170 protein-coding genes and 6 tRNA genes (1 of these 176 only partly in view) are annotated in these 200,753 nt (G+C 62.0%); 68 read left to right on the top strand and 108 right to left on the bottom strand.

The genetic code is table 11. The annotated features are described in order from the left end of the window. Nucleotides 1-89 precede the first annotated feature (89 nt). The 8 genes from AQS8620_RS09605 to AQS8620_RS09570 all read right to left on the bottom strand — a co-directional run bounded on the left by AQS8620_RS09605 (nt 90) and on the right by AQS8620_RS09570 (nt 9,063). The gene (locus AQS8620_RS09605) at nt 90-689 is read right to left on the bottom strand and encodes a lysozyme inhibitor LprI family protein (protein ID WP_085836627.1); all 600 of its coding nucleotides are present in this window, start codon (nt 687-689) and stop codon (nt 90-92) included. A gap of 205 nt (nt 690-894) precedes the next feature. After that, a tRNA-Ser gene (locus tag AQS8620_RS09600) sits at nt 895-984 on the bottom strand. Nucleotides 985-1,087: 103 nt separating this feature from the next. Then, the gene (locus AQS8620_RS09595) at nt 1,088-1,798 is read right to left on the bottom strand and encodes an alanyl-tRNA editing protein (protein ID WP_085836626.1); all 711 of its coding nucleotides are present in this window, start codon (nt 1,796-1,798) and stop codon (nt 1,088-1,090) included. A 59-nt stretch (nt 1,799-1,857) separates the two neighbouring features. Continuing rightward, nucleotides 1,858-4,413 carry a DUF3772 domain-containing protein gene (locus AQS8620_RS09590; RefSeq protein WP_085836625.1) on the bottom strand — a complete coding sequence of 852 codons (2,556 nt, stop codon included), beginning with the start codon at nt 4,411-4,413 and terminating at the stop codon, nt 1,858-1,860. Continuing rightward, nucleotides 4,414-5,445, bottom strand: a complete 1,032-nt coding sequence (locus AQS8620_RS09585; RefSeq protein WP_085836624.1) for a cysteine synthase A — start codon at nt 5,443-5,445, stop codon at nt 4,414-4,416. Nucleotides 5,446-5,563: 118 nt separating this feature from the next. Further along, the gene (locus tag AQS8620_RS09580; protein ID WP_085836623.1) at nt 5,564-6,937 is read right to left on the bottom strand and encodes a cytochrome P450; all 1,374 of its coding nucleotides are present in this window, start codon (nt 6,935-6,937) and stop codon (nt 5,564-5,566) included. Continuing rightward, entirely contained in the window at nt 6,934-8,253 is a 1,320-nt protein-coding gene (locus tag AQS8620_RS09575) for a hypothetical protein (RefSeq protein WP_234990442.1), read from the bottom strand. Before AQS8620_RS09575 ends, AQS8620_RS09580 begins: the two co-directional genes overlap by 4 nt. 63 nt (nt 8,254-8,316) lie before the next feature. Beyond that, nucleotides 8,317-9,063, bottom strand: coding sequence for a cytochrome c biogenesis CcdA family protein (locus tag AQS8620_RS09570; protein WP_085836655.1), 747 nt, complete (start codon nt 9,061-9,063; stop codon nt 8,317-8,319). A 109-nt stretch (nt 9,064-9,172) separates the two neighbouring features. Here AQS8620_RS09570 and AQS8620_RS09565 point away from each other — a divergent pair, with 109 nt between their 5' ends. Further along, nucleotides 9,173-9,421 carry a sulfurtransferase TusA family protein gene (locus tag AQS8620_RS09565; protein ID WP_085836622.1) on the top strand — a complete coding sequence of 83 codons (249 nt, stop codon included), beginning with the start codon at nt 9,173-9,175 and terminating at the stop codon, nt 9,419-9,421. On the opposite strand, the gene AQS8620_RS09560 is transcribed toward AQS8620_RS09565, so the two are convergent. The 7 genes from AQS8620_RS09560 to iolG form a co-directional block, all read right to left on the bottom strand. Further along, complete coding sequence (locus AQS8620_RS09560; RefSeq protein ID WP_085836621.1) at nt 9,418-10,197, bottom strand: TIM barrel protein; 780 nt, start codon at nt 10,195-10,197, stop codon at nt 9,418-9,420. The genes AQS8620_RS09565 and AQS8620_RS09560 overlap by 4 nt on opposite strands. After that, nucleotides 10,194-11,099 carry a myo-inosose-2 dehydratase gene (gene iolE, locus AQS8620_RS09555; protein WP_085836620.1) on the bottom strand — a complete coding sequence of 302 codons (906 nt, stop codon included), beginning with the start codon at nt 11,097-11,099 and terminating at the stop codon, nt 10,194-10,196. Before iolE ends, AQS8620_RS09560 begins: the two co-directional genes overlap by 4 nt. A gap of 21 nt (nt 11,100-11,120) precedes the next feature. Beyond that, complete coding sequence (locus tag AQS8620_RS09550) at nt 11,121-11,996, bottom strand: Gfo/Idh/MocA family protein (protein WP_306345904.1); 876 nt, start codon at nt 11,994-11,996, stop codon at nt 11,121-11,123. Nucleotides 11,997-12,309: 313 nt separating this feature from the next. Continuing rightward, entirely contained in the window at nt 12,310-13,089 is a 780-nt protein-coding gene (locus AQS8620_RS09545) for an ATP-binding cassette domain-containing protein (protein WP_085836619.1), read from the bottom strand. A 1-nt stretch (nt 13,090) separates the two neighbouring features. Then, nucleotides 13,091-14,197 carry an ABC transporter permease gene (locus AQS8620_RS09540; RefSeq protein WP_085836618.1) on the bottom strand — a complete coding sequence of 369 codons (1,107 nt, stop codon included), beginning with the start codon at nt 14,195-14,197 and terminating at the stop codon, nt 13,091-13,093. Between the two features lie 65 nt (nt 14,198-14,262). After that, nucleotides 14,263-15,183 (bottom strand): sugar ABC transporter substrate-binding protein, encoded by a 921-nt coding sequence (locus AQS8620_RS09535; RefSeq protein WP_085836617.1) that lies wholly within the window; start codon nt 15,181-15,183, stop codon nt 14,263-14,265. A gap of 121 nt (nt 15,184-15,304) precedes the next feature. Then, nucleotides 15,305-16,300 carry an inositol 2-dehydrogenase gene (iolG, locus tag AQS8620_RS09530; RefSeq protein ID WP_085836616.1) on the bottom strand — a complete coding sequence of 332 codons (996 nt, stop codon included), beginning with the start codon at nt 16,298-16,300 and terminating at the stop codon, nt 15,305-15,307. A 205-nt stretch (nt 16,301-16,505) separates the two neighbouring features. Between iolG and AQS8620_RS09525 the strand changes: the two genes are divergently transcribed. Beyond that, nucleotides 16,506-17,528 carry a LacI family DNA-binding transcriptional regulator gene (locus AQS8620_RS09525; RefSeq protein ID WP_085836615.1) on the top strand — a complete coding sequence of 341 codons (1,023 nt, stop codon included), beginning with the start codon at nt 16,506-16,508 and terminating at the stop codon, nt 17,526-17,528. 107 nt (nt 17,529-17,635) lie between these two features. Here the strand turns inward: AQS8620_RS09525 and AQS8620_RS09520 are convergent, their stop codons facing one another. The 4 genes from AQS8620_RS09520 to purQ form a co-directional block, all read right to left on the bottom strand. Further along, complete coding sequence (locus AQS8620_RS09520; protein WP_085836614.1) at nt 17,636-20,680, bottom strand: ribonuclease E/G; 3,045 nt, start codon at nt 20,678-20,680, stop codon at nt 17,636-17,638. A gap of 718 nt (nt 20,681-21,398) precedes the next feature. Next, nucleotides 21,399-22,730, bottom strand: coding sequence for a sigma-54-dependent transcriptional regulator (locus tag AQS8620_RS09515; RefSeq protein WP_085836613.1), 1,332 nt, complete (start codon nt 22,728-22,730; stop codon nt 21,399-21,401). A gap of 42 nt (nt 22,731-22,772) precedes the next feature. Beyond that, nucleotides 22,773-24,659, bottom strand: coding sequence for a sensor histidine kinase (locus AQS8620_RS09510; protein WP_234990441.1), 1,887 nt, complete (start codon nt 24,657-24,659; stop codon nt 22,773-22,775). Nucleotides 24,660-24,784: 125 nt separating this feature from the next. Continuing rightward, nucleotides 24,785-25,453: a phosphoribosylformylglycinamidine synthase subunit PurQ gene (gene purQ, locus AQS8620_RS09505; protein WP_085836612.1), complete on the bottom strand. Its 669-nt coding sequence runs from the start codon at nt 25,451-25,453 to the stop codon at nt 24,785-24,787. A gap of 764 nt (nt 25,454-26,217) precedes the next feature. Here purQ and AQS8620_RS09500 point away from each other — a divergent pair. After that, complete coding sequence (locus tag AQS8620_RS09500; protein WP_159453226.1) at nt 26,218-27,318, top strand: histidine kinase dimerization/phosphoacceptor domain -containing protein; 1,101 nt, start codon at nt 26,218-26,220, stop codon at nt 27,316-27,318. A 105-nt stretch (nt 27,319-27,423) separates the two neighbouring features. Here AQS8620_RS09500 and purS read toward each other — a convergent pair whose 3' ends face one another. Both purS and purC read right to left on the bottom strand, forming a co-directional pair. Next, nucleotides 27,424-27,651: a phosphoribosylformylglycinamidine synthase subunit PurS gene (gene purS, locus AQS8620_RS09495; RefSeq protein ID WP_085836610.1), complete on the bottom strand. Its 228-nt coding sequence runs from the start codon at nt 27,649-27,651 to the stop codon at nt 27,424-27,426. Nucleotides 27,652-27,703: 52 nt separating this feature from the next. Continuing rightward, nucleotides 27,704-28,465, bottom strand: coding sequence for a phosphoribosylaminoimidazolesuccinocarboxamide synthase (gene purC, locus AQS8620_RS09490; RefSeq protein ID WP_085836609.1), 762 nt, complete (start codon nt 28,463-28,465; stop codon nt 27,704-27,706). A 305-nt stretch (nt 28,466-28,770) separates the two neighbouring features. On the opposite strand from purC, the gene AQS8620_RS09485 reads away from it, so the two are divergent. The 3 genes from AQS8620_RS09485 to bmt all read left to right on the top strand — a co-directional run bounded on the left by AQS8620_RS09485 (nt 28,771) and on the right by bmt (nt 32,628). Beyond that, a complete protein-coding gene (locus AQS8620_RS09485) occupies nt 28,771-29,085 on the top strand; it encodes a DUF1476 domain-containing protein (protein WP_085836608.1) in 315 nt (104 codons plus the stop codon). A gap of 216 nt (nt 29,086-29,301) precedes the next feature. Then, on the top strand, nt 29,302-31,425 hold the full coding sequence (locus AQS8620_RS09480) for a phosphatidylglycerol lysyltransferase domain-containing protein (protein ID WP_085836607.1): 2,124 nt from the start codon (nt 29,302-29,304) through the stop codon (nt 31,423-31,425). A 192-nt stretch (nt 31,426-31,617) separates the two neighbouring features. Next, nucleotides 31,618-32,628, top strand: coding sequence for a betaine--homocysteine S-methyltransferase (gene bmt, locus AQS8620_RS09475; RefSeq protein WP_085836606.1), 1,011 nt, complete (start codon nt 31,618-31,620; stop codon nt 32,626-32,628). Nucleotides 32,629-32,685: 57 nt separating this feature from the next. On the opposite strand, the gene AQS8620_RS09470 is transcribed toward bmt, so the two are convergent. Then, nucleotides 32,686-33,774 (bottom strand): PA0069 family radical SAM protein, encoded by a 1,089-nt coding sequence (locus AQS8620_RS09470; protein WP_085836605.1) that lies wholly within the window; start codon nt 33,772-33,774, stop codon nt 32,686-32,688. A gap of 209 nt (nt 33,775-33,983) precedes the next feature. Between AQS8620_RS09470 and AQS8620_RS09465 the strand changes: the two genes are divergently transcribed. From AQS8620_RS09465 to AQS8620_RS09450, 4 genes are all read left to right on the top strand, one after another. Beyond that, nucleotides 33,984-34,679 carry a cobalamin B12-binding domain-containing protein gene (locus AQS8620_RS09465; RefSeq protein WP_085836604.1) on the top strand — a complete coding sequence of 232 codons (696 nt, stop codon included), beginning with the start codon at nt 33,984-33,986 and terminating at the stop codon, nt 34,677-34,679. A 185-nt stretch (nt 34,680-34,864) separates the two neighbouring features. Continuing rightward, entirely contained in the window at nt 34,865-35,080 is a 216-nt protein-coding gene (locus AQS8620_RS09460) for a hypothetical protein (RefSeq protein WP_085836603.1), read from the top strand. Continuing rightward, nucleotides 35,061-35,405: a YbjQ family protein gene (locus AQS8620_RS09455; protein WP_085836602.1), complete on the top strand. Its 345-nt coding sequence runs from the start codon at nt 35,061-35,063 to the stop codon at nt 35,403-35,405. Before AQS8620_RS09460 ends, AQS8620_RS09455 begins: the two co-directional genes overlap by 20 nt. Continuing rightward, complete coding sequence (locus AQS8620_RS09450) at nt 35,405-36,040, top strand: DUF1638 domain-containing protein (RefSeq protein WP_200809610.1); 636 nt, start codon at nt 35,405-35,407, stop codon at nt 36,038-36,040. The genes AQS8620_RS09455 and AQS8620_RS09450 overlap by 1 nt, the downstream gene beginning before the upstream one ends. On the opposite strand, the gene AQS8620_RS09445 is transcribed toward AQS8620_RS09450, so the two are convergent. Next, nucleotides 36,037-36,447 (bottom strand): SufE family protein, encoded by a 411-nt coding sequence (locus tag AQS8620_RS09445; protein ID WP_085836652.1) that lies wholly within the window; start codon nt 36,445-36,447, stop codon nt 36,037-36,039. The two genes, AQS8620_RS09450 and AQS8620_RS09445, sit on opposite strands and share 4 nt — an antisense overlap. A 146-nt stretch (nt 36,448-36,593) precedes the next feature. Here AQS8620_RS09445 and AQS8620_RS09440 point away from each other — a divergent pair, with 146 nt between their 5' ends. From AQS8620_RS09440 to eno, 4 genes are all read left to right on the top strand, one after another. Continuing rightward, nucleotides 36,594-37,085, top strand: a complete 492-nt coding sequence (locus AQS8620_RS09440) for a hypothetical protein (protein WP_085836601.1) — start codon at nt 36,594-36,596, stop codon at nt 37,083-37,085. 123 nt (nt 37,086-37,208) lie between these two features. Next, nucleotides 37,209-38,144: a nucleoside hydrolase gene (locus AQS8620_RS09435; protein ID WP_085836600.1), complete on the top strand. Its 936-nt coding sequence runs from the start codon at nt 37,209-37,211 to the stop codon at nt 38,142-38,144. Nucleotides 38,145-38,267: 123 nt separating this feature from the next. Continuing rightward, entirely contained in the window at nt 38,268-39,701 is a 1,434-nt protein-coding gene (locus tag AQS8620_RS09430) for a protein adenylyltransferase SelO (RefSeq protein WP_085836599.1), read from the top strand. A 143-nt stretch (nt 39,702-39,844) separates the two neighbouring features. After that, nucleotides 39,845-41,122, top strand: coding sequence for a phosphopyruvate hydratase (gene eno, locus AQS8620_RS09425; RefSeq protein WP_085836651.1), 1,278 nt, complete (start codon nt 39,845-39,847; stop codon nt 41,120-41,122). 61 nt (nt 41,123-41,183) lie between these two features. Here eno and AQS8620_RS09420 read toward each other — a convergent pair whose 3' ends face one another. Next, a complete protein-coding gene (locus tag AQS8620_RS09420) occupies nt 41,184-42,299 on the bottom strand; it encodes an anhydro-N-acetylmuramic acid kinase (RefSeq protein ID WP_085836598.1) in 1,116 nt (371 codons plus the stop codon). A 66-nt stretch (nt 42,300-42,365) separates the two neighbouring features. Between AQS8620_RS09420 and tyrS the strand changes: the two genes are divergently transcribed. Then, nucleotides 42,366-43,619 carry a tyrosine--tRNA ligase gene (gene tyrS / locus AQS8620_RS09415; RefSeq protein ID WP_085836597.1) on the top strand — a complete coding sequence of 418 codons (1,254 nt, stop codon included), beginning with the start codon at nt 42,366-42,368 and terminating at the stop codon, nt 43,617-43,619. A gap of 76 nt (nt 43,620-43,695) precedes the next feature. Here the strand turns inward: tyrS and AQS8620_RS09410 are convergent, their stop codons facing one another. Both AQS8620_RS09410 and AQS8620_RS09405 read right to left on the bottom strand, forming a co-directional pair. Beyond that, the gene (locus tag AQS8620_RS09410) at nt 43,696-44,247 is read right to left on the bottom strand and encodes a peptidylprolyl isomerase (RefSeq protein ID WP_085836596.1); all 552 of its coding nucleotides are present in this window, start codon (nt 44,245-44,247) and stop codon (nt 43,696-43,698) included. Continuing rightward, nucleotides 44,240-44,746, bottom strand: coding sequence for a peptidylprolyl isomerase (locus AQS8620_RS09405; RefSeq protein ID WP_085836595.1), 507 nt, complete (start codon nt 44,744-44,746; stop codon nt 44,240-44,242). The genes AQS8620_RS09410 and AQS8620_RS09405 overlap by 8 nt, the downstream gene beginning before the upstream one ends. 158 nt (nt 44,747-44,904) lie before the next feature. Here AQS8620_RS09405 and AQS8620_RS09400 point away from each other — a divergent pair, with 158 nt between their 5' ends. From AQS8620_RS09400 to AQS8620_RS09375, 6 genes are all read left to right on the top strand, one after another. Then, complete coding sequence (locus AQS8620_RS09400) at nt 44,905-46,077, top strand: phosphoglycerate kinase (RefSeq protein WP_085836594.1); 1,173 nt, start codon at nt 44,905-44,907, stop codon at nt 46,075-46,077. Between the two features lie 210 nt (nt 46,078-46,287). Further along, nucleotides 46,288-47,196 carry a fructose bisphosphate aldolase gene (locus tag AQS8620_RS09395; RefSeq protein ID WP_085836593.1) on the top strand — a complete coding sequence of 303 codons (909 nt, stop codon included), beginning with the start codon at nt 46,288-46,290 and terminating at the stop codon, nt 47,194-47,196. A 243-nt stretch (nt 47,197-47,439) separates the two neighbouring features. Next, nucleotides 47,440-47,748 (top strand): FtsB family cell division protein, encoded by a 309-nt coding sequence (locus AQS8620_RS09390; protein ID WP_085836592.1) that lies wholly within the window; start codon nt 47,440-47,442, stop codon nt 47,746-47,748. Between the two features lie 218 nt (nt 47,749-47,966). Next, nucleotides 47,967-48,992, top strand: coding sequence for a pyruvate dehydrogenase (acetyl-transferring) E1 component subunit alpha (pdhA, locus tag AQS8620_RS09385; protein WP_085836591.1), 1,026 nt, complete (start codon nt 47,967-47,969; stop codon nt 48,990-48,992). A 21-nt stretch (nt 48,993-49,013) separates the two neighbouring features. Then, nucleotides 49,014-50,378, top strand: coding sequence for a pyruvate dehydrogenase complex E1 component subunit beta (locus AQS8620_RS09380; RefSeq protein WP_085836590.1), 1,365 nt, complete (start codon nt 49,014-49,016; stop codon nt 50,376-50,378). An 11-nt stretch (nt 50,379-50,389) separates the two neighbouring features. Further along, nucleotides 50,390-51,694: a pyruvate dehydrogenase complex dihydrolipoamide acetyltransferase gene (locus tag AQS8620_RS09375; RefSeq protein ID WP_085836589.1), complete on the top strand. Its 1,305-nt coding sequence runs from the start codon at nt 50,390-50,392 to the stop codon at nt 51,692-51,694. A 184-nt stretch (nt 51,695-51,878) separates the two neighbouring features. On the opposite strand, the gene cysE is transcribed toward AQS8620_RS09375, so the two are convergent. The 18 genes from cysE to AQS8620_RS17225 all read right to left on the bottom strand — a co-directional run bounded on the left by cysE (nt 51,879) and on the right by AQS8620_RS17225 (nt 67,577). After that, complete coding sequence (gene cysE, locus AQS8620_RS09370) at nt 51,879-52,679, bottom strand: serine O-acetyltransferase (protein WP_085836588.1); 801 nt, start codon at nt 52,677-52,679, stop codon at nt 51,879-51,881. A gap of 162 nt (nt 52,680-52,841) precedes the next feature. Then, nucleotides 52,842-53,552 (bottom strand): DUF2793 domain-containing protein, encoded by a 711-nt coding sequence (locus AQS8620_RS09365; protein ID WP_085836587.1) that lies wholly within the window; start codon nt 53,550-53,552, stop codon nt 52,842-52,844. Then, complete coding sequence (locus AQS8620_RS09360; RefSeq protein WP_085836586.1) at nt 53,545-57,447, bottom strand: baseplate multidomain protein megatron; 3,903 nt, start codon at nt 57,445-57,447, stop codon at nt 53,545-53,547. Before AQS8620_RS09360 ends, AQS8620_RS09365 begins: the two co-directional genes overlap by 8 nt. After that, entirely contained in the window at nt 57,447-57,884 is a 438-nt protein-coding gene (locus AQS8620_RS09355) for an NlpC/P60 family protein (RefSeq protein ID WP_085836585.1), read from the bottom strand. The genes AQS8620_RS09360 and AQS8620_RS09355 overlap by 1 nt, the downstream gene beginning before the upstream one ends. Continuing rightward, nucleotides 57,881-58,765, bottom strand: coding sequence for a phage/gene transfer agent baseplate hub protein (locus AQS8620_RS09350; protein ID WP_085836584.1), 885 nt, complete (start codon nt 58,763-58,765; stop codon nt 57,881-57,883). Before AQS8620_RS09350 ends, AQS8620_RS09355 begins: the two co-directional genes overlap by 4 nt. Beyond that, nucleotides 58,765-59,397, bottom strand: coding sequence for a DUF2460 domain-containing protein (locus tag AQS8620_RS09345; RefSeq protein ID WP_085836650.1), 633 nt, complete (start codon nt 59,395-59,397; stop codon nt 58,765-58,767). Before AQS8620_RS09345 ends, AQS8620_RS09350 begins: the two co-directional genes overlap by 1 nt. A gap of 69 nt (nt 59,398-59,466) precedes the next feature. Further along, a complete protein-coding gene (locus tag AQS8620_RS09340) occupies nt 59,467-60,129 on the bottom strand; it encodes an RcGTA-type gene transfer agent tail tape measure protein (protein ID WP_085836583.1) in 663 nt (220 codons plus the stop codon). Further along, nucleotides 60,122-60,334 (bottom strand): rcc01693 family protein, encoded by a 213-nt coding sequence (locus tag AQS8620_RS09335; protein WP_085836582.1) that lies wholly within the window; start codon nt 60,332-60,334, stop codon nt 60,122-60,124. Before AQS8620_RS09335 ends, AQS8620_RS09340 begins: the two co-directional genes overlap by 8 nt. Continuing rightward, nucleotides 60,331-60,645: a gene transfer agent family protein gene (locus tag AQS8620_RS09330; RefSeq protein ID WP_085836649.1), complete on the bottom strand. Its 315-nt coding sequence runs from the start codon at nt 60,643-60,645 to the stop codon at nt 60,331-60,333. Before AQS8620_RS09330 ends, AQS8620_RS09335 begins: the two co-directional genes overlap by 4 nt. A gap of 2 nt (nt 60,646-60,647) precedes the next feature. Further along, on the bottom strand, nt 60,648-61,061 hold the full coding sequence (locus AQS8620_RS09325) for a phage major tail protein, TP901-1 family (protein WP_085836581.1): 414 nt from the start codon (nt 61,059-61,061) through the stop codon (nt 60,648-60,650). Between the two features lie 24 nt (nt 61,062-61,085). Beyond that, nucleotides 61,086-61,496 carry a DUF3168 domain-containing protein gene (locus AQS8620_RS09320; protein WP_085836580.1) on the bottom strand — a complete coding sequence of 137 codons (411 nt, stop codon included), beginning with the start codon at nt 61,494-61,496 and terminating at the stop codon, nt 61,086-61,088. Further along, on the bottom strand, nt 61,493-61,834 hold the full coding sequence (locus AQS8620_RS09315) for a head-tail adaptor protein (protein ID WP_085836579.1): 342 nt from the start codon (nt 61,832-61,834) through the stop codon (nt 61,493-61,495). Before AQS8620_RS09315 ends, AQS8620_RS09320 begins: the two co-directional genes overlap by 4 nt. Beyond that, a complete protein-coding gene (locus tag AQS8620_RS09310) occupies nt 61,834-62,430 on the bottom strand; it encodes a head-tail connector protein (RefSeq protein WP_085836578.1) in 597 nt (198 codons plus the stop codon). The genes AQS8620_RS09315 and AQS8620_RS09310 overlap by 1 nt, the downstream gene beginning before the upstream one ends. A gap of 160 nt (nt 62,431-62,590) precedes the next feature. Continuing rightward, nucleotides 62,591-63,808: a phage major capsid protein gene (locus tag AQS8620_RS09305; RefSeq protein ID WP_085836577.1), complete on the bottom strand. Its 1,218-nt coding sequence runs from the start codon at nt 63,806-63,808 to the stop codon at nt 62,591-62,593. 42 nt (nt 63,809-63,850) lie between these two features. Continuing rightward, a complete protein-coding gene (locus AQS8620_RS09300) occupies nt 63,851-64,423 on the bottom strand; it encodes an HK97 family phage prohead protease (protein ID WP_085836576.1) in 573 nt (190 codons plus the stop codon). A 1-nt stretch (nt 64,424) separates the two neighbouring features. After that, entirely contained in the window at nt 64,425-65,624 is a 1,200-nt protein-coding gene (locus AQS8620_RS09295; RefSeq protein WP_085836575.1) for a phage portal protein, read from the bottom strand. Nucleotides 65,625-65,917: 293 nt separating this feature from the next. Further along, nucleotides 65,918-67,264, bottom strand: coding sequence for a DNA-packaging protein (locus tag AQS8620_RS09290; RefSeq protein WP_370737890.1), 1,347 nt, complete (start codon nt 67,262-67,264; stop codon nt 65,918-65,920). Then, entirely contained in the window at nt 67,212-67,577 is a 366-nt protein-coding gene (locus tag AQS8620_RS17225; RefSeq protein WP_234990439.1) for a hypothetical protein, read from the bottom strand. The genes AQS8620_RS09290 and AQS8620_RS17225 overlap by 53 nt, the downstream gene beginning before the upstream one ends. A 283-nt stretch (nt 67,578-67,860) precedes the next feature. On the opposite strand from AQS8620_RS17225, the gene AQS8620_RS09285 reads away from it, so the two are divergent. Continuing rightward, complete coding sequence (locus AQS8620_RS09285) at nt 67,861-68,631, top strand: ion channel (protein WP_200809609.1); 771 nt, start codon at nt 67,861-67,863, stop codon at nt 68,629-68,631. Between the two features lie 8 nt (nt 68,632-68,639). Here AQS8620_RS09285 and AQS8620_RS09280 read toward each other — a convergent pair whose 3' ends face one another. From AQS8620_RS09280 to fabF, 3 genes are all read right to left on the bottom strand, one after another. Continuing rightward, nucleotides 68,640-69,827, bottom strand: a complete 1,188-nt coding sequence (locus tag AQS8620_RS09280; protein WP_085836647.1) for an Aq_097 family APC-type transporter — start codon at nt 69,825-69,827, stop codon at nt 68,640-68,642. 139 nt (nt 69,828-69,966) lie between these two features. Further along, nucleotides 69,967-71,148, bottom strand: a complete 1,182-nt coding sequence (gene mltG / locus AQS8620_RS09275) for an endolytic transglycosylase MltG (protein ID WP_085836573.1) — start codon at nt 71,146-71,148, stop codon at nt 69,967-69,969. Continuing rightward, nucleotides 71,148-72,410, bottom strand: coding sequence for a beta-ketoacyl-ACP synthase II (gene fabF, locus AQS8620_RS09270; RefSeq protein ID WP_085836572.1), 1,263 nt, complete (start codon nt 72,408-72,410; stop codon nt 71,148-71,150). Before fabF ends, mltG begins: the two co-directional genes overlap by 1 nt. A 203-nt stretch (nt 72,411-72,613) precedes the next feature. Here fabF and AQS8620_RS09265 point away from each other — a divergent pair, with 203 nt between their 5' ends. Beyond that, complete coding sequence (locus tag AQS8620_RS09265) at nt 72,614-73,780, top strand: PilZ domain-containing protein (protein ID WP_159453225.1); 1,167 nt, start codon at nt 72,614-72,616, stop codon at nt 73,778-73,780. 103 nt (nt 73,781-73,883) lie between these two features. Here the strand turns inward: AQS8620_RS09265 and AQS8620_RS09260 are convergent, their stop codons facing one another. The 4 genes from AQS8620_RS09260 to AQS8620_RS09245 all read right to left on the bottom strand — a co-directional run bounded on the left by AQS8620_RS09260 (nt 73,884) and on the right by AQS8620_RS09245 (nt 76,788). After that, nucleotides 73,884-74,117 (bottom strand): acyl carrier protein, encoded by a 234-nt coding sequence (locus AQS8620_RS09260; RefSeq protein ID WP_085836570.1) that lies wholly within the window; start codon nt 74,115-74,117, stop codon nt 73,884-73,886. A 239-nt stretch (nt 74,118-74,356) separates the two neighbouring features. Then, nucleotides 74,357-75,094, bottom strand: a complete 738-nt coding sequence (fabG, locus tag AQS8620_RS09255) for a 3-oxoacyl-ACP reductase FabG (protein ID WP_085836569.1) — start codon at nt 75,092-75,094, stop codon at nt 74,357-74,359. Between the two features lie 54 nt (nt 75,095-75,148). Further along, a complete protein-coding gene (fabD, locus tag AQS8620_RS09250; RefSeq protein ID WP_085836568.1) occupies nt 75,149-76,078 on the bottom strand; it encodes an ACP S-malonyltransferase in 930 nt (309 codons plus the stop codon). A gap of 200 nt (nt 76,079-76,278) precedes the next feature. After that, nucleotides 76,279-76,788, bottom strand: coding sequence for a hypothetical protein (locus tag AQS8620_RS09245; RefSeq protein ID WP_143267490.1), 510 nt, complete (start codon nt 76,786-76,788; stop codon nt 76,279-76,281). 576 nt (nt 76,789-77,364) lie between these two features. On the opposite strand from AQS8620_RS09245, the gene rpsF reads away from it, so the two are divergent. Genes rpsF through rplI form a run of 3 tightly spaced genes read left to right on the top strand, consistent with a single transcriptional unit; the run spans nt 77,365 to nt 78,567 of the window. Continuing rightward, on the top strand, nt 77,365-77,718 hold the full coding sequence (gene rpsF / locus AQS8620_RS09240; RefSeq protein ID WP_085836566.1) for a 30S ribosomal protein S6: 354 nt from the start codon (nt 77,365-77,367) through the stop codon (nt 77,716-77,718). A gap of 26 nt (nt 77,719-77,744) precedes the next feature. Next, a complete protein-coding gene (rpsR, locus tag AQS8620_RS09235) occupies nt 77,745-77,972 on the top strand; it encodes a 30S ribosomal protein S18 (RefSeq protein ID WP_085836565.1) in 228 nt (75 codons plus the stop codon). A gap of 10 nt (nt 77,973-77,982) precedes the next feature. Continuing rightward, entirely contained in the window at nt 77,983-78,567 is a 585-nt protein-coding gene (gene rplI, locus AQS8620_RS09230; RefSeq protein ID WP_085836564.1) for a 50S ribosomal protein L9, read from the top strand. 101 nt (nt 78,568-78,668) lie between these two features. On the opposite strand, the gene AQS8620_RS09225 is transcribed toward rplI, so the two are convergent. Beyond that, entirely contained in the window at nt 78,669-79,151 is a 483-nt protein-coding gene (locus AQS8620_RS09225) for a transglycosylase SLT domain-containing protein (protein WP_085836646.1), read from the bottom strand. A 244-nt stretch (nt 79,152-79,395) separates the two neighbouring features. Here AQS8620_RS09225 and AQS8620_RS09220 point away from each other — a divergent pair, with 244 nt between their 5' ends. Beyond that, nucleotides 79,396-81,492, top strand: coding sequence for a DEAD/DEAH box helicase (locus AQS8620_RS09220; RefSeq protein WP_085836563.1), 2,097 nt, complete (start codon nt 79,396-79,398; stop codon nt 81,490-81,492). 190 nt (nt 81,493-81,682) lie between these two features. On the opposite strand, the gene tig is transcribed toward AQS8620_RS09220, so the two are convergent. After that, nucleotides 81,683-83,011 (bottom strand): trigger factor, encoded by a 1,329-nt coding sequence (tig, locus tag AQS8620_RS09215; protein ID WP_085836562.1) that lies wholly within the window; start codon nt 83,009-83,011, stop codon nt 81,683-81,685. 346 nt (nt 83,012-83,357) lie between these two features. On the opposite strand from tig, the gene AQS8620_RS09210 reads away from it, so the two are divergent. Together AQS8620_RS09210 and AQS8620_RS09205 are read left to right on the top strand one after the other, a co-directional pair. After that, nucleotides 83,358-84,755, top strand: coding sequence for a phosphohexomutase domain-containing protein (locus AQS8620_RS09210; RefSeq protein ID WP_085836561.1), 1,398 nt, complete (start codon nt 83,358-83,360; stop codon nt 84,753-84,755). A gap of 219 nt (nt 84,756-84,974) precedes the next feature. Continuing rightward, nucleotides 84,975-86,141: a nucleotide sugar dehydrogenase gene (locus tag AQS8620_RS09205; protein ID WP_085836560.1), complete on the top strand. Its 1,167-nt coding sequence runs from the start codon at nt 84,975-84,977 to the stop codon at nt 86,139-86,141. Nucleotides 86,142-86,397: 256 nt separating this feature from the next. On the opposite strand, the gene AQS8620_RS09200 is transcribed toward AQS8620_RS09205, so the two are convergent. Next, nucleotides 86,398-86,481, bottom strand: a tRNA-Leu gene (locus AQS8620_RS09200). A gap of 140 nt (nt 86,482-86,621) precedes the next feature. On the opposite strand from AQS8620_RS09200, the gene AQS8620_RS09195 reads away from it, so the two are divergent. Further along, on the top strand, nt 86,622-87,101 hold the full coding sequence (locus AQS8620_RS09195; protein WP_085836559.1) for a Hint domain-containing protein: 480 nt from the start codon (nt 86,622-86,624) through the stop codon (nt 87,099-87,101). A 32-nt stretch (nt 87,102-87,133) separates the two neighbouring features. Here the strand turns inward: AQS8620_RS09195 and AQS8620_RS09190 are convergent, their stop codons facing one another. Then, nucleotides 87,134-88,024: an NAD(P)H-hydrate dehydratase gene (locus AQS8620_RS09190; protein ID WP_234990438.1), complete on the bottom strand. Its 891-nt coding sequence runs from the start codon at nt 88,022-88,024 to the stop codon at nt 87,134-87,136. A 289-nt stretch (nt 88,025-88,313) separates the two neighbouring features. On the opposite strand from AQS8620_RS09190, the gene AQS8620_RS09180 reads away from it, so the two are divergent. Together AQS8620_RS09180 and glnA are read left to right on the top strand one after the other, a co-directional pair. Beyond that, nucleotides 88,314-88,652, top strand: a complete 339-nt coding sequence (locus tag AQS8620_RS09180) for a P-II family nitrogen regulator (protein ID WP_085836556.1) — start codon at nt 88,314-88,316, stop codon at nt 88,650-88,652. 69 nt (nt 88,653-88,721) lie between these two features. Next, on the top strand, nt 88,722-90,128 hold the full coding sequence (gene glnA, locus AQS8620_RS09175) for a type I glutamate--ammonia ligase (RefSeq protein WP_085836555.1): 1,407 nt from the start codon (nt 88,722-88,724) through the stop codon (nt 90,126-90,128). Nucleotides 90,129-90,337: 209 nt separating this feature from the next. Here the strand turns inward: glnA and AQS8620_RS09170 are convergent, their stop codons facing one another. The 4 genes from AQS8620_RS09170 to AQS8620_RS09155 form a co-directional block, all read right to left on the bottom strand. Next, nucleotides 90,338-91,276 (bottom strand): dioxygenase family protein, encoded by a 939-nt coding sequence (locus tag AQS8620_RS09170; RefSeq protein ID WP_085836554.1) that lies wholly within the window; start codon nt 91,274-91,276, stop codon nt 90,338-90,340. Between the two features lie 175 nt (nt 91,277-91,451). Beyond that, a complete protein-coding gene (locus AQS8620_RS09165) occupies nt 91,452-92,063 on the bottom strand; it encodes a biotin transporter BioY (protein ID WP_370737889.1) in 612 nt (203 codons plus the stop codon). A 187-nt stretch (nt 92,064-92,250) separates the two neighbouring features. Beyond that, nucleotides 92,251-92,802, bottom strand: coding sequence for a DUF6314 family protein (locus AQS8620_RS09160; RefSeq protein ID WP_143267489.1), 552 nt, complete (start codon nt 92,800-92,802; stop codon nt 92,251-92,253). 50 nt (nt 92,803-92,852) lie between these two features. Next, nucleotides 92,853-93,302, bottom strand: a complete 450-nt coding sequence (locus tag AQS8620_RS09155; RefSeq protein WP_085836552.1) for a GAF domain-containing protein — start codon at nt 93,300-93,302, stop codon at nt 92,853-92,855. Nucleotides 93,303-93,531: 229 nt separating this feature from the next. On the opposite strand from AQS8620_RS09155, the gene purB reads away from it, so the two are divergent. The 4 genes from purB (at nt 93,532) to AQS8620_RS09135 (ending at nt 98,054) form a co-directional block, all read left to right on the top strand. Beyond that, nucleotides 93,532-94,836, top strand: a complete 1,305-nt coding sequence (purB, locus tag AQS8620_RS09150; RefSeq protein WP_085836551.1) for an adenylosuccinate lyase — start codon at nt 93,532-93,534, stop codon at nt 94,834-94,836. 152 nt (nt 94,837-94,988) lie between these two features. Continuing rightward, nucleotides 94,989-96,056: a flagellar motor switch protein FliG gene (locus AQS8620_RS09145; protein WP_234990437.1), complete on the top strand. Its 1,068-nt coding sequence runs from the start codon at nt 94,989-94,991 to the stop codon at nt 96,054-96,056. Nucleotides 96,057-96,202: 146 nt separating this feature from the next. Next, nucleotides 96,203-97,105, top strand: a complete 903-nt coding sequence (locus AQS8620_RS09140; protein WP_234990436.1) for a DMT family transporter — start codon at nt 96,203-96,205, stop codon at nt 97,103-97,105. Further along, a complete protein-coding gene (locus AQS8620_RS09135) occupies nt 97,095-98,054 on the top strand; it encodes a lysophospholipid acyltransferase family protein (protein WP_085836548.1) in 960 nt (319 codons plus the stop codon). The genes AQS8620_RS09140 and AQS8620_RS09135 overlap by 11 nt, the downstream gene beginning before the upstream one ends. A gap of 104 nt (nt 98,055-98,158) precedes the next feature. Here AQS8620_RS09135 and AQS8620_RS09130 read toward each other — a convergent pair whose 3' ends face one another. Then, nucleotides 98,159-100,240 carry a cation:proton antiporter gene (locus AQS8620_RS09130; RefSeq protein ID WP_085836547.1) on the bottom strand — a complete coding sequence of 694 codons (2,082 nt, stop codon included), beginning with the start codon at nt 100,238-100,240 and terminating at the stop codon, nt 98,159-98,161. Between the two features lie 128 nt (nt 100,241-100,368). Continuing rightward, the gene (locus tag AQS8620_RS09125; RefSeq protein ID WP_085836546.1) at nt 100,369-101,535 is read right to left on the bottom strand and encodes a deoxyguanosinetriphosphate triphosphohydrolase; all 1,167 of its coding nucleotides are present in this window, start codon (nt 101,533-101,535) and stop codon (nt 100,369-100,371) included. A 77-nt stretch (nt 101,536-101,612) separates the two neighbouring features. On the opposite strand from AQS8620_RS09125, the gene AQS8620_RS09120 reads away from it, so the two are divergent. From AQS8620_RS09120 to xth, 6 genes are all read left to right on the top strand, one after another. Then, nucleotides 101,613-101,945 (top strand): HesB/IscA family protein, encoded by a 333-nt coding sequence (locus AQS8620_RS09120; RefSeq protein WP_085836545.1) that lies wholly within the window; start codon nt 101,613-101,615, stop codon nt 101,943-101,945. Between the two features lie 759 nt (nt 101,946-102,704). Next, entirely contained in the window at nt 102,705-103,073 is a 369-nt protein-coding gene (locus tag AQS8620_RS09115; RefSeq protein ID WP_085836544.1) for a hypothetical protein, read from the top strand. A 325-nt stretch (nt 103,074-103,398) separates the two neighbouring features. Then, entirely contained in the window at nt 103,399-103,767 is a 369-nt protein-coding gene (locus tag AQS8620_RS09110; RefSeq protein ID WP_085836543.1) for a hypothetical protein, read from the top strand. Nucleotides 103,768-103,931: 164 nt separating this feature from the next. Continuing rightward, nucleotides 103,932-104,306, top strand: a complete 375-nt coding sequence (locus AQS8620_RS09105; RefSeq protein WP_085836542.1) for a hypothetical protein — start codon at nt 103,932-103,934, stop codon at nt 104,304-104,306. 69 nt (nt 104,307-104,375) lie between these two features. Beyond that, entirely contained in the window at nt 104,376-105,566 is a 1,191-nt protein-coding gene (locus AQS8620_RS09100; RefSeq protein ID WP_085836541.1) for a BaiN/RdsA family NAD(P)/FAD-dependent oxidoreductase, read from the top strand. Between the two features lie 51 nt (nt 105,567-105,617). After that, a complete protein-coding gene (xth, locus tag AQS8620_RS09095; protein ID WP_085836540.1) occupies nt 105,618-106,448 on the top strand; it encodes an exodeoxyribonuclease III in 831 nt (276 codons plus the stop codon). A 90-nt stretch (nt 106,449-106,538) separates the two neighbouring features. On the opposite strand, the gene der is transcribed toward xth, so the two are convergent. From der to AQS8620_RS09080, 3 genes are all read right to left on the bottom strand, one after another. Beyond that, nucleotides 106,539-107,999, bottom strand: coding sequence for a ribosome biogenesis GTPase Der (gene der / locus AQS8620_RS09090; RefSeq protein ID WP_085836539.1), 1,461 nt, complete (start codon nt 107,997-107,999; stop codon nt 106,539-106,541). A gap of 102 nt (nt 108,000-108,101) precedes the next feature. After that, a complete protein-coding gene (locus AQS8620_RS09085) occupies nt 108,102-109,424 on the bottom strand; it encodes an outer membrane protein assembly factor BamB family protein (RefSeq protein ID WP_234990435.1) in 1,323 nt (440 codons plus the stop codon). Nucleotides 109,425-109,515: 91 nt separating this feature from the next. Beyond that, nucleotides 109,516-110,172 (bottom strand): tetratricopeptide repeat protein, encoded by a 657-nt coding sequence (locus tag AQS8620_RS09080; protein ID WP_085836538.1) that lies wholly within the window; start codon nt 110,170-110,172, stop codon nt 109,516-109,518. Nucleotides 110,173-110,783: 611 nt separating this feature from the next. On the opposite strand from AQS8620_RS09080, the gene AQS8620_RS09070 reads away from it, so the two are divergent. From AQS8620_RS09070 to nadC, 5 genes are all read left to right on the top strand, one after another. Then, nucleotides 110,784-111,944, top strand: a complete 1,161-nt coding sequence (locus AQS8620_RS09070; protein ID WP_085836536.1) for an efflux RND transporter periplasmic adaptor subunit — start codon at nt 110,784-110,786, stop codon at nt 111,942-111,944. Next, entirely contained in the window at nt 111,941-115,516 is a 3,576-nt protein-coding gene (locus AQS8620_RS09065) for an efflux RND transporter permease subunit (protein WP_085836535.1), read from the top strand. The genes AQS8620_RS09070 and AQS8620_RS09065 overlap by 4 nt, the downstream gene beginning before the upstream one ends. A 162-nt stretch (nt 115,517-115,678) precedes the next feature. Next, nucleotides 115,679-116,731, top strand: a complete 1,053-nt coding sequence (nadA, locus tag AQS8620_RS09060; RefSeq protein WP_085836642.1) for a quinolinate synthase NadA — start codon at nt 115,679-115,681, stop codon at nt 116,729-116,731. A gap of 13 nt (nt 116,732-116,744) precedes the next feature. Then, nucleotides 116,745-118,319: an L-aspartate oxidase gene (locus AQS8620_RS09055; RefSeq protein WP_234990434.1), complete on the top strand. Its 1,575-nt coding sequence runs from the start codon at nt 116,745-116,747 to the stop codon at nt 118,317-118,319. A gap of 52 nt (nt 118,320-118,371) precedes the next feature. Beyond that, nucleotides 118,372-119,181 (top strand): carboxylating nicotinate-nucleotide diphosphorylase, encoded by an 810-nt coding sequence (nadC, locus tag AQS8620_RS09050; protein WP_085836643.1) that lies wholly within the window; start codon nt 118,372-118,374, stop codon nt 119,179-119,181. Nucleotides 119,182-119,266: 85 nt separating this feature from the next. Here the strand turns inward: nadC and AQS8620_RS09045 are convergent, their stop codons facing one another. The 5 genes from AQS8620_RS09045 to ligK all read right to left on the bottom strand — a co-directional run bounded on the left by AQS8620_RS09045 (nt 119,267) and on the right by ligK (nt 123,247). After that, entirely contained in the window at nt 119,267-120,139 is an 873-nt protein-coding gene (locus AQS8620_RS09045; protein ID WP_085836533.1) for a class III extradiol dioxygenase family protein, read from the bottom strand. 12 nt (nt 120,140-120,151) lie between these two features. Next, nucleotides 120,152-120,511 (bottom strand): protocatechuate 4,5-dioxygenase subunit alpha, encoded by a 360-nt coding sequence (locus AQS8620_RS09040; RefSeq protein WP_085836532.1) that lies wholly within the window; start codon nt 120,509-120,511, stop codon nt 120,152-120,154. A 14-nt stretch (nt 120,512-120,525) separates the two neighbouring features. Beyond that, nucleotides 120,526-121,419 carry an amidohydrolase family protein gene (locus AQS8620_RS09035; RefSeq protein WP_234990433.1) on the bottom strand — a complete coding sequence of 298 codons (894 nt, stop codon included), beginning with the start codon at nt 121,417-121,419 and terminating at the stop codon, nt 120,526-120,528. Next, nucleotides 121,412-122,470, bottom strand: coding sequence for a 4-oxalomesaconate tautomerase (locus AQS8620_RS09030; RefSeq protein WP_085836531.1), 1,059 nt, complete (start codon nt 122,468-122,470; stop codon nt 121,412-121,414). The genes AQS8620_RS09035 and AQS8620_RS09030 overlap by 8 nt, the downstream gene beginning before the upstream one ends. A gap of 84 nt (nt 122,471-122,554) precedes the next feature. Then, on the bottom strand, nt 122,555-123,247 hold the full coding sequence (gene ligK / locus AQS8620_RS09025) for a 4-carboxy-4-hydroxy-2-oxoadipate aldolase/oxaloacetate decarboxylase (RefSeq protein ID WP_085836530.1): 693 nt from the start codon (nt 123,245-123,247) through the stop codon (nt 122,555-122,557). A 225-nt stretch (nt 123,248-123,472) separates the two neighbouring features. On the opposite strand from ligK, the gene AQS8620_RS09020 reads away from it, so the two are divergent. From AQS8620_RS09020 to AQS8620_RS08985, 8 genes are all read left to right on the top strand, one after another. After that, nucleotides 123,473-124,717, top strand: a complete 1,245-nt coding sequence (locus AQS8620_RS09020) for a LysR family transcriptional regulator (RefSeq protein WP_143267488.1) — start codon at nt 123,473-123,475, stop codon at nt 124,715-124,717. Nucleotides 124,718-124,875: 158 nt separating this feature from the next. Beyond that, entirely contained in the window at nt 124,876-125,820 is a 945-nt protein-coding gene (locus AQS8620_RS09015) for a Gfo/Idh/MocA family oxidoreductase (protein ID WP_085836529.1), read from the top strand. Nucleotides 125,821-126,216: 396 nt separating this feature from the next. Then, nucleotides 126,217-128,616 carry a glycogen/starch/alpha-glucan phosphorylase gene (locus AQS8620_RS09010; RefSeq protein WP_085836528.1) on the top strand — a complete coding sequence of 800 codons (2,400 nt, stop codon included), beginning with the start codon at nt 126,217-126,219 and terminating at the stop codon, nt 128,614-128,616. A 34-nt stretch (nt 128,617-128,650) separates the two neighbouring features. Beyond that, a complete protein-coding gene (glgB, locus tag AQS8620_RS09005) occupies nt 128,651-130,942 on the top strand; it encodes a 1,4-alpha-glucan branching protein GlgB (RefSeq protein WP_085836527.1) in 2,292 nt (763 codons plus the stop codon). 55 nt (nt 130,943-130,997) lie between these two features. Beyond that, complete coding sequence (gene glgC, locus AQS8620_RS09000) at nt 130,998-132,272, top strand: glucose-1-phosphate adenylyltransferase (RefSeq protein ID WP_085836526.1); 1,275 nt, start codon at nt 130,998-131,000, stop codon at nt 132,270-132,272. A 69-nt stretch (nt 132,273-132,341) separates the two neighbouring features. Further along, nucleotides 132,342-133,814, top strand: a complete 1,473-nt coding sequence (gene glgA, locus AQS8620_RS08995; RefSeq protein WP_085836525.1) for a glycogen synthase GlgA — start codon at nt 132,342-132,344, stop codon at nt 133,812-133,814. Further along, nucleotides 133,811-135,949, top strand: coding sequence for a glycogen debranching protein GlgX (glgX, locus tag AQS8620_RS08990; RefSeq protein ID WP_085836524.1), 2,139 nt, complete (start codon nt 133,811-133,813; stop codon nt 135,947-135,949). Before glgA ends, glgX begins: the two co-directional genes overlap by 4 nt. Before the next feature lie 2 nt (nt 135,950-135,951). After that, nucleotides 135,952-137,583, top strand: coding sequence for an alpha-D-glucose phosphate-specific phosphoglucomutase (locus AQS8620_RS08985; protein WP_085836523.1), 1,632 nt, complete (start codon nt 135,952-135,954; stop codon nt 137,581-137,583). Between the two features lie 79 nt (nt 137,584-137,662). On the opposite strand, the gene cysG is transcribed toward AQS8620_RS08985, so the two are convergent. From cysG to xylB, 10 genes are all read right to left on the bottom strand, one after another. Continuing rightward, the gene (cysG, locus tag AQS8620_RS08980; protein WP_143267487.1) at nt 137,663-139,021 is read right to left on the bottom strand and encodes a siroheme synthase CysG; all 1,359 of its coding nucleotides are present in this window, start codon (nt 139,019-139,021) and stop codon (nt 137,663-137,665) included. Next, the gene (locus tag AQS8620_RS08975) at nt 139,018-139,974 is read right to left on the bottom strand and encodes a glycosyl transferase family protein (RefSeq protein WP_085836522.1); all 957 of its coding nucleotides are present in this window, start codon (nt 139,972-139,974) and stop codon (nt 139,018-139,020) included. Before AQS8620_RS08975 ends, cysG begins: the two co-directional genes overlap by 4 nt. Nucleotide 139,975: 1 nt before the next feature. Then, a complete protein-coding gene (locus AQS8620_RS08970) occupies nt 139,976-142,669 on the bottom strand; it encodes a nitrate reductase (RefSeq protein WP_085836639.1) in 2,694 nt (897 codons plus the stop codon). A gap of 17 nt (nt 142,670-142,686) precedes the next feature. Further along, complete coding sequence (locus AQS8620_RS08965) at nt 142,687-143,940, bottom strand: NAD(P)/FAD-dependent oxidoreductase (protein ID WP_085836521.1); 1,254 nt, start codon at nt 143,938-143,940, stop codon at nt 142,687-142,689. Nucleotides 143,941-143,943: 3 nt separating this feature from the next. After that, nucleotides 143,944-145,620 (bottom strand): ABC transporter ATP-binding protein, encoded by a 1,677-nt coding sequence (locus AQS8620_RS08960; protein WP_085836520.1) that lies wholly within the window; start codon nt 145,618-145,620, stop codon nt 143,944-143,946. A gap of 13 nt (nt 145,621-145,633) precedes the next feature. Then, on the bottom strand, nt 145,634-146,713 hold the full coding sequence (locus tag AQS8620_RS08955; RefSeq protein ID WP_085836519.1) for an ABC transporter permease: 1,080 nt from the start codon (nt 146,711-146,713) through the stop codon (nt 145,634-145,636). Between the two features lie 106 nt (nt 146,714-146,819). Further along, nucleotides 146,820-148,187, bottom strand: coding sequence for a CmpA/NrtA family ABC transporter substrate-binding protein (locus AQS8620_RS08950; protein ID WP_085836518.1), 1,368 nt, complete (start codon nt 148,185-148,187; stop codon nt 146,820-146,822). 288 nt (nt 148,188-148,475) lie between these two features. After that, on the bottom strand, nt 148,476-149,651 hold the full coding sequence (locus AQS8620_RS08945) for a CmpA/NrtA family ABC transporter substrate-binding protein (protein ID WP_085836517.1): 1,176 nt from the start codon (nt 149,649-149,651) through the stop codon (nt 148,476-148,478). Further along, the gene (locus AQS8620_RS08940; RefSeq protein ID WP_085836638.1) at nt 149,648-150,232 is read right to left on the bottom strand and encodes an ANTAR domain-containing response regulator; all 585 of its coding nucleotides are present in this window, start codon (nt 150,230-150,232) and stop codon (nt 149,648-149,650) included. Before AQS8620_RS08940 ends, AQS8620_RS08945 begins: the two co-directional genes overlap by 4 nt. Nucleotides 150,233-150,393: 161 nt before the next feature. Beyond that, nucleotides 150,394-151,830, bottom strand: coding sequence for a xylulokinase (gene xylB, locus AQS8620_RS08935; protein ID WP_085836516.1), 1,437 nt, complete (start codon nt 151,828-151,830; stop codon nt 150,394-150,396). Between the two features lie 231 nt (nt 151,831-152,061). On the opposite strand from xylB, the gene AQS8620_RS08930 reads away from it, so the two are divergent. Beyond that, nucleotides 152,062-153,579, top strand: coding sequence for a CRTAC1 family protein (locus AQS8620_RS08930; RefSeq protein WP_085836515.1), 1,518 nt, complete (start codon nt 152,062-152,064; stop codon nt 153,577-153,579). Nucleotides 153,580-153,596: 17 nt separating this feature from the next. Here the strand turns inward: AQS8620_RS08930 and AQS8620_RS08925 are convergent, their stop codons facing one another. Together AQS8620_RS08925 and mgrA are read right to left on the bottom strand one after the other, a co-directional pair. Further along, on the bottom strand, nt 153,597-154,532 hold the full coding sequence (locus AQS8620_RS08925) for a TolB family protein (protein WP_085836514.1): 936 nt from the start codon (nt 154,530-154,532) through the stop codon (nt 153,597-153,599). Nucleotides 154,533-154,535: 3 nt separating this feature from the next. Continuing rightward, complete coding sequence (gene mgrA, locus AQS8620_RS08920; protein ID WP_085836513.1) at nt 154,536-155,576, bottom strand: L-glyceraldehyde 3-phosphate reductase; 1,041 nt, start codon at nt 155,574-155,576, stop codon at nt 154,536-154,538. Between the two features lie 212 nt (nt 155,577-155,788). On the opposite strand from mgrA, the gene AQS8620_RS08915 reads away from it, so the two are divergent. Then, nucleotides 155,789-156,682 (top strand): SHOCT domain-containing protein, encoded by an 894-nt coding sequence (locus AQS8620_RS08915; protein WP_085836512.1) that lies wholly within the window; start codon nt 155,789-155,791, stop codon nt 156,680-156,682. A 73-nt stretch (nt 156,683-156,755) separates the two neighbouring features. On the opposite strand, the gene AQS8620_RS08910 is transcribed toward AQS8620_RS08915, so the two are convergent. The 6 genes from AQS8620_RS08910 to AQS8620_RS08885 form a co-directional block, all read right to left on the bottom strand. After that, nucleotides 156,756-157,145: a tautomerase family protein gene (locus tag AQS8620_RS08910; RefSeq protein WP_085836637.1), complete on the bottom strand. Its 390-nt coding sequence runs from the start codon at nt 157,143-157,145 to the stop codon at nt 156,756-156,758. Between the two features lie 211 nt (nt 157,146-157,356). Next, nucleotides 157,357-158,754 (bottom strand): dihydrolipoyl dehydrogenase, encoded by a 1,398-nt coding sequence (gene lpdA, locus AQS8620_RS08905; protein WP_085836511.1) that lies wholly within the window; start codon nt 158,752-158,754, stop codon nt 157,357-157,359. Nucleotides 158,755-158,954: 200 nt separating this feature from the next. After that, nucleotides 158,955-159,530, bottom strand: coding sequence for a DUF924 family protein (locus AQS8620_RS08900; protein WP_085836510.1), 576 nt, complete (start codon nt 159,528-159,530; stop codon nt 158,955-158,957). A gap of 198 nt (nt 159,531-159,728) precedes the next feature. Then, nucleotides 159,729-161,033 (bottom strand): MFS transporter, encoded by a 1,305-nt coding sequence (locus tag AQS8620_RS08895; protein ID WP_085836509.1) that lies wholly within the window; start codon nt 161,031-161,033, stop codon nt 159,729-159,731. Nucleotides 161,034-161,168: 135 nt separating this feature from the next. Continuing rightward, nucleotides 161,169-162,227: a tRNA preQ1(34) S-adenosylmethionine ribosyltransferase-isomerase QueA gene (gene queA / locus AQS8620_RS08890; protein ID WP_085836508.1), complete on the bottom strand. Its 1,059-nt coding sequence runs from the start codon at nt 162,225-162,227 to the stop codon at nt 161,169-161,171. A gap of 14 nt (nt 162,228-162,241) precedes the next feature. After that, nucleotides 162,242-165,508: a YhdP family protein gene (locus AQS8620_RS08885; RefSeq protein ID WP_159453224.1), complete on the bottom strand. Its 3,267-nt coding sequence runs from the start codon at nt 165,506-165,508 to the stop codon at nt 162,242-162,244. A 271-nt stretch (nt 165,509-165,779) separates the two neighbouring features. Between AQS8620_RS08885 and bcp the strand changes: the two genes are divergently transcribed. The 5 genes from bcp to AQS8620_RS08860 all read left to right on the top strand — a co-directional run bounded on the left by bcp (nt 165,780) and on the right by AQS8620_RS08860 (nt 170,335). After that, a complete protein-coding gene (gene bcp / locus AQS8620_RS08880) occupies nt 165,780-166,253 on the top strand; it encodes a thioredoxin-dependent thiol peroxidase (RefSeq protein WP_085836506.1) in 474 nt (157 codons plus the stop codon). Continuing rightward, nucleotides 166,250-167,137, top strand: a complete 888-nt coding sequence (locus tag AQS8620_RS08875; protein ID WP_234990432.1) for a ferritin-like domain-containing protein — start codon at nt 166,250-166,252, stop codon at nt 167,135-167,137. The genes bcp and AQS8620_RS08875 overlap by 4 nt, the downstream gene beginning before the upstream one ends. A 359-nt stretch (nt 167,138-167,496) precedes the next feature. Continuing rightward, the gene (locus AQS8620_RS08870) at nt 167,497-168,813 is read left to right on the top strand and encodes a M23 family metallopeptidase (RefSeq protein ID WP_234990431.1); all 1,317 of its coding nucleotides are present in this window, start codon (nt 167,497-167,499) and stop codon (nt 168,811-168,813) included. Further along, on the top strand, nt 168,803-169,294 hold the full coding sequence (locus tag AQS8620_RS08865; protein WP_085836505.1) for a bactofilin family protein: 492 nt from the start codon (nt 168,803-168,805) through the stop codon (nt 169,292-169,294). The genes AQS8620_RS08870 and AQS8620_RS08865 overlap by 11 nt, the downstream gene beginning before the upstream one ends. Before the next feature lie 189 nt (nt 169,295-169,483). Continuing rightward, a complete protein-coding gene (locus tag AQS8620_RS08860; RefSeq protein ID WP_085836634.1) occupies nt 169,484-170,335 on the top strand; it encodes an EamA family transporter in 852 nt (283 codons plus the stop codon). Nucleotides 170,336-170,383: 48 nt separating this feature from the next. Here the strand turns inward: AQS8620_RS08860 and prfB are convergent, their stop codons facing one another. Together prfB and AQS8620_RS08850 are read right to left on the bottom strand one after the other, a co-directional pair. After that, nucleotides 170,384-171,508 (bottom strand): peptide chain release factor 2, encoded by a 1,125-nt coding sequence (gene prfB, locus AQS8620_RS08855; protein ID WP_085836504.1) that lies wholly within the window; start codon nt 171,506-171,508, stop codon nt 170,384-170,386. Nucleotides 171,509-171,625: 117 nt separating this feature from the next. Continuing rightward, nucleotides 171,626-174,160: a penicillin-binding protein 1A gene (locus tag AQS8620_RS08850; RefSeq protein WP_085836503.1), complete on the bottom strand. Its 2,535-nt coding sequence runs from the start codon at nt 174,158-174,160 to the stop codon at nt 171,626-171,628. A 188-nt stretch (nt 174,161-174,348) separates the two neighbouring features. Between AQS8620_RS08850 and AQS8620_RS08845 the strand changes: the two genes are divergently transcribed. Further along, nucleotides 174,349-174,945, top strand: coding sequence for a class I SAM-dependent DNA methyltransferase (locus tag AQS8620_RS08845; RefSeq protein WP_085836633.1), 597 nt, complete (start codon nt 174,349-174,351; stop codon nt 174,943-174,945). 10 nt (nt 174,946-174,955) lie between these two features. Here the strand turns inward: AQS8620_RS08845 and AQS8620_RS08840 are convergent, their stop codons facing one another. Further along, nucleotides 174,956-176,197 carry an N-acetylmuramoyl-L-alanine amidase gene (locus AQS8620_RS08840; protein ID WP_085836502.1) on the bottom strand — a complete coding sequence of 414 codons (1,242 nt, stop codon included), beginning with the start codon at nt 176,195-176,197 and terminating at the stop codon, nt 174,956-174,958. Between the two features lie 82 nt (nt 176,198-176,279). Beyond that, nucleotides 176,280-177,437, bottom strand: a complete 1,158-nt coding sequence (locus tag AQS8620_RS08835) for a pyridoxal phosphate-dependent aminotransferase (protein WP_085836501.1) — start codon at nt 177,435-177,437, stop codon at nt 176,280-176,282. Between the two features lie 229 nt (nt 177,438-177,666). Here AQS8620_RS08835 and AQS8620_RS08830 point away from each other — a divergent pair, with 229 nt between their 5' ends. Next, nucleotides 177,667-178,455: a DsbA family protein gene (locus AQS8620_RS08830; RefSeq protein ID WP_085836500.1), complete on the top strand. Its 789-nt coding sequence runs from the start codon at nt 177,667-177,669 to the stop codon at nt 178,453-178,455. A gap of 80 nt (nt 178,456-178,535) precedes the next feature. Here AQS8620_RS08830 and AQS8620_RS08825 read toward each other — a convergent pair whose 3' ends face one another. The 4 genes from AQS8620_RS08825 to hemA form a co-directional block, all read right to left on the bottom strand. Then, entirely contained in the window at nt 178,536-179,198 is a 663-nt protein-coding gene (locus tag AQS8620_RS08825; RefSeq protein ID WP_085836499.1) for a DUF1236 domain-containing protein, read from the bottom strand. Nucleotides 179,199-179,359: 161 nt separating this feature from the next. Beyond that, nucleotides 179,360-180,505: a flavodoxin-dependent (E)-4-hydroxy-3-methylbut-2-enyl-diphosphate synthase gene (gene ispG / locus AQS8620_RS08820; RefSeq protein ID WP_085836498.1), complete on the bottom strand. Its 1,146-nt coding sequence runs from the start codon at nt 180,503-180,505 to the stop codon at nt 179,360-179,362. A gap of 275 nt (nt 180,506-180,780) precedes the next feature. Continuing rightward, nucleotides 180,781-182,064 carry a helix-turn-helix domain-containing protein gene (locus AQS8620_RS08815; RefSeq protein WP_085836497.1) on the bottom strand — a complete coding sequence of 428 codons (1,284 nt, stop codon included), beginning with the start codon at nt 182,062-182,064 and terminating at the stop codon, nt 180,781-180,783. Between the two features lie 122 nt (nt 182,065-182,186). After that, entirely contained in the window at nt 182,187-183,410 is a 1,224-nt protein-coding gene (gene hemA, locus AQS8620_RS08810; RefSeq protein WP_085836496.1) for a 5-aminolevulinate synthase, read from the bottom strand. Between the two features lie 260 nt (nt 183,411-183,670). Here hemA and AQS8620_RS08805 point away from each other — a divergent pair, with 260 nt between their 5' ends. After that, nucleotides 183,671-185,074, top strand: coding sequence for a dipeptidase (locus AQS8620_RS08805; protein WP_085836495.1), 1,404 nt, complete (start codon nt 183,671-183,673; stop codon nt 185,072-185,074). 186 nt (nt 185,075-185,260) lie between these two features. Here the strand turns inward: AQS8620_RS08805 and AQS8620_RS08800 are convergent. The 10 genes from AQS8620_RS08800 to AQS8620_RS08755 all read right to left on the bottom strand — a co-directional run bounded on the left by AQS8620_RS08800 (nt 185,261) and on the right by AQS8620_RS08755 (nt 192,873). Continuing rightward, nucleotides 185,261-185,337: transfer RNA gene (locus AQS8620_RS08800), tRNA-Asp, on the bottom strand. 37 nt (nt 185,338-185,374) lie between these two features. Continuing rightward, nucleotides 185,375-185,451 (bottom strand) — tRNA-Asp (locus AQS8620_RS08795). Nucleotides 185,452-185,605: 154 nt separating this feature from the next. Then, nucleotides 185,606-186,442, bottom strand: a complete 837-nt coding sequence (locus AQS8620_RS08790; RefSeq protein WP_085836494.1) for a DUF6635 family protein — start codon at nt 186,440-186,442, stop codon at nt 185,606-185,608. Between the two features lie 123 nt (nt 186,443-186,565). Further along, a tRNA-Val gene (locus AQS8620_RS08785) sits at nt 186,566-186,641 on the bottom strand. A 77-nt stretch (nt 186,642-186,718) separates the two neighbouring features. Continuing rightward, nucleotides 186,719-187,345, bottom strand: a complete 627-nt coding sequence (locus AQS8620_RS08780; RefSeq protein ID WP_085836493.1) for a histidine phosphatase family protein — start codon at nt 187,343-187,345, stop codon at nt 186,719-186,721. Between the two features lie 87 nt (nt 187,346-187,432). Beyond that, entirely contained in the window at nt 187,433-188,056 is a 624-nt protein-coding gene (locus AQS8620_RS08775; RefSeq protein ID WP_143267486.1) for a histidine phosphatase family protein, read from the bottom strand. 116 nt (nt 188,057-188,172) lie between these two features. Continuing rightward, a tRNA-Val gene (locus AQS8620_RS08770) sits at nt 188,173-188,247 on the bottom strand. 15 nt (nt 188,248-188,262) lie between these two features. Continuing rightward, complete coding sequence (locus tag AQS8620_RS17075) at nt 188,263-188,574, bottom strand: HU family DNA-binding protein (RefSeq protein WP_159453223.1); 312 nt, start codon at nt 188,572-188,574, stop codon at nt 188,263-188,265. A gap of 460 nt (nt 188,575-189,034) precedes the next feature. Further along, complete coding sequence (lon, locus tag AQS8620_RS08760) at nt 189,035-191,443, bottom strand: endopeptidase La (RefSeq protein WP_085836631.1); 2,409 nt, start codon at nt 191,441-191,443, stop codon at nt 189,035-189,037. Between the two features lie 362 nt (nt 191,444-191,805). Continuing rightward, on the bottom strand, nt 191,806-192,873 hold the full coding sequence (locus AQS8620_RS08755; protein WP_085836491.1) for an alkene reductase: 1,068 nt from the start codon (nt 192,871-192,873) through the stop codon (nt 191,806-191,808). A 447-nt stretch (nt 192,874-193,320) separates the two neighbouring features. Between AQS8620_RS08755 and AQS8620_RS17070 the strand changes: the two genes are divergently transcribed. After that, on the top strand, nt 193,321-193,479 hold the full coding sequence (locus AQS8620_RS17070; RefSeq protein ID WP_159453222.1) for a hypothetical protein: 159 nt from the start codon (nt 193,321-193,323) through the stop codon (nt 193,477-193,479). 67 nt (nt 193,480-193,546) lie between these two features. After that, nucleotides 193,547-195,868 (top strand): glycosyltransferase family 2 protein, encoded by a 2,322-nt coding sequence (locus tag AQS8620_RS08750; protein ID WP_085836490.1) that lies wholly within the window; start codon nt 193,547-193,549, stop codon nt 195,866-195,868. Here the strand turns inward: AQS8620_RS08750 and tgt are convergent. Continuing rightward, a complete protein-coding gene (gene tgt, locus AQS8620_RS08745; protein WP_085836489.1) occupies nt 195,865-197,007 on the bottom strand; it encodes a tRNA guanosine(34) transglycosylase Tgt in 1,143 nt (380 codons plus the stop codon). The genes AQS8620_RS08750 and tgt overlap by 4 nt on opposite strands. 287 nt (nt 197,008-197,294) lie before the next feature. Between tgt and rimK the strand changes: the two genes are divergently transcribed. Beyond that, on the top strand, nt 197,295-198,707 hold the full coding sequence (gene rimK / locus AQS8620_RS08740) for a 30S ribosomal protein S6--L-glutamate ligase (protein ID WP_085836488.1): 1,413 nt from the start codon (nt 197,295-197,297) through the stop codon (nt 198,705-198,707). 9 nt (nt 198,708-198,716) lie between these two features. Here rimK and AQS8620_RS08735 read toward each other — a convergent pair whose 3' ends face one another. Continuing rightward, a complete protein-coding gene (locus tag AQS8620_RS08735) occupies nt 198,717-199,640 on the bottom strand; it encodes an HNH endonuclease (protein ID WP_085836487.1) in 924 nt (307 codons plus the stop codon). A 97-nt stretch (nt 199,641-199,737) separates the two neighbouring features. Next, nucleotides 199,738-200,753, bottom strand: partial view of a nucleobase:cation symporter-2 family protein gene (locus AQS8620_RS08730; protein ID WP_085836486.1) — the 3' portion only. The gene runs 373 nt beyond the window's last position; only the last 1,016 of its 1,389 coding nucleotides appear in the window; the start codon falls outside the window, past its right edge; the stop codon is at nt 199,738-199,740.

The following is a 200,753-nucleotide window of genomic DNA, read 5'->3' as shown; positions in this document are numbered from 1 at the left end:
GCTTTTTGATCTTCCCAAGGCCACTAGAAAGCACCTAACCCCCGTTGCCGAAAGGTTTCGGGGGTCTTTTTTATCCGCAAGATTGAAATTTAGTCGCCGTAGCGTTCCTGCATTTCTTGGAACATACGATTAAGTTCGCCTGTTCTGCTAATTGTAACCGATTCCAGTTCGCTTGCATACACAAGCCGGGCCATTGACCCGCCTTCGAACTCTGATGCGGCAAATTCCGCTTGCGACTTCGCATAGGCTTCCCAGTTTTCTTGCGCTTTGTCTAAGTTCGAAATTTGGGGCGGTTCCAACCATCCCGACCGCTTCAAAGCTACTGTGGCGCGTTCCATCTGTTGTTGCGCCACATTAGCGCGACGACCCGCTTCCACGTTCATTTCGGCTTGTGTCATGTGAGTGCTATCAATGACTTCGATAGCATTTTCGACGAAAGCTTCTTGCTGGCTTGTAAGGACTGTCAAGAACTGTGCGGCGTCGTCGCGGGCATGTTTCGCTAGGTTGGGGTCTTTTCCAAGCGATTTCAGTTTGTCCATTACTTCTAAGGTCAGAATGTTTTCTTCAACATTGGCCTTTCTGCGAGCGGCGGGGATGAACTTGTTTATCCATTCCGTGCTGGAAGGCATGAAGACGGAACGAAACAGGTCTGCGAAGAACCCAAGGACGAAGCCGACTAACCATTCCATAAGTGTTCCTCACAATGATTTCGGGAAACTTACGGGAAGTCATTGCGACGCACAATCCGTGCCTAGCGCCAATCGGTCGGACACAATTTCGTGTTGGAAAGTTTGTGGGCACCCAAAACCATCGCGCAAAAACTGTCACTAGATCGGCAATAGAAAACCCAAGCCTTAAAATTTTGAATAAAAAACAATAACCTAAGGGGGATCTTGGCGGACAGACAGGGATTCGAACCCTGGAGACGGTCTCCCGCCTACACACTTTCCAGGCGTGCGCCTTCGACCACTCGGCCACCTGTCCGTTGCGCGCTCTTTAGCCCGTATTTGCGGCGGGGTGCAAGCCCTGATGCGCGAAAAAAGAGTGCTTTTTTACAAACATGTCACAGGCCGGTTTCGCAGGCGGCTTACAGGTCCAGATGAATCGTGAAACGGCGGTTCTGGCGGCCTTTTTTCTCGATCTTTCCAAGCGTTACACGTCCGATTTCGGCCGTGCGTGCCACATGGGTGCCGCCGCAGGGTTGCAGATCGACCTGCGTTTCCCCCGCGCCGATACGCACCAGTCGCACGCGGCCCTGCCCCAAAGGCGGCATAACCGACATGGTTTTCACAATCGACGGATCGGCGCGCAGTTCATCATCGCTGATCCAGCTGTCGGACACTTTCAGATCGCATTCGATCAGCGCGTTCAGCGCCGCCTCGATCCCGTCGCGATCGATCTGGGCGTCGGGCATGTCGAAATCCAGTCGCCCCTTTTCAGCCCCGATGGCACCGCCCGAGACCGGCAGGGGAATGACCACCGACAACAAATGTAGCGCGGTGTGCACGCGCATGTGGCGGTGGCGGCGTTGCCAGTCGAGATGCTGCGTCAGACGGGTGCCTTCGGGGGGCAAGGACACGGGTTCGGCGGGGACCAGCACGATTTCGCCCCCCTCGCCCTTCACGGCAGTCGCGATTGACACGCGCCCAGAGGTGCCATTTCCCGAGGTCGTGCTCGTCCATTCGATGCGACCGCTGTCGCCGGGCTGCCCGCCGCCCGAGGGGTAAAAAATCGTGCGGTCCAGCACCACGCCCCCCTCCTCGGTGATGCGCAGCACCTGCGCGGGCGCGTCCTGCATATACGGGTCTTCGCGAAACAGCGCAACGCTGGCGAGGGGCTCGGGTACACGGGGGGAACTCACTGGGTGTCTCCGTCGGATGCGCCACCGCTCACGTCGCCCGGCTCCAACCCGCCAACCGCGTCCCGACGCGACACGGGGTCGGCTTTGGGCGTGTGGGCAGCAGCGGCGGGCGCAGGGCGCGCGCCCTGCGTCAAAGCCTCGGGGTTGCGCAGCCAGATATCGCGCTGTGCAAAAGGAATCTCGATCCCTTCGGCGGCAAAACGTTCGGCGATGGCGTGGTTAATGTCATTTTTGACCTGCATGATGAAGGTCACGTCGCGCAGGATCACGCGAATTTCGAAATCCATACTATCCGCTCCGAACCCCGTGAAAAACACTTGCGGCGAAGGGTTGAGCAGGACCATCGGCTGCTCGGCGGCGATGTCATGCAGGATTTTATCGACGCGGCGGGTATCGCTGCCATAGGCCACGCCCACGGGGATCACCGCGCGCCCGATCAGATTGCCGCGGGTGTAGTTCACCACCTGACCGGCAATCAGGTCTTGGTTGGGGATGATGACATCGGTGCGATCAAAGGTCTCGACCCGCGTGGCGCGCACGGAAATATCGCGCACAAAGCCCATCTGCCCGCCCGCTTCGATCCAGTCGCCTTCGGAAATCGGACGCTCGATCAACAGGATGATGCCCGAGACGAAATTGGACACGATGGTTTGCAAGCCAAAGCCCACCCCCACCGACAAAGCCCCGGCGACAATCGCGAGCGAGGACAGGTTGATGCCCGCCGTGGTGATTGCCGCCATCGCTGCCAGAAAAATTCCGACATAACCGGTGCCCACGGTGATGGCGTGCTGCCCGCCCTTGTCGAGCTTGGTTTTGGGCAAAACGGTCGTCGCCAAAGCGACCTTGACCAGCTTTGTGAGGCCGTAGCCGATGGCGAAAATCACCGCGAAGGTGAAAAACGAGGTCGGCGTGATGCGCACATCGCCAATCGCGAACCCCTCGCGCAGGCGGGTCCAGATTTCCAGCAGATCGGCCGGACGCGCCCCCCAGACTAGTGCCAGAACCGGGATCGCCCCAATCACCAGCACAAAGGTCACCAACACCGGCCCAAGGCTTGCGCGGGCGGTTTCTTCGGATTTGGCGATGACGGCGAAAAGGTCGATGACCAGATGCGAGAGCACCACCAAAAGGCCCAAGATGCCCAGCGTTTCGATCACGGGCACAGTCAGCCCGATGGCGGCATTCTGATAGCCCGCAAGCGACAGCACCGGCGCGGCGATGCCCGCAAGAACCACGAGACGCCCGATGGTCCCAAGGATCACGTCGCGCAAATCCTGACTCTGGATCTCGGCCGCGTCAGTTTGCGACATGTGGCGCGCGGCAAGGCGCAAGATCGCCCCCATGCGGCTGAGGTTCACACCCGCGACCAGCACAACGGGAAACACCAGCAGCGCGCGGGTGGCCTCGGCATAGTCTTCGAACTGCGCCAGCGCCCCGATCAGCGACAAAAGCACCAGAACCACGCCGCAGATGACCATATGGGCGCGGGCCTCGCGGCGCCGCTCCTGACTGACATCAAAAGCGGACACGACCCCCGCATCGTCGGTCTGGCGCGGAAACAGCAACAAGCCAAGCCAGCGCGCCACAAAGACGAAAAAGCCGAGTTCGGGCAAGGCATGCAGGAAAATTTGGCCCCGCGCGCCCAAAAGTCCTGTCTGGTCAATGGCCTGGGTGAAGGCGACGATGCCCAGAACCGGCACGATCACCTGACTGAGGGATGCGACAAAGCGGGTCAGCCCCTGCCCCGGAGCGCCCTTGGCGTGGCGGGTGATCCGCGCGGTCAGACCTTCCATCCACTGACGCCCGCGCAGCACCAGAACCAGCCCGATAAAGATATAAAACGCGATGGCCGCAAAGCTTGAGGTGGCGCTCAGACGGGTCTTGAGCGCCACGCGGGCATCGCCCACTTCGCTGACGGTCAGCTGCAAGGTCGACAGGATATCGCCAAACCCCGTTGCCCAGCTCGACGGGTTGAGGGGCGAGGGTCCGGCGGTCAAAAGGGCGTCCGCCTGTCGGCTGCGCAGGGTGCTGTCGATTTCGCGCACCAGACCGTCGGCGCGGGTATAGGCCTCTTCGGCCGTCAGCACGGGGGCTTGGGCCTCCTCGAGCTGGGCGTTCAGATCCTTGCGCCGCGCGGCGATGTCATCGGCTTCGCTGGCCCCTTCGGCGGGCGCGGGCCCGAGAGCGGAAATCTGCGCCTCAAGCGTCGAAATCCGCGCCGCGTTCACATCCTGCGCGGCAAGAAACTGCGCGCGCCAATCCACCAGCGACCCCCGCAAGGCATCCAGCGCGCTGTCGCTCGTCTGGGCCGCGCCGATGGTCGCCTGGGCTTGGGTCGCAAGGCTGTCCCAAGTGGTGTAATCGGGCGTCGTCTGGCCCTGGGCGGTACTGCTTTGGGCCTGCGCAACGTCGGGCGCAAATCCCGCAAGAGCCCCAAGCCAGAGACATAGAAAAACCCAAGAAAGCGAGACCCTTAGGCCTCGCCTTTGATGTGCTGTGCCAACGCTCCCTTCGCAGGAAAAAAGCGCGCGAACTCGGAGCGCAGGCAGCATCTAGTCCTCGTAAACTTCCGGCAGATCGCGCGGTGCATTGTCGAGCCACGCAGGCACGGGCAGGCCCTTGGCCTTGAGGAATTCAGGGTTGAACAGTTTGGACTGATAGCGCGTGCCATAGTCGCACAGGATGGTGACGATGGTATGACCCGGCCCCATATCGCGCGCCATTTTCATCGCGCCCGCCACGTTCACCCCCGAAGAGCCGCCCAAGCACAGGCCCTCTTTTTCCAGCAGATCGAACACGACAGGCAGCGCCTCGTGGTCGGTGACCTGGCAGGAGAAATCAGGCGTGAAGCCTTCGAGGTTGGCGGTGATGCGCCCCTGCCCGATGCCTTCGGTGATGCTGTCGCCTTCGGATTTCAATTCGCCGCTGGTGTAGAAATTATACAAAGCCGCGCCCATCGGATCGGCAAGCCCGATCTTGACGCCCTTGGGTTGCAGCGCCATGCCGACCCCCGCAAGCGTGCCCCCCGAACCGACTGCGCAGATAAAACCGTCCACCTTGCCGCCCGTCTGCTCCCAGATTTCGGGACCGGTGGTTTCGATATGGGCATCGCGGTTGGCGGTGTTGTCGAACTGGTTGGCCCAGATCGCGCCATTTGGTTCGGTCTTTGCAAGCTCCTCGGCAAGCCGCCCGGAATAGCGCACGTAGTTGTTGGGATTTTTATAGGGTGCCGCAGGGACTTGTACCAATTCGGCCCCCGCAAGACGGATCATGTCCTTCTTTTCCTGACTTTGGGTTTCAGGAATCACAATCACGGTGCGAAAGCCCAAAGCAGAGCCGACCAGCGCCAGACCGATGCCGGTATTGCCCGCTGTCCCCTCGACGATCACGCCGCCGGGTTTGAGTTGGCCACGCGCAACGGCGTCACGGATGATGTACAGGGCCGCACGGTCCTTGACCGACTGACCGGGGTTCATGAATTCGGCTTTGCCCCAGATTTCACAGCCCGTCGCCTCGGAGGGGCCGTTCAAGCGGATCAGCGGGGTATTCCCGATCGTGTCGCACAGGTCGCGTTTAACGGTCATGAGTAACCCTCCAAATTCAAACGTCTTGCTGCAAAGGTGTAGAACGCAGCACCGGCGAACTCAAGCCATCGCGCTGCATCAAGGACGCTTTCCCGCCCGCAAAGCGAATGGCACAACGTCAGTCTACAGGCCCCGTCCTTTGGCGAAAACTCAGCCAAATCCCGTCTTTTGCGCGAACAGTCAGATGGGCCACGGGCACCGGATCGCGCGCCGTGTCGCGGCTGATGTCGAAGGCGCCCGCGATCATCGCCAGCAAAAGCGGCCCCTCGACCATGGCAAACCCCGCCCCCGGACAGACCCGCGCGCCGCTGGAAAACGGAATGAATGCTTCGCGCAGACATTGCTTGCCATTCTCGCTGGCAAAGCGGTCGGGATCGAAATCATCGGGCCGCTCCCAGAGGCGTTCGTGGCGGTGCAAATGCCACGGGCTCAGCACGATCTGGCTGCCCTTGGGCACCGCTCTGTCGCGAAACCGCGTGGGGGCGGTCGCTTCGCGCACCATCATCGGCACCGGCGGATAGAGGCGCAGCGCCTCGCGAAACACATCGCGGGTGTAGCGCAGTTTCGAGAGGTCGGAAAACTGCGGGTTTGCGCCCAATGCCTGCCCCTCGGCGGCGACCCGCGCCTGGACCTGCGGATAGGCCGCAAGCAGCCAAAGCGCCCACCCCAGCGCCGAGGCGGAGGTTTCATGCCCTGCGAGGAAAAAGATCGCCACCTGATCGACCATCTCCTGCGCCGAAAAAACCGCGCCGGTTTCGGGGTCGGCGGTGGTCATGATTTTCGTCGCCAGATCATCGGGGGCAGTGCCGGCGGCGATCTCGGCGGCGCGCGCGTGACACAGGTCTGCAATCAGCCGCCGGATCGCCGCCGCCGTGCGTTTCGTGCGCGCCTTGTGAAACCGTGGCATCCAGCGCGGCAGGGGCACAAATGCCGCAAGGTTCAGGATCGGCTGTTCGCGCTGGTAGTCGCGAAACTGCTCGAACACCGCGCGGGCCTGGGCGTGTTCGATCGGGATCGAAAACAACGTGCGAAAGATCACATCGGCGGCGGCGTGGCTGGTTTCGGGTTCGATGTCGATCACAGCCCCCTCGTGGCGCGCGATCCGCGTCAGCGCCGACTGCCCTGCCCCCACCATCGCCTCGAAAGTGTCGCGCAGGCGTCCGCCCTCGAAGGCGGGGTCGATGATGCGGCGCTGTTGCTGCCAGAGCGCGCCATTGGTCAAAAACACCGAGTTGCCCAGCAAGGGGCGCAACCCTTCCGCGATGCGGTCGGATTTGGGGAAAGCCATCGGCTGCTCTTTGAGGACACGGGTCACGAGGTCGGGTTGATTGACCAGAAAGCTGCGAAAGAAGGGCGTGCGGAATTCGGCCATCCACGCGCGGTACAACTTTGCGGGCTGCGCCGAGAGGATGTCGCGGCGAAACAGTTTGACGTAGCCCCAAAGCGAGGTTTCGGGCGCGCGCGACGCAGGTTTCGGGGGCAAGCGTGTCATGCCATGTCCCGATATGTGTTCACCGCGCGCCGGATGCGGCTTGGCGTGGGGGGGCGATCGGCAAAGCGCGTGGCAAGGCGCGTCGCCCCGCAGGTGATCTGGAAATAATCGTAGTCGCGCGGCCGATCAAAGGCGCATAGATACTGGAAATGCAGCCGGAAAAACCGCCAGCGCAGCTTGGCCCATGTTTTGGGCGCCAGCGTCTGGGTGAAAGCGGCCGAAATCACCAGCGGCCAGCGCTGATCGGGCGGGGCCACCCCCGTGACGGCCACCGGATCGCACAGCGCAAAAGCACAGCCATCGCCGGGCGCGGTGACATCGAGCCAGAACAGCGCGTCCGTGGTCGACAAAAAGGCCAGATCCGCGCGCAATCGCTGCGCCTTTGGCAGGAAGGAAACCATCGGCACGACCTGGCCAAGGGTCAAAAACCCCAGCGGCGCGCCCGCCGGAATGCGACCGGCGCGCGCCAGATCGGCCAGAACCGACACGCCCAGATGCGCGCCCGAGGAATGGCCCACCACCAGCACCTCGTCCCATTCGCCCTGCTCGGCCTGCGCCAGAGCCTGCGCGACAGCCTCAGCGAACTGCGCCATCCGCGCCTCAAGGGCGGGTGGATTTGCGCCCTGCCAGCGCGCCGAAAACGCGTAGTCATGCATGAGGTAATAGGCGAAAAAACGGCCATCGTGATGCTTGAACCAACGCAAGACGGCATAGACCGTCACCGCGCCAAGACACAGGGCCACGCCCCAAACCGGATAGAACAGCGGGCGCTCCAGCCACAGCGTTCCGGGATAGAGTGCCCGCTCGATCATCCCGCCAAACAGCTCGGCAAGGCTCACCACGATGTGCCCTGCAAAAAGCGCGACCAAAAGCTGCACAAGAAGCATCGCCACCGGATAGAGCGCCGCGATCACGGGACCTTTGCGCAGTTTCATGAGCCGCCAGAGCGCGCCGGTGCCGATATAGGTCACGGCGGTGCGCGCAAGCATCACATAGGTGCGCGCGATGCCGGCAGCCATCGAGCTTTGCACGATGTCCGACCAGACCAGCACGTCGATCTGGGCGCTGGTTTTGTGAGAACCGATGAGCGTTTGCGCGTGCCAGCCAAAGGGCGCGCCCCAGACGGTGCCTTTGGGTTTGGGTGATATTTCAAGGGAATAGCCCGAAATCTGCGCCTGTGCGCTGCCCTCTTTGCGATAGAGTTCGCGGTAACGGCGCGGCGGAATCGGATCATATCCCGGAATGTAGAACACGCGCCGCCGTGCGACCTCCTGTCCCTGTGCCTGCGCGTTTTGACTGATCTGATCGCGGCTCACGCGCCCATCCTCTTACCCGTTCCCCCCGACACTAACGCGTTGGTGCGGCAAGATTAAGTCGAATTAACCAATGCTCGCAAGCGCGGGAAAGGTATCAAGCAGCCAGAAAGAGAATTTCGAAAACGCCCCCGTGAGCAGCATCAGCCCCACGATCACCAAAAGCGCGCCCATCACCTTTTCGATCAGGCCCATGTGACGTTTGAGGCGATTCATCACCCCCATCGCGCGCTCGATAAACAGCGCCGACAACAGGAACGGCAGCCCCAGCCCGATCGCATAAACGGCCAAAAGCGCGGTGCCGCGCGACAGCGAGCCCTCGTTGGCGGCAATGGACAGGATCGCCCCAAGCTGCGGCCCGATGCAGGGCGTCCAGCCAAAGGCAAAGGCCAGCCCCAAAACATAGGCCCCAAAAGCACTGCCGCCCTGATCGCCCGCATCCAGACGCGCTTCGCGGTCCAGGATCGCGATGCGATAGACCCCAAGGAAATGCAGCCCCAAACCGATGATCACAAGTCCCGACAGCCGCGCGAAAACCACTTGGTTTTGCAGGAAAAACATCCCGAACGCCGAGGCCGTAAACCCGAGGAACAGGAACACCGTCGACAGACCCAGCACAAACATGATCGCGGGAATGATGGCGCGATGGCGCTGCGCGCCGCGCAGGTCAGTCATCGAAATGCCCGACATATAGGCCAGATAGGGCGGCACGATCGGCAACACGCAGGGGCTGATAAAGGACGCAAAGCCCGCCGCCAAAGCGATCAGGAGGGCGGGCAAAAGCGAGGCGTCAAAGAGATCAATTCCGAACATGGCCCCCTCTTGCCAGTTTGCGCTGGCAAAAGAAAGCATCACAAGCGTCGCAGGCGCTCACCCTTTTGTGGGAGTTGTTTCAGCCCCGCCCGCGCGCTAGGACAGCGCCATGGACACTGTGATCGACATCGATGCTTTGGGGCTGCTCTGCCCCCTGCCCGTTTTGCGCCTGCGCAAGGTGCTGGCGGGTCTGCCCGTGGGGGCGCAGGTGCGGCTTTTGGCGGATGATCCGGTGGCCGTGCTCGACGTGCCGCATTATTGCACGCAGGCCGGACATCGGTTCGACGGGATGCAGGATCGGGGCGGCAGCGTGGCGCGCCCCGAGCGGGCCTATCTGGTCACGAAAACCGCGCCCTAGCAAAAGGCCGCGCGAAAGGCGTCCAGCGCCGCATCCTCGTCGCCTTTGGCAAAGGCTTCCATGCCCACCGGACCGCTATAGCCCATGTCGCTGAGCGCGCGCGCCACGCCCGCGTAGTTGATTTCCCCTGTTCCCGGCTCGCAACGTCCGGGCACATCGGCCACCTGCACCTCGCCGATATATGGCAAGCAGGCCGCGCATAGGTCGATCAGATTCCCCTCGCCGATCTGCGCGTGATAGAGGTCAAGGTTGAGGCGCAGACGCGGGTGATCCACCGCTTTGACCAGCGCCAGCGTATCTTGGGCGCGCGCAAAAGGCACACCGGGGTGATCGACGGGCAGGTTGAGGTTTTCAAGCGTGAAGATCACGCCCTCCTCCTCGGCCATATCGGCAATGCGCGCCAGCGTGTCGCGCGCTTTCAGCCACATCGCGCCCGTCACGACATCGCAGGGCTGGACGGGCAAACCGCCCGCGCCCAATCCCGTGCCATGCAGGTTCAGGCGCGCAACCCCCAGACGTTTGCCGATCTGCGCGGTCTCGCGCGCCGAGCGCAGCAGTTCGCTAGCACCTGCGTCATCGGCCAGGCGCCCCGTCAGATAGCCGTTCATGATGGAAAATTGCGCGCCTGTCGCGGCAAGTTTTGCGAGATCGTGATCGGGCCAGTTCCACAGACCCACGGCAAAGCCGCGCTCTTTCAGGGCCCCACAGCGCCAGTCAATCGGACGGTCGCGCCAAAGCATTTCGGCGCAGGCCGCAAGGGGAAAGCGGGTGTTCATGAGGAGGCTCCAATCAGGTTCACGTCGCGGGCAATGCGTTTGAGAGTATGCAAGCCAAGGGTTTGGTAGAGAAGCGGGTTGCGCTGGTCGGGGTCTTGTTCGGCCTCGATCACGATCCAGCCATCGTAATTTTCTTGAGCCAAAATCTGCAACAGCGGTGTGAAATCCACACCGCCCTCCTGATCGCCCGGAACGGTGAACACCCCGGCGCGCACCCCGTCCATGAAAGACAGCCCCTCGGCCTCGACCCTCGCTTTAAGCGCGGGGCGGATGTTTTTGGCATGGAAATGGCGCACGCGGGCGATGTGTTTGGCCAGGACCGCTTCGGGGTCGCCGCCTGCAAAGCTGCAATGGCCCGCATCGAACAGCAACTTGGTCGCAGGTCCGGTGGCGGCCATAAAAGCGTCAATGTCTTCAGGACTTTGCACGACAGTGCCCATGTGATGGTGATAGACCAGATCGATGCCCTGACCGGCGCAAAACTGCGCGATGTCTTCGACCTTTGCGCCGAAAGCGGCCATGCCGGCAGCGTCGAGCACGGGGCGGGTGGTCAGGGGCGCGTTCAGCCCCTGCACGGAATTGGAGGTTTCGCAGGCGATGCAGACCGTGCAGCCGTTGTGTTTGAGGCGGTCCAGATGGGGCTGGAGCGCGCGTTTTTCCTCTTCGACGCTCTGGGTCAGCAGATTAAGCGAATGCCAGCCCGAAATGAACTTCAACCCGTAACCATTCAAAAGAACACGTAATTCTTCGGCATCAGCGGGCCAGCGGTGGCCGTTTTCAATACCGTCAAAACCGATGAGCTGCCCCGCTTCCTCAAGAATGCGGGACGTTGCAATATCTGCGCCAAGCGACTGGTCGTCGTCATTGGCCCAGGCAATGGGGTTGGTGCCGAACTGGATCATGTAGTTTTCCAAAACAGAGAGTTAAAGGCGGATCGCCGCGCCGTTGGAGCGCGCCATGGCATGGATGATGGTCTCGATTTCAAGGCCGGTTGCAAAATCGGGCCCCTTGTGCGCTCCGCCGTGGATGGCGGCGACCAGATCGCGGGCCTCGACCACTTTTTGCTCGTTGAACCCGAAATTATGCCCTGCTGCGGGGCAAAAGGCGGCGAAATCGGGCTGTTCGGGGCCGGTGAGATGACGGGTAAATCCGGCCTCATTGGCGCGGTGCACCCAAAGCTCGTTCATGTTTTCCTGGTCAAAACAGATCGTCCCAAGGCTGCCGTGGACCTCCCATTGCAGGCGGCATTTGCGCCCGCGCGCCACGCGCGAGGTGGCAAAGGACCCCTGCGCGCCGGAGGCAAAGCGCAGCAAGGCCATGGCGCTGTCTTCGTTTTCAACCGCTTTGGGCCCCTCGGGCGACGGACGCATCGGCACGGCAATTTGCGTCTGCGCCGTCACTTCGGCAACCGGCCCCATCAGGGCGATCATTTGGCTGACAAGGTGACAGCCCAGATCGCCAAGCGCGCCAAGCCCCCCCTGCGCAAGGGTCGCACGCCACGACCACGCCAGGTCGGGATCGGCGCAGTAATCTTCGTCGTAGACCCCGCGAAAGGCCAGAAGGTCCCCGATCTCGCCGCGCGTGACCAGCGCACGCGCCGCCTGAAACGCGGGGCTGCGCAGGTAGTTGTAGCCCAGCATCGTGACTTGCGCGGGATGCGCTGCGGCGACATCCGCCATCGACTGCGCATCCGCCAAAGTGAGCGCCATCGGCTTTTCGAGCCAGACATGTTTGCCCGCACGCAAGGCCGCTTGCGCCATGGGGCGGTGCATCCCGTTGGGGGTGGTGATCGAGACCACATCAACGCGCGATCGGCAATGGCCGCCTGCCAGTCGGTCGTGGCACGCGCAAAGCCGAAGGCCTGCGCATGGCGCGCGGCACTGTCTGCCGCCACATCGACCAGCAGTTCCAGACGCGGCGGCACACCGCCAAACACGGTGGCCAGATTGCGCCAAGCCATCGCGTGGCATTTGCCCATGAAACCGGTGCCGATCAGGCAGACACCCAAAGCTTGCGGCTGCGACATACACGCGCCTTTCACATTGAAATTGTAAGGAATTCAGGCGCGAGGGAGACTGCAAAGCCCCCCTCGCGGGGAGGAAGGCTGTCGGGCTAGATCGTGTCGCCCAAAGACGTGTCGAGCGTGGCCAATTCCTGACCGCCTGCCATCAGATCCTGCAACTCGGCGGAGGTGATTTCGCCTTTGCGCGCGGTGCCCAGCGTCTGGCCACGGTTCAACACGGTAAAGCGGTCGCCCACCGCCATCGCATGGCGCACGTTGTGGGAAATGAACACCACACCGACGCCCTGGGCGCGCACGCGGGCGATGGTCGACAGCACATTCGAGGTCTGGCGCACCCCGAGCGCCGAGGTCGGCTCGTCCAGGATCAGCACTTTCGCGCCGAAATAGACCGCGCGCGCGATGGCAACGGTTTGACGTTCGCCCCCCGACAGCGTGCCGACCGCCTGGTCGGGCGCGCGCAGGTTGATCCCCATCTTGCGCATCTCTTCCATGCAGATGTCATTCGCCGCATTCAGATCGAACCGCTTGGCAAGGCCCCGCCCCTTCGTCGGCTCGCGCCCCATGAAGAAATTGCGCGTCACGCTCATCAGCGGGATCATGGCAAGGTCCTGGAACACGGTCGCAATCCCCGCTTCCATCGCATCGCGCGGGCTGGAAAACGACAGCGGCTTGCCTTCGAACAGGATCTCGCCCGAAGTCGGTTTATGCACGCCCGACATGGTTTTGATAAAGGTCGATTTGCCCGCCCCGTTGTCGCCCAGAAGGCAGTGGCATTCACCGGCCGTCACATCAAAGGTCACCCCGTTCAGCGCGATCACATTGCCGAAATGCTTTTTGATGTCCTGCATGTGGATGATTGGATGTGTCATCTCAACGTTCCCCCGTCACGCGTTTGCGGATCGCATTGTTGAACAGCACCGCGAGCAACAGCATCCCGCCCAGGAACACCTGGAACCAGTCCTGGTCGATGCCGGTGTAGGTGAGGCCGATAACCACCATGCCAAAGATGATGGCGCCAAAGAACGCCCCGATGGCCGAACCATAGCCCCCCGTCAGCAAACAGCCGCCAATCACCGAGGCGATGATCGCTTCGAATTCCTTTTGAAACCCGCGCCGCGCATCGGTCGAGCCCGCATCCATCACCGTGATGATGGCCACAAGGGCGGCGCAACATGCGGTGAGCATGAACAGCGAAATCTTCACCGCTTTCACCGGCACGCCGGAATTGGAGGCCGCATTGGCATCCCCGCCCGACGCGAAAATCCAGTTGCCCGCAGGGGTGCGCAGCAAAACATAGGTGGCAACCAGCGCCAGAGCGGCAAACCACAAGATTTCAACCGGCAGACCGGGCACTTTGGGCGCGCCGCTCTTGAAGGTTTCGATCAGGCCGTTGCGGGCCAGCATCGCAAAGACCCCCGTAAAGGCATCGCCCGAAAAGACGGGCGCAAGCCAGTCGGTTTCCACCACATCGCGCACGCCGCGCAGCTGCGTCGAGCCGCCCGTGGCAAGCTTCAGCCCCACCAGCGACAGGCCGCGCAGAATGAACAAAAACGCCAGCGTCACGATGAAGGATGGCAGCCCCGAGCGGATCACAATCGCACCGTTCACCGCGCCCACGGCGGCCGAAAACACAAAGGTCAGCGGGATGGCAACGATCAGGGGCAGCCCCATCGTAACGGTCGCCGCCGCAAAGAACAGGCCCGAGAAGGCGACCATCGAGCCAATGGAGAGGTCAAACTCGCCGCCGATCATCAGCAGGGACGCACCGATGGCCAGAATACCAAGCTGGGCCGCGGGCGTCATAAAGTTGATCACACCGGCCAGCGTGAACATCGACCTGTCGGCGGTGATCAAGAAGAACACCAGCACCAGCACAAGGCCCGCCACCGCGCCAAGCTCGGGTCGTTTCATCAATTTGGCACCAAAGCTTTCGGCGCCGATACGTTCGTCTGTCTGGATTTGAACGCTATCGCTCATCTTTTCCCCTCCCCAAAAACCCAAGGCGGCACCAAGGCACCGCCCCGGGAGTGGTTTGCTATGATTTAGCGGATGCCTTGCGCCGAAAGATCAATCACTTGCGCGGCTTTGTCGCTGGTGATCAGGTTCGGGCCGCTGGGCACGTTCCCGCCCGGCATCAGGCCGTACTCGGCGTTGAGCGCGAGAAAATTCACGGCCAGATAGCCCTGCAAGAACTGCTGCTGGTCAATCGCGAAAGCCGCATCGCCATCGACAACCGACTGCAGGAAGGGCGCGGACAGATCGAAAGAGGCAACCATCACATCGCGCCCCGAGGCTTTGACGGCGGCAACCGAAGGCTCGCCCGCCGTCGAGGCGCCAAGGGCAAGAACGGTGTCGATGGACTCGTCGCTGTCGAGCGCGGCGCGCACTTTGGATTCGATTTCCGCCGGATCGTTGGTGGTGGGCAGAACCGTGACCGTGCCGCCAAAGCCGTCCTCAAAGCCAGCGCAGCGCTGGTCGAGCGACACGTTGCCGACTTCCTGGTTGACGCAAAGCCCGTTCACACCGCCCATTTGCGCAAGTTTCGCGCCCGCAATCTGCCCTGCGGTGAATTCGTCCTGCCCGACATGCAACAGCGCGCCGAGGGATTTGGACACATCCGCACCCGCGTTGATCGAAATTACGGGAATACCCGCAGCAACGGCGCGCTCGATGGCGGGCGACAGCGCATCGGCGTCGGGGATGGATACGACCAGCCCGTCAGGCTCCTGGTTTACGGCGGCATCGATCAGCTGCGACATGGCAACCATGTCAAAGGTCTCGGGCGAGCGGTACTCGACATTGGCACCGGTGTCGGCGGCGGCTTTTTCAACGCCGTTCTTGACGACCGACCAGAAGGGATCGTTGGCCTGACCGTGCGCCACGACAAGGATATCGCTTGCAAAGGCGGGGGCCGCAACGGCGAGCGTGGCAGCTGTGGCAACAGTGGCGAGAAGTTTATTCATATGGTGTCCTCCCAAGGATCAAGTTTGGCGGGCTCTCCCTGCCCGCAAGCGGTCGGCGGCTCTGCACGACCAGACTGCGGGGCCACGGTGGCCCGCGCAGATCACTGCTCCGAGCGCTTGCTCAGAGATCGGCCAATGTGACGGGCGCGCCCGTCTTGGCGGAAAGGGTTGCGGCTTCGGCCATGGCAAGTGCGCTGATGCCATCCTCAAGCGTGACCGCAAGCGGCGTGCCGTCGAGGACGCCGGTGACGAAGGCGTTCCATTCCACGACATAGGCGGGCATGTAGCGTTCGAGGAAAAAATAGGTGGGCTTGGCGCTGGACACGCCTGCCACGGTCGATTTGGACAGGGTGTTTTCCAGCATATTGCCCGCCGATAGCAGCCCCTCGGAACCGAGCAGTTCAACGCGCTGATCGTAGCCATAAACCGCGCGGCGCGAGTTTTTAATCACCGCGATGCGCCCGTCTGCATAGGTCAGCGTGACCACGGCTGTGTCCACATCGCCCGCTTCCCCGATCTCGGGGTTGACGATGGCGGACCCGACGGCCGTGACGGTGACCGGCGGCGCGCCCATCATGAAATTGGCCATGTCAAAGTCGTGGATCATCATGTCGCGAAACAAGCCGCCCGACACTTTGATGTAGGACACGGGCGGCGGCGCCGGGTCGAAAGAGGTGATCGACAGCAATTCTGCCTTGCCGATCTCCCCCGCTGCAAGCGCGGCCTGCATCGCGCCGAAGTTGGGATCAAAGCGGCGGTTGAACCCGATCATGACCGGCTGCCCGCTGTCTTTGGTGGCGGCCAGACAGGCTTTGGCACGGGCCAGCGACAGATCGACGGGCTTTTCACACAGCACGGCTTTGCCCGCGGCCACGGCCTTTTCGATCAGGTCCGAATGGGTGTCGGTCGACGTGGCAACCAGAACCGCGTCAATGGCGGGATCGTTCAGGATGTCGTCCGAGCTGCGCGCTTGGGCGCCGTATTTTGCAGCAAGCGACTGGGCGGCGCCCTCCACCACATCCGACACCGCGACAAGCGTCGAGCGCGCATGACCCGCGATATTGACCGCATGAACCTGACCAATCCGGCCAGCGCCGAGCAATCCAACTTTTAGCATGTTTTCCTCCCTCCACGGCTGTAGCGCCGCGTGTTGAGGGAAGTATTGCCGATTCTTGCACGCGCGTGCAATAGCATTTTGCACGCGCGTGCACTTTCGCCGCGCAGTGCCGCAGGGCAGCATTCGCGCGTCCTTGGCGCGGCCCTGCCCCAAGCCCCTAGAATTTAAAGCGCTTTCAATGCTAAGTGCAGGCAAGGAGTGCGTAATGGATGATGAAAAAAAATCGCGGCACAGCGCGAATGTGACGGCGGATGACGTGGCTTTGGCCGCCGGCGTGTCGCGTTGGACGGTGAATCGCGCCTTCAAAAAGGCAGCGTCGATTTCGCCCAAAAGCCGTGAAAAAGTCATGACCGCCGCAGAGGCGCTGGGCTATGTGCCCGATCTGCGCGCGGCCTCTCTGGCCTCGGATCGCTCCAATCTTGTGGCGCTGCTGATTGACGATTTTGCCAACCCCCACAAGCTGGTGATGCTGGAACGGCTGACGCGCGCCCTGCGCCGCAAAGGCTGGGACACGTTGCTGGTCAACACGCTTGACCGCGAAGATGCCGCCCCCGCCATTCTCAACGCCAGCCAGCGCCGCGTTGATGCCGCGATTCTGATCGGCATCCAGTTCGACGATGACGTTCTGGAGGCCGCCCTGCGGGCGCGCCGCTTTAAAAAGCTGATCATTTTCGCGCGCACCTCGGAAAACCCCGACACGATTTCGATCTCGGTCGATGACATAAAGGCCACGCAGGAGATTGCCGCCTATGTGCTGGCGCGCGGCTATAAACGCCCGCTGTTTCTGGCCGGCCCGCGCACCTATTCGGCCCATCTGCTGCGACTGGAAACCTTTGTCGATAGCTGGCAGCGCGCAACGGGCGACACGCCAGAAAACATCAGCGTGGCGGAATATGATCCGATTCTGGCCGCAGACGCGGCGTATAAAACCCTCAGCGCCCTGCCGCCACAGGCACGCCCCGACATCATTGTCTGCGAAAACGACGCGCTGGCGATCGGTACCATCGACACCATCCGGCACCGTCTGGGACTGCGCGTCCCCCAGGATATTGCCGTCATCGGTTTTGACGATGTGCCCCAGGCCGAAAGCCCCAACTACCGCCTCACCACCTACCGCCAGCCCTTGACGGACATGGCGAACTACCTGGTGGATGTGCTTGAAAGTGCAGAGGATATTGATTTCGACCGCACCTTTACCGGCAGGCTGGTCACGCGCGAAAGCGCCTGAGACCGCGCATCGGTTCACGCGTGTTGACAGACAACAAAACTGGCTGACAGCAAAACGCCCCCCGCAATCGCTTGCGAGGGGCGTTTTTATAGTCAGAGTGGCGCGCCTTAGCGCATCGACCACCAACCGCGTTTCTTGGGCGCGGGGTCTTCAGTTTCCTCGGATCCCCCGGCCGTTGCGGATTCGACCTCTTTGTCAGGCTGCACCGCCGTCTCGGGCGCTGCTTGGACCTCGGGCTGCACGTCGACCGGAGCGTCGGCCGAAGCGTCCTCGACACTGTTCTGAGCGACCTCTTGCGGCTCGGCTTGCGGTGCTGGCGCCGCCTCGACGACCACAACGGGCTCAGCCGTTGCGATGTCGTTTTGCGCGGCGGTGTCAGCCACTGTCGTTTGCGCCACAACGGCCTCGACAGGCGTTTCAAGCGCAGGCGCGGCCACTGTTTCGCTTACAGGCGCGGCGGGCGTTTCACCACTTACATCCGTGGCCACCTCAGCGGATGTTTCAGCTGCGACAGGTTCTGCCGCCTCTGCGGTTTTGGCCTTGGAACTGCGGCTGCGCGACGCGCGCGTGCGGGTTGATTTACTCGCAGGGGGCGTGTCGGTTGTCGCCGCCTCTGCTGCCTCTTCAACGGGGACCTCAGCACCGGGGGTGTCTGCCGCAGGAGTATCTGCAACCGGGGCGTCTGCGACGACCTCATTGCTGTCTGCGCCGGACGCTTCGGGGGCGGTGTCCTGTGCGGGCTCTGCCGGTTTGCTCGACGAGCGGCTGCGCGAGGAGCGCGACACGGTGCGCTTGGGCTTGTCGCCCCCCTCATCGCTATCGCTGCCTTGCGCGCCCTCGGCCTCATCGCCTTGCGACGCGCCCGTGCCCTCTGCATCCAAAGACTCAGCCGACGTGTCGCCCTCATGCCCCTCGCTCGACGAGGATTTGCGACGGCGACGACGACGACGGCGTTTCTTGGGCTTGGGCTCGCCCTCGCCCTCTTCGCCCTGCACAGCCGTTTCACTGCTGGCCGGCGCACTGTCGCTTGTCGTTTGCGGCGCGGTTTCGGTGACCTCTTCGGCCTCCTCCACATAGTCGTCGTCGTCATCCATGTAGGACAGATCGGCGGTGACCACAGGCGCGACAACTTCGGTGATGTCACGGGTTGCGGATTTGAACTTTTCGATGGTGAAATCGGGCGAAATCATCGCCGGATCGCATTCCACCCGCACAGCCATGCCGTAGCGCGCCTCGATCTGGGCGATGCGCTCGCGCTTCTGGTTCATCAGGAAGTTGACGATGGCGATCGGCGCGCGCAACAGCACTTCTTTGCTGCGCTTGCGAGTGCCTTCCTCTTCGAGCTGGCGCAAAATGGTCAGCGCCATATTGTCATCCGAACGGATCAGGCCGGTGCCGTGGCAATGGTGGCACGGCATGGTCGTGGCCTCCAACATCCCCGGACGCAGACGCTGGCGCGACATTTCCATCAGGCCAAAGCCGGAAATGCGGCCCACCTGAATGCGCGCACGATCTGTTTTCAACTTGTCTTTCAGACGTTTCTCGACGGCGGCGTTGTTTTTACGCTCTTCCATGTCGATAAAGTCGATCACGATCAGACCGGCGAGATCGCGCAAACGCGCCTGACGGGCCACCTCTTCGGCAGCTTCAAGGTTGGTCTTGGTCGCAGTGTCCTCGATCGAGCCCTCTTTCGTGGCGCGCCCCGAGTTCACATCCACAGCCACCAGCGCCTCCGTCACATCGATCACGATGTAGCCGCCGGATTTCAGCTGGACCGTGGGGTTGAACATCGACGACAGATAGCCCTCGACCTGATAGCGCGCGAAAAGCGGCAGGCCGTCGTTGTAGAGCTTCACGTTTTTCGCATGCGAGGGCATGATCATTTTCATGAAGTCTTTGGCAGTGCGATAGCCCTCGACCCCCTCCACGAACACCTCGTCGATGTCCTTGTTGTAGAGGTCGCGGATCGAACGTTTGATGAGGTCGCCCTCTTCGTAGATCTTCGCGGGCGCGACGGATTTAAGCGTCAACTCGCGGATCTGTTCCCACATGCGCTTGAGGTAGTCGTAATCGCGCTTGATTTCGGTCTTGGTGCGCTGGGAGCCTGCGGTGCGAATGATCAACCCCGCGCCCTGCGGCACTTCCAACTCATTGGCGATATCTTTGAGCTTCTTGCGGTCGGCGGCATTGGTGATCTTGCGCGAAATGCCACCACCGCGCGCGGTGTTGGGCATGAGCACGCAGTAGCGACCCGCCAGCGACAGATAGGTGGTCAGCGCCGCACCCTTGTTGCCGCGTTCCTCTTTGACGACCTGCACAAGCAGGATCTGGCGCACCTTGATCACTTCTTGAATCTTGTAGCGGCGCGCGCGCGGTTTGCGCACGGGGCGGATGTCCTCTTGGGTGTCATCGTCGGCCACGGATTCGATATCGCTATCGCCGTCATCCTCTTGCGCGTCGTCATCGGACTCGTCGTCGCCGGACTCGTCGTCTGCGGTGTCTGCGTCGGCGCCATCCTCTTGCGCGCTGTCGCCGTTATCCGCTGCCGCTTGGGGCGCGTCGGAGGGGGCGGCCTCGCCAGCGGAGGCATCCTCCTGCGCTGTCACTTCCTGGGCGGTGGCATCGCTTGCATCGGCGTCGGGATCGGGGCCGAGATCGACCACATCCATTCCCGGGATCGATCCTTCGCGCACCGCCTCATCAGAGGCCTCACGCACCGTCTCATCAGAGGCATCGCCGCTGAGCTCGGCGGTGTGAACCGCATCCTCGGTCTTGGTCTCTTCGGCTTTGGTCTTGCTGCGTGAGCGCGAGCGCGAGCGCGAGGATTTCTTGGGCTTGTCTTCCTCTTCGGCGAGTTGCTTGGCATAGGCCAGCTCCTCGTCCATCAGCGCCTGACGGTCGGCTTGGGGGATCTGGTAGTAATCTGGGTGGATTTCCGAAAACGCGAGGAACCCGTGACGGTTTCCGCCGTAATCGACAAACGCAGCCTGCAACGAGGGTTCGACCCGCGTTACTTTTGCCAGATAGATATTGCCAGCAAGCTGGCGCTTGTTTTCGGACTCAAAGTCGAACTCCTCGACCTTGTTTCCGTCCACCACCACGACGCGGGTTTCTTCCGCGTGGGTGGCATCGATAAGCATTTTCTTTGCCATTGTACTTTCCGTCACCGCAGACGCGCGCGCCCGTCCCGACCGGTGTCCTCGCGGAGGCGGTGCTCGCGGGACAGGGTGGCGATTTGCGGTGAATTGATAGGGCGATGCCTGCAAGGACACCACAGCAAAGCGGCGCCGGCACAAACTGCGCCCGCGTCCGGTTCCTGTGGTCGTCTGCGCGTGTCATCGCGGTTTTCTCCGATGCCTCTCGCCCGTCGCGCGCTGCCACATCGGGGGTCCGGCAAAGGGCCCGCATGTCGCAACGCCGCGAAAAGGCGCGACACCCATTCAGGGCTCACACAGACCACGTGACCCATCGGGGCACAGCAACCTTGCAAGCGTGTCATCAGCCGCATTCCCGAACCCGACAGGGTCCAACAGAGGCGGCACTCTCGGCCTGTGCAGATCACGGGGCGGCTCTGGGGCCTGCCAATCCGCAATCTGGACAGCGAAACTTTCATAAGGAACCGACAGCGCCGGATTCTGGCTGCAAAACCGGTCCCATAAGCAGAAACTCTAAGCGCTCGTTCACATGATTACAACAGACATGTGAAACCGCGCCATTTTGCAGTTTTGCACAAATCAGATGAACAAATACCTAACCGCCCCCGCATTTTCGCAAAAAAGGGCGCTATCTTAGCGATAGCGCCCTTTTCGCAGAGGTCACGGCCCCGATCCTAATACTGATCCTGATCCTGATCCTGATCTGGCGCGGCGCTCAGGTATAATCGGCGCGGGCCAGACCGTATTTGGCCATTTTCTCGTTCAGCGTGCGGCGCGGCAGACAGAGTTCTTCCATCACGTTGACGATGGAGCCCTTGTGACGGCGCATGGTGTTGTCGATCAACATGCGCTCGAAGGCCTCCACATATTCCTTGAGCGGCTTGCCTTCGGTGGTCATCGTCGTGTCGTTTTCTTCGCTATCGGCCATCAGCAACGACGCAATCGACCCCGAGCCGCGGCGATTTTGCAAAACGGCCCGTTCTGCGACGTTGATCAATTGGCGAATATTCCCCGGCCAGGGTGCTTGCAGCAACTGCGCGGCCTCCTGGGCGGAAATTTCCGGAGCCTCGCACCCGTATTCTTCGGAGAACTGCTGGCTCAGGCGGGTGAACAGCGTCAGGATATCCTCGCCGCGCGTGCGCAGGGGCGGCAGGACGATTTTCATCGCCGCCAGCCGGTAATAGAGATCGGGGCGCAGCGCGTTTTCGCAGGTCTTGCCCTGCTCTTGCAGGTTGCAGATCGCGATGACGCGGGTTTCGGGCGGGGTGCCCTGATCGTTCATCCAGCTCAACAGCCGCGCCTGCAAGGCCGAACTCAGCGCCTCGATATCCTCCAGCACAATCGTGCCGCCGCGCGCCTCCTCGATCAGCGGAATCACCGCCCCGTCGGGATCGGGACCAAACAGCCGCTTTGCGACCTCGTGCTCCTCGCGCCCCGCGCAGGAATAGGTGAAAAACTTGCGCCCTGCCCGCGCGCCCACGGCGTGCAGCGCATGCGCGACCAGCGTCTTGCCGGTGCCGGTTTCGCCCTCGATCAACACGTGACCGTCGGCCTGTCCGAGATCCAGAATATCCTCGCGCAGCCGTTCCATCACCGGCGACGAGCCGATGAGCTTTTTCATGATGCCGGTGCCATCGGACAGCTCGCGGCGCAGCGCGCGGTTGTCCAGCGTCAGGCGGCGCGCAGTGGTCGCCTTTTTCGCCAGTTCCGTCATGCGGTCGGGGTTAAAGGGCTTTTCGAGGAAATCGAACGCCCCGACCCGCATCGCCTCGACCGCCATCGGCACATCGCCGTGGCCGGTGATCATGATGACCGGCAGGCCACTATCAAGTGACATCAACTTTTTGAGAAACTGCATCCCGTCCATCCCCGGCATGCGGATATCGGAAATAATCGCCCCCGTGAAATCGGGGCCAAGGGATTTGAGCGCCTCCTCGGCACTGCCATAGGTCTCGGTATCGAATCCCGACAGCGCCAGCCACTGGCTGATGGATTGGCGCATGTCCTGCTCGTCATCCACGATGGCGATTTTCATAGCCGAAGCCATAGGTTACTCCTCTTTTTCTTGCGCGACAGACCCGCCCGAGCGCTATTCAGCCGCCTCGGCGTCGCGTTTCAGTAGCGGCAGTGAGACGTCGAAAACCGCCCCCGTGCCGGTGCGCGCATCGCGCGCCGTCAGCCGTCCCCCCAACTCGTTCACGATGCCCGAGGAAATGGCAAGCCCAAGACCCACCCCATCCCCCGGTGCCTTGGTGGTGTAGAAGGGTTCGAACAATTCATCGAGATTGGCGATCCCCTCGCCATTGTCGCGCACGGAAATCGTCGCCGTCTCGCCCACGGTCACCATGATTTCGACCCGCGGGTTTTCCACCGCGCGCGAGGCATCCAGCGCATTGCGCAGCAGGTTGACCAGCACCTGCTCCAGCCGCAACCGATCCCCCATCACGCGCACAGGCTCCGTGGGCAGGGTGCGCACCAGTTCAACGGTGCGCGATTTAAGCTGGGGTTCCATCATCGACAGGGCGCCATTCACGCATTCGCGCAAATCAACCGGCTGCAAACTGTCGCCCCCTTTGCGCGCATAGCTCTTTAACTGACGGGTGATCGCGCCCATGCGGTCGATCAGATCGTCAATCCGCTGAAAGGCCGCGACCGCTTCGTCGGGGCGTTTGCGTTGCAGCAGCAACCGCGCGCCCGCCAGATAGGTCTTCATCGCGGCCAGCGGTTGGTTCAACTCGTGACTGACCGCCGCCGACATTTCCCCCAAGGCCGCAAGTTTGGACGACTGCGCCAGCGTTTGCTCGGCCACTTGCAGGGATTTCTCGGCCTTTTTGCGTTCGGCCACCTCCCGCTGCAGCGCGATATTCAACTGGCGCAATTCGGCGGACTCGCGCTGAAACAGCCCCGCTTGTGACAGGGCGCGCCGCGAGCTGAGGTAAAATACCCCCGCCAGAAGGATCGCAAACCCCATGATTTCAAGCGCCAGCACCGTGTTCACCTTTTCGCGCACCGAAGCATAGGTGGTAAAAGAGGCCATGCGCCAGCCGCGAAACGGAATGCGGTTTTCAAGCCGCATCACCGCCTCGCCGCCCAGATAGGCCTCGGCAGGCAGCGCCGTCCAATCGGCTGTCACCTGCAAGGCGCGCTCGATGGCGGTGGGGGTGGCGGCATCCTTGAGCGCCTCGGCCTCGCTTTTGCCGCGCCACTGCGGCTCGGTGGAGAGGATGATCATGCCTTCGGAATTGGTGACGATCACCGCATCGGAAATACCCAGCCAGCTGCGTTCGAATTTCGCCAGATCGACCTCGACCACGATGACACCGGCAAAGGTGTTGTTGATGTCGATCTTGCGCGAATAGGTGAAATCATAGCCCCCCGACTCGCGCGGGCTGACTTTGAAAATCGTGTCGTTGGTGCGCAGCGCGTCGATGAAGTACCCATCCGCCGCATGCGTTTCGCCCAAACGCTCGCGCCCCGTGGAGGCGACGACCTTGCCGCTGGTGTCGAGCAGCAAGATCCCCGCCGCGCCGATTTCATCGACATAGGAAATCAGCCATTGCGAGGTCTGGGAATAATCGTTGGAATTAAGCGCGCCGATCAACGCCGGGTCGCGCGACAAAAGGATCGGCACGATGGCGTTTCGCTGCAATTCACTCAGCAAGTTGCCCGAATAGAGCGCCTGTCGCACCTCCGAGCGGTTGCGCGTGAGGATCGTGTAGCGCTCTGTCAAAAACAGGTTCGTCACCCAGACCACGGCAACCGCCACCAGCACAAACACCCCGATCGAGGCGCGCCCGACCCATGTCAGCGCGGTGGGTTGGGCCTGATTTTGGGCCGGATTGTGGGCGCTTGACGATTTGGGCTTCGCGCTCGCACCCTCGATCGGAGCCTTCGCCTGCGCGCCCCCGTCAGACCCTCGGGGTCGCTGCGTAGATGATGCACCCATGCCGGTGCGCGCCTGTTCGCTTTCGCTCATGCGCGCAATCTACTGCGCGGGCATAGGCGGCTCAAGGGCTGCGCGCAGGGCGCAACCGGCACTCGGCAAAAGCGCGCTCATTTCCCGCGCAGCGCTGTCATCGCACCACTGGTCAAAGCGGCCTGTCAGGCGGGGATAATCGCCGACACGAGACCGGCGAAAAAGCCCTTGCCGTCGGTGTTTCCCTGACTGGCTTCTGCCGCGCGCTCGGGGTGGGGCATCATGCCCAACACACGGCGGTTGGCGCTGAGGATTCCCGCGATGTCGCCTGTCGAGCCGTTGGGGTTGGCGCCATAGCGAAACGCGACGCGATCCTCGCCTTCCAGCATCGCCACCGTTTCGGCATCGGCGGTAAAATTGCCATCGTGATGCGCGATGGGAATGTTGATCGTCGCGCCCTTTTCGTAGGCAGAGGTATAGGCGCTATCGGTGGTGGCCACCGTCAAGGGCACGGTGCGGCAGATATATTTGAGATGGGCGTTGCGCAGCAAGGCGCCGGGCAACAAGCGGGCCTCGGTGAGCACCTGAAAGCCGTTGCACACGCCAAACACATAGCCGCCGCGCGCCGCATGGGCCTTGAGGGCGTTGGTCACGGGAGAATTGGCGGCAATCGCCCCGCAGCGCAGGTAGTCGCCATAGGAAAACCCGCCCGGAACCCCGACGACATCGACACCCGCAGGCAGCTCGGCATCCTTGTGCCAGACCATCGTCACCTCGGCCCCCGCGTTTTCCAGCGCAACGGCCATATCGCGGTCGCAGTTCGATCCGGGGAACACGATGACAGCTGCTTTCACGGGGAGTCTCCAAGATGCAGGGCGCATGGTCCGCCAGACGGCCACGCCAAGGGAAAGGGAACGGGCCGATACGACACAGCCCTCTTGGCTGTGCGGCATAAAGCACCGCGCAGATCGTTTCAAGATGGAACACGGGCACGCCGCCCTCGACCAAGGCAACGACAAGGGCGGCGCACGACCCCGCCACATTCGCGCGACATTCCCGCCGCGCCCCAGTGCAACCCACTGCAACCCAGTGCAACCCACTGCAACTCGGCGCGCCCCGATGCACTGCGGCGCCCTCCCGCCGACGCAACGTGACAATTTTCATCAAAATGGTAATTTTTTTAATATGTCTTTTTACATACTATTTTCAAAGTCACGCTCCGGCCCTGCCCCAGAGCGGCAGCGGCGCAGCCAAAGCCCTAGCTCAAAGCCCCAATCTACCTTGGCCGCGATGCTTTTTGACACTCCTTCAACCCATAGGAGGCTGGTTTCGCGGCATGTCACAGGACATAGCGCTGCGCTTTTGCACAAGCGCTCTGCGCAATCGGGCGCTGCAAATCCACGGTTTGGGATGGACAGTTCGTCGCAGTGCCCCTAAATTTTGCACGTCCAGCTTTGCTCTGAGGCGTAGGACAACCCGCCCTGATTGCACCTGCTACAGTCGTTCCTGGCGTGGAAAACCTTGCTCTTGGACAGTTACTGGTTCGAATGTTGCGCCCCGACCAATAAGGCCGCAACAAAACTATTCCCTCCCTCTTTGTTCAGGGACGCTATTGAGAATGAATACGATCATCGTGACGCCAGACCCTTCGCCGCTACCGCCGGTAGCAGAACGTTCCGAATTCGACGGGCTGGGCCTGATCGACGGTAAGCCGCTGGACGAATTTGACATGATCGCATCGCTCCTGAGCGAAATTTGCGAACGCCCGACCTCATTTGTCAGCTTTATCGCCGATGACACCCAATGGTTCAAAGCGACCTGCGGCATGGATCAAACCAGCAATCCGCTCAGCGAATCCGTCTGCGCCCATGTGTTCAACGGTCCCGATCTGGTCGAAATCGAGGATCTCGCGCTCGACATGCGCACCGCCCATCTGTCGCCCGTTACCGAATGGAAAATGCGCTTTTACGCAGGCGTGCCGATGTATTCGCCCGACGGAAAGTTGATGGGGGCGGTCTGCGTTCTGGACGACAAGCCCGGAAAACTGACGCAATTGCAGCGCCACACGCTCTATGTGATGGCCAAACAGGTCCAGAACGCCATCGAGCTGCGCAAAAGCCTGCATCTGGCAGAAACCCTGCGCCAGGAAGTCGATCACCGCGTGAAAAATTCGCTTCAATCCATTTCCGCCCTGACCCGCATCCAGGCGCGCTCGGCCAAACAGCCCGAGACCCGCGCCGCGTTGCAAAAGGTTCAAAGCCGCATCGAAATGGTCGCCGCCCTGCACCAGCAGCTGTATCAGTCAAGCGCGGTAAACACCGTGGACCTCGCGGATTTCGGGGCGAAAGTGGCGCGCATCCTGCAACACACCTGCCCCGAACACGTGAAAGTCGTCGCAAAATTCACCCCCGTGGATGTGACGTCGCAAGAAGCCTCGGCGCTTGGGGTGGTCTTGAACGAATTCGTCGCCAACAGCAGCAAGCACGCCTTTCCCGACCCCCAAAAACCCGGCAAGATTTCCCTCACGGGCGACCTTGAGGACGATGGCACGCTGGTCGTGACCCTGCGCGATGACGGCATCGGCATGCCCGAACATGTCGAACATCACGGGCTGGGGTTTCAGGTCATCGAAGCCTCGGTATCACAGCTTGCGGGCGAGATGCAGGTGCTTGACCTCGATCAGGGCTATGGCGTGCGCCTGCGCATTCCACGGCGGTAAACCTGCCGCCCCCTGCGGCGCTATCCGCCTCAAGCCCTTACGTTGACATGAAAAAGGCCGCCCCAAGGGACGGCCTTCTTTCAGTTCAGATCACAAGTCGCGCCCTCAAAGCTCGATGCGATAGCTTTCGATCACCGTATTGGCGAGCAGCTTTTCGCACATCTCCTTGACGGTCTCTTCAGAGGTGCCTTCAGCCAGATCCAGCTCGATCACCTTGCCCTGACGCACGCCTTGCACACCATCAAAACCAAGCGCGCCAAGCGCATGGCGCACGGCTTCGCCTTGGGGGTCGAGAACGCCATTCTTGAGCATGACAAATACACGGGCTTTCATGGTCGCAGACTTCCTTTTTCGTCTTTTATAGCTTGGGCACCAACAGGGGCACTCAGTTGATCAGCGTCGGTTTCGTCGCATGGGTCACATTGGTGGGCAACACGCCAAGGCGGCGCGCCACCTCGGTGTAGGCATCGGCCAGATTGCCCAGATCGCGGCGGAACACATCCTTGTCCAGCTTCTGGCCGGTTTCGATGTCCCACAGGCGACAGCTGTCGGGGCTGATTTCATCGGCCACGATCAGACGCATGTAATCATTGTCCCACACACGGCCGATTTCGATTTTGAAATCGACCAGCTTGATGCCGACGCCATACATGACACCGGCGAGGAAATCATTGACCCGCAGCGCCAGCGCCACGATGTCGTCCATGTCCTGCTGGGTCGCCCAGCCAAAGGCGATGATATATTCCTCGGGCACCAGCGGATCGCCGAGCTTGTCGTCCTTGTAGGAGAACTCGATAATCGGGCGGGGCAATTGCGTGCCCTCTTCCATGCCCAGCCGTTTGGCCATGGAGCCTGCCGCGAAGTTGCGCACGATCACTTCGAGGGGGATGATTTCCACCTGACGGATCAGCTGCTCGCGCATGTTGAGCCGTTTGATAAAGTGGTTGGGCACGCCGACATTGGTCAGGCCGGTCATAAAGAACTCGGACAGGCGGTTGTTCAGCACGCCTTTTCCTTCAATCGTTGCCTTCTTTTCGGCATTGAAAGCGGTCGCGTCGTCCTTGAAATACTGCACATAGGTGCCCGGCTCGGGACCTTCGTACAGAATTTTGGCCTTGCCTTCGTAAATTTTATTGCGCCGTGCCATGTGGTCTCCGGTATCCAGCCCCGCGGGCTTCTTGCACGTATCCTTGGGGATACGGTGGGAATGGGAAAAGGGCCGCGCGCGCGACCCATTACCTGCGTCCTATATGCCAAGCGTGCGGCCCTCGCAAGTGGGCGTGGGCGGCTGTCGGGCTTTGCGCAACGCGAGAGGCATAAACACGGCGCTGTCATCGCCCTCCACTGCCCATCCACCGGCCATCCACCGGCAAGTCAGCGGCGCGGTGCGGACTTGTCCTTGGCCAATTGCGCTACCATATTGAAGACAACGCAAAAATGAGGAGCCTCACCATGTCCACCTTCGACGACCGCGCCAATGCTTTTGAAAACAAATTCGCCCATGACGCTGAAATGCAGTTCAAGGCCGAAGCCCGCGCCAACAAGATCGCGGGCCTTTGGGCGGCAGGGCTTTTGGGCAAAACCGGCGACGAGGCTCAGGCCTATGCGCGCGAGGTGATCAAATCCGACTTTGAAGAAGCGGGATCGGAAGATGTCTACCGCAAACTCGCCGCCGATCTGGGCGACAAGGCCGACGAGGCCACGATCCGTGCGAAAATGGCCCAAAGCGCAGTGCAAGCCAAAGCCGAGCTGATCGACGAGGCCTAAAGCCCGCGCCACCGCGACACGAAAGGCGCTTTGGACCCAAAGCGCCTTTTTTGCGCGCGCCTTGCAAAAGACCGCAAAATGCGCGTGCAAAAGTTTGATTTTACTTAAAACTCACGCAATTTTCGCGCCGCCCTGCCGCCCTGCGTTAAGGAATTTTTCGCGCCGCCGCGCCTAAAATCCCCTCTCAACCGAGGGGAACGGGCGAGGGATTTTTGCATGGACAGCACCGGACAACACCGCGCCAGCGCGCGCGCTGACACGGCCGCGGCGCCTGAGGCCGCGCACGCCCCGAACATTGCGTCCAAAGCTGCGCCGTCGCGCCTCTGGATCAAGGCGGCACGCGGCATTGCCTTGCGACAGGCCTTGCCGTTGATCCTTGCTCTGGGCGTGGCGCTGTTGCTGGCCGACCGCCTTGCCCATGTCGATCTCGCCAAGGTGCGCGCCGCGATGGCCACGGTCAGCGCCCGCCAATGGGCTCTGGCTGCGGTGACGGCGGCGATCAGCCTTGCCGCGGCCAGTCGCTATGATGCGGTGATGCACCGCCAGCTGGGCACGGGTATTTCGATGCGCGCGGCCCATAAATCGGGCTTTGTCGCCATTGCCCTGTCGCAAGCGCTGGGGTTCGGGGCGGTCACCGGCGCGGTGATGCGCTGGCGCATGTTGCGCGAATGGGGGTTCTGGCAATCCATCCGCTTTTCCGCCGCTGTCGCGTTGAGTTTCATCGCAGGCTGGGCCGTGGTGGCGGGCGCTTTGGCGCTGATCTCGCATGTTGAGCTGGTCTGGGCCAAAAGCCTGGCCTTTGCCGCGCTCACGCTGTTTGGCGCGATGGTGGCGATCTCGATCTGGCCACCGGCGGCGCTGGCCCGCCTGCCCCTGCCCTCGGTGCGCGCCCTGATGGCGGTGATCGGTCTGGCGGCGGTGGACACGATTTTTGCAGGTCTGACGCTCTACATCCTGATGCCGCCTGCGCTGTCGATCGGCATTGTGCACCTTGTGACCACCTATGTTTTTGCTCTGGGTGCTGGGCTTTTGGGCAATACGCCGGGGGGGATCGGCCCCTTCGAAGTCACGCTGATGACGCTGTTGCCGACTGTGGCGACCGAAACGCTTTTGGCGGGGGTCGTTGCGTTCCGCCTGCTGTATTACGCGCTGCCCGCCTGCATTGCGGCGATCCTTGCGCTGATCGGGCCGCGCGCCTCGGCGCGCTGTGACCGCCCGCATCTGGCCCCTGCCCCGCGCTCGCCCTTCCTGCCGCCCCGTATCGAGGCCCAGCTTTACGCCTCCAAACGGGCAGAGGTGAACCTGCTGCGCGCGCGCGAATTTTCCCTGCTGACGGGCAGCGACGCGCGCGCACTCGGACTTGCCGCCCCCGTCGGCCAGACCCTGGTGATGCTGTCGGACCCGATTGACGCGGCGGCCTGCCGCACCGAAATCCGCACGGCACTGGCCACAGCCGCCAAAACCCGGTTTCGCATGCCCGCCCTCTACAAGGTCGGCAATCGCATGGCCCTGTCGGCGCGCCAGGCCGGCTGGAAGGTTGTGCCGATTGCCCGTGAGGCCTGGCTTGCCCCTGCGACCTTCAGCCCCGAGGGGCCGCAGCGGCGGCAATTGCGCCGCCTTTTGGCCAAGGCCGAAAAATCCGGTCTCACCATCACACAGGCCCCGCGCGACCTGCCTCTGGCCGACATGAGCGGCGTTGCGGCGGAATGGAAAAAGACCCGCGGCGGCGAGCGCGGATTTTCGATGGGCACGTGGTGCCCCGATTACGCCGCCTGTCAGCGGGTGTTTCTGGGCTATGTCGAGGACCGGCTGGTGGCCTTTGTCAGTTTTCACGAGACCCGGAACGAATGGACCCTCGATCTGATGCGCAGCGCCGATACGGCCCCCGATGGCACGATGCAGGCGCTGATCACCCATGCGATTTGCGCCGCCCGCACCCATGGTTGCCCGCGGGTCTCGCTGGCCGCGACGCCGTGGGACGGGGTGGATGCCAATCCTGTCCTTGCGCGGATACGTCAGAAATTTCTCAACAAATCCAATGCCGCAGGGCTGAAGCGCTTCAAAGCCGCCTTTGCCCCCAATTGGGAAACGCTGTATATCTGCGCGCCAAATACGCTGGCCCTCGCGGTGGCCTCTGTCGATATTTTGCGCCGTGTCACGGCCCGGGCCCGTCATCCCGACGCGCCGATCTTCGCGCGGCGCAAAGCCGGGCCAGCGCCCACCCCGCAAAGCTTTCCGCCGCTTGATCCTGTCGGACGTGGTCCCCAAGACCAGATCGCGCAATGGGGTCTGCCGCCCGACAGTCCGCCACAAGAAGACAGCGACACGCAAGCCGCCTGACCCACGCCGCCTGACCCACGCCGCTGCGCGCGCCTGTCGCAGCGTTCTTCATAATCTTCATGACGATTATGAATTTGCACCCGCGCGCGATGCGTGGCAGGTGACAGAAAACCCGCCGCATCGCCGTGCTGCGGGCCCTTCCCTTTTGTCCGCACGTATCGCGCGTGTGGCCCAACCGAAAATGAGGCTGACATGTCCGACGCGCTTTCCAAACTTCTTGCCACCCGCGACTGGCTGATGGCCGATGGGGCCACAGGTACCACCTTGTTCAACATGGGGCTGCAGTCGGGCGATGCGCCGGAGTTCTGGAACGTCGACGAAATCGCCAAGATCACCGCCCTCTACAAAGGGGCCGTGGATGCGGGATCGGATATTTTCCTCACCAATACCTTTGGCGGCAATGCCTCGCGCCTCAAACTGCATGACGCGCAAAACCGTGTGCGCGAATTGAACCGCGCGGGCGCGGAGATCGGCCGCGAGGTGGCAGACAAAGCGGGCCGCCCCGTGATCGTTGCAGGCTCGGTCGGCCCGACGGGCGACATCATGGCTCCGATGGGCACCTTGACCCATGAACTGGCCGTGGAAATGTTCCACGAACAAGCCGAGGGCCTGAAAGAAGGCGGCGCGGATGTGCTTTGGGTCGAAACGATTTCGGCCCCCGAAGAATTCAAAGCTGCCGCCGAAGCCTTTCGCCTGGCCGATATGCCGTGGTGCGGCACCATGAGCTTTGACACCGCCGGCCGCTCCATGATGGGCGTTACCTCAGCGGAACTGGCGAATATGGTTGAGAAAATCCCCAACGGCCCGCTGGCCTATGGCGCGAATTGCGGCGTGGGCTCGTCGGACCTGCTGCGCACGGTCCTGGGCTTTTCCGGTCAGGGCCACGCGCGCCCGATCATCGCCAAGGGCAACGCCGGCATCCCCAAATACCACGAGGGCCACATCCACTACGACGGCACGCCCGAGCTGATGGCCGATTACGCCTGCATGGCGCGCGACAGCGGCGCGACGATCATCGGCGGCTGCTGCGGCACCACGCCCGAACACCTGTCGGCCATGCGCGAGGCGCTTGAAACCCGTCCGCGCGGCGAAAAGCCGACCCTGGACGAGATCGCCGCCAAACTCGGCGGGTTTTCTTCCGAAAGCGATGGCACCGACAACAAAGGCCCTTCGGCGCGCGGGCGCACGGGGCGGCGTCGCTAAGACAGGCAGGGATCAGACAAAGAGGGCCGCGCGCGACACCGTTGCGGCCCTGTTTCGTTAGAAAAGAGACAGTTGGTCGCCCTTGCGTTCGGGGCAGGCAAAAAGTGCCGATGTGAGCTTGGGCAAGCTGTCCTCGAACCCCAGACGGGTTGTCGCGATCTCGAACCGTTTGCCGATCAGCTCTGCGAATTCGCCTTCCCCGCGCATCCGCTTGCCCCAATTGGCCGCATAGTCCTTGCCGCCGTGCATTTCGCGAATGCGGCGCATGACCTTTTCCTTGCGCTCGGGCACATGGGTCGCGAGCCAGTCTTGAAACAATTGCGACACTTCCAGCGGCAAGCGCAGCATGATCCAACTGGCCGCCCGCGCGCCCGCACCGCGCGCCGCGCCCAGGATCGCCTCAAGTTCGTGATCGCTCAGACCGGGGATCACGGGGGCCACCATGACCCGCACCGGAATGCCCGCATCGGCCAACATGCGGATGGTTTTCAAACGGCGCGCGGGCGTGGGGGCGCGCGGTTCCAACTGGCGCGACAGGGTCGTGCCAAGCGTGGTCAGCGAAATCCCGACATTCAACAAGCCGCGCCGCGCCATTGGCGCAAGCAGGTCCAGATCGCGTTCGATCAACGTGCCCTTGGTGGTGATCATCAGCGGATGATTGTAATCCGACAGCACCTGCACAATCGCGCGCATCGTCTTTTCGCGGGCTTCAACCGGTTGATAGGGATCGGTATTCGTGCCGATGGCAATCGGTGCGACCGCGTAATTGGGGTGGCGCAACTCACGCTCGAGCTGGGCGGCAACATTGGTTTTGGCCACCAGCCGCGTTTCGAAATCAAGCCCCGCCGAAAGGCCCAACCACGCATGGGTTGGCCGCGCAAAGCAATAGGTGCAGCCATGCTCGCACCCGCGATAGGGGTTGATCGAGCGGTCAAAGGGGATATCGGGCGAGCTGTTGCGGGTGATCACGCGGCGCGGCTCCTCGCGCGCCAAAGTCGTGCGCACCACCCCGCCCTCATAGGGAATATCCCAGCCGTCGCTCGCAAAACTGCGCGTCAACTGTTCAAAACGCGGGGTCTCATTGGTGCTTGCGCCGCGCGCGCGCATCTCTAGACCAAGGGGGAGGCTCGATTCTGCGTGTTCCATGCCGCAAGGTTAGAACGAAATAGGAACACTCGCCAGAGGGGTTTGAAACTTTGGCGCAAAATTCCTGATCTCAAGCCGCTTTTTCCCTGTGTTTCGGGTGCAAACCATTGCCCTGAGACGGAATTTATCGCATATCTCGCACAAGCACCGCTTTGGCGGCGAAACACCGCTGCGCTGGCATTTTAGCTGGCGGCTCAGGAGACCTTCCCATGTCCGACGATGATGATCTGATCCTTTCCGACCTGAACGACGACGAGCTTGTCGACCAGATGAAAGACGACCTCTACGACGGGATGAAAGAGGAAATCGAGGAGGCGGTGCGCATTCTTTTGGAACGCAACTGGACGCCCTATGACATCCTGACCAAATCGCTGGTCGCGGGCATGCAGATCGTCGGCGATGATTTTCGCGACGGTATCCTGTTCGTCCCCGAAGTGCTGCTGGCCGCCAATGCGATGAAGGGCGGCATGGCCATCCTAAAACCGCTTCTGGTCGAAACTGGGGCGCCCAAGATGGGCAAAATGGTCATCGGCACGGTCAAGGGCGATATCCATGACATCGGCAAGAACCTGGTTGCGATGATGATGGAAGGCGCGGGTTTCGAGATCGTCGATCTTGGCATCAACAACCCCGCCGAGGATTACATCGGCGCGCTGCAATCCGAAGACGCACAGATCCTGGGCATGTCTGCCCTGCTCACAACGACCATGCCCTACATGAAGGTTGTGATCGATCAGCTTACCGAAATGGGCAAGCGCGACGACTACATCGTGCTGGTCGGCGGTGCCCCGCTGAACGCAGAATTCGGCAAGGCCATCGGCGCAGACGCCTATTGCGATGACGCCGCGATAGCGGTGCAAACCGCCAAGGAACTGATGGCGCGCAAGCATAACGTCGCGGGCTGAGAGGCCCCTGGGCGCAACGGGCCGGGCCTGTGTGCGTTGGAGCTCAAGCCCGTTCCAAAGCCCCGTCTTCAAGCCCTGCACACGGACCTTATAGACGGGCCTTATAAACGGGCCGCGCAGATGGGCCTTGCAGATGGGCCAGAACATCCCCATTTCATGAGGATGATGTCACATCGGAGCCCCACATGCCGCTTGACCGTTTCGTTCTGATCCTGATCGTCGTCATCGTTGCAGCGGGCGCAAGCATCTGGGTCGCGTCGCTGATCACCGTGACGCTCACCACACCCTTTGCGCTATTGGTGATGATCCCCACGGGACTCGTCGCCTATGTTGTGTTGCGGGTGATCGAGGAGCGTGTGACCAGCAAAGAGGACAGCCACTATGACCGCATCCAAAAGTAACCTTGTGATCGCGACCTCCGAAACGGTCGCCGGTTTCGAGATCGTGCAAACGCTTGGCCTTGTGCGCGGCTCCACCGTGCGCGCCAAACACATCGGCTCCGATATCGTGGCCTCGCTGCGCAATCTCGTCGGCGGCGAGGTAAAAGAATACGCCTCCCTGCTTGCGGGCGCACGCGAACAGGCGATGGACCGGATGCTGGCCGAAGCCCAAGCCATGGGCGCGGATGCGGTGGTCGCCGTGCGGATGCAAACCTCGGCCATCCAACAAACCGCCTCCGAAGTGCTGTGCTACGGCACGGCGGTGAAACTTGCGCCCAAAGCCTGATGCACCTGCCCGCTGACGATATCTTGCGCGACACAGGCTATGTTGCGGGCAGTGCGCAGCCGTCGGTTCTGGTGATCGCCTGCGGGGCTTTGGCGCGCGAAATTCTGGCGCTGATCGCGGTGAACGGCTGGTCGCATGTCCGCCTGACCTGCCTTCCCGCCATCCTCCACAACCACCCGAACAAAATAACGCAAGCCGTTGAGGACGCAGTACAAACCCATGCGCGCGACGGCTTGGAAATCTTCGTAGCCTACGCCGATTGCGGCACCGGCGGTGACTTGGCCAAAGCCTGCGCGCGGATGGGGGTCAAGATGATCGCAGGCCCCCATTGCTATGCGTTTTTCGACGGGCTGACCGCCTTTGCGGCGCGCGACGAGGTCACAAGTTTCTACCTCACCGACTTCCTCGCCCGCCAGTTTGACGCCTTTGTCTGGCAGCCGCTTGGCCTTGACCGCCACCCGCAGCTTTTGGACATGTATTTCGGCAATTACGAAAAACTGGTCTATCTGGCCCAGTCCGAAGACGCCGCTCTGACCGCGCAGGCACAGGCCGCAGCGGCGCGACTGGGCCTCGCCTTCGAGCGGCGCTTTACCGGCTACGGCGACCTGTCGCGCGCGCTGGAAGCCGCAATTTAGGCGTTACCCGCCGCAAAGGCGCGGATGCGCTCGATCATCGCGCGCACCCCGTTCGACCGCTGCGCGGAGAGGTGATCCGACAGGCCGATGCGCGTGAGTTCCGCTTGCGCATCCACCTTCAGAACCTCATCCGGCGTCAGCCCCGCATAGAGCGCATGCAGCACCGCAATCAGGCCGCGCACGATCATCGCGTCACTTTCGCCTGCAAAATCAAAGGCCCCCGCGTCGATGCGCGGCACGATCCAGACCTGAGAGGCACAGCCCTCGACCTTGGTGGCGGGGACTTTGAGCGCCTCGGGCAGCGGGGGAAACGCCTTGCCTATCTCGATCACATGGCGATAGCGATCTTCCCAATCGTCAAGAAAATCAAACGTGTCGGCAAGGTCGTCAAATGCTTCGGTGGCCATGGTGATCTCCGCCGCTTGCGCGGGTTGTCGTGAAAACTCCCCCGTCATGTAAGGCGCAGAGCCGCGCGCGTCCAGCCCGCGCCAGCTCAGGCTTTTCAAGCCGCGCGCAATGGGCTAGGCAAAGACAAAGCTTTCGGGGAGTGAAAATGCGCAACCTTATCATCCTGTTCACTGCGGCCTCTCTTCTTGCGGGCTGCGCCAGCGTGCGGGACTCGCGCTTCAACCCGCGCAACTGGGTCGATAGCACCCCCGATGTGGTGACAAGCGACAGCGGCGCGATCGTGCTGCCGACACTGGCCCCGCGCAAAGGCTATGTTGCCTTCGTGGACACCCGCCCCCTGATCGCACAGATGACGGGGCTGAGCCTGCAACGCACGCAGACCGGCGCGATCCTTGTGGCAAGCGGGCGCGTCCCCACGCAGGGCTATTACGACGCCGAACTGGTCGAAATCGACGAGGGCCTGCCAAACCGCCTGACCTACGCGTTTCGCATTCGCCCCCCAAGCACGGCGATGCCCGCAACATCTGCCGCGCAATCGGCGCTGAATGTGGCCGTCACCCTCTCCAACGCCCAACTGCTGCAAGCCACGGAAATCGTTGTGCAAGCGGGCAATGTGACCCGCAGCCTGCGCCCCTGAGACCTCGCGGGGCGCACCGTATCCGGCGCTGAGAAATTCTCGCGCCCAGGCGCGCGCCTTGCCGCTTTACATCCCCCGCGCCGCGCGCCACCCTCGCCCCGAACACAGCTTCGGAGACCAAAAATGGCGCGCAAGATCATCATCGACACCGACCCCGGACAAGACGACGCGGTCGCGATTCTGCTGGCAGTGGCCTCCCCCGAAATCGACCTGCTCGGGCTCACGATTGTCGCGGGGAACGTCCCCCTGGCGCGAACGGCCGACAATGGCCGCAAAGTGCTGGAACTGGCAGGACGCAGCGATGTGCCGGTCTTTGCGGGCTGCGAAAAACCGATGGCCAAGGATTTGGTGACGGCCGAACATGTGCATGGCAAAACCGGGTTGGACGGCATCGCATTGCCCGCCCCGGTGATGCCACTGCAAGCACAACACGGTGTGGATTTCATCATCCAAACCCTGCGCGCCGAACCCGCCGGCACCGTGACCCTTGTGCCTATCGGCCCCCTCACGAACATCGCCACGGCCTTTGAACGCGCGCCCGACATCAAGGAGCGCGTGCAGGAAATCGTGCTGATGGGGGGCGCTTATTTCGAGGTGGGAAACATCACCCCCGCGGCAGAGTTCAACATCTACGTCGACCCGGAAGCCGCTGACATCGTGTTTAAATCCGGCGCAAAAATCACAGTCATGCCACTGGATGTCACCCATAAGGCGCTCGTCACCGCCGATGTGGTCGACCGCTTTGCACAGATGGGCACACCTGTGGGCGCAGTCGTGGCAAGCTGGATCAATTTTTCCGAGCGCTTCGATCTTAAAAAATACGGATCAAAGGGCGCGCCGCTGCATGATCCGGCCACCATTGCCTATCTCATCGACCCGACGCTCTACGAAGGCCGTCACATCAACGTTGAGATCGAGGTCCACAGCCCGCTCACGCGTGGCATGACCGTGGCTGACTGGTGGGGTGTCACCGACCGCGCCGCCAACGCGCTGTTTATCGGCACAGTAGATGCAACACGGTTTTTCGACCTGCTGATAACGCGGATCGGCCGGCTGTAGCCCTGCCCTTTGGCTTCTTTCGGACCCAAATACCCACGGCGCGACCGCTGCCAAAGGCGCAACATCGGGTATTTTTATCCGAAAGAAGCTAGAAGACGCGCCCGGCATGATTAAGTGAAGATTATGACACAGCATATTCCCTTCCAGAATTCCTACGCGCGCCTGCCTGCGGCCTTTTTCACCCATGTGGCACCGGAGCCCGTTCCTGCCCCCGCACTGCTGGCGCTGAACGATGGTCTGGCAAGGGATCTAGGCATTGACCCGCAGTGGCTTGCCTCGCCTGAAGGGGTTGCGGTTCTGGCTGGAAATGCCGTGGCTACAGGGTCGGAACCTTTGGCGCAGGTCTATGCTGCGCATCAGTTCGGCGGCTGGGTTGCGCGTTTGGGGGACGGGCGTGCCGTGCTTTTGGGCGAAGTTGCCAGCAAGGCAGGGCTGCGCGATCTTGTGTTGAAAGGATCCGGGCGCACCGCCTATTCGCGCAATGGCGACGGGCGCGCGTGGTTGGGGCCAGTGTTGCGTGAATATCTGGTGAGTGAGTGGATGCACAGCGTGGGTGTGCCCACGACGCGCGCGTTGGCCGCCGTGTCCACCGGCGCGCGCGTTCAGCGCGAGCAGGCCTATCCGGGGGCAATTCTGGTGCGTGTTGCCAGTTCGCATCTGCGGATCGGTACGTTTCAATATTTTGCCGCACGCGGGGATTTTGACAGTCTTGAAGTCCTGACGGATTTCGCGCTTGCGCGGCATTTTCCTCAGGCCAAGGGACCGCTGGGCCTGGTGATTTCGGTGGTGCAGGCGCAGGCCGAGCTGATCGCCAAATGGATGGGACTGGGGTTTGTGCATGGCGTCATGAACACCGACAACATGACGATTTCGGGCGAAACAATCGACTATGGGCCCTGCGCTTTCATCGATACCTATCACCCCGATGCGGTCTATTCCTCGATCGACACGCAGGGGCGCTATGCCTATTCCAATCAGGCGAATGTGGCGGGGTGGAATTTGGCGCAACTGGCCTCCAGCCTTGTCGGGATCATGGCCAAAACCGAAGAAGAGGCGGAGACGGCGATTGCGGCCCTCACCGAGGTGATCAACAGTTTTGCAGCGCGCTATCATCTGGCGTGGGAACACGTCTTTGCAGCGAAGCTGGGGATTGCCCAACCGAAGGCGGGCGACAAAGCCTTGGCCAAGGAACTGCTGGATCTGATGGCTGCGGGGCAAGCCGATTTCACCAATACATTTTATGCGCTGGGCGCAGGGGGTGCGCGCGACCAGTTCAGCGATCCGGCGGCTTTTGATCTGTGGGAAGCCAAATGGCGCGCGCGGATCGCGCAGGAAGCGGATCCACTGGCGGTCATGCGCGCGGCAAACCCTGCCGTAATTCCGCGCACGCACCGCATCGAACAGGCCATTCAGGCGGCTGTCGGCGGCGACATGGCCCCTTTCGAGCGGCTGCGCGTGGCCTTCGAGACCCCTTTTGCGCTATCGTCGGACAACCGCGCGCTGGCCTTTCCCCCGACCGAGGACGAGGTGGTAGCGCGCACATTTTGTGGCACGTAAGGCGCGATGCCGCGAAAAATGTTACCGCTAACGTGCAATTTCACCCCTGTTAGCGCAATCGATGCAGCGCGCCGTTGACCCGACGTGCCAGCCTGCTATCAACACGCTCAATGGCCCGCGAACTTGAACAAAAGGCAATGACCATGAGCACTATCATCGACATCATCGGCCGCGAAATCCTCGACAGCCGTGGCAACCCCACCGTCGAAGTTGACGTGATCCTCGAAGACGGCACGCTGGGCCGCGCCGCAGTCCCTTCGGGCGCTTCCACCGGCGCGCATGAAGCGGTCGAGAAACGCGATGGCGACACGTCGCGTTACCTGGGCAAAGGCGTTTTGGAAGCGGTTGCCTCCGTGAACGGCGAGATTGCCGAAGCGCTTGTGGGCATGGATGTGACCGAGCAGGAAGCCATCGATGCGATCATGATCGAGCTGGACGGCACCCACAACAAGGGTCGCCTTGGCGCGAACGCTATTTTGGGCGTGTCGCTGGCCTGTGCCAAAGCGGCGGCGGATTTCTCCGCCCTGCCCCTGTATCGCTACATCGGCGGCTCTTCTGCACGTATGTTGCCCGTTCCGATGATGAACATCATCAACGGCGGCGAGCATGCCGACAACCCCATCGACATCCAGGAATTCATGATCATGCCGGTGTCGGCCGCGAACGTGAAAGAAGCGATCCGCATGGGCGCCGAAGTGTTCCACACGCTGAAGAAAGAGCTTTCGTCCGCAGGCTACAACACCGGTATCGGCGACGAGGGCGGCTTTGCGCCCGCGCTTGAATCCACCCGTATCGCGTTGGATTTCGTGATCAAATCCATCGAGAAAGCAGGCTACAAACCGGGCGAGGATATTTATCTCGCGCTCGATTGCGCCTCCACCGAATATTACAAAGACGGCAAATACGAGATGGTTGGTGAGGGCAAATCCCTGACCTCCGCCGAGAACGCCGACTATTTGGCCGCGCTTTGCGACGACTATCCGATCATTTCCATCGAAGACGGCATGGCCGAGGACGATTGGGACGGCTGGAAGCTGCTCACCGACAAGATCGGCGACAAGATCCAGCTGGTCGGCGACGATCTGTTCGTGACCAACCCCGTCCGTCTGGCCGATGGCATCAAACAGGGCGTTGCGAACTCGATGCTGGTCAAAGTGAACCAGATCGGGTCGCTGTCGGAAACGCTCAAGGCGGTCGATATGGCGCATCGTGCGGGCTACACAAACGTCATGTCGCACCGGTCGGGCGAGACCGAGGATGCCACCATTGCCGACCTCGCCGTGGCGACCAACTGCGGCCAGATCAAAACCGGATCGCTGTCGCGCTCGGACCGTCTGGCAAAATACAACCAGTTGATCCGCATTGAAGAAATGCTGGGCGCAACGGCTGAATTCGCGGGTCGCTCGATCCTCAAGGCCTAAGCGTCGCGCACATGAAACTCACAGGCCCCGCAGGTGATGCGGGGCCTTTTTTTGCGCCGCGTCAGGCGAGATGCACATCGGCGGAACGCGGGGTCGGGCGCGCGATGCGCCCGCCGCCGACGCAGGCACGCACCCCCGTGGTGGCCGGGCACGATGTCGGCAACCCGCGCGCAACCCGCACAGCAAGATAGGCAAAGGCCTGTGCCTCAAGCATATCTCCGTCGAGATCGACGTCCTCCACGGGGCGCACCGGACAGTCCAACCCAGCCGCAAGCATCGCCATCAGGGTCGCGTTGTGCCGCCCGCCGCCCGTGACAAAAACCGTCGCGGGCGCAACGGGGCAATGGTCCATCCCGCGCGCCACCGACGCCGCGCAGGCCGCGGTGAGCGTTGCGGCGGCATCGACGTCGCTCAGATCGGCCACCCCATCAAGAAGTGAGGTAAAATCGTTGCGATCCAGTGATTTAGGCGGCATGCGGTAAAAATACGGATGTTCGAGAAACGCCTCGAGCACGCCCTCGGCCACGCGGCCCGATGCCGCCAGGCGGCCACCGTCGTCTTGGGTCTGGGCGCGGCGCTGGCGCATCAGATCATTCACCGGCGCATTCGCAGGGCCTGTGTCAAAGGCCAAAAGCGCGCCAGGGGCGGCAGGGTTGCGCAGGCGCGGATCGACCCATGTGATATTGCCGACCCCGCCAAGATTGAGAAACGCCACAGGCTCCTGCGCGCCGATGTAGCGCGCACAGGCGTGGTGGAAAAAAGGCGCCAGCGGTGCCCCCTCCCCCCCGAGTTTTACATCCGAGGTGCGAAAATCCCATACGACGGGCCGGTTCAACACCTCTGCCAGCACCGCGCCATCGCCCGCCTGATAGGTGCCGCGCCCGTGCGGCTCATGCGCCAAAGTCTGGCCGTGAAACCCGATCAACTCATAGCCCGTCAGCCCGTGAATGGCCTGAACATGAGCGGTTTCCAACATCTCGCACAGCGCCTCCGACGCCTCCCAGGCCCCCAGCTCTGCGCGCAGCATCTCGCGCTCATCCGCGCTATAGGCGCGAAAAGCCACCTCGCCAAACCCGCTGATCTCCTCGCCATTCGTCAGCACCAGAGCGGCGTCCACCCCGTCAAGCGAGGTGCCCGACATCGTCCCACAGGCCCAGATCGCGTCATTTCCCAACATGGTCTTTCCCTTTTTACGCCCGGTCGGTATATCAGGCCCAAGTGACGCTTGGAACGGAATTGCACCATGACCTACCACCCGAAGTCGGACTTTCTTGCCGTGATGATGGAGCGGGGCTTTTTGGCCGACTGCACCGATTATCAAGGTCTGGACGATGCTCTGATCAAAGGGGTGGTGCCCGCCTATATCGGCTATGATGCCACCGCACAGTCGCTGCATGTCGGGCATCTGCTCAATATCATGATGCTGCGCTGGCTGCAAAAAACCGGCCACAAACCGATCACCCTGATGGGCGGCGGCACCACGAAAGTGGGCGATCCCTCCTTTCGCGCCGACGAGCGTCCGCTGCTGACCAACGACCAGATCGACGCCAATATCGACGGCATGAAACAGGTCTTTGCAAAATACCTGTCCTATGGCGAGGGCGCGGGCGATGCGGTCATGCTTAACAATGCCGAATGGCTCGATACCCTGAACTACCTCGAATTCCTGCGCGATATCGGGCGGCATTTCTCGGTCAACCGGATGCTGTCCTTTGAAAGCGTGAAATCGCGTCTGGACCGCGAACAATCGCTGTCCTTTCTCGAATTCAACTACATGATCCTGCAGGCCTATGATTTCCTTGAGCTCAACCGCCGCTACGGCTGCCTGTTGCAAATGGGCGGTTCGGATCAATGGGGCAACATCATCAACGGGATCGACCTTACCCGCCGCGTCCTCGATCACGAAATCTACGGGCTCACCTCGCCACTGCTGACCACCTCGGATGGCAAGAAAATGGGCAAATCCCAAGGCGGCGCGATCTGGCTGAATGCGGAAATGCTGTCACCTTATGAATTCTGGCAATTCTGGCGCAACACGACCGATGCCGACACGGGCAAATTCCTCAAACTCTACACCGAACTGCCCGTGAGCGAATGCGACCGCCTCGGTGCCCTCGAAGGCGCTGAAATCAATGCGGCGAAAATCATCCTCGCCAATGAAGTCACCGCCCTGCTTCACGGCACAGAGGCCGCCCAGGCCGCCGAGGCCACCGCGCGCGAGGTCTTTGAAAAAGGCGGCGCGGGCGAGGACCTGCCCACCCTCACCCTGTCACGCCAGGACCTTGGCGACGGCATCTCCATCGTGCAGCTTTTCGTCCGCTCCGGCCTTGCGAATTCGGGCAAAGACGCCAAACGCCTCTTCACCGACAATGGCGCCAAAGTGAATGACCGCGATCAAAAAGACGCAGGCCTGATGATCCGCGCAGAAGATCTCGCGCAGCCGATGAAACTCTCGGCGGGTAAAAAACGCCACGCTCTGGTGGTCTTGCAGGACTGATCCCTGCCTTCTTTCGGATAAAAATACCCAAAAGAAAACGGCGCCCGAAGGCGCCGTTTTTTATTCTTTTGCCGAGCTACTCGGTGACCGTGACGCTGACCATCCGGTCGGGTTCGCCAATGACCGCGCCATTCGCACCCTCGCCCTTTTTGATCGCATCCACGACCTCCATGCCCGACGTCACTTCGCCGACCACGGTGTATTGGCCGTTCAAAAACGCACCCGGTGCAAACATGATAAAGAACTGCGAATTGGCGGAATCGGGGTTCTGGCTGCGCGCCATGCCGACCACACCGCGATCAAAGTTCAGGTCGGAAAATTCGGCAGGAAGATCCGGTAGCTGCGAGCCGCCTGTGCCGGCGCGGCGCATATCGCTACCCGCCTTACCGAACTCGACATCGCCCGTTTGCGCCATGAAACCGTCGATCACGCGGTGGAACACCACCTCGTTATACGCGCCCTCATTGGCGAGCGCTTCGATCTGGGCCACATGGTTGGGCGCGACATCTTCGAACAAGTCGATATGCACCGTCCCATTCGCACCGGGACCGGCAATCTCGATATCGAGGCCATCGGCAACGACGGGCGTTGCGACCAGGGCCGCGACCACTGCAAGCGATTTAAGCATCTGCGGCCACCTTGACCGAAATCATCATGTCGGGGTCGGCTGCGGGTTCGCCGCGTTTGATCGCATCGACGAATTTCATGCCATCCAGCACCCGCCCGTAAACCGTGTACTGGCGGTTGAGGAAATGGTTGTCGGAAAAGTTGATGAAAAACTGCGAGTTGGCCGAGTTGGGGTTCTGGCTGCGCGCCGCACCGATGGTGCCACGATCGTGGGGCAGCGACGAAAACTCTGCCGGAAGATCGGGGTGCTCGGAGCCGCCTGTGCCCGCGCGGCGCAGGTTGAAGTCCTTGTTCGTATTGCCGTTTTCAACGTCGCCGGTTTGCGCCATGAAACCGTCGATCACGCGGTGAAACACCACGCCGTCATAGGCGCCGGCGCGCGCCAGAAGTTTCATGCGCTCGACGTGCTTGGGGGCAACATCGGGCAAAAGCTCGATGATGACGGTGCCGTCTTTGAGTTCGATCAGAATGGTGTTTTCGGGATCTTTGATATCGGCCATGGGGTGGCTCCTTGGTCTTGGTAAAACGTCGCTTTGGCGCACCCTATTGCGCAGCGGCGCGAAGGGAAAGCCCTCGCAGTTGACGCGGCGGGAAATATAAGGTGAACAGGTCTTGGCCCGAAATTGACCTGACACTACCCCTGAAAGGATGCCTTGCAATGGCTTGGAAAACCCTCGACGACATGGATCTGAACGGCAAGATCGTGCTGACGCGCGTCGATATCAACGTGCCGGTGGATGGCGATCGCGTGACAGATGCGACCCGCATCGAGCGGATCAAACCCACGCTTGACGATATTCTTGCCAAAGGCGGCACGCCGGTATTGCTGGCGCATTTTGGCCGCCCCAAAGGACAGGTCGTGCCCGACATGTCGCTCAAAGTCACCCTGCCCACCCTCAAAGAGGTGCTGGGGCGCGATGTGGTCTTCATGGAAAAACCCGACCGCGCCGCGATTGACGCGGTCAAAGGTCAGGTTGTGCTGATCGAAAACACCCGTTTTGCGGCGGGCGAGGAAAAGAACAGCCCCGAGATGGCGCAGTTTCTGGCCTCTTTGGGCGATGTCTACTGCAATGATGCGTTTTCCGCCGCGCACCGCGCCCATGCCTCGACCGAGGGCGTGGCCCATCTGCTGCCCGCCTGTGCCGGGCGCCTGATGCAGGCCGAATTGAGCGCGCTGGAAGCCGCGCTTGGCACGCCCGATCGCCCGGTTGTGGCCGTGGTTGGCGGCGCGAAAGTGTCCTCGAAACTTGACCTGCTCGGCAATCTGGTGCGCAAGGTCGATTTTCTGGTGATCGGTGGCGGCATGGCCAACACCTTTCTCGCAGCTCAGGGTCTCGATGTGGGCAAGAGCCTGTGCGAGCATGATCTGGCCGACACCGCACGCGAAATCGTGCAAAAAGCCGGTGAAGCGGGCTGCGAGATCATTCTGCCCGTCGATATTGTGGTGTCGCGCGAATTCAAGGCCCATGCGGCAACCGAAACCGTCGCCGCAGACGCCTGCCCTGCGGATGCGATGATTCTGGACGCCGGTCCCAAATCCGTAGAACGGGTCGCATCGATCCTGAAGGATGCCAAAACGCTGATCTGGAACGGCCCCCTCGGCGCCTTCGAAATCGAGCCCTTCGATGCGGCCACCAATGCGGCGGCCAAAGCGGCGGCCGATTTGACAACGGCGGGCACGCTGGTATCGGTCGCAGGCGGCGGTGACACGGTCGCGGCGCTGAACAAAGCGGGCGTGGCCGAGGCCTTTACCTATATCTCCTCTGCGGGCGGGGCGTTCCTTGAATGGATGGAGGGCAAGGAATTGCCGGGCGTTGCCGCGCTTGGCTAATTGTCATTCAAAATGAGTAATCAGGAAAAGGGCGGCCCAGGGGTCGCCTTTTTCGCATGTTACAAAAGTTTAGCGCAAACAGGCACTTGTGTTGGCGCTAACAGAATTGAAGCCCATTCAATTCGCGGATAACCAGTCAGGGATGGCCCAATCACACGAGGGCAGTTTGTCTGCACAGACAACTGCCTGCTACCAGACGGGGAAACACCCATGGCGAATGCCAAGCACACCGATCAGATCCGCGCCGGCAAAGGCTTTATTGCAGCTCTTGACCAATCGGGCGGCTCGTCGCCCAAAGCGCTCAAGCTCTACGGCGTCGACGAAACCGAATACAACGGCGATGCCGAAATGTTCGACATGATCCATGCGATGCGCGCCCGCATCATCAAATCGCCGGTCTTTACCGGTGAGAAAGTCGTCGGCGCGATCCTGTTCGAACAGACGATGGACCGCGACATCGACGGCATTGCGACCGCGCAATTCCTTTGGGAAAAGAAGGGCGTTGTTCCCTTTCTCAAGATCGACAAAGGTCTGGAAGAGGAAGCAAACGGCGTTCAACTGATGAAGCCGATGCCCGATCTGGACGCGCTTTTGGCGCGCGCCGAAAAACTTGGCGTTTTTGGCACCAAAGAACGCTCGGTGATCAACGCGGCGAATGAAGCGGGGATCAAAGCCGTTGTGGCCCAGCAGTTTGCCATTGGTGAACAGGTCATCGCGGGCGGTTTGATGCCGATGCTCGAGCCGGAAGTCACGATTTCGATCACAGACAAAGCCGAAGCCGAAACGATCCTGCGCGCAGAACTGCTCAAACATCTCGATGCTCTGGATGCCTCCAAACAGGTGATGATCAAGCTGTCGCTGCCCAGCGTTGCGAATTTCTACAAGCCGCTGATCGACCACCCGCGCGTGCTCAAGGTTGTCAGCCTGTCGGGCGGCTATTCGCGCGATGAAGCCTGTGCGCTGCTGGCGAAAAACGATGGCATGATTGCCTCCTTCAGCCGCGCGTTGATCACCGGCCTCTCGGCCAAACAGTCCGACGCAGAATTTGATGCGGTGCTGGGCGAAACCGTCGAGGCGATTTTCGAAGCCTCCATCGCGGGCGAGACGGTCGCGGCCTGACGCGCCACAGGGTGAAGATACCGGGGGTATTTTCAAAATCGACACGGTGCGGGGCGGCTTTCGGGGCCGCCCTTTTCCTTTGGACTGTTCCCGAAGCGGTACGCGCCCTAAGTGTCAAACAACATTCGCAAATTTTCGCTTGTCTTCATTTTATGGATTCACACGGCGAATCGCCTGTGGCATGATGATCCCCAGCGCCCCGTCAGAGGACGCATTGGCAGAACAAATCGCAGGCTGACCCAGATGTCGCGCAGCACCCATCGTAACCGCCTTCCTGTTGGCGGTGTCGTCTATTTTACCATCGCATTCCTTTTGGGAAGCTACTTTGCCTTTGCCTCTGTGCAGGGCAACTACGGGCTGTTTCGCCGCATTCAGGTCGAAGCAGAAGGGCGCGCGCTGAGTGCGCAGGCCGATGCGCTGGAAGAACAATTGATCGCCATGCGCAACAAGACCAAGCGGCTGTCGGATGACTATCTCGATCTTGACCTGCTCGACGAACAAGCCCGCGATGTTCTGGGCGCAGTCCGTTCGGATGAGGTCGTGATCCGCTAACCCCCTGCCCCTCCTTTGTTTCTTTGCTTTGCGGCGCCTGCGGGCGCCGTTTGCACACCCACCTGCGCCCGCATCTGCGCGGCCGTGATGGCGCACTTGCGCTCTGTGCATAGCTGCTAGGCGGGCGCTGTTGCAAATATTGCGTGCAATCGCTGCACGCCTCGTTTAGAATATTGTTTAACGTTAAACTATTGGCGCGACTTGGAGGAGGAGGCCGCATGGCTACCCGTAAAAGCGACAGCAAGCCTGCCGCGCAGGCGAATGTGTCGAAAGACGAACTACTCTCTTATTATCACGATATGCTGCTGATCCGGCGCTTTGAGGAAAAGGCAGGCCAGCTTTACGGCATGGGCCTGATTGGCGGTTTCTGCCACCTCTACATCGGTCAGGAAGCTGTTGTTGTCGGCCTTGAAGCCGCAACCAAGGAAGGCGACAAACGCGTCACCTCCTACCGTGACCACGGCCACATGTTGGCCTGCGGCATGGAAGCCAACGGCGTGATGGCCGAGCTGACCGGTCGCGAAGGCGGCTATTCCAAAGGCAAAGGCGGCTCCATGCACATGTTCTCGAAAGAGAAACATTTCTACGGCGGCCATGGCATCGTGGGGGCGCAGGTGCCGATCGGTGCCGGTCTTGCGTTTTCGGACAAATACAAAGGCAATGACAATGTGACCTTTGCCTATTTCGGCGATGGTGCTGCCAACCAGGGTCAGGTCTATGAGACCTACAACATGGCGCAGCTTTGGGATTTGCCGGTGATTTTCGTCATCGAAAACAACCAATACGCCATGGGCACCTCGGTGCAGCGCTCCACCAAATCCCCTTCGCTTTGGGAACGCGGTGCGGCTTACGGCATCAAGGGCGAAGAGGTCGACGGCATGTCGGTTCTCGCCGTCAAGGAAGCGGGCGAGCGCGCCGTGGCACATTGCCGCGCGGGCAACGGCCCCTACATCCTCGAGGTCAAAACCTACCGCTATCGTGGCCACTCCATGTCGGACCCCGCGAAATACCGGACCCGCGAGGAAGTGCAGAAAATGCGCGAGGAACGCGATCCCATCGAGGCAATCCGCTCGATGCTGATGACCGGCAACCACGCGACCGAAGAAGAACTCAAAGACGTTGATAAAAAGATCAAAGAGATCGTCAACGCCTCGGCAGAGTTCGCCAAGGAAAGCCCCGAGCCCGCGCTCGAAGAGCTTTGGACCGACATCTATGCGGATGAAATTCCGCAGCACAACGCCTGATTTCGGGGAGGAAACAGACCAATGGCAACTGAACTTCTGATGCCCGCGCTTTCTCCGACGATGGAAGAAGGCACACTGGCAAAATGGCTGGTCAAAGAGGGCGACACCGTGTCCTCCGGCGACATTCTGGCCGAAATTGAAACCGACAAGGCCACGATGGAATTCGAGGCTGTGGATGAGGGTGTGATCGGCAAGATCCTTGTGGCCGAAGGCACCGAGGGCGTGAAGGTCAACACCGCCATCGCGATCATCGTCGAAGAGGGCGAGGACGTGAATGCGGTCCCCAAAGCCGCAGCAGCCCCCGAGGCCGAAGCAGCCCCCGCCGCCGACAAAGCCCCCGCAGCGCCCAAAGCCGCTGTCGAGGTCGTGTCCAAAGCCTCCCCCGATTTCCCCGAGGGCACCGAGACCAAAACGCAGACCGTGCGCGAAGCGCTGCGCGATGCGATGGCCGAGGAAATGCGCCGCGACGAGAACGTGTTTCTCATGGGGGAAGAGGTGGCCGAATACCAAGGCGCCTACAAGATTTCCCAAGGGATGCTGGACGAATTCGGTGCCAAACGCGTCATCGACACGCCGATCACCGAGCACGGTTTTGCCGGTATCGCGACTGGCGCGGCCTTTGGCGGTCTCAAGCCCATCGTGGAATTCATGACCTTCAACTTCGCCATGCAGGCGATTGACCACATCATCAACTCGGCGGCCAAGACATTGTATATGTCGGGCGGCCAGATGGGCGCGCCCATGGTGTTTCGTGGTCCCAACGGCGCGGCAGCCCGCGTTGGCGCGCAACACAGCCACGATTACGCGGCTTGGTATGCGCAGGTTCCCGGTCTGAAAGTGGTCATGCCCTATTCGGCCTCCGACTACAAAGGTCTGATGAAGTCCGCGATCCGCGATCCCAACCCTGTCATCTTCCTTGAGAACGAAATCCTCTACGGCAAATCCTTTGAGGTGCCGGTCATGGATGATTTCACCATTCCCTTTGGCAAGGCGCGGATCTGGCGTGAAGGCAGCGATGTGACCATCGTGTCTTTTGGGATCGGCATGACCTATGCGCTCGAAGCGGCGGACAAGCTGGCCGAGGAAGGGATTTCGGCGGAAGTGATCGACCTGCGCACCCTGCGCCCCATCGATTACGACACCGTGCTGGCCTCCGTGATGAAGACCAACCGCTGCGTCACCGTCGAGGAAGGCTTCCCCGTTGGGTCCATCGGCAACCACATCGGTGCGACGATCATGCAGCGCGCGTTCGACTATCTCGACGCGCCGGTGATCAACTGCACCGGTAAAGACGTGCCGATGCCCTATGCGGCGAACCTTGAAAAGCATGCGCTTGTGACCACGGATGAAGTGATCGCGGCCGTTAAAGCTGTCACCTACCGCTAAGGAGAAAAGATATGGCTATTGAACTACTTATGCCCGCGCTTTCTCCGACGATGGAGGAAGGCACGCTGGCGAAATGGCTGGTCAAAGAGGGCGATGAGGTCAAATCCGGCGACATCATCGCCGAGATCGAGACCGACAAGGCGACGATGGAATTCGAAGCGGTAGACGAAGGCGTCATCGGCAAGATTCTGGTCGCCGAGGGCACGGAAGGCGTCAAAGTGAACGCCGCCATCGCCGTGCTTTTGGAGGACGGTGAAGACGCGTCTGCGGCGGACACCGTCGGGGGCTCTGCCCCCGCCGCTCCCGCAAAAGAGACCCAAGCGCCCAAAGAAGCGCAAGCCAAACCCGCAGCGGCTGATGCCCCTGCCCCGGCTGCGCCGAAAAAGGACGGGGAGCGCATTTTCGCCTCGCCGCTCGCACGGCGCATCGCGGGTCAAAAGGGCTTGGACCTGACGACGATCACGGGATCGGGCCCCAAGGGCCGTATCGTGAAAGCGGATGTCGAAAACGCAACCGCAGCGCCCAAAGCGGCCCCTGCGGCAGCGGCACCGACAGCTTCTGCGGCCCCGGCCGCTGCGCCTGCTGCGCCCTCGCTCGACGCGATCAAAAAGACCTACGAGGGGCGCGCCTACGAGGAAGTCAAACTGGACGGGATGCGCAAAACCATTGCCGCCCGCCTGTCGGAAGCCAAGCAGACCATCCCGCATTTCTACCTGCGTCGCGACATTCAACTGGACGCTTTGATGGCGTTCCGTGCGACTTTGAACAAGCAGCTGGAAGCGCGCGGCGTAAAGCTGTCGGTCAATGACTTCATCATCAAGGCTGTGGCAAACGCGCTGCAAGCCGTGCCCGAGGCCAATGCGGTCTGGGCGGGTGATCGCGTGTTGCAACTGAAACCTTCGGATGTTGCCGTTGCCGTGGCGATCGAGGGCGGTCTGTTTACCCCCGTGCTCAAAGACGCCGACATGAAGTCGCTTTCGGCCCTGTCGAGCGAGATGAAAGACCTCGCCAAACGCGCGCGTGAGCGCAAGTTGGCCCCGCACGAATACAACGGCGGCGCTTTCGCGATTTCCAACCTCGGGATGTTCGGCATCGACAATTTCGATGCGATCGTGAACCCGCCCCACGCCGGTATTCTGGCGGTCGGCGCAGGCAAGAAGAAACCTGTTGTCGGTGCGGATGGCGAGATCACCGTGGCCAATGTCATGTCCGTGACCATGTCCGTTGATCACCGTGTGATTGACGGTGCGGTCGGCGCGAACCTGTTGAACGCGATTGTCGACAACCTTGAAAACCCTGTCGCAATGCTGGCCTAAACCACGGTTGTACACATAAAAAAAGGCCCCGCGCGAAAGCGTCGGGGCCTTTTTCATATCTCGCATATGGCGGTAATCGAGCGCGCGAAGCCGCAGCGCGACACAGTTTGTTTGTGGCAAATTGTTTGTGGCAAAACCGACCGCGCGGCCTTTCACAGCCGTGCAAGCCCGTCGCAAGAGGCCGTTATTTGAGCCGTTGATCCATCGAAATGGACGGCTGTGCACAGCCTGCCTCGCCCACGACTTTGGCGGGCACGCCCGCGACAGTGGTGCAGGGCGGCACCTCCGAGAGGACAACAGACCCCGCAGCAATCCGCGAGCAATGGCCGATCTTGATATTGCCAAGCACCGCAGCCCCTGCCCCGATCAACACGCCATCGCCAATTTTTGGATGGCGATCTTCGTCCTCCTTGCCCGTACCGCCAAGCGTCACGGAATGCAGGATCGACACATTGTCCCCCACAACGGCCGTTTCGCCGATGACGATGGAATGGGCGTGATCCAGAAAGATCCCTTTGCCAACGCGGGCCGCGGGATGGATGTCTACACCGAATTGTTCGGACACACGCATCTGGAAGAAATAGGCCAGATCACGTCGCCCCTGCGCCCAGAGCCAATGCCCGATGCGGTACGCTTGAACGGCCTGGAACCCTTTGAAATACAACAAAGGTTGGATAAGGCGATGGCAGGCAGGATCGCGATCGAACACCGCCACAATATCTGCACGCAAAGCCTGCCCGATCGACGCGTCATCTTGATATGCGCTGTCGGCAATTTCGCGCAAAAGCTGCTCGCTCATTTCCGTGGAGGCGAGTTTCTGGCTGATGCGATAGGCCAGCGCACTTTCGAGCGAGGCGTGGTGCAAAATACAACCGTGCACCAGCCCCCCCAACAGGGGTTCCTGTTGTACAGCATCCAGTGCTTCGGCACGGATGCGGCTCCAAACGGGATCAAGTTCGGCGAGATTTGCGCGGGCTTCGGCCATGTCACATGCCTTTGGTCTGTTTCTTATGCTGCGAAGTCTAACATAGGGCGCGCGCATCGACTATCCCAGATACGGCGCTGTATTTTCTGCACCAAAACGCAAAAAACGGGCCGCGCCAAATGGCACGACCCAAAGAAGATGCAGTCAAACAAAATGGCGCGATCAGGCGCGCGGCAAAGCAAAGGTCGCGTAATGCACGGCAAGGCGAATTGTGCCGCCTGAAAACGTGCCACCTTCCGCGCTCAGAACGAGATCCTCGTCCCCGTAATAGGTCAAGGGCGTGCCCGTCAGCCCGCGCAACCAACTTCCCGCAGCAAGCGACAGGCCCGATCCATAGCGGTTTGTCGATCCCGCAACGCCCAGCGAAAACCCCGTCGCCGTGCCCGTGATATCCGTGACAACCCGCCCCGTCACCCCATAGACAACGGCGTTACCCGGGATTGCGTAGGTCACCGCGCTGCTGGCGCCCGCGCTCACGACATGGTCGATTTCTGCCGTGTGAAACCCCATGCCAGCCCCGTTGGGTGTCACAGTGACAAGATCGAATTGCCAAGCCTCACCGTCAAAGACCATCCATTGCCCGGTGTCGCTGCGATAGGCGCGAAACCCCGCAGTTGGCACGACAAAGGCCCAGCCGTTGTTTACAAACAACGCGATCTCCCCCGCGTGGCTTGCCCAGTCATTCACAGGGGCCGCGCCGACGACGAAACAGGCGCCCTCGCTCGCCGTTACCGGGGGCGTGTTGCCAAAGGCGCCCTGCACAGTGCATTGAATAACCGCGTCAATCCGCGCGAGCGCCTCATTCACAGTCACATGTTTTTGCGCTTGTGCGGCTTGCAGCAAGGGCAGGTCAAAACGGGGTGTGTCAGTCATTGATATCAATCCTTGTGGTCAGGCCCGCGCCAAAAGCGTCGGAAATTTGCGCGACTTGCAGTGTAAAGGCACCCAAGGCACCATCCGCTGCGCGCTGCGCGCTTGTGTAGGTCCAGCTCGGGCTGGTCACGATCACAGATCGCTGGATGTTGCCGTTCACGATCACGTCTACGGCGTAGCGCTCGCTCGCCTCGCCCAGCGGCACTTCAAAGGCTTCCCAACTGTCGCCATCGATGCGGGTTTGGCGAATCCAGTCAAAACGGATCGCACCGTTTTCCACGCGCACCGGAGTCAGATGGCATGGCGCGTAGGGCCGCAAACCGATCCCCGCAAAGGCCTCAACCAGATGCTCGTAGCTCGGATCATCAAAGGGCCGCAGCGACGGTCCAATCCGGTAGTGCCGCGCAAGACCGCGTTCTGAGCTTGCCAGCTCGATCTGCTTAGGAGCAGAATTGAGCAACACAACGTAGGATCCCGCAGGCCATTCAGCGCCCAGCGCAGAGGTGCCAAACTGACCACGCAGCCGCTCGGAAAGCTCATAGGTCCGGGCACCGACAAGGGTTGCTGTGGCGAACTGGAACACCTCCCAATGTCCCGATGTGCCATCCCCGATCGCCATCATGTTCGCACCGTTCAGAACAGACGCCTGATCGGCCGTGGTTAGCGCCCCCGAAATCAGCTTGACGCGCAGCGCCTCTCCCCGATCCCAAAGACCGCCCGCAGCCGCGCCAAGGCCCGTCTGCGTCACACCGATCACAGCGCGCTCGGTGATCAGCGTATTGAGGGTGTAGCCCGCATCGCTGATTGCCGAATACAGCGCAGCCGTTCCGGGCCAGATGTTTGCCGTCGCGGCGACATGCGGCGCAAACGGCACCTCCTGGCCCGTCAGCAACGGCAGATCGAGGAACAGCCCGAATACCGGCAAAGGCGGCACAAAGGCGCTGGTGCCAATCGTATCCTCTGCGGCTTGCGATGGCTCGTAGGTCTCGGCTTCGATCCGCACCGCATCGATCTGGCGCAGCCCCGCATCGGTCACATGATCAATCCGGTACAATGTCGATACACCGTCCTGCGCGACTGCGACGACATCCCCCGCGCCGACATCCGCGATGGACGGCGGAAAGGCCCATTTGGCCATGTCGCGCGCAATCCGGCTCTCGGCAAGCCAGCGCTCCACGACAGCGCGCCCCTCGGCGCGGGTCAGCGCAAGCGGAAACTCCGTACTGGTCACCAACCGGCTTTCTTCATCCGGATGGATCGCCTCCTCAGAGCGCGCACTATAATCGTTGTCGAAATCGGCAAAGGTAAACCGAACGCGCCCCGCCACTTCGGCCTCCGGTGCACGGATCATCTCGAAGGTGCTGGACTCACTTGATGAAACCGCCAGCGTTTGGGCATCGACCGCACCGTCTTGCGCGCCGGTTCGGTTGATAAAGCGTAGCGCGCCATCACGTTCGATCACGTCAAACCCGTAGGCAAGCTGCAAAGGCTGCAATGCCTGACGCGCGGTCCCGCCATCCGACACGCTATAGCCCCGCACAAGCCCGTGCAGCGCATCCACCTCTGGCGCGCGGGCTCCCGAGCGCGCGCAAATCTCGCGCACCACATCCGACAAAGGACGCGCCGTCGAGCGCCCGTTGATCCAATGCCCCTTGCGGTAGTTTTCCGCATCCGACCAGACCTCGGAATTGGCCGGAAACGCCGGATAGGGGCGCGCATCCCATGCCCAAACATGAGCGCGCTCCATGTCGATCATCGGCCCGGCGTAGACCTCGGACATCGGGTTATGCGCCGCATCCCCCCAATATCCATAAATGGCCCGCAAATACTGCATCTGGATATACTCGTCGCGCCGTCCGTCAGAATAATGCGGCAAAGCGTTTTCCGAGGATTTTGCGTCAAGGAACTTGTTGGGCTGGTTCGTTGCCTTGTCGATCGCCGCACAGCCGATTTCGGTAAACCAAATCGGCTTGGATTGCGGCACCCACGCGGTCGCTGTGCCAGAACGCACCCCGGCGATCCGCTCGAAATGGGCATTCTCCCACCATCCACGTATGTCTTTGTAGCGATATACCCACGGCTCGTTATAGGCGCCATCGGTGATGGGCGTGCGGATCTGTGCGTCGCGGTGCTCGTCATAGGCATAATACCAATCATAGCCCTCCCCGCCCTCGATATTGTCGCGCAGGTAGTCGAGGTTGTAGATCGTCCCATACGCCGCGTCGGCTTCGCCCTCGGTGTCGCGCCAATCGGACATCGGCATATAGTTGTCGATCCCGATGAAATCTATGTTCTCATCCGCCCAGAGCGGATCGAGGTGGAAGTAGAGGTTTCCATCGACCTGATAGCCGAAATATTCGCTCCAATCCGCGGCATAGCCGATCTTGCAGGCCTCCCCCAAAATCGAGCGCACATCTGCCGCCAGGGCTTTTAGAGCCGTGACGACCGGAAAGCCGCTTGCCCCCCGGATTTGCGTCAGACTGCGCAACTCGGAGCCGATGCAAAACGCATCCACGCCCCCCGCCAAAGCGCAGAGATGCGCATAGTGCAGAATGAACCGCCGAAAGGAAAATTCCGCCGGACCCGAATAGGTGACAGAACTCCCCGTGGCCGTGAAATCGCTCGCTTGGGCGGCGCCGAAAAATGCCGCGACCTCGCTATCGGCCAAAGCCGTCCCATCACTTGTCCCCGCCACTCCCGGCGCAAGAGAGGTCGTGATGCGGCCGCGCCACGGCAGCGCCGGTTGCCCCACCTCGCCAGTCCAGGGGTTGACCAACGTGTTATCGGCCAGTTGATCCATCAAAATGAACGGGTAGAACACGACTTTCTTGTCGCGCGCGCCCAGCGCCTGAATTGCCTGCACAACCGAGGCATCCGCGGGCGTGCCTCCGTAAATCACCCGACCTTGGGCGTCGGTCGGCACGGTTTGGGCCTCTCCACGGCTGATCCCGGACACCTCCCAAGGCATCGGGGTGCCATCGGTCACCGTCTGTTCGACCTTGGGCGTGATCGCACAATCCCCGCAGCGCAGATCATCGCCAAACCAGGACACGACCATAGACACCGACCCCGCATTGGGCAGCTCCTCATCCAGAGCTTCAAGCGAGACCTCGAAATCCGACCGCGCGCCCACCGTATGCAGGTTGGCCACCTCGGTCTCGCCCGGGCCCTTTTTCAGATAGACCGCTTGCGTGGCCAGCGAATATTCGCCCGTCCCCGGGATCAAGGCGACCGCTTTGACCGCGTGGGTCAAATCATCCGGCACCGCCTCTTGCGATGGGCGCATCACCTCGAAGGTGAATTGGGGAATGCGATTGCCATAGGGCGTAAGGTCCAAATCCTCGAACACCACATAAGCCATCCCACGATAGGCCGGAACCGTGCCGGTTCCCTCCACGGCTTCGATCTTGGGATCGGGCAATTGATCTTGCGACCCTGTGTAAACCCGCAGGTTCAGATCATCGCGGCTGATCTCAGTGCCATCGGCCCAAATACGCCCGATCCGCGAAATCTCGCCCTCGCAAAGGGCAATCGCAACCGAGACCGAGTAGGAATAGCTCGTGACCGACAGTTGGCGCGGCGTGCCTTTGCCACTCCCCCCCGATGTGCTCACATGCTCCAAAAACCGCGTCGCCCAAATGATCTGGCCATTCACGCGCATCCGACCGTACACTTGCGCCACAGGCGTGCCCTCGGAGGCCCCCGTCAAACGCAAACGGTCGACCTTGCCAGTCTCGACGGCCTGCGCGCCGCTCCCCAGCAACCTCTGATCAATCACACGGCCAACGGTCGCGCCAATCGCGCGTCCCAAGACGACCGATGACAGACCTAAAACACCGCCACCAACCGAAGCCCCCGCAGCGGCCCCGACAGCAGACAAAAGGATCGTCGCCATTAGTTTTCTCCCTCTGGAAACGCAAAGCACGCAACGATGCGGCGTTGCCACGGCGGGGTCAGCGCACTTTCAACGACCCCATGCCCGCTATAGGCGTGAATAAAGCTCGCGCTGGGGCGATCCGCGCCAACGATGCCCAAATGTTTGGCCACGGCCCCGTTGCGCATCCGGAACAGGATCACATCGCCGCTTGCCAGCGCGCGCACGGGCTTTTCAACCAAATGACATGCCGCAGCGCGCCAAAGACGCTCGTCCCGCGCGGCCTCGGACCAATCTTGGGTATAGGCAGGCACAACAACCGGCTCTGCGCCGATCCCCTCGCGCCACACACCGCGCAGCAGGCCCAGACAATCCGTGCCCACCCCCTTGAGTGACTGCTGATGCAGATAGGGGGTGCCGATCCACGCCCGCGCGCGCTCAGCCCAAATGGAACTCACCGCAGACTCCCCCCGTCGTTCATCTTGGCAGATTGCGGATAGCTCATCTGCCAATCCTCGCCAGGAATGTCGGGAAACCCTCGAAAGTTCAGCATGTTATCGAACTTGAGCCGGCAGGTCTCGACCCGTTTGTCGCAGCCTGCTTCCAAACGCACCAGATCGCCCTGAGCCACCACCGCCTTAAGCGCTTCCCACAGCTCGATACGCCGCAGCCCCCCGCTGGTGCGATCATTCTTGATCACCCCGAACAAACCGGCCGCCGCACCGCCAAGAACCACAAAGCGCCCGCGCTCGAACCAGCGCGCCTCGAACCCCTCGATGCCGCTAAACTCGAAAAACTTGCCGTCGCGCAGCGTTTCCACCGCAAGCTCGACCGAATAGCCCGGCTGCGACAAATCCACACCGCAGGCCCCGTCGCCCAGGATCGCCCCGCAAGGCGCCTGATAGACACGCCCCTGCTCCTGATTGAGCGCCTCGGTTAGCCCGCGCAACTCGGCGCGAAACCCTCTGTCGGCACGGGTGATTTCACCAATCGTGCCACGGTACAGGATCACCCGCTGCGCGACGTCAGCCCAATTCACCAACCAAGCGACAACTTCGGCCCCGTCCAACCGTCCGGCAAAAATATCCGCCTCGGAAATCGAGGTCGCATTCAACACGCCCATCGCTTCGGAGTTATCAACCGACAACCCCGTGGATTGCTCCAAAGCTGTCGCCGTCATTCCTGTGTCGGCGCGATAGGAAATGTCCCCAAAGCGCAGGGTCATGTCGTGGTCCGTAAACCCGTAGACCGCACCATCGCGCCGCGTGACCGACCAACAGCGACAGGTTGTCGTCGTGCCCGTTTGCAAATGGGCCTTGAGTGCTGCATCAAACCCCATCACAAACGCACCTCGACGACCGGAACATTGGGCACCTGCCCCGCTTGAAACGATGCAACCGAGGTGGAAATCCGGTCCGTATCAAAGCGCACAGGCACGTCGAACTCGAATCCGGCGGTGATCTGCGCCCCTTCCTCGGGCGCATCCACGAACGTCACGATGCCGCTCGCCAGATCGACGCTCCAATGCACCGCTTCAAACAGCTGTTCACCCTCAATGCCCATTTTCACCGTCCCCAGCACCGGCTTGGCGATCGGACGGGCATAGGTGACGCTGCCGGAGGTGTAGTTCTTGATCAGCTGGAACGCGGTCGTCACCCCATCGCCAAGCGCAATGTCCTGATCCTCGTGGGACACGATGCCCGACGCGATGGAGGTCTTGTAATCCGCCCAATCTTTCCAGCGGAACCCGTACAACTGGCCCTGACGCGCCTCGAAAAATGCAATCATCTGCTCGATATCATCAAGCGATCGCATCCCCAGCCCCGCGTCATAGCGCCGGCGCGAATGGGCCCAGGGCGTGTTGCGTTCTTCAAAACCGTTGGCAAGCGTGACGATCTCGGTGCGCCGCTCCGGCCCCCCCACCGACCCGAAACTCAGGTTCGCCGGAAATCTTACTTCATGAAAACCCATGGAATTCCCCTCCATCTCGTGGCATCGACCCGCGCCGCGCCAAAATGAAAAACTATGTGACTGACTGGCCTACTGATTGCGTGCGCCCCGCCCCAGAACACGGCTCATCTGCGCCGCGATCTGGCTTTGCGAGCGCTGGAACCCTGCAACATCGGGGCTGGAAATATTGAAAGTGACATTCACCGGCTGGCGCGCGCCGCCCGCGCGCACCCCAAGCTTGCCATCCGCCCCGCGCGAAAGCGGCATGATCGCTTCGGCGCCCGCCTCACCCATCAACCCCGTGCCACCGCGCATCGGGAAGTAAGTCGGGTTCGTCACCACACCGCCATTGGCAAAAGGCGTGACACGGCCCTGCGCGAAGGCAGCGCCTTTTTCAAACGGCATCAACCCCTGGATGACGCCTTCCAAACCACCCGCCAGAATCCCGCCGAAATGATCTGTGACGGGCTTTACCGCCGCCGAATACGCCGCGTTGACCATCGACTGGCCAACGCCCTTCAGCGCCTGTGACAGCGTGTCACCATCAAAGACCAACCCGTCAATCGCCCGACGCAACCCGCGCGAAATGCCCCGTTCGAGCACACTGACCTCGCGCCCCGTATCGGCAATCGTCGCCTGCATCTTGAGCAGCTCCTGATTGAACGCGGCCGCCATCGCCTCCGCCCCGCCCATCGCACTTTCCATCGCAGCGATCTTGTCGTCGAAACGATCCAAACCGTTGATATCAGCCATCACCTTGTCCTTTCAAAGTCGCCGCATCGGGATACATCTGCGCCAGCTCATCCAACCGCGCGCGGTTCAGCGGCGCAGATCCGCCGCCCTCGCCCAAAAGCATCAGCAGTTCCGCAGGGGTCAGCGCCCAGAATTCCGCAGGTTTCAATCCCAGCCCGCGAAACCCGACCCGCATCAGCGCAGGCCAGTCGAAACCGCCCGTCATCGTGGCACCGTAAACGCGCGCGCAAGCAGCGCCCCCGCGACGCGAGCGGCCTCCAACGGACCGCCCGCAATCTCACCCGTGACCAAATCGTCAAAGCTGCCGCGCCATCCGCCGCCGCGCAAACCCGCAACAACGATCCGCACCACGTCAGCGGTCGAAAACCGCCCCGCTTCAAAGCGCTCGACCAAAGCCACAAGCGTGTCCGTCTCCAGCCCCGCCTCCACTTCGGCCAACGCCCCAAGCGTCAGCTTCAACACCTGCCGCTCCCCATTCAGGGTCAGCGCCACTTCACCTGCATGAGGATTGGCCATCATCAGACCGCCGTGAAGGCCAGCGCCCCCGCCGAGGACATCGACACCTCATAGGTCGCCTCGCCATTATAGGCCCCCGCATAATCGAGCGAGGTCACCTGAAACGGCCCCTCGACGATGCCGAAATCGGGAATAATCACCTGAAACACCGGAATTTCACCGTCGAAAAAGATCTGGCGCGCACGCTCGTCGGTGCTTTCATCCTTGAAAACGCCCGAGCCGGAAATAGCGGCGGTTTTCACACCGGCACCGGCCAGAAGCTCGCGCCAGCCCCCGGCGCTTTCCAGCGAAGTCACATCAACGCTTTCGGCATTGAACGAAATGCGCGTGGCCCGCAGACCCGCAATGGTTTCAAAAAGCCCTGCACCGTTCATGTCGAGCTTGATCAGAAGGTCTTTACCGTTTTGAGCAGCCATGTTCTTGATTCCGTTTTGTTAAAGTCAAATGTCGTCGACGCGCGCCACGAACCGGATATCGATCCGGCGCACATCACTGTCTTGCACCCGCCGCGCCTTGGCCGAGGCAAACCAAAGCCCCACCAACGTGCCGCGGCTCAGCACCAAATCCACATCAACCAGCGCATCCGAAATGGCCGCAGCCACCTGTTTGGCGGTCAAAAAACCCGCACTGTCGGACACCACGCTCACCACGAACTCGTGGCGCGCCCCGCCGCCCGACACATCCGAGGCGTCAATGACATCCTCCGGACCCAAGGCCACATACAGGCTGGGCACCGTTCCGCTGGGCGCGGCGTCGTAAATCGCGCCGTCCACCAAAGCGTCAAGCGCTGCGTCATTCACCAGGGTCTGGTAAACTGCCGCCTGCAATGCTGCCGCTACGCCGTAACTCATGCTGCAACCTCCTCGCGGCTGTGACAGGTCAAATAGCGACCCAGCGTGTCGGTCTCGGACACGGCAATGATGGAAAATACCCGCCCGCCTTCGCGAAAGCGTTGCGCGGGCTTGGGGCGGCGCGGTGACCCTTGGGGCGCGCTGCGCACCACCACGCGATAAGGCACCGACGAGATGGTCAGGAAATCGACCGAGGCCTGAGCCCCTGCGCCCGCTGCGGTGATCTGCGCCCAGAGAACGCCCACCTCGACCCATGTTTCCACGTAGCCGCCCGCCCCGTCAGACACGCGCGCCGCCTCTTCCAGAACCAGCTTGCGGTTCAAATGCACATCGCCCATCACCCGCGCCCTCCGAACAACCGCACGTGGCGATAGCGTTCAATCAGGCTCGACACGCCGTAGGGCATCACACCTTCCGCCGCTGCGGTAGCAAAACGATGCTCGTAGTAATGCGCCGCCAACAGCATCACGGCCTGCGCCAAATCAACGGGAATGCCCGCCCAATCCGCGCCAAATCCGGCGCTAAAGGCAATCTTGGCCTGCCCCGCAACGGGAATCTGCGGCAACACAAACCCCGTGGCTTTCAAGCGCGGGCGATGCGCGTCCGGCTCCAGCACATAGCGTGCGGCGTCCACCACGGTCTCCGCGCCCAGACGATCCACAATCACCAGCGAAGTGATCGCGCGCGCAGGGGCGACAGGCAGAGACTGCGCGCCCAGATCGCGCCACGCCGTCAGGGTCCAGACAAAATTGCGCTCCAACAGGACCTTGCCGGTCCGCGCCTCGATTGCAGCCATCGCGGCCCGCAAATAGGTCGCAAGGACCTCATCTTGCACCGCATCGTCGGCAAACCCTGTGCCCAGCCGCAAATGGTCTTTGAAACGTGCGACCGGTAGCACCGCGTCTGGTACTGTGGTCTGCTCGACTAACATCATGAGACTTCTCCGAAATCCGCCCCTCCGTTGATGATGATGGATGCGTGCCCCCGTGTTGCTCGGACGGAGGGGGAGCAGCTAGACAACACGCACACGAGGCACGCACCCATCCCCCGCCCCTGACCCAACGTGGGTCAGAAGCGAGACTTCTCGCGCGCCCTTAGGCGGCGGAGAATTTCAGCAGCTTGATCGCAGCAAAGTCGCTCACGTCGCCGCCCACACGCTTGGTGGCGTAGAACAGCACGTGGGGCTTGGCAGAGAACGGATCGCGCAGGATGCGCAGATCGGGGCGCTCGGCCACGGTGTAACCGGCAGAGAAATCGCCAAAGGCAATCGCCGCCGCATCCGAGGCAATATCGGGCATGTCTTCGGCGATCAGAACCGGATAGCCCAGAAGACGCGCAGGCTCGCCCGCGGCCAGACCATCGGACCACAAGAAGCGCCCATCGGCATCCTTGAGCTTGCGCACCTGGCCAGCTGTCTTCGAGTTCATCACGAAGGTGCCGTTGGTGCGGTACTGCGCGCCGAGCGCGTAAACCAGCTCGACAATCGCATCCGCAGGGTTGGAGGCGTTGAACCCGCCATCCGCGCCGGTCGAAATCGTACCGAGCGATCCCCAGGTCCAGCTATCGTTGTCGACCTGCGCATGGGCCAGAATACCCGTGGGCTTGTCCACGCCGTCCCCGTTGATAAAGGCCGAGGCCTCCGCACCGGCAAAACGATCCGCGATGCGACCGGCCAGCCAGCTTTCGATGTCAAACGCACTGTCATCCAGCAGACGCTGTGACGCTTTGGGCAGTGCCGACAGCTCGTAGAGCGGGATGGTGATACGGTCGATGGTCGGCGTGGAGGTCTCGCTCAGGCTCGCAGTCTCGGACGCCCAGCCCGAACCGACATCGGTGGTGTCGATCAGCACGTCAAACGAGGTCGCCTCGACATTGACCACATTGGCAATGGAGCGGATCGACGCGGTGGATTTCAGCACCGTCTTGATCATATTGGCCGTCTGCGGATCAACCAGATAGCCGCCATCGCCGTTCACGGCTGTCGACATCGACTTGCCTTCCAGCGCAAGGCCACGCAGGGCATCGTCATCGCCGTTGCGCACATAGGTGTCAAAGGCGCTCTTGTGGGACAGATCCGCTTCGACAGCCGACGAGAGGGCGGGACGGCCAAAGCCGGTGGATTTACGATCAAGCATGGTCATGCGCTCTTCCTGTTCTTGAAGTTTAGACTTCATTTCACTTTGAAAGTCTTTGAGATCACTAATGAAACCGGCCAGCGCCGACTTCACCTCAGATGCGGGGCCGCTGGTCGCGCCGGCCGGTGCGCCAAACGCACCTTCTGCGACCCGAGCCTTCGTCTCGGTCTTGTTCATCCAAACAATCCTCATTTGAGAGTTAGCTGTTTCGGGTAAGGCCTAGGTGCCGTCCGTCAGCAAACGGCGGGCACCCGTCAGGGCCTCCGCCAAGTCACGCAGCAGATCGAGTGCCACAGGGTCATCCCCCTTCGTGCCCCCGTCTACCCGCGCGTCGGGAAGCATCGGAAAGGTCACAAGCGAGACCTCCCAAAGTTCCAGATCCGACAAAAGGCGTGCGCCCTTGCCATCCTTTTGGGCGCGCACCGTGCGATAGCCGATCGACAAGCCGTCAATCGCCCCCGCCGCCACCAGTGCTGCCGCCTCGCGTCCCTTCTCCACATCCAGAAGCAGACGCCCTTTCACATAAAGACCGCGTTCGTCCTCGCGAACCTCGTCCCAAATTCCGATGGGCTGGGCGGGGTCATGCTGCCACAGCATCTTGACCGAGCGCCCGCTGCCGCTCAGGGCCGCCAGCGACCGGGCATAGGCCCCTTTTTGCACTACATCGCCGCCCTGATCGCGCAGCCCGAAAACCGAGGCATAGCCTTCGATCTTGACCCCGTCCGTGACCGTCAGATCTTCGCCCAAGCGGGCGAATTTGTGCTCCAGCCCCGTGTCATACCGATCCGCCATCTCAGACATCCTCCCCGTCAGCGCTTTCATCCGCCCCAAGCGGCGCCAGACCCAACATCGACCGTTTTTCGGCTTGCGTGAGGAAACTCGCCCCCGCAACCCGCGCCCAATGGGCATCGCGCTCTGCACTCAGCGCAGGCACCTGATCGAGATCGGGCTTGAGCATCAGCTCCTCCCCCACCATCTCGCTCAACCAATGGCCGACACTGGCCGTGACCTTGGACACCAGCGGCAGCACCGTCAGGCGGAAAAACGCCCGGTTGGCCTCCTGGTAATTGGCATAGGTCGCATCGCCAGGAATGCCCAAAAGCATCGGCGGCACCCCGAAGGCCAGCGCAATCTCGCGCGCCGCCGCTTCCTTGGTCTGCTGGAATTCCATGTCCGAAGGGCTGAACCCCATCGGTTTCCAATCCAACCCGCCTTCCAGCAACATCGGCCGCCCCGCATTGCGCGCGCCCTGATGATGGCTCTCCATCTCGGTCAACAGACGGTCATATTGATCCGATGACAGCGTGCCCGCCCCGTCGGCCCCGCGATACACGATCGCACCAGAGGGCCGCGCCGCATTATCCAAAAGCGCTTTCGACCAGCGCGACGCCGAGTTATGCACATCGATCGCCGTTGCCGCCGCCTGTATGGGCGACAGCCCGTAGTGATCATCCGAGGGATGAAAGCTTTTGACGTGGCAGATCGGTGAATGCCCCTCCACCACAGCGAAACGGTGCTTGCGTGCGCCAACGGCGTATTCATAGGCCACCGGCCAGCCATCCGCCCCCGGCACAAGGCTCATGCGATCCGAGCGCAGCACATGCAACTCGGCAGGCGCCGCCCCCAACGCGCCCACGGCTTCCAGATAGCCGTTGCCCGACAGCAAAAGCTGCGAATAGAGCGCCTCGAACAATTCTGCGCGCCCCTGTGCGGGATTGGGCCGTGTCAACACGCGGATCAGCGGGTGCTCTTCAAAGCGGACATCGCGGTTTTGCAACACCAGCGGTAAGGCGCTGGCCGCCTCCGCGATCAACTTCACCGACCGAAAGCCCACCGGATTGCCACTGAACCCTACACGGGTCAACGTCACCGCATCGCGCGGGCTCCACGCCACCCGCCCCGATCCCGAGTAGGCGATGACCGGCCCCGTGGCAGAGGCTTTGGCCTCCGGCACGTCCACCACGCCGCCGCGCTTGAGAAAGTCGAACACCATTCGTGTCTCCTCGTTTGTTCCAAACTGCGGTTTCGCAGTGCCCATCGCCCGCTCGCGCAGGCCGCTCAAATTTGCGCTCCGGCGGGTCCCGCAAGGGGTCCACACCGAAGCGTCGGGAAAGGGGCGCTGCCGATCTTGCGACCGCTAAACCACTCAGCGCGCAACGCTTTCCCGAAACCCGACCCAAAGCCGCTCACCGCGCCTCCGGTAGAAAACGTTCTAAACTGTCTAAAATTACATTTTCCTACCGCGGCGCGCGGTGCCTGCGCTTTGACGCAACACCCGCCCGCACGCTAGCCCAAGCTGCGCACCCGCGGGTTGCGCGCCTGCATCGAGGGTTTGATCATCAATTCCGTCAGCGCCCAGACCAGCGCATCCACACGGTCGGGCGATCCGCTGCCCGTAAACCCCTGCCCCGTCATCAGGCACATCTGGTCCTCAAGCGTGTCGAGGCCGACCGCGTGCCCCACACGTCCCTGATCATACAAAGCCGCCACGGGTTCGGCACGCGCCACCTTGCCTTTGCTCGCGCGCACCGCCGCATAGGGCACCAGCGCGTCCACCTGCCGGATCACGCTTTCCACCAGATCGCCGCCCTGGTTTACCTCCGCCACGATCCGGTCGGCCTTCCACCGATGCAAGGCCGACACCGCCGCCTCCGCCCATTCCAGCGGCGAAGAGGCCGTGACGCTGGCATCCTCCAGAACCACCGCGCGCCAATCGGCAGGCGCGCCTTGCGTCACCGCGCCGACCACCACAATCCCGCAGGCATCCGAACCTTTGTGCCCCGTCACCGGCGGATCAACCGCCACGACGATGCGATCGAAAATCGGCATCTGGCGTACCCGCCCCGCGTCCAGCCGCGCCAAGGACCACAAAGCGCCCTCGTTTTCCTCCAAAAGCACCCCGTCCAGTTCCTGTCGTCCCAGCCGCGTGCCCGCATAGCGCGTGCGCACTTCCTCCAGAAACGAAGCGGCCAGATTGGCACGGTTGGCTTCGGTCGCGGCATGGGTCACCACCGTGCTCGATAGCCCCAAAAGCCGCTTCAACACCGCAACATTGCGCGGCGTCGTCGTCACCACTTGGCGCGGGTTGTCCCCAAGCCGCAGACAGAATTGCAACATGTCCCAAACCTCCTGCCCCTTTTTCCACTTGGCCAGCTCGTCCACCCAGGCGGCATCGAATTGCGGCCCGCGCAAGGCTTCAGGTTCCTGCGCCGAAAACGCCATCGCCTCCGCCCCGTTTGGCCAAACCAGACAGCGCCGCCCCGCGTGCCACTCGGGCCTGCGATCGGGCGGCGAGCAGGCCAGAATGCCGCTCTCGCCAAAAATCATCACTTCGCGCACCTGATCAAAGGTCTCGCCCACCAGCGCCACACGCCGCGCGCGCCCCGTGTCCGTGGGCAAATCCCCCTCGACCATCGCGCGCACCCATTCGGCGCCCGCGCGCGTCTTTCCCGCACCGCGACCGCCCATGATCACCCAGGATTTCCAGTCGCCATCGGGGGGCAGCTGATGGTCCAGGGCCCATGCCTCGAATAGAAAAGGGAGCGCACAAAGCGCCCCCTCCTCCAACTCGTCCAGAAACTCAGCCTGCACCTGCGGCGGCGCGCAAACGAGCCAATCGATCAACGATCGCAGCTCGTGCGGCCCCCATGTCGAGGACGCCGCGCGCGGCGCCTCCTGCAAATTTGGCCCGTAACTCGTCATAGCGCTTCCTTTCCTCAAAGGCCGTTGTATGGGCCTTGCGGTAGTCCTGTATCGCCTTGGTCACCTCACCCGCACCCAAGGTCGTATCCCCAGCCTCCAGACGGCTGATCATACTTTCGATTGCGCATACAGCGCGGTCCAAATGCCGCTCCAACGCCACCTTCAACAGATGATCAAGGCCGACATCGACCTCGTCTGCGTCCGGTTTTGCGCTCACCACCCCCGTGGAGTTTGTCGTAGTCATGCTGAACCTGCCTCTCATGCCTCCGCACGAGCGACATGAAAAAAGCAGCCCAAGAGTTCCCTCTCACGCCGCTTTACCCATGTCTCCTAGCATGCCACAAGTGCTACCTTGGACCGCGCGCAAAGTCAAGTTATTTAATCTTTTCAATATCTTAACTATCAGATCGCATCTTTTCTGCCCCACGCAACACCCCACGGTCGCGCCGCATAGAAAAACCGGTTTTCTCTTGACGTTCCAACGCCTTGCCCCAATCTGTGGACCTTCGAGCTTTGAAGGAACAGCGATGGCCCGCCTGATCACCACCCTGCGCGACCTCTATGAGGGCGAAAGCGAACGTGCCCATGCCTTTCGCTACACCTTGCTGGTCTTTGACCTTGCCACCATCGGATTCGTTGTGGTCACTTCCTTCTTTGCGCGCAGCCTTGCGGTGGAAATCATCGACCTCGCGATCGGCCTGCTGATCCTGGCGGATTTCGCCGCCCGCATCGCCATCGCGCGCCGCCGCCTGCGGCTGTTCACCCGCCTTGCCGCGCTGGCCGATATCGCTGCCGTCCTGAGCTTCCTCGCGCCTCTGGCCGGCGAGGGCTTGGGCTTTTTGCGCATCCTGCGCACGCTGCGCCTGCTGCATGCCTATCAAACCGTCACGCGCCTGCGCCAAGACTTCAAATTCTTCCGCCGCAACGAAGAGGTGATCACGGCAGGCATCAATCTGGGGGTGTTTCTCTTCGTGATGACGGGCATCATCTATGTGACCCAGCACACGACCAACCCCGACATCGGCAACTACGCCGATGCGCTCTATTTCACGGTCACCACCCTGACCACCACCGGCTACGGCGACATCACCCTGCAAGGCACCTGGGGGCGCATCCTCTCTGCGGGGATCATGATCTTCGGTGTGACCCTGTTCTTGCGCCTCGCGCAGGTGCTGTTTCGCCCCACCAAGGTCCGCCACCCCTGCCCGACCTGCGGGCTGATCCTCCACGACCCGGACGCGGTGCATTGCAAACATTGCGGCACCACCGTCAACATCGCGACCGAGGGTGTCCTCTAGGGCCCCAGCTATCCCCCCTCGACCGCGCGCCCCAAGACCGTGATCGCCACGCCCAAAAGCGCCAAAGCCCCAAAGGCCCAGACCTTCCAGCCGCCCTCCTTGCGGGCCAGAACAGCGGCAATCAGCGCCTGTAGCGCGTAATAAGCCGCAAAGGCGCGCGAGGCGTAGCTGATGATCTGATAGACATCAAACCCCCAGGTCAAAAGCAGGCCAACCGCGACCAAAAGCACATAGGCAAATTTTGCCGGAACCTTGCCCCCCGACACTTCCCGCACCAAACCACCCGCGCCGCTTGTATCGGCCACCGCCGCAGAAAACTGCGCCGCCAAAGCCGCCGCGACCAGCAAAGCGGGCAAAACCGGCGCCACCACCGACATCATGTCAATGATCGCGGTTTCTTCCAACGAAAGCTGATCGGGGCGAAAACTATAGGCAATCAGCACGATGTAGGCCATGTAGATCGCTGTCGAAATCCACTGCGCCAAACGCATCGAACGCACCCGTGTGGCCGCATCATAGGTCGCGCCCAGATAGCGCGAGGTCTCGAACCCCTGCACCGTGACGATCAACCCGAACAACAGCGTCACCGCCTGCCAGCCGCCCACGCTCGGCGCGTTGAACACCAACCTCCCGCCGCTTGCCTCACCGCCAAAATGCCACGCCAAGCCGACGATCAATCCCGCGATGATCGCCAGCTTAATGCCGACCGACACCTGCTCCATGCGCTCCAAAGCGCGAAATCCCTTGGTAAAGCCGACCACAAGGATGATCACGAACACCCCCGTCGTCACCATCCGCGCCACAAATTCCGTGTCAAAGGGCGTCAAACTGACCGCGAAGGCCCCGAACAGGTTCAGGTAATAGGCGACCGAAATGAAATAGGCGAAGGCCAGCACCAGGTTTGCCCCCTGCTCCAAGCGATCCTTTGGCCCTGCACTGCCCCGCGCTTCTGCCGCGATGTTGTGGCGCACCGCCCATCCAAACGCATAGGCCACCGCACAGAGCGCAGCCATCGCCAGCGGCGTCCAGATGCCGAAGGAGACGTCCAAAATCGGCCCCAACACCAAAAACCCGCTGCCGATGATCGACGCGAGCGGCGTAACTGTCGCCCGCCACAGGGGCGCATTGGCGACTCTGGGCCAGACCAGCAGCCCCGCGACAGCCACGAGGCTCACCACAATCGCGACATTGATCATCTGCACATCTTTCCTTCAAGCGCCCCGTGCCACCTGTCCAAAACCCGACAAAGCACAAACCAGTCACAGAACAAAAAGAGGGCGCGCAGTGTTCCCGCGCGCCCTTTGTTTTCTCATCGCCTACACCTGCGACCCTATGTCACTCGGCCGTCTCGGCAGCGGCTTTCTCGGCCTCGATCTTGCGCCAAAGCGCCACATTCGCGTTGTGTTCGGCCAGCGTGGTCGCAAAAGCATGCCCCCCCGTGCCATCGGCCACAAAGAAAATATAGTCCGTCTGCGCCGGATCCAGCGCGGCCTCGATCGCCGCCAGCCCCGGATTGGCGATCGGCGTCGGCGGCATCCCGTTGATCACATAGGTGTTGTAGGGCGTTTCGCGCTGCAACTCCGACTGACGCAGGCCACGGCCCAAAACGCCTTCGCCATTGGTCACGCCGTAGATCACCGTGGGATCGGTCTGCAACCGCATCCCCTGCTTCAACCGGTTCTCGAACACACTGGCCACCTGACGCCGCTCTTCGGCCACGCCGGTCTCCTTTTCGATGATCGACGCCATGATCAAGGCATCTTCCTTGGTCTCGAAGGGCAGATCATCCACACGGTTGCGCCAGGATTCCTCAAGCCGCGCGGCCTGTGCATCTTCCATCCGGCTGATCAGCGCACCGACGTCCGATCCGGCCACCACTTCGTAGCTGTCGGGCGCAAGCATCCCCTCTGCGGGCATCTCCACAAGGTCGCCCTCGATGAAATCGGCAAGCTTGAGGCTTTCGACCACCCGCCAGACCGTTGTGCCCTCGGCCACCAGCACGCGATAGCGCGTGTCGTTCTGGTTGCGCACGGTGGTATATTCCTCGGGAACCGCATCGCCTTCCTCGCCCTCGGGGCCGGGCACGAATTCGGCCACATCCCGAAAGCGATTGGTCGCCGGATCCAACTCGCGCACATCCACCTGCGTGGCATTCACACCGATGCGAAACACCACTTCGGTGCCGCAGGTCGATGCACCACCCCGGGTGATGATATCCACGATTTCAGCCATCGAAGACTGCTCGGGCACAAGGAAAGACCCCGCCTTGAGCAGGCTCGACTTGTCGGAATAATCCGCCCCGACACGAAAGATCGTATCCGAGGTAATCGCGCCCTGTTCGGCAAGATCGCTGCTGACACCGCGCATGTTTCCGCCCGCAGGCACCTGCAAACAGATCGCCGTCTCAAGCGGTCCGGCGCTGGAATACTGGCTGCGGCCCCATGCAATGACCCCTGCCAGCACCACCAGCCCGACAATGAACAAAGTCAAAGCGTTAGAGGCAATATTGCGCCACATCAGCCCTCAACCTTTTTCAACACGAGCGAGGCATTCGTCCCGCCGAACCCGAAAGAATTCGACAGCGCCACGTCGATTTTACGCACGCGTTTTTCATTCGCAGCAAGGTCCAGACGCGCCTCCACATCGGGATTGTCGAGGTTGATCGTGGGCGGGGCGACCTGATCACGGATCGCCAGCACACAGAAAATCGCCTCCACGGCGCCAGCCGCCCCCAGCAAGTGACCGATCGAGGATTTGGTCGAGGACATCGTCGCCGTGTCCGCCGCATCGCCCAGCAACCGCTCGACCGCGCCCAACTCGATCGTGTCGGCCATGGTCGAGGTGCCATGCGCGTTGATGTAATCGACATCAGACGGCTCAAGACCCGCCCGCGCCAAAGCGGCCTGCATCGCACGAAACCCGCCATCGCCATCGCTCGCCGGCGCGGTAATGTGATAGGCATCGCCCGACAGACCGTAGCCCACGACCTCGGCGTAAATCTTCGCGCCGCGCGCCTTGGCGTGCTCGTATTCTTCCAGAACGACAATGCCCGCGCCTTCACCCATGACGAAACCGTCACGGTCCTTGTCATAGGGGCGCGACGCCTTTTTGGGATCGTCCCCGCGGCCCGTGGACAGTGCCTTGCAGGCGTTGAACCCTGCGATGCCCAGCTCGCAAATCGCCGCCTCCGCGCCGCCTGCGACCATCACATCGGCATCGCCCAGCATGATCAAGCGCGACGCATCGCCAATGGCATGCGCGCCCGTCGAACAGGCGGTCACAACCGAATGGTTCGGCCCTTTGAACCCGTAGCGGATCGACACCTGACCGGAAATCAGGTTGATCAACGATCCGGGGATGAAAAACGGCGACACGCGGCGCGGCCCTTTTTCCTTCAACAAAATCGCCGTGTCGGCAATCGAGGACAGACCACCGATGCCCGAGCCGATCAACACGCCCGTGCGCAGACGGTCTTCCTCGTCTTCGGGCTTCCAATCGGCATCCACCAGCGCCTGCTCCGCAGCCGCCACCCCGAACAGAATGAAATCATCGACCTTTTTCTGGTCTTTCGGGGCCATCCAGTCATTGGGGTTGAACGTGCCATTCGACCCGTCGCCCTTTTTGACTTCGCAAGCATAGGTTGTGCCCAGATGGCTCGCATCGAACCGCTCGATGGTGCCTGCGGCGGATTCTCCGGCCAGAAGGCGGGTCCATGTTTCCTCGATACCGCATGCCAGCGGCGAAACCATCCCAAGACCTGTGACGACTACTCGGCGCATGTGACTGCCCCCTTTTATTGAACTCGGCCCTTTCAATACACGCCACAGCCCTGCGTTAAAAGCCAAACCATGCACAGGGCGCGCATTCTGCACCGCATTCCGCCGATCTGCCCCCCAACCTGAGCAAAGCCGCCCCTGTAAACGGGATGTTTAACAAGCTGCGGCTAGGATCAGGCGAATGTTTAGTTGTCTGGAATAGTGTTTTGCCCGTACTGCGCCTGTGCTTCCTGCTTTGCCATCTGGGTCGCAGCGCCTGCGCGCCGCGCCGCGCCGTCATGGCCCTTGCGCTGCGCTGCGCCGTCGTGGCCCTTGCGCCGCGCTGCGCCGTCGTGGCCCTTGCGCTGCTGCTCTGCCTCGCATGGCCTGCGCAATCGCGGGCCGCGCCCTCGTGCCAACTCACGCGCTGGCTGTCGGAAATGTCGATCCGCTCGAATGCCCTTGCCACCACGATCAACAGCCCAGAAGCCGTCGAAAGCGCCCGTAGCCTGCGGCGCATCACCGACCGTTACCCGACACAGAACATCAAGGCCCAGATCGCGGCCGCCCAGATTGGCACCACCGCCCCTCAGATCGAGGCCTATATCGCCGCACGTCTGCATGTCATGCGCCTGTTCAACAGCCAATGGAACGCCGAAGCGATCCGCTATGTCAGCGATCCGCGCTTTGCCCAGCAGGACATGAACCTGCGCGCCTACCTGTCGCAAACCGCCTGCGACCCCTATGCCCCCGACTTGCTCAGCGTAAAACCACCTGCGGCGCGCGGACCCGTTGCGGTCCTCAAAGGCGCGATCAACGATATCGAAAGCGCCTTTACCCCGCCGCCTGTCGATCCGCTCAGCTTTGATCTGCCGGCGGGGCCCGTCAAGCCGCGCATCGAACTGACCCCCACGGGCGATGCCGCCTTCGTGCTGGGGGTGCTGACCTTTATCAGCTCGACCATCATCTGGATCTGGATGCGGTTCTCGATCAAACGCCGTCGCCACATGCGTTATCCCTGCACCATGGGCGTACGCCTGTTCGACGGCGCGCAGGACACTGCGGCCAAACTGATCGACCTGTCGCAATCGGGCGCAAAACTCGGCACCAGCCTCGCCTTGGCCGTGCACCGCCCCGTTCAGCTCACCATCGGCACGACAAAATACAAAGGCCGCATCTGCTGGAATACAGAACATTTCAGCGGCATGGAATTTGACGAACCGCTGTCGCAGGCGACGATGGAACAGATTTTCGCACTCGCCGCCGCGCCGCAGCCCGCGTCCCGCGACCTGCCCCCGCCAAGCGGCGCGCCCCCGCGTGCAATCGGAATCGATGTCGACAGCCTTGAGGCCGACTGGTCAAGCGCCCCCGAAACACAAAGCAGCGCGGCCTGACCTGACCTCACCTGACAGCGCCAGCGAAAACCCTGCCCACACAAAAAACGGCGCTTGCGGACAAACCCCAAGCGCCGTTCGAATTCTTTAAACTTCGCTAAAATCAGGAAGCTTTGGTGATGAAGCCAACGGCATCGCCAAACGTTTGGATGGTCTCGGCCGCGTCATCGGGGATCTCGATGCCGAACTCTTCTTCGAACGCCATGACCAGCTCAACGGTGTCGAGGCTGTCTGCGCCGAGGTCGTCGATGAACGACGCGTTTTCGGTCACTTTGTCTTCTTCGACGTCAAGGTGCTCGACGACGATTTTTTTCACGCGATCTGCGATGTCGCTCATGGTAATTCCTCACGTTTGCGGAAAGTCCGCTTGCTTTGATGTTCACGGGCCTGCCCGCTTTGCGTTTGGCAGACAGAAAGCCCTGACCTGCCGCTCACCGCACCGGATCAAACCGGCACGCACCGCGCGCGCAACTGCGCCCCACGGCAATCTGCGCTGCTCATAGCACAGTTAAATCTCATGGCAACGATTTTGTCCCGCGAAAAACGTCCCGCAGGCGATCCTTCCCAAAAGATGCTTTAAATCATCGCCATGCCGCCGTTCACATGCAGGGTCGCGCCCGTCACATAGCCAGCTTCAGGAGCGGCAAGATACAAAACCGCCGCCGCGATTTCTTCGGGCGTCCCCATGCGCGCGGCGGGGATCTGGTCGTTGATCTTGCCTTTTTGCTCGTCATTGAGCTTGTCGGTCATCGCCGTTGCGATGAACCCCGGCGCCACGCAGTTCACCGTGATACCGCGCGAGGCAACCTCATAGGCGAGCGATTTGGACATGCCGACCATGCCCGCCTTGGAAGCGGCATAGTTCCCCTGACCGGGGTTGCCGGTGGCCCCCACGATGGAGGAAATGTTGATGATCCGCCCCCAGCGCGATTTCATCATGCCCCGCAGCGCGCCTTTGCACAGGCGGAAGGTCGAGGTCAGGTTCACATCGATCACCGACTGCCATTCGTCATCCGACATACGCATGAACAGGTTGTCGCGGGTGATCCCAGCGTTGTTCACCAGAATATCGAGCGACCCCATGGCCTCGATCGCCTGCTTTGGCAAGGCGGTCACGGCCTCTGCATCCGACAGGTTGCACGGCAGAACATGGGCACGCGCGCCAAGCTCGGCGGCCAGCGCCTTAAGCGGCTCTTCGCGGGTGCCCGACAGCGCCACCGTGGCGCCCGCGGCATAAAGCGCCTTTGCGATTTCACCGCCAATGCCACCGGAAGCACCTGTCACCAGCGCATTTTTACCTGTCAAATCAAACATTTCTTGTCCTTCTTTCAACACTTGCGTGCAGTCATGTCGCGCCAGGGGCGCCGGTTAGGCTTTCAGCTTGGCAATATCTTCGGGGGTGCCGATGGCGGTGCAGGAAATCTCCTTGGCGATGCGGCGCACCATGCCCGACAGGGCCTTGCCCGCGCCGATTTCCCAGATTTCGCTCACACCCTGCTCGGCCATATAGGCCACAGATTCGCGCCAGCGCACCGACCCTGTCACCTGCTCGACCAACAAGGCGCGGATCAGCGTCGGATCTTCGACAGGGCGCGCGCGCACATTGGCCACCAAGGGCACCGAGGGGGCGCTGATGTTCACATCATCCAAAGCCTCGGCCATCGCATCGGCCGCGGGCTTCATCAACGCGCAGTGAAAGGGCGCGGAGACCGGCAAAATCACCGCCCGTTTCGCGCCGCGCGTTTTGGCGATCTCCACCGCGCGCTCCACTGCGCCCTTGTGCCCGGACACCACAACCTGCCCCGGATCATTGTCATTGGCGGCTTGGCACACCTCGCCCTGCGCGGCCTCGGCGGCGACCTCTGCGGCGCTCGCAAAATCCAGCCCCATAAGCGCCGCCATTGCCCCCACGCCCACGGGCACGGCCTCTTGCATGGCGCGTCCGCGAATGCGCAAAAGCCGCGCAGTGTCGGCCACCGAAATCGCGCCCGCCGCGGCCAGCGCCGAATATTCGCCCAGAGAATGCCCTGCCACAAAGGCCGCATCGCCAAGCGCAAACCCTTCGGCCTCCAGCGCACGCAGCGCAGCCAGCGAGGTGGCCATCAAGGCGGGCTGGGCGTTTTGCGTCAGCTGCAACTCGGCAGCGTCGCCCTCCCAGATCAACTGCGACAGGTTCTCGCCAAGGGCGGCGTCCACCTCGTCAAAAATGGCTTTTGCCGCCGGATAGGCCATGGCCAGATCGCGGCCCATGCCGATGGTCTGCGCGCCCTGTCCGGGAAATACGAATGCTCGGGTCATGTCCCCTCCGTCCTTCTGATCTCTCGCCTGCATGCGCGGGCTTTTTTGCCGGACCTTCGCCCGAACCGCTGGCACAACCCCGCTGCGGGCATCCTGCCGTCGCGCTTGGGTCTAAAGCCAAGCGCGCCTTGCCACAAGAGAAAGCCCGCAAAACGCCGGTTTCGCGGGCCTTTCATCAGATTGCAGCGCCAATGGGCCGTTCAGGAACTCATGCCATTGGACCCGCTCCCCCAGGCATCGCCACCATTGGGGGTCTCGCCAGCGCCCCCGACAGCATGGTCATTGCCCGGATTGCCCGGCGCATCCGCGCCATCGAGGTCGCCATTTCCCAATTCTCCGGCCCCCAATTCTCCGGCCCCCAATCCGAACCCGAACGATCCGTTTGCCAACACATCCCCCAAGGTGATCCCGCTGGCGATATCATCGACGCTGCCCACAGTGCTCGCGATGGTGCTTGCGATGCTCATGCCCGACAGTCTGGCCGAAATCTTTTCGCCAAGGGCCATTGCGCCACCGGCCACATCGCCTGTGACGGTCATCGACAGGGTGATGGCCACGGTCAGAATGCCCAGAAAATCGGCCGTCACCGCGCCCTCCTCGTCCTGCACAAAGCCCGACATGGCCTGTCTCGCCTCGCAGGGACGCAGCGCGCCCCAAGATAGCTGCTGTGTCTGGCGGACGCGTGGCACGAACACATTTGGCTGGGTCATAGCACTCTCTCCGGTCTTGAAACGCCTGAAATGGGCAGGGCTGTATGCCTTTTGCGCCGCGCTCCCCCTCAAAGCTGCGGCCAAGCCCTTAACGAAAGATGAATTTTCCCCGCCGCCACCAGAAAGCCCCGCGCCCTTCATTCCATCGCCACAAACCGCTCAAAACCCAAAACAATGCGTTGCCCCCCCCCCCTTAAAACCCCGCGCATAGCCCAAAGGCGCGAAACAACGCAAAATCGCCTCGAATTTTAAGAAAATGCAGCACACCCGCAGGAACAGGCCCGCAAGAGAATCACAGCGCAGCGCGCAGCAGCCCCTTTGACATGGGCCCCACCCGCAGCCCGCCCCTGTCCCCCCCCGGTGCCCACACACGCCGCCTCCTGCCCGCGCGCGCCACCCGCGCCACCCGCGTCAAGACACCCGCCCCCAATCCACCCTTGCACGAAAGGCGAAACTCCGTATAAGGGCGCATCCTGTCTGCAACTCACGTAGAACCAGCGCAGTCTCTCGTGGTCGGGCCGCAGACAGGCAAAAGCCCCGACCTATGAAATGCGCTCGCATAGAACTGGAGCTCCCATGCCGCTTTACGAGCATGTCTTCATCTCGCGTCAGGACTTGTCCAACGCACAGGCCGAAGGTCTGATCGAGCACTTCTCGACCGTCCTCGCCGATAACGGCGGTAAAGTCGTTGATCACGAATACTGGGGCGTCAAAACGATGGCCTACAAGATCAACAAGAACCGCAAAGGCCACTACGCCTACCTGCGCACAGATTCCCCCTCCGAGGGCATTCTGGAAATGGAACGTCTGATGCGCCTGCACGACGACGTTATGCGCATCCTGACCATCAAGGTCGATGAGCACGCCGAGGGCCCCTCGGTGCAGATGCAAAAACGCGACGAGCGCGAACCGCGCCGTGAGCGTCGTTAATCCAGCGCAGAAAAGGACCGTAAACCATGGCTTCTAAACCATTTTTCCGTCGCCGCAAAGTGTGCCCCTTCTCGGGCGACAACGCACCTGCGATCGACTACAAAGACACACGTCTTCTGCAGCGCTACATCTCCGAGCGCGGCAAGATCGTGCCCGCCCGTATCACCGCCGTTTCGGCGAAAAAGCAACGTGAGCTGGCCCGCGCAATCAAACGCGCCCGCTTCCTCGCCCTGCTGCCCTACGCAGTGAAGTAAGGAGAGCGACATGCAAGTTATCCTTCTCGAACGCGTCGCCAAACTCGGCCAGATGGGCGATGTTGTGAACGTGAAACAAGGCTACGCCCGTAACTTCCTGCTGCCCCAGCAGAAAGCGATGCGCGCCTCCGAAGCAAACATCAAAGCTTTTGAGGGCCAAAAAGCCCAGCTCGAAACCCGCAACCTCGAGACCAAGAAAGAAGCAGAAGCTCTTTCCGAAAAACTCGACGGTCAGCAGTTCATCGTGATTCGCTCGGCCTCCGACGCCGGTGCGCTCTACGGCTCCGTCACCACCCGTGACATCGCCGAAGTGGCGACCGCCGACGGTTTCTCCGTTGACCGCAAGCAGGTTGTCCTGATCGCTCCGATCAAGGACCTCGGCCTGCATGACGTGGCTGTCCACCTGCACCCCGAAGTCGAAGCAACCATCACGATCAACGTGGCGCGCTCGACCGAAGAAGCAGAACAGCAAGCGGCTGGCAAATCCATTCAGGAACTCGCCGCAGAAGCCGAAGCAGAAGCAGAATTCGAAATCTCCGAACTCTTCGACGACATGGGTTCGGCTGCTGACGAAGACGGCGACGACGAAGAATAATTGTCTGCCGCAACCGCTGCACCAAATACAAAAGGCCCCGCATCGCGCGGGGCCTTTTTTCATGTCTGCAGTCATGTCTGCGCCACGGCCGCGCCGCAGGACTAGCTGCGCAATCCGGTGGCCTGCAACAGACCCAAACGCTTGGCCTCGTAGTAATATCCGCGCGCATACCATTTCATCGCATCCGCCGAATCCCCATCCGCCACCAAATAGGCGCCGCGCAAATATTTGACCGCGTATTTCAGGTTGGTATCCGCATCGAGCAACTCCGCAGGCGCCCCCTTGAACCCCATCGTGCGCGCGGTCTGCGGCAGGATCTGCATCAACCCGTAATAGGGCCCGTTACGCGCTGCGGGATTGTGGGTGCTCTCGCGCTGCACCTGCGCATGCACCAGCTTGCGCGGCACCTCGTAGTAATCCGCCCAGGCGTTGATCGACACGCGCAGATCTGCCGTTTCATTCGGAAACAGCGGCGGGTTATATCCGCGATCAAACACCGATTTACGGCTGACAACATCCCGCCCGCCACAGGCCGTCACCACCGCACAAGACATCACTGCGCCCAACAGCGCGCGCCGGTTCATATGCATCCCAACTGTCCATCGTTTTTGTTGGCAAAAGGTTACCCCCCGCCAGAGCAACCGCCTAGAAGCCAAATTGCCCCGAAAATGCCATCGGCAATGACCCGCCCATGCTGCAACCGCAAGAAAGCCATATACAAAGCCGATCAACGCGTGTAGAGGTCGCCCCTTGATCCGCAAAGGACCCTTCGAGGTCGCGGTTTTCCTGAATTTCAGACGGGCGCATCGAGCGTCCCAGAGGCACTCAATGATCCCTACCCTGCAAGAAGCGCTGACCCAGCGCGGCTATGAAACACTCACGCCCGTACAAGAAGCCTGCACCGACGAAAAGCTCGGCAATGCCGACCTCCTGGTGTCCGCGCAAACCGGCTCCGGTAAAACCGTCGGCTTTGGCCTTGCCATCGGCCCGACCATCCTGCGCGAAGACGGCATGTTCCCCCTGCCCGGCCAGCCCCTCGCCCTTGTGGTCGCCCCGACCCGCGAACTCGCATTCCAGGTGAAACGCGAACTCGACTGGCTCTATGAAAAAGCCGGCGTCGTCATGGCCTCCTGCGTGGGCGGCATGGATGCGCGCGACGAACGCCGTGCGCTGCAACGCGGCGCCCATATCGTTGTCGGCACCCCCGGCCGTCTGCGCGACCACCTCGAACGCGGCGCGCTCGACCTCTCGGCTGTCAAAGCCGTGGTCCTCGACGAGGCCGACGAGATGCTCGATCTGGGCTTCAAGGACGACCTTGAATTTATCCTCAGCGAAAGCAACGACGACCGCCGCACCCTGCTGTTTTCCGCCACCGTTGCCCCCGCGATCACCAAAATCGCCACCCAATACCAAAAAGACGCCGTGCGCGTAGATGTGAAATCCAACACCAAGCAACACGCCGATATTTCCTACCAACTGGTGGGCGTGGCCGACCACGACCAGGAAAACGCCATGGTCAACATGCTGTTGTTCCATGATGCCTCCAACGCCATCATTTTCGCCAACACCCGCGTGGTTGTGGCCCGCCTCACCGCGCGCCTGTCCAACCGCGGCTTCTCCGTCGTCTCCCTCTCGGGCGAATTGTCCCAACAGGAACGCAGCCACGCGTTGCAAGCCATGCGCGACGGGCGCGCGCGCGTCTGTGTGGCCACCGATGTGGCGGCGCGCGGTATCGACCTGCCCAACCTCGATCTGGTGATCCACGCCGAACTGCCGACCAACGCCGAAAGCCTGCTGCACCGCTCCGGGCGCACCGGTCGCGCCGGTCGCAAAGGCGTCTCCGCCCTGATCGTGCCGCCCAAAATGCGCAAACGCGCCGAGCGTCTGCTGGGCTGGGCGAAAATCACGCCCGAATTCACCAAGGCCCCGACCGCCGAAGAAATCACCGCCCGCGACGAAGAGCGCCTGCTCGACAGCGACCTGTGGAACGAAGAACCGAACGAGGCGCAAACCGCCTTTGCGGCCAAGCTTTTGGAACGCCAGTCGCCCGAACGCATCGCCGCCGCCTATCTCGCGCTCTATCAACAGGGCCGCTCGGCCCCCGAAGACCTGTCCAACTGGGTCGACCGCGATCCGCCCAAACGCGAAGCCCGCGAACGCGCCAGCTTCGGCCCGTCCAAATGGGTCTCGATGTCCATCGGGCGCATGAAAGGCGCCGAACCGCGCTGGCTCATGCCGATGATCTGCCGCGCTGGCGACATCGACAAAACCGTCATCGGCGCCATCCGCATCCGCTACGATGAAACCTTTGTGGAAATCCACGAAAGCGCCATCGACGGCTTCTGGAAAGCCATCGGAGACGGCAAGATCGAGGACGGTGTCGAAGTCACCGCCGTGAACGGCACGCCGGACCTGTCGCCCGAACCCCGCCGCGAGCTGCCCAAACGCGGTGGCGGCGACCGCGACCGTGGTGGAGATCGTGGTGGAGATCGCGGTGAACGCAAACCCCGCGCCCCACGCGAGGACCGCAAACCGCGCACCGACTGGAACCCCGACGGCCCGAAACCCGAACGCGACGAGCGCCCGCGCCCCGCACCGCGTCACGACGCAGAACCGCGCGACCATGCCGGCGCCGTGAACGGTCTCGAACGCAAACCGCGCAGCGACAAGAAACCCTACGGCGACAAACCCAAAGGCAAATTCGGCGACAAGAAACCCTACGGTGACAAACCCAAGGGCAAGTTCGGCGACAAAAAGCCGTATGGCGACAAACCCAAAGGCAGCTACGGCGAAAAATCCGAAACCCGCCCTTCCCCCAAAGCGGCCGATACCTCCAAACGCTTCACCCCCCCGGGTGGCAAAGGCAAACCGCGCGCCGCTGGCGGCAAACCCGCCGGAAAATACACGCCGCGCCGCGACAAATAGGCCGCCCCTGCGCGCGACCTTTTGGCTTCTTTCGGATCCAAATACCCAAAAACGGCGGCTCCCACGAGCCGCCGTTTCTCATTTCACCGACGCCCCCACCGCCGCCCCCACCACTGGCCCCGACAATAGCAGCCCATAAAAAAAGGCCGCCCCAAGGGGCGACCTTTCAACATCTCCAACGTCGAGACGCTTATTCTTCGTCGAGCGCTTCAACAGCTTTTTCAAGCTCTTCCTTGGTGACTTCCTTTTCGGTCACAGTGGATTGCTCAAAGACCCAGTCCACAACCTTGTCTTCAAAGATCGGGGCTTGCAGCTGCTGACGCATTTGCGGGTTTTGCTGAACGAATTCAAAGAACTGACGCTCCTGACCGGGGTACTGGCGCGCCTGCGTCATCACCGCTTGGGTCAGTTCGGCATCGGTCACCTGAATCTCTTGCTTCTGGCCCAGTTCAGCCAAGAGCAAACCAAGGCGCACGCGGCGCTCGGCCAGTTTCATGTGCTCGTCAGTGGTTTCGATGGTGGGGTGATCGTGGCCCTGCACATCGGGGTTTTCTTCATGCCACAGCTGGTGCGCAATCTGTTTTGCCTCGGCATCGACCAGGGAGGGCGGCAGCTCAAAGCTTACCACGCCGTCCAGCTGGTCAAGCAGACCACGTTTCATGATCGCGCGCGATGCACCGGCATATTCTGCTTCCAGACGCTCGGCGATGTTTTTCTTCAACCCTTCAAGGTCTTCTGCACCGAATTTCTTGGCCAGCTCGTCGTCGATTTGTGCATCCGCAGGCGCGTTCACGGCTTTGACGGTGCAAGCAAACACAGCGTCTTTGCCGGCAAGGTTTTCCGCACCGTATTCAGCCGGGAAGGTGACCTTGACGTCCAGCTCGTCGCCTTCCTTGGCGCCCAGCAATTGGTCTTCGAACCCGGGGATGAAGGAGTTGGAGCCAAGCACCAGCGGGTAATCTTCGGCCGCGCCGCCGTCAAAAGCCACATCGTCCACTTTGCCCAGGAAATCGATCACGATCTGGTCGCCGTCTTTGGCTTTCGACCCTTTGCGGCGCTTTTCAAAGTTCTGGGCGGTCTTGGCAAGGTTTGCCAGCGCCTCGGTCACTTCTTCTTCGCCCGCTTTGACGACGAGTTTTTCAAGTTTCACACCGGACAAATCGGCGTCGGGCACCACGGGAAGCGCCTCGTAGGACATGTTGACGACGACATCGTCGCCCTCTTTCCAGTTCTCGTCCATTTTCACGTCGGGCTGCAGCGCCGGACGGTCACCGGATTTTTCAAAGTGCTCGTTCATCGCACCATCGACGGTTTCCTGCATGGCCTCGCCCATCACACGCGGACCGTACTGTTTTTTCAGCAGGGCCATCGGGACTTTGCCCTTGCGAAAGCCCTTCATCTCGATGTCGCCGCGCGCTTCGGTCAGCTTTTCATTCACTTTGGCGTCAAGTTCGGCGGCGGTGATGGTGATCTGATAGCCGCGCTTCAGACCGTCGTTGAGGGTCTCGGTGAACTGCATGTTGGCGTCCTTCGTTTCTAATTCTGCCCCGGTGTGTGCAGGCTCCTCACCCGCAAGACCGGTCTGATAGGGTTCACGGCCACCCGAGGGCAGCCTGATAAATCAGACGCTCTTCTAGAGAGGGCAAGCCCGCCTTGCAAGGCGTAATCGCCCCGCCCTGACGCGCTTCACGCTTCCTTAACCTCTCGCCGCGCATGATACCGCCACCGTCGCAAAATCGTGGCGCGCCCAAGGATATCCGACATGCGCCCGCACCTTTCGCATTGCGCGCGCGCCGAAGGCACAGGGCGCGCCCGCGCGCAACGGCACAAACGACTCATGTCCACCGTCCCACAGGGGATCCTCTATGTTGGCTCCGGCCTTTGACATCTGCGGCTTGCGCGCCGCCACAGCGACACTGACCGCCGACCTGCTGGGCCGCTACATCCAGGCCTTTCTGGCCACCTGCGCGCAGCGTGAAGAGGTGTTTGTCAGCCGCGACCTGTCGCCCTGCGCCGCACATGTCGCGCGCAATGTGTCGATGACAGTGCGCGCCCTCGGGTTTGACGTTGTCGATTGCGACCCCGCCCCAAGCCCCGCCCTCGCCCTCGCCGCCACACAAGGCAGCGGATGCGCCATCATGGTAAGTGGCGCGCCGGCCGCGCAAGACAGCATCAGCTTGCAGTTTTTCACCCCCTCCGGAGCGCTCACCTGTGCGCAGGCCACCGACATCGCACAGGGCGCAAACACGCCCTACGCCCCTTCGAAAACCCTGCGCGGCGGTCAGGACTACCGTGACATCGGCGCCGGATATGTCGCACGCTACCTGAACGCCTTCGGGTCGGACGCCTTAACCAATATCACCGTCGGGGTCTATGAACATGCCGCCGTTGCCCGCGATCTGCTCAGCGAAATCCTGACCGCCCTCGGGGCCACGGCCATTCCCCTGCTGCGGGCGCAGGATTTCAGCCCCGCCGACCCCGAAGCCATCCCCGACGACACCCGCGCGCTCATGGCCGAACTTTGCGGCGCGCGCTGGCTGGATACGGTGGTATCGACCGACAGTCTGGGCGAGCGCCCGCTGCTTAGCGACGAGCACGGCAGGTTTATCGGCGGGGATCATCTGGGCGTGCTGACGGCGCGGATGCTGAACGCGGACACAATTTGCACCTCGGTCGCCTGCAATGATGTCGTTCGGCGGATCGACGACATCGCCACCGTCCACTTCACGCCCGTCGGCGCCGCCCATATCAGCGCGGCCATGCGCAAACTCCAGCATGACACGCCCGCTGCGCGTGTCATCGGTTTCGAGCCGAACGGCGGGGTGTTTCTTGGCTTTACCGCCGATTTGCGCGCGCCCCTCACGCCTTTGATGACGCGCGATGGCATTTTTCCGATCATCGCCACCCTCGCCGCTGCACGACTGGCGCGCATGAGCGTCGGGGATCTGGTCGCAGGCCTGCCCCCCTGTTTCAAACAGTCAGACCTTATGTCCCATATCGACCCTGCCAAAGCCGAACGCCTCGTCGGTGACCTGTCGACCTCCTCCAGCGCGCGACGTACCTTTTTTAGCGACCAGAACCGCGCCGACAGCATTGATTGCACGGATGGGCTTCGGGTGAGTTTCGAGGGCGGCGATGTCGTGCATCTGCGCCCCTGTCGGCGGCCCGCAGGCCTGCGCATTCTGACCCATGCCAACAGCGCACAACGGGCCTTTGATCTGCTGACGGCCTATCGCGGCAAAATCGAAAATGCTGTAAAATAGGGCCAGACAAGCGTCCTCCCAGTGCTCCCGCCGCAAATCCGGCGCAAATACCACAGCATCACGCTCTCCCGCGCGGCAGCCTTGCCTGTTGCGCCGCGCAGGGCTACCAAAATCAGGATCCTTTGTGTCACGATCGCGCGCCACTGTTGCCAAGGGGGCGCGATCTGGCTGTCTTGATATTTTTATGCGCTCTTTTTCCAGTCGCCGTGGGAGTTTTTGATGAAAATTGCAGTTGCCGGAATTGGCTATGTGGGCCTGTCCAACGCCGTATTGCTGGCCCAACACCACGAGGTGGTCACGGTCGATATTTCCGCCGAGCGGGTCGATATGCTCAATGCGCGCCAGTCGCCCATCATCGATGCGGAACTCGAAGAATTTCTGGCCGCGCGCCCGTTGAACCTGACCGCAACCCTCGACGCTGAAGCGGCCTATGCGGGGGCCGATTTTGTCATCGTCGCCACCCCGACCAATTACGACCCGGACGCCAATTACTTTGACACCTCTTCCGTTGAAAACGTGATCAAAACGGTGATCGGCGTGAATAAGACCGCAACCATCGTGGTGAAATCCACCGTGCCCGTGGGCTATATCAGCCGCCTGCGCGCCGATCTGAACACCACCCAAGTGATCTTCAGCCCCGAATTCCTGCGCGAAGGGCGCGCGCTATACGACAACCTGCACCCCTCGCGCATCATTGTCGGCGAGCGCTCCGAGCGGGCAAAAACCTTTGCGGCGCTGCTGGTCGAGGGGGCCGTCAAAAAAGACGCCGCCGTCCTGTTTACCGACCCCGACGAGGCCGAAGCGATCAAGCTTTTTGCCAATACCTACCTTGCGATGCGGGTCGCGTTTTTTAACGAACTCGACAGCTACGCGATGGCGGGCGGCATGGACAGCCGCCAGATTATCGACGGAATCGGCCTCGACCCGCGGATCGGCGACCATTACAACAACCCCTCCTTTGGCTATGGCGGCTATTGTTTGCCCAAAGATACCAAACAGTTGCTCGCGAATTACTCGGAGGTGCCGCAAAACCTCATCCGCGCGATTGTTGACGCCAACCGCACGCGCAAGGATTTCCTGTCCGAACAGATCCTCGCGCGCAAACCGCAGGTCGTCGGGGTGTATCGACTGGTGATGAAAGCCGGATCGGACAACTTCCGCCAGTCCTCGATCCAAGGCATCATGAAGCGCCTCAAAGCCAAGGGCATCACCGTTGTCGTCTATGAGCCGGTGATGCAGGAGGACCGTTTTTTCGGCTCCGAAGTCATCCGTGATCTGGCCGAGTTCAAATCCCGCGCCGATGTCATCATCGCCAACCGCAAAACCGCGGATATCGCCGATGTAAACGACAAGATTTTCACCCGCGACCTCTTTGGCGCCGACTGAGCAAGCGCTGCGATCACAGCGGGCGGTGTTTTTTCGGGCCAAAGAGTCGAGCCAAAGAGTCGGGCCAAAGAGTCGGGCCAAAGAGTCGGGCCAGAGAGTCGACCAGAGAGTCGCAAGCGGAGCACCGCGCCACCGTCCGCTTTTGCCGCCAAGCGCGCCAAAAGCCGCAAAACTGCTGCGCGCTCGGCCCACACGAAAAATCAACGCCGTCTTTCAAGAAAGCGCCGTCATTCAAGAAAATGTCGGGAAATCAATGTGGTGCGGGTGAAGGGACTCGAACCCCCACGCCAAAGGCGCCAGAACCTAAATCTGGTGCGTCTACCAATTCCGCCACACCCGCATTGCGCCGGTTCCTAGCAAAGCTGTGACACTTACGCCAGCCCAAAGACGCAATCGAGCAGGGTTTCGATTTTTTCTTGTGTGGCAACAATTTGCCGCACTACCCTGAGATTAATAAAAAACGAGCAATTGAGGCGCCCCATGTCGCAAAAGACGACAGGGCTTGAGCAAACCGAGACAGAGGGCACGCAGGTGTCCCTTTGGGGTATTGTTGCAGGCACCGAAATCATGACCCTTTCCGGCGCGCTGCCGGTTGAATTTCTGGACGCGGGCGATCGGGTGGTGACCCGTGATCGCGGGGCGGTGACGCTCAAACGCGTCTTTAGCCAGCCGGTGACCAGCCCGCTTGTCAAGGTTGCCTGCGGTGCGCTCGGGCATGATCGCCCCGATCGCCCGCTCTTCTTGCTGCCCCGGCAAAAGCTGCTGATCCGCGACTGGCGTGCCCGCGCGCTTTACGGGGCTGCGCAGGCTTTGGTCCCCGTGTCGAAATTGATTGACGGCCAATATGTCACGCTGACGCCCGCGCGCAGCCTGCGACTGGTGACGCTGGAATTCGACAGCGCCCATGTCCTCTATGCGGGCGGGGTTGAACTTGAGGCGCCTGCACGCGTGCGTGCCTAAAAACCCAGCCTGAATACCCGGGCCTGCGACCTTCAAACGCCCAAGGCGCGCAACACCTGCGGCAGGGTTTCAGGCAGATCCTCAGCGATCAGTCCGGCCCCGAAGCTGCGCGCGGCCGCAACATGCAACAGGGCGCCGGTTTCTGCCGCCTGACGCGGCGCAAACCCGCGCGCGCGCAGGCCGGTAATCAAACCAGCCAGGACATCGCCTGCCCCCGCCGTTGCCAGCCACGGCACAGCGCTTTCGCCCGTCGCATCACTGAGGCTGCACGCACCGTCGGGCGTGGCGATCACCGTTTGCGCCCCCTTGAGCAGCACAACACAGCCCAAATCGGCACTGGCCGCGCGCACCGCCGCGATGCGCGTGGCGAGGCTGTCATCCTGTGCCAAACGCGCGGCAATCTGCGGGCAGATCCGTTTGAATTCGCCCGCATGCGGCGTCAAAATGCAGTCGCCGTGAAGCAGCGCAGCCAAGCCGCCACTCTGCCCCCCGCCCGCCTCGCCAAGCGCCCCCAAAGCCGTCAGCGCATCCGCGTCCAGCACGCAGGGCCGCCGCGTCGCCAGCACCGCAGGCAGCACCTCCTGCGCGCGCGCCACTCCAAAGCCCGGACCAAGGCACAGGGCTGAAATCCGGTCATCTTCCAGCGCCTCGCGGATCTCCGCGGCGCTGGCAATCTGGCGCAGCATGATCGCAGTGAGCTGCGCGGCGCATTCTGCGAGCGCCGCCTGTGGCACGCCGAGGGTCACCACCCCTGCCCCGACTCGCAGCGCCGCGCGCGCGGCCAATCGCGCCGCCCCCGTTTGCGCAGCCCCCCCGCCCAGCACCAAGGCGTGACCAGAGCTGTATTTGTGCCCCTGGGCTGGCTTGCGCAGAGCCTCGACCACCGCAGGGGTCAGGCTCAGGCGCGTGGCGTCGGCGTACATGGGCATTTCCTCTTCATTTTCATAAATTCATCCGCAGATACTGCCGTTTCTCGGTCAATACGGGCAAATTCGATCCGCTAAGCGGCGTCATTTTGGGCAGCGCTGCGTGGCTCTGCCCGTTTCTCACCAAAAAGTTCTCATTCTGCCTATTGCGAATCCACTTTGCACAAAAGATAAGCATTCGTGAGGGTTTCACTGGCGCCCTTCTGTGCAGGTGATCCATCATAATTGTGGCCACCTGAGAGAAGTGGTCTGACACCAAGCGAACCATCTGAGGAGTCGAAGGTCCATGAAAAAGATCGAAGCGATCATCAAACCCTTCAAACTCGACGAAGTGAAAGAAGCGCTGCAGGAAACCGGCGTTCAGGGTCTTTCCGTCGTAGAGGTTAAGGGTTTCGGGCGCCAGAAGGGCCACACCGAACTGTATCGTGGCGCTGAATACGTCGTGGACTTCCTGCCCAAAGTCAAAATCGAAGTCGTCCTATCCGACGATCAGGTCGACGCCGCGATCGAGGCGATCATCACCGCCGCCAAAACCGACAAGATCGGTGACGGCAAGATTTTCGTGTCTCCGGTCGAACAGGCCATCCGCATCCGCACCAGCGAGTCAGGCGAAGACGCGTTGTAAGGGAGGGCGCGGGGACGCTGTCCCCTCGTCGAACATCAATCTCAATAACAGTTGAAGGGACAACGTCAAATGAGTGTTAAAGACGTTCTCACGACCATCAAAGACGAGGAAATCGACTACGTCGATATCCGTTTCACCGATCCGCGCGGCAAGCTGCAGCACGTGACGGTCGTCGCAGATCTGGTCGACGAAGACTTCCTCGAAGAAGGCTTCATGTTCGATGGTTCCTCCATCGCTGGTTGGAAGGGCATCGAAGAGTCGGACATGAAACTCATGCCCGATACGACGTCGGCCTATATCGACCCGTTCTACGCTGAAAAAACGCTCTGCATCCATTGCTCGGTCGTCGAGCCCGACACGATGGAACCCTACGACCGTGACCCGCGCGGCACGGCCGAAAAGGCAGAAGCCTACCTCAAATCGTCCGGTATCGGCGATGCGGCCTACATGGGCCCCGAAGCTGAGTTCTTCATCTTCGACGATGTGCGCTACTCCGTGTCCATGAACAAGGTGTCCTTCCAGGTCGACGCCATCGACGGCGCCTGGAACTCCGACACCGAATACGAAATGGGCAACACCGGTCACCGTCCGGGCATCAAGGGCGGCTACTTCCCCGTCAACCCCGTTGACGATGCGCAAGACATGCGCGGCGAAATGCTGTCGACCATGAAACGCATGGGCATGAAAGTTGACAAGCACCACCACGAAGTGGCGTCCTGCCAGCACGAACTCGGCCTGATCTTCGGCTCGCTGACCAAGCAAGCCGACGAAATCCAGAAATACAAATACGTCATCCACAACGTGGCTCAAGCCTACGGCAAATCGGCAACCTTCATGCCCAAGCCCATCTCGGGCGACAACGGCACCGGTATGCACGTTAACATGTCCGTCTGGAAAGACGGCAAGCCCCTGTTCGCAGGCGACAAATACGCCGACCTGTCGGACGAGGCCCTGTGGTTCATTGGCGGTATCCTCAAGCACGCCAAATCGCTCAACGCGATCACCAACCCCTCGACCAACTCCTACAAGCGTCTGATCCCGGGCTTTGAAGCCCCCGTTCTGCGCGCGTATTCGGCACGCAACCGCTCGGGCTGCGTCCGTATTCCGTGGTCGGAATCCCCCAAGGCGAAACGCGTCGAAGCGCGCTTCCCCGATCCCGCAGCCAACCCCTATCTCGCGTTCTCCGCGCTGCTGATGGCTGGCCTTGACGGCATCAAGAACAAAATCGATCCCGGTGCGCCTTCGGACAAAGATCTCTACGATCTGCCCCCCGAAGAACTCGCCGCGATCCCCACGGTCTGTGGCTCGCTTCGTGAAGCCCTCGAAGAGCTGGAAAAAGATCACGACTACCTGCTTGCAGGCGACGTGTTCACCAAATCCCAACTCGAAGGCTACATGGCCCTCAAATGGGAAGAAGTGTATGCCTATGAGCACACGCCGCACCCCATCGAGTACAAAATGTACTACTCCTGCTAAGTCGCAGAAATTATTGGAAAAGGGCGCCCATCGGGCGCCCTTTTTCGGTTTGGCCTCTCAGACCCGCAGGAATTGCCCACGGCACCAAGGCTGCCCCGAAAAGAAAAGCGCGCCCTCAGGCACGCTTTCATCGCTCTGTGAAACTGGGGCTTTCAAGGCCAACGATTTCAAGGCCGAAGCGTTCGGGGCCGAAGCGTTCGGGGCACGGGCTATTCGTCAGGCCGCGCGGGGGGCATGGCACCGCGAAAAGGCCGCCCGCCCATTGCGCCCGGACCGCCAGCCGGCGGTCGCGCCAGCGCGGCACTGCGCGTGGCGTCAAAGTCGACGGGAATGGTCAGCCGGGCCGCATAGCCTGTCTCGGGCGTTCCGCTCATCGCCAGCGTCTGCTGTGCGATTTCGACCTCCGTGTTGTCCGCAAACACATTGTCCGTCGCAAGGCTGATCCGGTCGAGGTTACGGGTCGAGGTTTCATAAAGCGCATCGGTTTCATAAAGCTCTGCTACCACGTCATGGGGCAGCGCGATCTGCGCCGTCAGGACAGAGGCCTCACCGCTGACCGCCGCCTGCACGCTTTCAAAGACCTCAAAGTGGATATGGGGCCAGCGGCCATCATAGCAGCCCGCAACGTTGGTGGTGAATGTGACGCTTCCCGCCTGATCCGCGACCGCAAGGCCCCGCAGGTAGTTTTGATCGGTAAAATCATACAGCGAATATTTCCCGTCCGCATCACAGTGCCAGATGTAAATCGCATAGCCTGCCAGGGGCGTGCAGCCCTGCGCATCGACCAAAACCAACTCAAGCTCAAGCCGCTCCCCCTTGGCCGTGCCACTGTAGGCGCCAAAGGAGCTGCGGATATCGCGCCGCAGCACGCCCTCTTGGGTCAGCGCGTTGACGGTCTGCCCCGCCTTGCTGTTGGTGCCATCGGCCGGATAGGGTCCGGCGGTTTCCCACGGCAACGCCACGCACTCAAGCGCGGCAGCGGGCAGGCCGGACAGGGAGGCAAGGCCCACCCCGCCCATCAGCCGCAACATGCCGCGACGTCCCAGCAGCCTGGGCAGATCGCGGGCAAAGCCGCCGTCGTGATCGTGCGGGTGTTCGGTACTCTGCGGGCCATGGTGATTGCCGAGGTCGGGCTTGGCGGGACACATGGGGGTCTCCTTTGTCTGGATGACAAGCCGGTTGCTTATCTTGTCTCCATAAACGGGCGGCGCTGAGGTTTCTGTCGCTAAGGCCTGAGCCCGCGTCACATCTTTGCCGCGCCCCCATCTCGCTGGTGCCAAGAAAAAAGGGCGGGGCCCGATGGCCACGCCCCCAAAAGATCCCCTAGGCTGCGCCCGAGCGCCGGAGGCGGTCCAGCACCTGCCAGCCCCTCGGCAAAAGCATCGCCGCAAGCGCGATTTTCACCGCATCCCCCAGAAGGAACGGCGCAACGCCCCATGCAAAAATCGGCTTGTCCCAGCCATAAAGCTGCCCCAGCCACAGGGCTCCGGGGACGTAGATCATCACATTGCCGACGAAAAACGCGAGGGCCAGTTTCAGCGGCGTGCGCGCATAGCCAAAGCGGGCAAAAATGCCAAGCGTCAGCGTCGCCAGCACATAGCCGATCAGATAGCCGCCCGTGCTGCCCGTCATATAGCGCCAGCCATGATCCTGCGCGGAGGAGCCGACAAACACATCAAATCCGGCTGCCCCGACGAGCATATAGGCAAGCACCGTCACTAGCCCCAAGCGCGGGCCATACAGCGCCCCCACACAGAGCACCGCAAAGGTGCCCATGGTGATGGGAACCGGCCACATCGGCACCGAGACTTTGGCAAAAACAGTGATCAATGCGACCCCGAAGGCGACCAGTGCGGCTTCCTTGACCCGCAAAGCCGATCCCTCACAGGCACCGATGGTTTCGGCGAGCACTTTATCCGTCATTACAGTCGTCACGTCATCCCACCCCGCTGGTCCACTGTCGCCGTTGCTTTCACCGAATCTATGCCCCAATACGTTGAGCCGATCAAGTCGAGCGCACGACAAACGAGCACAGAAAATCATTTTTTTCGCTGCAAAATCAGGGATTGGGATCAAGAGCGCCCCCACAAACAGACCAAAATGCATCCCGCTTTTGGGGCCCCTATGCCTTGGGGGGCGCGAGACGTTCGAACAGGCTGCGGCTCTCGTAGGATTTGCGCGGACCTTGCACGTGCCAGACCATCTGCCACCGCCCCAGGGCAAGTGCGGCGAAATCATAGCGCACGCGGTAGTGGTCGGGATCGCACCAATGGCTGGCGTTGGGGGCGTCCTGCGGGTCGGGGATCGCTGCCGTCTGTGGCAGCGCAAACCTGTGAAAGCTGCGCCCGTCCCCAAAGAACACGGCCACGCCCTGTGGGTGCGAGCGCCACAGGTAGCCTTGCTCTGCAGGCATCGGCGGGTGGCCTGCGATGTGCAGGTCACCCCGCTCGCGCAGCACCAGCCCGAAGGGCACGCCCCCCGCGTCAGGGCGCGCCGGGGCGATCTGATGCGCATCCAGCGGGCTTTCGGGGGAAAATTCCGCAATCGCGCGCAGATGCGCCTCTGTGCCGGCCCTGAAATCCGCAATCTCGCGCGTCAGACGCCAGCGGCCGATCAGCCCTGCCAGAAAGTGACACGACACAGGATGTGCAAAAAAGGAAGCATGACCAAACATCCCGACGGTCTAACGCCACAAGCGCCTTCGCAAAAGATGCAATAAATTCGCTATAAAAACGCGGGCGCAAGTTGTCTTGCCGCAAATAATTGATCCAACTGCCCCGCCGCCGCAACGATCATCGAGATATCCGTGTCAGACCAGCGTCGGGGGCGGTGTTCATAGGCACAGACGGCCCCGCTTGGCAGGCCATCGCGGGAAAAATGCACAGGCGCACCGATGTAGGACAACAATCCGCACTCCACGACCGAGCGGTTCAGCCGCACCAAAGGATGACTCAGCGCATCATCGACCACGAGGGGGAAATCCATAGCCTTCACATGCTGGCAAATGGAATAGTCGATGCTCTCGGGGATCAAGGCCCCCTGCGGGTTCGCGCGCGCCAGAATAATCTGCGTCGGTTCCTCGACACGGGTCAATAACACATCCGCGCAGCGCAGCTGGTCGCGCGCCACCCGTAAAATATCATCTGCGGTCGTCACCCCCGCAAGCCTGATCATCGTACCATCATACCGCAAACCATCTCTTACACGCGCTCGTGCCTACCAGATTATGCCGCAAAAATAAAGCGACGAGACCGCTTTGGGCGTGGCAAAAGCAAGATATCGCTGCCGGTTGCGCGCCACGGTTCCAAGACGGGGGCGCGCGCCACCCTTGCCCTAGGGCGAGGCGAAGTTTAAAGACCCCTCAGACGCTCTTTATATATGCTGCCAACCGAAAGGTCCGCCGATGATCCCCCGCTATTCCCGCCCCGATATGGTTGCCATCTGGGAGCCCGCGACCAAGTTCAAAATCTGGTACGAGATCGAAGCTCACGCCTGTGATGCGATGGCCGATCTGGGCGTAATCCCGCGCGAAAACGCGGATGCGGTGTGGAAAGCCAAGGATGTCGAGTTCGACGTGGCACGCATCGACGAAATCGAAGCCGTCACCAAACATGACGTCATCGCCTTTCTCACCCATCTGGCCGAACATGTCGGCTCGGATGAGGCGCGTTTCGTCCATCAGGGCATGACCTCCTCGGATGTGCTTGACACCTGTTTCAACGTGCAGCTGGTGCGTGCCAGCGACATCCTGATCAAGGACATGGACGCCCTGCTCGCCGCCCTCAAGAAGCGCGCGCTCGAGCACAAGAACACCGTGCGTGTCGGGCGCAGCCACGGCATCCACGCCGAACCCACCACGATGGGGCTGACCTTTGCACGGTTCTACGCCGAAATGGACCGCAACCTTGCCCGCCTCAAAGCCGCGCGCGCCGAAATTGCCACGGGCGCGATTTCCGGTGCGGTGGGCACTTTTGCCAACGTCGATCCGCGCGTTGAGGAACATGTGTGCGAAAAGCTGGGCCTTTCGCCCGAACCGATTTCGACACAGGTGATCCCGCGCGACCGTCATGCGATGTTCTTTTCCGTGCTCGGTGTGATTGCCTCCTCGATCGAAAACGTGGCCATCGAAATCCGCCACATGCAGCGCACCGAAGTGCTTGAGGGCGCGGAATTCTTCTCGATGGGGCAAAAAGGCTCCTCGGCGATGCCGCATAAAAAGAACCCCGTGCTGACCGAAAACCTTACCGGCCTTGCGCGCCTCGTGCGCATGTCGGTCGTCCCGGCGATGGAAAACGTCGCCCTGTGGCACGAGCGCGATATCTCGCACTCCTCCGTTGAGCGCACCATCGGGCCGGACACGACGATCACGCTTGATTTCGCCCTCAACCGTTTGACCGGCGTTGTCGACAAAATGTTGATCTTCCCCGATAACATGCTCGAAAACATGAACAAATTCCCAGGTCTGGTGATGTCGCAGCGCGTACTTCTGGCCCTCACCCAAGCAGGTGTGTCGCGCGAGGATGCCTATGCGATGGTGCAGCGCAACGCGCTCAAAGTCTGGGAATTTCGTGTCGATTTCCAAGAGCAGCTTCTGGCGGATAAAGATGTTGTCGCGGCCCTTGGCGAGGACGGCATCAAGGCCAAATTCGACATGGAATATCACACCAAACATGTCGACACGATTTTCAAACGCGTGTTCGGCGCCTGAGACGATTTGTGATCACACGATGATTTGGGCCCCTCCGCACCACTGCGGCGGGGCCTTTTTAATAAAATTATCCGCATTGCGCGCTTGGTAGGCGATCCTTAACCCTTCGCCGCGATACTACCCTCTAACAGAGACAGGATCGGAGCGGCTGCGTGAACGCACTTCCCAAACTCGGTAGTGATTTCCCCCCCATCGGCAATTTGGCGATGGGGGGTGGCGCACAGGCCATGACCAAAAAGCAAAAGGCCGCCATCGTCGTGCGACTGCTCGCCGCCGAAGGTATTCGCGTGCCTTTATCAGGCCTTAGCGAGGAAATGCAGGTCGATCTGGCGCGCCAGCTTAGCGAAATGCACTACATCAGCCGCGAGACCCTGAGAGGGGTGGTCGAGGAATTCGTCGAGGAACTCGATGCGATCGGCCTTGCCTTTCCGGGCGGGCTTGAGGGCGCGCTGAACCTGCTGGAAGGCTCGATTTCTGCGGCCACCTCGGCCAAGCTGCGCAAACAGGCGGGCTACAAGCTGACCGGCGATCCGTGGGAACGGATTTCGGATATGGATACCGTGCGGCTGTTGCCAATTCTGGAACAGGAAAGCGTTCAGGTCGGCGCGGTGCTTTTGTCGAAACTGAAAGTGGCCAAAGCGGCCGAACTGCTGGGCATGTTGCCCGGGCCGCGCGCGCGCAAGATCACCTACGCCATTTCCCTGACAGGCTCGGTGGCGCCGGATGCGGTGCAAAAAATCGGCATTTCCATTGCCGGCCAACTGGATGCCCAGCCCGCCAAAGCCTTTAGCGACGGGCCGGTCGAACGGGTGGGCGCGATCCTCAACTTTTCGCCCTCGGGCACGCGCGACGACGTGCTTGCGGGGCTGGAGGAAACCGATCAGGGCTTTGCCGACGAGGTGCGCAAATCCATCTTTACCTTCGTCAACATTGCCACGCGGATTGATGCGCGCGACGTGCCCAAAATCGTGCGCGAAGTGGATGCGACCGTTTTGATCAAAGCGCTGCAAGGGGCCAAAGGCGAGGGCACGAAATCCGCCGAATTCATCCTCTCGAACATGTCCCAACGCATGGCGCAGGGCCTGCGCGACGAAATGGCGGCGCTTGGATCGATCAAGGAAAAAGACGCCGAAGAGGCGCAAACGGCCGTGGTCGCCGCAATCCGCGAATTGGAAGGCAACGGCGAAATATTCCTGCTGACGGGCGATGACGACGCATAGTCGCCGCCCTGCACATGCTGGACAGCCCTGAGCGCGGCGCATAGGATTTGGCCATGACAGACCGCCCTCTCCCGCGCCCGCGCAGCGCCTCCCCTGGCATAAGCCGCTTTTGGTTCAGGCTTTCGCCGCCATCGCGCGCCATCTTGATGATGATTACAGCGATTTTCTTTTTCTCGCTGATGGATGCCACCGTCAAAGGCCTGTCGCAGGATCTGCACACGGCGCAGGTGCTCTGGGCGCGCTACACGGGACAGTTGATCGCGCTTTTGCCCTTTGTTTTGCCGCGCCTGACCCGCACTCTCAAAACGCGCCATCTTCATATTCAGGTCGCCCGCGCCTTTTTGATGATGGGCGCGACGTTTTGCTTTTTCACCTCTCTGCGCCATATCGGCCTTGCCGAAGCCACGGCCGTGATGGATCTGAACCCGATGCTCACCACCCTGGGCGCCGCCCTGTTTCTGGGGGAGCGATTTGGGCCGCGCCGCGCGCTTGGGGTTGGCGCCGCCGTTGTGGGGGCCTTGATCATCATCCGCCCCGGCATGGCGGTGTTTTCACCCTATGCGCTTTTGCCGCTGCTTGCGGCCTGTTGTTACACCAGCTTTTCGCTGCTCACGCGCTGGGTTGGCGCTTCGGAATCCCCTTTGACATCAATGCTCTACACCGCCTTGATCGGCGCCTCTGTGCTAAGCGTGATCGTGCTGCCCTATTGGATCACCCCCGCCCCGAAACATTGGGCACTGATGGCGTTGATCGGTGGCCTGGGCGCGACGGGGCAAATGTTGATGATCCGCTCGCTCTCCTTGGGCGAAGCCAGCCTTGTGGCACCCTTTACCTACGTCGGCCTGCCGCTTGCGACCCTCTGGGCGGTCGTGTTCTTTGGCGACTGGCCCGATGCGGCGACGATACTGGGGGCGCTTGTGATCGTGGGCGCGGGACTTTATGTCTGGCACCGAGAAGCGCGCCAGAACCTGCCCAGCACCTGCGCGCGCTTGCCGCTGGATGCGGCCACCCCGACGCAACCGCCCGAAAGCCCGCGTGATGACCGATAGCCGCCCTGCCCCGAAGGCCCAGAAACCGACGCGATCCGCGACCCGCGATGCGCTGTTGGACCGTGCCATTCGCGGCGTGCTTTGGGCGGCGCTGCGCCTGCCCTATCGCCACCGTGTGCCGGCAATGGGCTGGGTAATGGCGCATCTGGTCAGCCCGCTGGCAGGGTATCGCGCGCGAATCCGCGACAATCTGGCCTATGTCCTGCCCGAGCTGCCCGCCACGCAGGCCCGCGCCCTGATGCGCAAGGTGCCCGACAATGTCGGACGCACGCTGATCGAAATCTACTCGGGGCCGGAATTTATAAACCGGATCAAAGACATCCCCCTTAAGGGAGAGGGCGCGCAAGCCCTACAGGAGGCCTATGCTGCCCAGCGGCCGGTGGTGCTGGTCACAGGGCATTTTGGCAATTACGACGTGGCGCGCGGGGCGCTTGTGGCGCGCGGGTATCCTGTCGGCGGCATCTACAACCCGATGAAAAACGCCGCCTTCAACACCCATTACGTGCGCGCCATCGAAACCATCGGCACGCCCCTGTTTGCACGGGGGCGGCGCGGCATGGGCGGTATGCTCAAGCATCTCAAAGGCGGTGGCATGATCGGGATCGTCGTCGATCAATACGTCAACAAGGGCGCTTTGCTGCGCTATTTCGACAAGCCTGCACGCACGGCCCTCTCGGCGGCGGAACTGGCGTTGAAATTTGATGCGCTGCTGATCCCGATTTACGGCATCCGGCAAGCCAACGGGTTGGATTTCGACATTCGCGTCGAAGCGCCCATCCCCGCCTCGGATGCGCAAACCATGACACAGGCGCTCAATGACAGCCTTGAGGCATTGACGCGCAGGCATATGGATCAGTGGTTCTGGATTCACCGGCGCTGGAAACCCGACCGCGAGGCCCGGCGCGCCGCCAAATTGGCCCCCCCGAAGTCGGAACCGGCCCCGGATTGAAACCACAGACTGACACCACAGACTGAATTGGCAAAAACGGCGCAGCCCGATCAAGGCTGCGCCGTTTTGCGCTTAGGTATAGGTCACCTTGCTCAGGCTCGGCCTCAGGCGCCGGCCCCTTTGCCAAGTCCTGTGTCGGAGGTGTCGGCGCGATGCGCCGTGACGCCAACGGCGCGCTTGGCCTCTTTGCCCGGATCTTCGCGGTCGCGCTGTTTTTCTGCTTCCTGGGCGACAACTTCTGCGCCTGCGGGTTCTTTGACGGGCGGCTGCAAGGCCACAAGTCGCACATCGCGCCCGACTTTGGCCAAGGCCGTGCGCCGCTGCGCCTCGCCAAAGCGGCGTTGCAATTCGGCCCGGCGGGCTTCGCGCCGCTCGTTTGGCAGGTCTTCCAGTTCCGCTTCCAAAGCGGCTTCCGCGCGCCGCGGGAACAGCGCGTCATATTCCTCGGGCAGCAACTGGCGCAGCTTGCCCTCCAGATCGAGACGACCGATCAACACGGCTTCGGGGCGGGTGTCTTTCCACTGCTCGAAGGTGAATTCCTCGGTCAGGCGGGTGAATTTAACCGTCCAACCCTCGATCATCAGATCTTCGAGCTGGCGGAAGGTATAGCCCCCGCCAAAGGGCCGTCCGCCGATCTGGTTGGGCAAGGCATGGCGGGATTTTTCCGCATTTTCACGCGCGATCTGCCAGACGTTTTCGCGGCCATGTTCCGGCCCGAGGTCAGAGGTGACCAGCGTGTTATACGCGTCGTTTTCAGTCGCCGCGATCACCGTCTCGTAGATCATGAACTCAAGGTTATCCTCGGCGGCTTCCGACAGGACATCGCCGTAAAACACCGGCAATCCCGCAGAGCGCGCCCGCGACAGGCGCGCGCGGTTGGGGTCGATCACCAACACCGGCACATCGGCCTTTTTCAATCCCTCGCCCAGCGAGGTGGTAAAGCGCGACCCACCCACCAGCATAACGCCCGGTTTGCCCTTGCCCGCAAGCCCAAGCGCGCGCGCCACCGGTCCCAGCGTAAAGCCGTGCAAGACCACCGTGACCAGCACCAGAACAAAGGCCAAAGGCGCGATCAGATTGGCATCTGCCACCCCTGCCGCCGTCAGGCGTTGCCCGAACAGCCCCGCCACGGCGACCAGCACAACGCCGCGCGGACCGGTAAAGGCGATCAGCGCGCGTTCGCGTGCGGGCACATCCGATCCGGCAAGCGACAGGAACACCGTCAAGGGGCGCACGGCGAGAATGACCAGCGCCACGAACAGCGCCGCTCGCCAGTTCAGCAAGGACACCGTGTCGAATTTCAGCGAGGCCGCAAGCAGGATGAACACCCCCGACACCAGCAGGATCGTGGCATGTTCCTTGAAGCGGCGCAGCTCTGTAAAACTGGGCAGATCAGCATTGGCGATCACAAGCCCCATGATCGTCACCGCCAGCAATCCGCTTTCGTGCAGCAGCGCGTTGGGGGCGGCGAAGCAGACCAAAAGCACCGCAAACAGCACGGGCACTTTCATATATTCCGGCACAAGTCCGCGGCGAAACGACACCGCAATGCCTTTTCCCGCGGCAAAGCCCACGATCACCGCAACGATGATCCCCACCAGCGACATCACCGCGGCCTGCGGGCCCGAGGCCCCGGCCCCGACAACGACGACCACTTCGAACGCCAGAACCGCCGCCAAAGCCCCGATCGGATCGTTGACAATGGCCTCCCATTGCAACAGCGACGCCGGGCGGCGGGACAATTTGGCCTGACGCAGCAAGGGGGCAATCACCGTGGGTCCGGTGACAATCATGATGCCGCCGAACACCGTGGCCGAGGCCCAGCTCAGCCCTGCGCCGTAATGCAGCGCGAGCGTCGAGAGCAGCCACCCCAGCGGCGCACCGATCAGCACAAGCCGCTTGACGCCCTGCGCCGCATCCCCCAAGCGCCGCAAATCAAGCGTCAACCCGCCCTCGAACAGGATCACCGCAACCGCGAGCGAAATCAGCGGCTGCACGATGGGTCCGATGTCGCGCGCGGGATCAAACAGGCCCAAAAGCGGGCCGACGATCAACCCTGCGGCCAGCATCAACACGATGGCCGGCAGGCGCAGCCGCCATGCGATCCACTGTGCGCCAACCCCCAAGGCCCCCACAAGGGCAAAGCCCATCACAGGGTCCATTGCGCCCGAAACTGCTCCAGCCATTCTTTCGTCCTTTGTAAAGCGGCGTCCCAACAGGATCAGACCGCGCCCTCAAGCTACTGTTCTTGCAGGGGTTTCGCGTCACGCTTGCACATGATCGCCCCCCGATTGCCTCATCGAATCGCGCCAGCCTAGCCGCAAAGACGTTCGAATTCCTGAATGGCAAAACGGTCGGTCATGCCCGCAACATAGTCCAACACCAGCCGCGCCAATTCGGTTTCATCCTCGCAACCGGCCACTTCGGCCCGCCACTCTTGGGGCAGCAGGTCTGGCTGGGCCATAAACAGCGGAAACAGCGCATAAATCATATCCGTCACGCGCTTGCGTTCCACCACCACCGAAGGCGCGCGGTACATGCGGGTAAAGAGGAAACTCTTGATCGCTTTGAGATTCTGGTAGAACGGTTTGGAAAAGCGGATGATCGTGCGGTCCATATCGCGGATGTCCTGCGCGCTTTGGGGTTGCGCGGCCTCCAGGCGCTGCGTGGCGATGGTCAGCACATCCTCGACCATCCAGCCGAAAATGCGCCGCAATGCCTCATGGTCGCGCCGGTTGCGATCCAGATCGGGGTACAGGGCGTCAACTTCGGCATAGGCCGGACCGGTCAGCGGCAGCTCCATCAGGTCCTCGGCGGTGAACAGACCCGCGCGCAGTCCGTCGTGCAGGTCGTGGTGGTTGTAGGCCACATCATCGGCGATCGCGGCGACCTGCGCCTCGGCGCTGGCAAAGGTGTGCAGTTCCAAATCGAACAGCGCGTTCACCTCGCGCAGCGCGTAGGAGGGCCCGCCCGCGTGTTTCTTTTCATCGGCAAAAGGACCGGTGATCGGCCCGTTATGCTTGGCCAGCCCCTCAAGCGTCTCCCACGTAAGGTTCAGCCCGTCGAAATCGGCATAATGCTTTTCCAGCTTGGTCACGATGCGCAACGCCTGCGCATTGTGATCAAAGCCGCCGTAGGGCGCCATCAGCACCTCAAGCGCATCCTCGCCCGTGTGGCCAAAGGGCGAATGCCCCAGATCATGCGCCAGCGCAATCGCTTCGGCCAGGGCATCGTTCAGACCCAAAGCCGCCGAAATCGTGCGCGCGACCTGCGCGACTTCGATGGAATGGGTCAGTCGGGTGCGGTAATAATCGCCCTCATGCTCGACGAATACCTGCGTCTTGTGCTTGAGGCGGCGAAAGGCCGAGGAATGGATAATGCGGTCACGATCGCGCTGGAACGGCGAGCGAAAGGTCGACATGCGTTCTTCATACATCCGACCGCGCGTTTCGCCCGGTTGGCTGGCATAGGGTTTGAGCATATTTTCTGCCTGTGGTTGTCGCGCTGCGTTGCACAACTTATATTCAACTTCTAACGCAGCGACAAACGGCTATCCATATGACCCTGACCCTGCCCCCCAAAGTGACCCCCCGCGCCTATGCCCGCCTTGCCGAGATCGCGCAGGCGAGTGGCGAGACCAAAGCCCTACGCGTCAGCGTCGAGGGTGGCGGGTGCTCGGGTTTTCAATATGATATCCGTCTGGATGACGCCGCCGAGGGGGACCTTGTGCTGGATGGTGAGGGCGGATCGGTCGTGGTTGATCCCACCTCCCTGCCCTTTCTTGCCAATGCGGTGATTGATTTCACCGAAGAGCTGATCGGCGCGCGCTTTGTCATCGAGAACCCCAATGCCACCGCTTCCTGCGGCTGCGGGACATCCTTTTCGATCTAGGCGCGGCATCTGCGCAGCACGATCCCCTAATCTTTTGAACAACAGCGGCACGGGGTCTCCGGTGTCGCTGTTTTTATGGGACCCAGCATTTTTCAGTAGCGCCGCTGCGCGCTGAGAAAATATCACGCGCCTGCGACCCCCCGTTGCCTCCCTGCGTTGCCTCCCTGTGTTGCCTCATCGCGGACAGCACGCGACGGGCAACGATTCGCACAAATCCGGTCACCGCGGCCCGCAATCGCGCCCCTGGCCCGGGCGAAATCCCCCCAAACAGGCATCGCAAGACATGGCTGTGAGATTTTTTTAAAAAAACTCGATGTCGCGCGACATAGCACCTCACAGGGGTATCACAGATTTGTGACACAGCCCCTCTTGTCAAAATTGCCCCCGACCGCGCCGCCCGGCCTAGCCATACAGGTCGGCCAAAACGGTAGAATGAACCGTTTAGTCCAGTAAAATAAGGGGAATTGTGGGGGGCGGATGGGACGCGGCTTTTGCAGGTTCAACACCACAGCAAATCGCAAGACGCATCTTATACCGCTCTAAACGCCGTCTGGACCACTTTCCGTCCGTGCGATAGCGCACAGAGGATATTTTACCCCTGCACATCACATTTTTCGATATTTTTTGTGATATTCCAACCCCTTAACTTTCCCGCGAAAGAGGATAGATGTCTCTCATCGAAACGCAGACAGACACAAAACGACAGTCTGCTGCACATATACACACAAGCCTCACAGCTTACTTTACGGAGAAGACCTCATGAAAAACCTCATCGCAAAATCCGCTCTCGCTCTCGCAATCGTTGCAGGCACCGCCTCCATCGCCGCTGCAGATGTTACCACGCTCGAAAACTCGACCGGCAACTACATCTCCACCTACGGCGTGAACGGCACAAACTCGGGCGTCGATTTCAGCCTGATCCGCACCGCCGACGCTGGCACTGTCTATGTGTACGAAGACAACCACGGCACCCAAGGCGATCTGCTGGGCAAAACGACCGTGAACGCGGGTGCCAACACCGACGTGCGCGTGAACTTCGATCTGACCTCGGACGATGGCAACTACATCGCCGTCTTCGTGCCCGCAGCCTCCGACCAATCGGCTGCTGCCGTCCTGATCGAAGGCTAATCGAGCCGCGTCACCGCAGTTCAATAGTCTCCATGAAGATGCCGACATTCGTGTCGGCATCTTTTTTTATGCCCGATCCGTTTCTGGGTTATGCGCCTCTGTGCGCCCCGCTTCTTGGCCTTGGACCATACACTTTGATATATCCAATTTACTCGAATGCACCTGATAAAATTAAAACAAAACATACCCCATTCAGAAAATTTCAAAAAAACCGTAATTTGCAGGAACCAACACAAGGGCCAAGGGTTGTGTCAACGAACGGGGCGCAGACAGGAACCTTCACACCGAACCGACCTCTGCGACCCTCTATATACGGAGCTTAATTATGACCAACTTCATCAAAAAAACCGTTCTCGCAACCGCCCTGATCGCTGGCACCGCCGGCTTTGCCGCTGCTGAAACGACCACCGTTTCCAATAGCGAAGACAACTTCATCTCCACCTTTGGCGTCGATGACACCAACTCGGGCGTTGAATTTAGCCTGATCCGCGTGACCGAGCCGGGCACCGTCTATGTCTATGCCTTCAACGAAGGTCAGCAAGGCGAGCTTCTGGGCCACGAAACGGTTAACGCTGGTGCGAACACCGACGTGAAAGTGAACTTCGACCTGACCTCGGCAACGGGCGACTACATCGCCGTCTTCGTGCCCGAAGGTGCCTCCATGCCCGCAGCGGCTGTCGCCATCGACATGTAAGCGCGGCGCGAGCCCCTTTTCAGAGCTATTGTCAGGCAGTGCGCTGCCTGACGCCTCCCAAAGTGGTGCCGACACGACGTCGGCCCACCCCTCCCGACTGCTTTGACGGTGCAGCGCCCAAAGATCCGCGCCACCTCAAAGCATCATATCTAAGGACTAACACTATGACAAACCTCATCAAAAAAACCGTTCTCGCCGCTGCTCTTGTTGCTGGTACCGCCGGCTTTGCCGCTGCTGATACGACCACCGTTGAAAATTCCGAAGGCAATTTCATCTCGACCTTCGGCGTTGAAGAAGGCTCCAGCTTTGTTGACTTCGAACTGGTGCGCACGACCGAGCCGGGCACCATCTACGTCTATGCGTTCAACGAAGGCGAGCAAGGTGCGCTTCTGGGCCACGAAATGGTTAACGCCGGTGCAAACACCGATGTGCGCGTGAACTTCGAACTGACCTCGGCCTCCGGTGACTATATCGCCGTCTTCGTCCCCCAAGGCGAGTCGATGCCCGCAGCCGCAGTCGCCATCGACGGCTCCAAATAAGAGCACGTGAGGGCGCGAAAGTGACAGCGCCCTCTTGATTTCAAGCCTCTGTCATGGTCAGTCCCGACCATGGCAGAGGTTTTTTCATTCGATACGATCGTTCTGGGTGCCGGTGCGGCGGGCCTGATGTGCGCGGCGCGCGCGAGTGCCAAAGGCGCGCGGGTTTTGCTGGTCGATCACGCCAAACGCGCGGGTGAAAAGATACGGATTTCCGGCGGTGGGCGATGCAATTTCACGAATATGCATTGCGGGGCGAATAATTTCATTTCCGACAATCCCCATTTCGTAAAATCTGCGCTGGCGCGATATTCGCAGTGGGATTTTCTGGAATTGGTCGAGCGATATAAAATCGCATGGCACGAAAAAACACTGGGGCAATTGTTTTGCGATGGCAAGTCAACCCAGATCATCGATATGCTTGTATCAGAGGCCAAGAATGTTGATATCCGCCTTGAAACCTCGATTGACAGTATTTCGCGCGCGGATGCCGGTTTTCGTGTCGTTCTAAGCGGCACCCCGCTGACAACGCGCCATTTGGTGGTTGCGACGGGGGGCAAATCCATTCCCAAAATGGGCGCGAGCGGCCTTGGCTATCGCATCGCCGAAGACTTCGACATTCCCGTCACCCCGACCCGCCCCGCGCTGGTTCCCCTGACCTTCGCGCCGCAGGAACTCGCCTGGATTGCGCCGCTCGCAGGCACCGCCCTGCCCGCGCGGCTGACAGCCAATGGCACGCAGTTCGACGAGGCGCTGTTGTTTACCCATCGCGGCCTGTCCGGCCCTGCAATTTTGCAGATTTCCAGCTTTTGGCAGGAGGGTGATCCGCTGCACATCAACCTCGCGCCGCAAACCGATCTGTTTGGCGCGCTGAAAGCCGCGCGTCACACCAACGGGCGGCGCCAGATCGGCACCGCTTTGGCCGAGCTTGTTCCCGCCAAACTTGCCGCGACTCTCTGTGAGCGGCTGAATGCTTCAGGCAATATGGGCGACTGGTCGGACAAGCGGCTGAGCGATCTGTGCGCGCAGCTGCATGGGCTGGTCCTCAAGCCCGTCGGCACCGAAGGCTATCGCACCGCCGAGGTAACGCTTGGCGGCGTTTCCACCGATGCGCTGTCCTCCAAAACCATGGAATCCAAATCCGTTCCGGGTCTGTTTTTCATTGGCGAGGTGGTCGATGTCACGGGCTGGCTTGGCGGGTTCAATTTCCAATGGGCCTGGTCGTCGGGCGTTGCTGCGGGCGATTGTTTGGCCGCGCGCTAGACCTCCCATCCGCGCTCGCCTACAAAGGCGCAAAGCACGAAAGGGCCGCCCATGAAAATCGCCTCCTTCAACATCAACGGGATCAAAGCCCGTATCGATGCCCTGCCCCAGTGGTTGGGCGAGGCCCAGCCCGATGTCGTGGTCCTGCAAGAGATCAAATCCGTAGACGAGAATTTCCCCCGCGAGATTTTCGAGGATCTGGGCTATAACGTCGAAACCCATGGCCAGAAAAGTTTCAATGGTGTCGCGATCCTGTCCAAACTACCGCTTGAGGACGTGACCCGTGGCCTTGCGGGCGGGCAAGAGGCCGGGGTTGTCGACGGTGAACCCGATGATCAGGCGCGCTACATCGAAGCGACAGTTGTCGGCAAAACCGCCTTGCGGATCTGCGGTCTGTATCTGCCCAATGGCAATCCGGTGGATTTTGACAGCGCAGGCGCGCCGATCGAGAGCGGGAAATACGGCTTTAAAATCAAGTGGCTGAAACGGCTCAAAGCCCGCGCACAAGAGCTGTTGGCGCTTGAGCAACCCTTTCTCATGGCGGGCGATTACAACATCATTCCCCAAGCCGAGGATGCCGCGCGGCCCCAGGTCTGGGCACGCGATGCGCTTTTCCTTCAGCGTTCGCGCGACGCGTTTCGCGAGCTTGTGAACCTTGGCCTGACGGATGCCTTTCGGGCGCGCAACGGGGCGCCGGACCAGTACACATTCTGGGACTATCAGGCGGGCGCATGGAACAAGAACGATGGCATTCGCATCGACCATTTCCTGCTTAGCCCACAAGCCGCCGATCTGCTGAGCGACTGCCAGATCGACAAGGACATTCGCGGGCGTGACAAGCCCTCCGACCACGTGCCAATCTGGGTTGACCTCGACCTGTGACTGCCCTGCTTTAAAAATTAATGGCGCGCCGAAGACCTTTGGCGCGCCATTAATTTTTGGGTATTTTTATCCGAAAGAAACCATAGGGCGCTATTCGTCGGCGCGGCCTTTTCCAAGGTGTTTGCGCAGACGCGAGGGCGTCGATTTGGTTTTATTCTTGAACGGGTTCTTGTCGCTTTGCCCGCGGAAGGTCAGGCGGATCGGCGTTCCGGGCATATCAAAGTCCTCGCGCAACCCGTTGACCAGATAGCGTTTATAGCTATCGGGCAGTTTGTCGGGGAAGGAACACATCACGACAAAGCCCGGCGGGCGGGTCTTGGCCTGGGTCATGTAGCGCAGTTTGATGCGACGCCCGCCCGGCGCGGGGGGCGGATGCGCCTCCACCATGCCCGCAAGCCACATGTTCAGCTTGGCGGTGGGCACGCGACGGTTCCAGACTTCATGGGCTTTGAGAACGGCCTCTTGCAGCTTGTCGAGGTTTTTACCGGTTTTGGCGGAAACCGTGACCAGCGGGGCGCCGCGCAGCTGCGGCAGGAGCCGTTCGAAGTTTTCACGCAACTCGCGGGCCTTGTTGGATTTATCATCCTCCGCGTCCCATTTGTTGACGGCGATCACCACCGCGCGCCCTTCGCGTTCGGCAAGGTCGGCAATCCGCAGGTCCTGTTGTTCAAAGGGGATCGACACGTCGAGCAGCACAACGACCACTTCGGCGAATTTGACCGCCCGCAGGCCATCCGAGACCGACAGTTTTTCCAGCTTTTCCTGCACTTTGGCTTTTTTGCGCATGCCGGCGGTGTCGAAGATCCGCATTGGCACGCCGGACCATTCCATGCGCACGGAAATCGCGTCGCGGGTGATGCCGGCTTCGGGACCGGTGAGCAGGCGCTCTTCGCCCAGGAACTTGTTGATCAAAGTGGATTTTCCCGCATTCGGGCGGCCCACGATGGCAATTTGCAGCGGTTTTTCAAAGGTCGGCACGCGGGGCGCGTCGAAATCTTCGTCCTCGGGCAGGTCCACGTCCGTTTCGGGCGTTTCGCGCGCGGCGCGTTCCTTGAAGGCATCCGAGAGCGGGCGCAGATGTTCGTAGAGATCGTTCAGCCCCTCGCCGTGTTCGGCAGACAGGCGGATCGGCTCGCCAAGGCCAAGGCCCCAAGCGTCGATCACGCCCGCATCGGCGGCGTTGCCTTCGGCCTTGTTGGCGGCCAGAATGACATTGGCGTTTTTCTTGCGCAGGATTTCGGCAAAGACTTCGTCCGTCGGCGTCACACCCGCACGGGCATCCACGAGGAACAGACAAACGTCTGCCATTTCAACGGCATGTTCGGTGAGGCGGCGCATGCGCCCTTGCAGGCTGTCATCGGTGGCTTCTTCCAGACCGGCAGAATCGATGACCGTGAATTTCAGATCACCCAGCTTCGCTTCGCCTTCGCGCAGATCGCGTGTCACGCCCGGCTGGTCATCGACCAGCGCCAGACGCCGCCCCACGAGGCGGTTAAAAAGTGTCGATTTGCCCACATTGGGGCGTCCGACAATCGCAAGGGTAAAACTCATCGGCCAATCCGCCTTTCACGTCCAAGCGGCTGCGATACACGAAAGCCCCCCCGTCGAAAAGGGGTTTCGCATCAGCCGATGACACGCCCCGCTCGCCCGCGCCTAGCGCAGGGCAGCCAGAGCACCGTTTTCCAACATCACATACATCACGCCGCCCACGAGGATCGGGCTGGAGGCCGCCCCGTCGGGCAGGGCGACCTGCGCCACCAGAGTGCCGCCTTCAGGTGCAAAACCGCGCAGCACGCCGTCCGACGAGGCCACCCACAACAGACCGCCGCCCATCACAGGGCCATAGTGGGTAAAGACCGCCTTGCGCTTGCGGATTTTCGTCGCTTCGAAATAGGGAAGTTGCACGCCCCAGATCCGCGCACCGCTGTTGGCGTCAAGGCGCACCAGCATGCCCTGATCGGTCACGCTGAACACCGCGTCCGCGACCACAAGCGGCGTATCATAGGCGCCTTCCTCGGCGGTCCAGATCCGCGCGCCCGAATTGGCATCCAGCGCGACAAGCCGGCCCGACTGGTTGCCCGCATAGACCCGCCCGCCCGCGATCACAGGGTCCCCGGCGAAATCGGTGGTATTGGCATAGACGACGCCTGCGCGCTGGCCTGCCACCGAGGAGGCCCACATTTGCAAGCCCCCCAGACGGTAGGCTGTCGTCAACGCGCCCTGATCGAAGGGAAACACCACGCGGTCGTCGACCACTGCCGGTGCAACCGCCGCCGCGATGCCCGCGCCAGCCGTGGGGCCCGACAGCTGCCAGGCGATGCGCCCGTTGGTCAGGTCCAGCGCCCATGCCACATTGTCGGAGCTGACGACATAGACCAGATCGCCCATCACCGCAGGGGTGCCGGCGCTGGCCGCGCCCAGAGCCTGACGCCAGCGCACTGCGCCGCTGCTGGCCTCCAGCGCCACCAGTTCGCCGTAGCCGGTGGTCACCAGAACCGTGTTGCCCGCAAGCGCCACGCCGCCGCCCGACACTTCGGCGCGCCGTTCGCCGGCCGGCGTCAAATCCGTGCGCCACAGGGTCTCGCCGCTGACAGCGGAGAGGGCCGCAACCGCGCCCCCTGCGTCCAGCGCGATGACGCGGCCGTCCGCTGCAACGGGCGCGCCCGTGATGCGCAGTTTGCGCGAATTGCCGCTCCCGGCACCCATGACCCAGGCAAGGCCGGGCGTGGTGGAAAAGACGTTGTTGCCCGACACATGCGCAGGCGTTGCGCCGCTTTGGGTCCAGGCCGCGCGGCTGATGGCAGCGGGCAGCGCGATTGCGCGGCTCTCGTTGGCTTGCGCGGCGGCGACCGGTTCGCCGCTGCGCGGATCAAGCCGTTGGCCGGGAAGGATAATATCCTTTTCCGCACAGGCCGAGACCCCGAGGGCCACTGCCAGCACCGCAGCCATTTTCGCCCGTCCCATCACTTTGCTCATGCCATCGCTCCTTGCGGCTTTCGCCCTCGCCCGACCTGTGGTCGCGCTGATCTTTTGAGAGCCGCGCCGCGCGCGACCCAATTCCAGTCTGCTATTGGGTGGCGGTGTCGCCATCGGCGTTCAGCGCCACCAAAAGCTGCGTTGCGCGCGTGCGCAAGGATTGCGAGGCCTGCACCCCCTCAGCGACATCGCGCAGGCGGGCAATCGCGGCGTCGCGCTCCCCTGCCTCAAGCTCGGCAAGTGCGATTTGTTCCTCCGCAAGCAGCGCATAATGGCCGCCTTTGGCCGAAATCGGCGACATCAGATCGATGCGCTCCTGCGGGGTAAGGTCGGGATCGGTGGTCACTTTGCGGATGGCAATCATGTCGCCAAACAGCGGTTGCACCTCAGCCGAAGTGGCAATCCCGTCGATATCTCCAACCGCCAGACCGATATCATCGCCGCGCACAGATTCGCCGACCGACAAGAGAGCCACGATCGCTTCGCGTTCGCCGCCCATCTCGATGCCGTTGAGGGCATCTGCGCGCTCGAGCGGGTCCTCAAGAGCAAGGGCCGCAACAATTTCGTCGCCCGCCGCCTGCGCGGAGGTGGCATGTGTTGCGCGTTGGTATTCCGTCCAGGCGGCTCCGCCCACCAGCACCAGAATGGCCAGAACAGCGATCCAGCCATATTTGCGGATCATGGAATAAAGCCGGTCGCGGCGGACCTCTTCGGTCACCTCGTCAATGAAACTGTCGGTATTGCTCACGCCTGCTCCGCTCTGTTTTTGGGCCGCTTTCAAAGCGACCGGTGGTCTGTGTGGCCAGACGCCTGCACAGGATGCGTGCAGCGCGCGTCGAGCGTATAAAATCGTTCCAGGGCCTGAAATTCAAGCGCCAGTTTCCAAGCACCGGTTGCCCGGTCACGCGCATCGAACGCGCGCGCATTTACAGTCTCTTACCGCGAAGCACCCGCCCTGCCAAGCACCCCGACCCAAACGGCGCGCGCCGCGCGGATCTGCCCCGCAACAGCGATCTGCGCGCAGCCCCCCCAAAAGAAGCATCTGCGGGGTTGCGTGAAATTGCATAGGCCTTTAAAGTGAACAGAACCGTTTACTTGATCTCTTTCAGCAGGATATCGTTGCACCCGTTGCGCCAAAACAAATTGCACCCGCCCCGTTTGATCCGCAAAATTTGGCAAAATCACAACGCCGGGCGCAAAAAAGAGTGCCCGCCTTGCAGTTCACAAATCCGTTCCCACGTTTCGAACGTATACCACCCTTAAGGGCCTGCTCACGCCTTTGTGTCAGGCACATCGCATTTCTTCGCGCCGCTCGCCGGACGCACGCCCGCGCCGTTGGGCAAGCCACATGAGGACGACATGAAAATTTTCTCCGTGATCACCGCGACTCTCGTTTTGGTCGTCCTGTATTTCGTCGTATTCGAGCGCGCGCGGTTGTTGAGCTTTGCGGGCAACGAGAGCGCCACCGAAACGGTCGCCCCCGCTACCGCTGACCCCGCTACCGCCGCAAAAGATGCGCCCACCAGCGGGGACACAAACGCCCATGTCGTGCCCGTCGTGGCGCGCCACTCCACCGCAACCGCCCTTGACAGCGCGGTGATCGTGCGCGGCGAAACCGAAGCGGCGCGCGAAGTCTCGGTGATGTCCGAAGCCACGGGGCGCATGGAAATCGAACCGCTGCGCAAGGGCGCGCAGGTCAGCGCAGGCGATGTGCTCTGCCGTCTTGACGCAGGCACCTCGCAAGCAACCCTGGTCCAGGCGCAAGCCGCCGTCTCCGAGGCCGAGCTGGGCCTGAACAACGCCACCCGCCTCAGTCAGGGCGGCTATGCCTCCGAAACCCAGATTTTGTCAGCCCAGGCAGCACTTGAAAGCGCGCGCGCCTCTTTGGCGGCCGCGCAAAACGGGGTCGAGCGGCTGGAAATCAGAGCGCCTTTCGCGGGCATTCTGGAAACCGATGCGGCCGAACTCGGGGCGCTGCTCCAGCCGGGGTCGGTCTGCGCCACGATCATCCAGCTTGACCCCGTCAAACTGGTCGGCTTTGTGCCCGAGGCCGAAGTGTCGCGCGTCAGCGTCGGCGCGATGGCGGGCGCGCGGTTGATTTCGGGGCGCGAAGTCGGCGGCAAAGTGACCTTCCTGTCGCGCGCGGCCGATCCGCAAACCCGGACCTTCCGCACCGAAATCAACGTCCCCAACCCCGATCTGGCGATCCGCGACGGGCAGACTGTCGAAATCACCATCGCCTCCGAGGGCACGACCGCCCATCTGGTGGCGCAATCGACCCTGACGCTCGACGATAGCGGCACCATTGGCGTGCGCACCGTGGCCACCGCCGAGGACGGCGCAACGACGGCGCTTTTTGTCCCCGTGACGGTGCTGCGCGACACGCGCGAGGGCATCTGGGTCGCAGGCCTGCCCGAAACCGCCGACATTATCACCCTGGGTCAGGATTACGTCACTGACGGCGTGCCCCTGCGCCCCAGCTTTGAACCGGCTTCTTCTGCACAGGACATCACGCAATGAACGGCATCATCGACTGGGCCGGTGCGCGCGCGCGCATGATCATGGCCTTCATCGTGCTCACGCTTGTGGCCGGTGCGGGGGCCTATGTGTCCCTGCCCAAAGAGGGCGAGCCGGACATTGAAATCCCGATGTTGTTCATCTCGGTCCCCTTTCCGGGCATTTCGGCCGAGGACAGCGAAAAACTGTTGGTCAAGCCAATGGAAACGGTGATGTCGGACCTTGACGGTCTGGACCGGATGCTTGGCACCGCCGCCGAGGGCTATGGTGGTCTGGCGCTGGAATTCGAATTCGGCTGGGACAAGACCAAGATCATGGCCGATGTACGCGACCGCATGACCAAGGCCGAAGCGGATTTCCCGACGGGTGCGGACAGTTATTCGATCAACGAGGTCAATTTTTCCGCCTTCCCGATCATCATCGTCAACCTCACCGGCCCGGTGCCCGAACGCACGCTGGTGCGCCTTGCCAAGGACATGCAGGACCGCCTCGAGGGGCTGGAACCGGTGCTGGAGGCCACGCTGACGGGCCAGCGCGACGAGATGCTCGAAGTGGTCATCGACCCGCTGCGGCTGGAATCCTACAACGTGACCGCCGCCGAACTGGTGCAGGTCGTGACCAACAACAACCAGCTGATCGCGGCGGGGGATATTTCCACCGATCAGGGGGCATTCGCGCTGAAAATCCCGTCGTCCTTTGACGAGCAGGCGGATGTGATGCGCCTGCCGGTCAAGGTCAACGGCGACCGGGTGGTGACCCTGGGCGATCTTGCCGACATCCGCCTCACCTTTGAGGACCGCGAAGGCACGGCCCGCTTCAACGGGCAAAACACGGTTGCCCTGCAGGTGGTCAAACGCAAAGGGTTTCCCGTCATCGACACCGCCGCTCTGGTGCGCGACGAAGTGGCCGCCGAGGTCGCCGCCTGGCCCGAGGATCTGCGCGCTGCCGTGCAGGTCGGCACGTCGAACGACCAATCCACGCAGGTCGCCTCGATGGTCAGCCAGCTCGAAGGCTCGGTTCTGACGGCCATCGCGCTGGTGATGATCGTCGTGCTTGCCTCGCTTGGCACCCGCTCGGCGCTGCTGGTCGGGTTTTCGATCCCGACCTCCTTCCTGTTGTGCTTCATTTTCCTCGGAATCATGGACATCACGATTTCCAACATGGTGATGTTCGGTCTCATTCTGGCCGTGGGCATGTTGGTCGACGGGGCGATTGTGGTGGTCGAATATGCCGACCGGCGCATCAACGAGGGCTCCGGCCCGATGGCCGCCTACCTTGAGGCCGCCAAGCGGATGTTCTGGCCCGTGGTCTCCTCGACGGCGACGACGCTCTGCGCCTTTCTGCCGATGCTGTTCTGGCCCGGTGTGGCCGGGGAATTCATGGGGATGCTGCCGGTCACGATCATCTTTGTGCTCTCGGCCTCGCTGATTGTCGCGCTGATCTATCTGCCGGTGATGGGCGGCGTTGCGGGCCGCATTTCGCGCCTCTTTGACCGCTCGGGCAATGCCCTTGCGCGCCGCCTGCCGCGCTGGGGCTGCGCGCTGGTTGCCGCACTCGGCGCTTACGCGGTGTTCGTGGCGGTGATGCAACTGCTCAACCCCGCCTATCTGACAGGGACCCCGCAGGCGGGCATCGCGGGCGTTCTGCTTGGCGCGGTACTGTTCACGCTGGGGGCGGCGCTGACGTCGATCGGGCTGAATGCCGCAACCCCGCCGCGCAAAGCGACCAAAGTCAACGCCGGCTATCGCCGCTCGCTCTTTGGGAAGGTGATGCACGCGCTGACCGGCAATCCGGTGATGCCCGTGGTCACGATTGCCGCCGTCATTTTCGCCGTCGTCGGCATTTTCGGCTACTACGGCCAGAACAACAACGGCACGGAATTTATCGGGGAAACCGAACCCGAACAGGCCATCATCTATGTGCGCGCCCGGGGCAACCTGTCGGTGGGCCAGAAGGACGCTCTTGTCAAACAGGTCGAGGACGTGGTGCGCGCCCAACCCGGCGTTGAAAACGTGTTTGCCTTTGCCGGCGCGGGCGGGTTGAACCAGAACACCGGCGGCGGATCGGGGCCACGCGACACCATCGGGCAGGTCCAGGTCGAACTGATCCCCTGGGACGATCGCCCCACCACGACGACCGACGGCTGGCTGTTTTTCAAAGACACCAAAGTCTCCGAGATTTACGATGGCGACTATATTCTGGCCGAACTGGAAACCAAGCTGGCCCGGATCCCCGGTCTCTATGCCGAAATCCAGAACCTCTCGATGGGGCCGGCCTCGGCCAAGCCCGTTCACCTGCGTCTCATGGGCGACAATTTCGACGTCCTCCAGCAGGCCACCACGCTGGTTCATGAAAAATTTGCCGCCACGAGCGGCCTTGTCGATGTCGAGGACACGCTGCCCTTGCCCGGGATTGACTGGCAGATCGATGTCGATGTCGAGGAAGCGGGTCGCTACGGCGCGGATGTCGCCACCGTTGGTGGTATGATCCAGCTTGTGACACGCGGGCTGCTTTTGGACACGATGCGGGTCGACAGCTCGGATGAGGAAATCGAAATCCGCGTGCGCCTGCCCCAGCAGGACCGCGTTCTCTCGACGCTCGACACGCTCAAACTGCGCACGCCGGGCGGTTTGGTGCCGCTGTCGAATTTTATCAGCCGCGAACCCGTGCCCAAACTGGCGCAAATCGACCGCGTGGACCAGCAGCGCTATTTCGACGTGAAAGCCGCCGTCGCCCCTGACCTGCGCAACGCCGCCGGCGAGGTGATCACCCCTTCCGAGCGGATCGCGGCGCTGACCACATGGCTTAACACCACCCCCCTGCCCGCTGGCGTCACCTGGGAATGGACCGGCGACGAGGAAGAACAGGCCGAATCCATGGCCTTTCTCGGACAGGCCTTTGCCGGTGCGCTGGCCTTGATGTTCATCATCCTGCTTGCGCAGTTCAACAGTTTCTACAATTCGGTGCTGGTGCTTTTGGCGGTGGTCCTGTCGACCGCGGGCGTGCTGGTCGGGCTTTTGGTCATGGGCCAGCCCTTTGCGGTGATCATGACCGGCACGGGGGTGGTCGCCCTGGCGGGGATTGTTGTGAACAACAACATCGTGCTGATTGATACCTATCAGGAATATTCCCAGTACATGCCCAAGCTGGAGGCCATCGTGCGCACCGCCGAGAACCGCATCCGGCCGGTGCTGCTGACCACGATCACCACCATGGCGGGGCTTGCGCCCATGATGTTCGGCCTGTCGCTCGATTTCATCCAGGGGGGCTATTCCATCGACAGCCCCACGGCAATGTTCTGGAAAAACCTTGCCACGGCGGTGGTCTTTGGCCTCGGGATCGCAACGGTTCTGACGCTGGTCTTTACCCCTGCGATGCTGGCGCTGCGGATCTGGCTGGGCAAAGGGGCGTACCGCTCGATTGCGGGCCTGCGGGCCTGGTCCAACGCCGGCTCGCGCACCGCGCGCGATCTGGAACTGGCCAAGGCCGCGAAAAAGGTCAAACATCCCGAAATCATCTGGGACGAGGCCGAGGTGCAGGACAGCCGCCCCGCCCATTTGCGCGCCGCAGAATAGGCGCGCGCCCCCGGCGCCCGCCGATCCGGGGGCGCCAGGCCCGCCTCCCCTTGCGTCACTGCCCCAAACCTGACAAAACCGTCCCACTGTAGTGCCGCATCTCGCGGCGTGAAATACGAGGTCGCGCTGCGGGTGCAACCTGTTGATCCGGGGGGATATCACATGCTCGACACCATCCAGATGCGCCACGATCTGGGCGAGATTTACGATCTTGCGCCGAATGTGAAACTTGCCAATGCCATGTCGGCCGAATACGCGCGCATGAGCCGTGTCGTGAACCCCGTCGACTGGGCCATTCACGCGCCCTATGTCGCGGCGATCAACAAGCTGAAAAAAGAACGCGGCGCAGTGATTTTGGCCCATAACTACATGACGCCTGCGATTTATCACGGGGTGGCGGATGTGGTGGGCGACAGCCTTCAGCTCGCCATCAAAGCGACCGAGGTGCAAGAGGATGTGATCGTGCAATGCGGCGTGCATTTCATGGCCGAAACCTCGAAAATCCTGAACCCCGAAAAGACCGTGCTGATCCCCGATATGGATGCGGGCTGTTCGCTGGCCGAAAGCATCACCGCCCCCGATATCGCGAAAATGCGCGCGCAATACCCCGGCGCGCCCGTGGTCACCTACGTCAACACCACCGCCGAGGTCAAAGCCGCCTCCGACATCTGCTGCACCTCCTCGAATGCCGCGCAAATCGTGGCCGCACAGGACAGCGACACGGTCATCATGACGCCGGATAAATATCTCGCTCAAAACGTGGCCGCGATGGTGCCGGAGAAAAAAATCGTCTGGTACGATGGCGCCTGCATCGTCCACGAACAATACACCGCCAAGGATCTCGACGATTTTCGCGACTGGAACCCGGGCACGCGGATCATTGCCCACCCCGAATGCCCGCCCGATGTGGTCGCGGCTTCGGATTTCTCCGGCTCGACCAGCGGTATCATCGACTATGTGACACGCGAAAAGCCCGAGAAAGCCATGCTGGTCACCGAATGTTCGATGGCCTCCAATATCTCGGACGCCTTGCCGGAGGTGGATTTCGTCGGCCCCTGCAATATGTGCCCCTACATGAAGATGATCACGCTGGAGAAAATCCTGTGGTCGCTGCACACGATGTCCGCCGAGGTCCATGTGGACACGGCCGTGGCACAAAAGGCCCGCGTGGCGGTGCAGCGCATGATCGACACCAGCCGCGCGCTCGGCCTCTAAGGGAAGAACCATCGTGAGCAACGCTCCTTTGACTGGCGTGACGACCGATCGCGTCGTGATTGTCGGCGCAGGCTTGGGGGCGCTTTATGCGGCGCTCGATCTCGCCCCGCGCCCCGTGTTGATGATTTCTCCCGAACCTTTGGGACAGGGCGCAAGCTCGGCCTGGGCACAGGGCGGTGTCGCCGCCGCAATGGATGCCACCGACAGCGCCGCCGCCCATGCCGCCGACACGATCACCGCGGGCGCGGGCACCGTGGACGCCGGGGTGGCCGAAATGGTCACCGCCCATGCGCGCGAGCATATCCTCGACCTCACCGATCTGGGCACGCCTTTTGATCGCGGTCCCGATGGCGGCTACGTCATGTCGCGCGAAGCTGCCCATTCCGTGGCCCGCGTCGTGCGCGTAAAGGGCGATCAGGCAGGCAAGCAAATCATGCAAACCCTGATTGCCGCCGTGCGCGCCACCCCGTCGGTGCAGGTGCTCGAAGGCACGTTGGCTGTCAAACTGGAAACCTCGGGGGACACCGTCACCGGCGTGTGGATCGAACGCTCCGATGGCACCACCGACCCCGTGTTGATCAAAGCGCCCGCGATTTTGCTGGCGGGTGGCGGATCGGGCGGGCTCTTTGCCCATACCACCAACCCGCCGCGCATTCGCGGGCAGGTGATCGGCATGGCGGCGCGGGCAGGCGCGCGCATCGCCGACCCCGAATTCGTGCAGTTCCACCCAACGGCGATTGATGCGGGCGAAGACCCCCTGCCCCTTGCCACCGAAGCCCTGCGCGGCGAGGGCGCCATTCTGGTGAACAAGGATGGCGAGCGGTTCATGCCCGCGATCCACCCTGACGGCGAACTTGCGCCGCGTGACATCGTGGCGCGTGCCATTTTCCGCCAGTCCATGGCCGGGCTGCGCCCTGCGCTCGACACCCGCAAGGTGCTGGGGGCGCAGGTGCTGACGAAATATCCCACCGTGGCCGAAGCCTGCGCGCGCGCCGGAATCGATCCGGTCCACGACACCATTCCCGTTGCCGCCGCCGCGCATTACCACATGGGCGGCGTGGACACCGACGCGCAGGGCCGTGCGACGCTTGGGCATCTGTGGGTCTGCGGCGAAGCCTCCTCGACCGGATTGCACGGCGCCAACCGCCTTGCCTCGAACGGGCTGCTGGAGGCGCTGGTCTATGCGCGCACCTGCGCGCGCGATATTTCGGCCCACACTCCCGCTGTCGAGGACGCGCCCCTCGTGGACATCGCCTTTCCCGGCGGCGGCGCGCCGCTGGATGCTGCCTCGGTCAGCGCGTTGCGCAATTGCATGACCAAATATGTCGGCGTTTTGCGCACCCATGAGGGCCTCGAAGAAGCCCTGTCCCAAATCGCCAGGATCGAAGCGGACAACGCCGACAATGTGACCTTTTGCAACATGACGGCCACCGCCACGCTGATCGCCGCCGCCGCCCTGATGCGCTGTGAAAGCCGCGGCGGGCACTTTCGCTCGGATTTTCCCGAGGCGGATCCCGATCAGGCCGAACGCACCCATCTGTTCCTTTCGGACGCGCTGATCGTGCGCCGCGCCATTTCGACGGAGTAAGACCTTGACCGTAAACGCTTTTGCCACCGTTCCCGATTTGATTTTGGAACCGATGGTGCGCGCTGCCCTGCTTGAAGACCTCGGGCAGATGGGGGATGTCACCACACGCGCCGTGATCCCCGCCGACACCACCTACACCGCGCGGATCAACGCGCGCGAGGCGGGGGTTGTGTCGGGCATGCAGATCGCGCGCCTTGCCTTTCACCTTGTGGACCCGAGCCTTGAGGTGGAAACGCTTTTGGGCGATGGCAGCGCCTGCGCCAAGGGCGATGTGTTGATGGTCATCACCGGCAAAGCCGCCTCGATCCTCTCGGGCGAGCGCATCGCGCTGAACTATGCGGGGCGTTTGACGGGCATCGCGACCCTGACGGCGGCGTTTGTGGCCCAAACCAAGGGCACGACAACCCGCGTCACCTGCACGCGCAAGACCACGCCCAACATGCGCATCGCTGAAAAACTGGCGGTGCTGCATGGCGGCGGGTTCAACCACCGCTTTGGCCTGTCGGATGCGATCCTGATCAAGGACAACCACATCGCCGCAGCGGGCGGCATTCGCGAAGTGCTGACGGCGGCGCGCGCGGTTGCCTCGCATATGATGCGTGTCGAGATCGAGGTGGATACGCTGGCGCAACTGGAACAGGTGCTTGCGGTCGGCGGTGCCGAGGTCGTGCTGCTCGACAATATGGACACGCCGACGCTGATCACAGCCGTGCAGATGTGCAAAGGCCGCATCGTGACCGAGGCCTCGGGCAATATGAAACTTGAGCGCATCGCCGAAGTCGCGGCAACCGGCGTCGATTACATTTCCTCCGGTGCGCTAACCCATTCGGCCAAAACGCTGGATCTGGGCCTCGATTTCTAGGACCCCGCTGCGGCGATCGAAACCGTGGCGCGAAAAAAAGGCCCCCGCATCGCTGCAGGGGCCTTTTGCGCTTACAAAGGGGCGCTTATTCAGCCGCTTGGACCATTTCCTCGTCCATGCATTCCATCAACATGGTGCCGGCACCGGTGTTGGAAATCGGCAGGTGATAGTTCTTGTTGACCAGATTCACCTTCTCGCCCAAAGCGCCGCGCATCATCATCCACATCAGGAATTCAGTGCCCTGCGCGCCCGCCTGACGTACAAGTTCCTTGCGCGAAATCTTGGTCAGCTCTTCCGGCTCGGACACGATTTTGTCCATGCAGTAGGTGTCGAAATCCTTGTTGATGAAGCCTGCGCGCTCACCATCAAGCTGGTGCGACAGACCGCCGGTGCCCAGCACGACCACCTTCACATCTTCGGGCCAGCTCAGGACCGCCTTGCGCAGGGATTTACCGAAATCGAGCGCGCGTTTGAGCGTCGGGATCGGGTGCTGCACGGTGTTGGCCGAAATCGGGATCGCACGCGGCATATTGGGGTTTTCGTTCAGCCCCGGCCAGAACAGCTGCATCGGCACGGTAAAGCCGTGATCGACGGGCAGTTCCTGGCACGAGCAGATGTCGAATTCATCCTCGACCATGCCTTCGATGATGTGCCAGCTCAGCGGTGCATCGCCCTTGAACGGGGGAAGCTGTTTGAGACCCCAGCCCTCGTCGGCGTTCTGGTACTCAAGCGCCGCACCAATCGCAAAGGTCGGCATTTTGTCGAGGAACAGGCCCAGACCGTGGTCGTTGTAGATGTTGATCACAACGTCGGGTTTGTGTTTCGCAAGCCATTCGTGGATCGGCGGGTAGCCGGCAAAGAACGGCTTCCAATAGGGGTCTTCGAACAGCTCGTTGGCAATGGCGTGGCCGACGGCGGGGATGTGGGATGTGGTGATACCACCCAGAATACGTGCCATGGAACGCTCTCCTTATTTCGCTTGATCGAGAAGTTTTTGTTTGAATTCTTCGACCGACATGCCGGTCTGCTGCGCGCCGATGTCCTGAACGGAGAGACGGAAAATCCCGGCGAATTTCGCGAGATAGTAGATGTTGCCGCCCTCGCGGATCAGCGCCAGAACGTCCTTGTCACGGCAGGCCTGCTTTTGGGCCTCCGACAACTTGAACTTGTCCATATAGGCTTCGGGGTCGAGGACATATTCAGCGCGCGCATTGGCCTCGTTGAACGAAAAGCTCATCTTGTTCAGACCGTAGCCCTTCATCGCCATCTCGCCGTCAAACAGCGTGGTGCCCTCGATGGGGGTGTCGTGTTCGAGATCTTTGAGTTCCATAACGGTTCTCCTCCTTATTTTGCCCAGTACAGGCGCATCGGGTTGTCGACCAGAAGCTGCTGTTGCAACTCGGCGGTCGGCGCAATTTTCGGGATGAAATCCACAAGATTGCCGTCATCGGGCATGTGGGTTTTCATGTTGGGATGGGGCCAGTCGGTGCCCCAGAGCACGCGATCGGGGAATTTTTCAACAATCGTGCGGCAAAACGGGATCACGTCCGAATAGTCAGGCTCCCCCTCGACCGACAAACGCTCGGGACAGGTCACTTTCGACCAGACGCGCGGGTTGTCTTCCATCAGCTTGATAAAGCGCTGGAAATCGGGGTGATCGACCCCTTTTGCCACATCGGGTCGGCCCATGTGATCAACGACGATGGTCGTGGGCAACTGGTTCAAAAAGGGCACAAGCTCTTCCAGATCCGCCGCCTCGAAGTAGACCACGATATGCCAGTCGAACTTGGCGATTTTCTCGGCAATCGACAGGAACACCTCTTTGGGCGTAGCATCGACCAGACGTTTGACAAAGTTGAAACGCACGCCGCGCACGCCGGCGGCGTCCATTTGGGCAATCTCGGCCTCGGTGATGTCGGGGCCCACGGAGGCAATGCCGCGCGCCAGATCACCGGCGGTGCGGCAGGCATCGACCATGGCGCGGTTGTCCTTGCCGTGGCAGGTCGCCTGCACGATCACATTGCGCGCAAACCCAAGGTAGTCGCGCAGTTCGTACAGTTTGTCCTTGCCCGCATCACAAGGCGTGTATTTGCGTTCGGGCGCAAAGGGAAATTCGCCAGCCGGACCAAACACATGGCAATGCGCGTCCACAGCGCCTGCGGGCAGTTTGAAGTCGGGCTTTTTGGGGTTGGGGTGAAATACCAACCAGTCAGCGTCCATTTTCATATCGTCAGGCATAAACAGTCCCGTCCATCAGTTTGCGCGCGGTGCGCAAGATTGCCGCCGAGGCAACCGCTCCCGCGTCGTCCAATTTCGCCACCACGGTCATTTCGCCCGTGGGGTGTTCCACTTTGAGCCTGCGCTCTGCGCCCGTGCCGACCTCGGCCAGCTGTGCGGCAGGGCTTCCCTCCAGCAGACAGGCGGTCGCGACCGACACCGCCCCGAGCACGCCAATGGTTTTATGGCAGCGGTGGGGAATAAACGTTCGGGTCGAAATCGCCCCGCCATCGCGCGGCGCGCTGACCATCGTCATCTTCGGCACGGATTTTTTGGCCACATCGCCCAGATTCATCAGCGGCCCGCATTCCAGCCGGATCGCTTCCAGTTTCTCGCGCAACGCCGCGTTGGCTTCGAGGTCTTCGGGGGTTTCTTCGCCCGAGATCCCCATGTCCGCCGCGCGCATCACCACGCAGGGCATGCCGTTGTCGATCATCGTGACCGCGACGCCCTGCACCGTGTCGCAGGCATTTCCGGTCGGCAAAAGCGCCCCGCAGCTTGATCCGGCCGTATCCTTGAATTCAATCGGCACCGGCGCGGATGTCCCGGGAACGCCGTCGATGCGCGCCTCCCCCGCATAGCTCACCACGCCCTTCGGGGTGCTCACCTCGGCCACGGAAATCTGCCCGGTGTTTTCCATGTAGATCGACACTTTCGTGACGCCATCCACGGCCTCCACCAGCCCGCGTTCAATCGCGAACGGGCCAACCCCGGCCAGGATATTGCCGCAGTTCTGCGCGTCCGTGACGATGGCCTGATCGACAAAAACCTGCAAAAACAGATAGTCCACATCGACGCCGTCACGGGTAGATTTCGACACGACCGCAACCTTGGAGGTCAACGGGTCCGCGCCGCCCATCCCGTCGATCTGGCGCGGATCGGGCGAGCCCATGACCCCCAGCAAGAATGCATCGCGCGCTGCGACATCGCGTGGCAAATCGTCAGCGACGAAATAGCCGCCTTTCGATGTGCCGCCGCGCATCCACATGCAGCGCAGTCCCTCCATCGACATGTCTTTCCTCCCTGAACATTTGTGACCAGAAACGGCCATCAGCCAAGGAGCGCGCAGGACGCCCTGCCCGCTCCCGACCAGATTTTAGATATATTTCAGGCCCATGGCTTCAAGTTTGCCGCGCATGTCGTAGATATCGAGGCCAAGTTCGCCCGCTTCAAGACGCACCCGCTTGCCCTCTTCGGCCGCTTCACGCGCTTGCGCTTTTTCCAGAACGGCTTCGGCCTCGTCACGGCGCACGACAACCACACCGTCGTCATCGGCCACGATCACATCGCCCGGATTGACCAGCTGGTTCGCACAGACCAGCGGCACATTGACCGAGCCGAGCGTCGCCTTGACGGTGCCCTGCGCGTAGATCGCTTTCGACCAGACGGGGAAGTCCATCTGTTTGAGGTCCATCACGTCGCGCACCCCCGCGTCGATGATCAGGCCCTTGACGCCGCGCGCCTGCGCAGAGGTGGCCAGCAGATCGCCAAAATAGCCGTCTTCGCAGGGCGAGGTCGGGGCAAGCACCATGATGTCGCCCGCCTGACATTGCTCGATGCAGACATGCACCATCCAGTTGTCACCGGGGGGCGACGAAATGGTCACGGCAGAGGCTGCCAGACGTTTGCCCGTGAAAATCGGACGCATGTAGGAGGCCAAAAGCCCCTTGCGACCTTGCGCTTCGTGGACGGTGGCGACACCGCATTTGCCAAGGGCCTCGACCACGGCCGGATCGGCGCGTTCGATTTTCTGAACGACGACGCCGCTCTTTCCGATCAGGTTGCTCATTGTTCTTCCCGTACTTCCAAGGTTCTTCCCGTACTTGCCAGGCGTTCCGAAATACGCCTCCTTTGCGGGCGGCGCTGTGTGGAATCGTCTTAGCACAGCCCGGCTATGCGTTAAGCGCACAATGGCCGCCTGCCCCCCGATTGCCTATTCCGAATGAAGTCGGCATTATAAGTTTTGTCTATTCAGCGCGAAATACCACCCCCCATCCGACCGAAAGCTGCCGCCGTGATCCCCGATTTCCCCAATATCCGCCACATCCGTGTCTTTGCCCAAACCGTGCATCACGGATCTGTGTCGATGGCCGCCGCGCAGTGCAATCTTAGCCAACCCGCCGCGACCCAAGCGATTGCCAAGCTCGAAACCGCGCTTGAAACGCCGCTGCTGCTGCGCGGTGCGGGGGGCTTGCGGGCCACGCAGGCGGGCGCGCTGTTTGCGCGGCGGGTGGATACGGCGCTTGCGCTGCTGGCCTCGGGGGCACGCGCGGCGCTGCGCCTTGGCGCGCCCGCCAAAGCCAGCAAGCGCGCCTTTGACCACCAGATCACCGCCGCGCAGTTGCGTGCTTTGGTGGCGGTGGGCAACTCCGGCTCTTTTACCGTGGCCGCGCATGATCTGGGACTGAGCCAGCCCTCGGTCCACCGCGCCGCGCGCACGCTTGAGGCGGTCGCAGGGCTGGCGCTGTTCAACGCCACCGCCGTTGGGGTCGAACTGACCCCTCCCGCGCAGGTGCTGGCCGCGCGGGTGAAACTGGCCGCTGCCGAGCTGCGCCAAGGGTTGGAGGAAATCAGCTTGGCGCGGGGCGAGGAAAATTCCTCCATCGTGATCGGCTCGATGCCGCTGGCGCGCACCCGCATTGTGCCCGCCGCCATCAACGACATGATCCACGCCTCCCCGAGCACGCAAATGCGCGTGGTCGAGGGGCGCTATCCCGAATTGCTGCGCTCCTTGCGCGAGGGCGATATCGATTGTCTGATCGGCGCGCTACGCGAACCCGCGCCCGCCGATGATGTCACCGAAGAGGTACTGTTTGACGACCCCATCGAGATCGTCGCAGGCCCGCGCCACCCGCTGGTGGGCAAGCGCAACATTTCGCTGGAGGACTGTCTGGCCTATCCGTGGATCGCACCGCCGCGCGAGACCCCCGCGGGCCAGTACATCTACAACACCTTGAAAATTCAGGAACTTGCGCAAACGCCGGTGCGGGTGGTGTCCTCCTCGCTTGTGGTGTTGCGCGGGCTGTTGGGCTTGGGGGACTACCTCACGCTGATTTCGCGCCAACAAATCGCGGTCGAGGAACACACGGGCATGATCGTGCCCCTCGATGTGCGCCTGGAGGGCAACCGGCGCGCCATCGGCCTGACGGTGCGCTCTGCCTGGCGCCCCACCGACCGACAGGCACAATTCATTGACTTGCTGCGCAAACACGCCAGTCACAATCCCTCGATCGCAACATGGCTCAAGCTGCCCCAATAGCTATTTTCAATAGGCATCCGCCTGTTTGAATTGGGCCGCCGCCCGTGCATAATGTTAGGGAAGGCGAGCAATTGGGGGTGCGTTTCGCGCCCAGATCGGTTCTGCGGGACCTCCCGCAACGCTGGTGTTCAGCGCAAGACTAATTTCGGAGGAATTCCATGAGACTTTGTGTGGCAGGCGCTTACGGCGCATTCGGCATCAAACACCTTGACGCATTGGCCGCGATTGACGGGATCGAAGTGACCTCGATCATGGCGCCCGACGCCGACAAACTGGAAGCTTTCGCCAAAGAGCGCGGCATCGCCCATTACGCCACCACGCTGGAAGAATGCATCGCGCGCGACGATGTGGATGCGGTCATCCTTGCGACCCCCACGCAGCTGCACGCCGAACAGGCGATTGCCTGCATGCGCGCCGGCAAGCCCGTGCTGGTCGAAATCCCGATGGCCGACAGCCTTGAGGATTCAAAGGAAATCGTGCGCGTCCAGAAGGAAACCGGCGTGCTGTGCATGGCCGGTCAGGTGCGCCGCTTCAACCCCTCGCACCAGTGGATCCACAACAAGGTCAAAGCGGGCGAGCTGAAAATCCAGCAAATGGATGTGCAGACCTATTTCTTCCGCCGCTCCAACATCAACGCCAAGGGCGAGGCGCGCAGCTGGACCGATCACCTGCTCTGGCACCACGCCTGCCACACCGTCGATCTGTTCCAGTACCAGACCGGCGAAGTCGCAAGCGAAGCGTTCGGCCTTGAGGGTCCGCATCACCCCGAACTGGGCATTGCCATGGATATGGCCATCGGCATGAAGACCCCCTCGGGCGCGATTTGCACCCTGTCGCTGTCGTTCAACAACGACGGTCCTCTGGGCACGTTCTTCCGCTACATCTGCGACAACGGCACCTATATTGCCCGCTACGACGACCTGTATGACGGCAATGAGAACCCCATCGACCTCTCCGGTGTCGCCGTGTCCAACAACGGCATCGAGTTGATCGACCGCGAATTCATCGCCGCAATCACCGAGGGCCGCGAGCCCAACGGATCGGCCATTGAAGTGCTCGGCGCGATGCAAACGCTCGACCGGATCGAAAAGTGCTTTAAATAACAGCGCTGCGCGACGCCGTGAACGCGCCGCAACCGCCAAAAGACGCGATTTTTCGCTGAACAGCTTGAGGGCCGCACATTGAATTGTGTGGCCCTTTGATTTTAGGGCCACAGGGTGGCGCGCAACGCGCCGCAAGAGCCCGTTGCACTGCGCGCATAGCTGCCGCGCGAGCATTGGGACTTTCCAATCGCTCAAAACCCTGTCAGCACTTATATTAACGTTTCCGGGACTGGTCCTACCGGCAGCATTCTTTCTGACGTGGCGCAGGAAGCGGCGCAGGAAACTGCGACAGCCTTCGGCGCGTAAAATTGCAAGAAATGCCAGATTCTGGCTTATTTGAGGACCATACCCGTGACCGCTTCCCCCGTTACTGCTTCCTCGGCCCCGGCGTCCTCGGTGAGCGGCCTTGCCCGCCCCACCGTTGACGCGCTGCGCGCAAAAATCCTGCATCACCTGGAATATACGCTGGCCAAGGACGCGGGGCATTCGTCGCGCTACGACTGGCGCATGGCGACCTCTTTCGCGATCCGCGATGAAATGCTCAAGCCATGGTTCGCGGCCACCCGCCAAACCTATGACACGGGGGCAAAGCGGGTCTATTACCTGTCGATGGAGTTTCTGATCGGGCGGCTGCTGGAAGACGCGATGATCAATCTGGGCCTGCATGAAACCATCGCGGCCGCGCTGGCCGCCGAGGGGCAAACCCTGTCAGACATCATCGAGGATGAACCCGACGCGGCGCTTGGCAACGGGGGCCTTGGGCGTCTGGCCGCCTGTTTCCTCGAAAGCATGGCCACCGTGGGCGTGCCCGCACATGGCTACGGCATCCGCTACGAACACGGGCTGTTTCGCCAGCGGTTCGAGGGCGGACAGCAGGTCGAAACCCCCGAAGACTGGCTGAGCCAGCCGCACCCGTGGGAATTTGCCCGCCCCGAAGCCGCCTATATCGTCGGCTTCAAAGGCCATTCGGAACTGCGCAGGGGAAAATCGGTCTGGGTGCCGGGCGAAACCGTCAAGGCCTCCGCCTATGACACGCCGGTTGTCGGCTGGCAGGGCAAATGGGCCTCGACGCTGCGGCTTTGGGCGGGCCTGCCCACCACGCAGTTCGATCTGGAGCGCTTCAACAACGGCGATTACACCGCCGCCGCCGCGCCCGAGGCACTGGCGCGCACCCTGAGCCGCGTTCTGTACCCCGATGACACGACACCTGCGGGCAAGGAGCTGCGCCTCAAGCAGGAATATTTCATGACCTCGGCGGCGTTGCAGGACATTCTGCGCCGCTACCAGAGCCAGTTCAGCACCCTCGCCGATCTGCCCAAACATGTGGCCATCCAGCTGAACGACACCCACCCGGCCATCGCGGGCCCCGAATTGATGCGCCTGCTGATGGACCAGCACGACATGGGCTGGGACGAGGCGCAAACAGTCGCGCGCGCCACGCTGGGCTACACCAATCACACGCTGCTGCCCGAAGCGCTGGAACGCTGGTCGACCTACCTCATGGGCTCGGTTCTGCCGCGCCACATGGAAATCATCCAACGCATCGACGAGGATCACGCCAAAGCCCACAAACGCCCGCCCTCGGTTGGAATTGTGCAACATAACGAGGTGAAAATGGGCGATTTGGCCTTTATCATGTCGCATAAGGTCAACGGGGTCTCGGCGCTGCACTCGGAACTGGTGAAGGAAACCGTGTTCCACGACCTGCATAAACTGCACCCCGACCGCATCACCAATGAAACCAACGGCGTGACCCCGCGCCGCTGGATGCGCCTGTCCAATCCGGCGCTTTCCACCCTGCTCGACGAGACCATCGGGGAGGGCTGGACGCGCGATCTGGACCACCTCAAAACGCTTGAACCCTTCGCGCAGGACGCCGCCTTTCGCGAAAAATTTGCCGCCGCCAAGCGGGCCAACAAGGTCGCTCTGGCAGGATGGGTGCAGGACACGATGGGTATCGACATCAATCCGGATGCGATGTTCGACATCCAGATCAAGCGCCTGCACGAATACAAGCGTCAGCTTTTGAACTGTTTCGAGACCATCGCCCTGTGGCACAACATGCGCCAGACCCCCGATGCGGGCTGGACGCCACGGGTGAAATTCTTTGGCGGCAAATCCGCGCCGGGGTATTTCGTGGCCAAGGAAATCATCCATCTGATCAACGATGTGGCGCGCACCATCAACGCCGATCCGGTGACGGGGCATCTGCTGAAAGTCGTTTATCCGCCCAATTACAACGTCTCCATGGCCCAGCGCCTGATTCCGGCGGCCGATCTGTCGGAGCAGATTTCGACAGCGGGCAAAGAGGCCTCGGGCACGGGCAACATGAAGCTTACGTTGAACGGCGCGCTCACCATCGGGACGCTCGACGGCGCGAATGTCGAAATTCGCGACCTTGTCGGCGCGGACAACTTCTTTCTCTTCGGGCTGACGGCGGACGGGGTCGAGAAGCGGCGCAAGAACATCAATCACGCCCGCGAGGCGATCGAGGATAGCCAGAACCTGCGCGATGTGTTGCAAATGATTGTCGAGGGGCGGTTTTCGCCGGAAGAACCCGACCGCTACCACGGTTTGGTGGACCGCGCATGGCACCACGACCACTATCTGGTGGCGGCGGATTTCGACAGTTACTGGGAGGCACAGCGCGCTGCCGATGCGCTATATCGCACGCCGCAGGACTGGAACCGCAAAGCCATTTTGAACGTTGCACGCAGCGGGTTCTTTTCATCCGACCGCACCATTCGCGGCTATATGGCCGACATCTGGGACGTGCCTTCGGCACTCAAGGACTGACGTGAGGAAACTGGATCTGGGGAGGACCACGACGATGGCCGGATCGCCAAAGGACAAGACCACCAAGACATCCGCGCGCCAAAGCGCCAAGACCACCAAGACACCCGCGCCCCAAGGTGCAGCTCCCCGCACGACACCGACCGATACCCCCCTGCCGCCACCGCGCGCCCTGCGCGATCTCGTGGACGGGCAGCACGGCGATCCGTTTTCCCTGCTGGGGCTGCACGAACGCGAAGGTCGCCTGACCCTGACCGTCTACCTCCCCGGTGTGAGCCGCGTCACCGCCCTGATCGGCAAAACCATGCGCGTGGACCTGCACCGCGTCACCGGCGCGCCGGATGTGTTTACCGCGGTGGTGCGCAAGGGCACGAAGACCTACCGCCTTGAAGCCGAGCACGACGGCTATGTCTGGACCTTCGAAGACCCCTACCGGCTTGGGCCGGTGCTGGGGGATCTGGACGAATACCTGTTGGGCGAAGGCACGCACCGCCGCCTCTGGACCGCCTTGGGCGCGCATGTGATGACCCACGCGGGGCTGGAGGGCACGCATTTCGCCGTCTGGGCCCCCAATGCCAAACGCGTCTCGGTGGTGGGCGATTTCAACATCTGGGACGGGCGTCGCCTGCCGATGCGCAAGCGCGGCGCGACCGGGGTCTGGGAAATTTTCCTGCCCGGCCTGGGCGAGGGCACCACCTATAAATACGAGGTGCTCGGCGCGACTGGCCATGTCGCCCAAAAGGCCGACCCCGTTGGATTTGGCGCAGAACACCCGCCTGCAACCGCCTCGGTGGTGCGCGACATTCGCAACCCGGTCTGGCAGGACGCCGCCTACCTCAAACACCGTGGCCCGCGTCAAAGCATTGATGCCCCGATTTCGATCTACGAGGTGCATCTGGGATCGTGGCGGCACAAAGTCGAGGAAGGCGGTCGCCCGCTGTCCTATCTGGAACTGGCGACGGAGCTGGTCGATTACGCCCATGACATGGGGTTCACCCATCTTGAACTGATGCCGGTTTCCGAATTCCCCTTTGACGGATCGTGGGGCTATCAGCCCGTTGGCATGTATGCGCCGACCATCCGCTTTGGCACCCCTGCCGAATTTCGCGCGCTGGTGGACGCGGCGCATGGCAAAGGCATCGGGGTCTTGCTGGACTGGGTGCCGGGGCATTTCCCGACCGATGCGCACGGGCTGGCACAGTTTGACGGCACGCCGCTGTACGAACATGCCGACCCCAAGGAAGGCTTCCACGTCGACTGGAACACATTGATCTACAACTATGGCCGCGCAGAAGTAGCCAACTACCTGATTTCAAACGCGCTTTACTGGATGGAAGAATATCACATCGACGGGCTGCGCGTGGATGCCGTGGCCTCGATGCTGTATCGCGACTATTCGCGCAACCCGGGCGAATGGGTGCCCAACAAGGATGGCGGGCGTGAAAACTACGAGGCGATCAGCCTGATGCAGCGCGCCAATACGATCACCTACGGCGAGGTGGACGGCATCATGACAATCGCCGAGGAAAGCACCTCCTACCCCGGAGTCTCGCGCCCCGTGGACGCGGGCGGTCTGGGCTTTGGCTACAAGTGGAACATGGGCTGGATGAACGACAGCCTGCGCTACATGGAACAGGACCCCATCCACCGCAAATACCACCACAACGACATCACCTTTTCGATGGTCTATGCCTATTCCGAGAACTTCGTGCTGCCGATCAGCCACGACGAGGTGGTTCATGGCAAAGGCTCGATGATCGACAAGATGCCCGGCGAGGGCTGGGAAAAATTCGCCAACCTGCGCGCCTATTACGGCTTCATGTGGACCCACCCGGGCAAGAAGCTTTTGTTTATGGGCTGTGAGTTTGCCCAGGGCGTCGAGTGGAACCACAATGCCTCGCTCGATTGGCACCTGCTCGATATTCCCGCGCATAAGGGCATGCAGACGCTGATCCGCGATCTCAACACGCTGTATCGTGCGACGCCCGCCCTGCATGTCAACGACACGCGCCCCGAGGGGTTTGCGTGGATCGACGGGGGCGATGCGGAAAATTCGGTGCTGTCCTTTGCGCGCTTTGGCACGCAGAGCGACGCCCCCTGCGTGGTGGTGGTGAATTTTACCCCCGTGACGCGCGAAGGTTTTCGCGTCGGCTTTGTGCGCGCGGGCCACTGGCGCGAGGTCCTCAATTCCGACGCCAGCCGCTACGGCGGTGGCGATCGGGGCAATGGCGGCGGCATCGACACCGAAGATGTGGAATGGAACGGGCAGGCCCAATCGGCCCTTCTGACCTTGCCCCCGCTCAGTGTCATCGTGTTCGAATATAAATAAGGTCAACAGACCACAACGCGCGGTCAATTGGCCCGCATTCCTTGGGAGGGGACATATGCAACCACTGAACGTACCCGAGCGGCTGTCCAACCGCGCAATGGCTTTTGTTCTGGCGGGCGGTCGGGGGAGCCGCCTGAAAGAACTGACGGATAACCGCGCCAAGCCTGCGGTCTATTTTGGCGGAAAAACGCGGATCATCGACTTTGCACTCTCCAATGCGCTCAATTCGGGCATCCGCAAAATGGCGATTGCCACGCAGTACAAGGCGCATTCTCTGATCCGCCACTGCCAGCGCGGCTGGTCTTTTTTTCGCGCCGAGCGCAACGAATACCTCGACATCCTGCCCGCCTCCCAACGCGTTTCCGAAACGCAGTGGTATCTGGGCACCGCCGATGCCGTCACCCAGAACATCGACATCGTGGACAGCTACGACGTTGATTACGTTGTGGTTCTGGCAGGCGATCACATTTACAAAATGGATTACGAAATCATGCTGCGCCAGCATGTGGACACGGGCGCGGATGTGACCGTGGGCTGCCTTACGGTGCCCAAAGCCGAAGCCACCGCCTTTGGGGTCATGGGCATCGACAAGTCGCGCCGCATCACCTCATTCCTTGAAAAGCCCGCCGATCCGCCGACCATTCCGGGCGACCCCGACAATGCGCTGGCCTCGATGGGGATCTATGTCTTCAACTGGGCCTTTCTGCGCGACCTGCTGCTCAAGGATGCCCAGGACGCCAATTCCAGCCATGATTTCGGGGCCGACCTCATCCCCGAGATCGTGAAAAACGGCAAGGCAATGGCGCATTTCTTTGACGACAGCTGCGTTACAACGGGGCTGGAAACCCAACCCTACTGGCGCGATGTGGGCACGGTGGATGCGTTTTGGGCGGCCAATATCGACCTTACGGAATTCACCCCCGCCCTTGATATCTATGACAAAAGCTGGCCAATCTGGACCTATTCGGAATCCGTGCCCCCCGCGAAATTCGTCCACGACCAAGAGGATCGGCGCGGCCTTGCGATTTCCTCGCTGATTTCGGGCGGCTGCATCGTGTCGGGCTCCGAGGTGCGCAATTCCCTGCTGTTCACCGGCGTCAAAGCCCATAGCTACTCCTCCCTCTCCAAAGTGGTGGCCCTGCCCTACTCGCAGTTCGGGCGCAACGCGCGCCTGTCCAACTGCGTGGTGGATCGCGGCGTCCTCATCCCCGAAGGGTTGGTGGTGGGCGAGGATCCGCAGGCCGACAGCGAATGGTTCCGCGTGACGGATACGGGCGTGACGCTGATCACCCAATCCATGCTCGACAAGCGCGCCGCCGCGCTCACCTGAGCTTTGGTCGGGCCGGCGCGCAGGCTGGCCCGACCCTTCTGCCCCAACCTATGCACAAGAGACCCTGCCATGCTCGACATCCTGTCCGTAACGTCCGAATGCGTTCCGCTGATCAAAACAGGGGGGCTTGCGGATGTCGCGGGCGCGCTGCCCAAAGCGCTTGGCACCTTGGGTCACCGGATGCGCACATTGCTGCCCGCCTACCCCGGTCTGGTTGCCAAGCTCACCGACACGCGTGTGGTCTGGTCGGACCCCGACCTCTTTGGCGGCCCTGCGCAGGTGATTTTCGGCACGGTCGCGTCGGAGGCCAGCGGGGGCGAAGGAACTGGCGCAACCGAGATCCTGCTGCTGCAGGCGCCGCATCTGTTCGACCGCGCCGGCGGGCCCTACCTTGATCTTGACGGCGTGGATTTTGCCGACAATCCCGAACGTTTTGCCGCGCTGTCCTGGGTGGGCGCACAGATCGCGATGCACGGGACCAGCGACGGGTGGCGGCCGCGCCTGGTGCATTGCCACGACTGGCAGGCCGCCCTCGTGCCCTCCTACCTCAAGTTTGCCGGTCACGGCCATATCCCCACCATCCTCACCATCCACAACATGGCCTTTCAGGGGCTGGCTCCGGCAGATCGCACCGAGGCGCTGCGCCTGCCCTGGCACGAATTCCACGCCGATAGTTTCGAATATTTCGGCCAGATTTCCGCCCTCAAGGCCGGCCTGAAACATGCGTGGAAACTGACCACCGTGTCCCCGACCTATGCGGGCGAATTGATGCGGCCCGAGTTCGGGATGGGAATGGACGGGATCATCCGCGACCGCTCAACCGATATGGTCGGTATCCTCAACGGGATCGATCTGGACCTGTGGAATCCGCAAACCTGTGACACGCCCTATGGCTTGCGCACCCTCAAGAAAAAAGCCAATGCCCGCCGTGCGCTGGCTGCGCGCTTTGGCATTCATGCCCATGACGCGCCGCTGGCCATCGTGGTCTCGCGCCTGTCCCATCAAAAGGGGCTCGACCTGCTGGCCGAATGCCTGCCCGAATTTATCGAACAGGGCGGCGCGGTGGCGGTGCTTGGGACGGGCGACAAGGCGCTGGAACAGGCGTTTCGCGATCTGGGCAACCGCTACCCCGGACGTGTGGGAGTGGAAATCGACTACGACGAAGAGTTGAGCCACCTGATGTTTGCGGGCGGCGATGCGGTGCTCATCCCCTCGCGTTTCGAGCCCTGCGGCCTCACCCAGCTGTACGGGTTGCGCTTTGGCACCTTGCCACTGGTAGCCGCGACCGGCGGTCTTGCGGACACCGTGATCGACGCCAATCCGGCCGCTTTGGCGATGGGTGTCGCGACCGGCTTTACCTTTCATCCCACCGAACCGATCGCCTTGTCCTTTGCGCTTGAACGCTTGCTGATGCTTTTTGCCCAGCCCGACCTCTGGACGCAAATGCAGCGCAACGCCATGAAACAGCCCGTTGGCTGGGACACCTCCGCCGCCGCCTATATCGCACTCTACGAAAGCCTCACCAGCGAGGCCGCACCATGAGCCCCTCTGCGGCCACATCGCGCCAGAACTATTACACCCTCAGCGATGGCAGCCCGAAGGATCTGGGGGCGGTTCCCGATTTCGACGGCGTCAATTTCGCGGTGTTTTCGCAAAATGCAACCCAACTGGACCTGTGCCTATTCTCGGATGATGGCCGCAAGGAATTGCAGCGTATCCCCATGACCGCGCGCAGCGGCGATGTCTGGCATGTGCATGTCGGCGGGCTGAGTGCGGGGGCGAAATACGGGTTTCGCGCCCATGGACCCTATGCCCCCGAAGAGGGCCACCGCTTTAACCCCAACAAGCTGCTGCTCGACCCCTATGCGCGCAAAATCAGCGGAACCCTGCGCTGGTCGGACACGCTTTTGGGCTACAAGGGCGGCTCGTCGCGCGGCGATCTGTCGTTTGACACCCGCGACAGCGCCTTTGCCATGCCCAAGGCCGAAGTGGTCCACAGCCTGCCCGCCTACCCGCCCGAGCGGCGTCCCAAATCCCCCGATGTGCCTCTCAATTACGAGGCCCATGTCAAAGGTTTGACCAAAACCCACCCCCAGATTGCCCGTGCCATTCGCGGATCGTTTCTGGGAATGTCCGCGCCGCCCATGCTGGAACACCTCACCGCGCTGGGGATCACCACCGTGCAGATCATGCCTGCGCAGGCCTTTCTGGACGACCGCTTTCTGGTCGAAAAAAACCTGCGCAACTACTGGGGCTATAACACCATCGGCTTTTTCGCGCCCGAGCCGCGTTACATGAGCCAGAACCAGATCTGGGAATTCCAGTCCATGGTCGCGGCCTTTCACGCGGCGGGCATCGAGGTGATCATGGATGTGGTCTACAACCACACCGCCGAAGGCAATGAACAGGGGCCGACCCTGTCGTTTCGCGGCCTCGACAACGCCTCCTACTATCGCCTGCAATCCAACAACCGCCGCCTCTATGACAATGACACCGGCACGGGCAATGTGGTGAACATGAGCCACCCCTATGTGCTGCGCATGGTGATGGATTCCCTGCGCTATTGGGTGGAAATCATGGGCGTTGACGGGTTTCGGTTCGATCTGGCGACGACACTGGCGCGCGGGCCCAACGGCTTTGAGCGCGAGGGGGCGTTTTTGCAGGCCATCCGGCAGGATCCGGTGCTGCGCGGCGTGAAACTGATTGCCGAACCCTGGGACATCGGTCCGGGCGGCTACCAGTTAGGGGCGTTTCCCCATCCCTTTCTCGAACTCAACGACAGGTTTCGCGACGAGGTGCGCCGGTTTTGGACCGGCGAAAGCCATCTCACCCCCGCGCTGGCCACGCGCGTTCTGGGTTCTTCGGACGAATTCGACCACGCGGCACGCGATGCGCTGACCTCGGTCAACTTCGTGACCGCCCATGACGGATTCACGCTGGAAGATGTGGTCAGCTACAACACCAAACACAACGAGGCCAACGGCGAAGACAACCGCGACGGGCATGGCGCGAATTTCTCTGACAACTGCGGTGTCGAAGGTCCGACGGAGGATCCGTTGATCCTTGCCAAACGCGCGTTGCGCAAACGCAACCTGATGGCCACGATGTTTCTGTCCCAAGGCACGCCGATGCTGCTGGCGGGGGATGAAATCGGCAACACCCAAGGCGGCAACAACAACGCCTATGCGCAGGATAACGCCACCGGCTGGATCGACTGGGCCAAGACCGACACCGAATTTCTGGATTTCATCGGACGGCTTTCGGCGCTGCGTCACGCCCATCCCGTGCTGCACCAACGCGACTTTTTGCACGGCCAGACCCGCAAATCCGACGGGATGCGCGACCTTGTCTGGCTGAAACCCGACGGCACCGCGCCCGGTGACGCCGACTGGCACGATCCGGCATGGCGCGCGCTCTGTGTGGAAATCCGCACCAGCGCCGAAGTCCCCGCAGGCGACCGCGAAGCCGACCCTTTGTGGTGCTGTTTCAACAACGGCGAGGCGGTGACGGCCACCCTGCCCGCCGCCCCTGCGGGCCACGCTTGGGCGCTGATCCTCGACACGACCGATCCGGCCTGCCGCGTTGCGCCGATCCATGGCCCGACCCTCGACATTCCCGCCACCAGCACTATCGTAGCCGCATTGATCCCTCATCCGACAAAAGCAAAGCACCTTTGAAAATGACCGTTCTGACCAAGACTTTTTCCTCCTTTGACGACCAGAAACCCGGCACCTCGGGGCTGCGCAAGAAAACCCGCGCTTTCATGGTCGAGCACTACCTTGAAAGCTTTGTCCAAAGCATTTTCGACGCCACGGGCGGGGTGAAAGGCAAGGTTCTGGCGCTGGGAGGCGATGGCCGTTTTTTCAACGTCGAGGCGGCGCAAACCATCCTCAAAATGGCCGCCGCCCAGGGCGCTGCAAAAGTGATCGTCGGCCAGAACGCCCTGCTGTCGACCCCCGCGGCCTCGCATGTCATCCGCAAATACAAAACCGATGGCGGCATCATCATGTCGGCCTCCCACAACCCCGGCGGGCTGGAGGAGGATTTCGGCGTCAAGTTCAACATGGCCAATGGCGGCCCCGCCCCCGAAACCGTTACCGCCGCGATGTTTGAACGTTCCAAGGTGCTGACATCCTACGATATTCTCGACCATGCAGGTGTCGACCTGGGCACCATCGGCAGCGTCACCTTGGGCGATATGGTGGTCGAGATCATCGATCCGGTCGCAGATTACGCCGACCTCATGCAAGAACTGTTCGATTTCGATGCGATTGGCGCGATGTTCAAAGCGGGCTTTAGCATGCGCTTTGATGCCATGTGCGCCATCACCGGCCCCTATGCGAGCGAGATTCTCGAACGCCGCCTTGGCGCGCCTGTCGGCACCGTGACCCACGGCACACCGCAGCCCGATTTCGGCGGAATGCACCCCGACCCCAACCCCACTTGGGCCCATGAGCTGATGGACGAGATGATGGGCGACAGCGCGCCCGATTTCGGCGCGGCCTCCGACGGGGATGGCGACCGCAACATGGTGGTGGGCGCAGGCATCTATGTGTCCCCCTCCGACAGCCTCGCGGTGCTGGCGGCCAATGCGCCGCTGGCCAAGGGCTATGCCAAAGGCCTCGCGGGGGTGGCGCGCTCGATGCCCACCTCGGGTGCTGTGGACCGTGTGGCCGCCAAGCTGGGGCTGGACTGTTTTGAAACCCCGACCGGCTGGAAATTCTTTGGCAACCTTTTGGATGCGGGCAAGGTCACGCTGTGCGGCGAGGAAAGCTTTGGCACGGGTTCGGATCACGTGCGCGAAAAAGACGGGCTGTGGGCGGTGCTGCTCTGGCTCAACATTCTGGCAAAAACCGGAAAATCCGTGCGCGAGCTGATGGAAGCCCATTGGGCCGAATTCGGCCGCACCTATTATTCGCGCCATGATTTCGAAGCGATCGAGACCGAGAAAGCCGATGCGATGATGGCAAGCCTGCGCGAGCGCCTGTCGGGTCTGGCCGGCACTTCGGCGGGCGGTCTGGGCATCGAGGGGGCGGATGATTTTTCCTACACCGATCCCGTCGACGGCTCGGTGTCGGCCCATCAGGGCGTGCGGATTTTCTTTACCGGCGGGGCGCGGATCGTGTTGCGCCTGTCGGGCACGGGCACCTCGGGGGCAACCCTGCGGCTCTATCTGGAACGCTTTGAGGCGGATGCCGCCCAACACGGTCTGGACCCCCAAGAGGCGTTGAAACCGGTGATCGAGGCCGCGCATGAGGTTGCAGCCATCACACAGCACACGGGGCGCCAAACACCCGATGTGATCACCTGACCCTGCGCCAAAACACAGGTCCCATAACTGGTCAAAACACAGATGGTGCGCGCCCGCGCGCGCCATCTCGCCGTTCTTGCTAAGCGTTTTTGGGCACGCGGATCAACAGAATCGCTTGGGACGTGATGTTTGCAGCCGCCAAGGCTTCGGGCAGCGCGGCCACGGTTGTCGATATCTGGATCTCGCGCCGCGTGGTGGCATGGGCGACGACATCCACCGGCACATCCCCCGCAACCCCTTGTGCCAAAAGGTTTTCGCGTACTTTGTCAGAGGTATGCACCGCCATGTAAAGCGCCAGAACCGTGCCGGGTTTGGCAAGGCTGGCCCAATCGGGCTCTCCCGTCCCCGGCTTGAGGGTGCCGGTGGCGAAGGTCACGCGGTCGGTCACGCCGCGCTCGGTGAGCGGGCGGTTCATCGCGGCCGCCGCAGCCGACGCCGCCGTGATGCCTGACACGATTTCGCAAGGCACCCCCGCCGCCGCCGCCGCGTCCAGTTCCTCGCCCGTGCGCGCGAAAATCGCCGGATCGCCGGATTTGAGCCGCACAACCTTTTGTCCCGCCAGCGCCGTTTCCACGATGATCTCGTTGATCCGGTCCTGAGGCCACTCGTGGGCGCCCACGACCTTGCCCACGAACACCCGTTCGGCGTCGCGGCGCGCCAGTTCCAGCACATCGGGATCAACCAGACGGTCGTAGAAAATCACATCCGCCTCTTGCAGACGTGCCACCGCGCGCAGCGTCAGCAGGTCGCGCGCCCCAGGGCCGGCACCGACAAGCGCGATGGAGCCGCGCCCCGTTTCTGTCGGCACGCGACCCTCATGGATCGCCTGTTTGATCAGGTCGAAGGCCTCGCGTTCGGCTCCGCGCGCGAACAGGCGGCGCGGCGCATCGTTGAAGGTCCAGCGCCAGAATTCGCGCCGGTTCTCCTTGGGGATGCTGCGCGCCACCGCGTCGCGCATCCGCCCCGCAAAGCCGACCATTTCGCCCAGTCGCGGTTCCAGCAATTCCTCAAGCCGCGTTTTGACCGCCCGTGCCAGAACGGGCGCGGCCCCTTCTGTGCCGATGGCCACCACCAACGGATCGCGGTCCACCAGCGAGGGCGTCGTCGCCTCGCACAGGTCAGGGCGGTCCACCACATTCACCAGCGCTCCCGCAAGCGCTGCAAGATCGGCCAGACAGGCGTCTGCAGCGGGCGATCCGGTGCCAATGAACACCAGCGCCTTGCCTTTGAAGCTGTCGGGGGTGAGGGGCCCCGTGGCGTGGGACAGCTTGCCCTCGGCCACCAAAGCCGCCAGTTCGTCGTCGATTTGAGCGGCATGGACGGTGATGCGCGCTTCGGTTTTCAGCATCAGACGCGTCTTTTGCGCGGCCTGTTCGCCGCCGCCCGCGATCAGAACATCGCGGTCCGCCATGCGCAGAAACATCGGAAAGAACTTCACGCGCGGCCCTCCCACAGCACGCGCGCGACGGCCAGCGGCTCGCTTACACCCAAAGTGTCCAGCGCAAGCGCCGCCGTGCCGATCACAACCGCCTGTGCGAAGGGATCCGCCAGTTTGCCCGACCACAAATCCGCCAAGGCCTCGCGCGGGTGATCGTCCTCGGCCAGCCGGCGGGTTTCCTCCAGCAAGGGCGGATGGGTGGGCATCCAGTCGACCCCGCCGCGCAGCCCGTAAAGGGCGATGTCCTTGGCTGGATGGCGTTCGAATTCGCCGCCGCCGCCCTTGATGATGGTCAGGTTTTTCTGCCCCAACAGCTTGCCCGTTTCCGCCTGCAATTCACGGTAGGGCGGATGGAACACGCCCTGCACGGCCGCCTCGGCCTGCGCGGGATTCATCACCCGCAAAACAGTGTTTACACAAGACCTTAGCTGAAAAACTTCGCGCAACTTCACAAGTTCCAAAGCCCGCTCGGAAATGCATTCGAGCGGCAGATAGGCGATGTTGTGCATGTCCAGCAAATGCGCCGCTTCCATCAGGCTGCGCGCTTGTGTGATACCGGCAAACGGCAGGGCTTCGCGCACGCTCGCGCTCACGTCCTGATGGGAATTCCAGCCGTGGATCAGCACCGGATGACCCGCTTTGGCGACCAGTTTGGCCGACAGCAAGAACCACGGCAACCCGCGCGTGCGCCCCGCCGCATAGGACGGCCAGTCCAGCGCGGGGCGCGGGCCGGTCCACTCGGGCAAGGTGTCGCGCAGCGCCTGCACGAACCCTGCAATTTCCGCCGGAACCTCGCCACGATAGCGCATCAACATCAACAGCGCGCCGACCGCATGGGGGTCGGCCTCGCCGGACAGAATCAGGGAAAAAGCCTCGCGGGCTTCTTCTTGCGTCAGCGAACGCGCCCGTCCGGGGCCACGTCCCATGGCCCGAACGAAGGGGGCGAGTGTCATATTATTCCGCGGCCTCTTTCTTGGCGCTGGTGCTTAGCAACGCCTGCAACTCAGGACGGCACGAACCGCAGTTCGTCCCTGCCTTCAGAGCTACCCCGATGGCATCCACGGACGCAAGACCCTGCGCCTCGATCGCGCTCACAATGGTATTGATTCCAACGTTGAAGCACGAACAGATCGTCGCGCCGGGGTCGGGCATATCGGCCCCCGGTCGCCCCGCAAGGATCGGCGGGCCGCTGGGCTGGTCGAGTTGCCCCACCACATGGGCGCGCGCCACAGCCACCGGATCGCGCGCGGCAAAAAGCGCTCCTGCCAACACCCCGTCGCGCAAGAACGCGACGCGCCACAGACCCGAGGCATCGTCAAACAGCGTGAGCGCCTCGCAGCTGTCGGGGTCGAGGTCGAGCAGGCGCGCCGCAAAGCGCAGCCAGTCCGCAGGCTCTTTGTCATCGGCCAGTTCGATGCGCCAACCGGTCTGCGCGCGGGCCTTGGCCCAATAGCGCGTGCCGGCCTGGGGCTCGTGCACCGAGACGGCAAACCCGTACCATGCCGCGCTATGGGGGCTGACACGCACCGGCGTGGCCTTGCTTTCGGGTTGGCCGGACACCGGATCGACGATGGGTGCGACCAGCGCGTCGATACGCCCCGTGGGCGCGGTTTCGCCCGTCCAGTGCATCGGGGCAAAGACCTCGCCCTGGCGCAGCCGGTCCGTGACCAGCACCCGCAGGGTCGCCGTGCCGCGCGGGCTGGTGACATCGGCCAGGCTTGCGGGTTTGAGGCCCAAAGCCTTTGCATCCACGGGATGGATTTCGAGGAAAGGTTCGGCCAGATGCCCGCCAAGGCGCGCCGACAGCGCCGTGCGCGTCATCGTGTGCCAATGGTCGCGCACACGGCCCGTGTTCAGCCACATGGGATATTTGCGCGCGCGTTTGCCTTGCGGCGGGCGATGCGTGACCGGCAGCATTCTGGCGCGGCCATCCTCGGTGAAAAAGCCGCCCTGCCCGAAAAACCGCCCGCCGGTTTTCACCGTAGACACGGGCCATTGCACCGGTTGCAGCGCCTCATATTCGGCATCGGTGATATCCTTCAGGCCGGAAATGTCGAAATCGCGCCCCAGATGCGCCGCCAGCCCCGACAGCGCCGCGTATTCGCGGAAAATATCGACGGGGCGTTCGTATTCAAAGCCCGAAAACCCCATGCGCCGCGCCACATCCGACAGGATGTCCCAGTCATGGCGCGACTCGCCCGCGCTTGGCAGGAAGGCGCGCTGGCGCGAGATGCGGCGCTCGGAATTGGTGACGGTGCCGTCCTTTTCGCCCCAGCCCGTTGCGGGCAACACCACATGCGCCAGTCTGGCGGTATCGGTGGTGGCATACATGTCGGAAACGACGACGAAATCGCAGCCCTCCAGCGCGGCTTTCACCGCATCGGCGTCGGGCATGGAGACAACGGGATTGGTGCAGATGATCCAGATCGCCTTGATCTTGCCGCTGCCCACCGCCTCGAACATATCCACCGCCTTCAGGCCGGCTTTATCGGCCATGACGGGGGCGTTCCAGAACCCCTGCACCGCGTCGCGGTGGTTGGCGTTTTCGAGATCAAGATGGCAGGCCAGCATATTGGCAAGCCCGCCGACTTCGCGCCCGCCCATGGCATTGGGCTGTCCGGTGACGGAAAACGGCCCCATTCCGGCGCGCCCGATGCGCCCTGTGGCAAGGTGGCAGTTGAGGATGGCGTTCACTTTATCCGCCCCTGCCGAGGATTGGTTCACGCCTTGCGAATAGACGGTGACGGTTTTTTCGGTGCTGCAGAACCAGTCAAAAAATGTGGCAATATCGCCGGCATCAAGGTCGCACACCGACAGGTCCACGGCCTGGGCCGCTGCAAGTGCCGCATCGAACCCGTTGACATGGGTCTCGACAAAGCTGTCATCCACAGCGCCGGATTTGGCGATGGCGGCGAGCAGACCGTTGAAGAGCGCCACATCGGACCCGGGCGCAAGCGGCAGATGCAAATCCGACAGATCGCAGGTGGCTGTGCGGCGCGGGTCGATGTTGACCACGCGCATCGTCGGGCGCGCGGCCTTGGCGGCGGCAATGCGTTGATAGAGCACCGGATGGCACCACGCGAGGTTCGACCCTGTCAGGACGACCAGATCGGCCTCTTCGAGGTCCTCATAGGTGCCCGGCACGGTGTCGGTGCCAAAGGCGCGCTTGTGGCCCGCCACAGAGGACGCCATGCAGAGCCGCGAATTGGTGTCGATATTGGCCGAGCCGACGAACCCCTTCATCAGCTTGTTGGCGACGTAGTAATCCTCGCTCAGCAATTGGCCCGAAACATAGAGCGCGACCGAGTCCGGCCCGTGTTTCTCGATGGTCTTGGCAAAGCGGCTTGCCACCAGATCAAGGGTTTGCGACCAGCCCGCCTTTTGCCCGTAGACCTGCGGGTGCAGGAGCCGTCCCTCGGTCGAGACGGTCTCGCCCAAGGCCATGCCCTTGACGCACAGACGGCCGAAGTTGGCGGGGTGGTCGGTGTCGCCCGCTATCTCCACGCGCGGCGTGGGGGCGGTGAAATCGGGGGTCGCAATCACGCCGCAGCCGACGCCACAATAGGGGCAAGTGGTGCAGGTGGACGCACCACCACCTGCACCTTTGCGCGGGGATCGGTCGATGTGTCCCTCGCTCAAACTGGTCATATCTGTGCCCTTTCGCATCAAGCGGTCAGCGAGCAGCGCCCGCCATAAGCGTCCAGCGGTGCCGCGCCTTCAAATGCGGGGCCAAACATCAGCACATCGCGCATCTCGCAAATGTCGCGCCCCTCAAGAATGATATCGTATAGCCATGCGCTGTCGGCGGTATCGCCATACATGACAGCGCCAATCAGCTGTCCCGCCTCGATCACGAGGCGTTTGTAGTGCCCGCGCGCCGGATCGCGGAAAACGATGTTCTCGCGCCCAAGGCCTTCGGAAAAATCCCCCGCCGAAAACAGATCGCAGCCGGTGACTTTCAGCTTGGTGGCAAGCTCGGTGATCCGGAAGGCGGCCTCCTGCCCCTGCAGAACCTGCGCCAGCACCGCCGCCTGATCATAGAGCGGCGCGACAAGCCCAAAGAGCGTGCCCTCGAATTCGGTACATTCGCCCAAGGCGTAGACGTCGGGCGCGCTGCTGCGCATCTGCGCATCCACCACCACCCCGCGGTTCACCTCAAGACCGGCGGCGCGCGCCAGATCGGTGGCAGGGCGGATGCCCACAGCCATGACCAGCAGATCGCAAGGGATCTCGCGCCCGTCCGCCAGTTGCAAGGCGCGCACATGCCCCGCACTGTCGCCCAGAATTTCCTGCGACGCGGCCCCAAGGCACAGGGTGATGCCGCGCGCCTCAAGCGCTTTGGCCAGAAGCCCCCCCGCCTCGGCGTCCAGCTGGCGGTTCATCGGGTGGCCCGCATTGTGGATGACGGTCACATCGACGCCGCGCTCGGCCATGCCCGCCGCCGCTTCCAGGCCCAGCACACCGCCGCCGATGACCACCGCACGTTTGCCCGCAACCGCGCCAAGGTCGATCATCCGCTGAGTGTCCTCGACATCGCGGTAGGCCATCACGCCCTCCAGACCGGCACCGGGAAGCGGGACGATGAAGGGGGTCGACCCGGTGGCAATCACCAGATCGTCGTAGGGCACCGACCCCTGTTCGCCGCTCACCAACCTCGCGTCGGTATCGATGGCCGTGACCCGCTCGCCAAAGCGGCAGGTGACCCCGCGCGCGCTGTACCAGTCCGGCCCGTGGGTCATGATATCGGCAAAGGCCTTTTCCCCCGCCAGCACCGGCGACAGCATCAAGCGGTTGTAGGTGCCGCGCGGCTCGGCGTTGAACAGCGTGACCTCGAAGGTCTGCGGCGCGGCCTCAAGCAGCCGCTCCAACAGACGCCCCGTGGCCATGCCCGCGCCGATGATGACAAGACGCCGGACCACGGGTTACTCCGCCGCAATCGGTTTGGCGGGTTTCTTGGGCTTGGCGCCGTGTTCGTATTCCTCTAGGAAATCAAGCACCTCTTGGCGGTAGTGGTAGTAGTCCGGATGTTCGAGCAGCGCCTTGCGGGTGCGCGGGCGCGGCAGGTTCACATCGGTGATCTTGCCGATGGTGGCCTGTGGCCCGTTGGTCATCATCACCACGCGGTCGGCCAGCAAAATGGCCTCATCCACGTCGTGGGTCACGCAAACGGCCGTGACCTTGGTGCGCGACCAGACTTCCATCAGCACCTCTTGCAACTCCCAGCGCGTGAGGCTGTCGAGCATCCCGAAGGGCTCGTCGAGCAGCAACAGCTTGGGCGACAGCGCGAAGGCACGCGCGATCCCCACCCGCTGCTTCATCCCGTTGGACATCGAGGACGCGGGCTTATCCATAGAGTCAGCAAGACCGACCCGTTCCAGATAATATTCAACGACATCCTGCCGCTCGGCTTGGGAGGCTGTGGGATAGACACGATCGACGCCAATGGACACATTCTCCTTTGCGGAAAGCCACGGAAACAAAGAGGGCGACTGGAACACCACGGCCCGCTCGGGGTCCGCGCCGCGCACCTCGTAGCCATCCAGTTTGATAACACCTTTGGAAATGTCGTTCAGACCCGCCGTCATGGTGAGCACGGTGGATTTGCCGCAGCCCGAGTGCCCGATGAGCGAAACGAATTCGCCCTTCTTGAGCTTGAGGTTGAAGTCCTCGACCACCGTCAGCGGCCCCTTGGGCGTGGGGTAGATTTTATGCAGTTGCGAGTAGTCGAGATAGCGTTCCTCGATCCCGCCTTCCATCGCCCGTTCGACCGCCGCGGGAATCGCGTGTTTGGGTTTGATCCCCGGCAGGGTGCGGGTTTCCTCGGATTTGGCGTTCACGCCCACATCCATCAGATATTTGGTGACCGAGGCGCGCAGGGCTTTGAAACCGTCATCGTTGTTCATCGCCATACGGTCGCGCGGACGGGGGATGTTGACACTCACCGCCTCGCCCAAAGTGCCGTCGGGATTGAGCGGGATGATGCGGTCGGCCAGCAAAATGGCCTCGTCCACATCGTTGGTGATCAGAATGCAGGTCTTTTTGTCCTGTTCCCAGATATCGAGGATTTCATCGGCAAGATTGGCCCGCGTGAGCGCGTCCAGCGCGGACAGCGGCTCGTCCAGCAGCATCACTTCGGGGTCCATCGCCAGGGCGCGCGCCACCGACACCCGCTGGCGCATCCCCCCCGACAGTTCGGCCGGGCGGCGGTGCGCCGCATGGGGCAGACCGACCATGGCGATATATTTGGACACCAGCGCCGCGCGCTCGGCTTTGGATTTGTCCTTGTGGACCGTATCCACCGCCAGTGCGACATTGCCCTGCACCGTCAGCCAGGGCATCAGCGAGTAGGATTGGAACACCAGGCCACGCTCGGGGCTGGGGCCTTCAATCGGCTTGCCTTTAAAGGTGACGGTCCCTGCGTCGGGGCCATAAAGCCCCGCCATCAGGTTCATCAGCGTCGACTTGCCCGAACCGGAAAAGCCGAGGATGGCGACGAATTCGCCTTCTTTGACATCGAGGTCGATGTTGTGCAGCACATCGGTGCGCTCAAGACCGGAGCCGAAGCCTTTGGAAACATTCTTGAATTCGATGATACCCATGATCTTTACCCCCTTAGCGGTTTGCAGAGAAGGTAAAGAAGTTCTGGATCGCGAACATCAGACGGTCGAGGACGAAGCCGATGATGCCGATGGTGAACACAGCAACCATGATGCGCGCGAGGCTGTCGGACGACCCGTTCTGGAATTCATCCCAGACGAATTTGCCCAAACCGGGGTTCTGCGCGAGCATTTCCGCGGCGATCAGCACCATCCAGCCCACACCAAGCGACAAACGCAGGCCGGTAAAGATCAGCGGCAGCGCCGAGGGCAGCACCAGTTTGGTGATCTTGGTGAAGGTGGACAGTTTCAGCACCTTGCCCACGTTGACCAGATCCTTGTCGATGGAGGCCACGCCAAGGGCTGTGTTGATAATGGTGGGCCAGAGCGAGCAGAGCGTCACTGTGATGGCCGAGGTGATGAAGGATTTGGAAAATGTCCCGTCGTTGGACACGGTGGCCGAAACGACCATGGTCACAATGGGCAACCATGCCAGCGGCGAGACCGGTTTGAAAATCTGGATCAACGGGTTCATGGCGGCATTGGCGGTTTTGGACAGACCCGCCACGATGCCCAGCGGCACCGCGATGATCGTCCCCAGCAAGAAGCCGGCAAAGACCGTTTTGATCGAGGTCCAGATCTGCTGGTAGTAGGTCGCCTGACCGGTGTAGACGCGCTCGCGGACTTTATCGGCCTGACCATCTGCGATCAGCTTGGCGTTGCGATCATCCTGACGCTGGTAAAAGGCCGCTGCCTTGTCCTTTTCGGCAAAATGCGCATCGTTGAGGACGATCACCTGCTCCCACACCTGTTTGGGTCCGGGGATCGCCCCCAGCGAGGTCTGAACGCGCGGCGCCAGTGAGGCCCAGAGCATCATAAAAACGGCAATCGCCAAAAGCGGCACACCCAAAAGCTGCCAGACCTCTTTGGCCTGAGCGCGCGGATTGTCACCGGCGGCAGCGCGCAGGATCGGGGTGACCCATGCCAGCCCCAGAACGGTGAGCCAGCTGTCTGCCTTGTTGATACGGGTGAAGCGGCGCGCACGGCGCGCGTCGCGGTCTGCCTTGGCGGCAAAATCTGGGTCGATGGTGGTCATGGTATCTGCCTCGGTCTTGGTGCGTTTGAGGGATCGATGTCCGGTTGAACAAGGGGCGTCCCGCAGGCGTCAAAACCTGCGGGACGTGAAGGTGGCGTGTGAAAGATCAGCCTTTGACTTCAGAGCCTTCGACGATTTGCTCGCCCTTCAGGCCGAACGGCAGGCTGTCGATATAGGCGTTGGGCGTGCGACCGTCGTAGGCAATCCCGTCGATGATGTCGCCCGCCGGAGTGGGCGCGCGGTAGCCATCGCTGTCAAAGGGGAAATCGGCTTCATCCGCGAGGCCCTCATCCACCAGCATACGCGCGGCTTCGAGGTAGATTTCCGGCTTGTAGACCGATTTTGCGACCTCATCGTACCAGCTATCGGGCTGGGCCTCTGCGACCTGACCCCAGCGGCGCATCTGGGTGAGATACCACACCGCGTCCGAGTAGTAGGGATAGGTGGCGTTGTAGCGGAAGAACACGTTGAAGTCGGGAACGTCGCGCTTGTCGCCTTTTTCGTACTCGAAGGTGCCGGTCATGGAGTTGGCGATCACTTCCGCATCCGCGCCCACATATTGGGACTGGCTGAGGATCTGCACGGCCTCTTCCCGGTTGGCGTTGTCATCGGCATCCAGCCACATCGCGGCGCGGATCAGCGCTTTGGTGATGGCGAGCGTGGTCTGGGGGTATTCCTCGGCAAATTGCGCGGTGATCCCAAAGACTTTCTCGGGGTTGTTCTTCCAGATTTCATAATCGGTCACCACCGGCACGCCGATGCCTTTGAACACCGCTGCCTGGTTCCACGGCTCGCCCACGGAGTAGCCATAGATGGTTCCGGCTTCCATTGTCGCGGGCATCTGGGGCGGCGGGGTCACGGACAACAGCGCCTCGGCACCGATCTGGCCCGACACATCCTCGGGGGAATAGAGGCCCGGGTTGATCCCGCCCGCCGCGAGCCAGTAGCGCAGCTCGTAGTTGTGGGTGGAGACGGGGAAAACCATGCCCATGTTGAAGGGCTTGCCCTCGGCGCGGTACTGATCGACGACCGGCTTCAAGGAGGCGGCCGAAATCGGGTGGATCGGAAGATCATCTTCACCGCGCTCGACGTAGGGCTGCATTTCGTCCCAGATTTCGTTGGAAACGGTGATGCCGTTGCCGTTGAGATCCATCGAGAAGGGCGTCACGATATGGGCTTCGGTGCCGTAACCGATGGTCGCCGCGATGGGCTGGCCGGCCAGCATATGCGCACCGTCCAGCGTCCCGTCGATGACCCCGTCCAGCAGCACTTTCCAGTTGGCTTGCGCTTCCAGCGTGACGAACAGACCCTCGTCCTCGAAATAGCCGTTTTCATATGCGACAGCCAGCGGCGCCATATCGGTGAGTTTGATGAAGCCGAATTTCAGCTCGTCTTTCTCAACGTCCAGCATCTCTGCATAGGCCGCCGATGTCAGAACTGTGGACGCTGCCAAAAGTGCTGCGATAGATTTCATGTCTCTGTACTCTCCAGAAATGTGACGCCGGTTACGAAGTGGTGAGACGTCGAAAAAACAAAAAAGCCGCCGATCAGACAGAACACCCAAGGGAGGAGAGGGTATGCTACGTCATGATCGAGCGGCTTTGCTCGGATCCCGTTCAATCGGGAATTTCGGTCAGAACCTGCGGCGCCATTGCCGCTGTCCTTGAATTCAACGTCCCCCATCGCAGGGGAGCGGGTCAACGCAGGGTTCAGCTTTTTCGCAATTGCGGCATTCGGCTGGCGTCAACTGCACGGTTTTTAGTCACTCCGCAGCGGAGGGATCAAAAACCGTGCCGTCGAAAAACGCATCCCGCTCAAGAATCAGCTTCCCCGAAGCGGAGGCAACCGCCGAAGGCTCGCTCAAAGCGCCCTCGACCTTGCGTGACGCGGCGGGCATTTCGGCCCCCGTCCCTGCCAGATTCGCGCGGTACAGATCGGTGCGAAACACTTCAGCCGCCTTGGCCATCGCGCTTGCGCGATCCAGCCCAAGGCGCGCCGCGATGCGCGCGGCCATCCATTCGGCCTGGCTTTTCCACGGAAAGGTCGCCGCGCCGCGATGAAAGCACATGTGGTTGGCACAGGCGCGCTCGTCGCCGCGGGCGTTGATGATCAGGCGCCCCCGCAGCGAGCGCTCGATGATTTCCACCGGCAGGTCGAGATATTCGGCCCGCGTCATGATTTCCGCCGCGGTGGCGCGGTTTTCGGGAAGGGCGAGCCAGCGACAGGCGTTGTAAATCGCGCGCATGAGGCGTTTGGCCAGCTCCGGCTCGCCCTCGGCCCAGGAATGGCGCACCGCCAGCACTTTTTCGGGTGCAAAGGACCAGATGGCCGCGCTTGGCAGGATCAATTCCCCCACGCCCGTTTCCACCGCAAGCGATCCCCAGGGGGCGCCCACGCAAAAAGCGTCGATTTCCCCTGCCGCCACGGCATCGGCCATCAGCGGCGGCGGGACGGTTTTCACGTCCAGCCCCTGCGGGGTTGTCACACCGAGCGCGCCAAGCCAGTGGTAAACAAGTTCGGCATGCATCGAAAAGGGAAAGGGCACGCCCACGCGCAGGCGTCCGCCTGTCGCCATCAGGGCTTCGCCCGCGGCGCGCGCATCGCTGAAATCAACGCTGTGTCCCGCCGCGCGCATCTGCTGGGCCAGTTCGCTGCGCACGCCGATGACATTGCCATTCACCGAGGTGACCATCAGCGCATCCAGACGCTCGGACGCGGGGGTTGCCCCCAAGGCCACGGCAACCGGCACGGGCGACAACATATGGGCGGCGCAAATGGTGCCCATCGCCAACCAGTCGCGCAAGGTGGCCCAGCTTGGGGCGCGCTGCAACTCAAGAGAGAGGCCCTGCTCGTCGGCAAAGCCCAATTCATGCGCAATAATATAGGGGGCAGCGTCGACCAGCGCCACATAGCCCACAGAAAGAGGCGCGCCGCTCATCCCAGTAACCCCGCCGCTGTCACAAGCGCTTCGGCCACATCGGCCACTTTGCGCCCCTGATCCATCGCCGCCTTGCGCAACAGCGCATAGGCCGCATCCTCGTCAATCCCGCGCGCCTTCATCAACAGGCCCTTGGCGCGGTCAATCACCTTGCGTTCTTCGAGCGCGCGTTTGGTGGCGGTCAGTTCGGCGCGCATCCGGTGGAACATGTGAAAGCGGGCGATGGCGGCATCCAGCACCGGCTTGATCCGCTCGCCGCGCAACCCGTCCACGACATAGGCCGACACGCCCGCTTCAATGGCCGCCTTCGTCAGGCTATCGCTCGACTTATCGACGAACATCGCCACCGGACGCTCCAGCGGCCCGGAGGCAAGCGCAAGTTCTTCCAGCATGTCGCGGGTGGGCGAGGTCAGATCGACCAGCACGATGTCGGGATTGCGTTCGGAAATCCGCCGCCCCAATCCCGTCTCTTCGGCGATGACGTGAACCGTGAACTCGCCCGCCTCGCGCAGGGCATCAACCACCATGCGCGCGCGCTCGGGGTCTTTTTCAACAACGATAATAGATAGAGGATCGGCCATGGCGTCCCGCTTGGGCAGTTTCCTCTTGCTCACACCAGAGCGCGCCGCGCGCTGCAACGGCCTTGCCCGTTTGACAGGCACGACGACAAGCGGCGCGCAAGTGTTGTCCAATTGCGCGCCGCTTTGCCAAAAAAACGGGCAGATTGAAAACAATGCGCCCGCTAGAGCGCTGCAATCGCCTTGCGCGCCTTCAGATGGGCGGCATGCCCCGCATCAAAAGCGGCGCTCAAACCGTGCACCGGCTCGAGCGTCTTTGCGATCACCGGCTGGGTGGCGATCTCGGCCCCCGCCCCTGTGGCCCCCATCATCCCCAAGCGCGCCGCCCCGAACGCCCCGCCGAAATCGCCCGCAACGGGCAAATCCACCGGACAGTCCAGCGCCGTGGCAATCAAGGACAGCCAGTAGTCGGACCGCGACCCGCCGCCCACGGCCAGCAAGCGCTCGATCTGCGTGCCCGTGGCCGCCAGCGCATCGCGACAGTCGCGGATGGCAAAGGTAACCCCCTCCAGCACCGCGCGGGTTCCGGCGGCGGTGTCGGTGACATGTTCCAGCCCCGTGAACGCGCCGCGCGCCGAGGCGGAATTCAGCGGGGTGCGCTCGCCGCCAAGATAGGGCAGGAAATGCGTCTTTCCGGGCGCCTGCAGTGCGCCCAGATTGCCCGTCAGCGCCGCCGCGCCCTGCCCGACGAACCGCCCGTACCAGTTCAGCGCATCCGTCGCCGCTAGGATCACCCCCATCTGGTGCCAGGTGTCGGGCAGCGCATGGCAGAAGGTGTGCACTGCCGTCGCCGCGTCCGGCTGATAGCCGCCGTTGGCCGCAAACAAAACGCCCGAGGTGCCGAGGCTGACAAAGGCCTGACCGGCCTTGACCACGCCCACCCCGATGGCCGAGGCGGCATTGTCGCCCCCCCCGCCGGCAATCACGACACCTTTGGGCAGGCCCCATGCCACCGCAAGCGCATCGCGCAGAGTGCCCGAGACGGCGGAACCTTCCACAAGGCGCGGCATCTGATCGCGGCGCAATTGCGTGGCCGCGAGCAAATCCTGCGACCAGTCACGCGCGCCGCAATCGAACCAGCTTGTGCCCGCCGCATCCGACATCTCCGCCACCGCCTCGCCGCACAAATGCAGGCGCAGGTAGTCTTTTGGCAGCAACACCTTGGCCACGCGCGCAAAGATATCCGGCTCGTGGCGCGCCACCCAGACCAGCTTGGGCGCGGTGAATCCGGGAAAGACAATATTGCCGGTGATGCGGCGAAACTGCGGATCGGCATCAAGGGCGGCGGCTTCGGCATGGGCGCGGGTGTCGTTCCACAGGATGCACGGGCGCAGCACCCCCCCCTGCGCATCGACCAGCGTCGCACCATGCATATGCCCCGACAGGCCGATACCGCGCACCGCCGAAAGATCCGCCTTGCGCGCCAGCGTGCGCATCACCGCATCGACGCCGTCGATCCACTGGGCGGGATCCTGTTCGGACCAGCCCTCTTGCGGGCGCTCATTGGTGAGCGCCACGGCGGCATCTGCGAGAATGGATTGGTCGTCATTGATCAAAACGCCCTTCAATCCGGACGTTCCAAGGTCGAGGCCGATATACATCGGTGGCCTCCTTTTCAGGCTGATCGGCGCAGACCCGGCTGCGCACGAAAGGTTCAAGCTGGCCCGAGGCTTGACCAGAGCGACTCGGATGGCTGTGGTTGTACGCGACACGCCGCGCTGCGAAAACCCCCTGCGATGCCCGCGCAAGCCGCGGTCTTGGCCCAAGCGGCTTTCCTCAGGCGGCGGCGCGCAGTAAGCTGACCGCGACAGACCCCAAAGGCCAAGCCCCCCATGATCGATACCTGCCCTCCGGCCCGCTTTCGCCGTTCTTTGACAACCGCAGTGGTGATCGGCCTCCTTCCACTTGCAACCCACGCCCAATCGCGCGGCTTTCACGACGAAAGCGACCGCCTGCCGCTGGCGCATCGCTATGAGGGGGGCATGGAATATGCGCTTGGCGGTGGCCTTGCGGTGTTTGATTGCAACGGGGACGGCTTGCCGGAAATCCTTGCGGCGGGCGGCGCGGGCCCTGCCCGCTTGTTTGTGAACCGCTCCGAACCGCTGGGAGCGCTGGCATTCGAGGAGGGCGCGCTGCCGGTCGAGAGCGCTCTGGGGGTCATCGGGGCCTATGCGCTGGATATCGACGACGACGGGATGACCGATCTGGCGGTGCTGCGCCGCGGCGAGAACGCCTTTCTCAGGGGCGATGGGGCCTGCGGCTTTGAGGAGGCGACACAGGCCTGGGGGCTTGAAAATGCGCCCGAGGCAAGCTTTGGCTTTGCCGCCTATTGGGCCTTGGGCGACAGCCGCCCGACCCTGGCCATCGGCAACGGGATGCGCCTTGGGGGGGATGCGGGGCCGCGCCTGGAATGCGCGCCTGCGCAGCTTTACACCCCCGACGCAACCGGCTTTGCGCAGAGTGACATTTTCGGCCCGAGCTGTGCGCTTTCGATGGCGTTTGCGCGCGCGCCCGACGGCAAGATTGCCCTGCGCTGGCTGGATGATCCGGCCGTTTCGGGGGATGGCAACGGCGAAGATGTGATGGTCGACCCGCTCTCGGGCGACCTCTTTGCCACCGGTGCCAGCGCGCCGCTCGGCGGACATGCTTTGGCGGTGGTCGATGTGACGGGCGACGGGGTCGCGGATTTGGTGGAAACCGGCGTCGGAGCGCAGAAAATTCTCGAAACCACGCTGGGCGGCTTTACCGAGGTCGCGCTTGGCCAAGCGCGATCACGCGCCCGCAACGCGGCAGGCCAGACCACCGGATGGGCCCCTGCCGTGGGGGATGTGGACAACGACGGGCGGGTGGATGTGTTTGTTTCCAAAGGATATCGCGACGAGACCGGTGATACCGCCAAACAAGACCCCGACAGCCTCTACATGCAGGCCGCGCAGGGCTGGGAGGACGTGTCGGCCATCGCGGGATTGGACAGGGTCGCCAACGGGCGCGGTGCGGTGCTTGCGGATTTGAACGGCGACTGGAAACTTGATCTGGTGGTGCTGAACCGCGATGCGCCGATGGGCCTGTATCGCAACACCCTGCGCAATGCGAACCATTTCCTTGGCATCAGCCTCAGCCAGCCTGCGCCCAATCGCTCTGCGGTCGGGGCCATGGTCGAGGTGCGCGCGGGCAGCACGCAGGTCCTCCAGCGCCGGATTGGCGGCGGTCTGTCGGGCGGCAGCGACCTGCCGCTGCATGTGGGTCTTGGCCCCTACACGCAGGCGCAACTGCGCGTGACATGGCCCGACGGTGCGATCACGGATTGGCAAAATGTCAATGCAGATCAGTGGGTTCTTCTTGCCCGTTAAAGCGACGCCCGAACCGGCTATTGCGGCCGCGCATAGTCCATAAAGGCGAACCGGCGCCCATCGGCAGACCAGCTTGCCACGTTGATCGTGCCTTGTCCGCCAAACAGACGGCACAGGCGGCGCGTGGCCCCGTGACCGTCAATCAGGCGCAACTCGACCTCGAGATCGGCGGGATGCCCCTGCGTTTGGGGCGGATAGGCAAGGTAGATCGCGCCCTCGCCCCCGCCTTCCCCCTTGGGCCGCGGATGCGCAAACCAGTTCACGCGGTCGTCCTGCGTCATCTGTTCCAGCGCACTGCCATCGCGACGAATCCGCCACAAATCCATCCCGCCGCCACGATCCGAATTGAACCAGATCCACTGGCCATCGGCGGAAAATTCCGCCCCGTCGTAATGGTGGGGCGAGGTGATCAGGCAGGTTTCAACCCCCTCCAGCGTGCAGGTAAACACCCCGAACTGGCCGTCGCGCACGCCTGGATAGGTCACGCTTTTGCCATCGGGCGCCCAGCCGTGAAACCAGCTTGGCGTGTTTTGCGTGACCTGTTGCGGCGCGCCGCCTCCCAGCGGCAACACGTAGATACAGCTTTGACCGACAACCGTGTGGTTGGAAATCGCAAGGCTCTGCCCGTCGGGCGAAATGCCGTGGTCGTTGTTGCAGCGCGTGGCAAAGCCCGTGTCGATCGGCACAAGCGCGGGATTGGCGGGGTCGATGCGATACATCCGCCCGCCGCCGTTGACGATAAAACTGCCATCAAGCGCCCAGTTGGGCGCCTCGATATGCTCGGGGGTTTGCCACAGGGCGGTGACCGTTTCTGTCGCAAAATCATAGACATTCAGCCGCGATTTCCACGCCGTTTGCGGCGACTTTAGCGGGCCATTTGCGCCCCCCGCCCCCGTTGCCTGCGTCCCCGTTGCCTGCGTCCCCGTTGCCTGCGTCCCTGTGGCCTGCGCCATTGTTTACGCCTCGCCCGAGTGTTCGGTCGACCCCGCCCAAAGGTTGATGTCACCCACGGTGGAATTTTCGTCGATGGCCGTCAGTTCGGCTTGGGTAAACTCGAGATTGGCGACCGCCCCCGCGCAATCAACGACCTGGGAGGCTTTGGACGCGCCGATCAGCGCCGAGGTGATGCGCCCCTCACGCAGCACCCACGCAATCGCCATCTGCGCCAGCGTCTGGCCGCGCGATTTGGCGATGTCATTGAGCGCATTGAGCTGTTTGATCGCCCCCTCGGTGATCAGATCGGGGTCAAGCGATTTGCCCTGCGCCGCGCGCGAGCCTTCGGGGATCCCCTTGAGATATTTCGGCGTCAGCATCCCTTGGGCAAGTGGCGTGAAGGCAATCGACCCGATGCCAAGCGCGTCAAGCGTGTCCTTAAGCCCGTCGCGGTCCAGCCAGCGGTTAAACATGTTGTAGCTGGGCTGGTGGATCAAACAGGGCGTGCCAAGATCCTTGAGGATCGCCGCGGCCTGTTGCGTGCGCTCGGAATTATAGCTCGAAATCCCCACATAAAGCGCCTTGCCCTGACGCACGATGGAATCCAGCGCCCCCATGGTTTCCTCAAGCGGCGTGTCGGGGTCAAACCGGTGGGAATAGAAAATATCGACGTAATCGACGCCGAGCCGCTTGAGCGACTGGTCGCAAGAGGCCATCAGATATTTGCGCGAGCCGAAGTTGCCATAGGGACCGGGCCACATGTCCCAGCCCGCTTTGGACGAAATGATCAACTCGTCGCGCAGGCCGTGAAAATCACTGCGCAGAATTTCCCCGAAGGCGGTTTCTGCAGTGCCCGCGGGGGGCCCATAGTTGTTGGCAAGGTCGAAATGGGTGATCCCGTGGTCAAAGGCCGTGTGCACGATATCGCGCTTGGTCTGATGGGGGGTATCGTCCCCGAAATTATGCCACAGCCCCAGAGAAATCGCGGGCAGTTTCAACCCCGAGCGCCCCACGCGGCGGTAGGGCATTTTTTCGTAGCGGTCGGCGGCGGGAATATAAGTCATCTGTGTCCTCCTCAGGGCCGCGCCTTCCTCAGCGGCGCGATTGCGCTAACAGTAACGCCGCAACCGCCATGCTCAACCTATCCTTTGAGCAGTTGCGCAACTGCGCCGCCGCAAACGCACCTGTTTGACGCAGCGTCGCAATCAAACATGGCCGCGGGCCGGGCGCGGTGATAGGGAGGAGGCACTGACCTGACCTTAGATCGGAATGCCCCATGTCGCGCCTTACACCGGACGGAACCCGAAAACTGACCGAGATCGCGACGCGTCATGGCGTCAGCCTGCAAACCGCCGAGACGATGCTCTTTGCCCTGGTGGCAGGTGGCGGCACGCAGGCGCAATTCAACATCATGGAGCTGGGCGGCATGGGCCAATGGTCCGCTGGCGGCATGACCATGGTAGGCGATATGTTCAACAACAGCCTCAAGGCGCGGGTCGATGCGCTGTGCTACGATCTGGCGGGGCTGGTGACGCAAAATGCCCTGTTCGAGCGGCCCGAGCCGCAAAGCGGCAGCGTCCAGAGCCAATCCCAGGGAAGCGGCGCGGGCAGCAGCCTGTTCATCAGCGGCGCGCTGTCGCCCTGGCCTGCGGAATTGGGCCAGCCTTCGTCGAGCGGTGCGCAAAACAACATGCGCTACGCGGTCTTTCCCCAAACACAGCGGCTGGCGATCGATCTGGGCGGGCGTGTCAAAATCTACGACACGGGTGCGCATCAGATTTCCGGTGTCGGGCAACAGCAAAGCGGGGATCAATCGCTGACCTTCACCAGCCAGATGGGCGTGGTGCGCGTAGCGGATTTGCCCGAAGTCAGCCCCAGCGCGCCGCGCCCGTCTGCGCCCCCCGTTACGCCCGCCGTCACGCCCGCCGCGACGGCGCCCCTTGCTGCTCCTGAAACACCGCAGGTGGAACCCCCAGAGACAGTGGGGGCGACCACTGCCCCAAGCCCCCAGCCAGTGGGGGCGACCACTGCAACCGCTCCCAAAGTGGAGGCCATCGACAGCGACGAAATCATCGCGCTGATCGAAAAACTTGCCCAGTTGCACGCAAAATCCATCCTGACGGATGCGGAGTTTGACAGCAAAAAGGCAGAACTCTTGGCCCGTTTGTAACGCCTGACACGGTGCCGCCCCTGCGCGCGACGGGCGGCAAGGACAGGCCGGCGGGGCCATCCGGGGGCGCGGATTACAGCGCCCCCGTCAGATATTGTGCCTCACCGTTGGCAAAGCTCCAATCCGCATCGGTGTTGGTGACGAATGAAATCATCAAATCCGTTTGCGCGAGGCCGAATTCCGTTTCCAGACGGTCGGCAGTGAGCCGCATGAAGCGCTGTTTGGCGGCCGTGGCCCGCGGGCTGGTGAAGACCTGAATGTTGATCAGCGCCGCGCTGCGTTCAAATCCCAAGCCGGTATCCTCGAACACCATCCGGCCTTTTTTGTGTTCATTTACAATCTGGTAACGGTCGCGCGGCGGCACACCGAAGGCGTCGACCACGCAGTCCTGAACCGCGTTCAGAAGGCTTTCGATTTCTGCGTCGCTGCGCCCTTCGAACATGTCGAGTTTTACAAGAGGCATCGGATTTCCTTTCTGGCGACACAGGGTTTGCGCGCCTTTCAGTCCTGTCATTGCCGCTGATATATCCCCGAAAGCCGCCGCGAAAAGAGCCGTCACCGCCAAGTTGTTTTGCAAAAATTCAACACTGACGGGCATGATTAGCCCGGTTGCACCCCTATAAACGAAAAGGGCGCCCCGCTTGGGACGCCCTTCTCATGTCGCGATATGCGCTCTAGATGTGCAATGCGCGCCCGTAGGCGGCCAGCACGGATTCATGCATCATTTCCGACATGGTCGGGTGCGGGAACACCGTTTCCATCAACTCGGCTTCCGTGGTTTCCAGCGTGCGCGCAACCACATAGCCCTGGATCATTTCGGTGACTTCCGCGCCCACCATATGCGCGCCCAGAAGTTCGCCGGTTTTTGCATCGAACACGGTTTTCACCAGACCCTCGGCTTCGCCCATCGCCACAGCTTTGCCGTTGCCGATAAAGGGGAATTTGCCGACTTTGATCTCGAAACCGGCCTCTTTGGCTTTGGCTTCGGTGAGGCCCACGGAGGCGACCTGCGGGTGGCAGTAGGTGCAGCCTGCAATGGTGTTGGGCTTGATGGGATGGGGGTGTTGACCCGCGATCAGCTCGGCAACCATGACGCCTTCATGCGAGGCTTTGTGGGCCAGCCAGGGCGCGCCCGCGATGTCACCGATGGCAAAGATCCCCTCGACGCCGGTGCGGCAGAATTCATCCGTGACCACATGGGTGCGGTCGATTTTGACACCAAGTTCCTCAAGGCCGAGACCTTCGGTGTTGCCGACGATGCCGACGGCCGAAATCACCGTGTCAAATTCGTGTTTCTCGACTTTGCCGCCGCGCTCGATATGGGCGACAACGCCTTTGCCTGCGGTGCGGTCCAGTTGTTTAACGCCGGATTTTTCCCAAATCGTCATACCCTGCTTTTCGAACTGCTTCTTGGCAAAGGCCGAAATTTCGGCGTCCTCGACGGGCAGCACGCGGTCCATGACTTCAACGACGGTCGTCTCAGCACCCAACGTGTTGTAAAAGCTGGCAAACTCGATGCCAATCGCGCCCGAGCCGATCACGAGCAGTTTCTTGGGCATCCGCTTGGGCACCAAGGCCTCGCGATAGGCCCAAACCGTGTCACCGTCGGCCTCAAGGCCGGGGATCTGGCGGGCACGCGCGCCGGTGGCGACGATGATGTTTTTACCGGTCAGGGTTTGCTTGCCATCGGTGCCTTCAACTTCGACCTTGCCTTTGGCAACGATCTTGGCTGTGCCCATGATGGAGGTAACTTTGTTCTTTTTGAACAAGCCCTTGATGCCTGCGTTCATCTGTTTTGCAACGCCGCGCGAGCGCTTCACGATCGCATCGAGGTCAAAGGAGATGTTTTCTGCCGACAGGCCGAATTCCTTGGCGCGGTGCATGGAATGCAGAACATCCGCCGAGCGCAGCAGCGCTTTGGTCGGGATGCAGCCCCAATTGAGGCAAATTCCGCCCAGATTTTCGCGCTCGACGCAGGCGACGCTCAGGCCCAACTGCGCTGCGCGAATGGCGGCCACATAGCCCCCCGGTCCCGCACCGATGATCACAACGTCAAAAGAGTTCTCGGCCATGGTGGCTCCTCCCAGCTCCAGAATTGGTTTGGTATTAAACTATCCCCGGCAAGGGAGCAATTGCCAAGGCCCGTGAAAGGGGCTTGAAACACGAAACCCCGCCCTGTCTCCCTTGCATAGCTTGCGCGCAACAGGCGGCAAGATGCAAGGGAGGCAAAGCGGGGTTTTGAAATCCTGTTCAGGCCGCGCGGCGGCTGGGCCTAGGCGGCAAGAGCCGTCAACACGGAGCCATAGCCCCCCTGCGCCAGAAACGCGACTTCTGCGGGGGTGCTGTCGCGTCCCAGAGCCGCGTTGCGATGGGGAAAGCGGCCAAAACGGCGGATGATTTCACGGTGTGCCTGGGCGTGGCGCAGGTTGGCCCCATCCTTTTCCGCGGGCATCCGGCTGGCGATGAGGCGCACGCAGCGGTCCTGATCCGTCAGGTTTTCCGAATGCATCAGCGGCAGGTAGAAAAACTGGCGCGCAGGGGCATCGATTTTCATGTCCCAGCCCTTTTCAATCGCCGCTTTGGCCGCCGTCAGCGCAATGCGATCCGTGCGAAAGCTGCCCGCCTCGCCGCGAAACATGTTGCGCGGGAATTGGTCGAGCAGGATGATATAGGCCAGCGCCCCCGAGGCGTAGGTCAGCAGCAGGGAATTGGCCCCCTCCACCGTGCGCGCATAGTCATCCATGAAGCGCGCGCGGATCTCCGCGTCCAGCTCCGGCGTGCCCTTGTACCAAGACTCGGGTGCGATTTCGTCCAGCCAGAATGCCAGAATTTTCTCTGCGGTCTTCATTTGGGTCCTCCTACAAGGCCGCTTCGCAAGCTGCGCAGAAATCCGTTCACCGCTGCAACAGTCATCAAAGCGTTACAACAATTTGCCGTTTGCGCAATCGGGCAAAAAATTCGCCCCCCTCGCACCGGCGTATCTGTGCCGAGCCTGCAACAATGCCCGCGCTCAGGGGGAGGATCAGGGGGAGGAAGAGGCCTTGTCCTAAGCCGCGTCGCCGGCGTCGCCCCGGGCGTCTTGCGCCGCCTCTTCGGCCTGTTCGGCCTGTTCGGCAAGGGCGGTTTCCGCCGCCCATTCCTGTGCGAACTCCACAGCCATGGGAGAGGCGGTTGGCAGAATGCTGACGTAGGAGGCCGTATCTTCGCTGGCGGGCGCTGCGCGACGGGTGGTGCGCCACAGCGCATAGCCCGCAACGACGGCCAAAAGCGCGCCCTGCAAAACCCAATAGCCCGAGGGCCCGATCTGTTCGAGCATCAAGCCCGCCACCAGCGGCCCAGCGACCGCGCCAACCCCGTTCAAAAACAACAAACCGCCCGAGGTACTGGCCATGTCTTCGGGTTGCATGAAGTCGCCCGTGTGGGCAATCAGCAAAGAATACAACGGGTTGGTCATCCCGCCGATCAAAAACGCCGCCACATAGACCGAGAGGGGCGTGGTGGGCATCACCGCTCCGAAAATCGCCGCAAGCGCGCCGATCAGGGCGATGACGGCGATCAAGATACGCCGGTCGATCCGGTCGGAAATCCAGCCGATGGGGTATTGAAGCACCACCGCCCCCACGTAAATCAGCGCGATGAACAGCGACAGCTGGTCCACCGTCAACCCTGCCAGCGTCGCATAGACCGCCGACATGCCATATTGCGCCGCAAAAACGCCCCCCGTCAGCAACATGCCCGCGCAGCCCAGCGGAGAGATGCGGAACAACTCGCGGATCGGTAGGTCCTTGGTCGCCGCATGGGGCGGTGCCGGCGAAACCGTCAGCAGGATCGGCGCAAAGGAAATCGACACCAGGACCGAGGGCACGATGAACAGGATAAAGCCCGACGGGTCACCGCGCGTCACGATCCACTGCGCGATCACGATCCCGGCCATTTGCACCATCATATACAGCGACAACGCCTTGCCGCGCGTTTCATTCGTGGCCGAATTATTGAGCCAGCTTTCCGCCGTCACATAGACACTGGCAAAGCAGAACCCCAAGACAACGCGCAGGCCGAACCACGCGTAAGGATCTGTTACAGCAGGAAAAATAATCAACGCTGCGGAAATAAACGAGGCGACAGCGGCAAAGACCCGCACGTGTCCGACGCGCCGGATCATCAAGGGCGCCGCGCGCGATCCGCCCATAAAGCCTGCAAAATAGGCCGACATGATGAAGGACATCGACGTGGTCGAAAACCCCTCAAGCGGCCCGCGCACGCCCAGCAACGTCCCCTGCAACCCGTTGCCGATCATCAAAAGCATCATGCCAAGCAGCAGCGCATATGAAGACTTGAGCACGTTGAACATGGGCGTTTCCTTGTCGAGGGCACGCGAACGCGCAGTCAGAAGCGGCAGGCATTCCCGCCGCCTCTTGCGCGCAGGATATTTTCCACTTGGTTAAATTCTCCCTAATCGCTGCGCTGCACGCGGCGCAAGGGGCATTTACCCCTTCGGCAGCAACAAAGACGCATCCCCGTAGGAGAAAAAACGATACCGCTGCGCAATCGCATGGGCGTAGATCTCGCGCACGCGCTCGGCCCCCATGACCGCCGACACCAGCATCATCAAGGTTGATTTGGGCAGGTGGAAATTGGTCATCAGCGCATCGGCCACGCGAAACTCGAAACCGGGTTTGATGAAAATATCCGTTGTGCCCAAAAACGGGGCGATCTGTCCGCTGTCGCGCGCCGCAGATTCGATCAGGCGCAGCGCGGTGGTGCCGACCGGAATCACCCGCCCCCCCGCCGCTTTCGTTGCGGCGATTTCGCCTGCGGCCTGCGGCGTCACCTCGCCCCATTCCGCGTGCATTTTATGGTCATCGACGTTCTCGACCTTCACCGGCAGGAAGGTTCCGGCACCGACATGCAGCGTGACATGGGTGAATTCCACGCCTTTCTGGGCGAGTTGCGCCAGAAGGTCCTCATCGAAATGCAGGCTTGCGGTCGGCGCGGCCACGGCCCCCGAACGCGCGGCCCAGACCGTCTGGTAGTCCTGTTTGTCGGCCTCATCGGCGGGGCGTTTTGCAGCGATATAGGGCGGAAGCGGCATCGAGCCTGCCTGCGCCAGGGCCAGATCGAAATCCTCGCCCGTCAGGTTGAAATCAAGGATGGCTTCCCCGCCGTCTTTGCGGATCAGCGTAGCGCAAAGGTCGTCGGAAAAGCGGACTTCCTCGCCAAGCGCAAGCTTCTTGGCCGGCTTGATCAGCGCCATCCACTGGCCCGCCTGCGGCTGGGGTTCCAGCAATGTGACTTCGATTCTGGCCTCTTGATAGCCCTGCGCCGTGTCGCGGCCGCGTTTGCCGCTGAGGCGCGCGGGCAGGACTCGCGTATCGTTCAACACTAAACGATCTCCGCGTTGCAGCCAGGTCACAAGGTCGTACACCCGCGCGTCGTGCAGCGCCTGCGGCGTGGCCACCAAAAGGCGCGCCGAGGGCCGCGGCTTGGCCGGACGCGTGGCAATCAGATCGTCGGGAAGGGCGAAATCAAAATCGGACAGTTTCATGCGCGCCTCTTATCTCAATTGCCCTGCAGGGCGGAAGGGGGCGCGGGCGGTTCCTTGCGAAAGATGTCGCGAAACATGCCCGGCGTGAAGAGCGACAGCGGGTTCACCCCCACCGTCGGGGCCTTTGCTGCCCCGCTGAGCGTGAAGGTCATGCCAAACAGCCCCTCCCCCTTGCGCGTCAGAACCGACCCAATGCCGTTGAGAAAATAGAACGGCGAAACAACGCCTTGCAGGTCTACGGTCTTGCGCGCCATGTCATAGGTCCCATCCAGCGACAGGCCCATCGAGGGGCCGGTTGCCGAGAGGCTGCGCAGGCTGAAGGTCTCGGGCGTGGCGTGAAAGACGCCCTCGACCTCGGAAAACAAAATTCCCGCTCCGCTGAGCTGATCGAGCAGGCCCACCACCGAAATCAGCGACAAAAGTTCGGCCAGAACCGGCGCGCCGACCATGCGGGTGTCACTGAGGTAAAAGCTGCCGTCATAATGTCCGCGTGGCCCGAGCGGCGTCAGCACCAGCGTCAAATCGCCCCCCTGCGCGCTGGTAAACACCCCCGCAGCACGCGCCGCGCCGCCGCCGTCCTGGGCACGCAGGGTGATCTGCGCGCCGCGCGATGTGGCCGCAAGCGCGCCCGTTACGAGCGCTGCGCCATTGATCAACCCCGTAAAAGTCCCCACCGGAACGCCCTGCCCGGCAAGTTCGGCGGCAAAATCCGTCACCGCAAGCGTGTCGTTGAGGCGCAAGCGGTCCAGCCGTAAGGACAGCGTGGTCTGCCCCGTTGCGCCGCTGCCGCCTGCCCCCCCGGTCGATCCGCCCTGCGGCATGCCGCGCAAGTCAACTGTGCCGCCGCGAGTCGCAATCGAAACCCCCGCGCCACGCGGCGAAATCGTGACCGGAACATCCAGCCAATCCCCCAAGGTAACACGCGAGAACGAAAGGGTTTTCAACGCACCCGAGGGGGTGAGGGCCAGCCTGCCCCCTGTGGCCTTCAAACCGTTGCCAGATAACGAGAGCGCGTCGATCACCGGCGCCGTCCCAAGTCGGCCCGCCACGCTGAGGCTGCCGATTTGACCCGCCGGTTTACGCCAGCCCAGCGGTGCAATGCGCAGGTCCAATCCGCGCAGATCGGAGGTCAGGCGGAAGGCCGGTGCCTGCCCCATCTGCAAATCGACCTCAAGCGCGCCCGTCCCGCCCCCGCGCAGCATCCCGTCAGGTAGTTTAATGTTGAACGTCTCAAGCGCGCGCGGATCAAGCGCCACCGTCGCGGCAAAGCGGCTCACGCCGCCTGCCTCGGCGTTGAACGCCTGCGCCCACGCTCCCTCCAGCGCCACACCGTCAAGCGTGGCCGCGCCCGCGATGCGAATCCCTTCGGGATTGGCCGTCACGCTCAACGCCTCCGCCGTAAGGGCGCGACCTTTCACCAACTGATCACTTTTGACATCTTTCAAAGCGATATCAACGCTGTAATCGACATCGGCGAAGGTGATCCCCGGCTTTAGCGGGAACTGCAACCGCGTGATGCCCTGCGCGCGTCCTTGCGCCACATCGGCCCCAAGGCTGGTCCTGGACAAAATGTTGAACGGCGGCGCCGCCATCAGCGACAGGCCCGCGCTCAGGCTAGAGCGCGTGTCCAGCGTCACCTCCATCAGGTTGGGACGGCGGCTGAGTTGCGGGATGCGCACCACCGATCCGGCCATGTCGATCGGCCCCTCCAGCGGCGCCGCCATCTGTCCCGCCTCCATCACGATGGTCATCGCATCGTCAGCGATCGTGGCGAATCCCTGCGCCTGCGTGATGGGGGGCAAGGCCTTGAGCACGCTCACCTCGGCGTCTTCAAAGGACCAGTTGAGCGCCAGAGCGGGCGGTTCATCGGGCACGATCCGCAGCCCCGCCGCCCCGTTGTAAATGCGTCCGGCATGGACATTTTGCGCAACCCAGAGGCGCGATTTGGCTTTGGTGCCGGTGGGCCAGAGCGCCAGAATATCCGCAGGGGTTGCCTCGTCAAACGCAAGGTCGGCGCGCGCGCGCCACCCCGCACCGCCCCCCGTTTCATTGGTGCGCTCATCGGCCTGAACAAAGCCGGTTCCGGTGATTTGCGTGTCCCCGCGCGTCAAGCGCAGCGCCCCCAAATCCAAGGTGAACGGGTCCAGTTTAAGCCGCAGGTCCACCCCGCCACCGTCAAATGACAAAGGCGCGGCGAAGATGTCGGTCTGGCCCAGATCAAAGCGCGCGATATCGAACTGGCCGATCAGAGTTTCGGGCCAATTGTTTGACAAGTCACGCAAAAGGATCTGGCCCTGCGCGGAGACCCCCAAAATATCCGCATCCAGATCAAGGCGGTCAAGGCCGATGCGCGCGGCCTTGGGGTCGTAATCGAGGCTCATTTGAGCGTGGTTGAATGCCAGCGGCGTCACGGCCTGCGTCGGGTGCAACACGCCGCTGCCAATCTCAAGCGCCGCACTCAGGTGTTCAAGTCTGGCCGCGGCATCGACCGTGCCCGACAGGGAGCCCGAAATCGGCGCATCCAGCACGCTCAGGAACGACAAGGCAGGGCTTTGGGCGGCAATATCGCGCGCCAGAACCCCGTCAAAACTGACAAGGACCTGCGCCTGCGCGCCGCCCAATTCCTTGGAAAAGGCCAGCGAGACGGGCGCAAGGCTTTCGCTGCCATTGAACAGTTCAAAGGCCAGCGACAGGTCGATGTCCGCGCCGTCGTGGCGCAGGCGCACCCCGCCGTTGATCACCTGCCACACCCGCCCTGCGCGCGCGTCCTCCACCACAATCGTCAGCGCATCGGCGCGAATTTCGTCAAGCCGCGAAAAGGGGCCGCTGACAAACAGCGCCTCCAGTCCGGCGAGCATTTCGGACGGGTCCACATCGCGGTCCTGCCCGCCGAAATTCATCGACAAGCTGCCATCGTGGCGGCGGCGCACGACGATTTCGGCCCCCGACAAATCCAGCCGTGTCGGGGTGATTTTGCCCGCGCGGATGCCCTCGAGCGTCACAAGGGCGTTGGCGCTGTTGATCCGCGCGATTTCCACCGAACGCGTGTCGAAAATCGAAATATTGCGCGCGGTCACATCGGGGCGCAGCCCGCCATCGACCTCGAAGACCAGCGCACCGATCGACACCGATCCGCTGCCGCGCAGCTTGTCGTTCACCCGCGCTTCGATCTTATGGGTCAGCCACGCGGGGGCAACGATGGGTTTGCCCAGGATCGACAGCGCCCCAAGCCCGGCAACAAGCGCCAGAACCACACAGACACCAAGGCACCACAGGCTCACGCGGTGGCGGCGCCTGAGCCTGCGTGGCGGCGGGGATGCCGCTTCGCAGGGCGGGTCGGATGGCGTCGGATCGGGCGTCATTCGGACTTTCACACGCGGGTGGTTGGGGCCATGCGCAAAAGGGAGACCAGCGCAGGGATCAGGGCGAAGCTCGGGCGGCGTTCCATCGGAATAATAGACGCAGGCGCGCCGCGCCACTTTAACTTTGGGTCACGAGGGTTAAAACAAGACAAGCACAAGACACGCACAGGCGCGACTGAAAGGACATCACATGAGCGGCACTTCGACTTTGAGCGAGGGCGATACCGCCCCCGATTTCACCCTGCCCCGCGACGGCGGCACCGATGTGACCCTGTCCGATCTGAAGGGGGATTGGGTGGTTTTGTATTTCTACCCCAAGGATGACACACCGGGATGCACGACAGAAGCCCTTGATTTTACGGCCCTTAAAGACCAGTTCGCGGCCAAGGGCGCTCAGGTTTTCGGCATTTCCAAAGATAGCGTCGCCAAGCATGACAAGTTTTGCGCCAAACACGGGCTTGGCATCCCCCTATTGTCGGACGCGCAGGCCAGCGTTTGCGAGGCCTACGGCGTTTGGGGGGAGAAAAAGATGTACGGCAAGAGCTTCGAGGGCATCACCCGCACGAGTGTCCTGATCAAGCCCGACGGCACGATTGCCCGGATCTGGCCCAAGGTGAAGGTGGCGATGCACGCCGCCGAAGTGTTGGACGCGATCCCCGCATGAGCCCTGCATCCACGTCGCTCAAACCGCTGGCGCAGATGGCGGTGGAGGTGTTGCAAACCGCAGACGGGCGCGCGAAAGCGGCCCTGTCGCTGGCCTATGGCGCCGCATGGTTTGCCGCGCGCGCCGAGGAAAAACAGGGCGGCGCCCGCCCCGACATCGGGCAGGCCACCCCGCCCGACGAGCCCGCACGCCCCACCGCACCCGAGTTGAAAGACCCCCGCGAGGTGCCGCGCCGCCGCCCCGGCACCCCCGAGGGACGCAATGCGATGCTCCACGCCATCGCCCATATCGAATTGAACGCGATTGACCTGCATTGGGACCTCATCGCGCGCTTTACCCATATCCGTTTTCCCGTCGGGTTTTACGATGACTGGGTGAAGGCGGCTATGGAAGAGTCCAAACATTTCAACCTTGTATGCGACCGCCTTGAAGCGCTCGACAGCTTTTATGGCGCCATGCCGGCCCATGCGGGCATGTGGCGCGCGGCGCTGGAGACCAAGGACGACCTGCTCGGGCGTCTGGCGGTGGTGCCCATGGTCTTGGAGGCGCGCGGCCTTGATGTGACCCCCGGCTTGATCACGTTTTTCCAGAAGGCCAAAGACACGCCCTCGGTCGAGGCTTTGCAGGTGATCTACTCCGAAGAGGTGCACCATGTCGCCTACGGGTCGAAATGGTTCCACTTTCTGTGCGGACGCGAGGATATCGACCCCAAGGAGGCCTTTCACAGCATGGTGCGGCGGTATTTTCACGGGTTGCTCAAAGCGCCCTTCAACGAGGAAAAGCGCGCCGAGGCCGGTGTGCCGCCGGACTTCTACTGGCCGCTCACCGAACCCGAGGACATGGTCGCCCAGATCGAGCGCACCGCAGCCCAAGAGGGGTCATAGCAGGTTTAACGCTGAAGTATTTTGAGAGGGGGCAATATATGCTGCCCCCTCCGGCGCTGATTTGCCCCGGATCTGGCCGTCAAAGCTGTGCGATATTTCGGCAAGATACCGCCAAAACCGGCGCATTTCTGCCCGCATAATCGCCCTTTTGGTCAAAAGCGTTGCCTCCGCCCACGCCAGCGGTTAATTCCTTGGCAACTTCGCGAGGTCGGGACCCTTGCGACGCCGGGCCAGCACGCGGTTTGCGCGCTGGTCACCGCCCTTACCGGCGGGACGACTTGAGAACGTCGGCAGGGCTGATCGGTGCGGGACATGCACACCACAGCGCCGCCGGCATTGGGACAATTCGGGGACCGAATGTGACGAACTTGATATCGCGAAAGCTGAACCACGCCTTGTCGGGTGCCTTTCCAGAACAGAGACTCTTTCTACGCTCGGATGCAGATACGCGCTTTGTTCGACTGACCCCGCTGACGCAGCTTTTGGGATTCGCCGGCTCCTCGGTCACTGTGGCCTGGGCGATTGTCGCGACCTCGGTGATCCTGATGGACAGCATCGGGTCGGGGTCGGTGCGCGATCAGGTGTCGCGCGACCAGCAACTGTTTGAAACCCGCATCCGCGAACTGGCGGGCGAACGTGACGCCCGCGCCAGTGAAGCCGCCGCCGCGCAGGAACGCTTCAACACCGCGCTGGCGCAGATTTCCACGATGCAAAGCACGCTGCTGCAATCCGAAGAGCGGGTGCGTGAATTGGAAACCGGCATCGACGTTGTGCAATCGACCCTCTCGCGCACCCTCAAGGAACGCGACAGCGCCGAAGATACCGCCGCGCAATATCTCGCCCAGATCGAGGGCACGGACACAGGCCCCAAGGGCGTCAGTCAGGAAGACATCGAAAGCACGGTCGACATGCTGACCGTCGCGCTGTCGGCCACTGCGACCCAGCGCGACGCCATGGCCGCCGCGGCGCAGGACGCCGAAGATCTTGCCGCCGACATTGCCCTCGACAAGCGCCTGCTTGAAGAGAAAAACGAACGTATTTTCAGCCAGTTGGAAGAGGCCGTGACGGTCTCGATCGAACCGCTGGACAAGATGTTCTCGGCCGCTGGCCTCTCGTCCAAAACCCTGATCGACACGGTGCGTCAGGGCTATAGCGGTCAGGGCGGCCCCTTGATGCCGATCAGTTTTTCCACCCGTGGCGGGGAACCCGATCTGGAGGCGCAGCGCGCCAATGCCATCATTTCAAAAATGGACGAGCTGAACCTCTACCGGATCGCCGCCCAGAAAGTGCCGCTGGGCACGCCGCTTCAGACGGCCTTTCGCTTTACCTCGGGCTTTGGGCCGCGCTGGGGGCGGATGCATGAGGGCACCGATTTTGCCGGTGCCTATGGTTCGCCGATCTATTCCACCGCCGATGGCGTGGTGACTTTTGCAGGATGGTCCTCGGGATACGGGCGTCTGGTCAAGATCCAGCACGCCTTCGGAATCGAGACACGATATGGTCATCAGTCCGAAATATATGTGAAAGTTGGCCAAAAAGTATCGCGTGGTGACAAGATCGGTGCTATGGGGAATTCCGGCCAGTCTACCGGAACACACCTCCACTACGAAGTCCGTGTGAACGGCAAGGCTATGAACCCGATGACCTATATCAAGGCAGCGAACGATGTTTTCTAAAAGCAGAATTAACGAGCCCGGCCCCAAACAGGCCAGTGATGAGGTGCAACCGGAAGCCGCCAAGGTTCCGCTGCCGCCCAAATCCACCCCTGATTTCGTGCCCAGTGCGCCCAAATCCAAACCTGCCGCCTCTGTGCTGTCCTCTGATCTGACGATCACGGGCAACCTCAAGACCAGCGGTGACATCCAGATTGAGGGTGTTGTCGAGGGCGACATTCGCGCGCATCTGCTGACCGTGGGCGAAACCGCCACTGTCAAAGGCGAAATCATTGCCGATGACGTGGTGATCAACGGCCGCATCATCGGCCGTGTGCGGGGGCTGAAAGTGCGCCTGACCTCGACCGCAAAGGTCGAAGGCGACATCATCCACAAAACCATCGCCATCGAAAGCGGTGCGCATTTCGAAGGCTCCGTGCAGCGTCAGGATGACCCGCTCTCGACCGCGACGAAATCCCTGCCCAAGCCTGCAAGCGAAGGCTGATCTCGCACGGGCTTCGGCTTGAAACCGATCTGTTTGAAAGGCGGAAGGGGCATCCTTTCCGCCTTTTTTCTGCGCAGGGGGCTGTTTGGTGGCGCAGATGCCCCCGCGCGCGCAATGGTGCTTGCGGCCCGGGGCGCAGCGCGCTTTGATTGCGCTGTCGCTCTCTCGCGAGCCCTGCGGATTTTTGCCATGACCACACCCGTTTTCGCCGCCGTCCTCCTTGCTGCGCTGTTGCACGCGGGGTGGAATGCCTTGGTAAAGGGCAGCAGCGACAAAAGCCTTGGCATGACGGCGGTCGCACTTGGCTATGCGCCGATCTCGATCCTCGCACTGGTAGTCTTTCCCCTGCCCGCGCCCGAGAGCCTGCCCTATATTGCCACCAGCATCCTGCTGCACCTTGCCTACATGCTGTGTTTGCTGGCCTGCTATCGCCACGGCGATCTGACCCAGACCTATCCGCTGGCGCGCGGCTCTGCCCCGATGATCGTCGCCTTGGTGTCGGTTCTGTGGCTCGGCGTCGCGCTGGACGCGATGACGCTTGTCTCGCTGGGGTTGATCGGCGCGGGGATCATCAGCCTCACGGTGACGCGCGGCGGGCCATCGTCCCCGCAGCACAGGCGCCGCTCGGTGATCAGTGCGCTGCTTACCGGCGGGTTCATTGCCGCCTATTCGCTTAATGACGGGGTCGGCGTGCGCCTGTCCGGCTCTGCGGTGGGCTATTTCGCGGCGACAGCGCTGGGGGTGAGCGCCCTTTGGACCCTGGGCTGTCTGGCCCTGCGCCGCCGCCTTTTGTCACAGGTTGCCCGCAGCGCGCGGCTGTCCTTTGTCATCGGCGGCAACGCCTCGTTCATTGCCTATGTGCTGGTGGTCTGGGCCTTTACCCAGGCCCCCATCGCCTTGGTCAGCGCCCTGCGCGAAACGAGCATTGTCTTTGCCCTGCTCATCGGCGTCGGCTTTCTGGGCGAACCGCTGAACCTGCGCAAAGCCTTTGCGACATTCCTCACGCTGCTTGGTGTCGTGGCGCTGCGCCTGTCACGCTAAGGCCGCGCCGCCCCTTGCACGCCGCCCCTTGCACAAGGACCGGCCCGCCTAGTCGGCGTTGGCATCCGCGCGCGATTTTCCCGACACTTGCAAGGCCAGAGTTGCGGCCATGAATTTGTCGAGATCGCCGTCCAGCACGCCCTGGCTGTCGGAGGTTTCGACATTGGTGCGCAGGTCTTTGACCATCTGGTAGGGCTGCAAGACATAGGAGCGGATCTGGTTGCCCCAGCCCGCGTCGCCCTTGGCGTCATGGGCGGCGTTGATCGCCTCGTTGCGCTTGTCGAGTTCCATCTGGTAGAGGCGCGATTTCAGCGCTTTCATGGCGATGTCGCGGTTCTGGTGCTGGGATTTTTCCGAGCTGGTGACCACGATGCCCGTGGGGTGGTGGGTGATCCGCACAGCGGAGTCAGTGGTGTTGACGTGCTGCCCCCCTGCCCCGGAGGAGCGGTAGGTATCGACGCGGATGTCGGCGGGGTTTACCTCGATTTCGATATTGTCATCGACCACCGGATAGACCCAGACCGAACAGAACGACGTGTGACGCCGCGCCGCGGAATCATAGGGCGAAATACGCACGAGGCGGTGCACGCCGCTTTCCGATTTCAGCCAGCCATAGGCATTGGGGCCGGAAATCTTGTAGGCTGCGGATTTGATGCCCGCCTCTTCGCCCGCACTTTCCGATTGCAATTCAACGGTGTAGCCCTTTTTCTCCGCCCAGCGGACATACATGCGCGCCAGCATCGACGCCCAGTCGCACGACTCCGTGCCCCCCGCGCCGGAGTTGATTTCAAGGAAGGTGTCGTTGCCGTCGGCTTCCCCGTCGAGCAGCGCCTCGAGTTCTTTCTTGGCCGCAAGCTCGGCAAGAGATTTGAGCGCGGCTTCGGCCTCGCCCACCACTTCCTCGTCCTCTTCCATTTCACCCAGTTCGATCAACTCGATATTGTCGGTCAGATCCTGATCAATGGTTTTCACCGTCTCGTAGGAATCGATCAACTGCTGACGCTCGCGCATCAACTTTTGCGCGCGCGCGGGGTCGTCCCACAGGGTCGGATCCTCGATCATCGCATTGGCTTCCTCGATGCGATAGGGCGCGGTTTCCCAGCCCAGCCGCTGGCGCAGCAATTCGACGGATTTGCGGATTTTGGCAACGGTGTTCTGGGTATCGGCGCGCATGGGTCTCAACCCCTTTCAACTGGTCGTAAAAGAGGCGCGGTGCCCCTTGTTTGGAACGGTGTTTAAGCCGACACAGAGGCGCATGCAAGGGAGCGCGCGGCCCCCTGCACAGCCCCGTCAGTACAGCCCGCCCGAACTGAGCGAGTTGAAGTCGGCCTTTTTGGGCACGGAAATCGTCTCCCCCGAACGGGTGCGCACCTCGGTCTGGCCGCTGTCGGTGCCGCCTTCGGTGTAGAGCGGCAGGTTCGAGCCCATCGCAAAGCCACCGTCAAAGGCGACGCCGAACACGGGTTCCTCGCCATCGCGGAAATATTCCGCCACCACATTCTCGCCCGAGGCATCGTCCGAGAGGCGCGCACCGGTGAAACGGTCGATCTTGATGAAATGCCCGCCCGGCGGCACGCGGAATTTGCCGCCGCCGTATTTCGCCGTTGCCTGCTGCATGAAGGTGTTGAACACCGGGCCGCAAAAGCCGCCCCCCGATGCGCCGGGCATGGCGCGCGGCGTGTCGTAGCCGATGTAGCACCCGGCCACGATGTTCGAGGTGAAACCGACAAACCACGCGTCTTTGCCATCGTTGGTGGTGCCGGTTTTGCCCGCGACCGGCACGTTCAAATTCACCCGACCGGCGGCCGTGCCGCGCGAGACCACGCCCTGCATCATCGACGTCAACTGATAGGCGGTGATCGCATCCATCACCCGTTCGCGGTTGGACACGATGCGCGGAGCCACCCCATCCGCGAGGGTTTCGGTGCCGCAGTCCAGACAGTCGCGGTCATCATGGCGATACACGGTATTGCCGTTGAAATCCTGCACACGGTCCACCAGCGTCGGCTCGACCCGCTCGCCGCCATTGGCAAACATTGCATAGGCCGACACCATCTTGAACAGGGTGGTTTCTTCCGACCCCAAGGCATTGGCCAGAAACCGCCCCATGCTGTCATAAACGCCAAAGCGTTCGGCATAGCGCGCGACCGTATCCATGCCGACCTCTTGGGCCAGACGAATGGTCATCAGGTTGCGCGACTGCTCGATGCCGGTGCGCAAAGGTGTGGGACCATAAAAGCGGTTGGACGCGTTTTGCGGACGCCACACGCCCTGGGGGGTGTTGATTTCAATCGGGGCGTCGACCACGATCGTTGCAGGGGTAAAGCCGCTGTCCAGCGCCGCGGCATAGACAAAGGGTTTGAACGACGAGCCGGGCTGGCGCGTGGCCTGCGTGGTGCGGTTGAACACCGAATGCTGGTAGGAAAACCCGCCCTGCATCGCCAGAACACGGCCCGTGTCCACATCCATCGCCATAAAGCCACCTTCGACTTCGGGCACCTGGCGCAGGGTCCAGCGGATAAAGGCGCCCGCGCCGTTGTTGCCCTCGGTCATGCGGCGCAGCAGCACCACATCGCCGACCTCGAAATTATCGGTAAGCGAGCCGGAGAACCAGCTGGTGTCCGAGCGCGGCACCACCCACGGCTCGTTTGCGTCCTCCTCAAGCCCCTCGATCAGCACCGACAGCTGGCTCTCGCCCACGGCGCGCACCACGGCCGGGTGCCAGATACCGTCCAGCGTGATATCGCGCGCCACCTGAACAGCGGCCAGCGCCTCTTTCCACGCGCCGTCCTGCCATGCGTCGCCGCTGACCAAAGCCGCATCGATGGTCTTGCCCGTGCCCCGCCAGCGGCCCCAGCCGCGATCCAGATCCTCCAGACGGCCCTGGAATGCATGGGCGGCCGCCACCTGCATTTCGGGATCAATCGTGGCGCGGATCGACAGGCCGCCGTTGAAAAACTCGTCCTCGCCGAATTCGACCGATAGCTGGCGGCGGATTTCATCGGTGAAGTAGTCGCGCTCGGGCATGTCCTCGCGGTAGGACGGATAGTCGCCGCCCTGCACCGTGCGCAGCGGCGTCAGGCGCGCGGTTTCATATTCTGCCTGTGTGAGATAGCCGTTTTCATACATCAGGCGCAGCACCACATTGCGCCGCGTCAGCGCCTCGTCGTGGTTTTTCACCGGATGGTAGCTGTAGGGTGCTTTGGGATGGATCGCCAGAAACGCCGCCTCTTCGGGGGCCAGTTCGCTGAGCGGCTTGTTGAAATAGGTCTGCGCCGCAGCCGTCACCCCGAACGAACGCGCCCCAAGATCGATTTCGTTGAGGTAAAGACCCAGAATCTGGTCCTTGGTCAGCGTGTGCTCGAGCCGCGCGGCCAGCAGCACTTCCTTGATCTTGCGCTCGGCAGAGCGGTCCGACGACAGCAGGAAGTTTTTCATCACCTGCTGGGTGATGGTGGAGGCCCCGCGCAGGCGCGCGCCATTGGCATAGTCCACGGCAGCGGCCATCATGCCGCGAATGTCATAGCCCTTGTGGACGTAGAAGTTCTTGTCCTCGATGGAAATAAACGCCTGTTTGACCAGATCGGGAATTTCCTCGGGCGGGGTATAGAGGCGGCGCTCGCGGGCGAATTCGTCGATGATGCGCCCCTCGCCGGAATAGATGCGGCTGATCGTGGGCGGCTGGTATTGCGCCAGTGTTTCGTAATTCGGCAGGTCGCGCGAATAGATGTAGAACACCGCGCCGATGCACAGCGCCCCCATGATCGCGGCCGTGGTAATCCAGCTAAAGATGGTCCCGAAGAACGACAGAATGAATCGGATCAAGCGCTTGCCCCTGACTGTGCCGTGAAATGGCCGTTGCGCGCGCGGGCGCGCAGATTTGCCTCTCTTTATACATTCCCCCGCACAGGGTCAAAACGTACCGGCCCTGCTTAAGCGATTTTGCGCGTGCGCGCCCCTCACTTATGCGTGGCCCCTTGCGAAACGGCCCGGCCAGCTTTACCTGCAAGCCCATGACACCCGACCAGATCCTTGCCACATACGACCGCGCCGCCGACGCCTTTGACAAAGGGCGTTCCAAATCCCTGTTCGAGCGGCCCTGGCTTGACCGGATGCTCGCCCATGCGCCGGGCAAGCGCCTGCTCGATCTGGGCTGTGGCACGGGCAAACCGATTGCCACCTATTTGCGCGACCGGCGTGTGGCGCTGACAGGCATCGACGGGGCCAAGGCGATGGTGGAAAAATACGCCGCCAATGTCGCGGGCGCTCGGGTGTTTCACGCCGATATGCGCGGCCTCGACATGGGCGAGACCTTTGACGCCGTTCTGGCATGGGACAGTTTTTTCCACCTCTCGATGGCGGATCAGCGCGACATGTTCGCGGTCTTTGCGCGGCATCTGGAGGCGGGGGGCGTGTTGATGTTCACCTCGGGCCCCGAAGCGGGCGAAGCCATCGGCGAAGTGGGCGGCGAAAGCCTTTATCACGCCTCGCTCTCGCCCAAGGAATACACGCGCCTCTTGCAGATGAACGGCTTTGAGGTGCTCGGCTTTACGCCCGAAGACCCCGCCTGCGACTATCATTCGGTCTGGCTGGCGCGCAAAAAAGCCTAAACTTTCAAAGCTATTGGCGCAAAAGCCGCGCCTCGGCCGCGTCTTCGGCCGTCCAGTCGATCAGCGCGTCGCGGATGGCCCCCGCGGCCGTGGACCGCCAGGCGGGATCTTGCAGGCGCGCAAGGTCCTTGGCGGAGGACAAAAACCCGACCTCCAGCAGCACCGAAGGAATGTCGGGGGCTTTGAGCACCGAAAATCCGGCCTCGAGGCGCGGGCGTTTGTGCATGCCGACTGTGCTGGTCAGATGCGTGACCAACAGCCCCGCCAAACGGTCCGAGCGCGGAGCGGTTTCAACCCGCGCCATGCCCATCAGAACGCCCGCAACCACATCGTCCTGCTCGCTCAGATCGATCCCCGCCAGCAAATCGGCGCGGTCGTGGCGTTCGGCCAGCTTTTGGGAGGCCGCATCGGAGGCCCGATCGGACAGGGTGTAGACCGTGGCCCCCTCGGCGCGCCCCTCGGCGATCGCGTCGGCATGCAGCGACAAGAACACATCCGCCCCCGACTCGCGCGCGATGGTGACGCGGGTTTCCAGCGGCACAAAAACGTCCTCCTCGCGGGTCATCACCACCCGAAACTGCCCCGAACGCAGCAGCACTTCTTTCAATTCGCGCGCGAAGGTCAGGATGACATCGGCCTCGGTGACCGCGCCATTTTCCGCCCCCGGATCAATGCCGCCATGTCCGGGATCAAGGACAACGGTAATCGGCCCGTTGCCCGTCTGGCGCAGCTTTGGCGTGTTGCGCGCGGTGGTGCGCGTCCCGAAAGTGGCCGCTTTGGGCGCCCCCGCCTGAGCGGCAAAGGCTTCGGGCGTTGTGGTGGCAAGCGTCACCGTCATTCGCGCCGGACCGCCATCGGGGTCGGTTTGCAGGCTTGCGACCTCCACCGCCAGCGGGCGCGCAAGATCGAGCACCATGCGCGACCACCCCGGCCTGAACTGCCCCGTGCGCAAGGAGGGTACCGAGGTCGAGCGGTTGAAAAGCGCGGCCTCGGGCATGGCCTGCCAGTCCACTTCGGAAAAGTCGATCACAAGGCGGCGCGGCGCGTCCAGCGTGAACAGGCGAAACGGCACAGGCTGCGACAGCCCCAGCGCCAGCGTCACCCGCCCGCGCGCGCTGTCCTCAAGTGACACCATCGCCGGTTCGATCCGCGCAAGCCCCGACAGGTCCTGCGCGGGGGCCTCGGGGGCGGTCAGGGCAAGGATCAGGCCAAAGCCAAGCGCGGCAAGGCCCGCGCGCCACAGGTGTTTCATCGGATGTCCGCTCGAATTGGGGGTCCCGTAGCGCGGGATCTTTGCGCAAGGATAGCGCGCGCGGCGTGATTTGGGAACCCGTTCAGCCGCCCGACCTGCGGGCGCGCGCCGCCATAAAGTCGCGAAGCCGCGCAAGGCCCTCGCGGATGTCATCGGTGCTGCGGGCATAGGAAAACCGCAAGGTATTGGCGCCGCGTGCAGGGTCGAAATCCAGCCCCGGCGTTACCGCCACCCCCGCCCCGTCAAGGATCTCGCGCGCAAAGCCGAGGCTGTCGTCGGTCAGCTCCGACACATCGGCGTAGATGTAAAACGCCCCGTCCGGCGGCGCGATCTGTGTGAACCCCGCGCGCGGCAGCCCTTCCAGCATCAGCGCACGGTTGCGGGCGTAGGTCTCGACCAGCGCGGCGCAATCGTCCTGGGCCGTGAGCGCACCAAGGGCGGCAATCTGGCTTGCGTGGGGCGGGCAAATGAAAAAATTCTGCGCCAGCCGCTCGATTGTGCGCACATGATCGGGCGGCACCACCATCCAGCCCACGCGCCAGCCCGTCATCGAAAAGAATTTCGAAAAGGAGTTGATGACATAAACATCGTCGCTGATTTCCAGCGCCGAGACCGCCCGCGCGCCGTAATGGATACCGTGATAGATTTCATCGGAAATAAAGGCGATGTCATGGGCCGCGCAGTGATCCACCAGCGCCTTGAGCGCCGCATGCCCCAGCATCGTGCCCGAGGGGTTCCCCGGCGAGGCAACGATCAGCCCGTCCAGATCGCATGGCACATCCGCAGGCACCGGTTGCAAACGGTTTTCCAGCGCGCAGGGAATCCCGACAGGCGCGCAAGACAGCCCCTTCAGGATCTGGCGATAGCTCGGATAGCCCGGTTCCCCCAGACCCACCGTTGCGCCCGCTTCAAACAGCGCCGTGAAGGCCAGCAAGAACGCTGACGACGAGCCGGTCGTGACCACAACCCGCGCCGGATCCAGCGCAACGCCGTACCAGTCGCGGTACAAACCGGCGATGGCCTGACGCAGTTCGGGCAGGCCCAACGCCACCGTATATCCCAGCGCGCCTGCGTCCATTGCCTGCCTGAGCGCCGCGCGTGCCGCCTTGGGGGCGGGGCTTGCGGGCTGGCCGACTTCCATATGGATGATCGAGCGACCGGCGGCCTCGGCTGCGCGCGCGGCCTCCATGACATCCATCACGATAAAGGGATCGACCTGCGAGCGGGTTGAGATTTTCATCACTCTCTCCTTTACTGGATGCAATCAGGTGTTGATCCCACCCTTGGCGGCAAACTGCAATGGGATCGCCTGTCTGCGCGGTAAGGCTTGTCCCGAAAATCACACCCCGAGCCGGCGCGGAATGCACACCAGCCAAATGCGCGGCTTTGAATGGCGCGCAGAAATGGCTATGGTAGGGAAACGCGAAAACGCCCGGATCGCAGGGCGCGCGCAATATTGAGGACAGAGCATGACCAAGAAATCCGCCTTCGCCGGCGCCGCCCTTGCCCTTGTGGCCTCCGCCTTTGGCTTCGGGGTCGCGACCCTGCCCGAAGAAGCCCAGGCCGAAGTCAGCCTGTCGGAGCTGTCCGACGAGGATCGCGCGCTCCTGCGTGACGAGATGCGCGCCTATCTTCTGGAAGAACCCGAAGTGATCATGGAAGCGGTCTCGATCCTGCAAAGCCGCGAGGAACAGGCGCAGGTTGGCAATGATGCCGCGCTGGTGCGCACCAATGCCGACGCGCTGTTCAACGATGGCTGGAGCCTTGAAAGCGGCAATCCGGACGGCGATGTCACGGTTGTTGAATTCATGGATTATCGCTGCGGCTATTGCCGCAAGGCCTTTCCCGAGGTCAAAGCCCTGCTGGAGCAGGACGGGAATGTGCGCCTGATCGTCAAGGAATTCCCCGTGCTCGGGGCCGAAAGCGTCTATGCGGCGCGCTTTGCGCTGGCACTGCAGGAAATCGCGGGCAATGGCCCCTATGAGGCGTTTCACGATGCGGTCATGGCCATGCGCGGCAATGTCACCCCCGCCAGTTTGAAGGCCATTGCCACCGATCTGGACCTCGATGTCGCCGCGATCGAGGCGGGGCTGGAAAGCGATCAGGTGAACCGCATCCTGAGCGAGAATGCCGCCCTCGCACAGCGCATGCAGATCAACGGCACGCCGGGCTTCATCATGGGCGAGCAAATCGTGCGCGGCTATGTGCCTCTTGACACGATGGCCGATATTGTCGCGCAGGAACGCGCCGAGGGCTGATCGCCCGCCCTGCCATCCCGCAAACCGTCACGTAAAAAGGGCCAGCAAAATGCTGGCCCTTTTCGTTTCAGTATCGCGCCTTACGAGGCGATGTAGACCACCGAACGGTCGGCCGTATTCACCAGCGTCGCTTCGCCGTTCACATAGACATAGGAATATTCCGTGTCGGGAACCGGCGTCAGGGTCACGGTTTCGGGCAGGGTCACCCCCGTCTCGAGCGAGCCGTACAGGTAAACGGGATCAAGCGGGTTTTCCTTGATGTAGGTGATGGTTTTCTCTTCGGGTTCAGCGACTTCACCGCCGATCACCGCCCCGAGAAATCCGCCGACGACACCGCCCACAGGACCACCCGCGACAACACCGGCGGTCGCACCGGCCGCGATGCCACCTGCCGCGGCCAGACCCTGCTCAAGGTCGGAGCCTTCGGTGTAGGTCAGGGTGTTGATGGTCACCGTCGAGGGCACAGCGGCCAGCGCATAGGCCTCATCTTCCACCATCACGTTCAAATCATCCGTCGGCATCCAGCCCACCGTGCCGTTTTGGGCCACGGTGCACCATGTTGCGTCCTCAAGGCAGCCCAAAAGCTCGACGTTGCTATCCGCTTGCACATCGGCGCGCACTTGAGCGTCCATCATGGGCGCGGCGTAGATATCGGTGCCTGCGGAGGTGGTGGCGGTCAGGGCCAAAGCGGGGCCTGCGACGAGAGCTGTACCAGCGGCGAGAAGAGCGATCTTGCGAAGCATATATCCATCCTGTCGGGGCAGTCTTGCCACCCCGTTATCTGTTTCAGTTGGATGGACAACCCGCGCGCACCGCGGATCGTTCCCAAACGGGCGATCACATAGTTTTTGGGTAACGCGTTGGAACAAAAGCTGTTATCGGCGCATCGGGTCGGCGCAGCGGCCTATTGCGCGGCGGTTTCGGCCTGCTCTGCCTCAAGCTGCGCTTGTGCCTCGATCTGGGCGGCTTTCTTTTCGACCTGCGCGACGATGTGATCCACCATCTGATCGTTGGAGAGCTTATGGCTTTGTTTACCGGCCAGATACACCATGCCCGAACCCGCGCCGCCGCCGGTAAAGCCGACATCTGTCATCAGGGCCTCTCCGGGGCCATTGACCACACAGCCGATGATCGAGAGGGACATCGGCGTTTTGATATGCTCGAGCCGCTGTTCCAGCGCTTCGACCGTTTTGATAACGTCAAACCCCTGACGCGCGCAGGAGGGGCAGGAAATGATATTCACGCCGCGATGGCGCAGGCCCAGCCCCTTGAGAATCTCGTAGCCGACCTTGACCTCTTCCACCGGATCGGCCGACAGGCTGACGCGGATGGTGTCGCCAATACCAAACCACAACAGCTGCCCCAAGCCGATCGCCGATTTGATCGTGCCGCTCATCAGCCCGCCCGCCTCGGTAATCCCGAGATGGATGGGCGCATCGGTGGCTTCGGCCAGCTGTTGATAGGCCGCAGAGGCCAAAAACACATCCGATGCTTTGACGGAAATCTTGAATTCGTGGAAATCGTTGTCTTGCAGGATTTTGATGTGATCCAGCCCGCTTTCCACCATCGCATCGGGGCAAGGTTCACCGTATTTTTCCAGCAGGTGGCGTTCCAGCGATCCGGCATTCACGCCGATGCGGATGGAACAGCCGTGATCCTTGGCCGCCCTGATCACCTCTTTGACGCGGGCCTCGTCCCCGATGTTGCCCGGATTGATCCGCAGACAGGCCGCGCCCGCTTCGGCTGCCTCGATGGCGCGTTTGTAGTGGAAATGGATGTCGGCCACGATGGGCACAGGGCTTTCGCGACAGATTTCCTTGAGGGCGGTGGTCGCCGCCACATCAGGGGCAGAGATGCGCACAATATCCGCCCCCGCCTCTGCGGCGCGGATCACCTGATCCAGCGTGGCCTTCACGTCGCCGCTGTCGGTGTTGGTCATCGTTTGCACGCTGATCGGCGCATCGCCGCCAACGGGGACATTGCCCACCATGATCTGGCGACTTTTACGACGGTCGATGTTGCGCCACGGGCGGATCGGGTTGTGCGACATGAATAAGTCCTCTCGGCCAGCCAAGATCAATCAGGGTTGGTGCAGTGATAGGCGAGCGCCCGCGCGGTTGCAATCGCGCCAGAGCGTTGCGCGGGGCGCATGAGCCAAAAGTGATCCGCCAAAGTGCAAAAAGGGCAGGAAACCCCCGCCCTTTTAATCATGCCCTTTTAATCATGCGCCCAGTCTTCCCGCCCAGTCGTCCCGCCCCTCTGTCGCCCTGCCCAGTCGTCACGCCCTTTGGCAAAGCGGCGCGGGTCGGGCTTGCGGGGCGCGCCCTACGGGGCAGTGTCGCCTTCGGGGATCGCTTGGGTGGCCATCGCGACCTGAAACATCTCCGACAACAACGCATCGCCGCTCATATCTGCGACCTGGTAGCTGTCGGACAGGTTGTCGACTGACAGCGCGATGTTTTTGACCACAGAGGGGCCTTCGCCCGCAGGGCCATAGGCGGCGCCGTTCAGGGCGAAATAAACCGAGCCCGCATTGCCCGAGCGCAGCACAGGCGGCTCCTCGGTGGCGGGCAGCACGTAGCGCTCGCCCGGTTCGAGGATCTTTTCAAACAGCACCGTCCCGGAGGCCGACTGCACGCGAATCCACGACGGGCGCACGGCAAAAATGGCCAGTTCCGGCACATCGCCCTGCGTCACTTGCACAGCATCGCCCCCCAAAGCCGCCATCGCCATCGACTGTCCCAGGGCATCAAGCGTTGCATCGCCCGTGCCGTTTGGCATCTTTGGACCGATCAAATCGGACAGGGCGGCGGTCGCCGTGAACGGATCGGCAAGCGCACCGTTGGTGGCGGGATCAAGTGCTGCAATCGGACCGTCGCGCGGCACCAGCACCGGCACATCGAGGGCCTGCGGGCGATAGAGGCGATCAAAGGCTTCGGCGGAGGGCGCCGTCATGCTGGGGGCTTCGCCCAAGGCGGCCACAACCGTTTCATCCGTCGCCAGATCATCGACCGCAGAGGCCACACCGGGGGCCTGATCAACAGGGGCGAATTTCACCCGCTGGATCTCTTGCAAAACGGACCAGCCGCCGTAGCCGATGGCGCACACCAAAGCGAGCAGCACCGCCGTCGAGCCAAGGGCACCGGGGCCGACCCGCGAAAAGGCACTTTGGCCACGGGGCACGAAAATAGCATTGGGATCGGCAAAAGGATCGGCGCGACCGGTGCCACTGCCAAGCCCGCTGCCTTGCACGGATTTGTTGCGCGTTGCCGAAGACACCCCGACCGGAGTCAGACCGCTTTGCACCGAGAAACCGGATTCTGCGCAGAACCGCGCATAGGCCCAATCGGGATCCAGATTAAGGTAGCGCGCATAGGAGCGCACATAGCCGGCAATGAAGCCTTTGGTTTCAAAAACCGACGGGTCTGCGTTTTCAATCGCGGCAATATAGGTTGCTTTGATTTTCAACTCGCGCTGGATGTCGAGCAAGGATTTGCCCAGCGTCGCGCGTTCCCCGCGCATCGCATCGCCCAGCCGCATTTCGAATGCGTCGAAACCGCGTGCTTCTTCTTGCTCCACGGGAGCCTGTTTTGACCACCGTTTGATCATGCGTACCGCCCCATCTGTGACTATCCCTAAGTCGCAGGCCACCAAAAACCGCGGCGATTCGTGCGCGCCGCGTTAAAAACTAATTACCACGCAGGCGTTTTCGCTGCATCCCCAGAAAGTGATCAGCCCGCCAATTCGGCGCGATTCAGCGCACAATGGGACCAGAGCGCGTCGAGAGCGGCAATCAACCCGTCCATTTCTTTGGCACCATGCACCGGAGATGGCGTAAAGCGCAGGCGCTCTGTGCCGCGCGGAACGGTGGGGAAATTGATCGGCTGCACGTAGATGCCATAGGCTTCGAGCAGCATGTCGGACATCATTTTGGTGTGTTTGGGGTCGCCCACGATCAACGGCACGATATGGCTGCCGTGGTCGATGATCGGCAGGCCCATGCCTTTCAGGCGCGTCTTGAGGATTTTTGCCTGCGTCTGATGCGCCTCGCGCAGCGCGGTGTCGGTTTTCAGATGGGCAATGGAGGCCGCCGCCCCTGCCGCCACCGCCGGCGGGATCGAGGTGGTAAAAATGAACCCCGGCGCATAGGAGCGCACCGCGTCACACATTTTCACGCTGGCCGCGATATAGCCGCCAAAGACGCCAAAGGCCTTGCCCAGCGTCCCGTTGATGATGTCGATACGGTGCATCAACCCGTCGCGTTCGGCGACACCGCCACCGCGCGGGCCATACATGCCCACGGCGTGAACTTCGTCCAGATAGGTCAGCGCATTGAATTCATCGGCCAGATCGCAGATTTCCTTGATCGGGCCAAAGTCGCCATCCATCGAATAGACCGATTCAAAGGCGATCAATTTGGGCGCGGCAGGATCATCCGCCGCCAGAAGCTCGCGCAGATGCGCCAGATCGTTGTGGCGGAAAATACGTTTGGCCCCGCCGTTGCGGCGAATCCCTTCGATCATCGAGGCATGATTGAGCGCGTCGGAATAGATGATCAGCCCCGGAAACAGCTGCGGCAGCGTCGAAAGCGTCGCGTCATTGGCGATATAGGCCGAGGAAAACACCAATGCGCCCTCCTTGCCGTGCAGATCGGCAATCTCCGCTTCGAGGCGCTTGTGATACACGGTGGTGCCGGAAATGTTGCGCGTCCCGCCCGAGCCTGCGCCCGTCGCGTCCACCGCCTCATGCATGGCGCCAAGCACCTTGGGGTGCTGTCCCATGCCAAGATAATCATTTCCACACCAAACAGTTACGGGCGTTTTCTCGCCGTCGGGACGCGTCCAGACCGCATGGGGAAAATTGCCGCGTTCGCGTTCGATGTCGATGAATGTCCGGTAGCGGTCTTCGTCGTGAAGCCGCTGCAATGCTGCGTCAAGCTTTGCCGTATAATCCACCAATTCGTCCTTTCGCGCGTGTCGTGGGCCTTATCTAGCGCCGAGTGTGCGCAATTGCGACCCTTTTGAGCCGGTTGCAACGTTTCGTCACACCCAGAGCACGCCGCCTCTGTGGCGAATGGCCCTTTGTCTGCACAATGTATCTCGCAAATTCAGGTTAAGATAATGATCTAAATCAACCTGCGCCGCTGGACACTGCGCCTCTCAGGAATAAGGTCTGCACAACCTCAAATGCATCCCGACGAAAGTACACCTCTGCGATGACCTCTTCCAGCAATGACCGCCTTTCCCCTGTTCTGACCCGCATCGACGCCGGCCTCGACGCCACGCTCGACCGCCTGATGGGCTTTTTGCGCATTCCGTCGATTTCCACCGATCCGGCCTATAAATCCGATTGCGACCGCGCTGCCGACTGGTTGGTAAGCGAGCTGCAAAGCCTTGGCGTCACAGCAGAAAAACGTCCCACCCCGGGGCATCCGATGGTGGTGGGGCACGCAGGGCCCGACAGCGCGAACGCGCCGCATCTGTTGTTTTACGGCCATTACGATGTCCAGCCCGTCGATCCGCTGAACCTGTGGAGCAGCGATCCCTTCGATCCCAAAGTCGAAACCCGCGCGGGCGTGAAAATGATCTGCGGGCGCGGCTCCTCGGACGACAAGGGCCAGTTGATGACCTTTGTCGAAGCCTGCCGCGCCTGGGTGGCCGAACATGGCAGCCTGCCCTGCCGCGTCACATTTTTCTTTGAAGGCGAGGAAGAAAGCGGCTCTCCCTCGCTTATTCCGTTCATGAAAGAGAACGCCGCCGAGCTGACCGCAGATGTCGCATTGATCTGTGACACCTCGATGGTCGCCCCCGGCGTCCCCTCGATCGCCAGCCAGCTGCGCGGGATGCTGAAGGATGAATTCACCCTGAAGGGGCCCAAGATGGATCTGCATTCGGGTCATTACGGCGGCCCTGCCCTGAACCCGCTGCGCGAGATTTCCAAAATCATCGCAAGTTTTCACGATGATCAGGGCCGCGTCGCCGTTGAGGGCTTTTATGACGGCGTCCATGAGGTCCCCGAGGACATCAAGCGCCAATGGGAAGGCTGCGGGTTCAACGAGGCCGAATATCTGGGCCTTGCGGGGATGAGCAAGCCCCATGGCGAGGCAGGCTATAGCGCGCTTGAACAGCAATGGGCGCGCCCCACGCTGGAAATCAACGGGCTTTGGGGCGGTTACAACGGTGTGGGGTCCAAAACCGTGATCCCCGCCGAGGCGCATTGCAAAATCACCTGCCGCCTTGTCGGCGATATGGACCCGCAGGACCTGCAAAAGAAACTGCGCGCCCATGTCGAGGCACGCTGCCCGCAGGACGCTGAAATTGTCTGGGACAACACCCCCGAAGGCTCCCCTGCAGCGGTGATGAACACCAACCGCCCCGAATTCGAGCAGGCCCGCAAGGCGCTCACCGACGAGTGGGACCGTGAAGCGGTGTTTTCGGGCATGGGCGGATCGATTCCCATCGCGGGTTTTTTCACCAGCGTTCTGGGCATGGATTCGATGTTGATCGGCTTTGCCAATGACGATGACCGCATCCATTCGCCCAACGAGAAATACAACCTCGAGAGCTTTCACAAAGGCATGCGCAGCTGGGCGCGGATTCTGGATGCCCTGAGCAAGTAGCCCCGGCGCACCCTGTCCTATCGCAGGGCCCTGACGCGGGGCCCTATCGCGGGCGAAGGCGGTCTGTACAATCGGCCCCGCCTTTGCCCGAAGGGCGGCTGCGTTGGCTCGGGCTGCGACAGGGTATTTAAATCCGAAAGAAGACAAACAAAAAGCGCCGCTCCACTGGAGGGCGCTTTTCGTAAGTGGCGCGGTTGACGGGGCTCGAACCCGCGACCCCCGGCGTGACAGGCCGGTACTCTAACCAACTGAGCTACAACCGCGCATTTACGGTCGAGGGCGTTTTTACAAAGGGTAGCATGGCGCGGTTGACGGGGCTCGAACCCGCGACCCCCGGCGTGACAGGCCGGTACTCTAACCAACTGAGCTACAACCGCTCGCTACCTTTGCAAGGTCACCCTCGCATCGTGTGGGGCGTTCTAGGGTCTCGGCGCGTGGGCGTCAAGCGGTTCTGAATGGCTTTTCGCATTGCCCGTCATATTTTTTTCGCACCCGCTTGCGAAAATCGCGCAAACCTCTGAAAAAATTAATTTATCCGCCGCGCAAGAAGCGCAGGAGGGTCAAGCCCATGTCGGCCAGATCCCCCGAGCGCGCCAGCAAGAGTTCCGGCGCGGCGAAACCCTTGTCCTTTTCGCGCGCCAGTGCGTTCAGCAGGCGGCGCAAGCGGGCCTGGTGCCAGCCCAATTTGCGCTGGAGCGGATCGGTCAGCAGTCCGATGAAGGTCGACAGCAAGGCGAGCAGGGCTGCGAGCAGAAAAAAGCTGGTGAGGATGAGTTGCAGGTCGGGCTTGGGCGGGAACCACGTGTACCACAGACCGCCAAGCGCGCCGCCCAGCGGAAAGGTTGCAATCGCTGTCGCATTGGCGATCACGGCGGCCACGGCCGGTGCCAGCGAGGTCACGCCGGGGGTGATGGCGTGAAAAGCTGCAGCCCCTGCCCCCGTTACCCCGAGCGTCACGGTGAATTCTCCGGTCGCCGCGCGCGTTCCGGCGTAGGTTTCCAGCGCATTGGCATCGGGCGTGAGGCCCAGCGGTTCGAGCAGGTCGCGCGCAAGGCGGCGGTCCAATTCGGCGTTGAGGGCGGTTTGCAACAAGACCGGGCGCGCAAGAAGCCAGTGGGAGGCGCGGCGCAGGCGCAGCTTGAGCAGGCCCCAGCCGAGCACGCGTTGCAGCAGGAACAGCGGCGACAGTACCACATTTGCCGGAGCGCGCAGCAAGTCCCAGCCGATGGCATGGCGATGAAGGCCAAGCGATCCGCGCAGGGAAAAGGTTTTGTCAACGAAATCTGTGACCGCCTGCTCGATGGTCTGCGCATCCGCAACAGCGTCAACGGGCCGCGCGCAGTCAGCGGGGTTTTTAGGGGGCAACATGGGCGGTCTCCGACAGGGATATACCCTAGATGGGAGAGCGCAGGTCCACGATCAAGTGCGATGACGCGCCGCTGGCAGCAGGGGCGATGTCTGTGAGGGGGAGGATGTGTGAAGCGGGGAGGATGGTGGGTCGTGAGAGGCTCGAACTCCCGACATCTTCGGTGTAAACGAAGCGCTCTACCAACTGAGCTAACGACCCGCTGGGCGCTCCTTTAGCGCGAAGAGATCGGGGGGCGCAAGAGGGATTTCAAGAATTTTCGCGCGATCCCCGAGGGGCTATGTGACGCTGCCCTGAATCAGGCGTTCACGGCCAGCGATGATTTCGACCACGCAGCCCTGGTGGTGAGCGAGGCGGGCCATCCCGGCGCGGCTCAAGCCGCAGGCCAAGCCTCGCAGAACCGCAGAAATCACACCGTGCGAGACGATCACGGCGGGCTGTTGGAGCGCGGCAAGGAAGTCTTTGCAGCGGGCCTTTGTGGCCTCGAACCCCTCGCCCTCGGGCGCCGAGAGAAACAGATCGAACATCGCGCTTTCGCTGGCGGACGGGCGCACGCGCGCCCCTGCAAGCGCGGGCAGCCCTTCGGCGAGGACCTCGGCGCGCAAGCGCCCCTCCCACGGGCCCACGCTGACCTCGGCGATGCGCGGATCAAGGCGGACCTTTCGCCCTGCGAGCGCAATCTGCGCGGTGGTGGCAGCGCGCCCCAGCGGACTGGAAAAACATGCAATATCCGCATGTTGCGCAAGGATCGGGGCCAGTAGATCGCGTTGGGCGGCAGCCTGCGCACGCCCGAGATCGGTCAAGGCGCTGTCTTTGCGCCCCTGCATCCGCCCCTCGACGTTCCAACGGGTCTGGCCGTGGCGCAGAATGTAGAGCGGGGGCAAATCAGGCAAGGGGTCTGGCATCGGGTCTCGTGTCACTTGGGTCGGCGCACTCTGGGGCAGTTTCGCGCGGGGGGCAAATCGTTTTCAGGTGCCGGGTCAGGGGCTGGGTCAGGGGCAATCGGGCGGCGTCAGACGCCGCTGTACGCCCTGCGACAGGTGATAGACCACGCCCTGCTCTGCGGTGCGCGGGCTTGGGGCCTCCCCGCGCATCAAAGCGGTCCGCAACAGCAACCCCGTCAACCCGTGGGTCACGACAATCGCAGGCCGGGACTGGTCGGCAAGAAAGCTGTGCAGACGGGCCCTTACGGCGCTGAGCGGTTCCCCGTCGGGAATGGCGCCATACCAGTCAAACAGGTTCGCCAATGCCGCCTCGCGCGGCCAGCGCGCCGCGATTTGCGTCAGGGTCAACCCCGTCCAGGCCCCCATCGCGATTTCCGACAGGCGCGGGTCCGTGGACACAGGCAGCCCAAGGCGCGTTGCAACGATCTGAGCGGTGGCGAGCGCACGGCCCTGAGGCGAGGAAATCACCGACAGAGCGCCCTCTTGGGCGGCCAGACGATTGGCCAGACGATCGCCCAGACGATTGGCCAGACAGTCGGCCATGGCGCGGGCCTGAGCGCGGCCGCGCGCGGTCAGGGCACTGTCAAGCGCGCCCTGCATACGCCCTGCGACATTCCATTCGGTCTCGCCGTGGCGCAATACGTAAAACTCGGGGACCTCCACGATGATCACGCCTCCTCAAGGTGAAAATAGCCACGGCACCAAAGGAGTGCAAAGCCCGATTGCACCGCGGCCCGCCCTAACGAAAAAGCGCGCCAGACGAGCTGACGCGCTTTTGGAAATGAGGATGGTGGGTGATAAGAGATTTGAACTCCTGACATCTTCGATGTGAACGAAGCGCTCTACCACTGAGCTAATCACCCGCCGTGGCGCGGCTTTTAGCTGGCCTCGACGGTCTCTGCAACCCCTTCAGCCGCTTTTTTCGCAGCTTGTTTTTCCTTGCGCTCAACGCGCTGTTTTTCCAAGGCTTCGGCGGAAGGCTGGCGCACTTTGGTCACATAGACCTTGCCATCCTCGACCTCTTTGGACTTGTTCACGGACACACGGCCCAGCGGCGGCAGGACAAGTTTGTCACCGCGTGCCAGGGCTTCACCGAGCTCTTGCAGCACAGCATCAACGATGGGCTTTACAACAGCTTGGCGCGCACCGGTGCTCGCCACGATTTTCTCAAGAAGTTCTTTTTTGCGCATAATTGTCACAACACTCGTTTCAGGCGCCACCCAGGGCGCGGGTTGAGTTTCTGTCGCTACAGTCTTGGGCTTGGTGGAGGCGCTCGCCGGTTTTGCGGTCTTCGCGCGTGACGCAGCAGCACTCGTTCGGGTCGGTGTTGCCGCAGATTTGCGCGTGCTTGTCGAGGAACGGGATGTTGCCATGTCTCTGCTCGGCCTTTTGATTGTTTCGATGTCTTGAGTTTAAGCGCAAAGCGGCGCGTACAAAAGCGACGTTTCGGTGAATTGCAACAATTGCACGCATTTTTCCGCGACCCCACGCAAGAACGCTGATTTTAAGCACGTTTTGCGCGCGACTGAGACGGGAGCGCGGTCTTTTGATCACAGAGCGCGCGCGAAAAGCAAAAGGCGCGCCCGAGGGAGGGCGCGCCTGATTGTTTCGTATCACGCATCAATGCGGCGACCGCGTTGTCGCTGCGGCTTAATGGGTGATCGAGGCGGATTCCGATCCGCGCGCGCTAAGCTGCGCAAGACGGTTGGCCGCTTCGGCCTCCTCGTCCCATTCGATGGCCTCGGGCTGACGGATCAGCGCGTATTTGAGCACCTCGGAGACATGAGTGACGGGGATGAGTTCCAGCCCCTCTTTCACGTTGTCGGGGATCTCGGCGAGATCCTTGACGTTCTCCTCGGGGATGAGGACGGTCTTGATCCCGCCCCGCAGCGCCGCGAGAAGTTTCTCCTTCAGACCGCCGATCGGCATCGCATTGCCGCGCAAGGACACTTCGCCCGTCATCGCGATATCTTTGCGCACGGGGATCTGCGTCAGCACCGACACGATCGACGTGACCATGGCCAGACCGGCACTCGGGCCGTCCTTGGGCGTGGCCCCGTCGGGGACGTGAACGTGGATGTCGATCGTATCGAACACCGGCGGTTTCACCCCGATCTGCGGCGCAATCGAGCGCACATAGGACGAGGCCGCGTCGATGGATTCCTTCATCACATCGCCCAGTTTACCGGTGGTTTTCATCCGGCCCTTGCCCGGCAGGCGCAGCGCCTCGATGTGCAGCAGGTCACCGCCCACAGAGGTATAGGCCAGCCCTGTGACAACCCCGATCTGGTCATTGGCTTCGGCCAGACCGTGACGGTATTTCTTCACCCCGAGGAATTCCTCGAGATTGTCGGGCGTCACGTCGACGTGCTCGGTTTCCTTCATCACGATCTTGGTCACCGCCTTGCGAGCGGTTTTGGCCAATTCGCGCTCAAGATTACGCACGCCCGCCTCGCGGGTGTAGTAGCGGATGGTATCCATCAACCCGTCATCGGTGATCGAGAATTCCTTGGCGCGCAGCCCGTGGTTCTTGATCTGCTTGGGCACGAGGTGCTGCTTGGCGATTTCGCGCTTTTCGTCCTCGGTGTAGCCCGACAGCGGGATGATTTCCATCCGGTCCAACAGCGGCCCGGGCATGTTGTAGCTGTTCGAGGTGGTCAGGAACATCACGTCCGAGAGGTCATATTCCACCTCGAGGTAGTGATCGACAAAGGTCGAGTTCTGTTCGGGATCGAGCACCTCAAGCATGGCCGATGCGGGATCGCCACGGAAATCCTGACCCATCTTGTCGATCTCGTCGAGCAGGATGAGCGGATTGGTGGTTTTCGCCTTTTTCAGCGCCTGAATGATCTTGCCGGGCATGGAGCCGATATAGGTCCGGCGGTGGCCGCGGATTTCGGATTCGTCGCGCACGCCGCCCAGCGAGATGCGGATGAATTCGCGCCCCGTGGCCTTGGCAACCGATTTACCCAAGCTGGTTTTGCCGACCCCCGGAGGCCCGACAAGGCACATGATCGGGCCTTTGAGCTTTTTGGAGCGTTGCTGCACCGCAAGATATTCGACGATGCGTTCTTTGACTTTTTCCAGACCGTAGTGGTCGCCGTCCAGCACTGCCTGCGCCTTGGGCAGGTCTTTTTTCACGCGGGATTTAACGCCCCACGGGATCGACAGCATCCAGTCCAGATAGTTGCGCACCACCGTGGCCTCGGCCGACATGGGCGACATGGATTTGAGTTTCTTGATCTCGGCGTCGGCCTTTTCACGGGCCTCTTTGGACAGTTTGGTCTCGGCCACGCGCGCTTCGAGTTCGGCGATTTCATTCGCGCCCTCTTCGCCGTCGCCCAGTTCCTTCTGGATCGCCTTCATCTGTTCGTTGAGGTAATATTCGCGCTGCGTCTTTTCCATCTGGGATTTGACGCGGGTCTTGATTTTCTTTTCGACCTGCAGCACGGACATTTCGCCCTGCATCAGACCGTAAACGGCCTCAAGCCGCTCATCGACCGCGAGCATTTCCAGCATTTTCTGCTTTTGCGCGACATCCACGCCAAGGTGGCCCGCCACAAGATCGGCGAGTTTCGCCGGCTCGCGGGTATCGCCCACGGCCGCCATCGCTTCCTCGGGGATGTTTTTCTTGATCTTGGCGTAGCGTTCGAATTCCTCGCCCACCGAGCGCAAAAGCGCCTCGACGGCATCGGCATCGCCGGGCAATTCGGTCAGCGCGGCGACTTCGGCCTCGAAATATGTCGCATTGTCCAGAAACTGGGTGATGCGCACGCGCGAGCGGCCTTCGACCAGCACTTTCACAGTGCCATCGGGCAGCTTCAACAGTTGCAACACATTGGCCAGCACACCAACGCGGTAGATGCCATCGGCATCGGGTTCGTCCACACTCGGGTCGATCTGGGCCGACAGCAAGATCTGCTTGTCATGCGCCATGACCTCTTCCAGGGCCTTCACCGATTTTTCCCGCCCGACAAAGAGCGGCACGATCATATGGGGGAACACCACAATGTCGCGCAAAGGAAGCACCGGATAGGAAGACATGGTTTGCTCGTGCATGTTGTTATCCTTCTTTGGCAAGAAGACGGGGGGCCCGACCATCGGCGCCCCTGTGCCTTCTCCGTCTCGGTTTCAACATGTGGGGGGTGTCTCCCCCCTTTACAACCAAGACAGGTCTTTGGGTTTGGGCACAGACTGCCCGCTTGCTTGCGCACAGTCTGCCCGTGTGCAGGCCTCGGGGCAATCCCCGATTTTGCCCACATTGTTCACGAATTTCTGCAAAATGCCGTTCTTTAGCGGTCATAAGCTTGGCTTGGGACCGAATTTGCGCGCTTTGCGCCGTTTATGCATTTTGCGAATACCGCGCGCTATGTGTTTGAGGACACATAAGGAGCGCGCGGTCGGCCGCCGTCAAAGCCGGTTCACAGTGTCGGGTAATCGGTATAGCCCTGCGCCCCGCCCCCATACAGTGTATCGGCGTCCATGTCGTTCAGCGGCGCATTTTTTTCCAGCCGCGCCACCAGATCGGGGTTGGCGATAAAGGGGCGTCCGAAGGCCACGATATCGACTGAGCCGTCATCGACACGCGCCGTGGCCAGGTCCCGATCATAGCCGTTATTGCCCATATAGGTGCCCGTCCAGGATTTGCGCAATGTGTCAAAGGCCCCGTCACGCGGGCCGCCCGTCGCGCCCTCGACCATATGCAAATACGACAGACCATAGGTGTTCAGCCGCTCGACAACGGGGGTAAAGGTCGCCAAGGGATCGCTGTCTGTGGCGTCATTGGCGGGGGAGAACGGCGACAGGCGGATGCCGATATAGCCCGCGTCCCATTCCGCCGTGACCGCATCCATCACCTCGAACAACAGGCGTGCGCGGTTTTCAACGGAGCCGCCATAGGCGTCCGTGCGTTTGTTGACGCCGTCTTTGAGGAACTGATCCAGAAGATAGCCGTTGGCGGCGTGAATCTCGACCCCGTCAAATCCGGCAGCGCGCGCGCATTTCACCGCATGAACGTAATCGGCCACGATGCGCGGCATCTCGTCGATGTCCAGAGCGCGCGGCACCGATGTGTCTTCGAACCCGTTTTGGGTAAAGGTCTTGCCCTTGGCGGCAATCGCGGAAGGCGCAACAGGCGCTTGGCCGTTGGGCTGGATAGAGGTGTGCGAAATCCGCCCCACATGCCAGAGCTGGATGACGATCTTGCCGCCCTTGGCATGGACCGCATCGGTCACTTTTTTCCACGCGGCAACATGTTCGTCGGTATAGATGCCCGGCGCCATGATATACCCCTTGCCCTCGGGCGAAATCTGCGTGGCCTCGGTGATGATCAGCCCGGCGCTGGCGCGCTGTTCGTAATATTCAACCTGCAAGTCGCCCACGAGGTCGGTTGCATCATCCGCACGGTTGCGCGTCAGCGGGGCCATGGCGATGCGGTTGGCCAGCGCGATCTTGCCAGCGGTCACGGGGGTGAAAAGTGTCTCGGTCATCTAAAAACTCCAGTTCTGAACCGCTGCATCGGCAGCGATGAAAGCGTCGAGCGACAGATAAGCCTGCCCGCTTCGCAAAGAAGAGCGCCAAACGCACAGGCGACTGTGCGTGCCTATGCCTCTTGACACAGGCACACTGCAGGCGCGCGCAGCCCAGCCCTGCCTGCCCCGCTTTGCCTGCCCCGCTTTGCCCGCCCCGCTATGACTGCCTCAATTTTGTGAGCGCAGGTGCAAAAGCCGCCCGCGCAGCTGCCGTATGGTTAACAGATCGTTGACCCGCGAAAGCATCGTTCGTATTCTGGCGGGGTGACACAGTCGGGACGAGCCTGCGCAGCGCGTGAATACGCACTAATCAGGCGAATATGCAGGCAGGCGTTTACGCTGTGCAGGCATCGGCGTTGCGACAGGCGTCATCTGGACACGGGCGCAGGCGTAAAGGGTAAAGCGATGTTGTTTCTTTTGGCACTTTTGGGCGGTGGATTGCTGGCGCTGGATATTTCGGCGCAGCCTTTGGGCGACGATGAGGACGCCGCAGACGCACCGCAGACCGAGACGCTTCTTGACCAAGAGGCGCATGAAACAGAGTTGCAGATGATCAGCCTGTGATCCCCGCGTCCCCAGCCGCCGCGCTGGTGCCAAAGAGGTGCCCCCTCCGGCGGGGCCGTAAGCCGCAATGACGCTTCTGACGATTATCATTCCCTTTTACAACGAGACCGCCTTTCTGCGCTGTGCGCTGCAATCCATCGCCGCGCAGCGCTTGAGCAACGTCGAAATTCTGGTGATCAACGACAACCCCGCGTCTTTCGGGCCTGCCGATCTTGCGCCGCTGTGCGAAGGCGTTGCAGTGCGCATCCTCCACCATACCCACAACCGCGGCCTCTCGGCGGCGCGCAACACGGGGCTGGACGCGGCAAGCGGCGTCTGGATCGGGTTTCTCGATGCCGACGACTACTACACGACCACCGGCCTCTTCGAGCACCTCGCCTTCGCCCAGCGCAGCGACAGCGACATGGTGCACGCGATGAGCTACATCAGCCATCGCGGCAGCGCCGCCACCAGCCTTCTTGCGCGCGACCGGCTGCTGCACAGCACCCCCTCCCAGACAGCGGGGCTGATCGACGGCCCTCAGGCACAGTTCATCGTCTCCAGCTGGTCCAGCCTGTACAAACGCGCCTTTCTCACGCGCGAGGGCCTGCGCTTTGACGAGGCCCAAACGCGGTTCGAAGACCGCCTCTTCGTGCTGGATTGCGTGATGCATGCGCGCTCGATTGCCTATTTCGGGCACCCCGTTCGGGTGTGGCGGCGGCGGGCAGGGTCGATTTCCGTCACCCCGCCTGCGGGCGATACCCATCTGTTGCAGGTCCAGTTGCTGGAAAAATGTCTGGGCCGTATCCGCGCTGCGGTGGCGCGCGGAACGCTTGCGCCGATCTTCGAGAAACGCGAGCTGTTCGTCACCGTTTCGCGCCTGATCTGGGACATGGAAATCCTCGACAGTCTCGCCCGGCATCAGGAACCGGCGCTCAACGCCGCCACGCCTGACGACCCCCAGGCGACGCTCTATCGCGCGCTGGGCGCGCGCGTTCAGTCGCTTCTGGGCAGTGGCAGTTTCGGGCACGAGATATTCGACGATCCCCAGATCGCGCTGGTCAGCCGCGTCGGCCAGCCAAGCCGTCGCGGCCTCATTCGCCGCACCACGTTTTTCGACCTGCACCGCCTGTTGCGCAACGGAGATTTTCGCGCCGCCCAGGCGCTGATCGCGGCGCAGCGCGCAAAGCCCCCCGCCACGGCCCGCCCTGCGCGCGCCCGCGAAGGTCGCGCGGGCAGACCCCGTATCACCCTACATCTGGGCCAGCATAAAACCGGCTCGACCAATATCCAGCACCATCTGCTTGCCCACCGCGACCGGCTGCTGGCACAGGGGATTCTGGTGCCCCTCAGCGGCCTTGCACAAGAACAGACCTTCAACATCCGCCGCGGTGGCTTTTCAGGGCATCAGGAACTTCTGGCAGCACTGGCGCGTGACGGCGCGCCCGAGGTCTGGGATGCGCTGGCGCATGAAATTCGCGCCCACGCCCCCCGCCATGTTGTGATTTCCTGCGAGAACATGCTCATGCCGATGGGCGAAACGCGCGACGATGTCATCCCGCGCCTTGTCGCCGCGCTTGGCCAGCACGGGGATGTCTCCTGTATCGCCGTGCTGCGCGACCCCAGCGCCTATGTCGAAAGTCTCTATCGCGAACGGGTGAGCAACGGCACGCGGACAGGCAACCGTTCGCTGGCGGAATTCATCGTCGATCAAAGCGCCAATCTTCTGGATCTGCCCGCGCAATTCGCGCCTTTCGAGGCCGCCACCGGCACGAAGCTGCGCTTTGGCAGTTTCGAGGACATGCGCGCAACCGGAAGCCTCTGGCAGGGGTTTTGCAAGCTCGCCGGTCTGGGCGAGCACCCGACGCTGGACCTGCCGATCTATCCCTCTCCCGATCGCGAAACGATTGAAATCCTGCGCATCCTGAGCCTCTCCTCCCCATCGGCGCAACTGCGACAGGAGGTCTTGCGCGGGTTCTTTTCGCTCACGCCGCCCCCCGCGTCCCCCCAAAGCGCCCTCTCGCCCGAGGCGCGGCTGGCCCTGCTCGCGCAGTGGGAAAGCCTCTCGGCGGATTTTGCCGCCGCGCGTGGCTACCGCTTCGATCTTGCAAAGAAACGCGCCGCCCTCGCCGCCGAGGACTGGCAACCGCTGACGGCCCTGCGCCCCGAATTGATTGCCAACCTGATCCAAAGCCTCACGCTGGTACCGCAGGGTCCAGACCGCCAGAGTGTGCGCAGGTCCAGCCCCGCTCTCCCCTCGCGCCCGGATCCCGCCAAGGACCCCCGCATCCCCGCGGCCCCCGAGTGGCGGATCGTCCTGCGCCCCAAACCTTGGGTGTTGCGCCTGTCGCGCCGTGCCCGTCGTCTGCGTACCGGACGTCTGCGCCGCGCGCGCTCCAGCGCCCCCTAGAGCCGCTCGATATCGCCGCTGGCAAACTCGATCTGGAACGCCGCTTCCCATGTGTCAAACGTGCCGGACGCAATGGCTGCACGCATGCCCGCCATCAGCTCCTGAAAATAATGCAGGTTGTGCCAGGTCAGCAGCATCCCCCCGATCATCTCCTTGGCGCGAAAGACGTGGTGCAAATAGGCGCGCGAATACTTCGCACAACACGGGCAGGTGCAATCAGCGTCCAACGGTCGCGGATCGTCCTGATGGCGCGCATTGCGCAGGTTGACCTGCCCGCGCCGCGTCCAGCCCTGCGCCGTGCGCCCCGAGCGCGACGGCAGCACGCAATCCATCATGTCGATGCCGCGCTTTACCGCGCCGACAATATCATCGGGCTTACCCACCCCCATCAGATAGCGCGGCTTTTGCACGGGCAACATGTCGGGCGCATAGTCCAGCACGCCAAACATCGCCTCCTGCCCCTCGCCCACCGCCAAACCGCCAACCGCATAGCCGTCAAATTCGATCGCCCGCAACGCCTCGGCACTTTGCGCGCGCAAATCCTGCGTCACACCGCCTTGCTGGATCCCGAACAGCGCATGCCCCGGACGATCCCCGAACGCATCGCGCGACCGCTGCGCCCAGCGCATCGACAACTGCATGGATTTGGCCACTTCGGCCTCGGTGGCAGGCAGTGCCGGACATTCGTCAAACGCCATCACGATGTCCGACCCAAGCAGCTTTTGGATCTCCATCGAACGCTCCGGGCTGAGCATATGCTTGGACCCATCCACATGGGAGGCAAAGCGCACGCCCTCCTCGCTCAGCTTGCGCAACCCCGCCAGAGACATCACCTGAAACCCGCCACTATCCGTGAGGATCGGCTTGTCCCAATTCATGAATTTATGCAAACCGCCAAGGGCCGCGATCCGCTCGGCGGTCGGGCGCAACATCAAATGATAGGTATTGCCAAGCAGGATATCCGCACCGGTCGCCGCGACGCTTTCGGGCATCATCGCCTTGACGGTCGCCGCCGTCCCCACAGGCATGAAAGCCGGTGTGCGGATTTCGCCGCGCGGGGTGGAAATACGCCCCGAACGGGCTTTGCCGTCCGTGGCCTCGAGGGAAAAGGAGAATCGTTGTGTCTGGCTCTGTGTCATGCTCCCCTGATAGCCGAGGCCGCGTGCCTGCGCCAGAAGCAGCCACGCCCCTCTCTTGCGCAGCCGCCGGCTTCTTTCGGATAAAAATACCCGCTGCGCCACACCACCACGGGCACAGGGCTTCCCCGCGGCGCGGCTTGCCTGTCACGCGGCTTGCCTGTCACGCAGCTCGCCTGTCATACGGGCGTCATCCCCCCTTGCCATAGGTCGCACGGCGTGAGACCTGCGGCACTTCGCGCTCCCTTCGCGCGCCGAATCCACCCGCGCCAAATTTGAACGAGGCCCCCATGTCCGACACCACTTTTCCTGCTGCGCCCTTTACCCTTGGTTGGGAAGAATGGGCGGCCCTGCCCGCCTTGGGTCTGCCCGCGCTGAAGGTCAAAGTGGACACGGGCGCGCGGACCTCTGCACTGCATGCCTTTGACATCGAACCCTTCGGTCCCGCCGAAAGCCCCAAGGTGCGCTTTTCGATCCATCCGGTCCCCAACCGCAACGACATCGTCATCTCTTGCTCTGCGGATGTGGTGGACCGGCGCGAAGTGACCTCGTCGAACGGCGAAACCGAACTGCGCTATGTCATCACCACCCAGATCGAAATGGGCGAGCGGCGCTGGCCGATCGAAGTGACGCTGACAGATCGCGGCACGATGCAATACCGGATGCTTTTGGGCCGTCAGGCGCTGGACGAACATATGGTCGTCAGCCCCACAGACAGTTTTTGCCAGCCGGAACTGGATTACGACACCTATTATTCGCGCGAGATCCGCGAAGCCGTGCCCCCGCGCGCGCTGCGCATCGCCGTGCTGTCGCGCGAACGTGACACCTATTCCACCTCGCGGCTGGTCTCCGAGGGCGAGGCGCGCGGCCATGTCGTCGAAGTGATCGACACCACGCGCTGCTATATGGCGATCAACGCGCTCTCGCCGGAAATTTACTACGACGGCGAACGCCTGCCGCGCTATGACGCTGTGATTCCGCGCATCGGCGCCTCCATCACCTCCTACGGCACCGCCGTGATCCGCCAGTTTGAAACCATCGGCACCTTTTGCCTCAACAGTTCCGAAGGCATCACCGCCAGCCGCGACAAGCTGCGCGCCCATCAGGTGCTGGCGCGCTATCGCATCGGCATGCCCACCACGGCTTTCGCCAATTCCCCCAAAGACACCGACAACCTGATCGCGCTCGTCGGCCATGCGCCGATCATCGTCAAACTTCTCGAAAGCACCCAAGGCAAGGGCGTGGTTCTGGCCGAAACCAAAAAGGCCGCCCAATCGGTGATTTCCGCCTTTCGCGGGCTGAAGGCCAACTTTCTGGTCCAGCATTTCGTCAAAGAGGCCGGCGGCGAGGACATCCGCTGTCTGGTGGTCGGCGGCAAGGTCATCGCGGCGATCAAACGCACGGCCGCTGCGGGGGATTTCCGCTCGAACCTGCATCTGGGCGGCTCTGCCGAAGTGGTGAAAATTTCCAAAGAGGAACGCGACACCGCCATCCGCGCGGCCAAGGCGTTCAACCTGCAAATGGCAGGCGTTGACCTTTTGCGCTCGAACGAGGGGCCCAAAGTGCTGGAAGTGAATTCCTCCCCGGGTCTGGAAGGCGTCGAAACCACCACAAAGAAAAACGTCGCCGGACTGCTCTACGAAGAAATCGAACGCCGCGTGCGCCCCGTGCCCGCCAAGAAAACCCGCAGCAAAAAGGCGTGAGGCGGGGCCCTAGCCCCAATTCAGCGGCTCATCCCCGATGACCTGACCGAACACGTTTTCGCGGTGCCAGCGCAGGTTGGCCGGATGCGGCGCAGAGCGGGGATCGGCTGGCTTTACCAGCTTGCCATCGGGGCGCAAAAGACGGCTGACGACATCGCTTGGCACCTTGTTTTGCGACACAAGAATTGTCTCACAGTCCTGGGCGACCGAAATCAAGCCGCGATCAAACATCCAATGCAGCGTGCCCGACAGCGCCAAGCCGTTGCGCACCGCATCGCTGCCGCCATGTTCAACGGGGCGGATATGGGCGGTCTGAACCTCGGGTCGGCCACCGCCATTGCGCAGCTGCAACCCCGACATCGCGCAGCGAAAATCATAGGCCTCGCGGACCTTCCGCCGAAATGCGACATCGCGATACGCGCGGCGGGTCAATCGCTCGATAACAGGGCGTTCAAAGAGAACGGGCGCGTCATGCAATTCAGGCTGGACAGGATCGTACCGAATAGCCTCCTGGCGCTCTAGGTCCTGGGGCAGCCCCCAATTGACGATCCGCGCAAAGTCAGCCTCGGGCAAGCGGCGAACCGCAGATTGCACAAGGCCGCCCTTTTTCGGCATGCCGGAGGGGTCGATCAAAGCCGTCTCAAGCGGCACGCCCTCGCTGAGGCGCGGCACCTCGACATCGAAGGATAAATAGCTGTCAGCCTCGATCAGCGCGAGGTAGCGGCCCGCTTGGTCGGGTTTCTCGATAACACGGGAAATCTTGGCGACGGCGAAATAGCCGCGCGGTCCGGCTTTCACCGGCTCGTAATAGACGATCCAGTCACCGACGGCTTGCGTGATCGCTTTCAGGTATTGTTTTGGAAAATCATACGCAACATCCAGCTCATCCTCGTAGAGGGACTCCGCTTTGTGCATAAGAACCAGTTTTACCATACCCCGTAAGAACGCCTAAATATTTCAAAAATCAAGAGCTCTCATCTCAAGGAGGGCCCTCCTGCTCTGCGGACGGCCCTCCTTTCGCGGCGCGTTTTTACTCTGCGGGCGCCGAGCTCACGGCGGCGTTTTTGGTCACCCCTTGCGGCAGCACGAGCGACAGGATGATCGCCGTCAGCCCCGCAAGCGTGATCGGGGTGGCGACGACCTGTTTGAGAAAGGTCGGCAGGTGCTGGGTTGCATCCGGCACCAGCGTGACGCCCAGCGACAGGCCAAAGCTCACGGCCATGATGTAGACGCGGCGCTGGTCGATGGGTTGGCTGGCGAGGATGCGGATACCGGCCACCGCGATTGTGCCAAACAGCACCAATGTCGCCCCGCCCAGAACCGGTTTGGGGATCAGCAGGAACAGCGCGCCGATCACCGGAAAGAACCCGATCAGCGCCAGAAAACCGCCCGCCCACAGCCCGACATGGCGCGAGGCCACGCCGGTCATCTGGATCACCCCGTTGTTCTGGCTGAAGGTGGTGTTGGGAAAGGTGTTGAACAGCGCGGCAATGCCCGAATTGATGCCATCGCCCAGCACCCCGCCTTTGATGCGGCTCAGATACAGGGGGCCTTCGACGGGTTCGCCGGAAATCACCGAATTCGCCGTCAGATCGCCGGAGGTTTCAATCGCCGTCACGAGGTACAGAAAGGCGATGGGCAGGAACAGCCCGAGATTGAAATCAAGCCCGAATTTCAACGGCATCGGCAGGGCAAAGAGCGCGGCAGAGGACAGGGGCGCCAGCGACACCATGCCCAAAAGGGCGGCAATGATCGTGCCCACAACGAGGCCGATCATGATGGCTGAAATGCGCAGCATCGGGTTGCCGTGGAAGGTCGCGGTCAGGATCACTGCCACCACGATAGTGCCAAGGATCAGGTTGACCGGAAGCCCGAGGCTCTCGCCCGCCGCCGCGCCACCGGCAAAATCGGTGAACCCCGATTTCACAAGGCTCAGGCCGATAACGGTGATCACGATGCCCGTCACCGTCGGGTTGATGATACGCCCCAGTTTGTCGATGAATTGCGACAGCACGATTTCGACCAGACAGCCCGCAAGGCAGAGGC

It is taken from the genome of Aquimixticola soesokkakensis (assembly GCF_900172375.1).
In the GTDB taxonomy this organism is placed as follows: domain Bacteria; phylum Pseudomonadota; class Alphaproteobacteria; order Rhodobacterales; family Rhodobacteraceae; genus Aquimixticola; species Aquimixticola soesokkakensis.
The sequence above is the reverse complement of the archived record's forward strand: the minus strand, read 5'-3'. Positions and strand labels throughout refer to the sequence as shown.

What these genes read in the sequence shown, in the direction of transcription:
- AQS8620_RS09445 (WP_085836652.1), bottom strand. Translation starts at nt 36,447, where the DNA reads ATGGCCACCGAAGCATTTGACGACCTTGCCGACACGTTTGATTTTCTT.
- AQS8620_RS09455 (WP_085836602.1), top strand. Translation starts at nt 35,061, where the DNA reads ATGACCGCATCCAAAAGTAACCTTGTGATCGCGACCTCCGAAACGGTC.
- AQS8620_RS09260 (WP_085836570.1), bottom strand. Translation starts at nt 74,117, where the DNA reads ATGAGCGACATCGCAGATCGCGTGAAAAAAATCGTCGTCGAGCACCTT.
- AQS8620_RS09170 (WP_085836554.1), bottom strand. Translation starts at nt 91,276, where the DNA reads ATGTGTCCCGCCAAGCCCGACCTCGGCAATCACCATGGCCCGCAGAGT.
- tyrS (WP_085836597.1), top strand. Translation starts at nt 42,366, where the DNA reads ATGACCTACCACCCGAAGTCGGACTTTCTTGCCGTGATGATGGAGCGG.
- AQS8620_RS09375 (WP_085836589.1), top strand. Translation starts at nt 50,390, where the DNA reads ATGGCTATTGAACTACTTATGCCCGCGCTTTCTCCGACGATGGAGGAA.
- AQS8620_RS09180 (WP_085836556.1), top strand. Translation starts at nt 88,314, where the DNA reads ATGAAAAAGATCGAAGCGATCATCAAACCCTTCAAACTCGACGAAGTG.
- AQS8620_RS09380 (WP_085836590.1), top strand. Translation starts at nt 49,014, where the DNA reads ATGGCAACTGAACTTCTGATGCCCGCGCTTTCTCCGACGATGGAAGAA.
- AQS8620_RS09085 (WP_234990435.1), bottom strand. Translation starts at nt 109,424, where the DNA reads ATGAGCAAAGTGATGGGACGGGCGAAAATGGCTGCGGTGCTGGCAGTG.
- AQS8620_RS09115 (WP_085836544.1), top strand. Translation starts at nt 102,705, where the DNA reads ATGAAAAACCTCATCGCAAAATCCGCTCTCGCTCTCGCAATCGTTGCA.
- AQS8620_RS09160 (WP_143267489.1), bottom strand. Translation starts at nt 92,802, where the DNA reads ATGTTTGGTCATGCTTCCTTTTTTGCACATCCTGTGTCGTGTCACTTT.
- AQS8620_RS08910 (WP_085836637.1), bottom strand. Translation starts at nt 157,145, where the DNA reads ATGCCTCTTGTAAAACTCGACATGTTCGAAGGGCGCAGCGACGCAGAA.
- AQS8620_RS09580 (WP_085836623.1), bottom strand. Translation starts at nt 6,937, where the DNA reads ATGACACGCTTGCCCCCGAAACCTGCGTCGCGCGCGCCCGAAACCTCG.
- AQS8620_RS09100 (WP_085836541.1), top strand. Translation starts at nt 104,376, where the DNA reads ATGGCAGAGGTTTTTTCATTCGATACGATCGTTCTGGGTGCCGGTGCG.
- AQS8620_RS09105 (WP_085836542.1), top strand. Translation starts at nt 103,932, where the DNA reads ATGACAAACCTCATCAAAAAAACCGTTCTCGCCGCTGCTCTTGTTGCT.
- AQS8620_RS09065 (WP_085836535.1), top strand. Translation starts at nt 111,941, where the DNA reads ATGAACGGCATCATCGACTGGGCCGGTGCGCGCGCGCGCATGATCATG.
- AQS8620_RS08835 (WP_085836501.1), bottom strand. Translation starts at nt 177,437, where the DNA reads ATGAAAATCTCAACCCGCTCGCAGGTCGATCCCTTTATCGTGATGGAT.
- AQS8620_RS08755 (WP_085836491.1), bottom strand. Translation starts at nt 192,873, where the DNA reads ATGACCGAGACACTTTTCACCCCCGTGACCGCTGGCAAGATCGCGCTG.
- AQS8620_RS09465 (WP_085836604.1), top strand. Translation starts at nt 33,984, where the DNA reads ATGTCCGACGATGATGATCTGATCCTTTCCGACCTGAACGACGACGAG.
- AQS8620_RS08945 (WP_085836517.1), bottom strand. Translation starts at nt 149,651, where the DNA reads ATGAGCGGCGCGCCTCTTTCTGTGGGCTATGTGGCGCTGGTCGACGCT.
- AQS8620_RS17070 (WP_159453222.1), top strand. Translation starts at nt 193,321, where the DNA reads ATGTTGTTTCTTTTGGCACTTTTGGGCGGTGGATTGCTGGCGCTGGAT.
- queA (WP_085836508.1), bottom strand. Translation starts at nt 162,227, where the DNA reads ATGAAACTGTCCGATTTTGATTTCGCCCTTCCCGACGATCTGATTGCC.
- AQS8620_RS09295 (WP_085836575.1), bottom strand. Translation starts at nt 65,624, where the DNA reads ATGGTGTTCGACTTTCTCAAGCGCGGCGGCGTGGTGGACGTGCCGGAG.
- AQS8620_RS08985 (WP_085836523.1), top strand. Translation starts at nt 135,952, where the DNA reads ATGACCGTTCTGACCAAGACTTTTTCCTCCTTTGACGACCAGAAACCC.
- AQS8620_RS09120 (WP_085836545.1), top strand. Translation starts at nt 101,613, where the DNA reads ATGACCCTGACCCTGCCCCCCAAAGTGACCCCCCGCGCCTATGCCCGC.
- rpsF (WP_085836566.1), top strand. Translation starts at nt 77,365, where the DNA reads ATGCCGCTTTACGAGCATGTCTTCATCTCGCGTCAGGACTTGTCCAAC.
- eno (WP_085836651.1), top strand. Translation starts at nt 39,845, where the DNA reads ATGAGCACTATCATCGACATCATCGGCCGCGAAATCCTCGACAGCCGT.
- AQS8620_RS08865 (WP_085836505.1), top strand. Translation starts at nt 168,803, where the DNA reads ATGTTTTCTAAAAGCAGAATTAACGAGCCCGGCCCCAAACAGGCCAGT.
- AQS8620_RS09515 (WP_085836613.1), bottom strand. Translation starts at nt 22,730, where the DNA reads ATGGCTTCGGCTATGAAAATCGCCATCGTGGATGACGAGCAGGACATG.
- AQS8620_RS09470 (WP_085836605.1), bottom strand. Translation starts at nt 33,774, where the DNA reads ATGGAACACGCAGAATCGAGCCTCCCCCTTGGTCTAGAGATGCGCGCG.
- glgC (WP_085836526.1), top strand. Translation starts at nt 130,998, where the DNA reads ATGCAACCACTGAACGTACCCGAGCGGCTGTCCAACCGCGCAATGGCT.
- AQS8620_RS09110 (WP_085836543.1), top strand. Translation starts at nt 103,399, where the DNA reads ATGACCAACTTCATCAAAAAAACCGTTCTCGCAACCGCCCTGATCGCT.
- AQS8620_RS08960 (WP_085836520.1), bottom strand. Translation starts at nt 145,620, where the DNA reads ATGGGTATCATCGAATTCAAGAATGTTTCCAAAGGCTTCGGCTCCGGT.
- fabF (WP_085836572.1), bottom strand. Translation starts at nt 72,410, where the DNA reads ATGCGCCGAGTAGTCGTCACAGGTCTTGGGATGGTTTCGCCGCTGGCA.
- bmt (WP_085836606.1), top strand. Translation starts at nt 31,618, where the DNA reads ATGTCCGACGCGCTTTCCAAACTTCTTGCCACCCGCGACTGGCTGATG.
- AQS8620_RS09300 (WP_085836576.1), bottom strand. Translation starts at nt 64,423, where the DNA reads ATGGCGGATCGGTATGACACGGGGCTGGAGCACAAATTCGCCCGCTTG.
- AQS8620_RS09190 (WP_234990438.1), bottom strand. Translation starts at nt 88,024, where the DNA reads ATGTACGCCGACGCCACGCGCCTGAGCCTGACCCCTGCGGTGGTCGAG.
- rplI (WP_085836564.1), top strand. Translation starts at nt 77,983, where the DNA reads ATGCAAGTTATCCTTCTCGAACGCGTCGCCAAACTCGGCCAGATGGGC.
- AQS8620_RS09035 (WP_234990433.1), bottom strand. Translation starts at nt 121,419, where the DNA reads ATGCCTGACGATATGAAAATGGACGCTGACTGGTTGGTATTTCACCCC.
- AQS8620_RS09070 (WP_085836536.1), top strand. Translation starts at nt 110,784, where the DNA reads ATGAAAATTTTCTCCGTGATCACCGCGACTCTCGTTTTGGTCGTCCTG.
- nadA (WP_085836642.1), top strand. Translation starts at nt 115,679, where the DNA reads ATGCTCGACACCATCCAGATGCGCCACGATCTGGGCGAGATTTACGAT.
- AQS8620_RS09395 (WP_085836593.1), top strand. Translation starts at nt 46,288, where the DNA reads ATGGCGAATGCCAAGCACACCGATCAGATCCGCGCCGGCAAAGGCTTT.
- AQS8620_RS08860 (WP_085836634.1), top strand. Translation starts at nt 169,484, where the DNA reads ATGACCACACCCGTTTTCGCCGCCGTCCTCCTTGCTGCGCTGTTGCAC.
- AQS8620_RS09135 (WP_085836548.1), top strand. Translation starts at nt 97,095, where the DNA reads ATGACCGATAGCCGCCCTGCCCCGAAGGCCCAGAAACCGACGCGATCC.
- AQS8620_RS09595 (WP_085836626.1), bottom strand. Translation starts at nt 1,798, where the DNA reads ATGCAGGACGCGCCCGCGCAGGTGCTGCGCATCACCGAGGAGGGGGGC.
- AQS8620_RS09325 (WP_085836581.1), bottom strand. Translation starts at nt 61,061, where the DNA reads ATGGCTGCTCAAAACGGTAAAGACCTTCTGATCAAGCTCGACATGAAC.
- glgB (WP_085836527.1), top strand. Translation starts at nt 128,651, where the DNA reads ATGGCCGGATCGCCAAAGGACAAGACCACCAAGACATCCGCGCGCCAA.
- AQS8620_RS09430 (WP_085836599.1), top strand. Translation starts at nt 38,268, where the DNA reads ATGACACAGCATATTCCCTTCCAGAATTCCTACGCGCGCCTGCCTGCG.
- AQS8620_RS08825 (WP_085836499.1), bottom strand. Translation starts at nt 179,198, where the DNA reads ATGCTTCGCAAGATCGCTCTTCTCGCCGCTGGTACAGCTCTCGTCGCA.
- cysE (WP_085836588.1), bottom strand. Translation starts at nt 52,679, where the DNA reads ATGGCCGAAGCCCGCGCAAATCTCGCCGAACTTGATCCCGTTTGGAGC.
- AQS8620_RS09220 (WP_085836563.1), top strand. Translation starts at nt 79,396, where the DNA reads ATGATCCCTACCCTGCAAGAAGCGCTGACCCAGCGCGGCTATGAAACA.
- der (WP_085836539.1), bottom strand. Translation starts at nt 107,999, where the DNA reads ATGAGTTTTACCCTTGCGATTGTCGGACGCCCCAATGTGGGCAAATCG.
- purB (WP_085836551.1), top strand. Translation starts at nt 93,532, where the DNA reads ATGATCCCCCGCTATTCCCGCCCCGATATGGTTGCCATCTGGGAGCCC.
- purC (WP_085836609.1), bottom strand. Translation starts at nt 28,465, where the DNA reads ATGGCACGGCGCAATAAAATTTACGAAGGCAAGGCCAAAATTCTGTAC.
- mltG (WP_085836573.1), bottom strand. Translation starts at nt 71,148, where the DNA reads ATGTGGCGCAATATTGCCTCTAACGCTTTGACTTTGTTCATTGTCGGG.
- AQS8620_RS09390 (WP_085836592.1), top strand. Translation starts at nt 47,440, where the DNA reads ATGTCGCGCAGCACCCATCGTAACCGCCTTCCTGTTGGCGGTGTCGTC.
- AQS8620_RS09195 (WP_085836559.1), top strand. Translation starts at nt 86,622, where the DNA reads ATGTCGCAAAAGACGACAGGGCTTGAGCAAACCGAGACAGAGGGCACG.
- AQS8620_RS08950 (WP_085836518.1), bottom strand. Translation starts at nt 148,187, where the DNA reads ATGAAATCTATCGCAGCACTTTTGGCAGCGTCCACAGTTCTGACATCG.
- AQS8620_RS09440 (WP_085836601.1), top strand. Translation starts at nt 36,594, where the DNA reads ATGCGCAACCTTATCATCCTGTTCACTGCGGCCTCTCTTCTTGCGGGC.
- AQS8620_RS09360 (WP_085836586.1), bottom strand. Translation starts at nt 57,447, where the DNA reads ATGGCGACGATCCTTTTGTCTGCTGTCGGGGCCGCTGCGGGGGCTTCG.
- AQS8620_RS08915 (WP_085836512.1), top strand. Translation starts at nt 155,789, where the DNA reads ATGTCGCGCCTTACACCGGACGGAACCCGAAAACTGACCGAGATCGCG.
- AQS8620_RS08930 (WP_085836515.1), top strand. Translation starts at nt 152,062, where the DNA reads ATGATCGATACCTGCCCTCCGGCCCGCTTTCGCCGTTCTTTGACAACC.
- AQS8620_RS09450 (WP_200809610.1), top strand. Translation starts at nt 35,405, where the DNA reads ATGCACCTGCCCGCTGACGATATCTTGCGCGACACAGGCTATGTTGCG.
- AQS8620_RS09280 (WP_085836647.1), bottom strand. Translation starts at nt 69,827, where the DNA reads ATGATCAATGTCGCGATTGTGGTGAGCCTCGTGGCTGTCGCGGGGCTG.
- AQS8620_RS09460 (WP_085836603.1), top strand. Translation starts at nt 34,865, where the DNA reads ATGCCGCTTGACCGTTTCGTTCTGATCCTGATCGTCGTCATCGTTGCA.
- AQS8620_RS09560 (WP_085836621.1), bottom strand. Translation starts at nt 10,197, where the DNA reads ATGAACACCCGCTTTCCCCTTGCGGCCTGCGCCGAAATGCTTTGGCGC.
- AQS8620_RS09140 (WP_234990436.1), top strand. Translation starts at nt 96,203, where the DNA reads ATGATGATTACAGCGATTTTCTTTTTCTCGCTGATGGATGCCACCGTC.
- AQS8620_RS09310 (WP_085836578.1), bottom strand. Translation starts at nt 62,430, where the DNA reads ATGATGTTAGTCGAGCAGACCACAGTACCAGACGCGGTGCTACCGGTC.
- AQS8620_RS08940 (WP_085836638.1), bottom strand. Translation starts at nt 150,232, where the DNA reads ATGGCCGATCCTCTATCTATTATCGTTGTTGAAAAAGACCCCGAGCGC.
- fabG (WP_085836569.1), bottom strand. Translation starts at nt 75,094, where the DNA reads ATGTTTGATTTGACAGGTAAAAATGCGCTGGTGACAGGTGCTTCCGGT.
- AQS8620_RS09125 (WP_085836546.1), bottom strand. Translation starts at nt 101,535, where the DNA reads ATGCTCAAACCCTATGCCAGCCAACCGGGCGAAACGCGCGGTCGGATG.
- AQS8620_RS09130 (WP_085836547.1), bottom strand. Translation starts at nt 100,240, where the DNA reads ATGGCTGGAGCAGTTTCGGGCGCAATGGACCCTGTGATGGGCTTTGCC.
- AQS8620_RS08735 (WP_085836487.1), bottom strand. Translation starts at nt 199,640, where the DNA reads ATGGTAAAACTGGTTCTTATGCACAAAGCGGAGTCCCTCTACGAGGAT.
- AQS8620_RS09500 (WP_159453226.1), top strand. Translation starts at nt 26,218, where the DNA reads ATGAATACGATCATCGTGACGCCAGACCCTTCGCCGCTACCGCCGGTA.
- AQS8620_RS08815 (WP_085836497.1), bottom strand. Translation starts at nt 182,064, where the DNA reads ATGATCAAACGGTGGTCAAAACAGGCTCCCGTGGAGCAAGAAGAAGCA.
- AQS8620_RS08900 (WP_085836510.1), bottom strand. Translation starts at nt 159,530, where the DNA reads ATGAAGACCGCAGAGAAAATTCTGGCATTCTGGCTGGACGAAATCGCA.
- AQS8620_RS09315 (WP_085836579.1), bottom strand. Translation starts at nt 61,834, where the DNA reads ATGGGCGATGTGCATTTGAACCGCAAGCTGGTTCTGGAAGAGGCGGCG.
- glnA (WP_085836555.1), top strand. Translation starts at nt 88,722, where the DNA reads ATGAGTGTTAAAGACGTTCTCACGACCATCAAAGACGAGGAAATCGAC.
- pdhA (WP_085836591.1), top strand. Translation starts at nt 47,967, where the DNA reads ATGGCTACCCGTAAAAGCGACAGCAAGCCTGCCGCGCAGGCGAATGTG.
- AQS8620_RS09285 (WP_200809609.1), top strand. Translation starts at nt 67,861, where the DNA reads ATGGCCCGCCTGATCACCACCCTGCGCGACCTCTATGAGGGCGAAAGC.
- AQS8620_RS09510 (WP_234990441.1), bottom strand. Translation starts at nt 24,659, where the DNA reads ATGAGCGAAAGCGAACAGGCGCGCACCGGCATGGGTGCATCATCTACG.
- AQS8620_RS08750 (WP_085836490.1), top strand. Translation starts at nt 193,547, where the DNA reads ATGACGCTTCTGACGATTATCATTCCCTTTTACAACGAGACCGCCTTT.
- AQS8620_RS09570 (WP_085836655.1), bottom strand. Translation starts at nt 9,063, where the DNA reads ATGTTCGGAATTGATCTCTTTGACGCCTCGCTTTTGCCCGCCCTCCTG.
- AQS8620_RS09585 (WP_085836624.1), bottom strand. Translation starts at nt 5,445, where the DNA reads ATGACCGTTAAACGCGACCTGTGCGACACGATCGGGAATACCCCGCTG.
- rimK (WP_085836488.1), top strand. Translation starts at nt 197,295, where the DNA reads ATGTCCGACACCACTTTTCCTGCTGCGCCCTTTACCCTTGGTTGGGAA.
- AQS8620_RS09320 (WP_085836580.1), bottom strand. Translation starts at nt 61,496, where the DNA reads ATGAGTTACGGCGTAGCGGCAGCATTGCAGGCGGCAGTTTACCAGACC.
- AQS8620_RS09030 (WP_085836531.1), bottom strand. Translation starts at nt 122,470, where the DNA reads ATGTCGATGGAGGGACTGCGCTGCATGTGGATGCGCGGCGGCACATCG.
- AQS8620_RS09565 (WP_085836622.1), top strand. Translation starts at nt 9,173, where the DNA reads ATGGACACTGTGATCGACATCGATGCTTTGGGGCTGCTCTGCCCCCTG.
- mgrA (WP_085836513.1), bottom strand. Translation starts at nt 155,576, where the DNA reads ATGACTTATATTCCCGCCGCCGACCGCTACGAAAAAATGCCCTACCGC.
- AQS8620_RS09410 (WP_085836596.1), bottom strand. Translation starts at nt 44,247, where the DNA reads ATGCTTAAATCGCTTGCAGTGGTCGCGGCCCTGGTCGCAACGCCCGTC.
- ligK (WP_085836530.1), bottom strand. Translation starts at nt 123,247, where the DNA reads ATGAGCAACCTGATCGGAAAGAGCGGCGTCGTCGTTCAGAAAATCGAA.
- purS (WP_085836610.1), bottom strand. Translation starts at nt 27,651, where the DNA reads ATGAAAGCCCGTGTATTTGTCATGCTCAAGAATGGCGTTCTCGACCCC.
- prfB (WP_085836504.1), bottom strand. Translation starts at nt 171,508, where the DNA reads ATGCGCGCCGATACCCAGAACACCGTTGCCAAAATCCGCAAATCCGTC.
- AQS8620_RS08805 (WP_085836495.1), top strand. Translation starts at nt 183,671, where the DNA reads ATGACCTCTTCCAGCAATGACCGCCTTTCCCCTGTTCTGACCCGCATC.
- AQS8620_RS09590 (WP_085836625.1), bottom strand. Translation starts at nt 4,413, where the DNA reads ATGCTGCCTGCGCTCCGAGTTCGCGCGCTTTTTTCCTGCGAAGGGAGC.
- AQS8620_RS09305 (WP_085836577.1), bottom strand. Translation starts at nt 63,808, where the DNA reads ATGAACAAGACCGAGACGAAGGCTCGGGTCGCAGAAGGTGCGTTTGGC.
- rpsR (WP_085836565.1), top strand. Translation starts at nt 77,745, where the DNA reads ATGGCTTCTAAACCATTTTTCCGTCGCCGCAAAGTGTGCCCCTTCTCG.
- AQS8620_RS17075 (WP_159453223.1), bottom strand. Translation starts at nt 188,574, where the DNA reads ATGCGCAAAAAAGAACTTCTTGAGAAAATCGTGGCGAGCACCGGTGCG.
- AQS8620_RS08975 (WP_085836522.1), bottom strand. Translation starts at nt 139,974, where the DNA reads ATGACACTCGCCCCCTTCGTTCGGGCCATGGGACGTGGCCCCGGACGG.
- AQS8620_RS09015 (WP_085836529.1), top strand. Translation starts at nt 124,876, where the DNA reads ATGAGACTTTGTGTGGCAGGCGCTTACGGCGCATTCGGCATCAAACAC.
- AQS8620_RS09210 (WP_085836561.1), top strand. Translation starts at nt 83,358, where the DNA reads ATGTTGGCTCCGGCCTTTGACATCTGCGGCTTGCGCGCCGCCACAGCG.
- bcp (WP_085836506.1), top strand. Translation starts at nt 165,780, where the DNA reads ATGAGCGGCACTTCGACTTTGAGCGAGGGCGATACCGCCCCCGATTTC.
- AQS8620_RS09245 (WP_143267490.1), bottom strand. Translation starts at nt 76,788, where the DNA reads ATGACCCAGCCAAATGTGTTCGTGCCACGCGTCCGCCAGACACAGCAG.
- AQS8620_RS08840 (WP_085836502.1), bottom strand. Translation starts at nt 176,197, where the DNA reads ATGAAACACCTGTGGCGCGCGGGCCTTGCCGCGCTTGGCTTTGGCCTG.
- AQS8620_RS09485 (WP_085836608.1), top strand. Translation starts at nt 28,771, where the DNA reads ATGTCCACCTTCGACGACCGCGCCAATGCTTTTGAAAACAAATTCGCC.
- AQS8620_RS09420 (WP_085836598.1), bottom strand. Translation starts at nt 42,299, where the DNA reads ATGTTGGGAAATGACGCGATCTGGGCCTGTGGGACGATGTCGGGCACC.
- iolE (WP_085836620.1), bottom strand. Translation starts at nt 11,099, where the DNA reads ATGATCCAGTTCGGCACCAACCCCATTGCCTGGGCCAATGACGACGAC.
- AQS8620_RS09525 (WP_085836615.1), top strand. Translation starts at nt 16,506, where the DNA reads ATGGATGATGAAAAAAAATCGCGGCACAGCGCGAATGTGACGGCGGAT.
- AQS8620_RS09545 (WP_085836619.1), bottom strand. Translation starts at nt 13,089, where the DNA reads ATGACACATCCAATCATCCACATGCAGGACATCAAAAAGCATTTCGGC.
- AQS8620_RS17225 (WP_234990439.1), bottom strand. Translation starts at nt 67,577, where the DNA reads ATGACTACGACAAACTCCACGGGGGTGGTGAGCGCAAAACCGGACGCA.
- nadC (WP_085836643.1), top strand. Translation starts at nt 118,372, where the DNA reads ATGGTGCGCGCTGCCCTGCTTGAAGACCTCGGGCAGATGGGGGATGTC.
- glgA (WP_085836525.1), top strand. Translation starts at nt 132,342, where the DNA reads ATGCTCGACATCCTGTCCGTAACGTCCGAATGCGTTCCGCTGATCAAA.
- AQS8620_RS09365 (WP_085836587.1), bottom strand. Translation starts at nt 53,552, where the DNA reads ATGACTGACACACCCCGTTTTGACCTGCCCTTGCTGCAAGCCGCACAA.
- AQS8620_RS09155 (WP_085836552.1), bottom strand. Translation starts at nt 93,302, where the DNA reads ATGATCAGGCTTGCGGGGGTGACGACCGCAGATGATATTTTACGGGTG.
- tig (WP_085836562.1), bottom strand. Translation starts at nt 83,011, where the DNA reads ATGCAGTTCACCGAGACCCTCAACGACGGTCTGAAGCGCGGCTATCAG.
- AQS8620_RS08955 (WP_085836519.1), bottom strand. Translation starts at nt 146,713, where the DNA reads ATGACCACCATCGACCCAGATTTTGCCGCCAAGGCAGACCGCGACGCG.
- AQS8620_RS09435 (WP_085836600.1), top strand. Translation starts at nt 37,209, where the DNA reads ATGGCGCGCAAGATCATCATCGACACCGACCCCGGACAAGACGACGCG.
- xth (WP_085836540.1), top strand. Translation starts at nt 105,618, where the DNA reads ATGAAAATCGCCTCCTTCAACATCAACGGGATCAAAGCCCGTATCGAT.
- AQS8620_RS08895 (WP_085836509.1), bottom strand. Translation starts at nt 161,033, where the DNA reads ATGTTCAACGTGCTCAAGTCTTCATATGCGCTGCTGCTTGGCATGATG.
- lon (WP_085836631.1), bottom strand. Translation starts at nt 191,443, where the DNA reads ATGCACGAGCAAACCATGTCTTCCTATCCGGTGCTTCCTTTGCGCGAC.
- AQS8620_RS09400 (WP_085836594.1), top strand. Translation starts at nt 44,905, where the DNA reads ATGGCTTGGAAAACCCTCGACGACATGGATCTGAACGGCAAGATCGTG.
- AQS8620_RS09205 (WP_085836560.1), top strand. Translation starts at nt 84,975, where the DNA reads ATGAAAATTGCAGTTGCCGGAATTGGCTATGTGGGCCTGTCCAACGCC.
- AQS8620_RS09225 (WP_085836646.1), bottom strand. Translation starts at nt 79,151, where the DNA reads ATGAACCGGCGCGCGCTGTTGGGCGCAGTGATGTCTTGTGCGGTGGTG.
- xylB (WP_085836516.1), bottom strand. Translation starts at nt 151,830, where the DNA reads ATGTATATCGGCCTCGACCTTGGAACGTCCGGATTGAAGGGCGTTTTG.
- AQS8620_RS08925 (WP_085836514.1), bottom strand. Translation starts at nt 154,532, where the DNA reads ATGGCGCAGGCCACAGGGACGCAGGCAACGGGGACGCAGGCAACGGGG.
- AQS8620_RS09345 (WP_085836650.1), bottom strand. Translation starts at nt 59,397, where the DNA reads ATGGGTTTTCATGAAGTAAGATTTCCGGCGAACCTGAGTTTCGGGTCG.
- AQS8620_RS09540 (WP_085836618.1), bottom strand. Translation starts at nt 14,197, where the DNA reads ATGAGCGATAGCGTTCAAATCCAGACAGACGAACGTATCGGCGCCGAA.
- lpdA (WP_085836511.1), bottom strand. Translation starts at nt 158,754, where the DNA reads ATGGCCGAGAACTCTTTTGACGTTGTGATCATCGGTGCGGGACCGGGG.
- iolG (WP_085836616.1), bottom strand. Translation starts at nt 16,300, where the DNA reads ATGCTAAAAGTTGGATTGCTCGGCGCTGGCCGGATTGGTCAGGTTCAT.
- fabD (WP_085836568.1), bottom strand. Translation starts at nt 76,078, where the DNA reads ATGACCCGAGCATTCGTATTTCCCGGACAGGGCGCGCAGACCATCGGC.
- AQS8620_RS08970 (WP_085836639.1), bottom strand. Translation starts at nt 142,669, where the DNA reads ATGACCAGTTTGAGCGAGGGACACATCGACCGATCCCCGCGCAAAGGT.
- AQS8620_RS09350 (WP_085836584.1), bottom strand. Translation starts at nt 58,765, where the DNA reads ATGGGGTTTGATGCAGCACTCAAGGCCCATTTGCAAACGGGCACGACG.
- AQS8620_RS08790 (WP_085836494.1), bottom strand. Translation starts at nt 186,442, where the DNA reads ATGTTGCCCCCTAAAAACCCCGCTGACTGCGCGCGGCCCGTTGACGCT.
- AQS8620_RS08780 (WP_085836493.1), bottom strand. Translation starts at nt 187,345, where the DNA reads ATGCCAGACCCCTTGCCTGATTTGCCCCCGCTCTACATTCTGCGCCAC.
- tgt (WP_085836489.1), bottom strand. Translation starts at nt 197,007, where the DNA reads ATGACACAGAGCCAGACACAACGATTCTCCTTTTCCCTCGAGGCCACG.
- AQS8620_RS09520 (WP_085836614.1), bottom strand. Translation starts at nt 20,680, where the DNA reads ATGGCAAAGAAAATGCTTATCGATGCCACCCACGCGGAAGAAACCCGC.
- AQS8620_RS09405 (WP_085836595.1), bottom strand. Translation starts at nt 44,746, where the DNA reads ATGGCCGATATCAAAGATCCCGAAAACACCATTCTGATCGAACTCAAA.
- glgX (WP_085836524.1), top strand. Translation starts at nt 133,811, where the DNA reads ATGAGCCCCTCTGCGGCCACATCGCGCCAGAACTATTACACCCTCAGC.
- AQS8620_RS08875 (WP_234990432.1), top strand. Translation starts at nt 166,250, where the DNA reads ATGAGCCCTGCATCCACGTCGCTCAAACCGCTGGCGCAGATGGCGGTG.
- AQS8620_RS09335 (WP_085836582.1), bottom strand. Translation starts at nt 60,334, where the DNA reads ATGACGGGCGGTTTCGACTGGCCTGCGCTGATGCGGGTCGGGTTTCGC.
- AQS8620_RS09480 (WP_085836607.1), top strand. Translation starts at nt 29,302, where the DNA reads ATGGACAGCACCGGACAACACCGCGCCAGCGCGCGCGCTGACACGGCC.
- AQS8620_RS08845 (WP_085836633.1), top strand. Translation starts at nt 174,349, where the DNA reads ATGACACCCGACCAGATCCTTGCCACATACGACCGCGCCGCCGACGCC.
- AQS8620_RS09045 (WP_085836533.1), bottom strand. Translation starts at nt 120,139, where the DNA reads ATGGCACGTATTCTGGGTGGTATCACCACATCCCACATCCCCGCCGTC.
- AQS8620_RS08830 (WP_085836500.1), top strand. Translation starts at nt 177,667, where the DNA reads ATGACCAAGAAATCCGCCTTCGCCGGCGCCGCCCTTGCCCTTGTGGCC.
- AQS8620_RS09535 (WP_085836617.1), bottom strand. Translation starts at nt 15,183, where the DNA reads ATGAATAAACTTCTCGCCACTGTTGCCACAGCTGCCACGCTCGCCGTT.
- AQS8620_RS09040 (WP_085836532.1), bottom strand. Translation starts at nt 120,511, where the DNA reads ATGGAACTCAAAGATCTCGAACACGACACCCCCATCGAGGGCACCACG.
- AQS8620_RS09340 (WP_085836583.1), bottom strand. Translation starts at nt 60,129, where the DNA reads ATGGCTGATATCAACGGTTTGGATCGTTTCGACGACAAGATCGCTGCG.
- AQS8620_RS09330 (WP_085836649.1), bottom strand. Translation starts at nt 60,645, where the DNA reads ATGGCCAATCCTCATGCAGGTGAAGTGGCGCTGACCCTGAATGGGGAG.
- ispG (WP_085836498.1), bottom strand. Translation starts at nt 180,505, where the DNA reads ATGTCGCACAACCCGATCCGCCCGTGGCGCAACATCGACCGTCGTAAA.
- AQS8620_RS09605 (WP_085836627.1), bottom strand. Translation starts at nt 689, where the DNA reads ATGGAATGGTTAGTCGGCTTCGTCCTTGGGTTCTTCGCAGACCTGTTT.